We start from the raw sequence: 226,363 nt of genomic DNA on the forward strand, positions 1-226,363 counted from the left end.
CGGCAGCGACGCGATGCGCAGCAGCCCGGTTCGGATGACCAATCCCTTGTGGAAACGGCGCTGGCCGGCCTTGCCTTCGCGGAACGCGCGGTACAGCCCGTCGGCCGCCGCGATCTCGTCGCGCGGCGCGCTGGTGCGCACCGACATGTAGCCCGTCGGCTGCCCGTCGCGCATCACCGGCACCGCGTTCGCGCGCACCCAGTAGTGATCGCCGTTCCTGCGGCGGTTCTTCACGAGCGCGGTCCACGGTTCGCCGTTCTTCAGCGTCGCCCACATGTCGGCGAACGCTTCTTTCGGCATGTCCGGGTGCCGCACGACGTTGTGCGGCTCGCCGACGAGTTCGTCGGTCGAGAAGCCGCTCACGTGCGCGAACGTCGTATTCGCGTATGTGATGATGCTGTCCGCATCGGTGGTCGACATCAGCGTGACGTCGTCGGGAAATTCGAATTCTTGTTGGGTGACAGGCTGGTTGTTGCGCATGCAGGGCTCCGAAAGGCGGATCCGGCTGCAGGATCCGCGCAGCGCGAAAATCACGCTCAGTAGCCGAAAAACGGTTTATCGCTTTACGACGGTCTCGTCCTTGCTGTCGGCACCCTCCGGAAAAACCTTAATCCGGAAGCGCATGAAAGATCGAATTCGGTCATCGGCATGATTTCGATCAAGTCATCCGGCGATAATCACGTCCGACGCTTTGCGAAAGTGAACCGATGCTTTATGGAATAACCCCTTGCAACGAGCCAATCTACGCAGCCGTTGCGCGCAGCGAAACGACTCTGCCTGATCTGCTCCATTCGACCGGCATTTGAACTCGATGAAAAAATCCCGGCTGCAATTGAATCGGCCGCCCCGGAATACGGCACGGCCTGCGCATGACGGCGATAGACACGATCAGGCCGCGCTTTTCCGCGATCGCGACACGATGCGCATTCCGCAAACGCACGACATGCGCGGCGACGCAGCAGGCACGCGGCCGCACCCACCCAACCACACGCAACGCGCTGCACACCGGACCACCGCATGACACGCCGCACCGCCACCGAACGCGACTCACTCTCGGCACGCCTGCTCACCCGCGACGAACTGCCGCTCGTCTGGACCATCGACCGGCGCGAGATCATCCATCATCTGTACGCGCTGCGCGACGGCGAACTGCAGCTCGTCCCCGACTTCTACGACGTGCGCGGCTGGCCCGACGGCGAAGCCGAGCACTACACGCCGATCCTGCTCGACTGCCACGATCGCGGCGGCTGGTGTCTCGGCATGTTCGACGGCGCGCGGCTGGTCGCGGCGGTCATCGTGGACGCCGATCCGCTCGGCCCGCGACGCGACATGCTGCAGCTGAAGTTCCTGCACGTAAGCCAGGACTGGCGCGGTTGCGGGCTCGGCGAGCATCTCTATCGCGCGGCCCGCGCGCAGGCACGGACGATGGGCGCCGCACGGCTCTACGTGTCCGCGACGCCGTCACAGCGCACGATCGACTTCTACCTGCGCCTCGGCTTCACCGTCAGCGCATCGCCCGACCCGGCGTTGTACGCGCTCGAGCCGGAGGACATCCATCTGGAAGCGCCGACGGCCTGACGCGCGCGAGCGCCACCCGCGCGCGACATTTCCGCGCGCCCGACACCGCCCGCACGGAGAACGACATTGCAGAACACGCCGCAGCCGCCGGTCACGCCGAAGATCCTCGTCAGCATGTGCGTGCTCGGCCACCCCGTCCGCTACAACGGCTCGGCGAAAACCGCCGCGCATGAAACGCTCGCACGGTGGCAGCGCGAAGGGCGCCTGGTGCCCGTGTGTCCGGAACTGGCAGGGGGATTGAGCGTGCCGCGTCCGCCCGCCGAGATCGCGGCAGGCGAATCGGGGCAACGCGTGCTGTCGGGTGCCGCGCGCATCGTCGACGTGCACGGCACCGACGTGACGGCCCCGTTCGTCGACGGCGCGCACGCCGCGCTCGCGCTGGCACGCGCGCACGACTGCCGCTTCGCGATCCTGGCGGACGGAAGTCCGTCGTGCGGAAGCAGCTTCATTTACGACGGGAGTTTTGCGGGCCGGCGGCATGCCGGCGCCGGTGTGACGGCGGCGTTGCTGCGCCAGCATGGCATCGAGGTGTTCGCGGACACCGAGATCGACGCGCTCGCGGCGCGCCTCGCGCGGCTATCACGAGGCTGAATGACGATGTGGCCGACACGACGATCTTCTCGTGCCGGCCACATCGTCCGGAAAGGTACGGCCAAGCGGCGCGCATTCCGCGCGCTTCGCCGCATCGCGCGATCAGACGCGTTCGATCGCGATCGCGATACCCTGGCCGACGCCGATGCACATCGTGCACAGTGCGAAGCGGCCGTTGGTGCGATGCAGCTGGTACATCGCGGTCGTCACGAGACGCGCACCCGACGCGCCGAGCGGATGGCCGAGCGCGATCGCGCCGCCGTTCGGGTTCACGCGCGGATCGTCGTCGGCGACGCCGAGCATGCGCAGCACCGCGAGACCCTGCGACGCGAATGCCTCGTTCAGCTCGATCACGTCGAACTGGTCGATCGTCATCCCGAGCCGCGCGAGCAGCTTCTGCGTGGCCGGCGCCGGGCCGATGCCCATCACGCGCGGCGCGACGCCGGCCGTCGCGATGCCGAGCACGCGCGCACGCGGCGTCAGGCCGAAGCGCTTCGCGGCTTCCGCGTTCGCGAGCAGCAGCGCGGCGGCGCCGTCGTTGACGCCCGACGCGTTGCCGGCCGTCACCGAGCCGTCCGGGCGCACGACGCCCTTCAGCTTCGCGAGCGTCTCGAGCGACGTTTCGCGCGGATGCTCGTCACGCGAAAAGACGACCGGATCGCCCTTCTTCTGCGGAATCGTGACCGGCACGATTTCCTCGGCGAGCGTGCCGTCCTGCTGCGCACGCGCGGCCTTCTGCTGGCTGCGCAGCGCGAACAGGTCCTGATCGGCGCGGCTGACGTTGTAGTCGACCGCGACGTTCTCGGCCGTCTCCGGCATCGAATCGACGCCATGCAGCTGTTTCATCAGCGGATTGACGAAGCGCCAGCCGATCGTCGTGTCGTAGATGTCGGCCTGGCGCGCAAACGCGCTGGCGGCCTTGCCCATCACGAACGGCGCGCGCGTCATGCTTTCGACGCCGCCGGCCACCATCAGCGCGGCCTCGCCCGACTTGATCGCGCGCGCGGCCACGCCGACCGCGTCCATCCCGGAACCGCACAGGCGGTTGATCGTCGAACCCGGCACGCCCTCCGGCAAACCCGCGAGCAGCGCGGACATGCGCGCGACGTTGCGGTTGTCCTCGCCGGCCTGGTTCGCGCAGCCGTAGATCACGTCGTCGATCGCCGTCCAGTCGACGTCGCGGTTGCGCTCGACTAGCGCCTTGAGCGGCACCGCGCCGAGGTCGTCGGCGCGCACGCCGGACAGCGCGCCGCCGTAGCGGCCGATCGGGGTACGAATCGCATCACACAGAAAAGCTTCGGTCATCAGTGTCTCCGGTCTCATGCAAGCTGGGAAGTGAGTGAAACGCGCCCCTTGCTTTGCCCGCCGGGATGCGCTTAAATGTTCTATATACGAACATAAGATCGTGTATCGAACGTTCAACGCATCATAGGGAGTGCGGGGACGACCTGTCAAGCGCCCGGTCCGCCGTGCGGTTGGCGTGTCAGGCCCCATGCGCTATCTTCTCGGCTGCACGACAATCCGACCGTTCATGACAACCGAAGACATCCAGACGAAACCGGGCGACTCCTATGTACAGTCGTTCGCGCGCGGCCTCGCGGTGATCCGCGCATTCGACGCCCAGCGCCCGGAGCAGACGCTCACCGAGGTCGCCTCGGCCACCGGGCTCACGCGCGCCGGCGCACGCCGGATCCTGCTGACGCTGCAGACGCTCGGCTACGTCGAGGCCGACGGCCGGCTGTTCCGGCTCACGCCGAAGATCCTCGAGCTCGGCTTCGCGTATCTCACGTCGATGCCGTTCTGGAATCTCGCCGATCCGGTGATGGAGCAGTTGTCCGCGCAGATCCACGAAAGCTGCTCGGCCGCCGTGCTCGACCGCACCGAGATCGTCTACGTGCTGCGCGTGCCGACCCGCAAGATCATGACGATCAACCTGTCGATCGGCAGCCGCCTGCCCGCGTACTGCACGTCGATGGGCCGCGTGCTGCTGTCCGCGCTCGACGACGCGGCGCTCGACGAAACGCTCGCGCAGAGCGGCATCCGAGCGCATACGCCGCGCACGATCACCGACATCGGCGAACTGAAGGCGACGATCGCACAGGTGCGTCAGCAAGGCTGGGCCGTGGTCGACCAGGAACTCGAAGTGGGCTTGATGTCGATCTCCGCGCCGATCCGCAACCGGCGCGGGCAGGTGATCGCCGCGATGAACATCAGCGGCAACGCGCAGCGGCACACCGCGAAGCAGATGGTGAAGGAGTTTCTCGGGCCGCTGCAGCAGGCCGCGCAGACGGTGTCGGAACTGGTCGCGCGGCGCGGGTGAGCGGTGACTTCGCGTGCCGGATCGGCAACACGATCATTCGCGGATAGCGCGGATATAAAGACGGGCGGCATAAGCCGCCCGCTCAACCCTCAGACTCTGCTTGCAACGCCCTTCTCTCGGAACGCGGAGCCCCCTCCGCATCGCCCAATTTAGGGATGCGGCACAGCCCCGTCAATTTGACGAAAACGAAATTGCATCGCGTCGCTTCGGACAGCGGCATCCCGCATCAGTCCATCGACTCGCGCGCCGTCTCGCGCAGCATCGCGACCGCGATCAGCGACAGCACCACGCAGGCGGCCACGTAGCCGGCCGGCGCGAGCTTGCTGCCCGTCGTCTTCACCAGCCAGGTCGCGATCAGCTGCGCGGTGCCGCCGAAGAGCGTCACCGCGAGCGCATACGCGATCGAGATGCCCGTCGCGCGTACGTGGCGCGGCAGCGATTCGCACATCAGCGCCATTTCGGATGCCGACCCGAGCGAATAGAACAGCAGCATCAGCGCGGTCAGCGGCAGGATCACCGACAGCGTCGGATGATGGTTCATCAGCCAGAACGCCGGGAACAGCAGCAGCACCAGCACGCCGCGCCCGACGAAGATCGGCAGGCGCCGGCTGCCGAGGCGGTCCGACAGCCAGCCGAACAGCGGACACGTCACCAGCATCACGCAGCCCGACGCGACGCCGACGAACATCGACAGCTTCATCGGCAGCCCGAGCGTATGGATCGCATAGGTCGGCATGTAGAAGGTCAGGATGTAGGTCGACACCGTGCCGCCCATCACCGTCAGCATCAGCAGCAGCACCGTGCGCGTGTGCTGCGAGAACAGTTCGCGCAGCACGCCGCGTTCGATCCCGTGATGGTTGTCGCCGGGCGCATCGTCCGCGAGCCGACGCCGCAAGTACATGCCCACCGGCGCGATCAGCACGCCCACGAGGAACGGCAGGCGCCAGCCCCAGCCCTCGAGCGCGTCCTTCGTCAGCGTGTTCGACAGCAGCGCCGCGAAGCCCGAACCCATCAGCGCCGCACCGCCCTGCGTCGCGAGCTGCCAGCTCGCGCGGAACGCGCGGTGCGACGTGCCGCCCTGCTCGATCAGCGTGGACGTCGCCGCGCCGAACTCGCCGCCCTGCGAGAAGCCCTGCATCAGCCGCGCGAAGACCACCAACAGCGGCGCGGCCACGCCGACCTGCGCGTAGGTCGGCGCGATCGCGATCAGGCCGGTGCCGAGCGCCATCAGCATGATGGTCAGGTTCAGCGCGGCCTTGCGGCCCTTGCGGTCCGCATAGACGCCGAGCACGACGCTGCCGAGCGGCCGCGTGAAGAAACCGGCGGCGAACGTCGCGACCGACAGCAAGAGCGACGTGGTCGGATCGCTCGACGGGAAGAACAGCTTGCCGATCAGCACCGCGAAAAAGCCGTACACGGTGAAATCGAAGAACTCCAGCCAGTTGCCGATCACGGCCGCCGCGATCGCGCCGCGCTTCGTGACGGCCGGCGCGCCATGCGCATCGGTTGCGGCGGCGCCCGTCGACGCAGGGTGCAGCGCGAGATGGTCTTTTTGCATCGTTCGTCTCTCCTCTCAATGCGGCCGGAAGCGCCGGCCGCTCGTCGCGTGCCGCCGCCGGGGTTACTGCCCGAGGTAACGCTCCACGAGGCGCGTCCAGAACGCCGCGCCGATCGGCAGGTTGCGATCGTTGAAGTCGTACTTCGGGTTGTGCACCATGCAGCCGTCCTCGCCTTCGCCGTTGCCGAGCCGCACGAACGAGCCGGGCCGCTGCTGCAGCATGAACGCGAAATCCTCGCTGCCCATCAGCAGGTCGGCCTGCTCGACCACATGCGCGTCGCCGACCAGTTCGCGCGCGACCTGCGCGGCGAAATCCGTTTCGGCATCCGTATTGACGACGACCGGATAGCCTTCGATGTACTCGACGTGCGCGGTCGCGCCATAGCTCGCGGCCTGCGACTCGGCGAGCTCGACGATGCGGCGCTTGAGCAGCGCGCGCACGTCGGGGCTGAACGAACGCACGCTGAGTTCGAGACGCGCGCCGTTCGGGATCACGTTGTTCGCGGTGCCCGCGTGCATCGAGCCGACCGTGACGACCGCCGGCTGCGACGGGTCGACGTTGCGCGCGACGATCGTCTGCAGCGCCATCACGATGCTGGCCGCGACGACCACCGGATCGACCGTCAGGTGCGGCCGCGCCGCGTGGCCGCCGACGCCCTCGATCGAGATGATCGCCTTGTCGCCGGCCGACATGAACGGGCCGCGCCGCGTGAGGAACACGCCGGGTGCCGCGCCCGGATGGTTGTGCATGCCGAACACCGCGTCGCACGGAAAGCGCTCGAACAGGCCGTCGTCGATCATCTTCTTCGCGCCGCTGTCGACGCCGTGCTCTTCCGCCGGCTGGAAATACAGGTGCACGGTGCCGGAGAAATTGCGCGTCTTCGCGAGGTGTTGCGCGGCACCGAGCAGCATCGTCGTGTGGCCGTCGTGGCCGCATGCGTGCATCTTGCCGTGCGTGCCGCTCGCATACGGCAGGCCGGTCGCCTCGAGGATCGGCAGCGCGTCCATGTCCGCGCGGATGCCGATGCTGCGCGTGCCGTCGCCCGCGCGCAGCGTGCCGACCACGCCCGTCTTGCCGACCCCGCGCGTCACCTGCCAGCCCCACTGCTCGAGCTTGTCCGCAACGAGCGCCGCCGTTTCGTGCTCCTCGTACGCGAGTTCCGGGTGGCGGTGAATGTGATGGCGGATCTCGCGCAGCCCGCCGGCGGCGGGCATCAGATCCTCGATTTCGGTGAATCGGGCGTCGGTGGTCATCAAGCGGCTCCTGCTGATCGTCAGCGTGTCAGCCGCACGCAAACGGTGCGTGCGGGAAAGCGAGCCACTATAGCGAGCCGATATCGGTTCAATAAGATGCGGAATTTTTCACCGCGATAAGCTTTATTAATCAGGGTTAACGCGGACAAAGGTCGCCGGCACGCGTTCGCCCGGCGCGATCGACACGCACGCTATTGATTTTTGAGACGAACGGTCTATTATTCGCCCATGGACGTTCGAACCGATCCGCCGCGCCGCCGCGGCAGGCCACCGAAGCAGCACGAAGACCTCGTCGCGACACGTGACATGCTGTTGCGCACCGGGCTGGAGGTGCTCACCGAAAAGGGCTTCTCGGCCACCGGCCTCGACGAGATCCTCGGGCGCGCCGGCGTGCCGAAGGGCTCGTTCTATCACTACTTCGACAGCAAGGAGGCGTTCGGCCTCGAGCTGATCGATCGCTACGCCGAGTTCTTCGCGCGCAAGCTGGACCGTCATTTCAGCGAGACTGAAGCAACGCCGCTGGCGCGCGTGCGCGCGTTCGTCGACGATGCGCGCGACGGCATGGCCCGCTACGAATACAGCCGAGGCTGCCTGATCGGCAACCTCGGCCAGGAAATGGGCGCGCTGCCCGAGCGTTTCCGCGCGCGCCTGCGTGAGACGTTCGAGGACTGGCAGCGCCGTCTGGCCGACTGCCTGGTCGCGGCACAGCAAGCCGGCGAACTGGCGGCCTCGGCCGATCCCGCCGAGCTGGCCGCGTTCTTCTGGATCGGCTGGGAAGGCGCCGTCCTGCGCGCGAAACTCGAACGCAGCGACGTGCCGCTCGCGCTGTTCGCACAGTTTTTCTTCAATGGATTGCCTCGCCGCTGAGTTTTTTTGCCATTAACTAGACGATCGGTCTAGAAAGGAGGACGGATGTTCCAGGGCATCGTGATCGACAAGGACGAGACCGGCCAGCACGCGCGGCTGCAGACGCTGGACGACGCGCAGCTGCCTGCGGGCAACGTGACGATCCGGGTCGGCTATTCGACGTTGAACTACAAGGACGGGCTCGCGATCACCGGCAAGAGCCCGGTGGTCCGCAAATTTCCGATGGTGCCGGGCATCGACCTCGTCGGCGAGGTCGAACACAGCACGCACCCGGACTACCGGGCAGGCGACCGCGTCGTGCTGAACGGCTGGGGCGTCGGCGAAACGCATTGGGGCGGCCTCGCGCAGAAGGCACGCGTCGACGGCGACTGGCTGGTGCCGCTGCCGTCCGCGTTTTCGCCGCAACAGGCGATGGCCATCGGCACGGCCGGCTACACCGCGATGCTGTGCGTGATGGCGCTGGAACGGCATGGCGTGCGCCCGGACGATGGCGAGATCGTGGTGACCGGCGCGGCCGGCGGCGTCGGCAGCGTCGCCACCGCCCTCCTCGCGCGGCTCGGGTATCGCGTCGTCGCCGTGACCGGCCGCCCGGCCGATGCCGACTATCTGCGCCAGCTCGGCGCGGTTGAGATCCTCGACCGTTCGCAGTTCGGCGCACCCGGCAAGCCGCTCGGCAAGGAACGCTGGGCCGGCGCGGTCGACGTCGCCGGCAGCCATGTGCTCGCCAACGTGTGTGCGACCACGCGCTATCGCGGCGTGGTGACGGCCTGCGGCCTGGCCGCCGGCATGGACTTCCCCGCGACCGTCGCGCCGTTCATCCTGCGCGGCGTGACGCTCGTCGGCATCGACAGCGTGATGTGCCCGCGCGCCGAGCGTCTGGAGGCATGGCGCAGGCTCGCGTCGGATCTCGATGTCGAGAAACTGGGCACCATCAGCCATCAGGTCGGCCTCGCAAATGTCATCCCGCTCGCCGAGGACCTGATCGGCGGCAAGGTGCGCGGCCGCATCGTCGTGGACGTCAACGCATGACGCCGGCGACGGCGACGCATCGTTTCATCCCCGGCCGGTGGCGCGCGCCTCGCGTTCGCCCGTGCCGCTTTATCCAGGAGACCTCATGACCGCTGCAGACCACGCGCCCGTCAGCCGCTTTCCGGTGCCCGCGCTCGAAGACCTGCCCGACGACATTCGCGAACGCATCGCGGCCGTCCAGGAAAAGTCGGGCTTCATCCCGAACGTGTTCCTCACGCTCGCGCATCGCCCGGACGAGTTTCGCGCGTTCATCGCGTATCACGACGCGCTGATGGACAAGCCGGGCAACCTCACCAAGGCCGAACGCGAAATGATCGTAGTGGCGACCAGCAGCGTGAACCAGTGCCAGTACTGCGTGATCGCGCACGGCGCGATCCTGCGCATCCGCGCGAAGGATCCGCTGATCGCCGACCAGGTCGCGACCAACTACCGCAAGGCCGATATCACCGCTCGACAGAAGGCGATGCTCGACTTCGCGATGAAGGTTTCGCAGACCGCGCACCAGGTGGGCGAAGCGGACTTCGACACGCTGAAGTCGCATGGTTTCACCGAAGAGGACGCGTGGGACATCGCGGCGATTTCGGCGTTCTTCGGGATGTCGAACCGCATCGCGAACGTGACGAACATGCGGCCGAACGCGGAGTTCTACGCGCTGGGGCGCTGAGGGCCGCCGGCAACGGCGATCGCCGTCGAAGACCGGGGCGTGCATGCGCCCGGTCTTCCTCCGGTCGCCGCGCGCAATTGGCATCTGCATCTGCATCTGCATCTGCATCTGCATCTGCGTCTGCAATCGGCAAGCGACGACGCGGCGCGACGCTCGCGCGAACCCGCGCCGCCCCGGCTCCCGCGCTTACCCGACCTGCTTCAACGCCTGCAGCCCATCCGGCAGCTTCGCGTCCGGGAACATCGTCGACAGCGTCGTATCGCGCCACCGCGCCGCCTCCTCTGCGCGCTGCGCTTCCGCCTGCTCGCACACGAACAGCGCATCGCCGCCGAGCAGCAAGCGCATCGGCACGTCGTCGCGACGCGACAGCTCGACGATCAGCGCCGCGATCCGCGCGGGATCGCCGACCTCGTGACCGCCATACGCGCCGAGCAATTCGAGCATCTTCCCGACCGACGGCTGATAGTCGGGCAGCAGGCCGTCGACCGCACGCTTCGCCTCCGAGGCCCATTCGGTGCGCATCCCGCCCGGCTCCAGCGTGCAGACGCGCACGCCGAACGGCGCGACTTCCTTCGACAGCACGTCGCTGAACCCGCCGACCGCCCACTTCGCGGCCTGATACGCGGACAGGCCAACCGTCGCCGTGCGCCCGCCGACCGACGACACCTGGAAGATGTGGCCCGCGCGCTGCGCGCGCATCGTCGGCAGCACCGCGCGCGTCAGGTTGACCACGCCGAACAGGTTCGTTTCGATCTGGTCGCGGAAGTCGTCGGCGCCCATCTGCTCGAACGGTGCCGTATGACCGTAGCCCGCGTTGTTCACCAGCACGTCGATGCGGCCGAACGCGTCGCGGGCCGCCGCCACCGCATGCTCCGCCGCCGCCGCGTCGGTCACGTCGAGTTCCATCGGCAGCAGCCGGTCGCCGTACCGTGCTTCCAGATCCGCGAGCCGCGCGGGATCGCGCGCGCCGGCCACCAGACGATCGCCCGCCGCCAGCACCGCTTCCGCGATCGAGCGCCCCAGGCCGCGTGCGGCCCCCGTTACCAGCCAGACTTTCGACATTTTTCCACTCCTCGACAAAGTTGAAACTTGAAAATGAATGATTACTCACTCATTAATATGGGCGATGAAACGGTCGTTTACACCGCGCCTCGCCCTGCCTGAAACCGCCTTCCATCGGTGCGGCAGCGCACGAAACCCAAGACGCCGCCGATCACCCGTCTTCAGCTTTCCGTCACGCCGATCGCCCGCTCACACCGCGTGCAACACGGCCCACAGCGCACGAAACCCGGCCTCGCGGTACGCATCGGCCAACGCCGGGTCGCGCGCGATCGACTCCATCGCCGTTTCCGCGATCGACGTGAACAGCGCCGCGCAGAACGCGTGCGCGTCGTCGGTCTTCAGCCCGCCCGCCGCGGCGACTTGCGCACGCAGCAACGCGCTGATCGCGCCGAAGCCTTCGGTACCGGCCGCGCGATGCGTGTCGTCGATACGGCCGCTCACGCCGAGCTGCTGCAGCGCGCGCCGCCCGTCCGGGTTCGCGACGCCCCACGACACATAGCCGTTCCACGCATGCCGCATCGCCTGTTCGGCTGGCGCGTGCTCCGGAAACCCGGTCATCATCGCGTCGCGCAGGCCGGCCTTCAGGCTCAGGTACAGCGCGTTCAGCAGCGCATCCTTGGTCTCGAAATAGGTGAACACCGTGCCTTCCGCCACGCCGGCGAGCCGCGCGATGCGCGCGGTGGTCGCGCCCGCGCCGTCCTCCGCGAGCGCGCGGGCGGCAGCGGCGAGGATGGCGTCGTGCTTGTCGGGACTGCGCGGTCGGGCCACGTTGGGTTCCTTTAATGAGTGAGCGCTCAATCATAATCGCGCCAACGCAGGTCATGCAAGCCCTGTTACATACGCGGGAACCGATCCGCAATCGATCAAAAGCGTGCACTATTAGCGTTTTCACGTACTGGCGCGCCAACCCCACCGGCGCCCGGCGCTCGCCGTTCGTTCCACGCTCACACCGCTTCAGACCGCGAACCACTCATGACGAATAAGCCCAACCAGACCGAAGCCGACCAACCCGTCGACATGATCATCTTCGGCGGCGGCGGCGACCTGGCCGCCCGCAAGCTGTTGCCCGCGCTGTACATGGCGCACCTGCACTGCAACCTGCCGCCGGAGACGCGCATCATCGCGGTCGGCCGCCGCGACTGGGGCATCGACGGCTACCGCAAGTTCATGGACGAGCAATCGCGCCCGTTCATCGACGACAAGGCCTTCGACGCCGACGCGTGGAGCCGTTTCCTCGACCTGTTCCAGTACGTGCTGATCGACGTGAGCGCGCCGGAAGACTACGCGCGCCTCGCCGAAGCGGCGCGCAGCGACGCGATCCGCGTGTTCTACCTGTCGACGTCGCCCGAGCTGTTCACGACGATCTGCGACAACCTGTCGGCCGCGCACCTCGTCGATGCGCGCTCGCGCGTCGTCCTCGAAAAGCCGCTCGGCCACGATCTCGCGTCGGCGAAGGCGATCAACGATGCGGTCGGCAAGCATTTCGCGGAATCGCAGATCTACCGGATCGACCATTACCTCGGCAAGGAAACCGTGCAGAACCTGATGGTGCTGCGCTTCGGCAACCCGATCTTCGGGCCGCTGTGGCAGGCGCCGAGCATCCGCAGCGTGCAGATCACGGTGGCGGAGACGGTCGGCGTCGGCAGCCGCGCGGGCTTCTACGATCACACCGGCGCGCTGCGCGACATGGTGCAGAACCACCTGCTGCAGCTGCTGTGCATCGTCGCGATGGAGCCGCCGGTGTCGCTCGACCCGGACGCGGTGCGCGACGAGAAGCTGAAGGTGCTGCGCTCGCTGCGGCCGATGGCGCTGTCGGACGTCGCGCGCGATACCGTGCGGGGCCAGTACACGGCCGGCGCGGTCGACGGCCAGCCGGTCAAGGGCTATCTCGACGAGGAGAACGTGCCGGCGGACAGCCACGCGGAAACCTTCGTCGCGCTGCGTGCGCACATCAACAACTGGCGCTGGGCGAACGTGCCGTTCTTCCTGCGCACCGGCAAGCGGCTGCAGCGCCGCCAGTCGGAAATCGTGATCGAGTTCGCCGACATGCCGTTCTCGATCATCCCGACCGGCCCGCGTCACTACAGCAACCGCCTCGTGATCCAGCTGCAGCCGGAAGAGTCGATCCAGCTGCAGATGCTCGCGAAGGAGCCGGGCAGCGGGATGAAGATGGTGCCCGTGAGCCTGAACCTCGACCTGCAGCAGGCGATTCCGGAACGGCGCGCGGAAGCGTACGAACGGCTGCTGATCGACGTGATCCGCGGGCGCCTCACGCACTTCATGCGCCGCGACGAACTCGAGGCCGCCTGGTCGTGGGTCGAGCCGATCCTCAACGGCTGGAAGCAGCTCGGCGACCGTCCGCGCCTGTACACCGCAGGCACGTTCGGGCCGGCGGCATCGTCGGCGCTGCTGGCGCGCGACAACATGTCGTGGTCCGAGGAAGCGTAGGAAGCGCCGCACGCGACGGCATGTCGGCGGCGCAAGCGCCGTCGGCGTGCCGGATCATATCGGCGCGCCCGCCGCGCACCGTCCGCCGCCCCGCCGTTCGCGTCGGCCGGAGGAAGTCCGCCGAGCCGTCCTGCGCGGGAACGGCACCCGGCGGCAACGACGCAGCCGTCCCCGGCTACACCGTCCCCATCCACGCCGCCTTGCGCCGCGCCGGCGCATCGCTGCCGCCGCTCCCGCCGCCCAGCACCTCGATCATGTAATCGACGAACGACGCGATCCGCGACGAAATCGCGGTATTCCGGTAATACACCGCGTTAATCGGCTGCTCGACGTCGAGCGTCTGCCGCGCGAGCACCTGCACGAGCCGCCCGGCCTCGCGATCGTGCGCGGTCATGAAATCCGACAGGCACACGACGCCCGCACCCTCCAATGCGAGCTGCCGCAGCGTCTCGCCGCTCGACGACCAGATAGCGGGCTCGATGCGGCTCGGCTCGCCGTCCGCGCCGAGGATCGGCCACACGTTCAGCGATTCGGGCTGCGTGAAGCCGAGCAGCGTGTGCTTGCCGAGATCCTCGACCTTGCGCGGCTGGCCGTGCGCTTCGATATAGGCGGGGCTCGCGAGGATGCGCAGCCGGCTGTTGCCGATCCGCCGGCTGTGCAGGGTCGAATCCTTGAGCCGGCCGATCCGGATCGCGACGTCGGTGCGTCGCTCGAGCAGGTCGATGATCCCTTCGTTGCTGTTCAGCTCCAGGTCGACCTTCGGGAAGCGTTCGCGGTAGCCGCGCACGAGCGGCACGATCACGTGCAGCATGAACGGCGTCGCGGCATCGACGCGCAGCCGCCCCGACGGCATCTCGCGCCGCGCGAGCATCTGCTCCTCGGCGTTCTCGACCGATTCGATGATCGCGCGCGCGTCCTGCAGGAACGCGCGCCCCTCTTCGGTCAGTTCGAGCCGGCGCGTGGTCCGGCGCAGCAGCGTGGTCTTCAGCTTCTCCTCGAGCCGCGCGAGCGTGCGGCTCGTGGCCGACACGGTGAGGTCGAGCTGCTGGGCGGCGGCGGTGATCGAACCGGTGTCGACCACGGCGGCAAAGGCCTGGAGTTCGTCGAGGGTGATCTTCATTGTTGATCTGAAATCAAAACAATTTGGTTTATAGACCAGTTTTTCCGCAAAAGTAAAGGCGGCACACTGCGATCCATCCTCACTGGAACCAGGATCCCGCCATGCCACTCGCCCTGCTTGCGCTGACCATCAGCGCCTTTGCCATCGGCACGACCGAATTCGTGATCGTCGGGCTGATCCCGACGATCGGCGCCGATCTCGGCGTCAGCCTGCCGTCGGCCGGCCTGCTCGTCAGCCTCTACGCACTGAGCGTCGCGATCGGCGCGCCGCTCCTCACCGCGCTCACCGGCCGCGTGCCGCGCAAGACGCTGCTCGCCGCGCTGATGGCGCTGTTCACCGTCGGCAACCTCGTCGCCTGGCAGGCGCCGGGCTACGAATCGCTGATCGTCGCGCGCGTGCTCACCGGCCTCGCGCACGGCGTGTTCTTCTCGGTCGGCTCGATCATCGCGACCACGCTCGTGCCGAAGGACAAGGCCGCCAGCGCGATCGCGACGATGTTCAGCGGGATGACCGTCGCGTTCGTCGCCGGCATTCCGCTCGGCACCTTCATCGGCCAGCACTTCGGCTGGCGCGCGACGTTCCTGATCGTCGCGCTGTTCGGCCTCGTCGCGTTCCTCGGCGCGGTGGCGTTCGTGCCGCGCGGTCTTCCGCAAACGCCGCCGGCGCCGCTCGCCCGCCAGTTCCGTGTGCTCGCCCAGCCGCGCCTGCTGCTCGTCTACGCGATGACGGCGGTCGGCTACGGCGGCTCGCTGATCGCGTTCACCTACATGGCACCGCTGCTCGAACAGATCGCCGGCTTCACGCCGTCGCAGGTCAGCCTGGTGCTCGTCGGCTACGGCGTGTCGGTCGCGGTCGGCAACGTGTGGGGCGGCAAGCTCGCCGACAGCGTCGGCCCGGTCAAGGCGCTCAAGCGGATCTTCCTGCTGCTCGCGATCGTGCTGCTCGCGCTGACCTTCACGGTGCACGTGAAGTGGCTCGCGGTGCTGACGATGCTTGCGTGGGGCGCGGTCGCGTTCGGCAACGTGCCGGGCCTGCAGGTGTACGTCGTCAAGCAGGCGCGCCACTTCGCGCCGGACGCCACCGACGTCGCCTCGGGCTTCAACATCGCCGCGTTCAACCTCGGCGTCGCGGGCGGCTCGTCGCTCGGCGGCCTGATCGTCGCGAACGTCGGCCTCGGCCACACGCCTTGGATCGCCGCCGTCGTCACGCTCGGCGCATTCGCGCTGACCGCGCTGAGCGGCCGCCTCGACCGCGGCCAGGGCCTGCCGGAACGCACGGCCGCACCCGTCGAACTCGCCCATTGAACGTCAACTTTTTGCAGGAGCTACTCAGCATGAACGCATCGACCCAACGCCCGCCGTTCGCCGGCAAGACGTTCGAAGTCCGTTACGAGGGCCTCACCGCGCTCAACGCCTATGACGAAGACGGCCTCCGCATGCGCTACGAAATCACCGAAGGCGCATACGCCGGCGCGAAGGGCGAAGTCGCCTGCACGTGGCAGCACGTCGCCGGCGAGACCTACGCGATCTCGTGGCAGGAAGCCGATCGCGCCACCGTCGTGCACATCGACGATTTCGCCGCCGGCACGTCGCGCTCGTTCTTCACCGCGGCGTCGCTCGATTTCTACCGGCTCGAAGGCAGCCTGCGCGCGGTCTGAACGGAGACGCCCGACCATGCCCACCTCACTCGACAAACTCACCGCCGGCGGCTTCAGCATCGGCATCGAACTGCCGCTCGACAACGACTGGTCGCCGGCCGGCGACGCGAAGCGCCAGCACGACGGCCGCCGCCCCGGCGTGCCCGACCTGGAAATGCACGCGGAACTCGCGCAACTGGCCGACACGCTCGGCTTCCGCGCGCTCTGGGTGCGCGACGTGCCGGTGTACGACCCGTCGTTCGGCGACGCCGCGCAGGTGTTCGAGACCTTCTCGTATCTCGGCTACCTCGCCGGCATCACGCGCGACATCCTGCTCGGCACGGCGGCCGTCGTGCTGCCGCTGCGCGAACCGCTGCTGACGCTGAAATCGGCCGCGACGATCCAGGAACTGAGCCGCTCACGCCTGCTGCTCGGCGTCGCGAGCGGCGACCGGCCGGTCGAATATCCGCTGTTCGGCCGCGACTTCGCATCGCGCGGCGCGAATTTCCGCGACCAGATCGCGCTGCTGCGCGACGGCGCGCGCGCTCACCTACCGCCGGGCCTCGACGTGCTGCCGGCCGCGCGCTCGCCGGTGCCGCTGCTCGTCGCGGGTCTCGCGCAGCAGACGCCCGCCTGGATCGGTGAACACATGGACGGCTGTCTCGCGTATCCGGGCACGCCGGACGATCACCTGAAACGGGTCGCCAACTGGCGCGCGGTGGCCGGCGACAAGCCGTACGTGAGCTTCATCCACCTCGACCTCGCGGACGACCCGCACGAGCCGCTGCAGCGGCACCGCTTCGGCGCGCGCGCCGGGCGCATCGCGCTGACGGAGGAACTCGCGGCGATGCGCGACGCGGGCGTGCAGCACATCGGCCTGCATTTCCGCCGCAACCGCCGTCCGCTCGACGAGACGATGGCCGAGATCGCGTCGGACGTGCTGCCGGCATTCCATGCGAATGCGAACGACGCTGCCGACACGAACGCGCGCACGGACACGGCCTGACGAACGTACGCCGGCAGCCGGCTCGACCCACGACCGATATTTGACTTCAAATCAAATATTTTTGACCTCTAAAGGCGTTTATCTCATCAGTATCAAACGCCAGAATGACTTCCATACCGCAATCGGTCCACCTATCCCAGGAGCACAAGATGAGCAACATTCCCGCATTCGGCCTCGGTACGTTCCGCCTGCAAGGCCAGGTTGTGATCGACTCGGTCCGTAACGGCCTCGAAGTCGGCTATCGCGCGATCGACACCGCGCAGATCTACGGCAACGAAGCCGAAGTCGGCGAAGCGATCGCCGCGTCGGGCGTGCGCCGCGAAGACCTGTTCCTCACGACGAAGATCTGGGTCGACAACTACGCACCGGAAAAGCTGGTGGCGAGCCTCGAGGAGAGCCTGCGCAAGCTGCGCACCGACTATGTCGACCTGACGCTGATCCACTGGCCGGCCCCGGACAACGGCGTGTCGCTCGAGGCATTCATGACTGCGCTCGCCGAAGCCAAGGCGAAGGGCCTCACGCGCCAGATCGGCATCTCGAACTTCAACATCGAACTGACGAAGCAAGCGATCGCGGTGGTCGGCAAGGATGCGATCGCGACGAACCAGATCGAACTGAGCCCGTACCTGCAGAACCGCAAGCTGGTCGAGTTCCTGAACGCCGAAGGCATCCACGTGACGTCGTACATGACGCTCGCGTACGGCAAGGTACTCGGCGACCCGGTGATCGGCGCGATCGCGCAGCGTCACGACGCGACGCCGGCGCAAGTCGCGCTGGCCTGGGCGCTGCAGCTCGGCTACTCGGTGATTCCGTCGTCGACCAAGCGCGAGAACCTCGCGAGCAACCTGCTCGCGCAGACGCTGCGCCTGACCGACGAAGACATGGCGCAGATCGCCGCGCTCGAGCGCAACGGCCGCGAAGTCGATCCGGCCGGCCTTGCGCCGACGTGGGACTAAGCGCGCCGCACCCTCAATCGACCCGTCCGCGGCCAGCCGGCCGCGGCACCGACAGGAATCCATCATGACCCAGGACCCGCTTTTCCAACCGCTGCAATTCGGCGCGCTGACGCTGCCGAACCGCATCGTGATGCCGCCGATGACGCGCTCGCGCGCCAGCCAGCCCGGCGACGAAGCCAACGAACTGATGGCCGCGTATTACGCGCAGCGCGCGAGTGCGGGCCTGATCGTCAGCGAAGGCACCTACATCGCGCCGCTCGGCAAGGGCTACGCATGGACGCCCGGCATCCACACGCCATCGCAGGTCGCCGGCTGGCGCAAGGTGACGGACGCCGTCCACGCCGCGCACGGCCGCATCTTCGCGCAGCTGTGGCACGTCGGCCGGCTGAGCCACACGAGCCTGCTCGGCGGCCGGCAACCCGTGTCGTCGTCGCCGCTCCAGGCGAAGGGCGTGAACGTGTTCATCGCCGGTGAAGACGGCAGCACGCCGGGCTTCGTGCAGGCCTCCGAGCCGCGCGCGCTGTCCGTCGACGAAATCCGCGAGATCGTCGATCAATACCGCGCCGCCGCCCGCAACGCGATCGAAGCCGGCTTCGACGGCGTCGAGCTGCATGGCGCGAACGGCTATCTCGTGAACCAGTTCATCGACTCGAACGCGAACACGCGCACCGACGCGTACGGCGGCTCGCTCGAAAACCGGCTGCGCTTCCTGCGCGAAGTCACGCAGGCGCTGATCGAAGGCACCGGCGACGCATCGCGCGTCGGCATCCGCCTCGCGCCGCTGACCACGCTGAACGGCTGCGTCGACGACGATCCGGAAACGACCTACCTCGCCGCCGCGAAGCTGCTCGGCGAACTCGGCGTCGGCTACCTGCACATCGCGGAAGCCGACTGGGACGATGCGCCGCTGATGCCGGTCGAATTCAAGCAGCAGCTGCGTGCCGCATATCCGGGCGTGCTGGTCTACGCCGGCGCATATACCGCAGAGCGCGCCCGCGAAGCGATCGCCGCCGGCTGGGCCGACCTCGTCGCCTTCGGCCGCCCGTTCGTCGCGAACCCCGACCTGCCCGAGCGCCTGCGCACCGGCGCCGCGCTCACGCCGCACGACCGCAATACGCTGTTCGGTGGCGGCGCACGGGGCCTGACCGACTATCCGACGCTCGCGCAAGCCGCGGCGTAAACGATCCGAAGGAAGCCTTCATGAAAGCAACGCTCGCACGGCTCGCGCTCGCCGCGATCCCGCCGTTCACGGCGGCCCGGGCAGCGCGCGCCGCGCGGCTCGCATGCTTGCAACGTCTCGCCGCTCAGCCGATCCGCATCGACAGCTCGACATCGCCGCCGAACGGCACCGACAGGTAGCCGTTCTCCGGCGCACGCACGTAGGCGAGGTAGTCGGGGCTGTATTCCGCGTTGTCGGCGACGACGAACGCGCCGGGCCGCAGCCGCGGCTCGACCCGCGCGAGGATCTCCGGATACAGCGCCTTCGCGCCGTCGAGCAACACGAGATCGACGGTCTCCGGCAGATCGGCCGCCAGCGTGCGCAACGCATCGCCCGCGCGGATTTCCACCAGATCGGCCAGCCCGGCCGCCGTCAGGTTCGCGCGCGCCCGTTCGACCTTCGACGCTTCGAACTCGCTCGTGATCACCCGGCCGCCGCCGTTGTCGCGCAGCGCAGCCGCGAGGTGCAGCGTCGAGATGCCGAACGACGTGCCGAATTCGACGATCGAGCGCGCACCGCAGCCGCGCGCGAGCATGTACAGCAGCGTGCCCGTCTCGCGCGACACCGCGAGCGGATAGTCCTTCAGGCGTGCATAGAAATCGGCGTAACCGGTCTTGCTGCGCATCAGCCGCGCGTGCTCGTCGTGCGACAGGTCGGCAAAGTCCGGGCTCGACGCGGGCGACGATGCCTCGGCTTCGTCGAACAGGCGCGCGAGCAGCGACGCCAGCGGGTCGTGAATCAGGGTGGTCATGCGAATCTCCGGTGTCAGGTTGAGTGCGTCAGGGCGCCCGACTAGAATATGACGAACTATTCAGGTTTTACTATTCGCATTGGCAGACCCGTCATGACCGACCGCCGCAACACCCCGATCGCCTCGCGCAGACTGCCTCGGCAGGCCCGCTCGACCCAGCTCGTCGACGACGTGCTGCAGGCCGCTATTCAGGTTCTGGCGGCCGAAGGCGCGCAGCGCTTCACGATGGCGCGCGTCGCCGAGCGCGCCGGCGTGAGCGTCGGCTCGCTGTACCAGTACTTCCCGAACAAGGCGGCCGTGCTGTTCCGGCTCCAGCACGACGAGTGGCGGCAGACGTCCGGGATGCTGTGCGCGATTCTGCAGGACCCGCGGCAGACGCCGCCCGAGCGCCTGCGCACCGCCGTCCACGCGTTCATCCGTTCTGAATGCGACGAGGCGCCCATGCGCATCGCGCTCGACGATGCCGCGCCGCTCTATCGCGACGCCCCCGAGGCGCAGGAAGTGAAGGACGCGTGCAACCGGATCTTCAGCGCGTTCATGCGCGAAGCGCTGCCCGACGTGCCCGACGCCACGCATGCGCTCGCGTGCGAATTGATCATGACGACGCTCACGACGGGCGGCAAGGCATTCTCCGAAACCGCGCGCACGCCTGCGGAAATCGACGCATATGCGACCGCGATGGCCGACATGTTCTGCACGTACCTCGCGCATCTCGCGCGTGTCTGATGCAGTGGCAGGCCAGGACGAGCGCGGGCGCGGCCCGCGCGCGGCACCGGCATCATCCGGATGCGGGTTGCGCAACGGCCGCGTTTTCACATCCGGCGCGGCTGTTTCCGCGCGCCCGCGCAGCCTCTCCGAAAGCCCTTCGTAAGACTCGATGCACCACCCGCTCCCGCCCCGCCCGCCGACCCTGCATTCGAATAGTCGCCTTAACGGATTCGAACTAGGCGTATACACGCGTTCCGCGACGACGAAGCCCCGTTGCACGCCGATATAAGCGCTGCGACATGCGCTGCATGCTCTTCCCCCAATGGGACGTGATGGGCCGTTCGCCTAACCTTCGCTACGGCAAAGCACACGTGACAGGATCGACCGCACGACGCGGCACACGCGCCCCCTTCGACGCGCGTACGACGACACGACTCACGCGTGAAGCGTCCCCACGACGCCGCCGAATATTCCAACCAGATTCGAGACACCCTGACGACGGTCCGCCACGGGCCGTTTCAGCATGCTGATAAAGGAGCAAGCTCATGAGTGATACCCCGGTGCAGCCGACGGTCGGCGTCGGCGCGGAAGAAACGGACTTCGGCACCAAGGGAGTCATCGACCGGTACTTCGGCATTTCGTCGCGCGGCAGCACGCAGCGTCGCGAAATCGTCGCGGGCGTGACCACTTTCCTCGCGATGGTCTACTCCGTGTTCGTCGTGCCCGGCATGTTCGGCAAGGCCGGCTTCGACACGAGCGCGGTATTCGTCGCGGTCTGCCTCACCACCGCATTCGGTTCGCTGCTGATGGGCCTGTGGGCGAAGCTGCCGATCGCGATCGGCTGCGCGATTTCGCTGACGGCGTTCACCGCGTTCGGGCTCGTGCTCGGCAAGGGCCTGCCGCCGGCCGTCGCGCTCGGCGCCGTGTTCCTGATGGGCCTCGTGTTCACGGGCATCTCGGTCACCGGCGTGCGTTCGTGGATCCTGCGCAACCTGCCCGCGGGCGTCGCGCACGGCACCGGGATCGGCATCGGCCTGTTCCTGCTGCTGATCGCGTCGAACGACGTCGGCCTCGTGATCAAGAATCCGGGCGCCGGCCTGCCGGTCTCACTCGGCCAGATCACCGCGTTCCCGGTCATCATGTCGGTCGTCGGCCTCGCCGCGATCTTCGGGCTCGAGAAGCGTCGCGTGCCGGGCGGCATCCTGCTCGTCGTGGTCGCGATTTCGCTGATCGGCCTCGCGTTCGATCCGGCCGTGAAGTACCGCGGCATCTTCGCGCTGCCGTCGCTGAGCGCACCGGGCCACGCGTCGCTGATCGGCGCGATGGACATCAAGGGCGCATTGTCGATGGCCGTGCTGCCGAGCGTGCTGGCGCTCGTGATGACCGCCGTGTTCGACGCGACCGGCACGATCCGCGCGGTCGCGGGCCAGGCCGGCCAGCTCGACGAGAACGGCCGCATCATCAACGGCGGCCGCGCGCTGACCGCCGATTCGGTCAGCTCGATCTTCTCCGGCTTCCTCGGCGGCGCGCCGGCGGCAGCCTACATCGAGTCGAGCGTCGGCGTGGCCGCCGGTGCGAAGACGGGCCTCGCGGCCGCGGTGGTCGGCGTGCTGTTCCTGGTCGTGATGTTCTTCTCGCCGCTCGCGGGCCTCGTGCCGTCGTACGCCACGGCCCCCGCGCTGATGTACGTCGGCCTGCTGATGCTCGGCAGCGTGAGCAAGCTGCACATGGACGACATGGTCGACGCGATGTCGGGCCTCGTGTGCGCGGTGTTCATCGTGCTGACCGCGAACATCGTGACCGGCATCATGCTCGGCTTCTCGACGCTCGTGATCGGCCGCGTCGCCAGCGGCGAATTCCGCAAGCTCAACGTCGGCACCGTGCTCATCGCGGCCGTGCTCGTCACGTTCTATCTCGGCGGCTGGGCGATCTGACCGCGGATCATGCGCGACGTCGCCTGCCGAAGGGCGGCGCGCATCGGGACGGCATCGTCTCCTCCACCATCGTCGTTGATGGTCTCCAGGCTCGGGAACGTACGTTTCCGGGCTTTTTTTCGTCGGTGCGGCGGGGGTGCCACCGGGCCGTTCGACCGACACGGGAAACCGCGGCGGCGTGCCGCGCATCGCGAATCCGCACGCGGTGCTACGATCGCGTTTTATCCTCCGGAACGCTCATGAATCCGTTCGGCATCGTCTCCGAATCTGACACGCGGACCGCGGCGCGCAAGCCACCGTTCATCCCGTCGTTCGGTTTCGTCGAAGTTCATGAATCGCGGCCGATCGACGCGCCGCCGTCGCGCATCATCGATGCGGTGGCCACGCTCGACATGCGCGCCGATCCCGTCATCGACGCGCTGCTTGCCGTGCGCGAAGCGCCGGCGGCCATCGCCCGCGCGCTGGGCCAGCGTCCGGCCGGCGCCGCCCGCGAGCGCTTCGGCTTCGATTCGTTCACGCTGCTGCATCGCGATGACACGTCGCTGTCGCTCGGGCTCGTCGGACGCTTCTGGCGCCCGACGCCCGACGTGCGCACGATCGACGACGCCGCGGCGTTCGTGCGGCACGACGATCCGGATGACGCGAAGCTGGTGTTGCGCTTCGAGGTCGTCGGACTGTCGTCAGGCGCGCGGCTGCTGCGCACCGAAACCTTCGTGCACTGTCCGAGCGCGCGCACGCGCCTGCTGTTCCTGCCGTACTGGCTCGCGATCCGGCTCGGGAGCGGCTGGATCCGCCGCCGCACGCTCGCGGCCGTCGAACTGGCGCTCGCCTGACACGCCGGGACGCCGTCGAACGGAAACGCGATGATGTCGTATCGCGGCATACATCGACGGCATCTCGAACACGCACGCAACATCATATGCAATCCTGATCGGTTTGCCGCCGGACACGGCGAAACTGTGCCGCGCACCGTCGCGCGATTTTTGTTCCGCCCCGCGCCCGCCGTCGCCTCGCGCTACCCTATCGATCTTCGCGCCGGCGCCCCGGCCCGCCGCCAGATCCGAACCGATCGATGACCCGCATCCGCAACCACCTGAACATCGCGCAGCTCCAGGCCTTCGTCTCCGCCGCGCATCACAAGAGCCTGCGCGCCGCCGCGCGCGAGCTCGGCGTCACCCAGCCCGCGATCACGCACACGATCCGCGAACTCGAAACGGCGCTGAACGCGGAACTGCTCGTGCGCAGCGTGCGCGGCGTCGAGCTGACCGCGTGCGGCCACGCGCTGCTGCCGCGCGCCGAGCAGCTGCTCGGCGACATGCGCCGCACCGTCGAGGCCGTCGAGCAGGTGAAAGGGGAAATGTCGGGGCGCGTCGCGGTCGGCACGATGCCGTCGATCGCGCTGACCGCGCTGCCGCACGCGGTCACCGCCTTCCGCCGGTCGATGCCGAACGTGAACCTGCATCTGGAGGAAGTGACGGTGCCCGACGCGCTCGCGCAACTGCGCAACGGCACGCTCGACATCGCTGCGATGCACCATGTGCCCGCGCTCGACCGCGATTTCACGCAGGTCCCGCTGCTGTCGACCGAGTTCACCGTCGTGATGCGCGAAGGCCACCCGCTCGCGCACGCGCGCCGATTAGAGGAATTGCTCGACGCGGAATGGATCGTCACGGTCGGCGCCGAGCAGTTTCCGCACAGCGTGATGGTCGGGATGTTCGAGGCGCGCGGGCTGCCGCTGCCGAAGCGCCTGCTGCGCTCGCCGATGTCGTTCGCGGTGACGCTCGGGCTCGTCGCGCGCTCCGACGTGATCGGCTGCTTCACGCGCCCGCTGGCCGCGATGGTGGCGCCGCTCGGGATCCGCACGGCCGATCTCGACGAAAGCATGCCGCGCTTCGACCTGTCGATCATCGCGCGCCGCGACCTGCTGCCGACGCCGGCGGTATCGCAATTCGTCACCTGCCTGCAGCGCGCGGTCAACGAAACGCTAGGTTGAATCGTTCCTTCCTCTGAAACGGTCACGCGCCGCATGCGCAGCCGTCGGGTCCGGTATCGGGGCTTGTCCTAGGCGCCCTGCCGGTATTTTGTCTTGATAATCTTGCGCACGTCGCGCGCCCGCATCGGGCAGCGAAACGGACAGTCCGACGCGAAGCCGCGCCGGGCCGAAGGCTTACGGCGCGGCACAACCGCGCACCCATCGAACAAAACGAGGAGTCACCGAGTGAAAAAGATTCTTGCGGCTGTGACCGTGGCCCTGCTCGCCGTATCGGCCGGCACTGCATACGCGAAGGACTGGACGACCGTACGCTTCGGCGTCGACGCAAGCTACCCGCCTTTCGAATCGAAAGGGGCTGACGGCAAGGTGGTCGGCTTCGACGTCGATCTCGGCAACGAAATCTGCCGCCGCATCAACGCGAAGTGCGTGTGGATCGAGAACGACTTCGACGGGATGATCCCCGCACTGAAGGCTCGCAAGTTCGACGGCGTCCTGTCGTCGATGTCGATGACGCCGGCACGCGAGGAACAGATCGCGTTCTCGTCGAAGCTGTTCAACACGCCGACGCGCCTCGTCGCGAAGAAGGGCGCCGGCCTGATGCCGACGGCCGAATCGCTGAAGGGCAAGTCGGTCGGCGTCGAGCAGGGCACGATCCAGGAAACCTACGCGAAGACGTACTGGGCCTCGAAGGGCGTGAACGTCGTGCCTTACCAGAACCAGGACCAGGTCTACGCCGACCTGATCTCGGGCCGTCTGGACGGCGCGCTGCAGGACGCGGTGCAGGCTGAAATCGGCTTCCTGAAGACGCCGCGCGGCGCGAACTTCGATTTCGCCGGCAAGGACATCGACGATCCGAAGACGCTCGGCAACGGCGCCGGCATCGGCCTGCGCAAGGAAGACACCGACCTGAAGGCGAAGATCGACGGCGCGATCGCCGGCATGCGCAAGGACGGCACGTACGACAAGATCGCGAAGAAGTACTTCGATTTCGACGTGTACGGCAAGTAACACCGCGCAACGCGCGCTTCGCGACCGCGCAGACGGGCTCCGCAAGGAGCCCGTTTTTTTTGCTCGCGCGCGGCGAAAGGCCGCGCGACACGCGGGGACGAAGGGCTGCGGCGCCGTTATTTTTTACGCGCCAACCCGATGATTCGTAAAGGAAATCGACATGCCCGGCGCGCGGTTTGATAGGTTCGCGGAAGGCAACGTACAATCGATCTTCCACGCATACCGGATCACTCGCGGCTGCGCCGCCCTCCCCTCATCATGCAAACGCAGACCCATCCGCTGATTTCCCCCGCCGTCGGCACCGAACGCCAGATCACGAGCTTCCACTACGGCCCGCGCGGCGGCAAGAAGGTCTACATCCAGTCGTCGCTGCACGCGGACGAACTGCCCGGCATGCTGGTCGCCGCGCTGCTGCGCCGCAAGATCGCCGCGCTCGAGACGGCCGGCAAGCTGCGCGGCGAAGTGGTCATCGTCCCCGTGCCGAACCCGATCGGCCTGTCGCAGCACGTGTTCGGCGATCACCTCGGCCGCTTCGAGCTCGGCTCGATGCAGAACTTCAACCGCAATTTCTACGATCTCGCGGCGCTCGTGCTGCCGCGCATCGAAGGCCGCCTGACGAACGACGCGCAGCGCAACCTCGCAGCGGTACGCGCCGCGATGCGCGAGGCGCTCGACGAACAGAAGCCGCGCACCGAGCTCGAATCGCAGCGCCTCGCGCTGCAGAAGCTGTCGTTCGACGCCGACATCGTGCTCGACCTGCATTGCGACAGCGACGCGGTGATGCACCTGTATACGAACCCCGATCTGTGGGAAGACGTCGAGCCGCTGTCGCGCTACCTGGACGCGCAGGCGTCGCTGCTCGCGCTGAATTCGGTCGGCAACCCGTTCGACGAGATCCACAGTTTCTGCTGGTCGGATCTGCGCAGCCGGTTCGGCGATCGCTTCCCGATCCCGAACGGTGCGATTTCCGTCACGGTCGAATTGCGCAGCGAGCGCGACGTGTCGTACGAATTCGCGGAGAAGGACTCACAAGCGATCGTCGAATACCTGACCGAGCGCGGCGTCATCGACGGCACGCCGGCACCGCTGCCGCCGCTCGCGCATCCGGCCACGCCGCTCGCGGGCACCGATCCGCTCGTCGCACCGGTGTCCGGCGTGATCGTGTTCCGCACGCCGGTCGGCGCATGGATCGAGGCCGGCCAGGACGTCGCCGACATCGTCGATCCGCTGACCGATCGCGTGATCACGTTGAAGAGCAGCGTGTCGGGCGTGCTGTACGCGCGCCAGATCGTGCGCTTCGCGACCGCCGGGATGGAAGTCGCGCGGATTGCCGGCGCGAACCCGATCCGCACCGGGTCGCTGCTGTCGGCCTGAGTCGCCTCCGGCCCGGGCCGCCTGAACGGCCGGCCCGCGCGCCGCATCGCGACGCGCACCAACGAAATCGCCCGCTTGCGCGGGCGATTTGCTTTTCGGCCTGACGGCATGCCCGGCGACGTGGCCGGGGAGCAGCCGGGCGCAGCGTTCAGAACGCCGGCACGATCGCGCCGCCGAACTTCTGGTCGATGAACTTGCGCACGTCGTCCGATTCATAGGCCGCGACGAGCTTCTTCACCCACGGCTTGTCCTTGTCCTGCGCGCGCACCGCGATCAGGTTCGCGTACGGCCCGCGCAGATCCTCGATCGCGATCGCATCCTTCACCGGCGTGAGCCCGGCCTTCACCGCGTAGTCGGTGTTGATCGACGCGGCGTCGACATCGGGCAGCGCGCGCGGCAACTGCGCGGAGTCGAGTTCGACGATCTTGATCTTCTTCGGGTTCTCGGCGATGTCGAGCGGCGTCGCGTTCACGCCGTTGCTGCCGACGCCCGGCTTCAGCTTGATCACACCGTACTTCTGCAGCAGCAGCAGCGCGCGGTTGCCGTTGGACGGATCGTTCTGGATCCCGACCTTCGCGCCGGCCGGCAAGTCCTTCAGCGACTTCAGCTTCTTCGAATAGAAGCCCATCGGCGCCGTGTAGGTCAGCCCGACGTTGACGATCTTGTAGCCGCGCTGCTTGATCTGGCTATCGAGGAACGGCTGGTGCTGGAAGCCGTTCGCATCGAGGTCGCCCGAATCGAGCGCCGCGTTCGGCTGCACGTAGTCGTTGAATTCGATGACCTTGATCGCGAGCCCTTCGCGTGCGGCGACTTTCGTCACCTCGGTCCAGATCTGCGCGTCGGGGCCGCTCATCGTGCCGATCTTCAGCGTCTGGGAATCGGCGTGCGCGCCGGGCGCGGCAAAGGCCAGCGCCGCGGCAAGCGCGCCGAGGCCGGTCAGGATCGAACGTCGCATGGTGTCCTCTTGTCCCGTGTCGTTGTTGAAGCGCGCATCGTGGCACGGGGCCGGAACGGCACCAACCAAGCTTATTTCATGTGCATATTCCCGACACCGATCGAATCTCAGGCGGAATCGGTATAACTCCCTGCTGTACAACCGGGCAGAATCCAATGTCGCATCGGCACCACAGATTCGTAATATGACAAGGCTGTCACATTCATTACGTGGCCCGCCGATAAAGTTGCGACCGGTCCGTGAAAGCGCCCATAGAGAGCGCCGGAACCGCAACTGGACACGCCATTTATTCGCTCGGAGAATCCTTTGAACAAGAAACTGTTGACCATCGCCATCCTCGCAGCAACGGCTGGCACGGCGCACGCACAAAGCAGCGTGACCCTGTACGGTGTCATCGATGCCGGTATCAGCTACGTGAACCACAGCAAGACCGCGAACGGCGGCAGCGGCAAGCTGTTCAAGTACGACGACGGCGTGGCCCAGGGCAGCCGTTGGGGCCTGCGCGGCACCGAAGACCTCGGTGGCGGCCTGAAGGCGATCTTCGTGCTCGAAAACGGCTTCAACAGCGGCAACGGCACGATCGGCCAGGGCGGCGCGATCTTCGGCCGTCAAGCGTACGTCGGCCTGAGCCAGGCGCAATACGGCACGGTCACGTTCGGCCGTCAGTACTCGTTCTCGACCGACATCCTCGGCTCGAACTACTCGACGGGCGGCAACACGGTCGCGGGTAACTACGCGTACCACGTGAACGACGTCGACCAGCTCACGTCGAGCCGCATCAACAACTCGGTGAAGTTCCAGAGCGCGAACTACGCCGGCTTCACGTTCGGCGCGTTGTACGGCTTCTCGAACTCGACCGACTTCGCAGGCGCACCGTCGACCACGACGGGCACCACGACGACGGCCGGTTCGTCGCGCGCATACAGCTTCGGCCTGAACTACGCGAACGGCCCGTTCGCGCTCGGCGCCGCTTACACGGACATCCGCTTCCCGAGCCAGTCGACGCCGGCATTCTCGACGTCGATCGCGAACATCGCGCTGACGAACATCCGCGACCTGCGCACGTACGGCGTCGGTGGCCGCTACATCTTCGGCCCGGCAACGGCATGGCTGCTCTGGACGCGCACGCAGTTCACCCCGATCGCGGCTGGCGCATCGGGCACGTTCTACAACGCGTATGAAGCAGGCGTGAAGTACGCGATCACGCCGGCCCTGTCGGCAGCCGTCGGCTACACGTACACGAACGCCACGCAAAGCGGCAACTCGGCACACTGGAACCAGGGCAACCTCGGCCTCGACTACGCACTCAGCAAGCGTACGGACGTGTACGCGCTGGTCATCGGCCAGAAGGCGTCGGGCAACAACGTGCAGGCGCAGATCGGCTCGAGCACGAGCTACTTCAGCACGTCGGGCAACGGTGCGACGAACCAGATCGCCGCGCGCGTCGGTATCCGTCACAAGTTCTAAAGCATCCGCTTAACTCGTCCGCTCATCGCGCGGATGACGACGGCACGAAGCGCCCCGCTCCATGCGGGGCGCTTTTTTATGGGCTTTTAAGTTTCGCTTAATTCTGGGCTGAGAGGATGCTCTCACCCCCCCTGTTGGCCGCCTGAGCATCGGCGGCTTCTTTTTTTTGAGACCCACTACGGCACCGCCATCAACTGCCCGCAAGACAGGATCGGAGGCCAAGATGATCGAAGATACCGTTTACAGCCATCTGCACGCGATTCTGACGCGTCAGCATTCGCTACCGGTCCAGAGCTGCCGCGTGTCGGTGGCGATGCAGCGCCCATGGGGCCGCCCGTACCGGCTCGTCGAATGGACGATGCATCTCGACGCGCCCGCGCGGCGCCAGATCGTGCCGGCCGAATCGACCGACGAAGAGATCGCCGAGGTCGTCGCGTCGCACGTGCCGGGCCGCCTGTACGGCGACGGCCAGCTGCAGTTCTGACTTCCCCTCGTTACGCCTGGTTACGCCTCGTTACCCGTCACTGCCCGCAGCGCGGCCGGCCCGCACGCATCGTGCGGCACTCGGTCTCGTTTGACGCGGCAACGAAGTCTGCTACGCTGCGCGTTTTCGTCCACGCACCACACGATGGAAAACGCATTCAACGAACGCGGCGTGATGGTCACGCGCAACGGCCTGTCGGCAGCCGGGCAGGTCTTCCCGCTGCGTGACATCCGCAACGTCGACGTCGTCAAGATCCCGAAGAATCGCCTCGTGCCGTCGCTGATCTCGCTGATCGGCGTGGTCGCCGCCATTGCCGGCGGCATCGGCGGATCGAGCGCCGCGCTGGTCGTCGGCGTGATGCTCGCCGTCGTCGGCTATCTCGCCTGGACCACGCAGGACATCACGTACCGGCTGATGGTCGAGATGCCCGACGGCAAGCGCGAAGCGCTGTCGAGCGTCGACCCCGAATTCGTCGAACGCGTCGCGCAGGTCGTGCGCGATGCACGGACGGCGACGGCCGCCGGCTGATTTCCGCTGCGCGCGCCGACCACCTACTATGAAATGAGCGGCACGCCGCCGCGTCGTTCGAGGAGGTCGGCATGAACCCCCAATCGCTGTCCGGCATGCTGCGCGCGCAGGAACTGCTGCTCGTCACGATGATCCGCGCACTGCCGCCCGACGCACGCAGCGCGCTCGTCGACCTCTACGCCGAACAGCTCGCGTTCGCCGAACAGGCCGGCTTCGAGGGCCACGGCGATCGCGCGACGCACGACGCGTTCATCGCGCATGCGCGCAACCTGCTGATTCGCATCGAATCGCTCGCATAGGGCCTCTGCTCACACGCCTATAACGGGCCCGCGCCGGCCCGCTTCTCCCGAATTTGGCCCTGCGCGGCGCGTCCGGTCCGCGCCGGCGGCGCACGTCCGTAGACCCAGCTTTACGTTCTTGTATTGATAATAATTCTCATTTACACTGAACGAATCATCAATTCCCTTTCAATTCGCCGTTCGCCGCCTGCCGCGCGCGAACGGGCCAGCCAGGTGAACGCGTCACCCAGCCAGCCTTCGGGCTAGTCATCGTCAATGGGAGACCACCTGTGCATTGCTATCCGCTGGCGCGGCGGCCGATCTGTGCCGCGCTGTTCGGCGCGTTCGGCCTGTCCACCGCCCCGGCTTATGCCGATCCGTCGCCGCAAGGCGCCAACCCTTCATCTGCCGTGCTGACCACCGCCGCCGCATCCACGCGCGGCGATGCGGCGCTGCTCGACCCCGTCACCGTCACGGCCACCCGCACCGCCACCGCCGCGAGCCGCACGGCCGCGTCCGTGTCGGTCATCACCGACGACGATCTCGACGAGCAGCAGGCGACCAACATCAAGGACGCGCTGCGCTACGAGCCGGGCGTCACGGTGCGCCGCACCGCGTACCGCCCCGGCAGCGCCGCGCTCGGCGGCGGCCGCGACGGCGATTCGAGCATCAACGTCCGCGGCCTCGAAGGCAATCGCGTGCTGCTGATGGAAGACGGCATCCGCCTGCCGAACGCGTTCTCGTTCGGGCCGCTCGAAGCCGGCCGCGGCGACTACGCGGATCTCGACATGCTCAAGCGCATCGAGATCCTGCGCGGGCCGGCGTCGGCGCTGTACGGCAGCGACGGGCTGACCGGCGCGGTGAACTTCATCACGAAGGATCCGCGCGACCTGCTGTCGATCTACGGCAAACCCACCTACTTCTCGCTCCGGCCGGGTTACGACTCGGCCGACCGCAGCGTCGGCGCGACGGTGTCGGCCGCTGGCGGCAACGACCGCGTGCAGGGGATGATCGTCGCCGACGGCCGGCGCGGCCATGAGGTCGACACGCGCGGCAGCGACAATTCCGCGAGCACGCTGCGCACGACGTCGAACCCGCAGGACGTCTATTCGGAATCGCTGCTCGGCAAGCTCGTGCTGACGCCCACCGCACGCGACACGATCAAATTCACAGCGGAAACCGTGCAGCGCCGCGTGAGCACCGACGTGCTGTCGGCGATCAACCCGCCCGGCACGCTCGGGCTCACGACGCACGACCGGCTCGAGCGCAACCGCTTCAGCATCGACTACGATTTCCGCGACGATGCGTTCCGCTGGTTTCAGAACGCGCACGTTCAGTTGTACTACCAGGATGCGAAGCAGGATCAATACGCGTTCGAGACGCGCGGCGCGCCGCTGAAATCGCGCTCGCGCGACAACCGGTACAAGGAGCGCACGTTCGGCGGCGCCGCGTTCGCCGAAAGCGGCTTCTCGACGGGCTCGCTCGCGCACAAGCTGCTGTATGGCGTCGACGGCAGCCTGTCGCGCGTGACGAACCTGCGCGACGGCACGGTGCCGGGCGTCGGCGAGGCGTTCCCGAACAAGGCGTTTCCCGATACCGACTACACGCTGTTCGGCGCATTCGTGCAGGACCAGGTCGGCTATGGCCGCCTGCTCGTCACGCCGGGGCTGCGCTTCGACACGTACCGGTTGAGCCCGACGCGCAACGATCCGCTGTTCACCGGCACCGCGGTGTCGACGAGCGCGAACGAAGTGTCACCGCGCGTCGCGGTGCTCTACGAGATCACGCCCGCGCTGATTCCGTATGCGCAATACGCGCACGGCTTCCGCGCGCCGACGCCCGACCAGGTGAACAGCAGCTTCTCGAACCCGGTGTACGGCTACACGTCGATCGGCAATCCGAACCTGAAGCCCGAAACCAGCGACACGTTCGAAGCCGGCCTGCGCGGCAAGGCCGGCACCGGCTACGGCGTCGTGCGCTACAGCGCGGCCGCGTTCACGGGCCGCTACCGCAACTTCATCGCGCGCACGACGATCGCGGGCAGCGGCCGGCCAACCGACCCGTTCGTATTCCAGTACGTGAACTTCGCCGACGCGCGCATCCACGGCCTCGAAGGTCGCGCCGAATGGATCATGCCGAACGGCATCACGCTGAAGACCGCGATGGCGTTCACCAGGGGCTCGACACGGAACGACGGCGCGGCGAGCCAGCCGCTGAACACGGTCAATCCGTTCTCGGCGGTGTTCGGCGTGCGCTACGAACCCGGCGAACGCTGGTTCGTGCAGACCGACCTGCTGTTCCAGGCCGCGAAACGCGACAAGGACATCGACAAGTCCGACTGCTCGAACAAGGCGTGCTTCGCGCCGCCGTCGTCGTTCGTCGTCGATCTGCGCGGCGGCTACCGCTTCAACAAGCATGTGAGCGCGACGATCGGCATCCGCAACCTGTTCGACCGCAAATACTGGAACTGGTCGGACGTGCGCGGCATCGCCGCCGATTCGCAGGTGCTCGACGCGTATACGTCGTCCGGACGCACCGTCGCCGTCAGCATGAAAGTGGATTTCTGATGCGCGCGATCGCGCGTTCCTGCCCAACCGTTACTCGAAGGAGTCCGACATGATGCATTCCGCCCTTCCCGGCCAGCCGGCCACGCCGGCCCGCGCGTCCGCTGCGTTGCGCGACGCATTCGTCAAGCTCAAGGCCGAGCGCCAGCTGCGCAACCGCGACGTCGCGCAGGCGCTCGGCGTCAGCGAAGGCGAGGCGCTCGCCGCGTTCGTCGGCGAGCACGTGGTGCGGCTCGACGCGCGCTTTCCGGCGATGTTCGAGGAAATGCCGCGCCTCGGTCGCGTGATGGCGCTCACGCGCAACGACACGGCCGTCCACGAGAAGGACGGCGAATATGCGCAGATGAGCCACGACGGCCCGGTCGGCCTCGCGCTCGGCGACATCGACCTGCGCATCTTCTACCGTCACTGGGCGTCCGCGTTCGCGGTGCACGACGAGACCGCGCACGGTCCGCTGAAGAGTTTGCAGTTCTTCGACGCGCAGGGTCATGCGATCCACAAGGTCTACCTGCGCGCGCACAGCGATCACGCGGCGTACGACGCGTTCGTCGAACGCTGGCGCGCGCCGTCGCACGAGCCGGGGCTCGACGTCGTGCCGGCCGCACCGAAAACGCCCGAGCGTGCCGATACCGGGATCGACGTCGCGGGCTTTCGCGCCGCATGGGACGCGATGACCGACACGCACCAGTTCTTCGGCATCACGCAGCGCTTCGGCGTGAGCCGCATGCAGGCGCTGCGCCTCGCCGAGCCGCGGTACGCGTATCCGGTCGAGGCGACGCGCGCGCTGCGTCACGTGCTCGAACGGGCCGCGAGCAGCGGCCAGCCGATCATGGTGTTCGTCGGCAATGCAGGGATGATCCAGATCCACACGGGCCCCGTCGCGAACGTGCGCGAGGTCGGCGCATGGATCAACGTGCTCGACCCGGGCTTCAACCTGCACGTGCGCGAGGACCTGATCGCCGCCGCGTGGGTCGTGAAGAAGCCGACGAGCGACGGCATCGTCACGTCGCTCGAACTTTTCGATCGCCAGGGCGACCATGTCGCGCTGCTGTTCGGCGAACGCAAGCCCGGCAAGGTCGAACGCGACGACTGGCGCGCGCTCGTCGCGACACTGCCGTCGGCGGCACGCGGAGACGCGCGGTGAGCGCGCGATCGTTCCAGCCGCGACGCCGCGTCGTGCTCGCGAGCGCGGTGGCCGGTGCGCTCGCGGGCGCTCTGCCGGTGCGCGCGCTCGCGCAGGCCGGGCCGAAGCGCGTCGTCGTGATCGGCGGCGCGCTCGCGGAAACCGCGTTCGCGCTCGGCGGCGCCGACGCGCGCGGTTACCGGCTCGTCGGCACCGACACGACCTGCACGTACCCGGACGCCGCGAAGCGCCTGCCGAAGGTCGGCTACCAGCGCGCGCTGTCGGCCGAGGGGCTGCTGTCGCTACGGCCCGATCTCGTGCTCGCGTCGGCGGAGGCCGGCCCGCCCGCCGCGATCGCGCAGGCGAGAAGCGCGGGCGTCGCGGTCACGACGTTCGACGAGCGGCACGACGTCGATTCGGTGCGCGCGAAGATCACCGGCGTCGCGCAAGCGCTCAACGTGCGCGACGCGGGCACCGCGCTGCTGCAACGCTTCGATCGGGACTGGCAAGCCGCGCGCGACGCGGTCGCCGCGCGCGTGCCGGACGGCGCGCAGCCGCCGCGCGTGCTGTTCGTGCTGAACCATACCGGCAACCAGGCACTCGTCGCCGGCCAGCGCACGGCCGCCGACGCGATGCTCCGCTACGCGGGCGCGCGCAATGCGATGCAGGGTTTCGATCACTACAAGCCGCTGACGACCGAGGCGCTGGCCGCCGCCGCCCCCGACATCGTGCTGATCTCCGACGAAGGGCTCGCGGCGGTCGGCGGCCGCGCCGCGCTGCTCGCCGCGCCAGGCTTCGGCGCGACGCCGGCCGGCCGCGCGCGGCGCGTCGTGTCGCTCGATGCACTGTTCCTGCTCGGCTTCGGTCCGCGCCTGCCGCTCGCCGTCACGACCCTGCACCGGCGCCTGTCGGATGCGCTCGCCTGATTCCGGAGCGTCCCGATGCCTGTTCATGCTTCGCCTTTCCCCGCGCGGTCGCACGTATCGCGTGCCGGCGCCGCGCGCGTCGGCGCGTCGCGCCGCCTCGTACCGTTCGCGCTGGCCGCGCTGGCCGCGCTCGTGTGTGTCATGTCCGTCATCGCGCTGTGCGTGGGCGCGTACCGCATTCCGTTCGCGGAAGCGTGGGCCGCGCTGAGCGGCGACCCGGCCGCCCGGCAGGCGCGCGCGGTGCTGTTCGACATCCGCGCGCCGCGCGTCGTGCTCGCGCTGCTGGTCGGCGGCGGCTTCGGCGCGGCCGGCGCCGCGATGCAGGCACTGTTCCGCAATCCGCTCGCCGACCCGGGGCTCGTCGGCGTGTCGAGCGGCGCGGCGCTCGGCGCAACGACGACGATCGTGCTCGGCCCCGCGCTGTTCGCCGCGCACGCGAGCGCGGCCGTGCTGCCCGTCGCCGCGTTCGCCGGCGCGCTCGCGGTCGCGGCGCTCGTCTACCGGCTCGCCGCGTCGCGCGGCCGGCTCGCGCTGCCGCTGCTGCTGCTCGCCGGCATCGCGATCAACGCGCTGGTCGGCGCGGCGATCGGCCTGCTCACGTTCGTCGCCGACGACGCGCAGTTACGTTCGCTGACGTTTTGGAGCCTCGGCAGCCTGGGCGGCGCGCAATGGTCCGCGCTGGCGGCCGTCGCGCCGTGCGTCGCGATCGGCTGCGTGCTGCTCGCGCGCGACCGTGACGCGCTCAACGCATTGCAGCTCGGCGAAACCGAGGCGCTGCACCTCGGCGTGCCCGTGCAGCGGCTCAAGCGGCGCGTGCTCGTCGCGGTCGCGCTCGCGGTCGGCGCGCTCGTGTCGTGCGCGGGCATCATCGGTTTCATCGGCCTCGTCGCGCCGCACTGCGTGCGCCTCGCGTGCGGCCCCGACCAGCGCGTCGTGCTGCCCGGCGCCGCATTGCTCGGCGCGCTGCTGACACTCGCCGCCGATCTCGCCGCGCGTACCGTCGCCGCGCCCGCCGAGATTCCGCTCGGCGTGCTCACCGCACTGCTCGGCGCGCCGTTCTTTCTCGCGCTGCTGTGGAAAAGCCGCGGCGCGCTCGGCGGCTGATCCTTCATGCACCCATCATGCTGACTGCCCATCATCTCGACGTCGCCCGCCGGCACCGCGCCGTTCTGCACGACCTGTCACTGTCGATCGAACCCGGCCGCGTGACCGCGCTGCTCGGCCGCAACGGCGCGGGCAAGAGCACGCTGCTGAAGACCCTGGCGGGCGAACTGACCGGCAGCGTCGCGCCGAACGGCGTGCGCGTGACCGGCGACATCACGCTGAACGGCGAACCGCTCGCGCACATCGACGCGGCGCGGCTCGCGTGCCTGCGCGCCGTGCTGCCGCAGGCCGCGCAACCGGCGTTTCCGTTCAGCGTCGACGAAATCGTGCTGCTCGGCCGCTATCCGCATGCGCGGCGCGGCGGCGCGCGGCACGTGATCGCGCATCGCGATCGCGACATCGCATGGCAGGCGCTCGAACGCGCGGGCGCCGACGCGCTCGTCGGCCGCGACGTGACGACGCTGTCGGGCGGCGAGCTCGCACGCGTGCAGTTCGCGCGTGTGCTCGCGCAGTTGTGGCCGGACGACGACGCGGAGCCGGGCCCACGCTACCTGCTGCTCGACGAGCCGACCGCCGCGCTCGATCTCGCGCACCAGCACCGGCTACTCGATACCGTGCGCACGGTCGCGCGCGAGTGGCGGCTCGGCGTGCTCGCGATCGTCCACGATCCGAACCTCGCCGCGCGGCACGCGGATACGATCGCGATGCTCGCGGACGGCACGATCGTCGCGCAGGGTGCGCCGCGCGACGTGATGACGCCCGGCCATATCGCGCAGTGCTACGGATTCGCCGTGAGGATGGTGGAAACGGGCGACGGGGCGCCGCCGCTCATGGTGCCGGCGTAGAACACGTCGTCCAGCCATATCGCGCAGTGCTACGGGTTCGCCGTGAGGATGGTGGAAACGGGTGACGGGGCGCCGCCGCTCATGGTGCCGACGTAGAACACGCGTATCGTCGCGTCCGCGCGGCACCCTCGCTCAACGCTCAACGCTCGACGTCCGCGACACCGAACGTGCGCATCTTCCACCCGAGCCGTACGGCCAGCATCCGCATCGCGAAGCCCGCCGCCAGCGCAACCGCCGTCGCGAACCCCGCGTCGATGCCGAGATGCTGGATCCCAACGTACAGCGTACCCGTGAAGAACGCGACGCTCGCATACAGTTCCTCGCGCAGGATCAGCGGCATCTCGTTGCACAGCAGGTCGCGCAGCATCCCGCCGCACACGCCGGTGATCGCACCGGCCAGCACGACGATGATCGGCGCGGTGCCCGTCGACGCGCCGATGTCGCAGCCGATGATCGTGAACGCCGCGAGGCCGATCGCGTCGACGGTGACGAACAGCGTCTTCATGCGCGCGACGTGCCGCGCGGCCCACGACGCGACGGTCGCCGCGGCGAGCGTGATCACGAGGTACTCGGGATGCGCGATCCAGCCGAGCGGATAGTGGCCGAGCAGCACGTCGCGCACGGTGCCGCCGCCAAGCGCCGTGACCGCGCCGACGAGCGCGAGCCCGAAGCGGTCCATCCCGCGCCGCATGCCCATCAGCGCGCCCGACATCGCCTCCGCGACGATCGCGATCAGATAAAGCGTATGCATCGCGCGCCTCAGTCTTCGGTACGGAACAGGTCGAGCACGCGTTCGCGCTCGGCCGCGTCGACGGCGGCCGGCGTCGGCTCGCCGGGCATGCCGCGCCCGTCCGGCGCATCGGACGCCGACGCACCGCCACAGGCAAAACGGCTGCGGATGAACGGCGGCATGTCGGCGGTGCAGGTGCCGCGCGTGTATTCGGCGTACACGAAATCGCCGTCGACGAGCGCGACGTCCTGCGGCGGCGTCGCATCGACCGGCGTGCGTCCGTCGACGGCCGTCTTCATGTAGTCGAGCCAGACCGGCAGCGCGAGCGTCGCGCCGGTCGCGCGCCCCATCGTGCGCGGCGTGTCGTAGCCGAGCCACGCGACCGCGACGATGCCCGACGAATAGCCGGCGAACCACGCGTCCTTCGAGCCGTTCGACGTGCCCGTCTTGCCGGCCGCGTCGTCGCGGCGCAGCGCGAGCGCGCCGCGCGCGGTGCCGGCCCGCACGACGTCGCGCAGCATGCTGTCCATCACGAACGCATTGCGCGCCGACACGACGCGCGTGCCTTCAGGCGTCGTCGCCTCGTACATCGCACCGCCATGACGCTGCTTCACCGACAGGATCAGCCGCGGCACCATCCGCATCCCGCCGTTCGCGAACACGCCGTACGCGCTCGCGAGTTCGAGCGGCGTCACGGCGCCCGCGCCGAGCGCGAGCGGCAGCGACGCCGGATTGCGCCGCGCGTCGAAACCGAAGCCCACCGCATGCTGCTGCACGTAGCGCGCGTCGGCCGCCTGCATCAGGTTGACCGCGACGAGGTTCTTCGAGCGCACGAGCCCGCGCCGCACCGGGATGAAGCCCTCGTAGCGGTTGCCGAAATTGCGCGGACGCCACGGCCGCGCGCCGGTTTCCGCATGCGTGAGCGTGCGCTGCGTATCGTCGACCAGCACGCCCGGGAAGTAGCCCTTCTCCAGCGCCGCCGAATAGACGAACGGCTTGAAGCTCGACCCCGGCTGGCGATACGCCTGCAATGCATGGTCGAACACGTTGCGGCCGAAATCCGCGCCGCCGACGAGCGCGAGCATGTCGCCCGTCGCCGCATCCAGCGACACGAGCGCGCCTTCGAGCCCGTTGCGCGCATCGCGCTTGCCGGGCTGGCGGCGCAGCGTACGCCCGAGCGCGGCCTCGGCCGCGCGCTGGTCGCGCATCGAGATCGTCGTCGTCACGTCGAGGCCGAGCGTATAGGCGTCGTCGTGAAAGCGCTCGACCATCATCCGGCGCGCGCGCTCCGCGACGTACGGCGCCGCGACGATGCCGGGCGGCGGCGTGGTCGCCAGCACGATCGGCAGGTCGAGCGCCGCGCGATAGGTCGCCTCGTCGAGTTCGCCGAGCGCATGCATGCGGCCGAGCACGTAGTTGCGCCGCGCGGTCGCGCGCGCCGGATTGACGACTGGGTTGAACGCGGACGGCGCCTTCGGCAATCCGGCGAGCACGGCCGCCTCGCCCGCGCTCAGCGCGTCGAGCGGCTTGCCGAAATACACGTTCGCGGCCGCCGCGAAACCGTACGCGCGCTCGCCGAGATAGATCTGGTTCATGTACAGATCGAGCAGCTTGTCCTTGCCGTATTCGCGCTCCAGCTTGATGGCCATCAGGATCTCGGCAAGCTTGCGGCTCAGCACCTTGTCGCGCGTCAGGTAGAAATTGCGCGCGACCTGCATCGTGATCGTGCTGCCGCCCTGCCCCGGCTGCCCGGTCACGACGTTCGCGAAGGTCGCGCGCGCGAGGCCGCCGACGTCGATCGCGCCGTGCTGGTAGAACTTCGCGTCCTCGGCCGCGAGCAGCGCGTGGCGCATCAGCGGCGGAATGCGTTCGAGCGGCACGAACTCACGGCGCTCGACGCCGTACTCGGCCAACAGGTCGCCGTCGCGCGAGAAAATCCGCAGCGGCAGCGCGGGACGGTAGGCGGCCAGATGTTCGACGGACGGCAGTTGCGTCCAGATGCGGTGAATCGTCCATGCGCCGATGCCCGCGCTCGCGAGCGTCAGGCCGAGCAGCGCGCCCGCGAGCATGCGCCATGCTCGCGGGCGGCGTGGCGGTGCGGACGGCGGCGATGGGTTGGCGGTGGGGTCGGTCATGTCGGGCTCCTTCTTCAGTGCCGCGACGGCCGGCGCGCGAGCGGCGCCGATCGTCGCGAAAGGCGCGCATTGTCGAAGGGATGGCGCGAAACCGGAACATTCTTCAGCCAAAGTTTGGCTGGCTAAATTTTATTTAGGAAAGCGCGCCGGAGCCGCTCGCGCGGTGCATGCGGACCTGTGGCATGTCGTCACGGCCGAGCGCACCGGGCGCGCGAGCCGGTTCGCTTGTACCATCGTCGGATGTTCGATCGATACCTCGACCTGTGGGACCTCATTCCCGACGGCGGCCCGATCCTGACCGCGAGCGGCGGCCTGTTGCCGGTCGTCTGGCGCACACGGCCGGCAATGCTGAAAGTCGCGACCTGCGACGAAGAGCGTCGCGGCAATGCGCTGATGACCTGGTGGAACGGGGATGGCGCCGCGCGCGTGTGGCTGCACGACAGCGACGCGGTGCTGCTCGAACGCGCGCAGCCGGCGCCGACGCTCACCGGCCTGTCCGCCGCGGGACACGATGACGACGCGATCCGGATCGCATGCCGCGTGGTCGCGCGGCTGCATGCGCATCGCGCACCGGCTCCGCCCGCGGTCGTGCCGCTGCCCGACTGGTTCCACGCGCTGCTGTCGCACGACACGGACGACGACGTGCTGCGGCGTTCGGCCGAGACGGCGCACCGGCTGCTGGCCGTGCCGCCCGTCGATGACGTCGTGCTGCACGGCGACATCCATCACGGCAACCTGCTGTATTTCGGCGATCGCGGCTGGCTGGCGATCGACCCGAAGGGGCTGCGTGGCGATCGCGCGTTCGACTACGCGAACCTGTTCTGCAATCCCGCGCACGAGATCGCTGTGGATCCCGCGCGCTTCGAGCGTCGCGTCGTGCTCGTTGCGGATGCCGCACAGCTCGACCGGCGGCGGTTGCTGCAATGGATTCTCGCGTGGTCGGGCTTGTCGGCGGTATGGCTGATGGACGACGAACTGCCGCCCGATACGAGGCTGGAGGTCGCGAGGCTGGCCGCGAACGCGCTGGGTCTGTAGTGCACGAGCACACTGCCGCGCCGGCCGCATCGCATCGCGTGGCCCGAAAAAATGTCAGCGTCAGATCGGCGAGTTGACTCGTGCGAATGTCATCGGTCAACCGGGGCGCGTCGATCGCCGCATCAACCGATTCACACCCCATACGATCAGACCCGCGATCCCAAGGCAAACACCGAGAACGAGAAGGAGCCCGACTCCTTCAACATCATCGGCATGTGCGATCGTGTCGACTCCGAAAAGCGCCATCACCGATTCGATGGTTGACGGAATCGACGTCTCGATTGGAAGTCGGACGAACCAGCGCGCGAGCAGCGCGCCAAGAGCGCCCGTTACAAGAAAATTGATGCTGAAGCGGACCGCTTTCATTACCTGACCTCGACGATTCCATATGCCTTGATGGCGGTGCCCGGAATCGGAACCGTTGCGCCGTGCGCGCAAAATCATGGAGCCGTCCCAAGCGACCGCCAGTCTGTCTGTCGACAATGTAATAGAGGCCACGCGGTAGCGGGCCTGATTTCGGTTTAGCGATCGACTCTGCTTCCGCTCGATTCCTTGCTCCATCCGGCGCTTCTTCGCGTCCGCAAAACGTGTCAATCTGTTTCCGGACGGGTCACAGGTCACAATGAAAAAAACCGCCGGCTTGCACCGGCGGGCTTTCGTATCCGACTTGCGCGGTGGCGCGTTAACGCGCCGGATTCAGCGTCAGGTTCATGTGACGGTTCACATCCTTGTACAGCAGGTAACGGAAGCGGCCGGGGCCACCCGAATAGCAAGCCTGCGGACAGAACGCGCGCAGCCACATGAAGTCGCCCGCTTCCACCTCGACCCAGTCCTGGTTCAGGCGATAGACGGCCTTGCCTTCGAGCACGTACAGGCCGTGCTCCATCACGTGCGTCTCGGCGAACGGAATCACGCCGCCCGGCTCGAAGGTCACGATGTTCACATGCATGTCGTGACGCATGTCGCTCATGTCGACGAAGCGCGTCGTCACCCACGCGCCGTTGGTGCCCGGCATCGGGATCGGCTCGACGTCCTGCTCGTTGGTCACGAACGCTTCCGGCAGCGGAATGCCGTCGACGACCTGGTAGTGCTTGCGGATCCAGTGGAAACGCACGGCGGCATCGCTGACGTTGTGCAGCGTCCAGTCGGCGCCCGGCGGAATGAACGCGTAGCCGCCCGGCTTCAGCGTGTGCTGCTTGCCCTGCAGCGTCAGCTCGGCCTCGCCCTCGACGACGAACAGCACGGCTTCGGCGTTCTTGTCCTGCTCGGGCTTGTCGCTGCCGCCGCCCGGGTTCACTTCGACGATGTACTGCGAGAAGGTTTCGGCGAAACCCGACAGCGGACGCGCGATCACCCACAGGCGCGTGTTGGTCCAGAACGGCAGCCAGCTCGTGACGATGTCGCGCATCACTCCCTTCGGAATGACCGCATACGCCTCGGTGAACATCGCGCGATCGGTCAGCAGATCGGTCTGCGGCGGGTGGCCGCCATGCGGCGCGTAATACGTTGTCTTAGACATAAAGCATCCAGGCAATGGGTTGGTCCGGCCCCGGGTCGCAACGGCAGGCGCGGCACGCGCGTGGGGCACGCATGCGGCGGCGGGACATCGTTGCCGGGGTGGCTTGAAAGCGCGGGCGCCTTCGTTCGGTCGGCCAGGCTTCGCGACGGGTCCGCCCGGTTCAGCGGGCGGGGCGCCCCATGCTTGCGGGTCCGGCGGCCGGGCCGCGGACACTCGGGGTGATGCGGCGGGGCACGGGGGACGGCACGGTTCGATTCCGTACGCGGGCAGCGTTGACGATAGCGAAGTCGATCCTGATCGACCAATTAAATGTTGCGATGCCATCCATTCGATTTCCCACTACCCGCCGCGGTGCGCGACGGTCGGCGAACGCGTGTCGCGGATGCGTCGGCGCATGAGGGAAATCCTGATGACCGGACGCCAGCGCGTCGATCAGCAATATCGAAACGGGGTCGGCCGAACCTGCCCGGCTGCATGTCGATGCAACGGAAGATGCCGTCTACAAGCGGGAAAAGTCAGGCGGGAGAGAGGCGCCAACCCGTCGAACGAGGCTGGGCATGAACTGCCGAAGGGGAGAAGGTGCCGGTCTTGCCGGCGACGGCCGCCCGGCTGAAGCTGCCGGGCCGGCTGTCGGAGGGTGCCACCGCGTCGGGCGCGCCGGTGCGCGAACCGCGCACCGTGCCGCGCCCGCGGGGATCAGTCCCAGTCGCGGTGATGGCGATGCTTGCGGTGACGATGGCCGCGATCGCCATAGTCGCCGCGGTCGTACGAGTTGCGCGACAGGTTGCCGCCGAGCGCCGCGCCGGCGCCGCCGCCGACGGCTGCGCCCAGCAGGCCGCCCGTGCGGCCGCCCATCGCGTTGCCGGCCGCGGTACCCGCGCCGCCGCCGAGTGCGCCGCCGATGATCGCGCCGGTGCGTTCGCGACGGTTCGACGTCACGGCACCACCCGCGCCGCCGCCGATCGCGCCGCCGATCACGGAGCCCGTGCTGCCGCCGACCGCGCCGCCGACCGCTGCGCCGGCAACCCCGCCGAGCGCGCCGCCAAGCGCGTTGTTCATGTCACCGGCCATTGCCGGCAGTGCGGTCGCGCCGGTCAGCACGGCGACGACGAGAGTGGGGGCGATTTTCTTCCACATTCCCGTATTCTTCCTTGTTCGCAATCTGGTTATTAAAGGTCCGCTCGTTACGACGATCTGAATCGATCGACGTCGATGCCGGCATTGTGCCGAATCCCGGACCAATTCATTTCAATGAGCTTGCGGCGAAGAATAGCATCGGTCGCGCCCCCTTGCCGTCGACATTCTGGTAACAAGTTGTTTACCGCAACGGGACCGGAAAAGGTTGCCGAAAACCGCCTGCAAAGCCCGCCGGTACGGGCTCCGGCCGTGGGCCGGCCGCACTCGAAGGAGGTGCCGGAAGCGCCCGTCGCGCGGGTTCGGACACACGTGGCAACACATCGCGGGTGCGCCACGAGCCGGCCGGGATCGACCGGGCCATCCAGGACGAACGAGGGTCAGTACACGCCCGGCAACAGCCGCCACGTGCGCGCGCAGTACGCGTCGTATTCGGCGCCGAATTGCGCGCGCAGCAACGCTTCCTCGGAACGGATGCGGGCGACCAGCGGGATCATCGTCAACGCGACGAGCAGCAGCCCGATGCCCGAGCGGAACGCGCACGCCCAGCCGGCCGCATTGACGAGCAGGCCGAGATAGCTCGGGTTGCGAATTCTCCGATAGATACCGTCCGTCACCAGCGTGTGGCCCGGCTGGATCGCGACGAGCCCGCTGAAGCGCTTGCCGAGCACGAACACGGGCCAGATGCGCAGCACGCCGCCCGCGACGTACAGCACGACGCCGGTCCAGCGCACCGTGTCGCCGCCGAAGGTCCATACGTCGAGCCGGTCGGTCAGCGCGGGCAGGTATGCGAGCAGGAACCCGCTGGCCGCAAAGGCCGCGAGCACCCAGCGGTTGTCGCGGTTCTCGCGTTCGCCGGCGCTCAGGTTGCCTTCGGTGAACAACGCGGCGACGGCCAGCGCGAGCGTCGCGACGGCAATGACGGTCAGTTGCGGATGCGAGAAGAAGGCGGCGAACCCGCCGATGCCGAGCACGGCGAGCCCGAGATAGACGAGCGTGGAGACGCTCGCCACGATTGCGACCTTGCGCGTAACGGCCATGGCTGCCTCGCCGGAGTGGGCTTTCCTGTGAAGTATAGGAACCCGGGCGGGCCATGCGCACGCGCGCCGTCATGCGGCGCGCGAGTCGTCCGTGCGGGAAGCGGCGGCCAAGCGTCGAACGACGGGGCCGCTCGACGTGCGGGCGGCGCCCGCGCCTGCCGCCCGGTCAGCGAATGCGGAAGTTGCCGCCGATGCCGACGCTGACGGGCGGTGCGTAATAGGCCGGCGCATAGCCGTAGTAGGCCGGCGCGGGCGCGTAGTAGCCGTAAGGCGGCGCGACATAGCAGCCGGACAGGCCGCCGATCAGCGCAAACGTGATGAGGATTTTGTACATGACTCGATTCCCGGCGAAGAGGGCACGTTGCATCTCGCGAAAACCGCGCCGTCGCAGCCTGCGACGGCCGGCGCGGAAGAGACAACCGGCCCTTCCCGTCGCTCGATGCGGCAATGCGCGGAGTCTAGCGCCGGGGCCACCGGGACACGTTTCGCGAGCGGTTACACGTGTTACGTGGTGTGACCGCTGAAACAGGCGCGCACGGCGTCGCGGCACGCGCCCGCTGGCGCCGCCCGAACCACGCGCCGTCTGCGCGTTACACGAAACGCGCGCGGATCCGCTCCGCGATCGATTCGAGCGTCGCCGCATCGGCGATGTCGCGCGCGTGCATCCGCAGCTCGACGCCTTCCCAGCGCGGAATCACGTGGAAATGCACGTGCGGGACCGTCTGGCCCGCCGCCGCGCCGTTGAACTGGCCGATGAACACGCCGTCCGGCCCGAGCGCCGCGCGCACGGCCGCCGCGACGCGCTGCGTCATGCGGATACCGGCCGCGGCCGCGTCGCCGGACAGCTCGAAGATCTGCGCGGCCGGCTCCTTCGGGATCACGAGCACGTGACCGTCGGCCTGCGGCATGAGATCCATGATCGCGAGGGTCGCGTCGTCTTCGGCGACCTTCACGCACGGCAGTTCGCCGCGCAGGATTCGGGCGAACGGGTTGTTGTTGTCGTAGGACATGGGCGTTTTCCGATGTTTGCGATTGCGGTTTGACTGGGAACGATGCCGGACGATTATCGGCCGACGGCGGTCCGGATTTCAACTTGTCAGGCCGTGTCGCCATGGCGGCGAACAATGCGCGCCGACTCGCGTGCAATGCCCGTCGCCGGATGGAATATCCGGCCGTCGCGATCCGTTTATTTCGAGTGCGGACTCGCACGTCAGGACCGCGGATCCGCGCCGGACATCCGCGCGCTGCGCAGGCCGGCAGCCGGGATGACTGCTCGCGATCATCAACCGGAGTCATGCCATGGACCCTCTCCCCTCCTGTCGTTCGCCCGCCCCGCCCGTGTTTGCCGTTCATCCGCCGATCCTCGCCCACGCCTGCCGCACGATGGCGCGCACGCTATGCCGCGCGGCTTGCGGCGCGGGACTGATCGCGTTGTCGTCGGCTTTCGCGTGGGCCGGCGGCGGCAATTCGATCCTGCCGGTCTCGTCGGTCACGGCGTCGACCGTGCCCGCCAACGGCGACGTCAATCCGTACGGCATCGCGTTCGTGCCGCGCGGCGTGCCGAGCTGGAGCACGCTGAAACCGGGCGACGTCGTCGTATCCAACTTCAACGCGGCATCGAACACGCAAGGCACCGGCACGACGGTCGTCAAGCTGTCGCCCGGCAAGACGCCGGCAACGTTCTTCCAGGGCAGCAATGTCGGCCTGACGACCGCGCTCGCGGTGCTGCGCAGCGGCTTCGTGCTGGTCGGCAACGTGCCGGCGCCGGACGGCAAGACCGTGGTCCCCCCGGGCTCGCTGCTCGTCATCGGTCCGCAAGGCAATCTCGTCACGCAACTGTCGAGCAGCACACTGCTCGACGGACCGTGGGACATGACCGTGATCGACCGCGGCCAGCGCGTGACCGCGTTCGTGTCGAACGTGCTGAACGGGACGGTCGCACGGATCGAGCTGATGATCGGCAGCGACGGCGTCAGGATGCTGCCGGGCTCGCAGATCATCGCATCGGGCTACGTGAACCGGACCGATCCCGCTGCGCTCGTCGTCGGCCCGACCGGCCTCGCGTACGATCCCGACATCGACGTCCTGTATGTCGCCTCGACCGGCGACAACGCGGTGTTCGCGATCCAGAATGCCGCGACGACGAATCGCAACAGCGGCGTCGGACGGATGATCTACTTCGATGCGGCTCACCTGCACGGCCCGCTCGCGCTGGCGCTCGCGCCGAACGGCCATCTCGTGACCGCGAACGGCGACGCGGTCAACCCCGACCCGCTGCAACCGAGCGAGATCGTTGAATTCACGGTGGACGGGCGCTTCGTCGCGCAGATGCAGGTCGATACCGTGCCGGGCGCGGCATTCGGGCTCGCGTTCGGGCGCGGCAGCAAAGGCCAGCCGGAATTCGCGGCCGTCGACGACAACACGAATACCGCGACGGTCTGGACACTGCGTTCGGACAACGGCAACGCACAATGACGCATCCCGCGAACGGGCCGCGTGCGGCCCGTTCGAACCTGCGCGATCGACACATGCGATTCGCAGACGCCGGGCACCATGCCGCCTGACCGACGCCGCCCGGCGTCACCCGCCCCCACGATTGCCACCGCTCGCGCGAACCTGCGACACTGCCGGATCGTTGCCATCGTTGCCGGCCGGCACGCCACCGAGGACGCTCGCGCATGACGATCCCCTTCAAATCGCTGATCCTGCGCGGTGCCGCCGTCGCGCTCGTCGCCGCGGCCGGCTACACCGGCTACATGCTGTCGCGGCTCGCGCCCATCGCGACGGGCTATGCCGCGAAGGCGCTGTGTTCGGGCGTGTTCGTGTCGGGCCGTCCGGCCGCGTCGGTGATCGACGTCGACATCATGGCCGGCGTGCATCCGCTGCTGAAGCTGGTGCGTCCGTCGATCGATCCCGAGCATCATCGTGCCGTCGCGACCTTCGCCGGGTTCGCGCAACGCGAGGCGGACTTCCGGCCCGGGCTCGGCTGCACGCTCGCGCTCGGACCGTCGCCCGGCGGGCTGCCGGCCGCGCTGCCGCCCGCCACCGATCCGCCGCCCACGCACGAAGCGGCGCCGGCCGCACCGCCCGCCGGCATCGACGCACGCAAGCTGCAGGCCGCGCTCGACCGCGCGTTCGACGAACCCGACCCGGCGCGACCGCGGCGCACCCGCGCGGTCGTCGTGATGTGGCGCGGCCAGGTGATCGCCGAACGCTATGCACCCGGCTTCGCGGCCGACACGCCGCTGCCCGGCTGGTCGATGACGAAGACCGTGACGGCCGCGCTGGCCGGCATGCTCGTCGCGCAGCACAAGCTGTCGCCGGACGCGTCGGCGCTGCTGCCCGAATGGCGCGACAGCGGCGACCTGCGCGCGGCGATTACGCTCGACGAGCTGCTGCGGATGACGAGCGGCCTGCAATTCAACGAGGACTACGACGACCCGCTGTCCGACGTCGCCGTGATGCTGTTCACGCAGCCGGACACCGCGCGTTTCGCGTCGGCCATGCCGCTCGCCGCGCAGCCCGGCACGCAGTGGTACTACTCGAGCGGCACGAGCGCGATCGTCGCGCGCGTGATGCGCGAGGCGATGGGCGGCAGCGAAGGCGACTACCTCGCGTTTCCGCGCCGCGCGCTGTTCGCGCCGCTCGGCATGCGCAGCGCGGTGTTCGAGCCCGATGCGGCCGGCACGCTCGGCAGCGCGTCGTTCATGTATGCGAGCGCGCGCGACTGGGCGCGCTTCGGGGAGCTTCTGCGGCAGGACGGGGTGTGGAACGGGCAGCGGCTGCTGCCGCAAGGCTGGGTGCGCTACCTGACGCGCGCGACGCCGCTGTCGACGCGCCAGGAATTCGGCGCGCATCTGTGGGTGAAGGTGCCGGAGCCGTTCAACGATCGCGATGCGCACGCGAGCCCGCTGCCCGTCGACGCGTTTCATGCGGTCGGCCACGAAGGCCAGTTCGTGAGCGTGGTGCCGAGTCGCGAGCTGGTGGTCGTGCGGCTCGGGCTGTCGCGGCCGGAATCCGCTTGGAATCACGAGGCGTTTCTCGCGCGCGTGCTCGAGGCCGTACCGGCATCGGGCTCGTGACGGCCGCGGCGCGGCGGCGCTGCGGCGGCAAATCACGCCGCCGCGCCGCGCGCGACATGCGATGCGTTACGGGTTCGCGCTGCCCGCGTACTGCTGGAAACCTTCGCGCGTCGCCAGGCGCTCGATGTAGCGCTTCACTGCCGGGAAATCCGGATGCTCGAACGGCGTGCCGAACCAGCGGTTCACCGACAGGCCGATCGGAATGTCCGCGAGCGTGAAGCGATCGCCGGCCACGAACGCGCCGGTCGCTTCGAGCTGCGCGTTCAGTATCTGCATGTGCTTCGTCCAGCCCGCGATCGACTGCGCGATCGCCGCCGGGTCCTGGTGATCGGGCGACTTGCGCACGAGGCCGAGGAACGCGCCGACCCACGAGCGGTTCAGGTCCGTGCCCTGCCAGTCGATCCACTGATCGACCCGCGCGCGCGCCTGCGGCTCGGCCGGATAGAGCGCGTCGCCGCCATAGCGGTTCGCGAGATAGCGGATGATCGTGTTCGACTCCCACAACACGAAGTCGTCGTCCTTGATGACCGGCACGAGGCCGTTCGGATTCAGCGCGAGGTAGGCCGGGTCGTTGGTCGTGCGAAAGCCCGCGCCCCAGTCTTCCTGTTCGAACGGCAGGTTCAGTTCGGTGCACAGCCACAGCACCTTGCGGACGTTGATGGACGGGATCTTGCCGAGGATGTGCAGCATGCAGGCTCCTTGTGAGGTCGAATGCGAAGCGTTCGGGAGGCGCGACACGGCCCGGACGCGCTCCCGTCGAAGTTATACACGAGCCCGCGAGAATCGACAGCGCGTCAGGCGAAATCGCCGTTTCAGGCCGCGCTGCCTCGCTCACATCGGCTTGAGCACCATCAGGAAATAAACGCTCAGCATCGCGAAGAACGCCGGATAGCCGAGCAGCTCCCAGCGCTTCGCATAGCGCCAGTACCGTTCCGGCAGCGCGGCATCGCCGTTCGCATGCGCGAGCTTCGCCATCGCGGCCAGTTCGATCTGCAGCCATACGACCGGCAGCCAGCACGCGCCCGCGACCGCATACAGCACGATCGACGCGACCAGCCACGGCGTCGTCCACGGCCAGCCGGCCGTATGCGCGAGCCACAGCCCGGATGCGGGCTGGAACAGCACGGCCGGCGTCGTGAACCACCAGTCCGCGCGCACGACGAGGCGCGACACGGCGGCAATCGCCGGCACCGAGCGCGTGCGGTTCGCGAAGAACAGGTAGAACGCGGTGCCGAAACCCGTGCCGACCATCAGCACCGAGGACAGGATATGCAGCGTCTTGATCACGAGATAGGTGTTCATGCGTGTTCTTCTGAAAAGAGGATCAACAAGATCGCCAGAATCGGCACGTTCTTGAGCACGGGGCCGAACGGCTCGGCGAGCAGGCCGGGCATCGTGACCGCGATGACGGCCGAATACGCGACGATCAGCGCGCCTTGCGCGGCCCACAGCCGGCGGGACGGCGCGACGACGGTCGCCACGCCGAACGCGAAGTCCAGCGCGCTGGCCGCGTAGAGCGCGATCAGCGCGGGCAGCCCGGTCAGGTGCGCGCGGGCGAGCATCGCGAGGCTGTCGTGCCGCGGATGGATGAACGCGCTGACGATGGCCGTCCAGATCCAGACGATCGCGAGCGCGCCCAGCAGCAGCGGCCGCCGCCACATCGCGAGCGCGTCGCGGCGCAGTGCGGGCGCGTCCGCGCCGATGAAATGCCGCAGCCCGCGCGGCGGCCGGCCGAGCACGGCCGCGAGCGCCGCGGGATCGCCGGTGTTGCCGCCGCGCAGCATCGTCCACGTGTCGCGGGTCAGCATCGCGCCCGGCAGCGCGCCGAGCAGCGCGGCCGCCGCCCCGACCAGCGGGCCCGGCAGCGCGATGCGCGCCGCCTGCGGGAAGCCCAGCGCGGCGCGATAGACGCTCAGCATCTCGCGATACTCGACTTCGTCGCTGCCGACCGCGTCGATGACCGGATTGCCGGCCGCCGGCGCATCGACGAGCCGCGCGACGAGTTCGGCGAGATCGTCGATGTGCACGGGGCGCAGCCGCTGATGGCCGCCCGCCGGCAATGCGTGCACGGGCAGGCTCGCGAGCATCCGGAAGAACCGTGCCGACGTGCCGGAAGCGCCGTAGACGAGCGCCGGGCGCACGATCCGGTAATCGAGCGGCAGCGTCCGCAGGAAGGTGTCGGCTGCGTATTTGCTGGCGAAATACGGCGTGTCGCCGCGCTCGACGCCCAGCGCCGAGATCTGGATCACGCGTCGCACGCGGGCACGACAGCACGCGGTGAAGAGCGCGCAGGGCGCCGCGCGATGCACGGTGTCGAACGTCGCGTCACGCCGGTCCGCAAGGATCCCGACCGCATTGATCACCACGTCGACGCCGTCGAGCCGGGCGAGCCACGCATCGGGATCGACGTCCTTCGTGAAGTCGATCGCGACGTCGTGCGGGCCGACCGCATGCCGCACGCCGCGCAGCACGCGATGGCCGCCGGCTTCGAGCCGCGCGCCCAGCGCCCGCCCGATGAAGCCGTTCGCGCCGCAGACGAGGATGTTCATGTCGCACTCCACGGTGCGGCATGCCGGCGGGTCGATCGCGATGCCCTGTTCATTTTCGCCCTCTATCTACAGTTATTTCTGTAAAGACAGAAATTTCACTTTCAAAAAAAGCGGGCTGCGTGCCCGCACGTCCGGTACCGCTTACTTCGACGACTTGCGCCTGACCGTCTGGCTGATCTTCGCGCCGATGCCGAGCGCCTTCATCAGCGTGTCGGGCTTGAGCCGCAGCATCTCGTCCGACCAGGTCGTGAGCGTCTCGACGAACTGCAGCGTGTCGCGGATGCGCTGTTCGGTTTCGCGGCTCTCGTCGGCGATCTCCGGGCTCGTCAGGCAATCGCGCAGCACCGTGAGCGTCGGTTCGATCTCGCGCTGCCGCCGCCCTTCGACGATCAGCTTGAACAGTTCCCAGATGTCGGTCGACGTCTCGAAATGGTCGCGCCGGTCGCCCAGCACGTGCACGACCTTCGCGAGCCGCCATGCCTGCAGTTCCTTCAGGCTCGTGCTGACGTTGGAACGCGCGACGTTGAGCGTCTCGGCGATCTCGTCGGCCGCAACCGGCCGGCCGGCCAGGTACAGCAGCGCGTGAATCTGCGAGACGGTGCGGTTGACGCCCCAGCGCGAGCCCATTTCGCCCCAGTGGAGGATGAATCGTTCGGCAATCGGTGTGAGTTCCATGTCGGGGAATTTAGTTTTTTCAGTTATTTCTGTCAAGAGAGAAATATCGGGCGGCGACGCGAATGGCTGCCTCGACCGTCCCGCCCGCGGGCGACTGCGACCGCGGCCACGGCTCACCTTTCCCGCCGTTGCGCCCGCTTCCATTACAATGCGCGGGATTTTTCCGATTTCAGGCCGTCCGCGCCTTTCTGACTAGAGGTTCTCCCATGATCATCAAACCGCGCGTGCGTGGCTTCATCTGCGTGACGACTCATCCGGTCGGCTGCGAAGCCAACGTCAAGGAACAGATCGACTACGTGACTTCGCACGGCCCGATCGCCAACGGTCCGAAGAAGGTGCTCGTGATCGGCGCGTCGACCGGCTACGGCCTCGCCGCCCGGATCTCGGCCGCATTCGGCTCGGGCGCGGACACGCTGGGCGTGTTCTTCGAGCGCGCCGGCAGCGAGACGAAGCCGGGCACCGCCGGCTGGTACAACAGCGCCGCGTTCGAGAAATTCGCCGCCGAAAAGGGGCTCTATGCGCGCAGCATCAACGGCGACGCCTTCTCCGACAAGGTCAAGCAGATCACGATCGACACCATCAAGCAGGATCTCGGCAAGGTCGACCTGGTCGTCTACAGCCTCGCGGCACCGCGCCGCACGCACCCGAAGACGGGCGAAACGATCAGCTCGACGCTGAAGCCGGTCGGCAAGTCGGTCACGTTCCGCGGCCTCGACACCGACAAGGAAGTGATCCGCGAAGTGTCGCTCGAGCCGGCGACGCAGGAAGAGATCGACGGCACCGTCGCCGTGATGGGCGGCGAGGACTGGCAGATGTGGATCGACGCGCTCGATGAAGCCGGCGTGCTGGCCGACGGCGCGAAGACGACCGCGTTCACGTATCTCGGCGAGCAGATCACGCACGACATCTACTGGAACGGCTCGATCGGCGAAGCGAAGAAGGATCTCGACAAGAAGGTGCTGTCGATCCGCGACAAGCTGGCCGCGCATGGCGGCGACGCGCGCGTGTCGGTGCTGAAGGCCGTCGTCACGCAGGCGAGCTCGGCGATCCCGATGATGCCGCTCTACCTGTCGCTGCTGTTCAAGGTGATGAAGGAAAAGGGCACGCACGAAGGCTGCATCGAGCAGGTGTACGGGCTCCTGAAGGACAGCCTGTACGGCGCGACGCCGCACATCGACGAGGAAGGCCGTCTGCGCGCGGACTACAAGGAGCTCGACCCGCAAGTGCAGGACAAGGTCGTCGCGATGTGGGACAAGGTCACGAACGAGAACCTGTACGAAATGACCGACTTCGCGGGCTACAAGACGGAATTCCTGCGCCTGTTCGGCTTCGAGATCGCCGGCGTCGACTACGACGCGGACGTGAACCCGGACGTGAAGATCCCGGGCATCATCGACACGACGGTCTGACGAAACGCCCCGCCGCCGCGCTCATCGAGCGGGCGGCGGGGTCGCGTTGCCGGCTGCGTCAACGCGGCGCCGGCTCCTCCAGATAGACGCCCGACGACAGCGTGGCCTTCACCTGCCGCGTGAACTCGTCGGTCGACACTTCCTCCTCCCCTGCTTCGATTGCCTCGTACGCCTGGCGCACGACGTCGGCCGGCGTGGCCTTCGGCACGTCGAGGCCGGCCGTCAGGTCGGTATCGATGAACCCCGCATGCAGCCCGACGACCTGCGTATGCTGTTCGCGCAGCGAATGCCGCAGCCCGTTGGTCAGCGCCCACGCGGCCGACTTCGACACGCCGTAGCCCGACAGGATCGGCCGGTTCACCCAGCTCGCGACCGACAGCACGTTCAGGATCGCGCCGCCGCCGTGGCCGGCCAGCGTTCCCGCGAAGGCGCGCGACATCGCCAGCATTCCGAACACGTTGGTTTCGAAGTGATCGCGCAACGCGTCGAGCGCGCCGTCGTCGGTCAGGCTGCCGAGTCGTGCGATGCCCGCGTTGTTGATCAGCAGCGTGACGTCGCGCGCGATATCGGCGGCCGCGGCGACCGTCGCCGGATCGGTCACGTCGAGCCTCACGGGCACCACGCCCGGCAGCGTCACGCTGGCCGGATCGCGCGCGCCCGCATAGACCTTGCGCGCCCCGCGTTCGAGCGCCTGCTTCGCGAACTCGCGGCCGAGCCCGCGGTTCGCGCCCGTGACGAACACCACTGCACCTTCGATCTTCATGCTCGTTCCTTTCGGAGAAAGGATCCCGCTCGCGCCGGTTCGCCGCGCGCCCGGGATCCGGTGATAAACCACGCCGCCATCGCGGACCGAACCGTTGCTCCGCCGGTGCCGTGCCGGAAGCCGCGCAGTCCGCCGCCCACGCCACGCCGCACCGGGACCGATATCCATCCGTGCCGCGCCGGTCGCTTCGCTTCATTCGCGAAGTCGGCTACACTCGATGTCAATGTCGATCACCATTGTCTTTGCGGTGCATTGTGTCAGCGCGATTTCGACACGTCAATGGCGATCACCATTGTGTTTTTCAATCGACGCAATTGCCGGAATGAGGGAGGGATCGATGGGCGTCTCGAGACAACAGGCCGCCGAAAACCGCAACGCGATCGTCGCGGCCGCCGAGCGGCTGTTCCGGGTGCGCGGTGTCGACGCGGTGGGGTTGACGGAGTTGATGAAGGAAGCCGGCTTCACGCAGGGCGGCTTCTACAACCACTTCAAATCGAAGGATGCGCTGGTCGCCGCGGTGATGGAGAAAGCGATCCAGGACCGCGCGGATTCACCGAACGCCGGCAACGTCGCGAAGCAGGCGACGGCGTACCTGTCGGCCGCGCATCGCGACAACGTCGAAGCCGGTTGCCCGCTGTCGGGTTTCGCGGGCGATGCCCCCCGGCTAACCGACGCGGCGCGCGCGTGCTACGCGCACGGCGCCGCCGCGTATCTCGACCGGCTGGAACGGATGGTGGCCGCCGAAGGCCCGGCCGCGGCGGACACGCGCCGCGACGCGATCGCCGTCTTCAGCCAGATGGTCGGTGCGCTCGTGCTGTCGCGCGCGATCGCCGGCACCGATCCGGCGCTGGCCGACGAGATCCTCGACGCGGGTCGGCGCACGCTCGGCGCGCAGCCCGACGATCCGGCCGTACCGGCGTAGCGGCACGACGGGCGCCGGTCGCGCGCGATCGCTATTGCACGGCCCTGGCGGCATCCCACAACGGCCGCTGGCCGAGCGCCGCATGCCACGCCGCGAATTGCGTGCGCCACGACTCGAACGGCTCCGACAGCGGATGACGCGGATCGTCGCTCAACGCATACGCCATCCCCTCGATCAGCCAGCGCGGCTTGGTCGCGACCGCGAGGTTGCCGAGCACTTCGGCCTGCCGGTGGTGGATCAGCTCGTGGGCGAGAAAGTAGGTCTGCCAGCCGCGCGGCGCGACGACCACGCCGAAATCCCCGAGCGTCAGTGCGGCGCGTTCGCCGAGACCGAACTGGTCGGCGCACGCGCGCGTCGAGCAGAACACGACGCGCGGCGCGTCGCGAAACGGGCCGACGGCCGCGGCCGCGCGCGCGTAGCCGTCGCGATAGAGCTGCTGCGCGATGCCGAGCTTCGCGGCATCGTCGGTGCAGATGTCCGCGCTCGGGCATGACACGCCGGGCAGCAGCGCGGGCGCGACGACGCGCAGCGGCTTGACGAGCGCGTAGGCGGCGATCGGCACCGCGACGAGCAGGCCCGTGAGGGCGAAGGCGATACGGGAGCGTTTCATCGAGGCGGCAATTCCGTTGGCGTGGCGGTGACGTGTTCCAGCACGAATATATCGGAGCCGCGGCGGCGCCGGCCGGCTTTTCTGGTTCGCCCGGCTTCCGGCGGCGGTACTGCCGCGCCGCCGCGCCGCCGCGCATGCGCGCCGGTCGCGACCCGGATCGCGACCGCATCCGGCCCCATTACGCGAGCTGCTTGTGAAAATACGTCGTCGCGCACAACGCGCCGTCGGGCATCAGCGCATAGTTCGGCACGACGCCTACGCGCTGCCAGCCGGCCCGCTCGTACAGGCGCTCGGCATCGCCGCCCGTCACGGTGTCGAGCACGAGCACGGTCTTGCCGGCGGCGCGCGCGGCGTCGTCGGCAGCCGCCATCAGCCGCGCAGCGACGCCCTGCCGGCGCGCATGACGCGACACGAGCATCTTCGCGAGGTCCGCTCGATGCGGCTGGTTCTCCGGCTGCGCGGTCACGAGTTGCACGGTGCCGACGATCCGGCCGGCCGCGTCCTCGGCGATCAGCAGGATGCGCTCGCCGCTCGCGACGCCGTCGGCCACCCGCGTCCAGAACGCGACGGCCGTCGAGCGTTCGATCGGCAACATGAAGCTGACGGACGCGCCGCCTTCGACGCAATCGATCAGCACGTCGGCCAGCGCGTCGATGCAGGCGCGGGCTTCGCTCGCGTCGACACGGCGGACGGTCACAGGTTCTGTCATACCCTCTCCGGAAATCAGGCGGAGCACGCGTTCGGCCGACGTGCGCCCGGATCGAATGGAATGCCGCCGTGTTGCTGATACATGCGAAACGGCGGCGGATGCCCGGCAACACGACGCCCGGCCCGGTCGGCGGGTGTTACCTCCCCATCATCCTAAGCGACGAAAATTCCCGTTGCATTGCCTATACTTAGCCGCATGGCTAACTTTGAACCCGGCATCAACGACGTATTCCAGGCGCTCGCCGATCCGACGCGCTGCGCGATCGTCAGCGCGCTCGGCAACGGCGTGCGGACCGTTTCGGAACTGGCCGCGCCGTTCGACATGGCGCTGCCGTCGCTGATGAAGCATGTCGCGGTGCTCGAGCGCAGCGGCCTCGTCACGACCCGGAAAACCGGCCGCACGCGCACCTGCGAGCTGGTCGGCGGCCGGCTGGCCGAAGCCGAGCAGTGGCTCGCCGCGCAGCGCGCGCTGTGGGAAGCGCGCGCCGATCGTCTCGTGGAATTCGTCGAACGCCGTCACCAGGAGGAGCACGCGCATGTCAACCCGCCACGTCGACCCCGCCGAAGCTCATGACCTCGTCATCACGCGCACGCTGCATGCGCCGCGCCAGGCGCTCTGGCGCGCGTGGACCGATCCCGAACTGCTGAAGGAATGGTGGTGCCCGAAACCGTGGACCACCGAAGTCCGCGCGTTCGACCTGCGCCCGGGCGGCGCCTTCCACACGTTCATGCGCGGCCCCGACGGCGGCACGAGCGACAACCCCGGGTGCTTCCTCGACATCGTGCCGGAAGCGCGCATCGCGTTCACGTCGATGCTCGCGGGCGGCTGGCGGCCGCAGGTGCCGTGGCTGGGCTTCACGGCGATCATCACGATGGCGGATGACGCCGCCGGTTGCCGCTACGACGCGCGCGTGATGCATCCCGACGCCGCGACGCGCGAGCGCCACGAGGCCCTCGGCTTCTTCGACGGCTGGAACACCTGCATCACGCAGCTCGACGAATTCGCGTCCGCATTGCGCTGAATACGCACGTGCGCGGGCCATTGCATGCCGCCGCGCGCGCGCCTAGGATTCCTGAAGGAAGCGTGACGACACGCCGGCATCCGGCGTGCACCGTCGCGCGCGCTCCGCGGGAGGCCACATGCTGCAGATGCACACGCATTCGACCCGGGTCAGCCGGCACCTGAACGCACCGCGCGGGCGCGTCTATCGCGCGCTGCTCGATCCGCACGCCGTCGAACAATGGAAGGTGCCGGACGGCATGACGTGCCGCGTGCTCGCCTACGACGCGCGCGAAGGCGGCGCGCTGCGCGTGTCGCTGAGCTACGACGAACCGTCGGACGGCACCGGCAAGACCACCGCGCACACCGACACCTATCACGGCCGCTTCGTGACGCTCGTGCCCGACGAACGGATCGTCGAAATCGACGTGTTCGAAACCGACGATCCGATGCTGCGCGGCGCGATGACGATCACGATCACGCTGTCCGACGAAGCTGGCGGCACACGCGTCGACGCGGTGCACGACGGTGTGCCGCCCGGCGTGCCGGCGGCCGACAACGAGACCGGCTGGCGCATGGCGCTCGCCCGGCTGGCGGCGCTGGTCGAGACGGGCTAGCTGGCACGACGCGACGTGCGCGGTACGCGTCAACCGAGCCGGTACGCGTGCGAGACGGTCCCGCGGAACAGCGCATCGCGCTCGTCCGGGCTCGCGTGTGCGGTCAGCCGCTTGAACGCGTTCCAGCCGTTCACGTACGAATACGAGCCCTTGTCGACCGGAAAATTGCTCTCGAACATGCAGCGTTTCGCGCCGAACGCCTCGATGCACGTGAGCATCCACGGCTTCCACGCGGCGGCGAGCTGTTCGGACGACGGCGGCCGCGTGCCCTTCTCGAAATCGAACCCGTTGATCCGCATGCCGAGGCCCCCGACCTTCACGAATACGTTCGGCAGCTGCGCGAGTTCGCGCATCGATGCCGACCAGCGCTGGAAGACTTCCGGCCGCTGGTCCGCGTAGCTCGCGATCCGCACGACGCCGCCGCAGTGATTGACGACGATCCGCGTGTCGGGGTTCGCCTTCGCCAGATCGAACAGCTCGGGCAATTGAGGAAAGAACAGCCACGCGTCGTACGACAGTCCGAGCGGCGCGAGTTGCGCGACGCCGGCCCGGTACGCGGGGTCTAGCAGCAGCCCGCGCGGCACCGCCGACAACGGGTTGGCGAGCGACGGATCGGCATCCCAGGTGCTCAGGTGTCGAACGCCGCGAAAGCGTCCGCGACCCGCGTCGACATGCGCTTCGAGCACGTCGCGCACGCGCTCGCCCAGCCGCAGGTCCGCGTGCCCGACGATGCCTTTCGCGACGGCCGGGCCGCTGCGTTGCAGCGGCTCCGTCACGCCGGCGACGTAGGCCGTCTCGCCGACCGGCTTCAGTTCGGCCGGGCCCGCGTCGCGATAGCGCGTCAGCGCCTGCATGTAGACGGATGCCTGGACGTTGTGGCCGGATCGCGCGTCCTGCAGATAGTCGTCGAGCATGTAGATCCAGCCCGGCCGCTCGTAGAAGTGATGATGCGCGTCCACGATCGGCAGATCCGGATCGAGTGCGGGTTCGAGCGCAGATGCGAGCCAGTCGCTTCGCACTGCGAGATAGTTGCCTTGGGTCGTCATGCGGGAAGGTCCGTTTTCAGCCGGCGCGCGCGTATCGGCCCATGCAGGGAGCGCGAGCGATGCGGCGGCCGCACCGAGCAACCGGCGTCGTTTGATCGAAATGGTCGCATCCATGTCATTCGCTCCGGTCGAATGCGTACAGCGACAGCGTGAGCAGCGTTGTGATCGCCAGCACGATCGCGAGGCCGAGCATCCCGGCCGTGAAGGTGCCGAAGCCGTCCTTCAGGTAGCCGACGAGATAAGGGCCCGCGAATCCGCCGAGCGCGCCGATCGAATTGATCAGCGCGAGCCCGCCGGCCGCCGCCTGGCCGGACAGGAAGCGCGAAGGCAGCGTATAGAAGATCGTGCGGCCGGCAATCGTGCCGATCAGCGCGAGCGTGATGCCGACGAGTGCGGGCCCGAGCGTCAGGAAGTGGGTCGACACGCCGAGCGCCACCGCGCCGATGGCCAGCCCGATCGCCAGGTTCGCGACCGGGCCGCCGCGCCGGTCCACCCGCTTCGCCCACCACAGCAGCGCGACGGTCGCGAAGAAGTACGGCACCGCGGAAAGCCAGCCCGTCTGCATCGTCGACATGCCGTGTGCCTTGAGCATCTGCGGCAACCAGATGCCGATCCCGTAAGAACCCATCGTGAAGCCGAACGAGATCAGCGCGAGCACGTACACGCGCACGTCGCGCAGCGCGACGCCGAAGTGCTTCTTGCGGCCGGCGGCCGCGCCTTCGCGCTCGAACGCGCGCTGCAGCGCGGCACGCTCGTCGCTCGACAGCCACGCGGCATCCGCGGGCGAATCGGACAGCAGCTTCAGCACGAAAAAGCCGAGCGCGCACGCGGGCAGCCCTTCGACGATGAACATCCACTTCCAGCCCGCAAGGCCGAGCGCGCCGTCGAGTTGCAGCAGCCACGTCGACAACGGGCCGCCGATCAGCGACGACAGCGGTGTCGACACGGTGAACCACGCGAGCACCCGCGTGCGGTAGCTCGCCGGAAACCACACGGCGAGGAAGAAGATCACGCCCGGAAAGAACCCGGCTTCGCCGATGCCGAGCAGCAGCCGGATCGCATAGAAACTCGTCGGCCCGGTCGCGAGCGCGGTCGCCGCCGCCATCAGCCCCCACGTGATCATGATGCGCGCGAGCCAGCGCCGCGCACCGAAGCGATACAGCGCGAGATTGCTCGGCACCTCGAACACGCAATAGCCGGCGAACATGATCCCCGCGCCCCAGCCGAACTGCGTCGCGGTCAAGCCGAGATCGCGGTTCATCGTCAGCGCCGCGAACCCGACGCTCGTGCGGTCGAGGTAGTTGAAGAAGTACGCGAGCGCGAGCAGCGGAATGAAACGCCACGCGGCCTTGCGCACGGCCCGTTGCTCGATCGACGCGTCGGTTTCGCGATCGGCGGCCAGCGCCGGGGAAGCGGATGTCATGGTTGTCTCCGTGGATACGGCGCTCCTCGCCCGCGCGATCGCACGGGCAGGACGCCTGTTGTTCGTTCGATGGATCGCGGCGGCGCTACGCGCTCGCCACTTCGTTCGCCGAAGGCGCATCGGCCGCCACGTCCGGCGGTTGGCCGTCCGCGCCGTGTCCGTGCGTCCCGGCGACGACGCCGGCTGCGATCAGCGCCCGGGCCTCGTCCGGCGTATAGCCGAGTTCGCCGAGCAACGCGCACGTGTCCTGACCGAGCGCGGGCGGCGCCGCGCGCAGCCGCAGGCGCTCGCCCGCGAGCGTGAGCGGCAGCAGCGCGGTGCGCGTGTCGACCGGCCGGCCGGCGCTGCTCGCGTCGGCCGGCAGCGTCACGGCTTCGAGCCCGCCCGTCGCGAGCAGGTGCGGATCGTCGAACAGGTCCTGCGGCTTCGTGATCGGCGCATACGGCAGGCCGATCGACTCGAAGATCGCGCCGATCTCCGCCGCCGAATGCTCGGCGAGCCGCGCACGCAGTTCGGGCAGCAGCCACTCGCGGGCCTGAACGCGCAAGTTGTTGGTTGCAAGACGCGCATCGTCCTTCAGCGCGGCGAGGCCGAATGCGTCGCAGAACAGCGCCCATTGCGTGTCCGATACGACCGCGAGAAAGATCTGCTCGCCGTCCTTCACCGAAAACACGTCATAGACCGCCCACGCGGAAATGCGGCTCGGCATCGGCGACGCGGCCTGCCCCGTCACCGCGAACTGCATCATGTGCTGCGCGACGAGGAACACGTTGTTCTCGAACAGCGAACTCTGCACCTGCTGGCCGCGGCCGGTGCGTTCGCGCTGCGCGAGCGCGGCCATCGCGCCGATCGCGCCGAACATCCCGCCCATGATGTCGTTCACGCTCGAGCCCGCACGCAACGGACGGCCTTCGGGGCCCGTCATGTACGCGAGACCGCCCATCATCTGCACCACTTCGTCGAGCGCGGTGCGATGTTCGTACGGCCCCGGCAGGAAACCCTTGTGCGACACGTACACCAGGCGCGGATTCAGCGCGGACAACGCGGCATGGCCGAGACCGAGCCGATCCATCGTGCCGCTCTTGAAGTTCTCGCTGAACACGTCCGCCGTCGCGACGAGCCGCCGCACGATCTCGAGCCCGCGCGGATCCTTCACGTCGACCGCGAGGCTTTTCTTGTTGCGGTTGAACATCCCGAAGAAGCCCGCGCCGGAACCGCGCAGCGCACGCGTGCTGTCGCCCGCGATCGGTTCGATCTTGATGACTTCCGCGCCGAGATCCGCGAGCAGCATGCCGCAGGTCGGGCCCATCACCATGTGCGTCATCTCGATCACGCGCACGCCTTCGTACGGCAGCGCCGCGGCCGGTTGGCGATCGTTCATTGCGCGACTCCCGTCAGGCAACCTTCCGGCTGGGCCGCCGACGGCGCACGGCCGTCCGCGTAACGGAATCCCTTCGGCAGCCCCGCGTCCGGCACGTGGCCATACAGCGGCTCGGCAGGCAGCGCCGCGTGCAGGATCGCGCGCGCGGCGAGCAGCGCATCGGCGTCGATGCCCGTGTCGATCCCCATCGACTCCAGCAGGAACACGAGATCCTCGGTGACGATGTTGCCGGTCGCGCCCGGTGCATACGGGCAGCCGCCGAGACCGCCCTGGCTCGCGTCGATCGTCGTCACGCCGGCGTCGAGCGCGGCAACGACGTTGGCGAGCCCCTGCCCGCGGGTGTTGTGGAAGTGCGCGCCGCCGGCCTTGTCGCCGACTTCGCGTTGCAGGCGCGTGAACAGCCGGCGCACCTGCACCGGATTCGCGTAGCCGCTCGTGTCGGACAGACCGATCTCGTCGACCCCGCATTCGGCCATCGCGACCGCCATCGCGATCGTCTCGTCGTCGGAGACCGCGCCGGCAAGCGTGCAACCGAACGCGACCGACACGCCGGCCTCGATCTGCACCGACGGAAACCGCGCATCGCGCAGCGCGACGATTGCGCGCACCTCGTCGATCATCTGCGCGGGCGTCTTGCGGATATTCGCCAGCGAGTGCGCCTCGGTCACCGAGACCGGCAACGTCAGCTTGTGGACGCCCGCCTCGTACGCGCTTTCGGCGCCGCGCAGGTTCGGCGCGAGCGCGGCGACGTGCAGCCCGGGAATCGCCAGCGCATGCGCGACGACTTCCCGCACGTCGGCCATCTGCGGCAACAGCCGCGCGGGCACGAACGACCCGACCTCGATCTCGCGCAGGCCGGCCGCGGCGAGCGCGGTGATCCAGCGCCGCTTGTCGGCTGTCTGCATCACGGCCTTGATGCTCTGCAGGCCGTCTCGCGGCCCGACCTCGCTGACCAGCACCTCTGGATACCCGGAAACGCTCATTCGACACCCCATAGTTCTATCCAAAAGAACAACGTTCTGTTTGACGGAACTTTAGAGGCGCGTCGAATCGCCTGTAAGCGGGGTATACCCGTGAAATTGCGATTTTCTGGAACTTGCGTTCTATCAGGCAGAACGATATAGTGGATCGACCGTCACCCAAGGACCCGCAAGCCGTGCCTCCGACCTCGCTCCCCGCAGAACCCACCGGCGCCGCCCCCGACTCGTCGGCCGACGCCTCCAGCGGCGTCACCGTCCTCGATCGCGCGTTCGCGATCCTCCATGCGTTCGGGCAAACCGACGACCGGCTGTCGCTCGCGGAACTGTCGCGCCGCACCGGGCTGTACAAGAGCACGATCCTGCGCCTGCTCGCCGCGCTCGAGCACGGCGGCTTCATGCGCAAGCTCGACGACGGCCAGTACGCGGTCGGACACGAGCCGTTGCGGCTCGCCGCGCTGTATCAGCGTTCGTTCCGGGTCGGCCCGGTCGTCGAGCCGCTGCTCGAGACGCTGAGCCGCGAACTCGGCGAAACGGCGTCGTTCTACGTGCGCCACGGCGAGATGCGCTCGGTGCTCTACCGCGTCGAACCCGCGCGCACGGTGCGTGTGTCGATCCGGGTCGGCGAGGAGTTTCCCGTTCACCAGGGGGCGTCCGGGAAGGTGCTGCTCGCGTTCACCGACCCGCACGATGCGCGCTGGAACGACATCCGCGAACAGTTGTGGGCCGCGTCGTACGGCGAGCGCGACCCGGAGACGGCGTCGGCGTCCGTGCCGGTGTTCGGCGCGGCCGGCGATTGCGTCGGCGCGCTCACGGTGTCCGGGCCGAAATCGCGGCTGGCCGCCGCGCCGGCGATGGCCGCGGCGCTCGCGCTGCTGTTGCCGCTCGCGCAGAAGGCAACGGTCGCGCTCGGTGGCGCCGGCGCGCGCTACGACGCGCAGGCCGTGCGCGACAGTCTCGCGCGCTTCACCGCGGCCGCGGACGAACCCGCGCAGCCCTAGCCGGCACGCGCGTCCGCGACGCGGCAGCGCAAACGCCGGCCGCATGCGACACTGGCCGCTGCCGCATGCAGCGCGCCGCCCGCCGGCGCGGCACATGCCACTGCCGTCCGGACACGCACAAGGGAACCCACGATGAACGCCCCGCGCACCGCCACCTGGTATTTCGATTTCGTCTCGCCGTTCGCCTACCTGCAGCAGGAACGGTTCGACGAGTTGCCGCCGGCTGCCGCCTACGAGCCGAAACCGATCGTGCTCGGCGCCGTGCTCACGCACTGGGGCCAGAAAGCGCCGGCCGAGATCGCGGCAAAGCGCATCTTCACCTATCGCCACGCGCAGTACCGCGCGGACAAGCTCGGCATTCCATTCCGGATGCCGCCCGCGCATCCGTTCAACCCGATCCGGCCGCTGCGTCTCGCGATCGCGATGGGCAACACGCCCGATGCGATCCGGCGGATCTTCCGGCACATCTGGCGCGACGGCCAGGACGTATCGACGCCAGAGGGTTTCGCCGCGCTGTGCGAGGCGGTCGGCTTTCCGGAAGGTGTGACGGCGGTCGACGCGCAAGCGGTGAAGGACGCGCTGCGCGCGAACACCGATCAGGCGATCGCGCATAGCGTGTTCGGCGTGCCGACCTTCGAACTCGACGGCGACCTGTTCTGGGGCGACGATGCGACCGACATGTTCGTCGACTGCGCGACGTCCCGCGCGTGGCTCGACTCGCCCGAAGTGCGCCGCATCAGCGCGCTGCCCGAAGGCATCCGGCGCGGTTGACGGCGCGCCGCGGCGCTTGCGGCTCACGTGTCGCGTCGTTCGACGCGCAGCCGCCTCGACGCGGTGCTGTTCTCGGCATGTTCATCGGGATGGCGGGCGGCGCCGCGCTCGGCGGTTCGTTGCTCGCGCAACTTGACCGGCATGCGGTGATCGCGCCGGCGCCGACAACGTCGCCAGCGGCACCGGCCGTGCGCACGTGGCGCCGTCGATTTTCGGCAGTGCGATTGGAAGACGGGCGGGTTCGCAGGGCTTGCCCGCCTTTTCTTTTATTTTCGATCGGTGCTGTGCGGCCCCGCGCGGCATGGCGGATTCGTGCGAGAGACAGCCGGCATTCGTTCATCCGATGCAATACTCGGAACGCGTCGCCGGATTGCGCAGCTCAACCGATTATTTTTTCGCCCGCACCCGGCCCCCGCGCGCAATCATCGGATCATTTCTCACGGCCGCACCGCACGGCCCTCCCCAATCCGGCCCCATCGGCAAGATACGTTTTCTCAGGGGATTCCCGGTATTTTTTCCCATTTTCTTCGAAATTACCGGTGACATACTTGCCCCCCATTGCGCTCCGGTGCGAGCGCGCTTCCTGATCCCTGCCGGTCGCATGTCCTGTGCTGCGTGTCCGCCGGGGTCGCAGAACATGAACAATTTCGACACCACGATCCAGATCTTCCTCACCCACATTACTTTCGGACCGCTGATGAATCATGCGATCCGCGTGATCGCCGGCCTCTATACGTTCAAGGGCTTCGTCCTGATCCCCGTGCTGTGCTGGCTGTGGTTCCAGCCGGGACCGCAGCGCGAACGGCAACGCGAGCTGGTCATCGCGACGGTCGCGAGCGGGCTCGTCGCGCTCGCGTTCGGGCGGTTGCTCGCGAAAGTCCTGCCGTTCCGCGTGCGGCCGATCTACAACCCCGACCTGCACCTGCACTTCCCGTCCGAGGAATTGCGTGCGGCCACGCTGCAGGCCTGGAGTTCGTTTCCGAGCGATCACGCGATGCTGTGGATGGCGATCGCGACGGGCATCTTCATCATCGCGCGACGCGCGGGCGTGTTCTCGCTGCTGTACGCGGTCGTGTTCATCTGCGTGCCGCGCGCGTATCTCGGCTATCACTACCCGACCGACCTGATCGCCGGCGCCGCGATCGGCATCGCGCTCGCGTGGCTGCTGACGCGCGATGCGATTCGATCGCGCTTCGCGCCGCAGGTGCTGGAGGCGATCCGGCGCTTCCCCGCGCCGGCCTATACGCTCGCGTTCCTGCTGTGCTTCGAGCTGATCACGCAGTTCGACGAACTGCTGACGCTCGCGCAGTCGGTCAAGCATACGGCGATGTAACGGGACGGCGCCGCCATGCATCCGCTGCTGTCGACACGACGCCCGGGCACACGCTGCCGGCCCTGCGCGGCGGCATCGCGCCCGGCGCGCGCCGCCCTTCGGATCGTCGCCGCCGGGGCGACGGCGGCCGCGCACGTCAGTCGCGGTCGGGCGCCCCGAGCGGGAAGAACGAGCGATATGGCCGCGCTTCGTCGACCGCACGCGCGAACGACGGCCGCGCAAGCAGCCGCCGGCGATATGCGATCACGTTCGCGAACGACGGATCGATCCGGTGCGTCCAGTCCGCGTAGAACAGGAACGGCGCCGCGCCGCAGTCGGCGAGGCTGAAGCGGTCGCCGGCCGCCCATTCGCGATCGGCCATCGTGCGATCCAGCCATGCGTACGACGTTTCGAGCATCGCGCGCGCATCGGCGACACCCCGCGCATCGCGCTCGTGTTCCGGCCGCAACGCATCGAACACGACCTTCTGCTGCGGGGTCGCGACATAGTTGTCGAAGAAACGATCCATCATCCGCACTTCCAGCGCCGCGCGCCGGTCGTCGGGCACCAGCCGCGCGGGGCCCGGGTGGTAGAGATCGAGATACTCGACGATGATCGTCGCCTCGATCACGGTACGGCCCGCGTCGACGAGTACCGGAAAGCGCTTCAGCGGCCACAGCGCGGCCAGTTCCTGCATCGGCTTCGGATCGTCGTGCGCGAGCACACGATAGTCGAACGGCGTGCCGTTCTCGTACAGCGCGGTCAGCGCCTTCTGGCAATAGGACGAAAAGGGATGGGCGTAAAGCGTCGGCGTCATCGCGGGTCTCTCGGGGTTTCGGCGCCGCGTCATGCGGCGCCACGTGATCGGATACCTTGACGACGAACGGCGCCGGGCCGAATCGACACTGGGCCGAACATTTTTTTCCGTTGCGCGGCATCGCGCCGCTACGACCGGCCGTCCATCACGACGCGGCCTTCGCCGCGCCAGCGCAGCATCCCGCCGCCGAGGTTCGCGACGGCATCGAAGCCGGCCTTCAGCAGGATCACGGTCGCCTGCGCGGAGCGGCCGCCCGCGCGGCACACGGTCACGATCGGCCGGTCGCGCGCGAGTTCGCCGGTGCGCGCGGCCAGTTCGCCGAGCGGAATCGGCGTCGCGCCCGGCAGGTGGCCGAGCGGGCCGGTGAATTCGTCGGGCTCGCGCACGTCGACGACCTGCACCGCCGGCAGGTGATCCTCGAGCCACTGCGGATCGATTTCCCAGAACCCGGCGAACGTATAGACGAGCGGCGCCCAGTCGGGCGCCGCCTGCACGTCGGGCGCATTCGCGGCGAGTCCGCACTGCAGGTTCGCGGGCACCGCGACGTCGATCTGGCGCGGATGCGCGAGCCCGAGGTTGCGCATGTAGCCCGCGAAATCGTCCTCGCTGAGATCGCCGCCGAGGCGCGGATTGAAGCGCCGCTCCTCGCCGACGCTCGTGACCGTGAGCCCGCGATAGTCGTGCGCGGGATACAGCAGGCATGCGGCCGGCAGCGTGAAAAGCCGGCCGTGCACCGCGCGATACAGCGCGCGCGGGTCACCCTGCTGGAAGTCGGTACGGCCGGTGCCGCGAATCAGCAGGCAGTCGCCGGTAAACGCCATCGATTCATCGTCGAGCACGAGGCTGATGCAGCCGCTCGTGTGGCCCGGCGTCGCGCGCACGGTCAGGTAGCGCGGGCCGAATGCGCAGCGATCGCCGTCGTTCAGGTAGCGGTCGGCGCCCTGCGCGCCGCTCGCGGCCGAAATCGCGATCGCGCTGCCGGTGCGCTGCTTCAGCAGCCACGCACCCGTCACGTGATCGGCGTGCACGTGCGTATCGACGGTCGCGACGAGCCGCAGCCCGAGCTCGTCGAGCAGCGCCGCATCGCGGCGCACCTGCTCGAACACCGGGTCGATCAGCAACGCTTCGCGCGATGGGCGGTCGGCGAGCAGGTACGTGTAGGTCGACGATTGCGGGTCGAAGAGTTGCCGGAAGATCATCGCGAAGTCGCTCCGTCGGCTGGGCGTGTCGGTCGGGTGAAGGGTGCGGGTCGTGCAACCCGCACCGCGTGTGGCGCCGGCTCGCGGCGCACACGTTCATACAGCGTAGTTCAAAACACGCGCGCCACCGGCGTCGTTGCACGCGGCGAGACGTCACGCCGCATCCGGTCCGTCGCGCGTGCTGCCTTACACTACCGCCTGTTCTCGTCTTACGTTCACAAGAATTGCGTCGACATGTCTCTGACGATCGATCCGAAGCAAGCCGCCGCGCTGCTGGCCGTCGCCGACACCGGCAGCTTCGAGCAGGCCGCCGTGCGCCTGCACGTGACCGCGTCCGCCGTCACGCAGCGGGTCCGCGCGCTGGAGGCGAGCCTCGGCGCGCCGCTCGTGCTGCGCACGCGGCCGTGCCGGCCGACGGCGGCCGGGCAGCGCGTGCTGCAGCACCTGCGCCGCGTCGCGCTGCTGCAGGCCGACCTGCAAAGCACGCTCGCGACCGAGCGCGAATCGCCGATCTCGGTCACGATCGCGCTGAACTCCGACAGCCTCGGCACCTGGTTCCTGCCAGCCTTGACGTCGGTGCTCGCGGGCGAGCGCATCCTGTTCGAGCTGATCGTCGAGGACCAGGACCACACGTTCGCGCTGCTCGAAAGCGGGATGGCCGTCGGCTGCGTGACGACCGAGCCGAAGCCGATGCGCGGCTGCGTCGCGACGCCGCTCGGCACGATGCGCTACCGGCTGCTCGCGGCCGCCGCGTTCGCGCTGCGCTGGTTTCCGCGCGGCCTGAACCGCACGGGCGCGCGCCATGCGCCGGTCGTCGCGTATTCGCGGCGCGACACGCTGCAGTCCTCGTTCCTGAAGGAGAAGTTCGGGTTGCCCGAAGGCGCGTATCCGTGCCACTACGTGCCGGGCACGCACGCGCATTTCGCGGCGGTGCGGCACGGGCTCGGCTACGCGATGGTGCCGGAGCCGCTGCTCGGCGGCGCACCGCTCGACGCGCAGGGGCTCGTCGATCTCGCGCCGCTGCATCCGACCGACATCACGCTGTACTGGCACGCATGGACCGTGCAATCGCCGACGATGGCGTCGCTGTCCGCACGGGTCGTCGAAGCGGCGCGCCGGTTGCTCGCGCCGCTGCCGTGACGAGCGGGTGATCGACACCACCGGCGCGGCATGCGTGGCCAAGAGAAACGCCGCCGCGCCGCCTATACTTTTTCCATCGGCCCCGCGAACGCGCCGCGCGGCCGATCACGCACATCCGGCCGTTCCCTTTCCCGTGAGGAGAACATCATGCCCCGCCGCTATATCGATTGCCGCGAGTTTCCCAGCGCGATGAATTGCTCGGTCGCAATTTCCGCCGACTCCGACGACGAACTGCTGGAGGCCGCCGTGCAACACGCGGTCTCGGTGCACCAGCACACCGACAGCGCCGAACTGCGCACGCAACTGAAAACCCTGTTCCGCGACGGCACGCCGCCCGCCGACATGCTCCGGCAAGCGTAACCCGCCGGCACGCCAGATATCGACAGACGGGCTGCATCGCCGCCCCCGTCGCCTCCCTGCTCCTGCTTCGCGCCACGACGCGCCGGCGCCCCCCGCCGGCCGGCGCATTCGGCTTTACGTACGCCGCTGCGCGAAATACGCGCCGACCGCATCGATGAAGGTATCGATGTCCGCGCGCGACACGTCGCAGTGCGTGACGAAGCGCGACGCGTACAGCATCTGCGTGAGGATCCCGCGCGCCTTGAGCCATGCCTCGAGCGGCGCGCAATCGGCTTCGGGGAATTGCGCGAACACCATGTTCGTCGCATGCGACAGCACCTTCACCGGCTCGATGCGCGCGAGGCCTGCCGCGAGATGCGCGGCGTTCGCGTGATCGTCGGCCAGCCGCTCGACATTGTGGTCGAGCGCATACAGGCAGGCCGCCGCGAGAATGCCAGACTGCCGCATCCCGCCGCCCAGCACCTTGCGCCAGCGCTGCGCGCGCTCGACCAGCGCGCGATTGCCGACCAGCACCGAACCGACCGGCGCGCCGAGCCCTTTCGAGAAGCAGATCGACACGGTATCGAACGGCGCGCACAGTTCCGCGATCGGACGGCCCGACGCGACGGCCGCATTGCACACGCGCGCGCCGTCGAGGTGCGTGGCCAGCCCGCGGCTGCGCGCGAGCGCGACGGCTTCCTGCACATAGCCGTCCGGCAACACCTGGCCGCCGATCGTGTTTTCGAGCGCGAGCAGGCGCGTGCGGGCGAAGTGATTGTCGAGCGGCTTGATCGCCGCGGCGATCTTCGCGAGCGGCAGCGTGCCGTCGGGCGCGTTCTCGATCGGCTGCGGCTGGATGCTGCCGAGCACGGCCGCGCCGCCGCCTTCGTACTTGTAGGTGTGCGCGAGCTGGCCGACGATGTATTCGTCGCCGCGTTCGCAATGGGCCATCAGCGCGGCGAGGTTGCTCTGCGTGCCGCTCGGGAAGAACAGGCCGGCTTCCTTGCCGGCCCGCTCGGCCGCGACCGCCTGCAGGCGCAGCACGGTCGGGTCGTCGCCCCATACGTCGTCGCCGACTTCTGCGGCAGTCATCGCGGCCAGCATCGCCTGGCTCGGACGTGTCACGGTATCGCTGCGTAAATCGATCATCTTCGTGCCCTGAGTGAACGCGGACCGGTACCGATGCGCCCGGCCCTGCCGAAACGAGACTCAGAGTGTACGCAATTCGCGCAGCGCTTGCCGATGCTTCGCGCCGCGCGAAAGCCGCGTGACCGGGCGCCGCCGGTGCACGATCCGGATACAACCGGCACGACGCGACGCAGTCCACGCCGGCGCGGCATCGTCAACAACGCGGCGGCGGCCGGACACCCGGCAGCGGCAGCGGCAGCGGCAGCGGCATCGGCATCGGCATCGGCATCGGCATCGGCATCGGCAGCATAGGCCGCGCGTGCCAACGCGTGGCACCTTCGCGCACGCCGCATCGTGATGCGACGCGCCATATTGCCGCACGTGCGGCAGACCGCCACGCCACGGCCGCCTGCGGCGCGCGCCGCGATCTTGATACGAATCAACGATTTATCCCGAAACCGCGCGCGCCGGGCTGGACATCTGCGACGAGTTGGCGCATTTCGCGGCGCAACATCGCGGCACATACTCCAGCCAACCCCGATGCCCCCTCCGGCCGGGGTCCGCCGGCACCCCGCCGGCGGGTATCGTCAAGCCTCGGTCAACTGGTATGGACACCGCATTTTCGGCCCTCGATCTGGCCCGCCTGCAATTCGCGTTCACCGTCTCCTTTCACATCGTCTTCCCGGCGCTGAGCATCGGCCTCGCCAGCTTCATCGCCGTGCTCGAATATCGCTGGCTGAAGACCGGCAAGCAGTACTACAAGACACTCTGCCTGTTCTGGTCGAAGATCTTCGCGGTCGCGTTCGGGATGGGCGTGGTTTCCGGCGTCGTGATGAGCTATCAGTTCGGCACCAACTGGTCGGGTTTCTCGAGCTTCGCCGGCTCGGTCACCGGCCCGCTGCTGATGTACGAGGTGATGACGGCGTTCTTCCTCGAAGCCGGCTTCCTCGGCATCATGCTGTTCGGCTGGAACCGCGTCAGCCCGCGCGCGCACTTCGGCGCGACGCTGATGGTCGCGATCGGCACGCTGATCTCGACGTTCTGGATCCTCGCGTCGAACAGCTGGATGCAGACGCCGCAGGGTTTCGAGATCGTCGACGGCCGCATCGTGCCGACCGACTGGTTCGCGATCGTCTTCAATCCGTCGTTCCCGTACCGCCTGTTCCACATGGCGATCGCCGCGTTCATCGTCGCCGCGCTGGTGGTGGCCGCGACGGGCGCGTGGCACCTGCTGAAGGGCCGCCGCGACAAGGGCGTGAAGAAGATGTTCTCGATGGCGCTGTGGCTGCTGCTGGTACTCGCGCCGCTGCAGGCCGTGATCGGCGACCAGCACGGCATCAACACGCTGAAGCACCAGCCCGCGAAGATCGCCGCGATCGAAGGGCTGTGGGAAACCGAAAAGGGCGGCACGGCGCTCAACCTGTTCGGCATTCCGGACATGAAGGCCGAAACGACCCGCTACGCGGTGCAGGTGCCGCACCTCGGCAGCCTGATCCTCACGCACAGCTGGGACGGCGAGATCCGCGGGCTGAAGGAATTCCGCCCCGAGGATCGCCCGAACTCGACGGTCGTGTTCTGGAGCTTCCGGATCATGGTCGGCCTCGGCTTCGCGATGATCGGCCTCGCCGCGCTCGCGTGGCTGCTGCGCCGCCGCGGCAGCCTGTATGAATCGAAGTGGTTCCAGCGCCTCGCGCTCGTGATGGGCCCGACCGGCTTCGTGTCGCTGCTCGCGGGCTGGGTGACGACCGAAGCGGGCCGCCAGCCGTGGGTCGTGTATGGCGTGATGCGCACCGCGCAGGCCGTGTCGCCGCTGTCGGTGCAGCAGGTCAGCCTGTCGATGATGACGTTCGTGATCGTCTACTTCCTCGTGTTCGGCACCGGCGTGTACTACATGCTGAAGCTGATGAAGGCCGGCCCCGCGCTGCCCGACGTCAAGCACGACGCGCGGCACGGCGAGCCCGACACGCGCCCCGATCACACCGCGCGCCGCCCGATGTCGGCCGTCGACGAGCTGATCGAGACCGTCTGAGCCCACCCACTTTCGCAAACGAGAAAACCTATGGACGTCACCGTAATCTGGGCCGCGATCATCGCATTGGGGCTCTTCATGTACGTCGTGCTCGACGGCTTCGACCTCGGCATCGGCATCGTCTTCCCGTTCTTCCCGGACGAGAAGGAACGCGATCTGATGATGAACACCGTCGCGCCCGTGTGGGACGGCAACGAGACGTGGCTCGTGCTCGGCGGCGCCGGGCTGTTCGCGGTGTTCCCGATCGTCTATTCGACGGTGCTGTCGGCGCTGTACCTGCCGCTGATCTTCATGCTGGTGTGCCTGATCTTCCGCGGCGTGTCGTTCGAGATCCGCGCGAAGGCACGGCGCACGAAGCAGCTGTGGGATCTCGCGTTCATCGGCGGCTCGGCCGGCGCGACGCTGTTCCAGGGGATCGCGCTCGGCGCGTTCCTGCAGGGCATCGACGTGAAGGACGGCGTGTACGCCGGCGGCGCATTCGACTGGCTCACGCCGTTCAGCCTGCTGACGGGCCTCGGGTTGATCGTCACGTACGCGCTGCTCGGCTGCTGCTGGCTCGTCGCGAAGACGGAAGGCGACCTGCAGCGGCGCCTGCATCGCGTCGTTTGGCCGCTGACCGTCGTGCTGCTCGGCTTCATCGCGGTCGTCAGCCTGTGGACGCCGCTGCAGGATCCGGCGGTCGCGCAGCGCTGGTTCGATTCGGGGCTGTTCTGGCGCCTGCTGCCGGTGCCGTTCCTGGTCGCCGGGTGCGCGGTGTGGATGCGTCGCGCGGTACGCAACCGGCACGACATGACGCCGTTCGTGCTCGCGCTGGCACTCGTGCTGCTCGGCTACGTCGGCCTGCTCGTCACGATGTTCCCGTATGCGATTCCTCAGACGATGACGATCTGGGAAGCGGCGGCGCCGCGGTCGAGCCAGACCTTCACGCTGGTCGGCGCAGCGGTTATCCTCCCGATCATCATCGCCTACACGACGATGGGTTACTGGGTATTCCGAGGCAAGGTGCGCCATGAAGACCAGCATTACTACCACCACTGATCCCGCCGCGCGCCGGCCCGACGCGCCGCGGCCGCGGATGCGCGGCTGGATGTGGTTCGTCGTCCTGTGGGCGGGCGGCGTGCTCGGCGCCGTCACGCTCGGCTATGCGTTCAAGATCTTCATGAACCTGACGCTGTTCGCGGTGAAGTAAAAGGCAGCGCGCCGGCCGGGCGATCGCGTCACGCGCGCGGCCCGGACGCGGCGCGCATCGATCGCCCGATGGATGCGTGATCCGCTGCCTCTTCTTCCGCGTGCGTTATTGCGGCGCCCGCCGCACGACGCCGAGCTTCAATCCCAGCATGCCGAATATGCGGTTCATCGTCTGAACCGTCCCGTCGCTGCGGCCCTGCTCGATATCCTGAATCGTCTTTGTCGACACACCGGCGAGCTTCGCCATTTCGGCGCTCGTCAGCCGCATCGTCTGCTTCAGATGACGCACGGATTCGCGCAGCGACCACTCGGGATGCGCGAGAACGTCCTCGATCGCTTGCCGGCGCAACGCGAGCTGATCGGGAAGCGACATCGCGTTATAGCGTTTGTCCATCGTGTCGCCCTCGCCTAGCGCAGTGCATCCATCGTGCAGGCCGCGTTCATTTCAGCAGAAATCTATACAAATCATGCCGTTCTTCGTAGCTGAATTATATAAATTTCTACCGAAATAGGAATCGAGCCCCTTGAACTCCGGAAGCAGCGGTCGAGGGAAACTGCCGCCGCTTACCGCCGCTCGCGCAGCGCCGCCTCGATCTTGCGATCGGTCTTGTACTGGCTCAGCGCATACACCGACCAGATTGCGGCCGGCAGCCAGCCGATGATCGTGAGCTGCAGGATCAGGCAGATCACGCCGGCGATCGGGCGGCCGATCGTGAAAAACTGGAACCACGGCAGCAAGAGGGCAAGCAGCAGACGCATCGGATTTCCTTTTCGCATCGTTGAAGAACAGCGTACGCGGCCAATATGGCGCGTGACGCCCCCCATTTCAAGCCGGCGCGCGCCCGGCACGCAGCCGACGCCCCGCGCCGGAACGCCCGCACCGCCCTCGCCTTCTTCACCCGCCGGCCGCAAAAAAAACGGCCCTCGCATCGCGCGAGAGCCGTATCGGAATCGCTGGAGAAGGTACCGCGCCGCGCCCGGAACGTGTACCGCATGCCGATCCGCACGCGCGTCTGCGCGTTCCCGTCAGCCGGGATGCCGACCTACGCCGAACCGGACAGCCATCGCGCAACCTGCGCGACCAGCGGATCCGCTTCGTCGAAACGCTCGACGCCCGCCACCTGCGGCGCGTCGCAGATCGCGAACACCGGCTTGCCCCATTGCAGCCCCAGCGCGATTTCCGACAGCGTGCCGAGACCGCCGCCGACCGCGATCAGGCACAGCGACGCGCGTGCGATCAGCGCATTGCGCGTGATGCCGAGCCCGGTCGGCAGCGCGACCGACAGGTACGGATTCGCGTCCCGCGCATCGTCCTCGGGCAGCAGCCCGATCGCGCATCCGCCCGCGGCCCGCGCGCCGCGCGCCGCGGCCTCCATCACGCCCTGCTTGCCGCCGCCGACGATCGCGATGCCCGTCGCCGCGATCGCGTGCGCGATCCGCTCGGCGACGGCGAGCTGCATGTCGGTCGCGTCGCGCGGCCCGATCACGCCGACCGGCATCCGGTGCCGGCGTGCGCCGCGCTGGCGCTGCGCGAGCTGCGCCAGCGCGGCGCGCGTGTCGTCCGACCATTCAATGACGTCGTTGCCGTGCAAGTCCTTCCCCCAGTGCAAGAACGCAGGTGCAAAGCGCCGTCAGCACGATCGACAGTACGGCGGCCTGCGAGAAATCGGTCTGTCCGTCGGACAGCTTCAGGTACATCAGCAGCGGCAGGATGTTGACCTGCGTGCCGGCCAGCGCGAGCGCCGTGCCGTACGTGCCGAGCGCGATCGCACCGACGAGGCACCACGCCGACGCGATCGACGGCCACAGCTCGCGCCACGCGACGTCTAACCACGCGCGCCACGGCCGGGCGCCGAGCGTCAGCGCCGCCTCGAGCGGCCGCCGGTCGAGATTCGCGAGCGCCGGGTAGAGTATCAGCGCGACGCGCGGGATCAGGTAGTACGCGTAGGCGAACGCGAGCCCCGGCATCGTGTAGATCGCGCCGCCGACCACGGTCGGGTCCGCGCCGAGCGACGCCAGCAGCATCGTCACGAAGCCGGCGCGGCCGAACACGAGGATGAAGCCGTACGCGATCACGAGGCCGGAGAAGGCGAGCGGCACGCCGAGCAGCGCGAGCGACCAGCGGCGCCGCGCCGGCGACTGCCCGGCCAGCACGAACGCGACCGGCACGCCGACGGCGACCGACAGCGTGCCGGCGCCGAGCGCGAGCGCCAGCGAACGCACGATCGCGTCGGCCACGAGCGGATCGCCGAACACCGCGGCGAACGCACGACCGCCGCCGTCGAACGCGGCGCCGACGAGCGCGGCGAGCGGCAGCACGAAGCACACCGCGAACAGCCCGGCCGCCGGCACCGCGCCGTAGCGGCGCAGGACGCCGCGCTGCATGGACGAAACCCGCATCGCGCGCCCCTTACTTGCCGAGCGTGGCCTGCGACCAGAGCTGGTCGACTTCGGCCTTGTGCGCCGCGGCCTTCGCGACGTCGAGCGGACGCACCTGCGGCGCGTTCGGCAGCTTCGCGGCGACGTCCTGCGCGACCGGCGTGCCGGGCACGGCCGGACGCACGAAGCCCTGCGCGAACAGCCCCTGCCCGACGTCGCTCATCACGAGGTTGAGCCACAACTGCGCGGCGGCCGGATTCGGGCCGTTCTTCACGAGACTCATCGCGTACGGCGCCGACACGCTGCCGTCCTGCGGAATCACGACTTCGGCCGCGTCACCCATGCCGTCCGCGTACTTGGCCTTGAGCCCGTCGTTCTCGTAGCCGATCAGGATCGGAATCTCGCCCTTGACGAATTTCGCGTACGGCGTCGTCCCCTCGACGCGCAGCACGTTGCCCGCCTGCTTCAGCTTGCCGAAGAAATCCGCGCCCGGCTTCGGGTTGTCGACGCTGCCGCCGTTCGCATAGGCGGCGGCGAACACGGCGACCTGCCCCTGCCCGGTCGAGCGCGGATCGAGATAGACGACCGCATTGCGATATTCGGGCTTCAGCAGGTCCGACCAGCGCTGCGGCACGTTCTTCACGAGCTTCTTGTTGACGAGCAGCGCGATGTTCAGCGAATGCACCGCGAACCAGCGGCCGTCGGCCGCGCGGAACACCGTGGGCAGCTTGTCGAAATTGACCGGCTTGAACGGCGCGACGACGTCCTTGGCCGTCGCATCGAGCGCCGACGCCGCGAAGTAGTACGCCGTGTCGGCCTGCGGGCGGCGTCGCGACTTGTCGAGCGCGACGACCGTGGCGGCCGAGCCGATGTCGTTGTACGTGATCTCGACCTTCGGGTAGCGCTTGCGGAATTCGGCGAACAGCGACTTCCAGTTCGCCCATTCCGGGCCCGTGTCGAACGACACGACGAGCCCTTCGTCGGCGGCCTTCTCGTACAGCGCGTCCTCGCCGGGATACAGCGGCGCGGCATGGGCCAGCGCCGGCGCGAGGGTCGCGAACGCGCAGAGCGCCAGCAGGCGGCGGCGCGTCGCATGAAGAAAGTGGCGGCGTGCAGACATCGTGATTCTCCGTTGAATAAATGGGTCGCCCGCGCTCACGCGGCGGGCAGCACGAGAAGATGGTGCGGCTCGATCGACACGCAGCGCGCGGGCAGCTCGCGCCCTTCGCCGAGCAGTGCGTCGGTCGCGCCGGCCGGTACGAAGTCGAAGCGCTGGGTCGCACCGAAGTAGCGCACCTCGCCGACCCGGCCGTCGATGCGGTTCGCGACGGACTCGGGTGGATCGGGCTGCAGGTGTTCGGGCCGGATCAGCACCTCGACCGGGTCGCCCGGCCGGTGCGCACCCGTATCCGCGCGCAGCGTCGTGAACCGCACGTCGACCGCGCCATGCGCGAGCACGCGGCCGCGCAGCAGCGTCGAATGGCCGACGAAACGCGCGACCTGCGCGGTCGCCGGACGCTCGTACAGGTCGCGCGGGGTGCCGGCCTGCAGCATGCGTCCGCCGTCGACGATCGCCACGCGATCGGCCATGCTGAGCGCTTCGTCCTGGTCGTGCGTGACGAGCAGCGTCGTCGCGCCGCATGCGCGCTGCAGCGCGCGGATCTCGTCGCGCAGCTGGTGGCGAATGCCGGCGTCGAGCGCCGCGAGCGGCTCGTCGAGCAGCAGCAGCTTCGGTTCGATCACGAGCGCGCGAGCCAGCGCGACGCGCTGCTGCTGCCCGCCGGACAGCAGCGCCGTGCTGCGTCCGGCCTGCGCGGCGAGGCCGACGCGTTCGAGCATCTCGAGCGCGCGGCGGCGGCGCGGCGCCGCGGCCATGCCGCGCATCTTCAGGCCATAGGCGACGTTGTCGACGACCGACAGGTTCGGAAACAGCGCGTAGTGCTGGAACACCATCCCGACCTCGCGCTGCCACACCGGCACGCCGGCCATGTCGCGGCCGCCGATCGCGATACGGCCGCCGTACCCGTCGAGCAGGCCGGCGGCGAGGCGCAGCAGCGTCGATTTGCCGGAGCCGCTGCGGCCCATCACGGCGAGCAGTTCGCCCTGGGCCGCGGACAGCGTGACCGCGTCGACGCCGTGACGGGCGCCCGGATACTGGAAGCTGACGTTTTCGAAATCGAGACTCATGACGGTTTCACTTCAGGCGTGGCACGGTGAGGACGGAGGCGAGCGTCGCGAGCACGGCAAGGACGAGCAGCACGACGGTCGCCGCGCAGGCCATCCCGGACGCGCCGTAGAACGCCTGCAGCAGCACGATCGGATAGTTGCGGTAACGGAAGCCCGCGATCAGGTTCGAGATCTGGAATTCGCCGATCGACAGCGCGGCGACCATCACGAGGCCGGAAAACAGGCTGTGCCGCAGGTTCGGCAGCACGACCGTGAAGAACTGGCGCAGCGGCGTCGCACCGAGCGTCGCCGCACACGCCTCGAGATGCGCGAGCCCCAGGTGGCGCAGGTCGCTCAGCAGCGTCTGCAGCAGGTACGGCAGCGTCAGCACCGCGTGCGCGGCGATCATCAGCGGCAGCGTGCCGAGCCACGGCAGCGCATCGCCGCTGAAGATCGCGATGTAGCCGAACCCGAGTGTCAGCGCCGGCACCGCGATCGGCATCAGCATCACGATGCGCGCCGCGAAGCCGCGGCCGGCCAGTGCGCGGTGATGCAGCGCATAGGCGAGCGGCAGCGCCAGCACGGCATTGATCGCGCAGCAGGCGAGCGCGACGACGAGGCTCGTGCCGAATGCGCGGGTAAAGCTGCGGTTCGCGGCCAGGTCCGCGAACCAGTGCGACGTGATGCCGGTCGGCAGCAGCGTGTTCGTCCACGACTGGCCGACCGAGCCGATCAGCAGCAGCACGATCGGCAACGCGAGGTACAGCCCGAAGACCGCGACGAGCGCCTGCAGCAGCAGGCGTCCCGCGATCGCGCGCGGCCGTTTGTTACGACGAATCGGAATAGCTTCGGCAAGGGCCGGAGCGGCTGGCGGATGCATGGCGAATCTCGCTGACGGACACGGAACGAGTCACGCAACGCCCGCCGGGCAGGGCCGGCACGCGTTGTCATGACGGCCGCAGTGTGCGGATCCGACATGGCATCGTCATGAAAAAAACGTACAACGCCCGCATCGATCTGTGCGCGCAAGGAATAGTTCGCCGTGAAGCACCTGTTTCCCAACGTCGCGGAGCTGCACGCGTTCGCGACTTCCGTGAAGTACCTGAACTTCTCGTATGCGGCACGCGAGCTGGGCCTGACGCCGAGCGCGGTCAGCCGGCAGATCGCGAATCTCGAGACGCTGTTCGGGGTGAAGCTGTTCGTGCGCGAGGGGCGCAATCTCGCGCTCACGCGGGCCGGGCAGGTTTATCACGCACGCGTGATCGGCCCGCTGCGCGAGATCGGCAACGCGTCGATCGAATTGCTGAGCGCGCGCGAGGACAGCGACCTGCTGACGATCGCAAGCGTGCCGACCTTCACGACGAAGTGGCTGGTGCCGCGCCTCGCGCGCTTTCTGGCCGGCGCGCCGGACGTCACGCTGAGTTTTCGCCGCCATCTCGCGCACGGCGACGTGTTTCCGTTCGGACTCGACGCGGCGATACGCTATGGCGACGGCGCATGGGAAGGCGTCCGCTGCGATTACCTGGACGGCCGCACGTTCGTGCCGGTCTGTTCCCGCGAATTCGCGGCGCGACATGCGCTGCGCACGCCCGCCGACACGGCCGCCGCGCCGCGGCTCGTGCACGAGCAGGCGGAAATCGCGTGGTCGCTCTGGGCGGAGCGCCATCGCGTCGCCCGGATGAACGCGCTGGCCGGGCCGCGCTTCGAACAGTATTCGGTGCTGATCCAGGCCGCGCAAGCCGGGCTCGGGCTCGCGCTCGTGCCGCGCTTCCTGATCGTCGACACGCTCGCGAGCGGCGCGCTCGTCGAACCGTTCGACGCGCCCGTCGACGTCGATGCGCAGGGGCACTACCTGTGCTATGCGCCGGAGCGCCTGGAGACGAGCGCCGCGTTGCGGCGCTTCAGGGAATGGATCCTCGGCGCATGCGCGGAGCGCTGAGCGTGCCCGGCATGGCCGGGCACGCCCGGACGGCACGGCGCCGGTAACACGGCGCCGTGCCGCCCGTCCCGTTGCGTCAGTGGTCGATGCCGAGCCCCGGCAGCACGTGCGTGTTCTCGGCCACGACCGCATGCAGCAGCTTCGGTTCGGCGCCGAGCAGCCCGAGGATCGTCGGCGCGACCTGCTTCGTGCCGACCACATCGCTCACGGTACGCGCACGATGGAGGCCCGGGTACGACACGAGCAGGCCGAGGTGGCTGTCGTCCGGCGCGTTGCCGCCGTGTTCCTCGTCCTTCTTCGTGCTCGACGTGTAGATCACGCCCGGATTCGGCTGGACGATGATGTCCGGCGTGCGGCCGTTGGCCGGATCGCCGAACCGGTCGGCCAGCGCCGCGCCGTACAGGATGGATGCCTGCGGGCCGTCGGCGCAGATCCCCGGCGCGTTGCAGCCGAGGTTCGCCTTCAGCGTCTGCACCACGGCCGCGCGCTGGCTGCGGTCGCGCAGCCAGATCAGGCCGACGTCGTCGGTCTGCACGAAGCCCGTGCCGACCAGGCCCGAACCGTCGTTCAGGTTGCCCGTCGTCGTGTTGTTCTGGCCGAAGTTGCCGTTCGGGTCGACGTAGTTGTTCGCTTCGAGCAGCTTCGTCAGCGTGTCGCCGTTCTTCACGAGCTTCGTGTGATCGGTCGGCGACTGGCCGTGCTTCGCCGTGACGATCACGGCCGTCGACGTGTACAGGTTGCGCTGCTTCAGCTCGGCGACGATGCGGCCGATCGAGTTGTCGACGTACGTGATCGCGTTCGCGACCTGGCCGTTCGGCGTGAAGTTCGCGTCGAGGTAGCCGCCGCCCTTCGCGACCGGCGCCTTCTGCGCGACGCTGAGCGTCTGGAAGTTGGCGCCGAACAGCGTCGGCACCGGCGCGTTTTTCGTGCCCGTCGAATCGCGGCCGTCGATCTGGTTGACCAGCGCCTGCACGTGCAGGTTGTCGAAGCGCGCCGTGTGCGAATAGACGTCGGTGTAGGCGGTGTTCGTCGCCGGATCGATCGAGTTGATCTCGGTGCGCATCAGATCGTCGACGCCGGTGCCCGACGGGCCGTTCAGCCAGTCGTAGCCCCACGCGTGCTTGTCCGCCCACGCGGTGTAGGCGTTCGGCACGCCGGCCTTGACGGCCTCGAACACCGTGTTGGTCTTCACGTAGTTGTGCGGATAGACCGGCACGCACTGGCCGTCGACCTTCGCATGCGGAATCGCCTGCGGATTGAATGCGCCGCCGCCGTCGAGGCGCACGAGCGCGCCGCCGTTGAACGCATCGATGCCGGTCGTCTCGTCGAACACGACGTTCCAGCCCTGCTTGCCCGAGCACGTCGTGTCGCTCGGCGCGTACAGGTTGCGGTCGTACGACACGTCGTAGAACAGGCCGGCCGTCTTCGGCGAGCCGCCCGTCACGAGCGCGGCGAGCCCCGGGAACGAGTCCGACAGGCCGGGCGTGTAGGCGTTCGTGTACGTGACGCCGCTTTGTGCGAGCACGGCGAGGTTCGGACACGTGTTCGCGCCGATGCAGCGTGCGAGATCCTGCTCGTGCAGGCCGTCGACGCTGATCAGCAGCACGTGCTTCACGACGCGCCGGCCGTGGCCGGCGTCATCGCCCTGGCTGTTGCCGTCCTGCTGCGCCGCGTAGACGCCGGCGCTTGCGAGCGCCAGCGCGCCCGCCACCATCACCGCCATTTTTCGTTGCTTAGCGAACCTGGAAATCATCACCCCACCTCATCGATTGACGTTGAACTGCGTGACCTGCCATCAGGCGCGCAAAATATCGCCGCGCCGTGGGGCGCTCGCGTGAAGCGGGGCTTTCTGTTTTCTGTCAAACGTAACCAATCGCAAGTGACACGACGCGGTCGCAAAAGAAAGCGACCCGGCGCACGCTGCGACGTGTGCGTCCGCGGTTCACACCGGGTCGGTGCACGGTGCGCGCCGTCGCCCGCCGCGCGAATTTTTTTCACGCTTGGCGTATGACTATTGGCGTGTGATAAAGGGTTTTCCCTGACCCGGAGCACGAGTATGTCGACCCTGGAAGCTCTCCGGTTCGTGCTGGACGATGCACGCACCCCCGAAATCATTCGCCACCACGTCGTCGACGCGCTGCAGTACGCGTTGCGCAACTACGGCCAGGTATTCACCGCGAAGGAAGTCGAATGGCTCACGCATTGGGACGATGCGCGCCTGCCGCTGGCCGCGAGGAAGGAACTGGACAAGCGCGAACCGGCGATCGAGGCGCGCTGACGGGACGCGCGCCGCCGCGCCCGATTGCCGATCGGACGCGACGGCGGCGGATGATGGCGTAACGCTTACTGCAGGCCGAAGTCGACGCGCGTCGTCGCGCCCTTGTCCTCGATGCCCTTCGCATCGAGCTTCGGCGCCACGACGAACATGCGGCTCGCATCGATCTTGCCGTCGAGGTACTGGCGCACGGCCTGCGCGCGCTGCTGCGCGAGCGCGCGCAGCGCGTTGTCGTCGGCCGGCGCGTGATCGGCGAGCGCCTGCTTCATGTCCGCATCGGGCAGCGTCTTCTGCAGGCCGATCAGGTTGCGCGGCTTCTTGAAGTCGGCGTCCTTGTACGCGCGCGTCAGGTACTTCGTGTACTCGGCCGGTTCGACCTTCACCGACATCGGATCGATGCTCTCGCCCTGGCCGACCACGTCCTTCAGCTTCTGCTGGCGGACCAGCCGTTCGACGTACGCGTCGCGCAGCCCCGGCGTATCCTTCGCCGGATCGACGCGGCCGATCAGGTCCAGCCGGATCGACGGCTTCTCGGTCAGCATCTTCACGACGGTATCGAGTTTCTTCTGCTGCGCGTCGGTCAGCTCGTACGCGCCCGGCGCGAACTCGACGTAGCCGAGATCCTCGCCGCCGCTGCCGCCGAACGCATTCGCGAGCAGCGTGAACGGCGACGTGACGGCCTTCGCGATCAGGTTCAGCACCGCGCGCCAGATCAGCCCGCCGACGCTGAACTCCGGATTCGACAGCGAGCCCGACACCGGCAGGTTCACGTCGATCTGGCCGCGCGTGTTCTTCAGGAGCGAGATCGCGAGCTTCACCGGCAGCTTGGTCGCCGTGTCGTTTTCGACGTGATCGCCGAACGTGAGCTGGTCGATGAAGATGTGGTTGTTCGCCTGCAGCTGGTCGTTCGCGAGCTGGTAGTGCAGGTCGACGTTGAGCTTGCCCTTCGTGATCGGGTAGCCGGCGTACTTCGCCGAATACGGCGTCAGGTTGGTCAGCTCGATGTCGTGCGCGGTCGCCGTGAGATCCAGCGCGGGCTTGTCGATCAGCGGGTTCACCGAGCCCTTGATCGAGATCGGCCCGTTGCCCGCGAGGTTCGCGGCGACGTCGACCGGCGCGGACGTCGTCGAGTCGGTGCCGAACGCGCCGACCGTCCCCTTGATCGCGACCAGGTTCGCCGTGTAGTTCGGCTTGATGAAGTTGTCGGTGTAGGTCACGCGGCCGTCCTGCAGCAGGAGCTCGCCGAAATGCATGCGCACCGGATTCTGCGGCGGCGGCGCGGCCTTCACGACGACCGTCGCCGATGCGGCGGCCGGCGCCGACGCCTGCTGCGCGGCCGCGGCCGACGAGGCCTGCGCGGCGGCGGCCGGCGGCGTCATGCCCGGCGACAGCGGCACCGGTTCGGGCTTGCTCGCGTCGCGCGTCAGCGATTGCGCGGGGCCCGTCTCCTTCGCGACGACGTCCTTCAGGTTCAGCCGCCCCTGCGCATCGAGCAGCACGCGGCCGTAGAAGTTCGAGAACGTCACGCGCGCGGCATCGACGTCGGTGCCCTTCTCGTCGTGGTTCACCTTCAGGTTCGACAGCGCGAGCGAGCGCCAGCCGGCGAACGGGTCGGACGTCGCCTTGTCGAGCATCCGCACGTCGACCAGCGCGACATCGCCGCGATAGGTCGCGCGCGGCGTGTCCTTCACCTGCGCGAACGTCAGGTCGCCCTGCGCGTTGAGCAGCGCGCTCGCGATGGTCGCGTTCAGCGCGCTGCCGAAGTACGGCTCGAACGCGGCCGCGTCGAGGCGGTTGCCGTTGATCTTCAGGCCGAGCTTCAGCGGCTGCGCGGTCACGTCGCCCGACACGTTCACCGAGCCCTTGCGGTTCAGCGTCGCCTTCAGCTGCACCGGCAGCGGCTTCGTCAGGTCGTCGCTGATCTTCTGCACCGACAGGTCGAGCGGCTTGATCGCGAGCTTCACCGGGCGCGGCGTCGACAGGTCCGTGAAGTTCGCGGACGATTCCTTCACGTTCAGCGCGTCGATCCGGTAATGCCACGACGGCGCGGCCGCCGCGGCCTTGCGCGCAACCGTGCGCCTGGGCACCGCCGCCTGCGCGGGTTCGCCCAGCGCCGCCAGGTCGATCTTGCCGTCCTTCAGGCGCTTCACGTCGATCGCGAGCCCGGTCGCGTCGACGCTCGCGATTTCCGCGCTGCGCGCGGCGACGTCGACCTTCGTGATCTTCGCGCTCGCGTCGGGCAGCACGATCGCGGGCGCCTTCGCGTCCGGCGTCGCGAGCTTCAGCGACTTCAGGCTCACCGTGCTGTCCGCGACCTGTGCGTCGAGCGGCGTCTTGCCCCAGTCGGCCTTCGCGTTGACGCTCGCGCCGAGCGTGCCGTCGAGCACGCGCGCGCGGGTCGCCTCGCCGAGATACGGCTGCAGCGCCGGCAGCGCGAGCGCATCGACCGTCAGCTTCGTGTCGGCCTGCTTCGCCGCCAGGCTGAACGCGCCTTCGGCCTTCAGGTCGCCGCCGCGCGACAACGACGTCGACAACGTGTATTTCGCGGGCGTCTTGCCCTGCAGCGCAAAGCCGTCGAGCGTCGCGGCCAGCTTCGTCAGCGACAGCGCGGTCGGCGTCGCCGGCACGCGGTCGTCGACGTTGATCGTGCCGCCGTCGATCGCGAGATGACGGATCGTCAGGTCGAGCGGCGGCGCTTCCTTCGCGGCGGCTTCGGCCTTCGCGCCGCTTGCGGCGGCGACGGCGGCGGCTTCGCTCGATGCGGTGGCACCCGATGCGGCAGCGGCCGACGAGGCAGCGGCCGGCTTGCCTGCGGCCGCCTTCGGCGCGGCAGACGGCTGGCCGGCGAGCTTCTCGACGTTCAGCACGCCCTGCTTGTCGCGCGCCAGGTCGACGACCGGCTGGTCGAGCCGGATCTCGTCGAAATGCAGCACGTTGCGCAGCGGCTCGAGGCCGGCGGCCGCGACGTGCACGCCGCGCGCGGCGAACAGCGGCGCGGACGCGCGGTCGGTCACCTTCGCGTCGTTGAGATCGACGGTGCCCGACACGCGCAGCGCGGGTGTGTCGCCGCTCATCACGAAGTTCAGCTTCAGGTCGCTGCTCAGGAGGCCGCTCGTGACGATCACCGGCAGCTTCGCCGGTGCGTACGAAATCAGCTTCGGCACGTCGAGCCGGTCGAACGTCAGTGCGACTTCCGACTCGCGCGACTGCGCGAACGGCTTCGTCCTGCCGTCGATCGCGATCGGGCTGCCGTCGAATCGCGCGCGCAGCTTCGGCTGCACGAAGATGTCGGTCTTCGACGGCAGCGTCGCGATGAACGGGATGCCGAGCATCCAGTTGTCGACCACGTGCTTTTCGTTCAGCAGGCGGTCGTCGAAGTCGATCCGGCCGTCGTTGACCTGGATGTTCGACACCGAGAAAAGTGTCGGCTTGCTTTCGGGTTTGGACGGCGTCGAGAACTTCTCGATCAGGTCGGTGAAGTTGAAGCGCTGCGCGTCGTAACGGACGACATGGAAGCGCGGCGAGTCGACGCGCACTTCGTTGACGATCGGCGCGCCGCGGAACAGCGACGACCACGACGGCCTGACGACGAGCTTGCCGATGTCGATGAAGTCGCCCTGGCCGCCGCGCTCGCCGACGTGCACGCCGTCGGCTTCGAGGTTCAGCGTGTACGGGTTCAGCGCGACGCGCTGGACCGTGGACGGCCGGCCGAGCTGCTGGCTCAGTTGCTGTTCCGCGATGTGGCGGATCAGCGGCGGCGCCGCGAAGAACCCGAGCAGTCCGAATAAAACGAGGAAGATCAGCACGCCGAGGCCGATACGCCGGGTCCGGCGCGAGCGTGCAACGCCGCCGAGGGCATGGAGGGTAGAGGGTACGGTTTCTTTGTCTGCGCTTGCCATGCTTGGATGCCTCGGGAATGGATGCCGGGCCGCGCCGGAAAACCGGCACGGCCGTGCACGCTATCCCGAAAGTATAGGCTCAGGTGGTGACGGAACGACGTTCGGGCGCGGCTGCCGCGCCCGCGGATCGGACAGCGACGGCGCCCGTCGGTTCATTTCCGGACGACGACGGGCGGCATCCAGGAGCCGTCGCTCGCTTGCGGCTTCGGCGCGTACAGCCGCAGCGCGAGCGCGAAATCGGTGCGCGGCGCCGGCAGCCAGTTGGCCGCATGCGTGCCGCCCGGCGATGCCGACACGACCACGTCGATCGAGCCGTCGTGGTTGCGGCGCAGCCGGTCGCGGTCGCCGAGCGAGCGGCGCGCCGAGCCGACGTCGGGCAGCGCACCGTTCGTCGCATAAGGCGTGAGCGTCCAGAACCCGCGCACCGGCGGCAGCGCGCCGGGCGCGAAATGCAGCACGTAGCGGTTCGCGCCGTTCAGCGCATGGCCGTCGCTGTCGACGCGCACGAACGCGAGCGTCTCGTCGTCGCGCGTCGCGGTGCCGAACTGCGTGTAGGCCGCGTACGCGCGCAGCGTGTAATCCTGACCGTACTTGCCGGCCGTGTCGCCGATCCAGCTCCAGCCGTTCGCGTTGAGCAGGTTCGACGGCGGTGTCGCGAGCCGCGCGCGCGCCTCGGCGACGCCGGCCGTCGCGGCGTTCAGGCGATCGCCCGTCCACAGCACCGGGTAGCCGGCCGTCACGCCGATGTCCTTCAGCTGTTCCTGCGCGTGCGCATCGTCGGCCGGTGCCGGGTTGTCCTGCAGCGCCTGCGCGAAGCGCGTGAAGAACGCCTTCGGGTCGAGCGCGGCCACCTGCTCGGCCGGCGTGCCGCCGCTCGCCGCTTCCGACGGCGCGCTGCCCGCATGGACCGCGACCGACGCGCCGCGCGCGCTGCCCGTATAGACGGACAGCGGCACCACGCGGATCGTCCGCTGCAGTTTCTTCACGTTCGTGAGGTCGCGCCCGCCGCTCGTCTGCAGCCGCACTTCGAGCCACGCGTTGGCCGACGGCACGTCGATCCGCAGTGCGCCCTTCGGCAGCGTGCCTTGCCAGTCCTTCGCGGCGAAGGCAATCGTTTGCGCTCGCACGGCGCCGCGAGCGCCACGCGCCGCCACGCTCGACGCCGACCACAGCACGTTCGTCCACATGTCGAGCGCGCGGGCATCCCAGTAACGGCCGCGGGTGTCCGGCAGCGTCACGATCACCGGCTCGGCGCCGACGTCGAGCCAGCCGGTCGAGTCGAGCGTGTCGACGCCCGGCAGCGGCGGGTTGAGCGCGCCGACGGGCGGCAGCGCCTGCGCGTGACGCAGCGTGTTGAGCGGAGCCTGGCCCGGCTGCGCGCCGTCGCCGCCCGTCGCGGCTTCCTTCGCGACGTCCATCAGCACGAGCGGATACGCGTATACATAAGAGTCGGCCACTTCGGCGCGCATCCAGCCGGTTTTCCGCTGGATCGCATCCGGTTGCGACGCGCATCCCGCCAGCAGCGTCGCCAGGGCCAGCGACGCGCCTGCCGCGCGCCGCAGAGCAATTGATTCTCGTAGGTTTTCAATCATTGAATACTGGCCGAATATCGTTCTTGTCAGTCAACGCCTTGTTCGACTCACGATCGGCGAAGGCAAGGCACCCCAGCCTGCCCGGTCGCCGCTTCGCCGGGCCGACGCTGATGTCAGGCCGGTATCATAGCGCCTAAGGGCATCCCCCAATATGCCGAATAACGGGCGCAGCAGTAGCCGGCCTGTCGTCAGCCTGAATTTCCGCTGATCCGGCCCCTTGTACGAAGCGGTCCGCCGCCTGCGCTGGCCGGGCATGACAGGCGAGAATGCGTTGGCCGTCGACACGATCCTGTATTGCATCCCCCCTTGACCTTCCCATCATGGGAATGTTGATACTGACATCATTCGCGGCTCGATCCGCGCTCTTGGGGAATCCGACATGACTGAACCACTCGCCACCGCAGCCCTGCGAACGGTCGAACTGACCGTCGACGGCATGCATTGCGGCGGCTGCACCGGCCGTGTGCAACGTGCGCTGGCTGCGGTGCCGGGCGTCGTCGAGGCCGCGGTCGATCTCGACGCGCATGCGGCCACGGTCACCGCGCATGATGCCGTCGAGCCGGCGCAACTCGTCGATGCGGTCGGCGCCGCCGGCTATCGCGCTACCGTGCGCGAAGCGACGGGCGCAGCCGCGACGGGCGCAGCCGCGGCGGCCGCGCCCGCGGGGCACGCGACGCGCGTCGCAGCACTGCCGGTAACGGCAACGCCCGCCACCGCCACCACGATCGAACTCGATATCGACGGCATGACCTGCGCGTCGTGCGTATCGCGCGTGGAGAAAGCACTCGCGAAAGTGCCGGGCGTCACGCGCGCAACGGTCAACCTCGCGACCGAACGCGCGACGGTCGACGCCCCAGCGGACGTTTCCGCGTCGCAACTGGCGGATGCCGTCAGGCAGGCCGGCTATGGTGCGACGCCGCTCGCACCGGATACCGCCGCCCTCCCTGCCCCGTCCGCGACTCCGGCATCCGCCAGCCTCGAACTCGCCATCGACGGGATGACCTGCGCGTCATGCGTGTCGCGCGTCGAAAAGGCGCTGGAGAAGGTGCCGGGCGTCACGCATGCGTCGGTCAATCTCGCGACCGAACGCGCGTCGGTGCATGGCACCAGCGCGCTCGACGCCGCCACGCTGATCGAGGCGGTCACGACGGCCGGCTATCGGGCGTCGCTCGCCGCCACCGCGGACGTGGGCGCCTCGACCGACGCCACCGCCCGCGCCGGCAGCGGCGCCGCCGCGCAAGCCCCCGACGCCCGCAAGCAACGCGAAGCGATCCGCGAGCGCAATCTCGTGATCGGCTCGGCCGTGCTGAGCGCGCCGCTCGTCGTGCCGATGCTCGTCGCGCCGTTCGGTTTCGACGCGATGCTGCCCGGCTGGCTGCAGCTCGTGCTCGCGTCGATCGTCCAGTTCGGCTTCGGCGCGCGCTTCTACCGCGCCGCCTGGCATGCGGTGAAGGCACGCACGGGCAACATGGACCTGCTCGTCGCACTCGGCACGTCGGCCGCGTTCGGCCTGAGCCTGTGGATGCTGCTGCGCGACCCCGCGCACCCCGGCCACCTGTATTTCGAGGCATCGGCCGTCATCGTCACGCTGGTGCGCTTCGGCAAATGGCTCGAAGCGCGCGCGAAACGCCAGACGACCGAGGCGATCCGCGCGCTGAACGCGCTGCGTCCTGACCGTGCGCGCGTCGTCGAGCACGGTGTCGAACGCGACGTGCCGCTCGCGCAGGTGCGCGTCGGCACGACCGTCAGCGTCCGTCCCGGCGAGCGCGTGCCCGTCGACGGCCGGATCGTGTCGGGCCGCTCGCACGTCGACGAATCGCTGATCACCGGTGAAAGCCTGCCGGTGCCGAAGGACGACGGCGACCCGGTCACGGCCGGGTCGATCAACGGCGAAGGCGCGCTCGTCGTCGAAACCACCGCGATCGGCGCGGAAACGACGCTCGCGCGCATCATCCGCCTCGTCGAATCCGCCCAGGCGGAGAAAGCGCCGATCCAGCGGCTCGTCGATCGCGTCAGCGAAGTGTTCGTGCCGGCGATCCTCGGCATCGCCGTGCTGACGCTGATCGGCTGGCTGATCGCCGGCGCCGGCACCGAAACGGCGATCCTCAACGCGGTCGCGGTGCTCGTCATCGCGTGCCCGTGCGCGCTCGGCCTCGCGACGCCCGCGGCGATCATGGCCGGAACCGGCGTCGCGGCCCGCCACGGCGTGCTGATCAAGGACGCCCAGGCGCTCGAACTCGCGCAGCGCACCACCGTGATCGCGTTCGACAAGACCGGCACGCTGACCGAGGGCAAACCGTCCGTGACGGCGTTCGACGCCGTCGGCATCCCGCGCGAGCAGGCGCTCGCGCTCGCGGCCGCGGTCCAGCGGCAAAGCGATCACCCGCTCGCGCGCGCGGTGGTCGCCGCACACGATGCTGACATCCTGGCTCGCGGCGGCGGCGGCGCGGGTTCGGCCGAGGTCGTCGCGGCCGATGCGCGCGCGGTGGCCGGACGCGGCGTCGAAGCGCGTGTCGACGGGCAGCTTCTCGCGCTCGGCAGCACGCGCTGGCGCGATGAACTCGGCATCGTCGTGCCGCCCGAACTCGACGCGCGTGCCGCGGAACTCGAACGCGCGGGCAACACGATTTCGTGGCTGATGCGCGCCGATGCGCCGCGTGCGCTGCTCGCGCTGATCGCGTTCGGCGACACCGTGAAGCCCGGCGCCCGCGACGCCGTCGCGGCCCTGTCGGCACGCGGCGTCGCGAGCGTGCTCGTGACGGGCGACAACCGCGGCAGCGCGGCGGCCGTCGCGGCGTCGCTCGGGATCGGCGAAGTGCATGCGCAGGTGCTGCCCGACGACAAGGCACGCGTGGTGGCCGAACTGAAGCGCACGCACGGCGGAATCGTCGCGATGGTCGGCGACGGGATCAACGACGCGCCCGCGCTCGCCGCGGCCGATGTCGGCATCGCGATGGCCACCGGCACCGACGTCGCGATGCACACGGCCGGCATCACGCTGATGCGCGGCGACCCGGCGCTCGTCGCCGATGCGATCGACATCTCGAAGCGGACGTACCGGAAGATCCAGCAGAACCTGTTCTGGGCGTTCGTCTACAACCTGATCGGCGTGCCGCTGGCGGCGCTCGGCTGGTTGAATCCGGTGATCGCGGGGGCGGCGATGGCGTTCTCCAGCGTCAGCGTCGTGACGAATGCGTTGCTGCTGAGGAGATGGAAAGGGCGGGCGCGATGAGGCGGCGCGGCGCGAAAACGGGCGGGACTGCAACCCGCACGCTCGCCGCCGCGCGCAGGATTCAACGGCTTCGACGAATCCAGAAACAATACGCGCCGATCGCGACCAGCATTGCGCCATCGACAATACCCAGCAACGGGAGCGGATTCGTCCACTTGTCCATATTGGTCGTCCGCGCGTAGTAGGGTGGTCCGTCGCCGTATGCCTCTTCGAGATTGATCGCGTTGAACGCAAAAACGAGCAGGATCGAAATCAGCAGCGCCACACCAATCAAGATATGCAACGGGCGTTTTCGCATGTCAGTATTGAATCGTCAGTGGAACGTAGCACTCGGGCGCGTCCTTCGTCGCCGCCTCGATGTCTCGAACGAAATTTTCCATTCCGGAATGAAGATTGATGCATCCGGCAGATCCCGCCTTCGTGCCACCATGGATGAAGAATCCACCGCGACCGAACGCTCGGGTTCCGGGCATGACATGAATGGTCAGTCGGTGATCGCCCCATGCTGCGTATGAGCACGCCAAACTGTTGGCCCGCTCATCATAGGATCCACACTGGATTTCGGTTGCCATGCAGGTTGGGGCGCCCCGCGTTCAAAAGACCAAATCGGGCTCGCGGGCCCGTCCAGAGCGCGCCACGGCCCACGCGTGTGCTTACGTCAAATCGTGTCGAAACGAAAACGTTGCGCCTGCGGTGTCGAATCTTCGTCGTTAGCCAGAGACGACCGGCTTGATCAGCGTCGTCGTGATCGGCGCGAAGCCGCACGCCCGATACAGCGCACGGGCAGCCGTGTTGTGATTGAACACCGACAGCCCGATCTCGGTGACGCCATGGCGGCGTGCCTCGGCCTCCAGCGCATCGAGCGCGCGTGTGGCCCAGCCCTGGCGGCGCCGGGACGGGACGATGTCGAGGTCGTAGATGAACAGCGTGCGGTTCGGCCCTTCGGGCACGATCGCGTACCAGAGATCGCCGACCGTGGCGCCGCTGGCGGCGTCGATCAGCTGGACGAGTGTCTGGCCGGAAGTGAGCAGGCCGTCGGGCAGCAGCGTATCGAAGCAGGCGCGGGCGCGGCTCGCCGCGTCATCGGCCGCATTCTGACCGGATGACACGAGATCGCGCGCGTAGCCGTCGATGGCGCGCGTACGGTATGCGTGGAATTCACCGGCCGTCATCGGCCGCATCTGCAGCATGGCCCGGGTGTCGCGAGGGAAGTCGGACTTCCAGTGTAGCGGGACGGTCACACCGGCGCGCGATGCGACGGCGGAAAGCGGGCAGGCAGTGGCGGCCAGCGCCGCGCCGGATCAGCGAATCAGCGAATCAGCGAATCAGCGAATCAGCGAATCAGCGACGATACAGGACGATCGGCACGAGGTTCGCACGACGCACGCGCTCGGCTTCGGCGCGACGCGCAGCGTACGAATATTCCGCGTCGAGCGGCAGGTGCGGGGAGACGAACAGGTCGTCGATCTTTTGCAGCAGGGCAAGAATGAAGCTCATGTGAGACTCCTGACAGATGGCGCTAGGGTTTTCCCTTAGATGGACTTCATTCTAAGGGTTTTCCCTGAACTCTGCCAGCGCGCCGCATCAGTTTGCCGCACCCGTGCAACGGCCAATGGACGGTCTCCCGCGACGCGCCTTGCCAGGCCGGGGTTTGCAGATAGGGTCGGACGATTTAGTGCGTTCGACGCACGCGCTTCGCGGCCGCCGCCTCGCGGTTCGCATTGCGTTGCAGCCGGTCGACCTGCGACAGCATCGCTTCGTGGTGTTCCGCGAGCGTCATCAGCGTTGCCTGCTGCGTCGACAGATCGGCAGCCAGCCGGTCGATCCGCTGTTGCCGGGCATCCAGTTCCTGCTTCAGGTGCGCGATCTGCCGTGTTTGCAGCACCAGTGCGGTGAGCCCCGCGAACACGACGATCGCCAGTGCCAGCAGCAGCCGGTTGACGCGACGCATCTCGCGATCGGCCGCCTGCTTCATGCCGGCCGTGTCGGCCTGCAGGGTGGCGAGCCGATCCGACAGCGGGCGCAGATGCGTGTCGGGATCGAAGGCTGGCCCGCTCGACGCGGCCGGTTGCGCGCGATCCGCCGACGGCTTCGTCACGAACGACGCCGCGGAAGCCACCGGCTGCACGACCGGCGAGGCCGGCGCTGCGGCTGCTCGCGCAGCATCACGGGTACTCGCGGCAATCGCGGCAGCGACCGGCTCGGCCGGTTCGGCGGTCGCTTGCGGTTCGGCGGTCGCTTGCGGTTCGGCGCTCGCCTGCGGTTCGGCGGTCGGCGCAGTGTGCTGCGCCGGAGCCGCTTCCGACCCGGCGCCGACAGCCACTGCTCCCGGCGCACTACGCACCGCTAGCGCTGCCGCTTCGCGCGTGCCGGCAGTCGCACGTCGCTTGCCGCGGGAGGATGCGCGACGCTCCTTCGTGGTCTCGCCGGGCGCCCGCGCCGCGTCATCGAGTGTGACCGGCACGGCGGCGCCTTCGGCCTCGCCGCCCGCTTTCACGAGACGATCGGCGGTGACCGCATCGACCGCCCCCCGCACCGCATCGGCATTCGCGGTCGAACGATCGGTGTTCGTCCCGGCCGCGCCGCCGGCTTCCGACACGCTGCCGGCCTTCATCGGGCCGCCGTCGGTTGCCGGCTCACCGGCTGCGCGCGCGGCGCCATCATCGGACAGCCGCGCCCCGCCCGGCTTCGTCGTGTCGGCAGCGGGCGCAGGCACGACATCGGCATCAAGCGCATCGCCGGTTCCACGCGTCGAAGCAGACTCCGTCGTCGTCGCGACGTCGGGAGCCGGCTCGGCCGCATCGGCAGCGGCGCCCGGCGTCGCGAATCCGTCCAGCGTCGCCTGCCGAGCGGCGTCCTCGCCGTCCGCAACGGCGGCCACCGTCTCGGCGTCCACCACCGCGTCATCACGCGTGACGGCCGGCGCACGCGCAGCCGGCTCGCGCACTGGATCGCCGAACAGGTCGAGCGTGTGTTCGTCCCGCGGCGCATCGCCGCCCGCGTTGCCGGACCGCGCGGTTGCCTTGGCGGCGGTGTCTGCCGCGGCCGCGGCGGAACGCGGGCGCGAACGGGCCGATGAACGGTCGGAGCGGGAATGGGAACGGGAGCGAGGCACGGAAACGGATTCGGTCATGGAGTCGGATTGCAGGCCCGCGAGCGCGGAACCGAAGGTCGAACGGAATCAGTGACCGGCCATTGTCGCATGACCGATCGCCGATCCGGCCGATCGGATGCCGTCTATTCGTCGCCCGGCAACCCGCCGCCTTGCTCGAATCGCGTCACGCACGACAGCCCGCGCAGCTTGTCGCAGATCGCGCGGTATTCGAGATCCGACACGCGCCCGAGCGCGATGCGCACCTCGTCGTGCTCGCCCGTGTCGTCGGCGCGCTGCACGATGAATTGCTTCACGCGCGCGCTGTCGGGGCCGAGCGCCGCGTGCAGCGAATCGAACGTCAGCGCGCCGCTCACCACCGTCAGCGCGAGCTGGCGCCGCTGCCGCACAGTGAAGTACCGCCGCTCGAGCGGCTTGATGCCGGCCAGGATGATCAGGATGATGAGCGTCGCGGCAATCGCCGCGACGTACAGGCCGCCGCCTACCGCGAGGCCGATCGCGGCGACCGACCACAGGCTCGCGGCCGTCGTGAGCCCGCGCACGATCTCGCCGCGCAGCAGGATCGAGCCCGCGCCGAGGAAACCGATCCCCGATACCACCTGCGCGGCGATCCGCGACGGATCGAGCACGACGTGGTCGCTACTGCCCAGCACATCGGCGAAACCGAATGCCGACACGATCATGATGAGCGTCGAACCGACACAGACCAGCATGTGCGTGCGCAGGCCGGCCGCCCAGGAAAGGCGCTCGCGCTCAAAGCCGATGACGCTGCCGAGCGCAGCCGCGAGAACCAGCCGCATCACGAGTTCCAGGTTGCCGAGCATCCGATTTCTCTCCTTTTTTGGCGTCGGCCGCGCGGAATGTTTTATCCTTGGCCCCGGCCGCGCCGATCCTCCGGGCCGCGCCGACACGTTTCGATCCAAGCGCATAACCCCGTCATGTCCGTTTCCGACTCCGCTTCCGCCCAGGCCGCCCAGCTGCGCCGTCATTTCGCGCACGTCGTCTTGCCGATCTGGCAGGGTTCAGGGTTCGACCACACGCTGCGGCTACCGTTCGAGGCCGTCGACCCGGCCAGCCATGCACCGCTGCCCGTCACCCGCTATCGCGCCATGGCCTGCGCGCGGCAGCTGTTCGTGTTCGCGCAGGCCGGCAACATCGCGCACGCGGCCACGCTGTTCGACTCGCTGTGCAGCCGCTTCCGCGATCCGCGCCACGGCGGCTGGTTCTACAGCGTCGACGCGCAGGGCGCGCCGCTCGACACGACCAAGGACCTCTATACGCACGCGTTCGTCGTGTTCGCGTGTGCCGCGTGGCATGCGGCGTCGGGCGACGCCGCGGCGCGCGCGGCCGCCGAGGACACCGCCGCGCTGATCCAGGACCGCTTCGCGCCGCAGCCGGGCGACGCGCTGCTCGACGCCGCGCGTCACGCCGATTTCTCGTCGTCGGGCAGCGGCGCGCTGCAGAACCCGCTGATGCACCTGACCGAAGCGTGGCTCGCGGCCGCCGATGCGTTCGGCGACGCGGCGTTCGACGATGCGCTCGCGCGCACCGCGCAGGCCGTCGAACGCACGTTCGTCGATACCGCGACCGGCTGCGTCGCCGAGCTGCCGCTCGGGGCGGCCGACAACCGCTTCGAGCCCGGCCATCAGTTCGAGTGGTTCTATCTGGTCGACGCGGCCGGCGCGCGCCTCGCGCAAACCGGGCTGCCCGGCGCACTCGCGCGCGCGTTCGCGTTCGCCGAGCAGCACGGCGTCGATCCGCAGACGGGCGCCGTGTGCGCGGCGGTCGACGCGCACGGGGCCTGTATCGACGGCACGCAGCGGATCTGGGCGCAGACCGAATACCTGCGCGCGCTCGCGACGCACGGCGGCACGCCGGCGTCCGCGCCGCTCGCGCGGCAGATCGAGCGCTTCGCCGCGCGCTTCCTGCATCCGCGCGGCTGGTTCGAGTGCAAGACGGCCGACGGGCAGGTGTCGCGCGCCGACATGCCGTCGACGACGCCCTACCACCTCGCGACCGCTTACGCGGCGCTGCCCGCCGTTTCGTAACCGGCGTCGGCCGGCGACGCCGACCCGCGCTCGTCGCGAACCCCGCGAGCCGCGCGCGCGTCGCCCAGTTCGAACACCGACACCGCCTGCATCAGGTGCGCGGTCTGGTCGTTCAGCGACGCAGCCGCCGCCGCGACTTCCTCCACCAGTGCCGCGTTCTGCTGCGTCAGCTGGTCCATTTGCGTGACGGCCTGGTTGACCTGCTCGATGCCGACGGTCTGCTCGACCGACGCGGCCGTAATCTCCGACATCGTCTGCACGACCCGCGTGATCGACGCCGAGACCGTCCGCATCGCGTCGCCGGCCCGTTCGACGAGTTCCGAGCCGCCGTCGATCTGCGCGACCGACTCCTCGATCAGCGCCTTGATCTCCTTCGCCGATTGCGCGCTGCGCTGCGCGAGCGAGCGCACTTCGCCCGCGACCACCGCGAAACCGCGACCCTGCTCGCCGGCCCGCGCGGCCTCGACCGCCGCGTTCAGCGCGAGAATGTTGGTCTGGAACGCGATGCCGTCGATCACCGAAATGATCTCCGCGATCCGCCCGGAGCTCTGCGCGATGCCGCGCATCCGGTCGATCACGCTGTCGACCACGCCGCCGCCGTGGCGCGTCGCGTCGAGCGCCGCGTCGGCCAGCGCGCTGGCCGCACGTGCGCTGTCGGTGTTCTGGCGCACGGTCGCGGTCAGTTCCTCCATGCTCGCGGCGGTTTCCTCGAGCGACGCGGCCTGCGTGCCCGTGCGCGCGGACAGGTCCGCGTTGCCGCCGGCGATCTCGCCCGCGCCGAGGTGGATCGCGTCGGATGCGTGACGCACGGTGCGCACGGTGTCCGCGATGCTCGCCTGCATCGCGGCGAGGCCGCGCAGCATCCGGTCGATCTCGAACACGCCGCCCGCCCGCACGGCTTCGTCGAGCCGGCCCTGCGCGATCCGCTCGAAATGGCGGCCGGCTTCGTCCAGCGGCGCGACGACCGCGCGCCGCGCGGCCGCGTAGATGGCCGCGCTTGCCGCAAGCATCGCCACCAGCAGCACGATGCCGACCCACTTGAACCACTGCATCCCGCTGTCGATCGTGGCGAGCGCGTCGCGGCTCGACGCGCCGCCGTAGTCGGCGAAGCGGTGCAGTTCGGCGAGATACGCGTCCTGGAAGCCTTGGGTCGGCTGGTCGAGGAACGCCTGGATGTTGTCGGCGTCGAGGAACTGCACGAGTTCGCCCAGCGCGCCGCGCAGCGCGCGATAGCGCTCGGCGAGCGCCGCGACGCGCGCGCGGTTCGTCGCGTCGACGGCCTGTGCGGCCGTCAGCGCGGCGAACGCCTTGTCCGCTTCGCCGAGCGAAGCGCTGGCATGACGGATGATCTCGTCGGGCTTCGGGCCGCCGCGCACCATCCGCGTGCCGGCGCGCGACAGGTTCACGCGGGCGTCGAGCAGGCGCTCGGTCGCCTGGCTGGCCGCGTCGACCTGCGCGATCGCGACGTTCGACAGATCGTCGACGCCGCTGCGCGTCGACGCGAGCGCCCAGAAGCCGAGCGCCTCGATCGCGAACAGAAAGAGGCAAAACACGGTCAACACGCCGAGCAGACCCGACGCGAGCTTGATTTTTCCGAACATGGGGGAGATTCCTGGAGAGCCGACGATGAAGCAATGCCCCGGCATTAGCGGCATTTCTTCGTCGGACTTTAGGAACATCCGGCGAGCGGCGCCCGGCCAGTCCCCACCATTCCCGTCGAATCGCCGGCAAACGAGGACAACATGCGCGTTCGACGCAATCATCACGTCGCATCGCGCTGGCATCTGCATGAAATGCGGACGAATTTCCTTGCTTATCCGCGGCCCCCTTCCTAGAGTTCAGCGCAAGCGGACACGCATTGGGGAAGTCGATGACGGACATCACGGACCACGCGCGCGGCGCATTGCGCGCGCAACCGTTCAGCATGCTGCTGGGCACGGAGCTGATGCATATCGGCGACAACGAAGTGTCGCTGTGCCTGCCCGTGCGGGAAGAACTGCGGCAGCAGCACGGCTTCGTGCACGGCGGCGTGATCGGCTATCTCGCCGACAACGCGCTGACGTTCGCCGGCGCGCTGGTGCTCGGCCCGCGCGTCATCACCGCCGAATACAAGATCAACTACCTGCGGCCGGCCGTGAACGGCACGCTCGTTGCGCGCGCGAAGGTCGTCTACGCGGGCCGGCACCAGGCGACCTGCCAGTGTCATGTGTTCGTCATCGACGGGGACCACGAGCGGCTCGTCGCGATCGCGCAAGGCACGATCAACCGCGTCGGCGACGGCAAGATGCCGGATGCGCGGGAGGAAACGGCGTGACGGGCGCCGCCGGCCGGCTCGATGAGATAAGCCGCGAAACGCCGAAGCCGCAACGCGTGTCGCGCTAGCGTTTCATCGCAGCGAGATAGACGGCATCGCACTCGCGACGCCCCACAGCGACCACCAGCACGACGACCTCCGCCTCGCGCACTTCGTACACGAGGCGATAGCCGACACTGCGCAGCTTGATCTTGTAGCGGTCCGGATGACCGTGCGGTTTCGCCGAAGGAATGCGAGGATTTTCGAGCCGTTCGGCAATTCTCGCCTTGAACTGATCGCGAACGGTGCGATCGAGCTTCTTCCACTCCTTCAATGCAGGTTCGAGAAAGGCGAGTTCAAAGGTCATTCAGGTTGACCTTGACGACTTTCCCCTTGGCGCGTGAATCGGCGAGCGCGTTGTCTTCTATATCTTCGAGACGTTCGACCATCGCCTCCCATGTCTTCGCCGGGATGCAGTAGAACGCGGGTTCGTTGTGATTCAGGATCGCGACCGGGAAGCCCTCGCCCGCCGCCACGGTTCCCATCGGGTTCCGCTTCAGCTCCGAAACGCTCGCCGTCACGCTGGCCAGAATGGTGTGGGGCATGCTCGCTCCTGGTTTGACTGAATTTTTACTGTACCTTATTTAGCACCAAATTTAGCTCTATCCTGAATGCCCTACTGACCGCGCCAGGTTTGCTCCCGAACCGTGAGGCTCGACGCGCTACTCGGCCCCATCGCCCGCCAGTGGCAAAAAACGCGGCGCCACACGCGCCCGCACGTTCCCGTTCTCGTCAGTTCGATAGATCCCGCGCGCCGCATTGTGCGGATGCTCCAGTGCTTCGGCCACGCTCAGCACCGGCGCGAAGCACGCGTCCGTCCCTTCGAGCAGCGCGCGCCAGTGCGCGGACGGCCGTTGCGCGAACACCTCCGCGAAACGTGCCTTCAGCGCCGGCCAGCGCGCGCGATCGTACTGCGACGCCGGATCGACGTCGCTCAAACCGAGCAGCTCGACCAGCAACGCATAGAACGGCGGCTCGAGCGCGCCGATCGTCACGCATTCGCCGTCCGCGCATCGATACACGTCGTAGAACGGCGCATCGTGGAAGAGGCTCGGCTGCGCGCCATCGAGCTGCCCGTTCGCGCGTGCCCACAACGCGAGCGAGCCGAGCATCGACACGATGTCGACGATCGCGCCGTCGACCACGCGCCCCGGGCCGCCGCCGCGCACGTCGAACAGCGCGCAGACGATCCCGAACGCGAGCCCGAGCGCGCCGCCCGCATCGCCGACGACGGTCGGCGGCACGCCGGGCCGGCCGTCGCGCGGTGCCGACAGCGACAGCAGCCCCGTCAGCGCGACGTAGTTCAGGTCATGCCCGGCGGCCGTCGCGAGCGGGCCGCCCTGGCCCCAGCCCGTCATGCGCCCATACACGAGCTTCGGGTTGTGGCGCGCGCAATCGTCGGGCCCGAGGCCGAGGCGTTCCATCACGCCGGGACGCAGGCCCTCGATCAGCGCGTCGGCCTGGGCGATCAGCGCGAGCGCCGCATCGCGGCCGGCCGGCGTCTTCAGATCGAGTTCGACGATCGTCTTGCCTTCGCGCAGCAGGTCGCCGTCGCGGCCCTGCAGCGCGTCCGGTGCGCTGGTGCGGCCCGCCGGACGCGCGATCAGCGTGATGCGCGCGCCCATCCCGGCGAGCATCCAGCCCGCGAGCGGGCCGGGGCCGAGGCCTTCGAATTCGACGATGTGGACGCCGGCAAGCGGCGCATCAAGCGACATGCGATTCTCCTGTCGATCCACGTTAGCGCTTTAGCGCTTACGTGGATCCCATGCTTCGCGGTCGATCCGCGTTAGCCCTTTAGCGCTTACGCGGGTCCCGTTCTTCGCGGTCGATCCACGTTAGCGCTTTAGTGCTCACGTGGGTCCCATGCTTTGGGATCGATCTGCGATGACTCACGCCAGCGCGGATCCGTGCATCACGACCGGAGTGCGCTTCCGCGCACCGGTACGGTCACCGATCCCACGCGTTGAATAGCGAATTGCCTTCGTCACGCATGCGCCAAACGAAAAAATCCCTGCGCAGCGGGTCCGCTTCGCAGGGATCGGTCCGGTTCAGCGCTGCAGGGCTGCACGCACGAACCGCGGAAAGCTCAGAACGCATCCCCCGGCACCCGCACCCAGCCTTCCATCAGCACGCGCGCGCTGCGGCTCATGATCGCCTTCGTGACGGTCCATTCGCCGTTCTCGAGCTGCGCTTCCGCGCCGACGCGCAGCGTGCCCGACGGATGCCCGAAGCGCACCGCATTACGCTCACCGCCGCCCGCCGCAAGGTTGACGAGCGTGCCAGGGATCGCCGCGGCCGTGCCGATCGCGACCGCCGCCGTGCCCATCATCGCGTGGTGCAGCTTGCCCATCGACATCGCCCGCACCAGCAGGTCGACGTCGCCCGCATTCACGCGCTTGCCGCTCGACGCGACATAGTCGGCCGGCTTCGCGACGAACGCGACCTTCGGCGTGTGCTGCCGCGTCGCGATCTCGTCGAGCGTGTCGATCAGCCCCATGCGCAGCGCGCCGTGCGCGCGGATCGTCTCGAACTTCTCGAGCGCCTTCGGGTCGCCGTTGATCGCGTCCTGCAGCTCCGTGCCCGTATAGCCGATCGCTTCCGCCTCGACGAAGATGGTCGGAATCCCCGCGTTGATCATCGTCGCCTTCAGCGTGCCGATACCCGGCACGGCGAGGTCGTCGACCAGGTTGCCGGTCGGGAACATCGAGCCGCCCGCGCCCTCTTCGTCGGCGGCCGGGTCCATGAACTCGAGCTGCACTTCGGCGGCCGGGAACGTGACGCCGTCCAGTTCGAAATCGCCCGTCTCCTGCACCGCGCCGTTCGTGACCGGCACGTGCGCGACGATCGTCTTGCCGATGTTCGCCTGCCAGATCCGCACGGTCGCGACGCCGTCGCGCGGCACGCGCGACGCATCGACGAGGCCGCCGCTGATCGCGAACGGGCCGACCGCCGCCGACAGGTTGCCGCAGTTGCCGGTCCAGTCGACGAACGCGCGGTCGATCGCGACCTGTCCGAACAGGTAGTCGACATCATGCCCCGGCCGCGTGCTCTTCGACACGATCACCGTCTTGCTGGTGGACGACGTCGCGCCGCCCATCCCGTCGATCTGCTTGCCGTACGGATCGGGGCTGCCGATCACGCGCAAGAGCAGCGCGTCGCGCGCGGCGCCCGGCGCCTGCGCGGCGTCCGGCAGGTCCTGCAGCCGGAAGAACACGCCCTTGCTGGTGCCGCCGCGCATGTAGGTCGCCGGAATCCTGATTTGAGGAATGTGAGCCATGTTTGTGTTGTCCCTGTGTGACCCGGTCAAGCCGCCTGCGACGATTCGAGGAAGTCCTGCGCGAAGCGCTGCAGCACGCCGCCCGCGTCGTAGATCGACACTTCCTCGGCCGTATCGAGCCGGCACGTCACCGGCACTTCCACGCGCTCGCCGTTCTTGCGGTGAATCACCAGCGTGAGATCGGCACGCGGCGTGCGCTCGCCGATCACGTCGAAGGTCTCGGTGCCGTCGATGCCGAGCGTCGTGCGGTTCGTGCCCGGCTTGAACTCGAGCGGCAGCACGCCCATCCCGATCAGGTTCGTGCGGTGGATCCGCTCGAAGCCCTCGGCGACGATCGCCTCGACGCCCGCGAGCCGCACGCCCTTCGCGGCCCAGTCGCGCGACGAGCCCTGGCCGTAGTCGGCGCCCGCGATCACGATCAGCGGCTGCTTGCGATTCATGTACGTCTCGATCGCTTCCCACATCCGCATGACCTTGCCGTCCGGCTCGACGCGCGCGAGCGAGCCCTTCTTCACCGCGCCGTCGACGACCGCCATCTCGTTGATCAGCGTCGGGTTCGCGAAGGTCGCGCGCTGCGCGGTCAGGTGGTCTCCCCGGTGCGTCGCGTACGAGTTGAAGTCTTCTTCCGGCAGGCCCATCTTCGCGAGGTATTCGCCGGCCGCGCTGTTCGCGAGGATCGCGTTCGACGGCGACAGGTGGTCGGTCGTGATGTTGTCGCCGAGGACCGCGAGCGGGCGCATGCCCTTGAGCGTGCGCTCGCCGGCCAGCGCGCCTTCCCAGTACGGCGGGCGGCGGATGTACGTGCTCTGCGCGCGCCAGTCGTACAGCGGCGCCGCGCGCTCGCCCGCATCGGCCGCGCGCGCGAACATCGGTTCGTAGACCTTGCGGAATTGCTCGGGTTTCACGCTCGACGCGACGATCGCGTCGATCTCCTCGTCGGTCGGCCAGATGTCCTTCAGCGTGACGGGCTTGCCGTCCTGGTCGTGGCCCAGCACGTCCTTCTCGATGTCGAAGCGGATCGTGCCGGCGATCGCATACGCGACGACGAGCGGCGGCGACGCGAGGAACGCCTGCTTCGCATACGGGTGGATACGGCCGTCGAAGTTGCGGTTGCCGGACAGCACGGCCGTCGCGTACAGGTCGCGATCGACGATCTCCTGCTGGATCTTCGGATCGAGCGCGCCCGACATCCCGTTGCAGGTCGTGCACGCGAACGCGACGATGCCGAAGCCGAGCTTCTCGAGCTCCGGCAGCAGGTTCGCTTCTTCCAGATACAGCTCGACCGCCTTCGAGCCCGGCGCGAGCGAGCTCTTCACCCACGGCTTGCGCGTGAGGCCGCGCGCGTTCGCGTTGCGCGCGAGCAAGGCCGCGGCGATCACGTTGCGCGGGTTGCTGGTGTTCGTGCAGCTCGTGATCGCGGCGATGATCACCGCACCGTCGGGCATCTCGCCCGCCTTCTCTTCCCACTGGCCAGCGATGCCGCGCGCGGCGAGGTCGGACGTCGGCAGCCGCTTGTGCGGGTTCGACGGGCCGGCCATGTTGCGCACGACGCTCGACAGGTCGAACGTCAGCGTGCGCTCGTATTGCGCATTGTTCAGCGTATCGGCCCACAGGCCCGCCGCCTTCGCGTAGGTCTCGACCAGCTTCACCTGCTCGTCGCTGCGGCCGGTGAGGCGCAGGTAGTCGGTCGTCTGGCCGTCGATGAAGAACATCGCGGCCGTCGCGCCGTATTCAGGCGCCATGTTCGAGATCGTCGCGCGATCGCCGAGCGTGAGGCTCGCCGCGCCTTCGCCGCGGAATTCCAGATACGCGCCGACCACCTTTTCCTTGCGCAGGAACTCGGTCAGCGCGAGCACCACGTCGGTTGCCGTGATGCCGGGCTGGCGCTTGCCGGTCAGTTCGACGCCGACGATGTCGGGCAGGCGCATCCACGATGCGCGGCCGAGCATCACGTTCTCCGCTTCCAGCCCGCCCACGCCGATCGCGATCACGCCGAGCGCGTCGACGTGCGGCGTATGGCTGTCGGTGCCGACGCAGGTGTCCGGGAACGCGACGCCGTCCTGCGCCTGGATCACCGGCGACATCTTCTCGAGGTTGATCTGGTGCATGATGCCGTTGCCCGGCGGGATCACGTCGACGTTCTCGAACGACCGCTTGGTCCATTCGATGAAGTGGAAGCGATCCTCGTTGCGGCGATCCTCGATCGCGCGGTTCTTCGCGAACGCGTCCGGATCGAAGCCGCCGCACTCGACGGCGAGCGAGTGGTCGACGATCAGCTGCACGGGCACGACCGGGTTCACCTTAGCCGGGTCGCCGCCGCGCTCGGCGATCGCGTCGCGCAGGCCCGCGAGGTCGACGAGCGCCGTCTGGCCGAGGATGTCGTGGCACACCACGCGCGCCGGGAACCACGGGAAGTCGCGTTCGCGCTTGCGCTCGATGATCTGCTTCAGCGACTCGGCGAGGATCGCCGGATCGCAGCGGCGCACGAGGTTTTCGGCGAGCACGCGCGACGTGTACGGCAGCGTGTCGTACGCGCCGGGGGCGATCGCTTCGACCGCGGCACGTGCGTCGAAGTAGTCCAGCGACGTGCCGGGCAGGGGTTTGCGGTTGGCGGTATTCATGATGTGGGGCGGAATTCGGGGTAAGACGTTGCGCGCGCGCCGGCGGCCCGCATCACGGGCGCCGGCGCGCGCGGCCGAAGATCAGCGCTTCTCGATCGGCACGAACTGCAGGTCTTCCGGACCCGTGTAGTTCGCGCTCGGGCGGATGATCTTGTTGTCGACGCGCTGCTCGATGATGTGCGCGCTCCAGCCGGACGTGCGCGAGATCACGAACAGCGGCGTGAACATCGCGGTCGGCACGCCCATCATGTGATACGACACCGCGCTGAACCAGTCGAGGTTCGGGAACATCTTCTTCGCGTCCCACATCACCGATTCCAGGCGCTCGGCGATGCTGTACAGCTTCAGGTCGCCCGCTTCCTTCGACAGCTTGTGCGCGACGCCCTTGATCACCTTGTTGCGCGGATCGGAGATCGTGTAGACCGGGTGGCCGAAGCCGATCACGACTTCCTTGTTCTCGACGCGGCGGCGGATATCGGCCTCGGCGTCGTCCGGCGAGCTGTAGCGGCTCTGGATTTCATACGCGACTTCGTTCGCGCCGCCGTGCTTCGGCCCGCGCAGCGCGCCGATCGCGCCGGTGATCGCCGAATAGATGTCCGAACCCGTGCCCGCGATCACGCGGCCGGTGAACGTCGATGCGTTGAACTCGTGCTCCGCGTACAGGATCAGCGACGTGTGCATCGCGTCGACCCACGACTTCGACGGCGTCTTGCCGTGCAGCAGGTGCAGGAAGTGGCCGCCGATCGAGTCGTCGTCGGTTTCCGTCTCGATGCGCTTGCCGTTGTGCGAGAAGTGATACCAGTAAAGCAGCATCGAGCCGAGCGACGCCATCAGGCGGTCGGCGATGTCGCGCGCGCCCGGCAGGTTGTGATCGTCCTTCTCCGGCAGCACGGTGCCGAGCACCGACACGCCGGTGCGCATCACGTCCATCGGATGAGCCGACGCCGGGATCTGCTCGAGCGCGGCCTTCAGCGCGCTCGGCAGGCCGCGCAGCGCGCGCAGCTTGGTCTTGTATGCGGCGAGTTCGGTCAGGTTCGGCAGCGTGCCGTGCACGAGCAGGTGCGCGATTTCCTCGAACTCGCACGATTCGGCGACGTCGAGAATGTCGTAGCCGCGATAGTGCAGGTCGTTGCCGGTCTTGCCGACCGTGCACAGCGCCGTGTTGCCGGCCGTCACGCCCGACAGCGCCACCGACTTCTTCGGCTTGAATGCGCCTGCGGCGGCCGGTGCTGCTGCGTCTTTCGTCTCGCTCATGTTTCCGTTCTCCAATGGGTATCTGGGGTGTCACGTCGGCCGGGCGCGGCGCTCGTGCGCGCGGCCCGGCTTCATGCAAAGCGTTCCGGGAACCGTGTCCCGGCGCGCGGGCCGCGTTACTTCTTGCCCTGCGCGAACAGTTCGTCGAGCTTTTGCTCGTACGCGTGATAGCCGAGGAAGTCGTACAGCTCGGCGCGGGTCTGCATGGTCGGCACCGCCGCCTTCTGCGTGCCGTCGCGGCGCAGCGTCTCGTAGAAATTCAGCGCGGCCTTGTTCATCGCGCGATACGCGCCGCAGCAGTACAGCGCGATGTCGACGTTCGCCTCGCGCAGCTCGTCGAGCGTGAACAGCGGCGTCGAGCCGAACTCGGTCAGGTTCGCGAGGATCGGCACCTTCACCGCGGCCTTGAAGCGGCGATAGTCGTCGAGCGTCTTCATCGCTTCCGGGAAGATCATGTCCGCGCCGGCTTCCACGTAGGCGATCGCGCGCTCGATCGCGGCGTCGATCCCTTCTGCAGCGGCCGCGTCGGTGCGGGCCATGATCACGAACTGGTCGTCGGTGCGCGCGTCGACCGCGGCCTTCACGCGATCGACCATTTCGTCGGTCGGCACGACTTCCTTGCCCGGACGGTGGCCGCAACGCTTCTGGCCGACCTGGTCCTCGAGGTGGACGGCCGCGACACCGGCCTTGATGAACGAACGAACCGTGCGCGCGATGTTGAACGCGCCGCCCCAGCCCGTATCGATGTCGACGAGCAGCGGCAGGTCGGTCGCGTTGGTGATCCGGTTCGCGTCGATCAGCACGTCTTCCATCGTGCTGATGCCGAGATCGGGAATGCCGAGCGAATTCGCGGCGACGCCGCCGCCCGACAGGTACACGGCCTTGAAGCCGACGGCCTGCGCCATCTTGGCTGCGTACGCGGTGATCGCGCCGACCACCTGCAGCGGCTGCTCGGCCGCGACTGCCGCGCGGAATTTCGCGCCGGCGCTCTGAAGATGCGTGTTGCTCATGAACGGCCTCCTGAAGGAATGACCATGAACAGCAAGGACCGGGCCAGCTTGTGAAGCGGGGCTAACCCACTGATTTTTAAGCAACCGGCATGGGCGAGGCAGCGCCCAATGATTTCATTTCAGCAATTTCAGGTTTCAAAAATGAAATCGCGCGCGCATAATCGGTCGCCATGGACCTCTCCTCGACCAAGCCCGTCGGCCCGGCCGACCGCACGGTGCGTCCGCGCATCTGGGCGATGGGCATCAGCCGCCTGCGCGACCTGTTTCGCGAGATCGCCGGCGAATTCGACGAACGCGCCGACGTGCGCATCGTCACGCGGGCCTATGAAGACGCGCTGAGCGCGATCGCGGAGGCCGGCACCGCGCGCCCCGACGTGATCGTCGCAGCCGGCTCCAACGGCGGCTTCCTGAAAACGCGTGCGCAGGTGCCGGTCGTGGTCGTGTCGCCGACCGGCTTCGACGTGATGCAGGCGCTCGCGCGCGCGCGGCGCGACGCGTCGCGGATCGCGCTCGTCAGCGCCGGCGAGACGCCGCCCGAAGTGCGCCGCTTCGTCGCCGCCTACGGCCTCGACGTGCAGTTTGCGTCATATCAGTCCGCGCAGGAAGCGGAAGCCTGCGTGCACGACCTGCACGACCGCGGCATCGAGACGATCGTCGGCCCCGGCCTCGTCACCGATCTCGCGGCGAGCGCCGGCATGGGCGCGGTGTTCCTGTATTCGCACGCGTCGGTGCGCAAGGCGGTCGAGACGGCGCTCGAGGTCGCGTACGCGACGCACGCCGAGGCGTTTCGCCGCCAGCGGCTCGACAACCTGCTGCAGCACCTGCGCGACGGCGTGGTCGCGCTCGACGCGCGCGGCCGCGTCGAAGCCATCAACGAGCGGCTCGCGTCGGCGCTCGGGGTCGAACCCGCGGCGGCCGTCGGCCGCGCGCTCGTCGACCTGCGTCCGGAACTGCGCACGCTGCGCGGCGAGGACGGCGACGCGCTCGCGACCGTGCGCGGCGTGCGCTACGTCGTGCATCGCGGGCCGCTCGTCGATCGCGGCGTCACGTCGGGCAGCGTGCTGACGTTCCAGGAATCGCGCGCGGTCGAACGGCTCGACCGCGCGCTGCGTTCGCAGCCGAACACGCAGCAGTTCGCGGCGCGCTACACGCTCGACGACGTGGTCGGCGCGTCCGCGCCGATGGCGCGCGTGCGCGATCTCGTGCGCCGCTACGCGAAATCCGATGCGACCGTGCTCGTGCTCGGCGAAAGCGGCACCGGCAAGGAAATGATCGCGCAGAGCCTGCACGCGCTGTCGGTGCGGCGCAGCTATCCGTTCGTCGCGATCAACTGCGGCGCGTTTCCGGAGGCGCTGCTCGAGAGCGAGCTGTTCGGTTACGAGGAAGGCGCGTTCACCGGCGCGCGGCGCGGCGGCAAGACCGGGCTGTTCGAGGCCGCGCACCGCGGCACGCTGTTTCTCGACGAGATCGGCGAGATGCCGCCGTCGCTGCAAAGCCGGCTGCTGCGCGTGCTGCAGGAGCGCGAGGTGATCCGTCTCGGCTCGACCGAGCCGATCCGCATCGACGTGCGCGTGATCGCCGCGACGCACCGGCCGCTGCTCGCGGCCGTCGAGGCCGGCACGTTCCGCGCGGACCTGTATTACCGGCTCAACATCCTGAACGTCGGCCTGCCGCCGCTGCGCGAGCGCGCCGCCGACATTCCGGCGCTGGCGGCCACGCTGCTCGTGCAGGCCGCGCGGCGCGAGCCGCGGCTGGCCGAACGCATACGCGAGGCCGACGATGCGATGCGCGTGATCGGCGCGACGCAGGCGACGCTCGCGCGCTACCGCTGGCCCGGCAACGTGCGGGAACTGCAGAACGTGGTCGAGCGGATCGCGGTGGAACTCGCCGAGGAGGTCGACGAGCACGATCCGGGCGCCGCGTGCGCGGCACTCGCGCCCGATGCGCTGCAGGCGATCGCACCCGAGCTGTTCGCGGCGCCGCCCGATGCGGCCGATGCCGACGCCACCGACGCGCAGACGCTCCACGCGCGCCGCCGTCGCGCGGAAGCAGACGAGATCCGCGCGGTGCTCGATGCGTGCGGCGGCGATCGCGATCGCGCGTGCGCGATACTCGGCATCAGCAAGACGACGCTGTGGCGGAAGCTGTCGGCGAAATAGGTTCGGGCGGGATGGGCGCGATCGACGCGTGACGCACAGGGACGCGCGCTGCCGTCAATCGGCCTTGTGATAGTGGCGGTACGCCTTCGCGCGATTGCCGCAGGACGACATCGAGCACCAGCGGCGGCTGCCGTTCTTGCTGTCGTCGATGAACAGCCACTGGCATGCGTCGTTCGCGCAGCGCTTGACCTTCGCGAGGCGCGCGCCGCCGAGCAGGTCGGTCGCCGACCACAGCACCGGGCTCAGCAGCCCCGCGAGCGTCGCGCCCGCTGCCCCGATCCGCCACGCGTAACCGCCGTCGATCCGCGCGAGCGCGACGCGCGGCGCCGCTTCCGCCAGAAAACCGCCCAGCAGCGCGAGATCGTCGGCTTGCGGCTCGCGCCGCTCGGCCTGCGCGTGAAAGAGCCGGTACAACGCCTCGCGCAGCGCGAGCGCGCGCGTCAGCATCGCCGGCGCGTCCTCCTTCTCGGTCTCTTGTGCTTGTGCGCGACACGCGTCGGCCAGGCCGGCCGGCACGCCAGCCTGCTCGCGGCACCACGTGAACAGGTCGTCCAGCGTGCCGAAGGTTTCGGTCGGCACGTCGGCGCCACGCCAGTACAGCGTGTTCGCGAAATCGATGCTCAGCGTTTCGGACGGCGCCGGAACCAGGCAGTCCGTCGTGACGGAAGGTTGCGTTTTGCTCATGACGCGATCGTATCTAACCACCATGCCGGTTGACAAGCATCCGGGCGCTTCCTAACATAACCAGCATGGTGGTTAAAAACGGGTTTGCTGCTGTGATGTCCCCTCTTTAGTTCAAGGAGCCACAGATGATCGATCGTTTTTCGCACGACGTTGTCCACACCGGCCGCAGCCGCGCGTTCCACGACAGCATGCTGGGCGCGCTTCGCCACAAGCGGATGGCCTGGTGGTTGTAAGCAGGTTTGCTGCACTGATGCCCCCCTTCAGTTCAAGGAGCCACAGATGATCGATCACCTTTCGTTCGGCGTTGCCCACATCGACCGCAGCCGCGCGTTCTACGACAGCACGCTCGGCGCGCTCGGTTACAAGCGGCTGTACAGCGACGACGGATCCCTCGGCTACGGCACCAGCGAACCGGTGCTGTGGTTGCAGCACGCGGCGCGTCCGGTCGTCGCCGATCCCGATTCAGGGTTGCACCTGTCGTTTCGCGCAGCGTCGCCGGTGGAAGTCGATGCGTTCTACCGCGCCGCGCTGCAGCACGGCGGACAGGACAACGGCGGGCCTGGCAAACGCGAGCACTACGGCCCCGGCTATTACGCGGCGTTCGTCGTCGATCCCGACGGGTATCGCCTCGAAGCCCATTGCGAGCTGGGCAACGTCGTCTGATCCGCCGAGTCCCAACGCGGATGAACGACAAGGGCCCGCTTCCGCGTCATGCGGAACCGGGCCCTTGTCTTTGTTGCATCGGGGTCGGCGCTCGACTCGCGTCGGTCGCCGCCGGCGATCCGGCGACGGGTCCGGCGGCGCTGGCGGATAGCCAGCCGGTTACGTCCGCCAGCCTCGCCCGCGCCGCGCGAGCGCTCACTGCGCGTTGCGCGTGCTCTGTAACTGCTCGCCGAGCCCCGCGATCCCGAGGCGCACCGTCTGACCGGCCTTCAGGAACACCGGCGACGGCTTGATGCCCATCCCGACGCCCGGCGGCGTACCGGTCGTGATCACGTCGCCCGGTTGCAGCGTCATGCAGGTCGACAGGTAGGCGATCAGTTGCGCGACGGTGAACACCATCGTGCGCGTGTTGCCGTTCTGATAGCGGTGGCCGTCGATCTCGAGCCACAGGTCGAGGCGCTGCGGATCGGGCACCTCGTCGCGCGTGACGAGCCACGGGCCGATCGGGCCGAACGTGTCGAAGCCCTTGCCCTTGTCCCACTGGCCGCCGCGCTCGATCTGCCACTCGCGCTCGGACACGTCGTTGACGACGCAGTAGCCGGCGACGTAATCCAGCGCGCGCGCTTCGTCGACGTCCTTGCACGTCGCGCCGATCACGACGCCCAGCTCGACTTCCCAGTCCGTCTTCACGGAGCCCTTCGGGATGTCGATGCCGTCGTTCGGGCCGCAGATCGAACTGGTCCACTTGCCGAACACCACGGGTTCCTTCGGCACCGGCATGCCGGCTTCGGCTGCGTGATCGGCATAGTTGAGACCAATGCCGATGAACTTGCCGACGCGCCCGACGCAGGCGCCGATGCGCGGCTCGCCGGAGACGAGCGGCAGCGTGGCCGGGTCGATCGCGCGCAGGCGCGCGAGACCGGCGTCGGACAGCGCGTCGCCGGCAAGATCCGGCACGTGCGCGGACAGGTCGCGAATCCGGCCGTCCGCGTCGAGAATACCGGGCTTTTCCTGGCCCGACGGGCCATAGCGAAGCAGTTTCATCGTGCTCAACCTCTGTTGTCGAATGTGACAGGATACCGGCCGACGCGGCCGCTGACGGCCACGCGCCGGACTGAATGCCGATCGTCGATGACGCGCGTCGGCCCCCGAATCCGGCAGGCCAATCGACACGCGAGGCTCGCGCAGGCGCAGCGATCGCGGCGCCGCACCGGGTGCGACGCGCATCGAACGGGCGGCCGCCGGTCTGCGCATCGGCGACGACGGCCCGGCATCCGCGCCATGTGCCGGCCGATGCCGGTCGGCTTCACGCGCGGCCGCACCGTCGCTGGCCCGCCGCTCTTTGTACCATCGGCGGCCCGCCGTGAAGTGGCGCGCGACGGATACCGACTATTGGTGCGCCTGCGGAGATTGCACAGCAGCATCGGGGCCGCCGAACCATCGGCTTTACGCCCAATGCTGCGGTCCTTCGATACCGAAAGATGAATGTCGAATATTTCTTACGACCCTGTCATCGGGAACGGCACGTGATCCGTTCTTGCTGGACAACGATCGGCAAAAAGACGCCGCATTGCACACTGAACGTTTATTGTCAGGCTCGTCCGGACGGCAGTCACATCCGCATGCGGCTTCGCGAATCTGCGTGCAAACCGGCCAGCGTGCGTCGCCAACCGATTGGCTATTCCCGGACTTCCTACCATGACGCAAACGACCAATAACCCGCTCCCCGGCAGCGACGCACGGGCGTCGATGGGCGCAGCCGACCGCTATCGCGCACCCGCCCTCGACAAGGGGCTCGACATTCTCGAACTCCTGTCGGAACAAAAGGAAGGACTCACCCGCACCGAAATCACGAAGGAGCTCGGCCGCAACGCGAGCGAGATCTACCGGATGCTCGAACGTCTCGTCGCGCGCCGCTACGTGATGCGCTCGAGCGGCGGCGACCGTTACACGCTCAGCCTGAAACTGTTCGCGCTCGCGCACCGCCATCCGCCGATGAACCGGCTGATCGCCGAGGCCTTGCCGCTGATGCAGCGCTTCGCCGATGCGGCCGAACAGTCGTGCCATCTGACCGTCTACGATCGCGGCAACCTGCTCGTGATCGCACAGGTGGACGGCCCCGGCCCGTGGGGCGTGTCGGTGCGGCTCGGCTCGCGCGTCGGGCTTGCCGATACGGCGTCGGGACGCGTGATGCTGTCGTTCCAGGGTACCGAGCAGCGCGCGCACATGCTGGTCGAGCATCGCAAGGTCAAGGGTGAAACGCCGATGAACGAGCAGGAACTCGCGCACGCGTGCCAGTCCATCCGCCAGTCCGGCTACGTGCGCCAGGACAGCCGCCAGGCATACGGCGTCACCGACCTGAGCGCGCCGATCCTCGGCCCGGCCGGCCATGCGATCGCGGTGCTGACCTGCCCGTACATGCGCCGGATCGACGCGCACATGGCGCCGTCCGTGGAGGTGGTCGTCGCAAGGCTGCGCGATACGGCAGGCCAGTTGTCGATGTGCCGCGCGGAGACTTGCTGAATGTGGTTGAGCGGGCGACCGCGTTGAAAGTGGTCGGGCGGTCGGGCGCGGCGGGCGGTCGTTCGGTCAGCGGGTCGGGCAGGCCAGTGCGACGCCGCCCACGCGGTATGCGATGCGCGCCGGTCGCGCAGGCGTTCGTACCGGCATTCCGCAGACCGTTTCCGGATGCGCGGACGCCGCGCTACGCTAGAATAGCGGCCCTCTCAAAAACTACGGCGGCCGGCTGTCGCGGCCGTCGTATCCGATGGATGTCATGGCCAAACTTCTGAACGATCAAGAATTCCAGCGTTTCTCCGAACTTCAGCAGAAGCAGGCGAGCTTCACGATCACGTCCGAGGAAGCGGACGAGCTGCGCGACATCGTCGCGCGCGCGCAGAAGAAGCGCGACGACCGTGCCGCAGCGATGCGGGCGATCGAGAACTACATCGAGCAGTTCGACATCACGCCCGACGAACTCTTTTCGCCCGAGCAGATCGGCGACGCCGCACGTACCTACGGCCTCATCACGGCCACCAAGAAGGAACGCACGCTGCCGCCGTCGATCACGTTCAACGGCAAGCCGTACCAATGGACCAAGACGCTTCCGGACGACGTGCGCGGCGCGCTGTTCGATGCATTCACGTCCGGCGAATCGGTCAAGCGCTTCATCGCGATGCCGAAGGACATCGCGCGTTGCGCGCTGACGATCGCCCGCCTCGAGCGCGAAACCGGCGGCGTCTATGCCGACGCGCACCTCGAAGAACTCGCGATTTCGCGTGAGCAGGTGAACGACGCGGCGTCGAAACTCGCCGCATAAACGCTGCTGCGGGCACGGTTCATGCGTGCCCGCACCGGCGCGGACGCCGGCAAAAGCCGGCGCCGCGCCAGCCGGAGCACTGCGTTCGCAAGCTCCCGAAAAATCTCACCGAAGCGTCCCGTAAGCGCTCACCTTGGCATCCCGGAAAAGCTCACCTGAAGCCCCCGGAGACGCTCACCAACCCCTTCCCGAACGTTCTCACCGATGCCTCCCGGAGATGCTCACCGGGCCCTCCCGGAAAGGCTCACCAGGGCTTTCTGCAAGGGCTCACCGGCAGGTCCCCGGAAAGGCTCACCGAGCACTCCCGTATCGGCTCACCCGACAGCTCCCGGAAAAGCTCAATCGCGGCTCCCGAAAAGTCTCACCTTTGCTCTGTTTCCGATGCTGCGCGTGCGAAATGCCGGAGTTCGTGCGCTCGACCACGGCCCCGGAACCGGTGGTACGCGGAGGTCATCGGCGCACGCAACGCGCCCGCCGCGGATGCCGTGACTCGACGCGCTCGACATTCCCCGCCGGTCACCGAGCGAACGTTGTACCGATCCGCGCAGTCGAGAGAACCAGCCGAACGATCGGCACACCGAACGACGACGAATTCGCTCGGCAGCGCCTGTGCATCATCGACATCATGCATGCCGTACCGGCTCTGCACGCTGCCGCCGGACGCGCGAGCACGCTCACCCACGCAATTACGGTTGCAGCTTCATCCTGAACCCCACCACGCCGGGTTCCTCCGTCGTCGACACGGCGAAGCCGCACGCCTTCGCCAGCGAGATCATCGCGGTGTTCTCGCGCAGCGCCTCGCCGATCATCCATCCGGTGCCGCGCGACCGCGCATAGTCGATGATGCGGGTCATCATCAGCCGCCCGAGGCCCTTGCCCTTCTGATCGGGCCGCACGGCGATCGCGAACTCCGCCGTCTCGTTGTCGGGATCGGTAACCGCACGCGCCACCGCGAGCGTGTGCGACCGGCCCGACACGTCGGTGAACGACACGATGAAGGCCATCTCGCGGTCGTAGTCGATCTGCGTCATGCGCGCGACTTGCGAATGATCGAAGCTGCGCACCGCGCCGAAGAACCGCATCCGCAGATCGTCCGGCGTCATCGCGCCGAGCAGTTCGTTGTGTGCTTCCTCGTCTTCCGGACGGATCGGACGGATCGTCACGGTCTCGCCGCGCCATTCGAGCGTCTGCTCGAGATGGCGCGGATACGGCATGATCGCGAGCCGGCTGCGCCCGGCCGCCACCGTGATGCGCGGCCCGACCACGTATGCCCGATCGGACAGCACGCGCAGCGTGACCGACATCGCGACGACTTCGCGCACGTCGCAAACGACTTGCGACAGTGCCGTCAGCGCATCGAGCGTGGGTTCGACGGGCGTGCGGCGCGCATATGGCGAACGCTCCATCACCGCGCGGGCGAGCACCGTATTCAACGGCGGCAGCCCGTACACGACGAACGGCGCCGATACGCCATCCGCCGGCGGCACGGCATAACGGAACACCGGGCCGAAGTTCGAATCGTCGTACATGTCGACCGTGACGTCGACGATTCTGGCTCCGGCCGATTCGTCGGCCGGTGAATCGGCCGGCTCGCCGTGCAGGCCGAAGTGGGAGAGCCAATGCAACGCCGCTTCGCCGGCCAGTTCATGCTCGCCGGCCTCGACCATCCGTCGCGCCTCGGCCTGCGCGGATGCAACGCATTCGGCCGGCTGCTGCGGCGTGCCCTCGGGCGTCTGCATCAGCAACTGCCGCCCGAGGTTGTAGTCGACGAGCCGTGCGTATGCGCGCGCAAGCCGCTGCGGCGTGGTGTGCACGGGAATGCCGTTCGCGTGCAGTGCGTCGCGCGTCGCCGCGTCGACCGCACCGAAGAAACACGCGAGGATGCCGCGGTACGCGTACTGCCGCGATTCGATCAGCGTGCGCGCGACCGCGTCGGCCGGCGCGCTGTGAGACGTCGAATGCACGACGAACAGCGTGCCCGTTTGCGGAAACGGCGCGAGCGCCTTGATGGCGGCGCCGAAATGTTCGGGACGCGCATCGTCGCCGAGCGTCAGCGGATTGCCGGGGGCGGCCAGATGCGGCAGCGCGGCCGCGACCGCCGACGTGGCCGCCGCCGGCCAGTCGGCCAGCACGTCGCGCACCTCCGCGACCGCATCGACCGCGAGTTTCGCGACGCCTGCGTCACTCGTCACGAGCGTCGCCGCGCCGCGCGCGGTGACGCGCCCGACGCCGAGCGTCTCGATCTCGTCGAGCAGATCGTCGAGCGCATCGACACGCACCAACCCCGCGCGCTGGAACGCCGCCGTGTAAAGCGCGTCGCCGGGATCGGCGCGCCCGGTACGCAGCGCGAGCACCGGCTTGTTGCGCGCCGCCGCGCGCGCTGCCGACATGAACTTGCGCGCGGCGCACACGGTGTCGAGTTCCAGCAGGATCGCGCGCGTGCCGGGATCGCTGGCGAGGTAGTCGAGCACGTCGCCCGCATCGACGTCGGCCTCGCGGCCCAGCGCGACGACATGCGAAAAACCGAGGCCTCGCGCATCGGCCCAGCCGAGTACCGCGTTCGTCAGCGCGTTCGATTGCGACACCCACGCGACGCCGCCCGATCGTGCCGTATAGGCCGGCGCGCCGAAATGCGCATGCCGCGCGGGCGACAGCACGCCGAGACTGCCGGGCCCGACGATTCGGAGCACGAACGGTTTCGCGGCCTTGAGCGTGCGATCGAGCGCGGCGCGATCGGCGTCGGTGCGCGCCTCGCCGACGATCACCGCGACGCGCGTGCCGATCTCGCCGAGCTTGCGTACGATGCCGGCCCACGTGGCAGGCGGCGTGCAGATCACGGCGACCGACGGCGGCGCGGGCAGCCGGTCGACATCGGCCACGACCGTGTGCCCGTTCAGTTCGCGATGCTTCGGATTGACGGGCCACACGGGCCCCTCGAACGCGCCGTCGAGCACGCGCGCCCACACCATCGCGCCGATACTGCCCGCGCGCGACGATGCACCGACGACCGCGACGGAGCTGGGCTGGAACAACGCATCGAGATGGCGGACGGTCACATCGGCTCCATACGGTAACGAAAGACGACACGACCGGCACACGGGCACGGATGGCCGTGCACCGGTCGACGCGAACTCCAAGCATAGGCGAACCCGGTGCGGCTGCCTATATGCCGAACGGCCGACTGTGCGACGCGCATCAATGCCCGCAACATGGGCCGGTCGCCGACGCCTTCGCACGACGCAATGGGCGAAGGCGACACGATGCGGTCATCCGGCCGTCACTTCAAAGGTGAGGATTTACAGGAACCATGGTGAGCAACTTCGGGAATTGCACGGCGCAATGCGCCAATGCGCGAGAGGTGACGGCAATCGGCGGTACGTCAGCACCGCGGCGATCGACAACGCCAATGCGCGCATGCCGCGTAATTGCGGGGTTGTTTACCGGAATTCGCGGCGATATCCGGTCGAATCGCGGTGAATTCGCAAAACGGCATCCGTCAATCGCGCGGCATTGGCGTTCAATTCGCGGTTTCAAGTCGTGCTGCCGCCACCCAAAAACAAAACGGTGCGACGGCCGCATGGCCGTTCGCACCGTCAGTCAGCGCACGAAAGGTGAGAATTTTCGGGAGTCAGTCCTTGATCAGGAAACGCGCGCGGTTCTTGCCGAGCCATGCCGGCGCACGCCCGCGGCCACTCCACGTTTCGCCCGTCTTCGGATTCAGGTACTTCGGCGGCAACGGACGCTTCGGTTTCGCGGCGGCAGCAGTGCCGATCGGCCGGAAACCGAGCTCTTCCGCGGTAATGTCGAACTCCTCGATTTTCGCCCGAATGGCGGCAATCGCATCGGCAATCGCCTTTTCGCGTTCCTTGTCGATCTTTTGCTGAAGTCTTTCGAGCTGCGCTGTCAGTTGCCTGTAGGTCGCCATATTGGATGGGACTCCGTGAGTGTTATTCATGAAAAATAGCCGACTCCAAGCGAATGGAAAAGCGCTTCACCCGATTATGGTCTCCTTATCCAGGCATATCGGGATCAATAGCCGCTTTTCCTCTTGCATGCGAAGAGAAGATTTCGCACGGCGTCATCGGTCGATTGCTGGAGAACGTCGTATTCCCCATTGCAGATGGCACGGGCATTGTCCGTGCAATTGCTCCAGTCGCTGCCGGTGCACTGCACCTGCGTAGTCGGGCGCCCGTCAGAAGTGAACAGCGGCGCCCCACCGCCGCAGCCGCCGAGCCCCGCAACCAGGGCCAACAATCCGGCCCGACGCCAATGCGTTCGAGGCCACCGACAGACCGACGCAAGCATGTGATTCATTGTTCTTTCCGTCAACCGATTTTTGAATGCCGCGAGTATGCCACGCACCGTCGTCACACGTTCAGTCCCGCGCTCGGTCCGGCGTCCGGTCCGGGCGTCCGCGCGTCTTGTACGGCACGGCCCGGTGCGGATCGTCGGTGATGCGAACGAACACCTGCTCGACGTCGGGGAGCGCGCCGAGTTCGCGCGCCAGCGCCTCCCGATCGAATGCCGGATCGGCGCACCCTTCGACATAGATGAAGCGCCGCTGCACGGTGATCCACAGGCTCGTGCCCTGCAGACGATCGGTGCCCGCGAAATGCGCTTTCGCCGCCTCGGCGATCGGCGCGTCATACATATAGGAATTCGGTTTCGTGCAGCGGTGAGCGAGCCAGCAGGTGGTCCCGCGCTCGGCGCGGTAATGCGCGTCGTCCGTCATCTCGGCACGCGTCATCCACGGGCCGAGCGGCAGCGGGCATTCCGCGAAGCCCCGCGACAACGCGACGAACGGATCGTTGTACCAGTTGCGCCGCACCGCAGGCGAATCCTCGTCGCCCGACTGAGCGAACGAGGACGTCGCCGCCAGTATGGCCAGCCATCCGGCCATGCCGATTCGCTTCATCGTTGTCTCCTGTCGGGCACTTCACCGGTGCCGTTCGTCATGTCCGGGCGCATCCGCCGCCGCTTGCTACCGGTCGATCCCGAGCGCCGCGAGTTTCTTGTAGAGCGTCGCCCGGCCAATGCCGATGCGGGCGGCCGCTTCCACGACCTTCCCGTCACAGGCCGCGAGCGCGTCGATCAGGAACTGGCGCTCCCACGCGGCCAATGCATCGGCATACGAAACGACCGGCACACCGGCGGCACCCGATGCGTCGCCCGCGTCCCGGCCGAGCGGCAACGGAACAGCCCGCGTGCCCGCCGGCACGCTGTCCGGCGCCACGCGCACCGGCCCGAGGAACGGCGCGAGCGCACCCGCATCGATCACCGAGCGATCCGACAGCATCAGCGCGCGCTCGAGCGTATTGCGCAACTCGCGCACATTGCCCGGCCACGGGTACGCGCACAGCATCCGCAGCGCATCGTCGGTCAGTTCGCAGTGCGCGGCACGGCCGTGCTGCGCGGCGAGTTCCTCGAGCGTCGCATAGACGAGCGCCGCGATGTCGGACGCGCGCTCGCGCAAGGGCGGCGCGTGAATCGTCAGCACGTTGAGCCGGTAATAGAGATCCGCGCGAAAGCGGCCGGCCTCGACCAGCGCCGGCAGGTCGGCCGACGTCGCGGCGATGATCCGCACGTCGGCGCGCACGATCCGGTTCGAGCCGACCGGTTCGAACTCCTTGTCCTGCAGCACACGCAGCAGCTTGCCCTGCAGCGGCAACGGCATGTCGCCGATCTCGTCGAGAAACAGCGTGCCGCGATCGGCCAGTTCGAACTTGCCGACGCGTCCCTTGCGGTCGGCGCCGGTATACGCGCCCGGCGCCGCGCCGAAGAATTCGGTTTCGAGCAGCGTGTCGGGAATCGCCGCGACGTTGACGGTCACGAGCGGCTGGAGCGCGCGCGCCGACGCCGCGTGGATCGCATGCGCGAGCAGTTCCTTGCCGGTCCCCGTCTCGCCGAGCAGCAGCACCGGCGAATCGACCTGTGCCGCGCGCCGCGCCTGCCGCTTGGTTTCGAGGCTTGCGGCGCTCGTGCCGACGAAGCTCGCGAACGTGTATTTCGCGCGGCGCGCCTGCGCGAGCGAACGCTGCGTCGCGATCAGTTGCTGCTGAAGCTGCGCGTAACGGGAGAAGATCGGCGTGAGCGTCTTCAACTGGTCGAACAGCGCAAAGCCGATCGCACCGACCGTCTCGCCCGCCTCGTTCTTCAACGGCAGGCGCGTGACGACGAGCGGCTCGCGGCCCGTCTCCATGATGTCGAGCAGGATCGGCTGTCCGGTCGACACGACCTCGCGCATCAGGCTGTTCGGAATCACCGCCTCGCAGTCGAGGCCGACCGCCTGCTGCGGATCGGCGAACCCGAAGCGCGCCGCATAACGCTCGTTCATCCACACGACGCGCGCGTCGCGATCGACGACCACCGTGCCCGCACTCGAATCCTCGAAGGTCCGAAACAGCGACTCGGCGGCGCGCAGCAGCACGTCGCCGTAATTGACGGGCAGGCGCGCCCAGTCGTTCATCATCGTGTCGTCGTCTCCGCGTATGCTTGGCCGGATGTCTCCGGAACGGGACGCAGTATCTCATTTTGGAGACACGCCGGAATGCCTTGTCCGGGAAAGCCCTGCCCGATTCGATCGGCTGTCCCGACGGCCAAAGCGTCTCCGGATGGAGACGATTTATGTAGAATCTTCAGACATTGGCCGGCGCGGGCCCGCCGGTCCGCGCCGGACCCATGTCCGGCGGCGCAATGCGGCCGATGGCACGAAATCTGCAAGAACCTGGGCCGGTCCGCGGCGCGCTCCGCGATCGAACAACAACCAAAGCCATTCCAAGCTATTAGGAGACTCCCTTGTCTTTCGTGATCGTCCTCGCCGCGCTGGCGTTCCTGATGTTCGCCGCGTATCGCGGCTACAGCGTGATCCTGTTCGCGCCGATCGCCGCGCTCGGCGCAGTCCTGCTGATCGAACCCGCCGCCGTCGCACCGGTCTTCTCCGGCATCTTCATGGAGAAGATGGTCGGCTTCGTCAAACTGTATTTCCCGGTATTCATGCTCGGCGCCGTGTTCGGCAAGGTGATCGAACTGTCCGGGTTTTCCGAGTCGATCGTGCACGCCGCGATCCGCTACATCGGCCGCTCGCGCGCGAATGCGGTGATCGTCGCGGTGTGCGCGCTGCTCACCTATGGCGGCGTGTCGCTGTTCGTCGTGGTGTTCGCGGTGTACCCGTTCGCGGCCGAGCTCTATCGCCAGAGCAACATTCCGAAGCGGCTGATGCCCGGCGCGATCGCGCTCGGCGCGTTCTCGTTCACGATGGATTCGCTGCCCGGCACGCCGCAGATCCAGAACATCATCCCGACCACGTTCTTCAAGACGACCGCCTGGGCGGCACCCGCACTCGGCACGATCGGCTCGCTGTTCATCATCGTCGTCGGCCTCGCGTACCTGGAATGGCGCCGCCGTTCGGCGATGGCGAAGGGCGAAGGCTACGGCACGTCGCTCGTCAACGAGCCGGAGCGCATCGAAGCGACGGCACTGCCGAATCCGGCGCTGGCGATCCTGCCGCTGCTCCTCGTCGGCGCGTCGAACTTCACGTTCACGAAGCTGATTCCGCAGTGGTACGGCGCAGCGTCGTACACGGTCGCGCCGGACGTGCTGCCCGGCGTGCACACGCCGGTCACGACGTCGATCAAGACCGTCGTCGCGATCTGGTCGGTCGAGGCCGCGCTGCTGCTCGGCATCGTGCTGGTCGTCCTGACCGCGTTCAAGCGCGTCAGCGACCGCTTCGCGGCCGGTTCGAAGGCCGCCGTCGGCGGTGCGCTGCTCGCCGCGATGAATACCGCATCGGAATACGGGTTCGGTGGCGTGATCGCCGCGCTGCCGGGCTTCCTCGTCGTCAGCGACGCGCTGAAGAGCATTCCGAACCCGCTCGTGAACGCGGCCGTGTCGGTCAGCTCGCTCGCCGGCATCACCGGGTCGGCGTCGGGCGGCATGAGCATCGCGCTCGCCGCGATGTCGGACCTGTTCATCAAGGGCGCGCAGGCCGCCAACATACCGATGGAGGTGCTGCACCGGGTCGTCGCGATGGCCAGCGGCGGCATGGACACGCTGCCGCACAACGGCGCCGTCATCACGCTGCTCGCGGTCACGGGCCTCACGCACCGCGAGTCGTATCGCGACATCTTCGCGGTCACCGTGATCAAGACGCTCGCGGTGTTCTTCGTGATCGCCGTGTACTACACGACGGGCCTCGTGTAAGCGCACGCATCGGGCGGCGTTCCGAGCGCCGCCCAACCCTGCCGGCCGCATCGACGCGGCCGGCGCGCCTTCCTGCCTCCGCGGGTTCCCGGCTGTTCGACCGTCCGGCATTGCCGCAGCGGGGCAGCGGCATCACAGCGCGATGCTTGTCGCGACGCGCCGCACCTTCCCGATACCTGCGCTTGCAAACCAGCACGGATCGCCGGGATTCGCATCCGCCACTTCGTCCCCGACCGACCGGAATCGCTCGACGCCACATTGCGGTGCAGACCGGACGACCTGTCGCCCGTCACGCGCCGCCATCCGGCGCCGTCCGCTCCACCGTTCATTGTTTCCGGCAGCAGAACACTGCGTTGGGAGCGATCGCATTTTTCCCGCGCGTGGTCGGGCCTACACTGCTTTCAACCGTCGCCGCTTCGTCAAACGAAGTCCGGCCGCCCAGCTGGAAACATGGAGGTCACGATCATGAAGCGCCTGATTCACGCAGTTGCCGTTGCCCTGGCCGTATCGGCCCCGCTCGCCGCGCACGCGCAGTCGAACCCGCCGCTCACGCGCGCGCAGGTCCGCGCCGAAGTGAAGGCGCTCAAGCAGGCCGGCTTCCAGCCGAGCGACTGGTTCTATCCGGCCAGCATCGTTTCCGCCGAAGCGAAGATCGCGCGCCAGCAAGGTGCCGGATATGGCAACGACCGCGGTGCATCACCGGAGTCGGCCCGGTAATCGCCGCAACGACGCGGCCGTCCCGCCCGACCGCTCCGTCGCGAGCCGTCACGCCTTCACCGGCTCGATCAGTTTCGCGCATGCCGCTGCCTGCGGATCGCCCGGCGGCAGCTTCGCGCACACTCCGTCGAACTGCTTCACGACCGACCTGACCGACGCATCGTGCGCGCCGCCGCCGCGCCAGCGATTCAGTTGCGTGACGACCTTGGTCAGCGCGCGCAGGTTCGCCCCATAAAACGCATCCTTGGTCTTGCCGGCCTGCGCGAGCACGCTCGCGGCGATCGCTTCGATACGCGCCGAATCGTCCGGCGCCAGCGCGACCGCATTCGCGAAATAGGTCGCGCCCCAGCGCAGCTTGGTCGCCGGTCCGCTCGCCGAGTCGTATGCCTTGCGGTACCAGTCGAGCGCCGCGGCCTTGTCGCCGCGCGCCTTCGCATTCGCGGCCAACCCCGACATGAAGTAGTACGGCGTCGCCGAACGCGGCAACTCGGCCTTCAGCAAGACGTCGGATTCGTCGTACAGCCCCGCGTCGGTCAGCGTGTCCGCCGCTTCGCTGACGAGCGCCTGCCGCTCGTACGCGTTCGCGGCGCCCTGCACCGATGCGGCAATCTGCTTGCGCGCGGTATCGACCAGCGCCGGCGCGGCGAGCGGCGCGCCACCGTGCGCGTCGTTGCGCGCGAGCAGCACGCGGCCGTGCAGCGCCATCAGCCGGTCGATCGACGACAGCGTCGAATCGGTCGACAGGCGCGCGAGCGCCGTGTCGTACGCGTCGCGCAACGTCGTGCGCTGCGCGGCGTCGCCGCCGAGGTATGCGACCACGCGCGCGGGCGCCGCGACCAGCACGTCCGAATCCGCCCGCGCCAGCGCCGGTTCGCGCAACACCGCGCGCAGCGCGTCGGCGAGCGCCGCCTTGTCGAGCGCGCCGGCCTGTGCGGGATCGTCCGATGCCGCCACCACCGCCGACTTCAGCGCGAAGCGCGCGGCGTCCGCCTTCGCGCCGGCGGCGCGCGCACGTTGCGACAGCGTCTGCAGCGTCAGCGCGACACGATCGGCCGGCACCGGCAGCGCGCCGTCGGTGTCCCAGGAATAGTCGGCCAGCAGATGCCATTCGGCCGGCGTCAGCGCCGCGCCGTTGTTCAGCGCGGTCGAGAGCGTCTGCCGCACCGGATGCGCGGCCGTCATCCCGAGCGACAGCGCCTGCATGTAGCGCTCGAGATCGGCCTCGCCCGGCAGCCGCGTCACTTCGGTGCCGTCCGGACGGAACAGGATCATCGTCGGATAGCCGTGCACCTTGAAGCGCTCGCCGAGCTTCTGCGCGCTTTCGGTATCGCCGTCGAGATACACGGGCACGAAGAACGACGAGCGAGCCTTGAATGCCTGCTGGCTGAAGATCGTCGACTTCACCTGGTTGCACGACGGGCACCATACGGCACCCCAGTACAGCAGCAGCGGCTTGCCGGTGCGCTTCGCGAGCGCGAACGCGGCATCGACGTCGCCCTGCTGCCAAGCGATGCCGGGCGGCAGATGCGCGCCGCCGCTCGACGGGCCCGATACGGGAGCGCCCTGCGGCGCGTTGGTGGCAAACGCCGCACCCGCGGCGGCGAACAGGCAGGCGGCAGTCAGGTTACGGAGGACGGTTTTCATCAAGGCGGGTTCCGTTGAAAGAGACGGTTGCGGATAGCGGCGGCGCGCGACGGCGGAACCGGTACGCTGCGACGGCCGGCCCATGCGCACGAAACGGCGAAGCGAAAACTCGACGAAGCGACGCAACAACGAAGGGCATCGACGAATGGCACGACGCATGCCGGCATCGGCCGTGGGCATCGCGTAGGGATCACGCAGGCATCGACGCGAAAAGCCCCGACCAGCCGCTGCATGCGCACACCGCGCAGCAGTACCAACTGCGGCTACCACAGCGACCGGCAAATCATTCGACGATACGATTCGCGCGGCCGGTTGAAAACGAACGAATTCTCGAATGGATATGAAGTGTGGCGTCGCCGACGTGCGCGCCTGCGCGGTCGACGCGACCACCCACTGCGCTGCATGCGGCGCTGCATTGACTGCCGTCGGTCGCTGCACGCGATCGGGTACACAGAGGCGGGCACGACAAGGCGCACGACACGGCCAATGCATGCACATGCCGCGGCCGATGCAACGACGCGCGCCGGCCCACACGCGCCTCAGCACGCTTCCATTACAGCCGCCCCTTGATCCGCGCCATCTGAAACACCGATGCATACGCGCCGTCGCGCAGCGCATAGTCCGGCGCCTCGCCTTCTATCCGAAAGCCGTGCTTTTCGTACAGTGCGATCGCCGCCGGGTTGTCGATGAAACCGACAGCGACGCCAGCTTCTCCAGCCGCGTGGCCGGCCGCGTCGAAACGGGCCGCCACTCGGTCAGCGACCCGGCGATGGGCCTCGCCGACCGCTTCTGACGGCGCCCGCGCCGCCCGGCCGCGCACCGGCCGGGCGCCGGGCGCGGATCGGTCCGATCCGGCCAAAACGCCCGCCCGGCGCGGCTCAAACATCAGAAGGATGGCCGGTGCAGCCCTCATTCAGGGACCACGAAAATGCTCCGTGTTGTGGCCCATTCGCGTTAAACTTCGTCAAGCTGCATTCAACAACGACATCTTCGCCAACCTGGCACACACGATACGAGGATAGGTTCGATGCGCACTACCGGCTCATCCGGGGCAATGACCCTGCTCACCGAACATGACCCGGCCGACGGCCGCGAACTGCGCTCGCTCCGGCTCGAATCGACCGACGACGGCAAGAGCGTGCTGCTGATCGACATCGACGAGCGCAAGCCCGGCATTCACCGCGAGGTTCGCTACGAGATCACGCCGGCCGAGCTGATCGCGGCGATCCGCTCGCACGGCGCCGAACTGCCTGGCGAAAACCACGGCGCCGCCTCGCTCGTCCGCACCCCTACCCCTTCGTGATGTCGACCGGTGAGCCGCGCACAACGCACCGGCTCACCGATCCGCCCGCATCACCCTGCCGCCGTCAGGCGCTTTGCGTCATTCCCCGCCGTCCGCTTGAAAATGGCCGATAATCGGCCCATCTTCGTACCTTCCACACGCGCTTCCTTTTCGGCCAGCCGTCATGCTCCGTGACCTCGTCGCCCAATACGGGCCGCTTCTCGTCTTCGCCAACGTGCTCGCGGCGGCCATCGGCCTGCCCGTACCGGCGATGCCGACGCTCGTGCTGTTCGGCGCGATGGCCGCGATGAATCCGGCGATGATCGGCTCGCAGCTCCTGACGGTGCTGGCGCTGTCGGTGCTCGGCGCGCTGATCGGCGACACCGTGTGGTACGTCGCCGGGCGGCGCTACGGCGGCACGACGCTGAAGACGATCTGCCGGCTGTCGCTGTCGCGCGACACCTGCGTGAAGAAGACCGAACGATTCTTCGGCCGCTACGGCGTGCGCGTGCTCGCGGTCGCCCGCTTCATTCCCGGGCTGTCGCTCGTGTCGGTGCCGATGGCCGGCGCGCTCGGCACGCGCTATCGCACGTTCGCCGGCTACGATGCGCTCGGCGCCGCGCTGTGGACGATCGTCGGCCTCCTCGCGGGGCTCGTGTTCTATCGGCAGATCGACTGGCTGTTCGCCGGCGCGAGCCGGCTCGGCCGCGCGGTACTGCTGGTGATCGTCGCACTGCTGGCCGTCTACGCGGCCGTGCGCTGGATGCGCCGCCGCGCGCTGATCCGCCAGCTCGCGACTGCGCGGATCGGCGTCGACGAGCTCGAAGAACTGCTGCGCGATGCGGCCGCGCCGGTGGTGCTCGACGTGCGTTCGCCCGAACACCGCAAGCTCGACCCGTTCACGATTCCCGGCGCGCAGTTCGCGGACGAACGGCACATCGAGGACATCGTCGCGCGCTATCCGTTCTCGCAGAAGTTCGTCGTGTATTGCTCGTGCCCGAACGAAGTGACGGCCGCGCTGATGGCCAAGCGCCTGCTCGACGCAGGCTTCACCGATGCGCTGCCGCTGCGCGGCGGCCTCGATGCCTGGCGCGACACGGGCCGCCAGCTCACGTCGCTGGTGGAGGACATGCCCGCCGCGAACGATCCGGTGGCGGGGTTGCACAAGCCGGCCTGATCGAACGGGTCGCAGGCCGGCCGCGCGAGACGAAAACGACTGAAGGGGACGTTGCGTCCCCGTTCGATCAGAACGCGTGCAGCGGCACGTTCACGACCAGGCGGTACTCCTTGTTGGTCGCGTCCGCGGTATGCGTGGAACCGGTGTGCCACATCGCGATGAACGTGACCTTCGTGTCCTTCAGCTTGCCGCTCTGGAACGTGTACGACGGGATGAAGCCGAACTCGTGGTGACGGCCCTGCACCGGCGCGCCGTTGCTCCAGTAGATGCTCGACTTGCTCGGATCGTTCGCAGCCCCTGCGCTGCCGTCCGCGCCCCAGCCCGTCACGCCCCAGGCCATCGCCTTGAAGCCTGGCAGGCCCGCTTCCTTGCCGTAGAACGTGTAACGCAGCTGCAGCGACTTTTCGTGCGGCGCGTTGTAGTCGACGTCCATCGAGTTGGTCAGGAAGATGCCGTTCGTTTCGTTCAGGTAGTCGAAGAACTGGTCGCCGAGCACCTGCTGATAACCGAGCAGCAGTTCGTGCGGGCCGTGCTGCGCGGCCACCGACAGGCTGTACGCGTTGTTGTTGATCTTGCCCTGCAGCGCGTCGCCCGTGTCGTGCGTCGAGTAAACGTTACCAAAGCCGGTCCACTTGATCGACTTCGTATCGCCGATGCTGTGCTTCACCGACGCGTAGTACTGGTGCCACACGTCGTCGGCCTGGTTGGCGTACAGCGCGACTTCGCCGTCCGGCGAATAGTCCCACGTGCCGCCGACGTAGGTCAGGCGATTGATGCGCGTGCCGCCGTATTGCGTCGTGAGGTTGGTGAGCGTCGTGTGGCCGCGCGCATCGGTCTTCGTGAAGCTGCCGGCCTCGAGCATCACGTTCTTGAATTCGTTGCTGACGATCGTCGCGCCGAGGAACGTCGGCGGCAGCGCGCGGTTGTCGTGCTGTTCCATGAACGGGTTGTCGACGGCCTGCAGACCGTACTTGACCACCGTGTTCGAGATGCGCGCCTTCACGTCGTAGATGCCCGGATAGGCCCATGCGAGCTGGTTCGAACCGCCGCCGCCCTTCGCGATGTGCACCATGCTGCCCGCGCCGGCACCGCCGTCGAGCTTCAGCGCCGCATACAGCGACGCGTCGAAGCCGATGCCGATCAGGCCGGTCGTGTAGCCCGACTCGAAGTTCGCCATCGCGCCCTGGACCCACGCGTGACGGTGCGGGCCGCCCTTGTTGTCGAGCGTGTCCGCATAGTTGCGGAACAGGAAATTCAGGTGGCTGTCGGCAATGAAGCCGTTCGACTTCGACTGTGCCGAAGGCTCGTCGGGCGGCGTGACGGCCTGGGTCGCCTCGGCGTTGATAATGGCGTTCGGGGTCGTTGCCTGCGCAACCGATGTGCCTGCGCCGGCGGACGGCGCCGCCTGCGCGACCGTCAGCGGTGCGGGGGCCGCGTCGTCGGCGTACGCCACGCCGCTCAGCGATACGCCGGCTAGCGCCGGCAAGCCCCATGCAAGCAGCATCTTCGATGCCGTCCCGATCGTCTTTTGCTTGTTCATCGTCATTCTCGTCTTGTGTTGATGTCGTCCACGCCGGTTGCGATCCGCTTCCAGCCCCCCGGCGAGCCCGGTTAAGGACGCGCCTTTACCCGCGGCGCGAAGATCATTCGCGCCGCACCCTACCCCTGTTGACCTGCCTGGTTATGTTTGCTGCGTCACTTCACGCCGCCACGCCCGCCCGGATGCACGCGACACGCGCCGGCGAGCCCTGCCGCACTTCCGGCAGCGGCACGTCCTGCGCGCACGCGTCGATCGCGACCGGGCAGCGCGTGCGGAACGCGCAGCCGGACGGCGGGTTGAGCGGCGACGGCATCTCGCCCGCCAGCAGCATCGGACGGCGAGCACGCTCGCGCGCCGGCTCCGGCGTCGGCGCCGCATCGAGCAGCGCCTTCGTGTACGGGTGCTGCGGCACGCCGTACACGTCATGCCGCGTGCCGAACTCCATCACGCGGCCGAGATACATCACGAGCACGCGCTGGCTGATGGCCTTCACCACCGCCAGGTCGTGCGCGACGAAAAGATAGGACAACGACAGTTCGCGTTGCAGATCGCGCAGCAGGTTCACGATCTGCGCCTGGATCGACACGTCGAGTGCCGATACGGGCTCGTCGCAGATCACGAGCTTCGGCTCGCCGATCAGCGCGCGCGCGATGCCGACGCGCTGGCACTGTCCGCCGGAAAACTCGTGCGGATAGCGCAGCAGGTGATGCGCGTTCAGGCCGACGCGTTCGAGCATCGTGACCACGCGGCGCCGCACTTCGGCGCGGCCGAGGCCCGCGTGGTGCGTGACGAGCGGCTCCGCGACGATCTGTTCGATCGTCATGCGCGGATCGAGCGACGCGAGCGGATCCTGGAAGATCATCTGCACTTCGCGGCGCATCGCGGTGCCGCGCAGGTGATCAGGCGCGACGGCTTCGCCGCGCCAGCGCACCGTGCCGGCCGTCATCGGCACGAGGCCGATCAGCGCGCGCGCGAGCGTCGACTTCCCGCAGCCCGACTCGCCGACGAGCCCGACCGTCTCGCCGCGCTTCACGTCGAACGACACGCCGTCGACCGCGCGCAGCGTGCCCTTCGGCGACCACGGATAGCCGCCGAGCGGCACGCGGAAATGCACCTTCAGATCGTCGACGGACAGCAGCGTATCGCTCGTCGTGCCCGTCGCGCCGGCATTGCGGCGTTCATCGACGCTCATCGCAGACCTCCCGTCAGATCGGCCAGCGGCCGGTGGCACGCGCGCACCGCGCCCGCCGCGCCATAGGTTTCGAGCGCGGGGCGCGCGGTACCGCAGCGCGCCTCCGCATACGTGCAGCGTTTCGCGAACGCGCAGCCGGCCGGCGCGGTGCCGGGCATCGGCGGATTGCCGGGAATCGCGACGAGCGGCGCGTCGTCGGCGTCGGTCAGGCGCGGCAGCGCGTTGAGCAGGCCGATCGTGTACGGATGCGACGGCGCCGCGAAGATCGAGTCGGCCGGCGCGTATTCGACGGTGCGGCCCGCATACATGACCATCACGTCGTCCGCGAGGCCCGCGACCACGCCCATGTCGTGCGTGATCAGCACGATCGCGGTGCCGCGCTCACGGTTCAGCTCGCGCAGCAGGTCGATGATCTGCGCCTGCACGGTCACGTCGAGCGCGGTGGTCGGCTCGTCGGCGATCAGGATTTCCGGCTCGGACAGGAGCGCCATCGCGATCATCACGCGCTGGCGCATGCCGCCGGAAAACTCGTGCGGATACATGCGGATGCGGCGCGCGGCGTCGGGAATGCGCACCGACTCGAGCGCCTCGATCGCGCGCTTCGTCGCTTCCTTGCGCGACAGCTTGCGATGCAGCTGCAGCGTCTCGGTCATCTGCCGCTCGATCGTCAGGAACGGATTGAGCGACGTCATCGGATCCTGGAAGATCATCGCGATCCGGTCGCCGCGCACCGCGTTCAGCGCACGCGTATCCATCTCGAGCAGGTTGTCGCCGCGATAGCGCGCGGCGCCCGTCGTCGCGCCGTTGCCGGCCAGCAGGCCGAGCAGCGCCATCACGGTCTGGCTCTTGCCCGAGCCCGATTCGCCGACGATGCCGAGCGTCTTGCCGGCTTCGAGCGAGAACGACACGCCGCTCACGGCGTCGATCGGCGGTGCGTCCTTGCGCGAGAAGCGCACGCCGAGGTTTTCTACTTCCAACAGAGCAGCCATCTTCAGCGATCCTTCGGGTCGAGCGCGTCACGCAGGCCGTCGCCAACGAAGTTCACGCAGTAGAGCGTCACGCACAGCATGACGGCCGGTGCCAGCAGCAGCCACGGCATCGATTCCAGTTTCTGCGCGCCGTCCTGGATCAGCACGCCCCAGCTCGTCATCGGTTCCTGCACGCCGAGGCCGAGGAACGACAGCACCGATTCGGTCAGCACGATGTTCGGCACCGACACGGTCGCGTACACGACGACCACGCCGAGCAGGTTCGGCACGACGTGGCGCAGCACGATCGACGCCGGCGACACGCCGATCGCGCGCGCAGCGTCGACGAACTCGCGATTGCGCAGCGACAGCGTCTGGCCGCGCACGACGCGCGCCATGTCGATCCACGAGAACGCGCTGATGGTCAGCACGACCAACATGAACGAGCGGCCGAACAGGGTCATCATCAGGATCGCGATCAGCAGGTACGGGATCGCGTACATCATGTCGACGACGCGCATCATCGCGGAGTCGACCCGGCCGCCCGCGAAGCCGGCGGTCGCGCCCCACGCCACGCCGAACAGGCCGGACACCAGCGTGCCGAGCAGGCCGACCTCGATCGACACGCGGCCGCCGATCAGCGTGCGCACGAGCAGGTCGCGGCCGAGCTCGTCGGTGCCGAACCAGTGCTGGTTCGCGAGCGTCGGCGCGAGGCTGATCGAGCCCCAGTCGCTCGCGGCGGGATCGGCCGCGAGCAGCCACGGACCGACGAAACATGCGAGCGTGATCAGCGCGAGCAGCACGAGGCTGAACACGGCCGCGCGGTTGTGAAGGAAGCGCGCGAACGCGAGCGCGAGCGGCGAGCGCGAACGCGGCGGCGAGTCGGTCTGCACAGGCAGACTGACGACGGGAGTAGTCGGAGTCATCGCAGTGCCTCGCTCAATAACGGATGCGCGGATCGAGCCACGCGTACGCGAGGTCGACCAGCAGGTTGAACAGCACGGCACAGACGGTCGTCAGCACGACAAGGCCGAGCACCAGCGTGTAGTCGCGGTTGATCGCGCCGTTCACGACGAGCTGCCCGAGCCCGGGCAGCGCGAACACCGATTCGGTGACGACGGCCGCCGTGATCGACGTGATGCAGACCGTGCCGAACAGCGACACGACCGGCATCAGCGCGGGCTTGAGCGCGTGGCGCAGCACGATCGTCGAGCCCGGCAGGCCCTTCGCGCGCGCGGTGCGGATGAAGTTGCTCGACAGCGTCTCGATCATCGAGCCGCGCATCACGCGCGCGAGCAGCGATACGTTGATGAAGGTCAGCAGCACGATCGGCAGCAGCCGGTACTGCCAGCCGCCGTCGCCCCAGCCGCCGGCCGGCAGCCAGCCGTTGCCGGCGGAGGTCTTCAGCAGGATCGCGAAGATCCACACCAGCACCGGGCCGAGCACGAACGGCGGCACGACGTTGCCGAAGTTGCCGATCAGCATCACGAAGCGGTCGATCACGCTGTCGCGGCGCACGGCCGCGACGGTGCCGAGCAGCACGCCGAACCCGATCGAGAGCGGGATCGAGATGCCGCCCACGCCGAGACTCACGGGCAGCGCCTTCTTCACGAGATCGTTCACCGACCAGTCGACGTAGCGGAACGACGGGCCGAGATCGCCGTGCAGCAGCGAACCGAGATACAGCAGGTACTGCTTCCACAGCGGCTCGTCGAGGTGGTACTTCGCGTTCAGGTTCGCGAGCGTCGCCGCGGACAGCTGCTTCTCCGTATCGAACGGACCGCCGGGCGTGAAGTGCAGCAGCAGGTAGCAGACGGTGATGACGGCGAGAATCGTCGGCACCGCCCACAACGTGCGTCTCAATGCGTAGGCCAGCATGATCGCTCCGCTCAGTGCTTGATCAGGTACATGTCCTGCGAAGCACGCATGTCGATCACGTTCTTCAGCGAGTAGCCGCCCACGTAGGGCTTCACGAGCCGGTCCGCGGAATACTGGAACAGCGGCACCATCGGCGTGTCGTTCATCGCCGCGTCGTGCGCCTGCGTGAGCAGCGTGGCGCGCGCCTTGTCGTCGAGCTTCTGGTTGCCTTCTTCGACGAGCGTGTCGGCCTGCTTGTTGCAGTAGCCGACGGTATTCTGCGAGCTGCCGCAGCGGATCAGGTCGAAGAAGGTCATCGCGTCGTTGTAGTCGGCGAACCAGCCGTCGCGCGCGATCTGCACCTTGCCGTCATGCCGCTCCTTCATCAGCACCTTGAACTCGACGTTCTCGAGCTTCGTGTCGATGCCGAGCTTCGTGCGCCATTCCGATGCGGTGAACAGCGCGACCTTCTTGTGCAGGTCGTTGGTGTTGTACGTGAGCGTGAACGACAGCGGCTTCGCATCGGAGAAGCCGGCCTGCTTCAGCAGGTCCTTCGCGGTCGCGACGCGCTTGGCCATCGGCCACGACGCCCATTCCGGCGTGAACGGGTGCACGCCCTTCGTGCCGTTCGGCATCAGGCCGTACATCGGCTTCTCGCCGGCCTGCGTGAGCTTCGACGTCAGCACGTCGCGATCGATCACCATCGACAGCGCCTGGCGCACGCGCTTGTCCTTCAGCGCCGCGTCGCTGTTGTTCAGGTAGTAGTAGTAGGTCGCGAGCTGCAGGCCCGGGCGCAGTTCGCCGCCGAACTGCTTGCTGACCTGCTGGAAGATGCCCGACGGGATCGAGTAGCTGTAGTCGATCTGGCCGGCCTGGTACATGCGCATCGCCGTTTCGTCGCTTTCGATCGGCAGGTACGTGACCTTGTTGATCACGACCTTCGGCGCGTTCCAGTACTTCGCGTCCTTCGAGATCACGATGCGGTTGTTCGGCTGCCAGTCGACGAGCTGGTACGCGCCGTTGCTGACGATGTTGCCGGGACGCGTCCATGCGTCGCCGAACTTCGCGACGGTGTCCTTGTTCACCGGCGCGAGCGGCACCATCGCGGTCAGTTCGGGGAAGAACGCGACCGGCACGTCGGTCGTCACTTCCAGCGTGTACGGGTCGACTGCGCGCACGCCGAGCGTCGTCGGCGCGGCCTTGCCGGCGATGATGTCCTTCGAGTTCTTCACGAACTCGACGAGGATCGTGTACTTCGAGCCCGTCTTCGGGTCGACGAGGCGCTGCCACGAGTAGACGAAATCGGCGGCCGTCACGGGCTGGCCGTTGCTCCACTTCGCATCGTGGCGCAGCTTGAAGATCCAGGTCTGCGGCGTCTTGCGCTCCCACGACTGCGCGACACCCGGCACGACCTGGCCGGCCGCGTCGATGCGGGCAAGCCCTTCGAACAGGTCGAGGCCGATCGTGTTGCCGGTCCACGATTCGATGTGCGCCGGGTCGAGCGACTCGACTTCGGCGGGCACCTGGCGCGTCAGGTCCTGTTGAGGAGCGAGCGTGACGTTCGACGGAACGGTAACGGCGTGGGCGACGGGCGTCGTCAGGGCGAGCGCGGCCAGCACGGCCGACATGGCATGCAAGGATTTCATCGTGGCAGTCTTGAGAAAGTTGTTCGGCGAGCGATGCGCGGCGGATGCCGCGGTTACGCGTGAGACGCTGACGGGTACAGCGATTGAGGAGGCCCGTGATTCTCGTATTGCATCTTAGTATTCCTTACGTTTCTTTCGACAGGCATTCCGTCTTGGAAACGAAGGAATACCTGTGCGTTAGAACAGCCGCGGCGTACCGACCCAGACCACCACCGACTCGACCTTCGCGGTGTTGACCCAGCTGTGCGGGACCGTCGACTGATAGTGCGAACTGTCGCCGGCCTGCAGGACGAACGTCTTGCCTTCCAGCGTCAGCGACACTTCCCCTTCAATCACATACAGGAATTCCTCTCCTGCATGGGTCGTCACCTCCGACCGCTTCTGCCCCGGCGGCATCCGCACGAGGATCGCCTCGAGCTGACGCCCTTCGGTCACGTTGGTCAGCCTCGCGAACAGGTTCGCCGAATCGGCGAATCCGAAGAAGCGCAACTGATCGCCTCTGCAGACCGAGCGTTCCTCGCTCGGCGTATCCACGAAGTACTGCACCGTCACGCCGAGCGCCTGTGCGATACCGGCCAGCGACGTCAGTGACGGCGACGCGAGCCCGCGTTCGACTTGAGACAGAAACGGCTTCGAAATCCCCGCGGCGGTAGCGGTGTCGTCGAGCGTGCGCTTGAGTCGTTGGCGCAACGCGCGAATCTTGCTGCCGAGTGCGGCAGCGTCTGCCGCTCGCGAGTTTTCAGTGGGGGGAACCATAGCAGGCCGAAAAGTGGTCGTCAAAAAATGTTTGATGGAAAGTAACTAAGTTAATACGAGATAGCTTAATCTTCGGGTTCGCACACGTCTTCGGTGTTGAGCCCGGTGCACTAAACAGGGCACGAAGCGGGCGAAACGACGCGCTATCTTGCCAGACTCGCCGGCTTCACAGGCAAGCTGCAAGCGGCTCTCCGGGAATTTTCGGAGAACGGGCGCGAAGCTTACAAATAGATGATGAGACAAATTTTCCTGAAAGCTGCTGCCATATCGGGAGTTTCCCTGAGTGGCGCGGACCTGACGCACCGGGCCGGCAAACGTTACCATTCGCGCGCCGGTCGGGGCCTCGCACCGCCTTATCGGGCGGAGTCCGACCCCGGCCCGGGCTAACCCGCCCGACTGCTCCATCGCCGACGCAAAGCCTACCCGGCCACCGTGCTCCGGCGCCAGTTCGACCCCCAAGGCGACGCGCGATCCGCGCCGTCCGTTTCAAACGAGATTGATGATGCACGCACCTGTTTCACAGACCCGTTCGTTTACGACGGTCTTCCTCATCGAAATGTGGGAGCGCTTCGGCTACTACGGTATGGCCGCGCTCCTGGTCCTCTTCATGGTCGACCGGCTCGGTTTCACCGACAGCCATGCGAACCTGACCTGGGGCGCGTTCACCGCGCTCGTCTACGCGTCGCCGTCGATCGGCGGCTGGATCGGCGACAAGGTACTCGGCGCCCGTCGCACGATGATCATCGGCGCGGCCGTGCTGTGCGCCGGCTACCTGATGCTGGCGATCCCGAACGACGCGCTGGCGTACATGTACGCATCGCTCGGCGTGATCGTCGTCGGCAACGGCCTGTTCAAGGCCAACGCGGCGAACCTCGTGCGCCGCATCTACGAAGGCGACGATGCGCGCATCGACAGCGCGTTCACGATCTACTACATGGCGGTCAACATCGGCTCGACCGTGTCGATGCTCGCGACGCCGTGGATCAAGGATCACTGGGGCTGGCACACCGCGTTCGCGGTCTGCTGCGCCGGCATGCTGCTCGCGATCCTGAACTTCATGCTGATGCACCGCACGCTCGCGCACATCGGCTCGCAGCCCGACGACGAACCGATCCGCTGGAAGCGCCTCGGCGGCGTGGCGGCGGGCGGCGTGGCGCTCGCGCTGGTCACGCTGTACGTGCTGCAGCACAAGCAGCTCGCGGTCGCGAGCGTATGGACGGCGGCGTTCGCGATCCTCGCGATCTTCGCGTACATGATCGCGAAGTCGGAGCGTTCGGAACGCGCGGGCCTGATCGCGGCGCTCGTGCTGATCGGCCAGGTGATCCTGTTCTTCATCTTCTACGTGCAGATGTCGACGTCGCTCACGCTGTTCGCGCTGCGCAACGTCGATCCGCGCTTCATCCTGTTCGGCACGACGCTGTTCACGTGGAGCGCCGCGCAGTTCCAGGCGCTGAACCCGATCTGGATCATGATGCTGAGCCCGGTGCTCGTGTGGGTCTACAACGCGTTCTCGAAGAGCGGCCGTGACCTGCCGGTCGCCGCGAAGTATGCGTTCGGCTTCGGCGCGGTAGCCGCCGGCTACCTGGTGTTCACGATCAGCGGCCGCTACGCGGTGGACGGCCGCGTGTCGTCGTGGTTCATGGTGTGGGGCTACGGCCTCTACTCGCTCGGCGAACTGCTGGTGAGCGGCCTCGGCCTCGCGATGATCGCCCGCTACGTGCCGGCGCGCATGAGCGGCTTCATGATGGGCGCGTATTTCGTCGCGACGGGTGTGTCGCAGTATCTGGGCAGCGTCGTCGCGAACTTCGCGCAGATGCCGTCGCACGACCTGCCGGCCACCGAATCGCTGCCGCTGTACCTGTCGCTGTTCGAGAAGCTCGGCTGGCTCGCCGCGATCGGCATGCTGCTCGCCCTGCTGCTGCTGCCGATGATGAACCGCCTGTCGCGCCAGCATCAGCGCTGCGCGGAAGAGCGCCGCGAGGAAGAAGCGGTGCAGGCGCAGGCGATGGCCTCGGCGCAGTAAGTACTATCCCTCGGCGTGCGGCGTGCACGCCACATTCTCCCGCCAGCGCGGCCAGCACGTCCTACACTGGTTGCAACGGCGCATCCGCTCCGTCGTGATGCGCACTGGCGGGAGAAGATCATGAAAAACAAGACGACTCGGCTCTTGAGGATACTGTCGGACATCCGGCACGCGCAGCGCTGCACCACATTGCGCGCCGCCCGGGCCGCGGCCGAAGCCGATGCGGTGCTCGCGCAGCAGGACGATCCGAAGTCCGACGAACGCGACGACGCCGAATCCGACGACGCGACCGTCGTCCCCCGCTCCCGTATCGGCTCACCTCACTGAGCGCACCGCGCGGCACGTTGCGTGCCGCCCGCGCGTTTTCCCGCACCGTTCACGCGGCCGCGCCGCGCCGGCGTGCGAACCACGTTCCCGAACCGGCCACGGCCATCATCAGTCCGACCGCGCATGCGTCGGCCGCGAGGCCCACGCCGATATGTCGCAGCTCGGCGCCGTTCGCGACCGGATGCAGCAGCGAATCGATGACGAGCGAGATCGCCGCGCCCGCGACGAAGCAGATCAGGCCGCGCCGGCCGACCGCGACGACCGGCTGCACGGCCCGCGCAATGCGCGCGATCCAGCCGTAGCGCACGCAGTCGGCCATCAGCCAGGCAATCGCCGCGAAGCTCACGATGCGCGGCAGCGCGAGATCGCGCTTGAGAATACCTTCCGGCAACGGCAGCCCCGAGAACAGCTTGTAGCTCGCACAACCGAGCACGATCGCGCACGCGACGCCGGTCGCCGCAGCGCTCCACCGCCCGAGCGCGACGTACCGGTAGAAAGGCTGGCAGCGCGCGAGCACGCCGGCGACGAACATCAGCTGCCACGCGAACGGGTTGAAGTTCCAGCGGAACGCATCGGTATCCAGCAGCTCGGGGCCGAGCCAGCCCGCCGCGAGCCACGACGTCGCGCCGAACGCGACGAGCAGCCACGGATGGCGGCGCGCGAACGGCACGATCACCGGCGACGCGAGCGCGAACAGCACGTACATCGGCAGCACCGACGCGAGATACGGCTGGCGCTGGAACGTGAGCAGTTCGGCGAGCCCCGTGACCGGCGACGCGAGCATCACGCTGACGTCGTCGAGCGCGAGGTTCGGCGTGTCGATCCCGTAATGGTCGAGCACGGCGGACACGACGAGCATCAGCGTCGACGTCGCGAGAAACGCGCGGTAGATCTGCATCGCGCGGCGCACGAACCGCCGCTGCGCCGCGCGCGCGCCGTGCCGGTCGGCGATCGCGCCGTACGCGCTCGCGGTCGCGAAGCCGCCGAGGAACACGAACACCTCGGCCGCATCGCACAGCGCGAATGCATGGAGCGTCACGCGCGACAGCACGCTCGCGCCGATGTGATCGACGACGATCATCAGCAGCACGATGCCGCGGAAGAAATCGACTTCGATCAGGCGCGCGCCGCGGGTCGGCGGCATCGGGACGGCAGGCGGCATGTTCAACGACATGGCCGCACCTGCACGACGACGGTGCGGCATGCACCGAAGGAGGATTCGGAAGGGAGAAGGCGAACGCGATCGGCGGCGCTACGCGTATGCTCGTATCGCGCCAACCCGGCCGGCCCGGCACGGAAATGACCGTTCATGGAAAAGCCGCATACGAAGAGGAGGCGGTCAGATCAGTCTAGCGGCCGGTCGGGAGATACCCTAAGTAACAAAGTGCAACGGAATCTTCTGTTCGATTACAGGCGTGACATCGGCGATGCAACGCTGGCGAGGCCGCCAGCCAGACGTCAGCCGGATGTCGGCGCGATGCCGGTTCGACGCCGGCATCGCGTGACGCGACGCAAGCAATGCGCGCTGCGCGGCACGTTCGTTGCCGCCGTCGCGCGGCCGGGCGGCGATGCTCAGCCGCGCGCGGGCAAGCGCCGCATCAGCATCGCGCTGTGCCACGCGGTCAATGCAACGGCGGCCCAGATCGGCCCGTACGTCGCGAGCTGCGTGACGCTCAGCGTCTCGCCGAGCAGCAGCAGCGACACCGCGACGAGCAGCACCGGTTCGACGTAGCCGAGGATCCCGAACAGCGCCATCGGCAGCATCCGGCTCGCCTTCAGGTAGCTCGCGAGCGCGAGCGTGCTGAGCACGCCGAGCCCCGGCAGCAGCACGGCCCACAGCAGCGGATGGCTGGCGACCGGCGTCGCGCTCGCCGACACCATCGCGAACGCGACCGGACACAGCAGCACGATCTCGAGCGCGAACGCGGCCAGCGAATCGGCGTTGATCCGGCGGCGCAGCACGAAATACGGCGGATAGCCGAGCGCGACGACGAGCGTCGGCCACGCGAACGCGCGCGTCGCCCATACCTCGTGCGCGACGCCGAGCGCCGCGCATGCGACCGCCGCCCATTGCAGCGGATCGAGCCGTTCGTGATAGTAGAAGCGGCCGACGAGCACCATCGTCAGCGGCAGCAGGAAATAGCCGAGCGACACTTCGAGCATGCGTCCGTGCAGCGGCGCCCACAGGAACAGCCACAGCTGCAGGCCGAGCAGCGCCGCGCTCGCGGGCAGCGCGACCAGCAGGCGCCTGTCGCGCACGCCGCGCCGCACGAGTTCGACGAGCGCCGGCCAGCGGCCGCGCAGCGCGATCAGTGCGAGCGCGCCCGGCGCGGTCCACAGGATGCGCCACGCGAAGATGTCGAGCCCCGTGAGCGGCGCGAGCAGTTTCGCGTAGGCGGACATCAGCGCGAACAGCGTCGACGCCATCACCGACAGCGCGATGCCGCGCCCGGCCTCCGGATACCCCGTCATGTTGTTTTAGCCTTGCGCGTTACTGCTGCTGGAAGCGCTCGAAGCGCTTTTCGACGTGGCGCTCCTCGAACGTCACCTCGGTCACGCGCGCGGACGGCGGCCCGTGGCGCAGCCACGCGAGCATCCGGTCGATCTGTGCGCCCGGGCCCTGGATCATCGCCTCGACGCTGCCGTCCTCGAGATTCGCGACCCAGCCGCGCAGCTTCAGCGCATGCGCCTCGCGCACCGTCGCGTGACGGAAACCGACGCCCTGCACGACGCCGCGCACCCGCACGTAGTAGGTCTCGATCCGTTCGTCCAGTTCATTGCGGCTCATCGCGTCGCCCTCCCGTCGTGCAATCCATTCAAGCCCGGCATTGTAGTCGCGTCGGCCGCTTCGCACACGGGCCCGGCGGGCCGGCTCGGCGCCGTCGCCAGTGCAGCCGCCCGCGCGAGCACGCAACTGCGGGTTTGCTGCCCGGCGATGCGTGCGTGCCGGAGGACGGCGCTCGCGTCGCCGGGCGCGCCGACCACGTACAATCTCGCCGACGCACAACCGCCGCGCCGCCCGCGCGCGGCCCTGAAGGAAACGCATGACTGATACCTCCCGCGATCTCGTTCTCGTCACCGGCGCGTCCGGTTTCGTCGGCTCGGCCGTCGCACGCATCGCGCAGCAGAAAGGCTATGCGGTGCGCGTGCTGGTGCGCCCGACCAGCCCGCGCACGAACGTCGCGGATCTCGACGCCGAGATCGTCACCGGCGACATGCGCGACGAGACGTCGATGCGCGCCGCGCTGCGCGGCGTGCGCTACCTGCTGCACGTGGCGGCCGACTACCGGCTGTGGGCGCCGGACCCGCACGAGATCGAGCGCGCGAACCTCGAAGGCGCGGTCGCGACGATGCGCGCGGCGCGAGCCGAAGGCGTCGAACGGATCGTCTACACGAGCAGCGTCGCGACGCTGAAGGTCACGAGCGCCGGCGATCCGTCCGACGAGAACCGGCCGCTGACCGCCGAGCAGGCGATCGGCGTGTACAAGCGCAGCAAGGTGCTGGCCGAGCGCGCGGTCGAGCGGATGATCGCCGACGAAGGGCTGCCGGCCGTGATCGTCAACCCGTCGACGCCGATCGGCCCGCGCGACGTGAAGCCGACGCCGACCGGCCGCATCATCGTCGAGGCCGCGCTCGGCAAGATTCCCGCGTTCGTCGATACCGGGCTGAACCTGGTGCACGTCGACGACGTCGCGCACGGCCACTTCCTCGCGCTCGAGCGCGGCCGGATCGGCGAGCGCTACATCCTCGGCGGCGAGAACCTGCCGCTGCAGCAGATGCTGGCCGACATCGCGCAGATGACGGGCCGCAAGGCGCCGACGATCGCGCTGCCGCGCTGGCCGCTCTACCCGCTCGCCGTCGGTGCGGAAGCCGTCGCGAAGTTCACGAAGAAGGAGCCGTTCGTGACCGTCGACGGGCTGCGGATGTCGAAGAACAAGATGTATTTCACGTCCGCGAAGGCCGAGCGCGAGCTCGGCTACCGTGCGCGTCCGTACCGCGAAGGACTGCGTGACGCGCTCGACTGGTTCGGCTCGGCGGGCTACCTGAAGTAACACAAAGCGGCGTATTTCACGCCGCTTTGCGCACTTTGTTACACGTCGCTGACGGACCGGCACCGGCGCAGCGGTTAAAATCGCGGGTCTTACGCAGAGAAGACACGCATGAACCTGAACGAACAGATCGATTCGCTCAACGCGGGCGTCGATCAGCTCCTCCACGATCACCACGCCGCGCAGCAGGCGGCACGCAGCGCGGAAGCGTTCGCGCGCGCCGCCGCGGCGGAAGCCCAGGCCGCCGCCGCACGTCACGCCGCCGCGGAAGCCGAAGCACAGGCCGCCGCGCAGCGCCACACGGCCGCAGCCGCCGACGCCGATGCCGCGCAGCAGCGCCACGCCGACGCCACCGCCGCGGCCGAAGCCGCCGCCCAACGCCACACCGAAGCCGCCGCGCAGGCCGAGGCCGCCGTCCAGCGGCACGCCGAAGCGACCGCGCTGACCGAGGCGCTCGCGCAGCGCCACGCGGATGCCGAAGCCGCGTCGCAGCGTCATGCGGCCGCGATCGCCGAAGCCGAGGCCGCCGCGCAGCGTCATCACGCCGCCGCGACCGAAGCGGACGCGGCCGCGCAGCGTCATGCAGCGGCCGCCGCGGAAGCCGAAGCCGCCGCGAAGCGCCATGCGGAGGCGACCGCCGCAGCCGAGGCCGCGACGCAGCGCCACGCGGCCGCGATCGCCGAGGCCGAGGCACTCGCGCAGCGTCACACGCAGGCGATCGCCGAAGCGGAAGCGGCTGCGCAGCGCCACGTCGAGGCAACCGCCGAAGCCGAAGCGATCACGCAGCGTCACGCCGAAGCGATCGCGCAAGCCGACGCGGCCGCGCAACGCCATGCGGAGGCGACCGCGGAGGCCGAGGCCGTCGCGCAGCGCCATACCGAAGCGATCGCGCAGGCCGAAGCGGCCGCCGAGCGTCACGCGAAGGCGATCGCCGACGCGGAAGCGCTGGTCGAAGCCGTCGTGAAGGACGCCGCGACGAACGCGGCAGCTTTGGCCACCGAGCCGGCCGTCGCTGCTGACGTGATCGAACCGGCCGTCGGGTCCGCCGTTGAGCCGATGACGAACGCCACCGCGCCGGCTGCCGCCGATGAAGTCGCCGCTGCGGCGGCCGACGCGATCACCGACGTCGTCGCGATCACCGACGTCGTCGCGACCACCGCCGCCGACACCGCGATCGAAGTCGCGCCCGCGGCCGAAGCAGCCGCCGACGCCCCCGCGGACAAGGCGACGCTGCACGTCGCGCGCCCGTCGCAGAACGAACTGACGCTGACCGTCAACGGCCAGTCGATCACGTTGCACCCGGAACAGCTGGGCCAGCTGATCGAGGAACTCGCGCATGCGCGCGCGTCGATGCAGCCGGAACCGCCGCCGGGCATCCCGGCCGGCTGGCGCTTCGTGACGACGAAGAACCCGATGATGGCCGTGCAGAAGCAGTCGAACGGCGATCGTCTGCTGGTCGCGCGCCACACCGGCTACGGCTGGGTGCCGTTCACGTTCTCGCCGGACGTCGTGATCCAGATGTACATGATGCTGACACAGCGGTAAGCACGCGCGCAGCGGCGACCGGACGTCGGCCGGAAAGCAAACAGCCCGAATCGGCTCACGTCGATTCGGGCTGTCTGTTTTCAGCAAGCCGGTGGTCCTGACGGCCGGCATCCGCCGGCCCGCTTCAGCGCTCCACCGGCGCCTGCACGCGCGCCTTCCACTGACCACCCTTGCCACGCCAGTAGCGCCACGCGGACGCGAACGTCGCGCCGACGTAGAACAGCGCCACGAGCGGCAGCGCGGGCGCCCACAGCGGCGAGCGCCGGTAATAGCGCAGCATCGGCGCATACGCGGTGCACATCGACGCCCATGCCAGCCACGCCGGCCAGGCGCGCGCGCCGTATGCGAGCGCGGCGACAGGCGGCACGAGATAGATGATCGTCATCCCGAGCAGCGTGCCGGCGAGCAGCAACGGCGAATAATGGAGCTGCGTGAACGCGGTGCGCGCGATCATGTTCCAGATGTCGCGCCAGCTGTCGTACGGACGCAGCGACACGCTGCGCTCGGCCAGGTCGAGCCGGATCGGATGCCGGCCGCTGCCGCGATGCTTGATCTGCGCGGCGAGGCTGCAGTCGTCGATCAGCGCGCCGCGGATCGATTCGATGCCGCCGGCCTCTTCCAGCGCGCTGCGCTTGACCAGCATGCAGCCGCCCGCGGCGCCGGCCGTCCGGTTGCGCGGATTGTTGATCCACGAGAACGGATAGAGCTTCGCGAAGAAGAACACGAACGCCGGGATCAGCGCCTTTTCCCAGAACGAATCGCAGCGCAGCCGCACCATCAGCGACACGAGATCGCGCTGTTCGGCCTGCGCGCGCGTGACGAGCTGCGCCACCGCGTCGGGCGGATGGCCGATGTCGGCATCCGTCAGCAGCAGGTAGTCGGCCGGCAGCCCCAACGTGCGCACCGCGGCGATGCCCTGCGACTGCGCCCACACCTTGCCCGACCAGCCGGCCGGCAGCGGCTTCGCGGCGAGCACGGTCAGGCGGTCGGCGCGGTTGATCGCGAGCGCGGCCGCGCGGGCCGCGGCGGCGGTGCCGTCGTCGCTGTGGTCGTCGACAATGATCAGATGAAAGTCGCCCGGATAATCCTGCTCGAGCAGCGACGTCGCCGCTTGCGCGATCACGTCGACCTCGTTGCGCGCCGGCACGACCGCGACGACCGCCGGCCAGGCGGCCTCGGCCGCGGCGCCGCGCGCTTCCGGCGGCAGGGCCCGCGCGGGTCGCGCGCGCCAGAAGCCGCCGCGCGCGACCAGCAGCACGATCCAGATCAGCAGCGACAGGCCGGACAGCAGAAAGGTAATCGCCAGCATCATCGGCACGCCTCCTGCCGGACGCCGGTGCGGGCGGCCCCGGATCGTTCGATCTCAATCAGGGTCGGAGTGAAAACACCCTTGACCGCATCGGCGGCAGGGCAATACGCGTAAGAATCGACGGTCATCGAATGGCCTTGAAATGAGCGCGACGCCGGGCAGCCGGACGGGCTGCCCGCGAAACCGCGCAGTTTACCGGGTTCCGCGCGCGCGAGCGCCGACGCGGCGCTGCGGCGGATGCAACACGGCCGATACAGCACCAGAGCAAGGACGGCCCGATAGGGTTAAAATGCGCGATTAATTCGGGGTTCCGGGGCCTGGCCTGGCCGGTTCGTTTCCTGCCTTCATAACATCAAGCCGGGGCGAGCGAGCGGTGCCAGCTCTTCGAACCCGGCGTCTGTCGTCGGAGTTCGCTCACTTATGCGAGTCATCCTTGCCCAGCCCCGCGGCTTTTGTGCGGGGGTTGTCCGCGCGATCGAGATCGTCGATCGCGCGCTGCAACAGCACGGCGCGCCGGTCTATGTGCGTCATGAGATCGTGCATAACCGGCACGTCGTCGAAAACCTGCGTAATAAAGGGGCTCGATTCGTCGAGGAGCTCGACGAGGTGCCGCACGGCGCCGTGGCGATCTTCAGCGCGCACGGGGTCGCCCAGACGGTCGAACGCGACGCGGAAACGCGCGGGCTCGACGTGCTGGACGCCACCTGCCCGCTCGTCACGAAAGTGCACGTGCAGGGCCGCCAGTACGTCGCGGCGGGCCGCCGGCTGATCCTGATCGGCCATGCGGGCCATCCGGAAGTCGAGGGCACGATCGGCCAGATCCCGGCCGAGGTGATCCTCGTGCAGAGCGAGGCCGAAGTCGATACGCTGACGCTGCCGGTCGACACGCCGGTCGCGTACGTCACGCAGACGACGCTGTCGGTCGACGACACGCGCGGCATCATCGAAGCGCTGCAGCGCCGGTTTACCGACATCGTCGGCCCGGACACGCGCGACATCTGCTACGCGACGCAAAACCGCCAGGCCGCCGTGCGCGAGCTGAGCGGCCAGGTCGACGTGCTGCTGGTCGTCGGTGCGACGAACAGCTCGAACTCGAACCGCCTGCGCGAGATCGGCACCGAAAGCGGTGTACCGAGCTATCTCGTCGCCGACGGCTCGGAAGTGAAGGCCGAATGGTTCGCGGGCGTGCAGACGGTCGGCCTGACCGCCGGCGCGTCGGCACCCGAGGAAATGGTCGAGGATGTAATTGGCGCGCTGCGCGCGCTGGGGCCCGTCGATGTCACGACGATGGCGGGCCGTGAGGAAAAAGTCGAATTCAAGTTGCCGGCGAAGCTTACGCAAGCTGTCGCCCGCGAAGTTTAAGGAGGACATCTCTTGTCTATTCCGCTGCTCCAGCAAGTCCGCGTCGGCGCATACATCATGCGCCAACACCTGTCCGGCAACAAACGCTATCCGCTCGCGCTGATGCTCGAGCCGCTGTTCCGCTGCAACCTCGCCTGTAACGGCTGCGGCAAGATCGATTATCCGGACCCGATCCTGAACCAGCGCCTGTCCGTCGAGGAATGCCTGGAAGCCGTCGACGAGTGCGGCGCGCCCATCGTGTCGATCGCCGGCGGCGAGCCGCTGCTCCACAAGGAGATGCCGGAGATCGTCAAGGGCATCATGAAGCGCAAGAAGTTCGTGTACCTGTGCACGAACGCGCTCCTGATGGAAAAGAAGATGGACGACTACGAGCCGAATCCGTACTTCGTCTGGTCGGTCCACCTCGACGGCGACAAGGAAATGCACGACCATTCCGTGTCGCAGGAAGGCGTGTACGACAAGGCGGTCGCGGCCATCAAGGAAGCGAAGCGCCGCGGCTTCCGCGTGAACATCAACTGCACGCTGTTCAACGATGCGATCCCCGAGCGCGTCGCGAAGTTCTTCGATACGCTGGGGCCGATCGGCGTCGACGGCATCACCGTGTCGCCGGGCTATGCGTACGAGCGCGCGCCGGATCAGCAGCACTTCCTGAACCGCGACAAGACGAAGAACCTGTTCCGCGAAATCCTCAAGCGCGGCGAAGGCGGCAAGCGCTGGTCGTTCAGCCAGTCGTCGCTGTTCCTCGACTTCCTGGCCGGCAACCAGACGTACAAGTGCACGCCGTGGGGCAACCCGGCGCGTACCGTGTTCGGCTGGCAGAAGCCGTGCTATCTGGTCGGCGAAGGTTACGTGAAGACCTTCAAGGAACTGATGGAAGACACGAACTGGGACAACTACGGCGTCGGCAACTACGAGAAGTGCGCGGACTGCATGGTCCACTGCGGCTTCGAAGCCACCGCCGTGATGGACACGATCGCGCATCCGCTGAAGGCGTTCGCCGTGAGCCGGAAGGGCATCAAGACCGAAGGCGCGTTCGCGCCGGACATCTCGATCGCGAAGCAGCGTCCGGCCGAGTACGTGTTCTCGCGCCACGTCGAGATCAAGCTCGAGGAAATCCAGCGCGCCGGCAAGGGCAAGCTGCAGAAGCCGGCCAAGCCGGCAACGGCGGCTTAAGCGCGTGTCGCCATGCGGAGGTTCGCGCCTCCGCATCGGCCGGCATCGAAGAAGCGCCACGGAGTTCGCTCCGTGGCGCTTTTGTTTTGTCGGGCTTGGATTGTGTCGGCCTTCATGCGGGGAGCGGCGCGCATCCGCGCACGCATGAGCGGGCGAACGCCGCTCGCCTAGTGTCTCGACTCCGCGGCCGCGATCAATTGCCAGGCGGTCGGGCCGGGGTCGAGCAGCGGGTCGGACGGCGGATCGAGATCGTGCCGATGCTCGTCTTCGGACGGCAGCGTCTGCCGCTTCGCAATGCCGATCTCGTCGCCGCATACGGTGCATCGATAGATACCCGCGATCGTCACTTCGCTGCCCGGCGGCAGGTTCTCGCTGAAGGCGCGGCCGCTTCCGCACGTGAAGTAGCCGCCGATCCTGTATAGCGCCATCGCTCCTCCTGATCGAAACGGATGCGTTCACGCCGACACGCACGATCATCGCCTACGCGAGGATGGCTCGTCATCGACCGAACCCGTCCGGTTCCTGTCATGACATTAGACGGCGAGCGTCGGCGCCGGGGAATGGGACAGGTATGAAACATCGCGCGGCACCCGTCGCGTCGACGACGCTCAATGCAGAACGGCCGGTTCCCGCATCTTCGCCGCGGCTTGCGCGACGAGGGCCGGCTGGTCGGCCGACGCGAACGCACTGACGTGACGCCACAGCTCGGCGAGCCGGTGCCGCGTGAGCGTCGCGACGCATGCGTCGTTCGCGGCGAGGATGCGCTCGAGCACCGCGCATTCGTCGTCGTGCAGCGTCCATGCGCCGCTTTCCGCCGCGCGCGCGACGCTCGCATCGAGCATGCGCTCCGCATCGACGCACAGGTCGATGCTCGCGTCCGCCGATACCGCGTCGTCGAGCGCGAGGAACACCAGGTAGACGCTCGTGCGCAACCGCATCAGCAACGTTTCGCTGCCGTGCTCGCCGCGCAGCGCGACGAGCGCCATGTGGCATTTCAGCGAGATGTCGCGCACATGTGCGGGCGGCAACGGCAGCAGCCATTCGCGCGTCAGCGGCGGATGGCGGCGGCTTTTCCGGACGGCCTTCATGATCCGCTCTCGCTGGCGCCAACGTCGTCCGCGTCGAAGCGCGGCCACCCGGTGCGGCACGCGACGGCGCCGGGGCGCGCGGCGCGATGGCCGTTCGCGCGGCGCCGCGCGGCGTACGGATCGTCACGCCGCCGCGTCGCGCATGCGTGCGGCGGCCGGCGGATCGTCGACGTGCGCCACGCGTCGGCGAGTCGGTTCGCGCATGCCATGCTCGTCTCCCGCATCAGAACGTGTTCTCGCCTTTCAGGTAGTATGCGGTCTTCACGAAGAACGCCTTTACCGGATGGCCGCTCTGCGCGGCGCTGGCCGCCCGCGCTTCCATCGCGGCCTTCTCGTCGCGCGAGCGGTCGGGCACCGGGTTCCGTACGCGTTCGAGCGCACGCTGCATCGCGAGCGGATAGTTCTGGTTGCCGGCCGTCGTCGCGCGATAGCCGGCGCGCGTCATCTGCATCAGTTGCACGTCGGTTTCGGCACGCGCCGCGGACCAGGTCAACGGCGCGACGTTCGACTGCCATTCGGTATCGACGGACTGCGCGAAGCTCGCGGCGGGCAGCGCGGCAAGCGCGCCGGACAGCACTGCAAGGGAAACAACGGTTCGCATCATGGCCTCCAGATGGTTGCGTCCGCATCGATCTTCGACGTCGATGCGGTGAAACCATCGTATGTCGCGCGGCCGCACGCTTGAATAGCCGATTCCGCAATTGATATTTTCGGCACCGACGGCCGGCGCGTGACGCGCGCGATTCGCCAATACCGCCCGAGCGGAATTTCTTTATTTCATTCAACGACCTGATCGCGTTTTTGCAGACGATTCGATGCAGCGCGCGAATCGCTTTTGCCATTTTCGAAATGACGTATTGCCGAAGCGATTTCGCTCGGCACCCGCGCCGGCCAGGCTTTCGGCGCGATGCCGCGCATGCCGGCCCGCGCGGGAAATACCTCAACGAACCCGCCGGTTTGTTTGACGCGCAACCATTCTTCACGCCGATTTATCGCTTCGCGACAAGACGTGTCCGACAAGGACGCGCGATAATTGCGCATCGCGCCGCAAGTGACGGCGCTCATGCCTTCCCTATTCCTCTCACGAGTCCCGTCATGGCTGATATCGATTCCACCGCGATCAACAGTTGGCACGCACACGTCTACTTCGACGCCGCCAGCCGCGACGCGGCCTGGGCGTTTCGCCTCGTCGTCGAAGAGCGGTTCGGCGCGATCATCGAGCTCGGCCGCTTTCACGAACGCCTCGTCGGCCCGCATCCGGCCTGGTCGTACCAGATCGCGTTCGACGCCACGCGGTTCGAGACCATCGTGCCGTGGCTCGTGCTGAATCACGGCGCGCTCGACATCTTCCTGCATCCGAATACCAACGACGAACTACGCGATCATCGCGACAGCGCGGTGTGGATCGGCAAGTCGCATGAACTGAATCTCGGCGCGCTGGGGGGCTGACGCGAACGGCGGAACGCGGTTGCGGTTGCGGTTGCGGTTGCGGCTGCGGTTGCGCTCGGCGCACGCAACATCCACGTTTCGGCCTGCGGTGAAACGTCCGACAGCGTTGCATCAATACAGTGGTGCCGTTATCCACGCTTGCCGGAACCCGCCATGACCCACGCCGACACCGATGCGCACCGCATCCATCGAGACTGGCACGCCGCCGTCGTCGCACGCGACCTCGATGCGCTGATGTCGCTGTACGCGGACGACGCGATCCTCGAAACGCCGCTGATCGTCGCCACGCTGCCCGATCACGACTCGGGCGTGCTGCACGGCAAGCCCGCGATCGGCGCGTTCTTCGCGGCAGGGCTGCGCAATCCGGGCAACCGGCTCGGACGCTGGTACCGCACGGGCCTGTTCTTTTCGAACGGCAAGCAACTCACGTGGGAATATCCGCGCGAAACGCCGGACGGCGATCAGGTCGATCTCGTCGAGGTGATGGATCTGCGCGACGGGCTGATCGCGCATCATCGCGTCTACTGGGGGTGGGTCGGGTTCAACGCGCTGCGCGACGTCGCGCCAGCGGCCGGTCGCACCTGATGCCGACGACCACGAAGAACGCGCGGCGCGCCTGCTCCGGCTGACTCGGGCGCCGCATGCGGCCGCGCCTTCGGCTCCGTCCTGCGTCGCTCACGCGACATACATCGCGACACTGACGAACTGGCACAGGCTGCCGGCCAGCACGAAAAGGTGCCAGATACCGTGCCCGTGGCGGATGCGTTCGTCGTTGATGAAGAAGTAGATCCCGGCGCTGTAGATGACGCCGCCGGCCACGAGCCATGCGGTACCCACCGGCGGCAACGCATGGATCAGCGGGCGGATCGCGACGAGCGCGAGCCAGCCCATCAGCACGTACAGGATCATCGACACGATGCGCGTGCGCCGTCCGAGCGTGAGCTCCTGCACGATCCCGAACGCGGCGAGCCCCCAGCTCACGCCGAACAGCGACCAGCCCCACGGGCCGCGCAGCGTGACAAGCGTGAACGGCGTGTAGCTGCCCGCGATCAACAGATAGATCGCCGAATGGTCACACTTCTGCAGGATCGCCTTGAGCCGCGGGTTGCGCACGCTGTGATACGCGGTCGAGATCCCGTACAGCAGGATCAGCATCGCGCCGTACACGCTGAAGCTCACGATCTTGTAAGGATCGCGGTCGAGCGCGCCCATCGTCACCAGCGCGACCAGCCCTGCCACCGACAATACCGCGCCGACGAGATGGGAAATGCTGTTGAAACGCTCACCGACATGCACGACGGGTTCTCCTGCGCGGATTCATCGGAAAAAAGTAGAGCCCTATGATACCGGCGGCCGGATCAAGCCGCGCTGAAGCCGGCCAACCGCCGCAACCACGACAGGCAGCAAACATGCCCGCCCCGGCCCGCCAAATAAAAAAGCGCCGCGAATGCCTTCGCGGCGCTTCCTGGTCCGTCACCGGACTGCACTTGGTGGTGCCCTTACCGGCCGGCTTCGCCGGCCCGCTTCAGCAACACTTCCCTGCCCCCGACCCGTACCGTGCATTCTGACGCTCGCGGAAGAATTCCTCATACGTCATCGGCTCGCGGTCCGGATGGGTGTCGCGCATGTGCGCGACGTAGGTGTCGTAGTCGGGCAGGCCGACCATCAGCCGCAACGCCTGCCCGAGGTAACGCCCCGCGCTGCGCAGGTCGCTGCCGAGATCGGTGAACATCGCGGCCTCCCTTTAACGTCCGCTGCCGAGCGCCTGCGCGGCCGGCATTGCTTCGTACGGCGTCTCGCGCACGGTCGGCTTCGACTCGCGGCGCGCGCGCAGCACGGCGAGCAGCCCGTACCCCGCGATCGCCACGACGACGAAGATGAACAGGCCGGCCAGCGCCGCATCGATGTAGTCGTTGAAGATGATCCGCTGCATCTGCGCGATCGACTTCGCCGGCGCGAGCACCTTGCCTTCGTCCACCGCGGCCTGCAGCTTCGCCGCGTGCGCGAGGAAGCTGACCTTCGGGTTCGCATCGAAGATCTTCTGCCAGCCGGCCGTCAGCGTGCAGATCAGCAGCCATGCGGTCGGCACGATAGTCACCCACGCGTAGCGCTCGCGCTTCATCTTGAACAGCACGACGGTGCCGAGCACCAGCGCGATCGCGGCGAGCATCTGGTTCGAGATGCCGAACAGCGGCCACAGCGTGTTGATGCCGCCGAGCGGATCGACCACGCCCTGGTACAGGAAGTAGCCCCACGCGGCCACGCACAGCGCGGTGGCGACCAGGTTCGCGGGCAGCGACTCGGTGCGCTTGAGCGCCGGGTGGAACGTGCCGAGCAGGTCCTGCAGCATGAAGCGGCCCGCACGCGTGCCGGCGTCGACCGCCGTCAGGATGAACAGCGCCTCGAACAGGATCGCGAAGTGATACCAGAACGCCATCATCGCTTCGCCGCCGATCACCTGGTGCAGGATGTGCGCCATGCCGACGGCCAGCGTCGGCGCGCCGCCCGCACGCGCGATGATCGTCGTTTCGCCGACGGCCTTCGCGGTCTGCGTCAGCATGTCCGGCGTCAGCACGAAGCCCCATTGCGTGACCGTGTTCGCGACGGCTTCCGGCGTCGAGCCGAGCACGGCGGCCGGCGCGTTCATCGCGAAGTAGATGCCCGGCTCGATCACGCACGCGGCGACCAGCGCCATGATCGCGACGAACGATTCCATCAGCATCGCGCCGTAACCGATGAAGCGCGCGTTGGTTTCGTTGTCGATCAGCTTCGGCGTGGTGCCCGACGAGATCAGCGCGTGGAAGCCCGACACCGCGCCGCACGCGATCGTGATGAACAGGAACGGGAACAGGTTGCCCGACCACACCGGGCCCGTGCCGTCGACGAACTTCGTCAGCGCGGGCATCTTCAGTTCCGGCGCGACGACCAGGATGCCGATCGCGAGGCCGAGGATCGTGCCGATCTTCAGGAACGTCGACAGGTAGTCGCGCGGCGCGAGCAGCAGCCACACCGGCAGCACCGATGCGACGAAACCGTAGCCGATCAGGATCCACGTGAGCTGCGTGCCGCTGAACGTGAACCACGCGGCGAGCGCCGGCGAATCGTGCACGGTCTGACCGAACGCGATCGACGCCATCAGCAGCACGAAGCCGATGATCGACACTTCGCCGATGCGGCCCGGACGGATGTAGCGCGTGTAGACGCCCATGAACAGCGCGATCGGAATCGTCGCGGCGACGGTGAACGTGCCCCACGGCGAATTCGTCAGCGCCTTCACGACGATCAGCGCGAGCACCGCGAGGATGATCACCATGATCAGGAACGCGCCGAACAGCGCGATCACGCCGGGCACCGTGCCGAGCTCCATCTTGACGAGGTCGCCGAGCGAGCGGCCGTCGCGGCGCGTCGAGATGAACAGCACGATGAAGTCCTGCACCGCGCCGGCGAACACGACGCCGGCCAGGATCCACAGCATGCCGGGCGTGTAGCCCATCTGCGCGGCGAGCACGGGGCCGACGAGCGGCCCGGCGCCGGCGATCGCGGCGAAGTGATGGCCGAACAGCACGTACTTGTTGGTCGGCACGTAGTCGAGGCCGTCGTTGTGCCGGACGGCCGGCGTCATCCGCAGCCCGTCGAGCTGCATGACCTTGCTGGCGATGAAACGGCTGTAGAAGCGATATGCGATCAGATATACGCAAACTGCGGCGATCACGATCCACAGCGCGCTGACGCGTTCGCCGTGCGCGAGTGCGATCGTCCCGAACGCGAATGCGCCGAGCAGCGCGACGGCGATCCATAGCAGGGTACTGGAAGCCCGATTCATGGCGTCTCCTGGTCTCCAATGTGGTTTTGAGTGGATCCGGCCAGGCGCCGAACCCGCGTGACGTCGATGCGTCGTGCCGCGTCTCGTGGATGTCGCGGCGATGGGCCGTAGTATTCCGCGCGACGGGGGCAGCTTACAAGCGCACAACTACGTATGCGGGGCTACGTAGAATTACGTAGGCCGAGCGCGGGCGCGCGCCGCGCCCGAGATGGATCGACGCGCGACGTGGCGCGGCCCGGCGCCGGCCGGCCGGGCATCGCAGGTCGCGCGCCGGGCCGCGTGGATCAGTGCTTGTCGTCGGCCTTCTTCGGTTTCGGCGGCGACGGCACTTTCGCGTACTGGAACGCCGGCGTGGCCTTCAACGCGTCCTTCGTCGCGCCCGGCAGGTAGATGTTGCCGTTGCGCACGTCGAGCGACGCGATCGGCACCGCGACGTCATGCGCGGCCACGCCGAGGAAGCCGCCGGCCGATACGATCGCCGCCGACACCGAGCCGTCCGGCGCGACGATCAGGTCGCGCACCGTGCCGACTTTCTGGTTCTGGTCGTTGTATACGGCCTTGCCGAGCACGCTCTTCTTCACGCTCCAGCCTTCGAGCAGCGCCTGCGATTGCTCGACGGTCACGCTGAGCGGCTGCGCGCCGGCGATCTGCGCGTGCGCGCTGACGCTCGATGCGAGGACGGTTGCCGCGATGAGGGTCTTGTAGAACTTCATGTATTGCACTCCGGTTCGGTTGTTGTTGATTCCGGGAGCGAAGCGACGCGGGCGCAACGGCTGATCGGTGAGCGCCCCGCGCTTCGTCGGTCGCGTGGCGGCCAGCCGCGCCGCCACTGCGTGTGTGCATGACGGACCGGCGTGGCCGGACCGCAGCGTGCAACACGGCTTCATGGTAGCGGCATTCGCCGGATCGTGCGTTCGGAGTGCGACGTGACAGGCGGGGCGACACGGATGGAGATCAATGTCCGTGCGGACAGGATGTGCGCGCGGCGGAGAAAAGCGCGCGCCGCGGCATGTCGATCGGGAGAACATCGGAGACGGGCATCCGCTCGTCACCGGCGCACGGACCATGCGGCGGATGCCCCCCGGCCCCGCCGCGCAGTCACACCGCCTTACGCGTTGCGCGAATACACCCTGCGATGCCGCACTGCCTCCGCCAGCACATCGAGCACCGGCTCCGTCTGCGTCCAGCTCAGGCACGCATCGGTGATCGACACGCCGTACTGCAGCGGCACGCCCGGCTTCAGATCCTGGCGCCCGGCCTCGAGATGGCTCTCGACCATCACGCCGACGATCCGGTGCTCGCCCTGCGACAGCTGCCGCGCGAGATCCTGCGCGACCTCGATCTGCCGCTCGTGCGACTTGTTGGAATTCGCATGCGAGCAATCGACCATCACCTGCTCGCGCAACCCGCTCTTGCGCAGCACCGCGCAGCTCGCCTCGACGTGCTCGGCGTCGTAGTTCGGCCCGTTCTTGCCGCCGCGCAGGATCACGTGCGCGTCGTCGTTGCCGCGCGTCTCGAAGATCGCGGCCATGCCCATCTTCGTCATCCCCATGAACGCATGGCTCGCGCGCGCGGCGACGATCGCGTCCGATGCGACCTGCACGCCGCCGTCGGTGCCGTTCTTGAAACCGATCGGGCAGCTCAGCCCCGATGCCAGCTGACGATGGCTCTGGCTCTCGGTCGTGCGCGCGCCGATCGCGCCCCACGCGATCAGGTCCGCGATGTACTGCGGGCTCAGCAGGTCGAGAAATTCGGTCGACGCAGGCAGGCCGAGCGCGTTGATGTCGAGCAGCAGTTGCCGCGCCGCGCGCAGCCCTTCGTTGATGCGGAAGCTGCCGTCGAGGCGCGGATCGTTGATGTAGCCCTTCCAGCCGACCGTCGTGCGCGGCTTCTCGAAGTACACGCGCATCGTGATCAGCAGGTCGTCCTTCAGCGCATCAGCGGCGGCCTTCAGGCGGCGGGCGTACTCGAGCGCCTGGTCGTGATCGTGGATCGAGCACGGGCCGACGACGAGCAGCAGCCGGTCGTCGCGGCCGTGCAGGATGTCGCCGATCGCGCGGCGCGTGTCCTCGACGAGCGTCTGCGTGGCGGCCGGCACCGGCAGTTCGTCCTGCAGCAGCGCCGGCGAGATCAGCGGACGCACGGCGCCGATGCGGACGTCGTCGATACGCGTGGTGTCCTGCGTCGCGTCGGCACTGCCTACCTCGCGATCATGGGAAGGATTGTCGAGGTTCTGCATGGTGATTCTCCGGGGGACGTCTGGAATGAGGTGCAGGCTCGATTATGGCACTCGCGCAAGGCGGCAGCGAGGCGCGCCGGGGGCATGCGATCTGCGTCAAGAGGCCGGGCGGCCGGACGAAAGAACGGCGATCCGCAACGGATCGCCCGGGCATTCGGCGCGTTGCGCCGATGCCGCACGCTGCGGGCGCGCGCCTGCCGACGTTTCCGGGCCTGTCGACAGGGCTTCCTGGAACGGGCGTCATGCAGGCGCCGCCGGTCGCCAGCCGCAACGCGACCCGGGGCGCCGGCCGTTTGGCCGAGTGGTCGCGTGTGGCCGACGTACCGTACGATCATGGCTGTCCGCTGCCGATGGCGCCTCGCCTTCGGCGCAGGCGGCACGACGCACCACCTGTCTGTGATTGATCGTTCGCAACATGACCCGACACGCCACGATGACCGTATCCGAACTGCTCAGCGCCATCCGCCAGCCCTACGTCGACCTGCTCGCACAAGCGGCAGCGCAACCGGCGGCCGTCGTCGAACCGGCCTACCGGAAAGCCGACGGCACGCTGGCCACCGAAGGCCCGCTCGCACTGCCGTGCCGCGCCGACATCGTCCACACCGAAGGCGAATCGGCCGGCCAGCCGGCGATGGTCGACTCGACCGCGCAACTGGACTTCGAGCCGTTCGCGTTCGAACTCGAAACGGCGGCCGTGACGATCCGGCCGTTCGTGTGGGACTGGGCGACGATCGAAGCCGACGGCATCGGCGAGGCCGCGGCCACCGACGCGTTCAGGACATGGTTCTTCGCATGGTTCGACGCCGACGACGCAGGCGAGCCGGCCGAGGACGGCCTGCACGGCATCGTTCACTATCTGTCGGAACCGGCGGGCACGGAGCAAGGATGGCGCGTCAATGCGGACCTGGGCTCGGCGCCGGGCGCGGCCGTCGAGGATCTGCTGTTCCGGCTCGTCGACGCAGGTGCCACGCGAATCAGCATCGGCTGAATCGCTTCTCCATCCACGACTCCCATGCGCGCCGGTGTCGAGTTGGCTCGGTCGGGCAATCAGCCGGCGTCGCCCGGGGTATCGACGTCGATCCCGAGTTCGGTCGCCATCCGCTGCACGAGTGCGTTCAGCCGCGCCACTTCATCCGCAAGCCGCTTCTGCTCGGCCTTGAGCGCCTCGAACTCCGACGGCGGAACGGAATCCGCGCCGCCGCCCGCGTCCGCACCGGCGTAGTCGGCGACGTTCACCTCGCCGCACATCAGGTGCATCCAGCGGTTCTCGCGCGCACCGGGCGCGCGCGGCAGCCGGACGACGAGCGGCTGCGCACGCGTCGCGAGTTCGTCGAGGAACGCCTCGACCGACGAGATGTCCGCGAAGCCGTGCAGGCGTGCGCTGTTCAGGCGCAGTTCGGCGGCCGTCTGCGGGCCGCGCAGCAGCAGGATCGTCAGCAGCGCGATCGCCTGGCTCGGAATCCCGAGCACGCGGTTCACGTTGTGCTCGAAACGCGGCACGCGGCTGCTGCTGCCCTCCATCACGAGGCTCAGGTGCTTGAGCCCGTCGAGCGCGGTCGTGACTTCGTCCTCGCTGACGTTCATCACCGGCGAGCGCGCGGTTTTCTGGTTGCAGCCCGCGGTCAGCGCATTCAGCGACAACGGATAGGTGTCCGGCACCGTGTGCTGCTTCTCGACGAGCACCCCGAGAATGCGGGCCTCGAGGGGCGTGAGTTCGCGCAGGGCGCGGGGCGTGGGCATGTCCGGCGTGGTGTTCATGGATGGCGTCGCAGCGTGCAGCGGGTGAAGGGAAACGGTCGCGGCCCGTCCGGCGTCGCGAACGGGCGAGCCATATGATAGCTCGCGACGTGAGGCCCGGCGCCACTCGCCGCCACGGCGCGCGCACTTGCCGCGGCCGGTTTTCGTCCAACGGTTCGGCCGTGCGGTGGCGCACGACGACGCCTGCATTCGGCCGCACGAACGCAGGCTCCACGCTCGCGCGCGGCATCGTCCCGCGTTTGCGCGCCGCGCAGGCCGGCGCTACGATACGCGTTCACCCGGACACGCGGCGCGGCGCTCGGCCGGATCCGTCCGCCAGGTCGATACCGTGCATCGCCCGTCCCGCACGCCTGCGCGCCGCGCCTGTCGACACGCTTCAACCGTTCACTCGTTCACCGCCATGATCGCCTCGTCTCTCGCGCCGCACGTGCGCGCCATCGTCACCGGACACACGCGCGGCCTCGGCGCGTCGCTTGCCGAACAATTGCTGCAGGAAGGCATCGCCGTGCTCGGCGTGTCGCGCAGCCGTCATCCGTCGCTCGCCGCGCAGGCCGGCGACCGTTTCGCCGAAATCGAACTCGACCTGTCGGACACGTCGGCCGTCGCGACCTGGCTCGCCGGCGACACGCTGCGCCGCTTCGTCGATGGCGCGTCGATCGTGCTGCTCTTCAACAACGCGGGCATCGTCGATCCGATCGGGCCGCTCGACGCGCAGGATCCGGCGCTCGTCGCGCGCGCGGTCGGCCTGAACGTCGCGGCGCCGCTGATGCTGTCGGCCGCGCTCGTGCAGGCGGCAGCGGCGCCGACCGAATGCCGGATCCTGCACGTGTCGAGCGGCGCCGCGCGCAACGCGTACGCGGGCTGGAGCGTCTACTGCGCGACCAAGGCCGCGCTCGATCATCACGCGCGCGCCGTCGCGCTCGATGCGAACCGCGCGCTGCGGATCTGCAGCGTCGCGCCGGGCGTCGTCGATACGGGCATGCAGGCGACGATCCGCTCGACCAGCGAAGCGAACTTCCCGATGCGCGAGAAATTCGACGAACTGAAGTCGAGCGGCGCGCTGTCGACACCCGAGGCCGCCGCGCGGCAACTGATCGGCTATGCGCTGAGCGATGCGTTCGGATCCGTGCCGACGGCCGACGTTCGCGAACTGCCCGCGTCCTGATCCGGGATAGAATTTCGCGATTGCCCTTCCCCGAGGATCCCCCGATGGTCACGAAGACCACCGCACCGTTCCAGCAGATCAAGACGCTCGTTCGCCAGAACGTCGATGCGGGCGACTGGCGCCCGGGGGACCGCATTCCGTCCGAGCTCGATCTCGCCGCGCAGTTCGGCGTCGCGCGCATGACGGTCAACCGCGCGCTGCGCGAGCTGACCGAGGAAGGCGTGCTGAAGCGCATCGCCGGCGTCGGAACCTTCGTCGCCGAGGTGAAGCCGCAGTCGAACCTGCTGATGATCGCGCACATCCGCGACGAGATCCGCGCGCGCGGCCACGAGTACCGCTGCCGCGTGCTCAGCCAGTCGCGCGAGCCCGCGTCGTTCGACGTCGCGGCCGCGTTCGGGCTGGCGGTCAACACGCCGGTCTTTCACGTGGTGTGCGTGCACGAGGAAAACGGCCGCCCGATCCAGCTCGAGGATCGCTACGTGAACCCGGCCGCCGCGCCCGAATTCATCGATCAGGATTTCCAGGCCGAGCCGCCGTCCGAATACCTGTTCAACAACGTGTCGCACTACGAACTGGAGATCGAGCACGTGGTCGACGCTTCGCTGCCGTCCGGTGAACAGGCGCGGCTGCTCGACATGCGCGCCGACGAGCCGTGCCTCACGCTCACGCGCCGCACCTGGACGAACGGGCTACCCGTCACGTTCGTGCACTTCCTGCATCCGGGCAACCGCTACCGGCTCGGCTCGCGCTTCAAGCCGGGCGCCGGACGTCACCAGACCTGAACCTTCTTCAGCGCGGGTAAGAGACCATGCGCGGCGCGCCGCTTCGCGAAGAAACGGTCACCGCGCGCAAGACGTCGCTGAATGTCGCTTGACGTGGCTTGACGTGGCTTGACGTGGCTTGACGTCGCTCGATGTCGCGTGACGTCGTCGATCCGCGCCGCTCAGATCGCCCCGACCTGTCCCGCGCCGCGCGACCACACGACCGGAAACAGCGCATGCTCGAGCGGCGCGCCGTCGGGCAGTTCGTCGGCCAGTCCCGGGAAATCGGGCGACGTCTTCCAGCGGCGCGGCGCGTGACAGATATCGTCGCCGACGAAGCGGATCGAGAACGCGCGCCGGCGGTTCTGCGTCCCGCCCGACGCATGCAGCGTCAGCATCCGGAAGCACACCATGTCGCCCGGCTCGAGCGCCCAGTGACGGATCGGGAACGCCGCGCGGTCGGCTTCGATGTCGGGCAGGTCGGCGAGGCTGCCTTCCGGGAACCACTTCGCCTCCTTGTCCATGAACGTGCGCGGCATCAGCCACGGCCCCTGGTGCGAACCCGCGACGAATTCCAGCGTCGATTCGAGCGGCACCGGATCGACCGGAATCCACATGCTGACGTTGTCGTCGCCTTCGATGTTGTAGTACGGCTGGTCCTGGTGCCACGGCGTGCGCTGCCGCGTGCCGGGCTCCTTCACGAGCAGGTGGTCGTGATGCAGCCGCACCGTCTGCGTGCCCATCAGCGCCGCGGCCACCGACGGCGCGGGCGACCGCACGATGAAGTCGCGATACGCGTCGTTGTGCTGCCAGTTGCAGAAGTCCTCGAAGAACCAGCCCGGATCGTCGGGCCGGCTCGCGACCTTCGCGCGCGCGCTCGGCTGCGCGAGGTTCGCGTCGATGCCGGCACGCAGCGCGGCCACTTCGTCGGGCGAGAAGATGCCCTTGATGCATACGGCGCCTTCGTCGCGGAAGGCGGCGATCAGTTCGGGCGTCACGGCTTTCGCGACGCGTTCCTGGATACTCGTCATGGGTTGCCTGTCGATTGATTGAGCCACGGGGTCATGGAATGGCAGGGTCACGGGTTCACGGCGCGGAAGTCAGCTGCTGCTTCGCGCCGTAGATGTCGAAGTCGAAGTATTTCGCGGCGATCTTCTGGTACGTGCCATTCGCGCGGATCGCGACGATCGCGTCGTTCAGCCGCTTCTTCATGTCGGCGTCGCCCTTGCGCACGCCCATCGCGACGCCGTAGCCGGTGATGCGCACGTCGGTCACGTCGGGGCCCGCGAACGCGTAGCCCTTGCCGCGCGGCGTCTTCAGGAACGAATAGCCGGCCTGCGTCTTGTCCTGGAAGGTCGCGTCGAGACGGCCGTTCACCAGATCCTGATACACCTGGTCCTGGTTCTGGTACGACACGATCGTCACGCCCTTGGTCGCCCATTCGGCCTTCGCGTAGGCCTCCTGCGTCGTGCCCTGGTCGATCCCGACGCGCTTGCCGGCAAGCGACGCCGCGGTCGGCAGCAGCTTCGAGCCGGCCGGTGCGACGAGCGCGCCCGGCGACGCATACAGCTTGTTCGAGAAGTCAATCTGCTTGAGCCGCTCGTCGGTGGCCGTCATCGCGGACATGATCACGTCGAACTTGCGCGCGCGCAGCGCCGGAATCATCCCGTCGAAACCCTGCTCGACCCACACGCATTTCGCGCGCAGCTGCTCGCAGATCGCATTGCGCAGGTCGATGTCGAAGCCGGCGAGCGAGCCGTCGGGCTGCTTCGCCTCGAACGGCGGATAGGTGGGATCGATGCCCCAGCGGATCGTCGCCGTGTCCTGCGCGAACGAGACGAGCGGCGCGAACGCCAGCGCGGAAGCGAGAAGCCTTGCAGTGCGGCTCATGGTGTGTCCTTTTGGTCTCGACGTGGCGTGGGAAGGCGCCGGGCGTCCGTTGGGGAGCGTCGTGCCGGCTGGCCCGGCGCGGTACGCGAAAGACAGGGACTTCGATGAATCTGCGATGCAGTCTAGACCGCTTGATTTTCAAGCGCAAGCGGAAGGAATGGAGGTGCGGCCGACCAGGAGAATTGGACGAAGAGATCGCCAAAAAAGAGCGATGTAACGCGACATATGCAACAATTTACGGTAATTTTTCTGATGCTCAGGCGTTTACCCGATAATGCGCACAGTCGGCCGAGAGTAGGTTCGATTCGATATCCACAAGCCGTGGCGGTCCAAATTTCACGGTGAATCAGACCGCCACCCATCGCTGGCTGCCGAAAAGCGGCCTTCCGATCTATACCACCTCGACGCTACCGCGCGCCCGCCGCCATCAGGCCGCGCAGCGCCGCCGAGCGTGCCGACGATCGCCATCCGTTTGAAAAGCAGGTCCGCCCGCACGGCCGCGCCGGGTCCGGCGAAACCGCGATTGCCCGCGGTCTCGGGCCATGTTAAAAGTCGTCGCACACATTTGAAAATGAAATGCTCGAATCCGCAAAAGTGCAGAAATGAATAGACCTTTGTTCGACCTCGACCTGTTGCGCGCGCTCGTGATGGTCGCCGACTGCGGCAGCTTCACGACCGCGTCCGCGCGCCTGCATTCGACGCAGTCGACGGTCAGCCAGAAGGTGCGGCGGCTGGAGGAGATCGCCGGGCATCGCCTGCTCGACCGCGGCACGCGCGACGTGCGGCCGACCGACGCCGGCGTGACGGTGCTCAGCTACGCGCGGCGCATGATCGCGCTGAACGACGAGATGCTGGAAGCGCTGTCGGGCGCGACCGTCGCGCTGACGATCCGGCTCGGCGTGCCCGACGATTTCGCGGCGGGCCGCACGACCCATGCGCTCGCCGCGTTCAAGCGCGATCATCCGCAGGTGAAGCTCGAGGTGACGTGCGGGCTGAGCCGCGACATCTGCGCGGCCTACGATCGCGGCGAGCTCGATCTCGTGCTGATCAAGCAGCGGCGCGACAGCCGCGAGGCGGTGGTGCGCTGGCCGGAGAAACTGCGCTGGATCGACAGCGCGCAGCATCCGACGATCGACCTCGATCCGGTGCCGATCGTCGTGTTCCCGCCGCGCGGGCTTTATCGCGACGACATGATCAAGGCGATCGAGGAACGCGGCCGCCGCTGGCGGATCAGCTTCACGACGTCGAGCCTGAGCGGGATCCAGGCAGCCGTCGCGGACGGGCTCGGCATCAGCGTGCTGCCCGCGCGCGTGGTGACCGACGAGCACGTCGTGCTGACCGACGCGCACGGCGGCTTCGCGCCGATCGAGCACATGGACATCGCGATCCTGCATCGGCCGACCGCCGATCCGATGGTCAGCGAACTGACGAAGGCGCTCGCAACGATGCTGGAGCACGAGCAGGAATGAGCGCAGCGATGCGGGCGGGCATCGACCGGGCGGCGGCGCATGTCGAGAAAACCGACGCCCGTCAGAACATCGTGTTCCCGTTCGCCGCCTGCTCCGGCACCGGCTGGTTCACGTCCCAGTGTTCGACGATCTTGCCGTGTTCGAGCCGGAAGATGTCCACGATCGCGCTGCCGCGCGTGCCGGGTTCGCGCACCGCGTGCACGTGCAGGATCACGTAGTCGCCGTCGACGAACGAGCGCTTGATCTCGCTGTGCGACTGCGGATACTTGTCGCGCAGGAACGCGACGAACTTGCGGAAACCGTCGCGGCCGTCGGCCGCGTTCGGGTTGTGCTGCACGTACCGGTCGCCGACGTACGCGAGGGCGGCATCCGCATCCTTCTCGTTCAGGCCTTTCTCGTAGAACGCGAGCACCGTGCGGCGATTCGCTTCCTGCTGCGCGCTGTCCGCACCGCCCGCACCATCCTGGCCGGCCGCCATTGCGTGCGCGGCCGCCGCTGCGAACGTCGCCGCGGCGATCCATCCTGCGGCCCGTGCGGCCATCGTGCGTGTGCGTCGCATCGTCGTCTCCCGGAAGATCAGGCTGAAGGAAGCCCGATCATAACCGGCACGATGCGGCGCCCGGTTCAGACCAGCGCGCCGTCGCGCGCGACGATCTTCCCCGACGACACGACGAGTCGCCGCGTCGGCCGCGCGACGACGGCCTCGGCGAACGTCAGCGCATCGACCAGCACGACGTCCGCGCGCTTGCCTGCTTCCAGACCATAGTCGGCGAAGCCGCAACCGCGTGCCGCACCGTGCGTCACGCAGTCGAGCGCGACTTCGAGCGCGTCGTCGCGGCGGAAATCGTTGCGCATGCCGATCAGCATCGCGCGTTCGAGCATGTCGGGCGAGCCGTACGGCGTCCACGTGTCGCGCACGCCGTCGTTGCCGCCGATCACGGTCACGCCGGCCGCGCGGCACGCAACGACCGACGGCACCGGCACCGCGGCCGGCGCGGTCGTGACGATCGCGACGCCGAGTTCCGCCATCCGCGCGAGCAGCGCGTCGCGCTCGCGCTCGGCGATGTCGCCGAGGCAGAAGCCGTGGCTGATCGTGACCTTGCCCTGCATGCCGAGCGCAGCCGTGCGCTGCAGGATCAGATCGAGCGAATACGCGCCCATCGATCCGCGCTCGTGCAGATGCAGGTCGAGGCCGCGGCCATGACGCTCTGCGATTCCGAACAGCACGTCGACCGCTTCGACCGGATCGCCTTCGATCGCGCACGGGTCGAGGCCGCCGAGCAGGTCGGCGCCCGCGCCGAGCGCGTCGGACAGCAGCGCGGCCGTGCCGGGCCGCTTGAGCACGCCCGACTGCGGAAACGCGACGATCTGGATCTCCACCTGGCCGCGCAGTGTCTCGCGCGTCGCGAGCACGCCGTGCAGATGGCGCAGCCCGGCTTCGGTGTCGACGTCGACGTGCGTGCGGATGCGCGTCGTGCCGGCCGCGAGGAACGCGCGCGACAGCGCGAGCGACGCGGCGCCCGCGTCATGGCCGCTCGTCGCGCGGTAGTGACGCTCATTCTCGATGCGGTCGACGAGGCGCGGCCCCACCGCGTTGCGATACCACGGCATCCCCCAGTGGGTCTTGTCGAGGTGCGTGTGGCCTTCGACGAGGCCGGGCAGCGCGAGCGCGCCCGCGCCGTCCTCGATCGCGCAGCCGGCGGGCGCGTCGAGCGACGGGCCGACGCGCGCGATGCGCTCGCCGTCGATCAGGATGTCGAGCGCTTCGTCTGCGTGCGTGCGGACGTTGCGGATCAGCAGGTTCGTCATGTCGGTTCCGGTGTGGTCGGTCAGTCGGTCAATCGGTCAGTCAGTACGAAGCAGCCGCGATGCACGCACCGCGACGGCGGTCGGGTCGTCAGCGCGTGAAACGCAGCGCCGGCGCGAACGGCGCGCCGGTGTCGCTTTCGCCGCGTCGAAACACCCAGCGTTCGGCCGGCACGCCGGCGACGGCGGCCGCCGCATTCGGCGCGCGCACCGCGACGAAGCTCGCGTCGCAGCCGACCGCGATGCCGTAGTGCGCGAGGCCGAGCGCGCGCGCGCCGGCGTGCGTCGCCATGTCGAGCGCGATGCCGAGCGCTTCGTCGGTAAAGAAGCCCGAGCGGTAGCCGACCATCATCGCGCGCTGCAGCATGTCGCCGTTGCCGTACGGCCACCACGCGTCGCGAATGTTGTCGTTGCCGGCGAACACGTGGACGCCCGCGTTGCGCAGTTGCTGAACCGGCGGGAATGCGCAGTCGCCCGGCGCGTTGGTCAGGATCGACACGCCGGCGTCGGCGAGTGCGGCGGCCGCACGCTCGACGTCGCCATGTTCGACCTGGCCGAGCGCATACGCGTGGCTCACGTTCACGCGGCCGCCGAGGCCGGCCGCGCGCGTGCGCGCCGCGATCCGCAGCAGTTGCGCGACGCCGGTCTCGCCCGGTTCGTGCAGGTGGATGTCGATCTTCGCGCCGCGCTTCTCGGCGATGCCGAACACGATGTCGAGCTGGCCGTCCGCGTCGCCGTCGAGCGTCGTCGGGTCGATCCCGCCGACCACGTCCGCGCCTTCGCGCACGGCCGCATCGAGGATCGCGGCGGTGCCCGGGCACGTCACCACGCCGGCCTGCGGAAACGCGACCAGTTCGATGTCGACGATCCCGCGCCACTGTTCGCGCGCGGCCATCACGGCGTGCAGGTTCGACAGGCCGGTCGTCGCGTCGACGTCGACGTGGCTGCGCATCGCGATCGTGCCGAATGCGGCGGCCTGCGCGATCAGTGCATTCGCGCGCTCGACGATCGGCGGCGCAGCCGCGAGCTGGCGCTTCTCGACCACGAGCCGCTCGCGCAGCGAGTCGACCGATTGGTGCGGCACCCAGCGGTCGCCGACGAAACTCTTGTCGAGATGGATGTGGCCGTCGACGAAGCCGGGCAGCACGACGCGGCCGCCGAGGTCGATCGTTTCGGCGCCGGGCGCGGCAGTGCAAGCGGCGCCGATCGCGACGAAGCGGCCGTCATGGACGACGAGGTTGACGGGCCGGCCGCCGGCATCGACGGCGTTGGTGAAGAAACGATCGGTCATGAGTCGGAACGAGTGGGGCGGCCGCTGCGCGACGCCGACGCGGACAGGGGAAGGCACCGCAGCCGGCACGGCGCGACCGTTGGCAGGGATGTGCGGTCACGATATCGGACGGGGCGGCCAGTGGCCAATTAAATGTCGCGATGCCGCGCATTCGATTTCGCGATATGCGGGCGAGCTGCCTGGCGGGCGTGGCGCGAAGATGGGGCGTGATCACCGCGCGGGCGTGCGCCGGTGCCGATCGTCGCGCAATCGGCGCCCTCACGCGGCTGCCGGACGGCGAACCGCATCGTCGAATCTCGGCCTCGCCGCACCGCGATTTGCGCGGCAACAGACTTTACACGTTGTTACCCGGCCGCACCGGACGTGCATCCGCCCTTTCCTTATACTCACGCCGAGTTCGCCACCCGTCCCGGTATTCGTCGGCGAACACGTTGCCGATGCAGGAAACATCATGATGCGCATGCCTTCCACGAAGACCGTTCTGTTCGCCACGCTCGTCGCCGTGGCGGCGCTTCCGCTGACCGCCTGTGTCGCGCCAGGCTACTACGGCGCGCAACCGGGCTATCCGCAGCAGCAGTACGCGACGCCCGGCTACGCGCAGCCCGCGTATTCGCAACCGGGTTACGTGCAGCCGCAGCAGCCGGCCTATCCGAACCAGGCGCCGCAGTACGACCAGTACGGCAACCCGCAGCCTTACGGCGGCCAGTACGGCAACGGCTACGGCACGCAATACGGCACCGTCGCGAACATCCAGCCGATCAACGGCTCGGTCGGCACGTCGGGCGTCGCCGGCACCGTCGTCGGTGCGCTGGTCGGCGGCCTGGTGGGCAACCAGTTCGGCCGCGGCCACGGCCGCGATGCGGCCACCGTGATCGGCGCGCTCGGCGGCGCCGTCGCCGGCAACCAGATCGGTCAGCAGATGGGTGCGGCCCAGCCGCCGAGCGGCTACCGGATCGACGTGCGGGTGAGCGACGGCTCGACGCGCTCGTTCGACGTGCAGTCGCCGGGCGACCTGCGCCCGGGCGATCGCGTGCAGATCAACGGGAATCAGTTGTCGCGGTATTGATGCGGGTCGCGTGCGCCTGAGTTGATCGGACGCATCACACGTATCGCGGACACCTCACGTCGCAGAGGTGGTATCGATGCGGGTCGCATGCGCCTGAGTTGATCGGGTGCATCACACGTATCGCGGACACCGCACGTCGCGGAGGCGGTGTCGATGCGGGTCGCATGCGCCTGAGTTGATCGGGTGCATCACATATATCGCGGACACTTCACGTCGCGGACGTATTTCGCGTGCTCAGCGGCGCTTCGGCGCAACGGCGGGCACGCGCTTCACTTCATCCCCCTTCCACGAGTCGGCGCGGCATGTCTGCCGCGCACGGCACTGCGTCGTCACGTTCCTCACGTCGCGCGCCACCCGCGGTCGCGGTCGCATCCAATGCAACGGCAGGTGCGTTCGCATCATCCGGCACATTTCCGCGTGCATGCGTTCGGCGCCGCGTGCGATTGCCCGCAGACTTCGCGAACACGCATCGATTCTCCACGCATCATCCCCGCCATCATTCGCGCCTCGGTACAGCGCTTCACGCCTGTCGATGCGGCGTGTCGATCGCACCAGCAAATGCGTGTGTTTCCGATTAGCATGGTCGATGCCCTGCCACGCACCGCGCCGCAGATTCCGACCTTCCGGCACACCAACGACAACACCGACCGATGATCACGATCCGCCTGCTCGATGCCGCCGACGCGGCGCAATTCCAGTCCGTCCGCCTGCGCGCGGTCGCCACGTCGCCAACTTCGTTCCTGCCGACCCGCGACGAGGAAGCCGGCGTCCCGGTCGACGAATTCGCGACGCGCATCACGCCCACCCACGAGCGCGCCGTGTTCGGCGCATTCGACGATGCATCGCTCGTCGGCATCACGGGCGTGCGCCGCGACGCGCGCGCCAAGGTCGCGCACAAGGCGACGATCTGGGGCGTGTTCGTCGACCCCGCGTACCGCGGCCGCGGCATTGCGCAATCGCTGCTCGACGGCGCGACCGCGCACGCGGCACAGGCGTGGGAATGCAGGCAACTGATGCTGTGCGTCAACGAGATCAACGGCACCGCGGAACGGCTGTATGCGTCGCAGGGGTTCGTCCGGTTCGGCACGGAACCGCGCTCGCTGTTCGTCGACGGCCGCTTCTACGATGAACACCACATGGTCAAGACGCTCGCATGATGCGTCGCGATCGCATGCATCGGCCGTCCGCACGCGATCGCTCTCCTGCCCCGTTACGTCACCGCTTGTCGCCGATCGTCGTGGTGACCGCCTGCCCGCGATCGACACGTTCGTCAGCGTCATCGCGCTCACGTTGAATGCTGGATCGGCCCCGGCGACGTGACGGTCGGCGAGCGCGCCGGTCCAGCCGATGAAGGCGCGACGCGAGCGATCGGACGGGTGAAGACGAAGGGCGGCGGCTTGCGGCCGTGGGCGCGACTCCTTCAGCGGTCCAGGTATCGACACGCCGGACGGCATATCTCTACTCATACGTCGTCACACTACATTGCGAAGTCCAGACGTGGTCGCCACCGCGTACATGACGGTCGTTTACCCCACTTTTGCTGATACCTCGCCCCGTATGTGTGCGCACACTCACTTCCTGATCGACCTACATAGATATCCGTTGTCGTATGTTTATGCGCAAAAACTCCACGTCTGACGGATACACGGTCGAGTCCGAATCGACCGCGCGCATGGAATATGACAAGCTCGCGGAGACGTCAACATTCCATTCAAACCGTCACAGGAGCCTCAATTGCAGACCCGCCACGGAGTCGACCTCATCCGCGCCCGCGCGCTGTTCGATCGCGAGCGCCGTGCATTCACCGAAGCCATGCCGATCTCCCGCGCGTTGTCCGCGGAAGCGTCCGAGCATTTGCTGTTCGGCGTGCCGCTGCACTGGATGCAGGACTGGTCGACCCCGTTCTCGCTGGTCGTGAAGGAGGCGCGCGGCGCGACCTTCACCGACGTCGACGGTCATCGTTACGCGGACTTCTGTCTCGGCGACACGGGCGCGATGTTCGGCCATGCGCCCGAGCCGGTCGCACGCGCGCTCGCCGAACAGGCGACGCGCGGCTACACGACGATGCTGCCGAGCGAGGACGCCGCCTGGGTGTCGCGCGAACTCGCGCGCCGCTTCAGGCTGCCGGTCTGGCAGTTCGCGCTGAGCGCGAGCGACGCGAATCGCTTCGTGCTGCGCTGGGCGCGCGCGGCCACCGGCCGCAACTCGATCGTCGTGTTCAACGGCTGCTATCACGGCACGGTCGACGACGTGTTCGTCGATCTCGTCGACGGCCGCCCGGTGCAGCGCGACAGCCTGCTCGGGCAGTCCTACGACCTGCTCGCGAACACACGCGTGGTCGAGTTCAACGATCTGGCCGCGCTCGAGGCGGCGCTGAAGGATGGCGACGTCGCGTGCGTGCTCGCCGAGCCGGCGATGACGAACATCGGGATGGTGCTGCCCGAGCCGGGCTTCTGGGAGGCGGCGCGCGAACTCACGCGTCGCTACGGCACGCTGCTCGTGATCGACGAAACCCACACGATCAGCAGCGGCCCGGGCGGCTACGCGGCCGCGCACGGTCTCGAGCCGGACGCGCTGGTGGTCGGCAAGCCGATCGCGGGCGGCGTGCCGTGCGCGGTGTACGGGTTCAGCGCCGACTTCGCGGAACGCGCGAAACAGGCGAAGCTGAACGCACCGCCCGGCCATTCCGGGATCGGCACGACGCTCACCGCGAACATGCTCGCGATGCATGCGATGCGCGCGACGCTCGCCGACGTCGCGACCGATGCCGCGTATGCGAATATGTTCGCGCTCGCCGCGCGGCTCGCGGCCGGGCTCGACCAGGCGATCGCAAAACACGAGCTGCCGTGGTGCGTGACGCGCATCGGCGCACGCACCGAATTCCAGTTCACGCCCGTGCCGCCACGCAACGGCACGATCGCGGGCGAGCAGCTCGACAGCGAGCTCGAGCACATCGTGCATCTGTATCTGCTGAACCGCGGCGTGCTGATCACGCCGTTCCACAACATGATGCTCGTATGTCCGCAGACGACGGCCGACGATGTCGACACGCTCGTCGCGCAGTTCGACGCGTGCCTGGGTGAACTGGTGTGATGTGAGACACGCGGTGCGTCCGGCTCGCCTGCATCGGGCCGACCGGACGCATGCCCGACGCTACTTCAGCAGATCCGTCGAATCGACCTGCGCGCCGGGCACGCCCACGGAGCGCGCACTCACTTCCAGCTCCACACGCAGCGCCGCACACGTATCGACGCGCCTACTTCGGCAGATCGGTCGGATCGACCTGCGTGCCGGGCACGCCCGCGGTGCGCGCACTCACTTCGAGTTCGTCGCGCAGCGCCGCAAGCGTATCGCCGGTGCCGCCGCCCTGCCCCGACACCGCACCGCCATCGAGCGACGGCAGGATGTAACCGTTCACCATCCGCCGGAACAGCTTCACGTTCTCCGCGTCGCGCAGGCCGCCGTCCACAGGCAGCACGCCCGTCATCACGATCACCGTATTGCGCTTCGGCAGCACCGTGATGAATTGCCCCTTGAAGCCCATCGCGTCGAATTCCGGCTCGCTGTCGACGATGTTATTGATCCACCAGTAGTAGCCGAAGTGCGGCGACACGCGCGGCGCCGTCATCTGCGCGATCCACGCCTGCGGCACCACCTGCCGCCCCTGCCAGCGCCCGCCGTCGAGCACGAGCATGCCGATCTTCGCCATGTCGACGGCACGCAGCCGCAGCCCCCAGCCGGCCGACACGAGCCCCGTGCGGTCCGCGCGCTCCCATGCGGCGCGCTTCATGTCGAGCGGGCCGAACAGGTGCGTGCGCGCATAGCGCTCGACGGGTTCGCCGGCCGCCGCGCTCAACATCGCCGACGCGAGAATCGGGTTCACGTCGGTGTACTCGAATGCGGTGCCCGGCGCGACCTTCGGCGCGGCCGACGCGGCGAGCTTCAGCCGGTCCGGCGCCGTGTAGTAGATCGGATCGTTCTTCGGGCTGAAGTCGTAATGCAGCCCGCTCGCCATCGACAGCACGTGCTTCAGCGCGATGCCGCGCTTGTCCGCGAACGCGCCGCCGAGTTCGGGGCGCCACGCGGCGAGCCGCGCGGCCACCGGCTCGTCGACATGCACGGCGCCCTGATCAACCAGGATGCCCGCGACCAGCGACGTCACGGCCTTCGTCACCGAGTACAGCTCGTACGTCGAGTCGCGCGACGCGTTCGCGCCGTAGCGCTCGAAGATCAGCTTGCCGTCCTTCACGACGACGAGGCTGCGCACGTCCATCCGGTCGCGGCGCAGCCATTCGGACAGCCGCACGAGCGGCGCCGAATCGACGCCGGCCGCTTCGGGCACGACGCTCGGCGGGTCCTGCGGCGCGCCGCCTGCAGCCAGCGCCGGGCCGCCGCCGCATGATCCGGCGACGATTGCCGCGGCCGCGAGGCCGCGCATTGCGAGGGAAACGCTCATCGTAGCTCCTGTTGAAACGGCGCCCGCCGCGTCGCGCGGGCGCTCATATCGCAATCGCATCGCGCGACGTCAATCAAGACACGGCTTGCCGGCCGGCAGGAACTGCCCGCGCCCCGGCTCCGCGGCGAGCAGCCGGCCGTCCTCGACGAGCAGCTCGCCGCGCGACAGGCAATGACGCGGCCAGTCCGTCACCTCGATCCCTTCATAAGGCGTGTAGTCGACCGCATGATGCAGCGACGCATTCGCGATCCGCACGCGCTTGTCCGGATCCCACACGACGATATCCGCATCGGCGCCGACCGCGATCGTCCCCTTGCGCGGATACAGCCCGTACAGCTTCGCGGGCCGCAGCGACGTCAGCTCGACGAACTGATGCAGCGACAGCTTCCCCTTGCGCACGCCATCGAACAACAACGGCAGCCGCGTCTCGAGACCGGGAATCCCGTTCGGGATATGGTCGAACGAGACGGCCTGCCCGCCCGGATGCTTGCCGCACGGATCGTCGTAGTTGAACGGTGCGTGATCGGACGAGAATACCGAGAACACGCCCTGCTTCAGCGCCTTCCACACCGCCTGCTGGTTGGCCGGATCGCGCGGCGGCGGGCTGCATACGCATTTCGCGCCCTCGTAGCCGTCGTGACCGTGATGACCGAGATCGGCGGCCGTCAGATACAGGTACTGCGGGCAGGTTTCGGCCAGGATCGGCAGGCCGCGCGATTGTCCCCAGCGGATCTGCTCGATCGCCTCGGCGCCCGACACGTGCACGATCAGGATCGGCACGTCCACGAGTTCCGCGAACGCGATCGCGCGATGCGTCGCCTCGCGCTCGACCACGGCCGGCCGCGCGTGCGCATGAAAATGCGGCGCGACGTGGCCGTCGCCGAGCAGCCGCTCGGTCAGCCAGCCGATGCAGTCCGAATTCTCCGCATGCACCATCACGAGCGCGCCGTGCTCGCGCGCGACCGACAGCACGTCGAGCATCTGCCGATCGTTCAGCTTCAGGTCGTCGTAGGTCATGTACACCTTGAACGACGTGTAGCCGTTCGCGATCAGCCGCGGCAGCTCCTCGGCCAGCACGTGCGGCGTCGGATCGGCGACGATCAGGTGAAAACCATAGTCGATCAGCGCGCGCCCTTCCGCGCGCCGGTGATAGTCGTCGACGGCCGCCTGCAGCGACTGCCCCTTCGCCTGCGCGGCGAACGGCACGACGGTGGTCGTGCCGCCGCACAGCGCGGAGCGCGTGCCGGACAGGAAATCGTCGGCCATCTTCAGCCCGTCGGGCATCGGCTGGTCGAGGTGGCAGTGCGCATCGACGCCGCCCGGCAGCACGAGCATCCCGCTCGCGTCGAGCTCGCGCGGCGCGCGCGGCAGCCCGTCGCCGAGCATGGCCACGCGCCCCGCGCGAATGCCGATGTCGCACGAGAACCGGTCCGCCGCCGTCACGATGTCCGCGTGACGGATCACGAAATCGAGATCGTTCGACATGGCGCGCGCCTCAGATCACGTCGCTGAAGAGACGCCCCCAGCCCTTCACCTGCCGCGTGTCGTAGTCGGCGAGCTGCAGCGACTTCCACACGACGGTCGAGATCGTGTCGTAGATCGGAATGCCCGTCTCTTCCTCGAGCGCCGGCACCAGGTGCGCGGCGTTCAGGTTCGTGCAGAAGATCGAGATCGCGCGCGGGCCGGCCTTCGCCACTTCGCGCACCATCCCGCCGATCTGGTCGCCCGTCACTTCGGAGAACGAGAAATTGACCTTCAGGTTCAGGTGGCGCTCGGCGATGCAGTTCAGCCCCGAGCGGCGATAGTTGTCGACGATCTTCGTCTGCACGTCGTCGAGATACGGCGTGACGAGGCCGAACTCGTGCGCGTTCGTCTTCTTCAGGATCTCGTTGAGCGCGAGCACCGACGTCGTGGCCGGAATGCCGGTCGCCGCGGTGATGCGCTGGCACAGCCGCTCGTCGGCCTCGAAGCCGAGCCAGCCGGACGACGTGCCGTTCCACGCGATCACGTCAACCTTCGCGTCGGCGAGCAGCATCGCGGCCTGGATGATCTTGTCGTCGTCGAACTGGCCGAGCGCCTGGCCCGTCAGCGAGATTTCGGTGACGGGAAAGCGCGCGAAGTGCGCGGACACGCCCGGCAGGCCGGCGACCATCGCGCTCGTCAGCGGTTCGAGCGACGTGTTGGACGAAGGGGTGAGCATGCCGAGCAGGGTACGTTTCTTCATGGTGGTTTTCTCTCTACCAGTAAATGCAGTCGATGCAGTGAAAGGGGTCGGTCAGACGGGGAGCTTGTTTTCGTAGTCGATCGCGCTGGAGCACACGAGCAGGCCGACGCCGGCCGCCGCGAACACCATCAGCGCAAGGAAGTAGGAACCGGTGAACTGCACGATCGCGCCGACGAGGATCGGCACGGTGATGCCGCCGATGTTGCCGCCGAGGTTCATGAGGCCGCCGAGGAAGCCGATCTTGTTGCGTGTGCCGAGCGACGACGGGATGCACCAGTACAGCCCGCACCAGCGCAGGAAGAACAGCGTCGTCGACAGCAGCGCGACGCACACGACCGGGCTCTTCACGTAGGCGACGGAAAAGATCGACACGGTCGCGATCACCGCGGCGATGCCGAACAGCGTGCGCATCACGACGTTCGGACGCCCGCCCGCGGCCTTCCACTTGTCGGCGATCCAGCCGCCGAGCAGCTCGCCGACGAAGCCGCAGAAAAAGATGATGAAGGTCGACCCGCCCATCTGCTTGATGTCGAAGCCGTGCACCTTGTGCAGGTAGTTCGGCATCCACGTGAGCAGCCCGTAGAACACGCTGTTGAAGCACATCCAGCCGAAGAACATGCACCACACCGAGCGGTACTTGAAGAAGTCGCGCGAGCGCCCCGATGCACCGGCCGGCTCGGCCGCGAGGTCGCTCGCGTGCGACGCCTCGATGTAGTCGGCCTCGAGATCGTTGACGCCCGGATGCTCGCGCGGCGTGTTGCGGATGTAGTACCACGCGAGGAAACCGGCCAGCACGGTGCCGACGCCGGCCACCGCGAACGCGAGCCGCCACGAGCCGAGCAGCGCGATCAGGCCGGCGATCAGCACCGCGCCCAGGGCCGCGCCGAGCGGCGCGCCGCCGTCGAGCAGCGTGGCGCCGCGGCCGCGCTCGGTCTGCGTCATCCAGATCGCGTTGAGCTTGCCGCCGGCCGGATAGATCGGCGCTTCGGATGCGCCGAGGCCGAGGCGCGTGAGCAGCAGCGACGGCGCGTTCGTGCACAGCGCGGCGATCGCCTGGAAGAAGCCCCAGAACACGGTCGCCGTCGCAATCACGATACGCGGCTTGAACCGGTCGGCCAGCATCCCGCCCGGGATCTGCATCACCGCATAGGTCCAGAAAAATGAACTGAGGATCAGGCCCTCCATTGCCGGCCCGATCTTGAACTCCTGCGAGATGTAAGGCATGGCGACGGACAGCGACGCGCGATCGACGTAGTTGATCGCGATGAGGCTCAGCATGACGACGAATATCTTCCAGCGGACGGCGGACTTGCCGACCGTCAGGGCAGCGACACCGGAGGTTGAAGACATGAACGGACTCCAGGGGTGAACGAGGATGGTCAGGACGTCGCGCAACGTTGAGCCGAGTATAGGATTAGAAATTTATAATTACCGTTAGCGTAAACGCTTGGTTTCATTGAATTTGTTTTATCACTATCGTGGTGCAGGGCAAGCCCCGATATCGTGATAAGCTTGCGCCATCATGAGCCAGACACCCCGCAACCCCCTGCTTCTGCGCACGCGCGGCATGGCCGCTGAGATCGCCGCGCGCCTGCGCGTGATGATCGACGAGGGCGAACTGCCGCCCGGCGCGCGGATCGACGAAAAGGAACTGAGCCTCGCGTTCGACGTGTCGAAGACGCCGCTGCGCGAAGCGCTGAAGGTGCTCGTCGCGGAAGGCGCCGTCACGCATCGCCAGTACATCGGCTATCGCGTCGCGTCGATCGACATCGACGATCTCGTGTCGACGTTCGAGCTGCTGCACGGCCTCGAGGCGATGGCGGGCGAATTGCTGCGCAAGCGGATCGGCACGTCGACGCTCGCCGCGCTGCAGGCGAAGCACCGGCGGATGGTCGAGTGTCACGAGGCCGGCAAGCGGGTCGAGTATTTCCGGCTGAACCAGCAGATTCATCAGATGATCATCGACGCGGCCGGCAACCCGGTGCTGTCGGGCATCTATGCGTCGCTGATGTCGAAGGTGCACCGCGCGCGCGGCGCCGCGAACGCGGACACGCTGCGCTGGGCCGAATCGCTGCACGAGCACGAAGCGATCATGGCCGCGCTCGCCGATCCCGACCACGCGCGGCTGCCGCAGGTGCTGCGCAGCCATTCGGAGAACACCGCGCGCGAAGTGCTGGCGATCCTCGATCGCACCGGCACGGCCGACGTGTCGGCCAGGCGGGCGGCCGAAGCGTAACGGCCTGCCGACGAACCGAACACGTAGCGGGGGCCTGCGAACAGACCGTCGACGGCCTGCTACGCCGCCTTCAACGCCCGTCGCGCCACCTCCGCGAAATACCGCGCGCCGACCGGCAAAATCTCGTCGTTGAAATCGTACGCCGCGTTGTGCAGCGGCACCCCGCCGCGCGCGGCCGCTTCGCCGTTGCCGATGAACACGAAGTTGCCGGGCACCGCCTGCAGGAACGCACCGAAGTCTTCCGAGATCATCATCGGCTGCACGTCGGCGTTCACCGCGTCGGCGCCCGCGACGTGCGCCGCGGCCTCGACAGCCGTGTCGACCCATTCCGGGGAATTCACCGTCGGCGCGAACTCGTGCGTGTATTCGAACGTGCAGGTCGCACCGTGCGTGCGGCAGATCCCTTCGCTGATCTCGCGCATCCGCGTTTCGAGCAGCGTTTGCACGTCGCGCGCATAGCTGCGCGTGTCGCCCTTGATCGTCACCGTCGACGGCAGCACGTTGCGCAGCCCGTCGGTGATGAACTCGGTGCACGAGATCACCGCCTGCAGGCCCGGATCGAGATTGCGCGACACGATCGTCTGCAGCGCGAGCACGATCTGCGAGCCGATCACGATCGGATCGATGCCCATGTGCGGGCGCGCCGCATGCGTGCCGCGCCCATCGATCCGGATCACGAAGTTGTCCTCGCTCGCCATGATGCCGCCCGCGCGCGTCGCGAACGTGCCGGCGCGCATGCCCGGCATGTTGTGCGCGCCGAAGATCGCATCGACCGGGAAACGCTCGAACAGCCCGTCGGCCATCATCGCCTTCGCGCCGCGGCCATGTTCCTCGGCCGGCTGGAAAATGAAGCGCACCGTGCCGTCGAAGTCCTTGCGCTCGGCCAGCAGTTGCGCGGCGCCGAGCACCATCGACATGTGGCCGTCGTGCCCGCACGCGTGCATCTTGCCCGGCGTGCGCGACGCATGTTCGCGGCCCGGCGCGTGCTCGGCGATGTTCAGCGCGTCCATGTCCGCGCGGATGCCGATCGCGCGCGTGCCGGTGCCGACCGTCAGGTTCGCGACCAGCCCCGTGCCGCCGATCCCGCGCTGCACGTCGAGCCCGAGCGTCGTCAGGATCCGCGCGACGTAGTCCGACGTGTTCACTTCCTCGAAGCCCGTCTCCGGGTGCTGGTGCAGATGCCGGCGCCAGGTTTTCAGCCGCCCTGCAGCGTGCTTTCCGCCATTGCGTCCAGTGCGTCCATCGTGCTTGCCTCGTCGGTCGTCGGGTCGTTCGGGTCGCTCAGGCTTCCGCGGCCGCGCGGGTTCGCGTCAGCCAGTCGCGCTGGCGCGCCAGCACCGCGTCGGCCGTCTCGCCGACACACCGCCGGTAGACGGTCGGCGCGGTCGCGCCTTCCGTGTTGATCGCCAGCACGCGCGCGTTCGCATCGAGCCCCGCCTGCCGCGCCAGCGCCGGATCGCGCATCAGCACGGTCAGCCCCGCGATGCCCGCCGCGCCCGATTCGCCGGACACGAACGGCACGTCGCGTTCGCTGCCGGCGGCCAGCGCGCGCATCGCCTGCATGGCGTCGTCGTCGTCGATCAGCATGAAGTGATCGATGCTCGGCTCGAGAAAGTCCCATGCGAGCGGCGACGCCTCGCCGCACGCGAGCCCCGCCATCACCGAGTCGACGCTGCCAGTCGCCTTCGTCGCGCGCCCGGCGAGCGCGCTCTGGTACAGGCAATCGGCCTGGTGCGGCTCGACGACGATGAAATGCGGCCGCCGTGCGCCGGCATGCTCCCACAGATAGCTCGCGACACCGGCCGCAAGGCCGCCGACGCCGCCCTGCAGGAACACGTGCGTGAACGGCCGATGATCGCCGCTGCCGCCGCCGTCGCCGTCGCCGTCGCCGTCGCCGTCGCCGTCGCCATCGCCATCGCCATCGCCATCGCCATCGCCATCGCCATCGCCGAGGTTGCCCTCTCCCGCCGCCTGCGCGAGCGCCTCGGCCGCGATCACGCCGTAGCCCTGCATCACGTCGCGCGGAATCGCCTCGTAGCCGTCGTACGACGTATCCGACACCACGTGCCAGCCGTTCGCGTCCGCGAGCTGCGCGGCGTGCACGACCGATTCGTCGTAGTTGCCGGCGATCCGCACGATCCGTGCGCCGTGCGCGGCGATCGCATGCTCGCGCTCCGCGTCGACGTGCGCATGCAGCACGATCACGCAGCGGCAGCCGATCGCGCGCGCGGCGGCGGCCAGCGCGCGGCCGTGATTGCCGTCGGTTGCGCTGATCACCGTCAGGTCGGCCAGCGACGCCGCGTAGCGGCCCGTGACGAGCCCCTGCGGATCGAGCGCCTCGTTGCGCCGCAACCGCTTCACGAGCCGCATCAGCGCGATCGGCGCGCCGAGCGCCTTGAAGCTGCCGAGCGGCGAACGGCACGCTTCGTCCTTCACGCTGACACTCGCGACGCCGAGCCGCGCGGCCAGGTCGGGCAGCGCACGCAACGGCGTACGCGCCGTGCCGACGAGCGGCCAGTGCGCGAGCCACGCGCCGCTCTCGTCGGCCGCGGCGATGTTCATGATGCGGCGCAGCGTGTCGGGATAGTCGGTGCGCGACGCGCGGGGATTGGCGATCAGCATGGCGGGAAGGGCTCCGGAAATGGGCCGCGCGGGCGGCCCGGCGGTGGATGCGGTGCGGGCGCATACGGGTTGCGCGCGCCGTCGGTCCGAAAAATAATATTGCGCGTCCCGGTCAAAAAAATCGCCAAATCGGCGCTCCGGACGCAAAAATTTCTCATTCTTTCGAGGCTGCCGCACCATCATGCCCACCCCACTCGATGCGTTCGATCGCAAGCTGCTGATGGAAGTCCAGCGCGACGCGCACACGCCGCAGACCGAACTCGGCGCCCGCGTGAACCTGTCGACCGCCGCCGTGAACCGCCGCCTGCGGCGGCTCGCGGAAGACGGCGTGATCGAGCGCTACACGGCGGTCGTCGCGCCGGAGAAGGTCGATCATCCGCTGACGATCGTCGTGAACGTCGAGGTCGAGCGCGAGCAGATCGACCAGCTCGACGCGATGAAGCGGACCTTCGAGCGCTGCCCGCAGATCCAGCAGTGCTACTACGTGACGGGGGAATGGGATTTCGTGCTGATCCTCGCCGTGCGCAACATGGATCAGTACAACGCGCTCACGCGCGAGCTGTTCTTCGCGAACAACAACGTGAAGCGCTTCAAGACGCTCGTGAGCATGAGCCGCGTGAAGGTCGGGCTCGAGGTGCCGGTGGATCCCGGCGAGTGACGCTCGAACGTCAGCGCCTGTCGGCAGCCAATGAACCGAAAAACGTCGCGACCTTCGCCTTGCTCGTCGTCTGCAATCGCGACATCAGCCCGTGATCGACCTGCCGCAACCCGTAAGTCTCGCCGATGTCGCGCTGCATCCGGCACCACAGATGGCTCGCGATCTCCGCGTCGACCATCGCGCGGTGGGCACGGCCCGTCTGCGGCAAGCGCAGCATGTCGGCCAGGCTCGACAGCCGGTGACTTTGCGCGTGCGGGTAGAGGCGCCGCGCGACGAGCATCGTGCATGCGAACGCATGCTCGGCCGCCATCCCGAGCATCCCGAGTTCGGCCTGCCAGAACCGCTTGTCGAAGCCGGCGTTGTGCGCGACGACGGGATGGCTGCCGACGAATGCCGCGGCTTCCTTCATGACCTTCGACACCGGCGGTGCCGACGCGATCATGTCGTTCGTGATCCCCGTGAGCGCGACGACGTCGGACGGAATGCGGCGTCCCGCGTTCATGAGGCTCTGGTAGCGGTCGACGATCTGGCCGTCGCGCAGCAGGATCACGGCGATCTCGGTTGCCCTGTCGCCCATGTTCGGAGAAAGCCCGGTTGTTTCGAAGTCGAGTACCGCTACGGTTTGCATGGTCGAATCAGAGGAAAGATACCTGGCGGCGCACGTCGGCCGGGACGTGTCTCGCCGACGCGAAAGCGCCACAGTGTATCCCCGGATGCCACGTCGGGCCCCAAACTCGATCATCGTGCGCGGCGCACCGCCGTTTCCATCCGGACGGACCGGCACGCTCGCGCCATCCGCCGCCGAACAGCGGCGAATGTACCGAAGCTTCCGCGCGTCGGTACATCCCCCTTCCCTACATCATCGACAACTGAAGCTCGCCGCCGAATTCACGTCGCCCGAGCCGTTGTAGCGCGCGACCTGCGGATACGGGCACAACGGCCGCGTGCGTCCCGCGCCCCACGACGTCGGCACGTCCGCGTTCGGCACCGCGTTCGTCGTGTCGCGCGCCGTGGCGACGATCGCCGCGGGCGCCTGCCCCTGCTCGACCCACGCGACGAGCGGCGTCAGCATGTCGAACTGGTCGGCCGCCGGCCCGCCCGAGCAGTGGTTCATGCCCGGCACCGGATAGAAGCGCGCGAAGCCCGACGCGTCGCCGCCGTTCGCCTGCGCGAGCCGCCCGTACCAGTCGCTCGTGTCGTTGAACGAGAACACCGGGTCGCCGGTGCCGTGATAGACGAGCAGCTTCGCGCCGCGCGATTTCAGCGCGGACAGGTTGGTCTCGTCGGGCGGCGTCATGAACGACCACGACGATTGCGTGTACACGCCGTTCGTCGCGAAGATCGCCGGCGCGTCGTTGTCCATGTCGAAGCCGAGCGCGAAGCCGGCGAGGTTCGCGAGCGTCGCGGCGGTTTTCGGCGGCGTCATGAACGTGAACGCCATCGCGGCCGGGTCGAGCATGACCGAATTCGACTGTTTCCATGCGGCCCAGCCGGGGCCCGAGATGCCCGGATCGTACGGAAAACTCGCATAGAGCGCCGTGCCCGCGCTGTTGCGCGCGCCCGCGAACACGTTCTCGAGCGCGCTCTTCTGCGCGGTCGTGAGGCACGCGCCGGTGCGCGTGGCGTTCGCGCAGGTCGGGATGTCCGTCTCGACGCTGAAATGCGCCTGGCACGCGGCGACGTCCTGCACCATCCCGTCGGCCACGCCATCGAGCGCATCGCACTTGTCGAGAATCTTCGCGCCGACGAACCGGCGCTCCGCATCGGTGAAGCCGCTGCGGATGTCGGGCAGCCCGTTCGTCCCGGTCGCCGACGCGATCTTCGCGAACTGCTGCGCGCCGTACATCTCGCCGATCGCCGCCTTCGGCAGATGGAAGCCCGGATCGCCCGCGATGATCCCGTCGTAGTCGCCCGCGTTGCGCACGGCCGTGACCATCGCGTGCCGGCCGCCGTTCGAGCAGCCGCCGAAATAGCTGCGGTCGGGCGTCTTCCCGTATGCGAGCCGGATCACCTGCTTCGCCATCGGCGTGAGCGCGTCGACCGCGCCGTAGCCGTAATCGATGCGCGCCTGCGGATCGAGGCCGAACAGCGGGTTCTGCGCGGCGCTGTGCCCGGAATCCGAGCTGATCACCGCGAAGCCCATGTTCAGCGCATCGGTCAGCGGCCCGCCGCCGCCGACCTCGCCGGTCGCGGTCACGACGTTGCCGTCGAGCCCGCCGTTCGCCTGGTAGAAGAAGCGACCGTTCCACGCTTTCGGCAAGCGCATCTCGAAGCCGATCGCGTAAGTCTTGCCGTCCACCGCGCTCACGCGCTCGTTCATCTTCCCTTCGATCACGCAGTGCTCGGCGATCGGCTTGCCGGCCACCGTCAGCGTGCCGGCGGCCGCGGTCGTCACCGACGTGAACGATGTGTTCGCATACGCGAGCTTCGCGGCGAGCGCGTCGCACGTCTGCGCCATCGCGGCCGGCGTCGCGGCGCTCAGGTGCGTCGGCGTGGCGCTGACCGAATCGTCGCCGCCGCAGCCGGCGAGCATGGCCGCCGCGGACAGCGGCGCAATACAGAGGAATGCAGATTTCCTGTTCAAGATAGCTCCCGTTCGTCTGGCTGCCGGATCAGAACATGTGCCGCACGCCGACCATCGCGCCGAGCTGCCCCATCCCCGCGCCGGGCGTCGTGCCGGGCCCGCCGCCGCTGACCGCGTAGCGAGCATGCGCGCTGTTCCACAGATACGACGATTGCGCGTAGACGGCCGTGCGCTTGCTCAGCAGATAGGTCGCGCGCAGCGTGGCCATCGTCGCGCGCGTGTCGTGCGCGCTGTTGACGATCCGGTAGCCTTCGCCGTCGACGACGAAATCGGGTTTCACCGCATACGACGCGCCAACGAAGAACAGGTCCGAATGCGCGCCCGGCGCGGCCGGCGAACCGGTCGACACGCGCCGCCCGATCCAGCCCGCGCCGATCCGCGCGCCCGCCGCCTGCGCATACGCGCTCACGTGCGTGCGCGCGTCCTTGCCGCCGCTGCTCGTGAAAGGAACGGGCGCCACGCCATCGAAGAAGTTCGCGGCCGCGCCGGTGCCGCCGCGCTGCTCCTCGTACGACGCCGCCGCGCCGAAATACGCGCTGTCGTACTTGAGCATCACCGACCAGTTGCGGCACTGGACGGCATCGCCCGGCACCTGTCCCGCGCAGGTGCCCTGCCCCGGCGAGTTGCCGGTGCCCGCGCCGTCGCGGCCGAACGAATACGCGGCGCCGAGCGTCACGCCGCGATAGGTGCCGACGTAGGTCACCGCGTTGTCGGCGCGGCCGTTCGGCACGTACGCGTCGAACGAGCCGAGCCCGTAGATGTCGGGGCCGATGATGTCCGCGCCCTGCAGCGCGAGATAGGTCATCGTGTACTGACGGCCGAACGCGAGCGTGCCGAAGCCGCTCTTCAGCCCGACGAACGCCTGCCGCCCGAACAGCCGGCCGCCCTGGCCGAGATCGCCGCCGCGCACGTTGAAGCCGCTTTCGAGCGTGAACACCGCCTGGTAGCCGCCGCCGAGATCCTCGGTGCCGCGCAGGCCCCAGCGCGACGGCAGCTCGCCCGTCACGCCCGGCATGCGCACGACGTGGTCGCCAGCCGCGTTCGCGTGCGACACGAACTCGACGCCCGTATCGATGATCCCGTACAGCGTCACGCTCGACTGCGCGTGCGCGCCCGGCGCGGCAAGCGCGCAGCACGCGCCGGCGGCCAGCAGGCCGTTCCTTGTCTTCGTCTTCATGTCGTTGCGTCTCCAGACCGTGTTGAATCGCGCGCTCTGACGGCGCGCATCGAAAAAAACGAAAGCTCAGTCGCCGGCTTGCGGGCGGCGAATCAGCACGAATGCGGCGAAGGCCGCGACGAGCGTGACGGGGATGCTGGCGCCGATCACGACGGGCGCGCTGCGGCCGGCGGCCAGCAGCGTCGCGGCCGCGAGCGGCCCGACGACGGAACCGAGCCGGCCGACGGCCACCGCCGCGCCGACGCCCGTGCCGCGCATCGCGGTCGGGTAATAGATCGCCGCGAGCGCATACAGCACCGACTGCCCGCCGACCACGAACATCCCGGCCGCGAACGCGGCTGCCGCGAGCGACGCGAAGCCCGGCGCGGCCGCGAGCGCGGCGAGCGACAGCACGATCCCGACGTACATGCCGCCAACCACGCGCGACGCGCGCATCCGGTCGAGCGCCGCGCCGATGCCGAGCGCGCCGAGCCCCGCGCCGACGTTGAACGCGATCTGCACGAGGCCGACGTGCGCGCGATCGAGCCCGCGCGAGGCCATCAGCGACGGCAGCCAGTTCAGCAGGAAGTAGAGGACGATCAGCGTGCAGAAGTAGCTGATCCACAGCGCGACCGTCGACGTCGTGCGGCCGTCGCCGAACAGCGTGCGCGCGACGCTCGTGCGCGCGGCCGGCGTGCCGGCGACGTCGAGATACGCGCGCGATTCCGGCAGGAACCACACCAGCAGCGGCACGAGCAGCAGCGGCCCCACGCCGCCGACGTAGAAGATGTGCCGCCATTCGGTGTCGCCGGCGAGCAGCACGCCGATCAGCGACGCGATCACGCCGCCGAACGGGATGCCGCAGTACATCGTCGCCACCGCGCTGCTGCGCGAGCGCGGCTCGACCGCTTCGGACGACAGCGCGATCAGGTTCGGCATCGCGCCGCCGAGGCCGATGCCGGTCAGCACGCGCACGACGACGAGCATCGCGAAGGTCGAGACCTGCGCGGTGGCGATCGACAGCAGCCCGAACAGCACGGCCGACGCGATCAGCACGCGCTTGCGGCCGATCCGGTCGGCGAGCCGCCCGCCGAGCATCGCGCCCGGCAGCAGCCCGAAGGTGCCCGCGCTGAACGCGATGCCCATCTGCGACACGCTCAACCCGAATTCGCGCGCCATGCGCGGCGCGGCGACGCCGACCGACTGCAGGTCGAGCCCTTCGAGAAGGGCGATCGCGAAACACAGCGCGAGCGTGGTCGCGACCGTGGGTTTTTCGGCAACGTAAGTGTTCATCGTGTCTGTCTCCAATCCCATGTCTTGTAGTCGTCGGCCCTGCAACGGCCGCCGCGCGCCGCCGCCGGCCAGTGGCGGAGCGGCGCGCGCGGTGTCGTCCGAACGGCCTCCCTTATCAGGCAGCCTGATTCGCTGGCCGCAAGAATGCCTGCCGGTATCGTGGCCGGCCGGTCGTCGTGCCTGCTTGCTTCGGTTTGCTTCGGTCTGCTTCTGCTTACGCGTAAATCACGTCGGGATCGCGTCGCGCCGGGTCGTACAGCGCGTCGATCGTCGCCGCGCGATGCTTCTGCACGGCCGCCTGGTTCAGCGAACCCTTGTCGGTCACTTCGCCGAGATCGAGCGAAGGCGGCGTATCGATCAGCCGGATGCGCGCGACGAACGTCGAGCCGCCGCTCGCATGCCGGTTCAGCACGGCAAGCCATGCCGCGAACGCCGCGCGCACGACCGGCGCGCGCAGCACGTCGGTCACGGACGCATCGGCCGCGAGCCCCGCCAGCGCGCGGCACGCTTCGACGCGCGGAAACACCAGCAGGCCGATGTCGTCGCGATCGATGCCGGTGACGACCACGTCCTGCACGTACGGCGCGCCGCTCGACACCGCGTTCGCGCGCAACGGCCCGACGCTGACGAAGGTGCCGCTGCTCAGCTTGAAATCCTCGGTGAGCCGGCCGTCGAACAGCAGCCCGAGTTCCGGCCGCTGCGGATCGGCGAAAACCCCCGCATCGCCGCTGCGGTAATAGCCTTCGTCGTCGAACACGTCGCGCGGATCGACGTCCGCGTGCCAGTAGCCGCGCATCACGTTCGGCCCCTTGAAACGCAGCTCGAGCTTGTCGCCGCACGGCACGAGCTTCGCGTCGCAGCCGGGCGCGGGCAGGCCGATATAGCCGGCGCGCATCAGCGGCCCCGTCGTGAACAGGCACGACGGCGACGCCTCCGTCATCCCGAGGCCGGCCATGATCCGGATGCGCTCGCCGCAATGCGCTTCGGTCACGCGGTCGAGCCGGTCCCACGCGGCCTGCGACAGCCCCGCGCCGCCGAAGAAGTACAGCTTCACGCGCGAGAAGAACGTGTCGCGCAACGCCGAATCGCGTTCGAGCGCGGCGGTCAGTTCTTCCCAGCCTTTCGGCACGTTGAAGTAGATGGTCGGCGCGATCTCGCGCAGGTTGCGCACGGTTTCGTCGAAGCGGCCCGGCACCGGGCGGCCGTCGTCGATGTACAGCGAACCGCCGTTGTACAGCGCGATGCCGAGGTTGTGACTGCCGCCGAACGTGTGATTCCACGGCAGCCAGTCGACCAGCACCGGCGGCTCGCGCGTCAGCTCGGGCATCGTCTGGCGCAGCATCTGCTGGTTGCTGCACAGCATCCGGTGCGTGGTCGGCACGGCCTTCGGCTGCTTCGTCGAACCCGACGTAAACAGGATCTTCGCGAGATGGTCGGGGCCGAGCGCCGCATGGATCGCGTCGATCGTGCGCGGGACGGTCGCGAGCAGGCGCGACAGCGGCACCGCTCGCCCTTCGGCGTCGACGTCCGCATCCTGCGCGACGATCAGCGCCGCATCGGCCGGCAACGTCGCGTCGAGCGCACGCGCGAACGGCGCGCGTTCCGCGACGAACACCGCGCCCGGCCGCAGCACGCCGAGCGTGTGACGCAGCTTGCCGTAGTCGGTCGACACCAGCGAATACGCGGGCGAGATCGGCGAGTACGGCACGCCGGCCAGCATCGCCGCGAACATCAGCTGCAGATGCTCGAGATCGTTGCCGGACAGCACCGCGAGCGGACGCTCGACCGACAGCCCGAGATCGACGAGGCCCTGTCCAATCGCGCGGGCGCGTTCGAGCATCTGCGCGTAGGTGAGCGCGATCCAGCGGCCGTCGGCACCGCGGCGTGCCGCCAGTACGCGGTCGGGGTGCGCTTGCGCGCCGCGCACGAGGCAGTCGGTCACGCGCGTCGGGTAGTCGCCGAGCGGTTCGCGCGAGCGCAGGTACCACGCGCCGTTGTCCGCGCGGCGAATCTCGGCCGCGCCGACCGCGACGGCCGCCGCGCGATAACGCACGCCGCCCGTTTCATTTACCTGCCCGCTGGCGGGCGTCGCAACATTCATCGTCGGCTCGCTCATAACGGGTAGTGACGCGGCGTGGTCTGCACGGTGATCCAGCGCAGCTCGGTGAATTCGGCGATCGACGCGCGGCTGCCGAAGCGACCGTAGCCGCTCGCCTTCGTGCCGCCGAACGGCATCTGCGCCTCGTCGTGCACGGTCGGCCCGTTGATGTGGCAGATCCCCGATTCGATCCGGCGCGCGACCGTCATCGCCCGCGCGATGTCGCGGCTGAACACGCTCGCCGACAGCCCGAACTCGCTGTCGTTCGCGAGCGCGACCGCTTCGTCGTCGCTGTCCGCGCGCAGGATCGCGACGACCGGCGCGAACGATTCCTCGCGGTAGAGCCGCATGTCGTGCGTCACGCCGTCGACGATCGCAGGCTGCATCGTCGCGCCTTCGACGCGGCAGCCGAGCGGCAGCTGCGCGCCATGCGAACGCGCGTCCTCTACGAGCGACGCCGCGCGCGCGGCGGCCGCCGCGTCGACCATCGTGCCGAGCGGATGGCCTGCGAGCGGATCGCCCGCGACGAGCGTGCGCGCCTTCGCGGCGAGCCGTTCGACGAGCGCATCGGCGATCGGTCGCGCGGCGATCACGCGCTCGGTCGACATGCAGATCTGCCCCTGGTTGAAGAATGCGCCGAATGCGATCGCGTCGACGGCCGCATCGAGATCGGCATCGTCGAGCACGAGCACCGGCGCCTTGCCGCCGAGTTCGAGCAGCACGGGTTTCAGGTGCGCGGCCGCATGGCGCGCGATGATGCGCCCGACGTGCGTGGACCCGGTGAAGTTGATTCGCTTCACGTGCGGATGCGCGATCATCCGCTCGACGAGTTCGGGTGCATCAGCGGCCGCGTGCGTGATCACGTTGACCACGCCCGCGCCGAGCCCCGCTTCGTCCAGCACCGCGCCGATCAGCGCGTGCACGCCCGGGCACGCCTCGGACGCCTTCAGCACGACGGTGTTGCCGCACGCGAGCGGCATCGCCAGCGCGCGCGTGCCGAGGATCACCGGCGCGTTCCACGGCGCGATGCCGAGCACGACGCCGCACGGCACGCGCATCGCGAGCGCCAGATTGCCGGGCACGTCGGACGGGATCACGTCGCCGTCGATCTGCGTCGTCATCGACGCGGCCTCGCGCAGCATGTTCGCCGCGAGCGTCACGTTGAAGCCGAGCCAGCCGGGCGTCGCGCCGGTTTCGGCGACGCCGGTCGCGATGATCTCGTCGATGCGCGCGTCCATCAGGTCGGCCGCCTTCAGCAGCCGGCGGCGCCGTTCGGTCGGCGCGAGCGCCGCCCACGCGGGGAATGCGCGGTGCGCGGCGTCGATCGCCGCGTCGGCATCGACCGGGCCGGCCGCCGGCGCGCGCGACGCAAGCGCGCCCGTCGCGGGGTTGAATCGGTCGAAGGTTCGGCCGTCGCGGGCGGTGCACCACTCGCCCGCGATCAGCATCCGTCTGTCGGTCATGTCGTCTCCTGCCTTGCCTGTCTCTTGCGGCTGCGTTGGCGATTGCTTCGGCGCCTGTATCAGCGCTTGTATGCCTGCAGGCCCGGCTTGATCGTCTTGTCGTCGAGGAACTGCTTCAGCCCCTGCTCGCGGCCGCGCTCCGGATCGCGCAGCTGCGCCTGGTCGAGCTTCGCATACAGGTAATCCTCGCACTGCTCCCACGTGAGTTCGCGCGAGCGCTTGAAGCCGTGCTTCGCGGCACGCAGCACGACCGGGTTCTTGTCCATCAGCCGCGCGGCGAGCGCGATCGTCGCGTCGCGCAGGCCGGCCAGCGGCACGCTGCTGTTCACGAGGCCCATCTCGGCCGCTTCCACGCCAGTGAACGTGTCGCCGGTCATGATGTAGTGCAGCGCGCGGCGATGCCCGACCGTATCGGCCATCGCCTTGCTGACGAGGTTGCCCGGCGGGATGCCCCAGTTGATCTCCGACAGCCCGAACACCGCTTCGTCCGCCGCGATCGCGAGGTCGCACGCGACGAGCGGCGAGAACCCGCCGCCGAAGCACCAGCCGTTCACCATCGCGATCGTCGGCTTGTTGTACATCCGCAGCCGGCGCCACTGCCATTCCGACGCGTCGCGCCGCACCTTTTCCTGCAGCGCGTCGGAGCCGCCGTCGATCTCGCGGAAATATTCCTTCAGATCCATGCCGGCCGTCCACGCGGCGCCCGCGCCGGTCAGCACCAGCACCTTCGCCTCGTCGTCGAACTCGACCGCGTCGAGGACCTCCAGCATCTCCCGGTTCAGCGTCGGGCTCATCGCATTGCGCTTCTCGGGGCGGTTCAGCGTGACCCACGCGATGCCGGCCTCCACGTTCACTTTCACGGTCTGCCAGCGGTTGTCGTACTTGCTCATGTCTGTTCCTGTCGTTCGTTCCTGTGCGATTCGGTGCGCAGCATTCCTGCTGCGGACGGCTTCATTTAATATCAGGCTACCTGATATTGCAAGCGACATGAGCGCCGGTGTAAACCCGGAGCGGAAAGCGGCGGTGACCACGGAATCGGGGCACGGTCGGGCGACCGGCGACGGCGCGTGCACGGCCAACGCGGGCCGCACGGGCCCGCGCCGTCAGGTTCGGAAACGGATCAGCCGCGCAGGTTGCGCGAGAACAGTTCGAGCGCGCGCTGCACGTGCGCGGCGTCGTCGGCGGAGATGTCGCCGAGCATGCGCGCCTCGAGCGGGCGCAGCACGCCTTCGCATTCACGCAACATCGCCGCGCCTGCGTCGGTCAGCGTCAGCAGGATGATGCGGCCGTGCGACGGGTCGGCCTCGCGCGTGACGAAACCGCGGGCGGCCATCACGCTCATCACCTCGTTCGCCGATTGCGGCGTGATCCACGAGCGCTCGGCCAGTTGCGCGTTCGACGAGGCGCCGCGCGCCTCGAGCACCGACAGCGCCGTGTATTGCGCGAGCGTGATGCCGAGCGGCGCGAGCGCGTCGGTCATGTGACGGCGCAGCAGCCGGTCGAGGCCGCCGATCACGTAGGTCAGGCGCTGTTGCACGCGCGCCTTCGGCTTGTCGCCCGTCGCGCGGGCAGCGTTCTTCGCGGCGTTTTTCGGGTTCGCGGGCTTGGTCGGGGTGGAGCTCATGGTGCGGGCGGGATGGGATTGCGGGCCATCTTACCAGCAGGTCGGCGGCGGAACGGGCGTTCCGCGAAGCCGGAACGGCACGGCGCGCGCACGCAAGCGCGGCAAACCGCAGGCCTGAACGCGACGCCGCCGCGTCAGCGGCATCCCATGAACGGGATCCTTACAGTGCGCGAATGCGCGATCAGTTGCGCGGCGCGCCCGCGAATCGCGCGGTCGGCAACCCCGCATGGCGCGTCCGGGCGACGAACACGCCGCCGGCATCGGCATCGCTCGCCAGCGCGTCGTCGCCCAACCCGACGCGCGCGCTCGTCACGTACAAGCGGCCTTCACCATCGATTGCGACGCAGCTCGGCTGCGCGGTCGGCACGGCCATGCGATCCGTCTCGATGCCGTCCGGCCCGTAACGCACCACGCGCCGGCCGCCCCATTGCGCGTTCCACAGCCCGCCGTCGCGATCCATCGTCGAGCCGTCCGGGTCGCCATCAGCATCGGTCAGTCGCGCGAACGGCCGCACGTTGGCCACGTCGCCGCCCGCGCGGTAATCGCAGACGAGAATCTCGCGCACCATCGAATCGCAGAAATGCATCTTCGCGCCGTCCGGCGAGAACGCGATGCTGTTCGCGATCGCGGCCGCCGGCAATGCAAGCCGTTCGAGCGTGAGGTCCGGATTGAGCCGGTAGAAGCCGCCGACCGCGCGCGGCGGATCGCCGCCTTCGTCCTTCATCCCGAACACGAACGCGCCGAACGGATCGCAGCGGCCGTCGTTCAGCCGCGTCGGCAGGTCGGGTTCGACGTCGACGATCCGCGTGAATTCGCCGCTGCGCAGATCGAAGAACGCGAGATGCGTCGCAAGCCCGACCAGCAGCACGTCGGGATCATGCGTGAGCGCGAAGCACGCGAGCCGTTCGGGCATCGGCCACCGCGCGAGGTCCGAGCCGTCCGCGCGGCAGCGCCACAGCCGCGCGCCTTCGATGTCCGTCCAGTACAGCGCGTGCGTCGCGTCGCACCACGTCGCGCCTTCGCCGAGCGTGTTGCGGCTGTCGACCAGCAGCGCCGCCGCCGTGCCCGGATGAGTCTGTTGCATGCCGTCTCCCGATGTCTTTCGCATTCGCAGGCGGCCGCGCGTGCGTCAGGGTCAGATCTTCATCGCGCGCCGCTGGTTGCGACGATACTGGTCGAACAGCACCGCGAGCAACAGAATTCCGCCGCGTATCAGATATTGGTAAAAGGTCGGCACGTTCAAGAGGCTCATCGCATCCTGCACGGAGCCCATGATCAGCACGCCGACCAGCACGCCGGAGATCGTCGCGACGCCGCCCGTCAGCGACACGCCGCCGAGCACGCACGCGGAGATCACGCCGAGTTCGAGACCGACCGACGTCTTCGGGTCGCCGAGGCTCATCCGCGACGCGAGCATCACGCCGGCGAAGCCGGTCACGAGGCCCTGCAGCACGAACACCGCGATCTTGATGCGCATCACCGGCAGCCCCGCGAGCAGCGCGGCCTCGCCGTTGCCGCCGACCGCCAGCACGTTCTTGCCGAACACGGTCTTGCGCAACAGGAAGCCGAACACGACGAAGCCGACGATGTTGCTCCAGATCGGATACGAGATGCCGAGGAACGAGCCGCCGCCGAGATCGAAGAAGCGCTCCTCGGAGATCATCACCGCGTCGCCGTTCGACGTGATGAACGCGAGCCCGCGCACGACTTCCATCATCGCGAGCGTGACGATCAGCGAGTTGATCCGCCAGCGCGCGATCAGCACGCCGTTCACGAGCCCGACCGCGCCGCCCGCGAGCACGCCGGCGGCAATGCCGAGCACGACGCTGTGCGTCGCGGTGATCAGCGTCGACGCGACGACGCCCGAGAACGCGACGATCGACGCGACCGACAGGTCGACTTCGCCGAGCGCGAGCACGAACATCATCGTCACCGCGATCGAGCCGATCAGCGTGACCGACAGCAGCAGGCCCTGGATGTTGCGCGGCGTGAGGAAGTCCGGCACGGTCAGCGACAGCGTCGCGAACAGCACGAGAAACACCATCACGATGCCGGAGCGGTTGATCAGTTGCCACACGCCGCCGCGCGCTCGCGCGGGCGCGGCTGCGGCATCGGGGGACGGGGAAGTGCGTTGGGGTTGCATTGCCTGGCTCATAACGTTTGCTTTCCGGTTGACTGCAGGCCGCTAGCGCGGCAGCGCGAGCTTGATCAGCGCGTCGGGCGTCGCCTGCGCCTTCGCGACCTCGCCCGCGATCCGTCCTTCCTTCATCACGATGACGCGGTCCGCCACGCCGATCACCTCGGCCAGATCGCTCGACACGATGATCACCGTGCGGCCCGCTTCCGCGAGTTCGTAGAACAGGTTGTAGATTTCCGCGCGCGCGCCGACGTCGATGCCGCGCGTCGGCTCGTCCATCAGGAACACGTCGATGCGCTCGGCCAGCCAGCGCGCGAGCACGACCTTCTGCTGGTTGCCGCCCGACAGCGCGCCGATCGGCGTCTCGCCGTCGCGGGTCTTGATCGCGAGCCGCTCGATGTATTGCTGCGCCAGCTCGCGTTCGCGCCGCGTGTCGAGCAGCACGCGCGCCGGGCTGAAATGACGGCGCGCGCTGATGTTCAGGTTGTCGGCCACCGACGCGATCGCGACGATGCCTTCCTGCTTGCGGTCCTCGGGGCACAGCGCGATGCCGGCGCGCACCGCGTGCCGCGGGCTCGCGAACGCCACGCGCTTGCCGCCCAGCTCGACATGCCCGCCCGTGGGCCGCGCCGCGCCGTACAGCAGCTTCATCAGCTCCGAGCGGCCCGCGCCGACGAGCCCGAAGAAGCCGACGATCTCGCCGCGCCGCGCGGCGAACGACACCGGCTCGGACAGGCCGGGCCCGACGAGCCCCTTCGCCTCGATCAGCACGTCGCCGGCCGTGCGCGGCCGGTAGCCGTACACGTCCTCGATCGAGCGGCCGACCATGCAGCCGATCAGCCGGTCGCGGTCGAGCTCGGCGACCGATTCGAACGTCTCGATCCGGCGGCCGTCGCGGAACACCGTCACGCGATCGCACAGCGCGTCGACTTCCTCCATCCGGTGCGTGACGTAGATGATCGCGCGTCCCTCGGCACGCAGCGAACGGATGATGCGGAACAGCTGCGTCGTCTCGCGCGCGGACAGCGAACTCGTCGGCTCGTCGAACGCGATCACGCGCGCGTCGCGCATCAGCGCCTTGCCGATCTCGATCATCTGGCGCTGGCCGATCGACAAATACTTCACCGGGATGTCCGGATCGATGTGCTCGCCGAGCCGCTCCAGCGCATCGAGCGCGCGCACGGCAAGCGCGCGCTCGTCGACCACGCCGAGCCGGCTCGGCAGCTGGCCGAGCATCAGGTTCTCGGCGACCGTCAGCTCGGGTACCAGATGCAGTTCCTGGTAGATGATCGCGATGCCGGCCTCGAGCGCGGCGCGCGTCGACGCGAAGCGCTGCACCGTGCCGTTCAGCGTCAGCGTGCCGGCCTGCGGCTGGTTCACGCCGGACAGCACCTTCAGCAGCGTCGACTTGCCCGCGCCGTTCTCGCCCATCAGCCCGTGCACCTCGCCCGCGCGCACCGACAGCGACACGCCGTCGAGCGCGCGCACGCCCGGGAACGTCACCGTGATGCCGTCGAGCGCGAGCAGCGCGCCGCCGGGCGGCGGCGGCGCGGTGCCGGGCGTGGCCACGTCGTCGTGGCGCGAACTGGCCGTCATCATCTGCATCGTCATCGCGTCGTCGCCCCGCACGTTCAGATGCCGAGCTCGGCGCGCACGGCCTGCCAGTTCGCGCGCGTCATCAGCTTGCCGCTCGTCTGCGTGTCGGCCGGCGGCGCCTTGCCGTTGCGGATCCAGTCGACGAGGTTCTGCGTGCTGTCCTTGCCGTGATTCGTCGAGCTGACCGCGATCGTCCCGTAGAAGCCGGTCGGCTCCTTCTTCTGGAACTCGGCAAACGCCTCGCCCGCGCCGTTGATGCCGACGCCGATCACGTCCGCGGCCGGGATGTGCAGCTGTTCGGTCGCGCGTACCGCGCCGAGCACGGTTTCCTCGTTCAGCGCGTAGACCACCCACTTCTTGATGTTCGGATGGCGCGCGAGCACGGGCGCTGCCGCGCTGAAGCCGCCTTCGTCGTCGGTCGTCTTCTGCGGCGCGTCGAAGATGTTTTCCTTGCGGAAGCCGTTCGCGAGCAGCGCCTGCGTCGCGCCGTCGGTGCGCAGCTTCGCGGTCGGCAGCTCGTAGTTGGTGACGCGCAGCGCGCCGACTTCCTCCGGCTTCCAGCCGCGCCGCTTCATCTCGTCGGCGATCGCCTGGCCGACCTGGTTGCCGATCTTGGTCGCCGACATCCCGAGGTGCGGCACGTTCGGCAGCGGCTTGCCGGTCGAGTCGACGAGCTGGTCGTCGACCGTCACGAACTTCATGTTGTAGCGCTTCGCGCGCGACGCGATCGCCGGCCCGAGGCGCACGTCGGGTGCGCAGATCACGAAGCCCTGCGCGCCTTGCGAGCCGAGGTTGTCGATCGCGGCGAGCACCTTCTCGCCGTCCGGCGTGCCGATCTTCACGACCGAGAAGTTCTCCTTCTGGCCGAGCGCGGACGCCGCGTTCTGCTCGTTGATGAACCATGCCTGCTCGGGCATCTTCACCAGGAAGCCGATCTTCAGCGGCGCGTCGGCGTGCGCGGCGCCCTGCATCCCGAGCGGCGCGAGGCAAAGCGCGGCCAGCAGCGCGCGCAGCGTGTGGCGGCGGATCGTGTGGGTCGTGCGGTTCATGCGGTGTCTCCTTGTCTGTTGGCTTGGGTCTTCAACTTGCGTCGTGCGCATTTCGTCGTGCGCGGTCGCGCTCGCGGCGGCACGGTGTCAGCGGCCGAACGCGTCGGTCCCGACGCGCCGCCCGAACAGGAATGCGTCGGCGACGAGCCGCAACGGCCGCACGTCGACGTCGCTTGCGCCGCGCGCGATCAGCGCGCGGAACTGCGCATACAGCGCCGGGTACTCGCGCTGCGGCCCGAGCTCGACCGGCTCGCCCGCAATCGACAATTGCGCGCCGCCGCGGCTGATCGCGAGCACGCCGTCCGACGTGTCGACCGCGATCTCCCATTGCTCGACGGGGCCGTGCCGCCAGTCGAATTCCGCGCGCACGGGCACGCCGTGCGTATCGGCGCATTCGAGGTCGGCCGCGATCGGCATCTGCGCGTCGCTCGGCACGTAGAGCGTCGCCTCGCGCAGCACGAGCTCGCGCGGCAGGATCCGCGTAACGATCGACAGCGCGTTGATGCCGGGATCGAACACGCCGAGGCCGCCGGGCTCCCAGATCCACTGCTGGCCCGGATGCCAGCGCCGCACGTCCTCCTTCCAGCGCACCTGGACCGCGCGGATCGTGCGCGTCGCGAGCCACGCGCGCGCCGGTTCCACCGCGCTCGCGCAGCGCGAATGCCAGGTCGCGAACAGCGTGAGGCCGCGTTCGCGCGCGAGCGCGTCCAGCGCGGCCACTTCGCCGAGCGTCGCGCCCGGCGGCTTCTCGAGCATCACGTGCTTGCCGGCCTCGAGCGCGGCACGTGCCTGCGCGTAGCGCACCTGCGGCGGCGCGCACAGCGACACGGCGTCGAGCTCGGGCTCGGCGGCCAGCAGCGCGCCCAGGTCCTGGTAGTTGCGCACGCCGTCGACTTCCGCATGACGGCTCGCGCACGCGGTCAGCATGAAACCCGGTTCGGCGGCGATCGCCGGCAAATGCTGGTCGCGCGCGATCTTGCCGATCCCGATCACGCCCAGTGAAATCACGTCGCTCATCTGCGTTTCTCCTTCGCCACTTGCTCAGTGCGCCCAGCGCAGCACGAGCGGATCGAGCCGGCGCGCGATCGCGAGCAGCTCCGCGCGCGTGTCCGGGTGCAGTTCCGGCATCGGGTGCCGCGGCCGCTCGCACGCGATCACGCCGCCGGCGCGCATCAGCGCCTTCGCGGTGAGGATCCCGGACTGGCGGTTCTCGTGATTGATCAGCGGCAGCCACGTCTGATAGCGCGCGAACGCCTCGTCGTGCCGCCCTTCGCGGAATGCTTCGAGGATCGGCCGGATGCCGTCCGGAAAGCCGCCGCCCGTCATCGCACCGGTCGCGCCGGCATGCAGGTCGGCGAGCAACGTGATCGCCTCCTCGCCGTCCCACGGCCCTTCGATCGCGTCGCCGCCGAGCCGGATCAGCTCGCGCAGCTTGTTCGCCGCACCCGGCGTCTCGATCTTGAAGTACGCGACCTGCTCGATCTCGCGCGCCATGCGCGCGAGGAACGGCGCGGACAGCGCGGTGCCGCTCGCGGGCGCATCCTGGATCATGATCGGGATGTCGATCGCGTCCGACACGCGTGCGAAGAACTCGAAGATCTGCGCTTCGGGCACGCGGAACGTCGCGCCGTGATACGGCGGCATCGCCATCACCATCGCCGCGCCGAGCTGCTGCGCACGCAGGCTGCGCGCCGCGCACACCTGCGTGCCGTAGTGCGACGTCGTGACGATCACCGGCACGCGGCCGGCGACGTGTTCGAGGATCGTGCGCGTGAGCACGTCGCGTTCGTCGTCGGTGATCGCGAACTGCTCGGAGAAGTTCGCGAGGATGCACAGCCCGTCCGAGCCCGCGTCGATCATGAAGTCGACCGCGCGCTTCTGGCTTGCGAGGTCGAGCTCGCCGGTCTCGGAAAACGTCGTCGGGACGACGGGGAAGATGCCGCGATAGCGCGGCGTGCTGCTCGATGTCATGGTTCGGTCCTGCGTCGGTCGAAGCGGCGTTCAGCCGGAAAACACGGGGTTCAGGATTCGCCGGCGAATGTGCCCGCGGCCGGCTCGGGCGCGCGCAGCGCGGCGCGCACCACGAACGTCATCAGCACCGCGAACAGCAACGTCGCCGCGAGGAAGTACAGGCCGGCCGCGAGGCTGCCGGTCGACGCCTTGATCAGGCCGATGCCGTACGGCCCCAGGTAGCCGCCGAGATTCGCGAGCGAATTGATCGCGGCGATGCCGACCGCCGCGCTCGTGCCGGTGAGGAATTCGCCGGGCAGCGCCCACACGACGGCCTGGATCGAATACAGCGAGAACGCGGTCAGGCAGATGAACAGGAACTGCAGCGCCGGTTCGCGCACCCACGCGCTCGCGGCCATCGTCACGGCGGCGGCCGCCGACACGACGACGATGTGCCAGTAACGCTCGCGCTTGCGATCCGAATGACGCGGCACGACGAGCAGGCCGACCACCGCGAACAGGTACGGCACCGCGGACAGCAGCCCCGTCGCCGCATCGCCGGTGCCGAACGCGTGGATGATCGTCGGCAGCCACAGCGACAGCCCGTAGATGCACAGCGGAAACGGCAGGAACAGCGCGGCGAGCAGCAGTACGCGGCGGTCGCGCAATGCGGCGAGCGGATTGCCGTGCGAATCGGGGCGATACGTGTCGCGATCGGCGGCGAGCTGCCGCGCGATCCAGCGGCGCTCGTCGTCGTTCAGCCAGCGCGCATGCACGGGCGATTCGGGCAGCAGCAGCAGCGTGGGCCACGCGAGCAGCACGGCCGGCAGGCCGCTGACGACGAACAGCGTCTGCCAGTCCGACAGGCCGAACAGCCCGTGCGTCGACAGCAGCCAACCGGCGAGCGGGCCCGTCACGATGCCGGCGAGCGGCTGCGCAAGGACGAGCAGGCCGATCACGCGGGCACGGTCGCGCATCGGGAACCATTGTGTGAGGAAGTACAGGATGCCGGGATAGAGGCCGGCTTCCGCCGCGCCGAGCAGGAAGCGCAGCACGTAGAAGCTGGTCGGTCCCTGTACCAGCGCCATCGCCATCGTGATCACGCCCCACGTCGCGAGGATGCGTGCGAACCAGACGCGCGCGCCGAAGCGTCCGAGCGCGAGGTTGCTCGGCACCTCGCACAGGAAGTAGCCGATGAAGAACAGTCCGGCGCCGAGTCCGTATGCGGCATCGCCGAGGCCGATCGCCGCGTTCATGTGCAGCTTCGCGAAGCCGACGACGGTACGGTCGACGTAGGCGACCACGTAGATCAGCGCGAGGAACGGCACGAGCTTGCGCGTGAGCAGGCGGGTCAGTTGCCGTTCGTCGACGGCTGTCGGCGAATCGGACTGGTCCGCCACGGCGTGCGCGGGGGGGTACTGCGTCGTCATCTTGTCTCCTGTCGACCACCGTTGGCGCTTTAGCGCTTACGGGGGCCCCATGCTTCGCGGTCGGCGTACGTTGGCGCTTTAGCGCTTACGTACGCCCCATGCTTCGCGGTCGGCGTACGTCGGCGCTTTAGCGCTTACGTGCGCCCCATGCTTCGCGGTCGCCCCCGTTAGCGCTTCGCGCTTGCGGGGCCCCATGCTTCCCGCTCGACCAAGGCCGCCGCGTCAACTCGTTTCCCTCAGGCCCCGCCACAATCCGCGTCCCTGCACGGCTATGCGTCGCTCAATGCGAATGGCTCGGCACGTCCGCGCCGCGCGTGCCGACCAGGAAGTCGAGGTCGCACCCTTCGTCGGCCTGCAGCACGTGATCGATATACAGCCGCGCATAGCCGCCCTTGCCGAGCTGCCCGGCCACGCCCGGCGCCGCGGTCGGATCGACGTCCGACAGGCGCCGCTGCAGTTCGTCATCCGAAATGTCCAGATGCAGCGTGCCGGCCTCGCAGTCGAGCTCGATCCAGTCGCCGTTGCGCACGGCTGCGAGCGGCCCGCCCGCGGCCGCTTCCGGCGCGACGTGCAGCACGACCGTGCCGTATGCGGTGCCGCTCATCCGCGCATCCGAGATCCGCACCATGTCCTTCACCCCTTGGCGCAGCAGCTTCGGCGGCAGCCCCATGTTGCCGACCTCGGCCATCCCCGGATAACCGCGCGGCCCGCAGTTCTTCAGCACCAGCACCGAGCTCGCGTCGACGTCGAGCGCTTCGTCGTTGATCGTCGCCTTGTAGTGATCGAGATTCTCGAACACCACCGCGCGGCCGCGATGCTTCAGCAGCTCGGGGCTCGCCGCCGACGGCTTCAGCACCGCGCCGCGCGGCGCGAGATTGCCGCGCAGGATGCAGATCCCGCCGTCGGAGATCAGCGGCCGGTCGAGCGGGCGGATCACCTCGTCGTCGTAGTTCGGCGCTTCGCGCACGTTGTCCCACAGCGACTTACCGTTGACCGTCAGCGCGTCCGGATGCGGCAGCAGCCCGCCTTCGCCGAGCCGGCGCAGCACGGCCGGCAACCCGCCCGCGTAATAGAACTCCTCCATCAGGAAGCGCCCCGAGGGCATCAGGTCGACGATCGTCGGCGTGTCGCGGCCGATGCGCATCCAGTCCTCGAGTTCGAGCGGCACGCCGATGCGGCCCGCGATCGCCTTCAGGTGGATCACCGCGTTGGTCGAGCCGCCGATCGCCGCGTTCGCGCGGATCGCGTTCTCGAATGCGGCGCGCGTCAGGACCTTCGACAGCACGAGCCCTTCGAGCGCCATCTCGACGATGCGGATGCCCGACATGTGCGCGAGCACATAGCGGCGCGAATCGACCGCCGGAATCGCCGCGTTGTGCGGCAGCGCGACGCCGAGCGCCTCGGCCATGCACGCCATCGTCGACGCGGTGCCCATCGTGTTGCAGGTGCCGGCCGAGCGCGACATGCCGGCCTCGGCCGACAGGAAGTGGTGCAGGTCGATCTCGCCCGCCTTCAGCGCTTCATGCAGCTGCCACACGGCCGTGCCCGAGCCGATGTTCTTGCCTTCGAGCTTGCCGTTCAGCATCGGGCCGCCCGACACGACGATCGCCGGCACGTCGCAGCTCGCCGCGCCCATCAGCAGCGCGGGGGTCGTCTTGTCGCAGCCGGCTAGCAGCACGACCGCGTCGATCGGGTTGCCGCGGATCGCTTCCTCGACGTCCATCGACGCCAGGTTGCGCGTGAGCATCGCCGACGGCCGCAGGTTCGATTCGCCGTTCGAGAACACCGGGAACTCGACCGGGAACCCGCCCGCCTCGGAGATCCCGCGCTTCACGTGCTCCGCGAGCTTGCGGAAGTGCGCGTTGCACGGCGTCAGTTCGGACCACGTGTTGCAGATGCCGATGATCGGCCGGCCGTCGAACTCGTGATCGGGGATGCCCTGGTTCTTCATCCAGCTCCGGTACATGAAGCCGTTCTTGTCGTTGGTGCCGAACCATTGGGTGGAGCGCAGCCTGGGTTTCGTTGCCGACATCGTCAGTCCTGTGGTGACGGGATACCGGCGGAGTCTAGGCAGAATTTTGATAACTGGCTAATGACGTTTTAGGCGATTACGATATCGATTCCGATATCGATATAAACCCGTACGATGCCCGAAGCCAGCCCGTGGGGAAACCGCAGCCGCCTGAAGACCCGCCAGCTCCTGCTGGTCGTCGCGCTCGCCGACGAAGGCAGCATCCACCGCGCGGCGGCCGCGCTGAGCATGACGCAACCGGCCGCGTCGAAGCTGCTGCGCGAACTCGAGGAATCGATCGGCGCGGTGTTGTTCGAGCGGCTGCCGCGCGGGATGCGGCCGACGCTGTACGGCGATGCGCTGATCCGCCACGCGCGCGCGGCGCTCGGCAGCCTCGACCAGGCGCGCGAGGAGCTGGCCGCGCTGAAGGCCGGCCATCTCGGGCATGTGGCGGTGGGCGCGATCACGTCGCCGGGGCTGCGGCTCGTGCCGCCGGCCGTCGCGGCCGTCAAGGGGACGCATGCGAACGTGCGCGTGTCGGTGACGATCGACACGAGCAACGTGCTGCTCGAACACCTTGCGCAGGACAAGCTCGACATCGTGCTCGGCCGGCTGTCCGCCGAACACGACAAGCTGCACCTGCGCTACGAGCCGCTGACCGGCGAGCCGGTCGCCGCGGTCGTGCGGCCGGGCCATCCGCTGCTCGCGCAGGCGCCGCTGTCGCTCGCCGACGTGCAGCGCGCCGCTTGGGTCATGCCGCCGGCCGGCAGCGTGCTGCGTCACCGCTTCGAGCTGGTGTTCCAGCGCGCGAGCCTCGCGCCGCCCGCGAACGTGGTCGAGACGGCCGCGCTGCTGTTCATCACGCAGTTGATCGAGCAGAGCGACATGATCGCGGTGCTCGCGGAGGACGTCGCGCTGTACTACGCGCGCCACGGGATCGTCACGGTGCTGCCGCTGGAGATGGATTGCCGGATGGACGATTTCGGGATCATCACGCGCACGGACCGGCTGCCGTCGCCGGCTGTCGAGGTGATGGCCGATGCGATTCGGGCGGCGGCTCGGGAGGTGTACGGGGTCGTGTTGTGAGGCGACGCGGCCCGGTTTCGTCGAGCCTGCTCGCCTGTCGAAAGACACGCGTGCGCTCGCGTCCCGCGTTTCGGTTACGCCCGGTACGCAGCGAACCCCGCCCGTTCCGCGGCATGCATCACGCTTCCGCGACCTCGATCACCGGCTCGCACCGGATCGGGAAGTTCACGGAGTTCGCCACATAGCACTTCGCATGCGCGTCGTGATGCAGCCGCTCGGCGAGCGCACGATCGTCGCCCGCCTGGATCGTCACGCGCGGGTGCAGCACGATTTCGGTGAAGCGCCCCGGCCCGGGGCTGTCGAGCATCGTCCCTTCCGCATCGTCCACATACGCCAGCACGCGGATTCCCGCATCGGAACACAGATGCAGATACCAGAGCTTGTGACACGCCGAGGCCGACGCGAGCAGCAAGTCTTCCGGATTCCAGCGCGCCGCATCGCCGCGGAACGCCGCGTCCGACGAGCCCGGAATGTCCGGCTTCGAACCCGCGCGGATCACATGATCGCGGCCATATTCGCGATACCCCGACGTGCCGGTTCCCCGGTTGCCGGTCCACTCCACTGCCACGCGGTACTTGTGTTCGCCATGCGCCATCTCGCTCTCCTTCGATATCGGAACGTGAGGTCATCATTGTGGCACCGGAATGCGGTTTGGTATACCATTATTCCAAAATGAGGAGCGCAGGAACATGGAAGCCAGACTCGATTCGACGGCGGACGCGGTGGCTGCATCGTTGCGGGAGATGATCATCAACGGCGAGTTGCAGGCAGGCGAGCGGCTCGTCGAGCGCGACCTCGCCGAACGCTTCGGCATCAGCCGGATTCCGATGCGCGAGGCGATCCAGCGCCTCGAACGCGAAGGATTACTGGATATATTCAGGAATCGCGGCGCGGTCGTGCGGATGCTGAGCGCATCCGACGTGCAGGAGATCTACGACATGCGCACGCTGCTCGAAGGCGACGCGATCTACCGCAGCGTGAAGCGGCTCGACGACGAAACACTCGCGCGCGCCGAACTCGTGCACAGGCTGCTCGGCGAATCGAACGTGCCGCGCCGGCAAGGCGAGCTGAACCGCGAATTCCATGCGCTGCTGTATTCATGCTGCGGCAACGAGCGGCAGTTGAAGGCGATCGCGGAGCTGCGCAGCCAGGTCGAGCGCTACGAGCGACTTCAGACAACGTTGCTCGCGGATACGCCGTCATTCCAGGTCGAGCATGAAGAAATCCTGCACGCGTGCCGCGAACGCAACGCACGTGGCGCGCGCGCGATGACGGTCGCGCACCTCGATTCGGCCCGGCGCATCGTGATGCGGCTCGTCGAGGACGATCTGCGCCTTGGGGCGTGATCGCGCCACTCTTGCGATTCCATCTACCGGCCCGCGGCCGGCCTCTACTCAGGCTTAGCCCGTCGGCTTCGGCTTCGGCTTCGGCTTCGGCTTCGGCTTCGGCTTCGGCTTCGGCTTCGGCAAGCATGACACTACGCGACACGCCCCGCGTGGCCGCCTTCTCCCGCTAAGCCATCGCGCACCGCCCCCGTCGTCCCGCGCACCACCAGCCGCGGCACCGACGCCGTCCGCACGCGCGATGCATCGTCGACCTGACCGCCCGCCTCGCGCAACGCGTTGAGCAGTTTGACCGCGAGCCCCGCGGCCTCGGCGGTCGGAATCGCGACGGTCGTCAACGTAGGACGCGTATCGCTCGCCAGATGAATATCGGTGATGCCGACGATCGACAGATCGTCGGGCACACGCCGGCCGCGATCGGCGGCCGCGTGCAGCGCGCCGATCGCGGGCAGGTCGTTGGTCGCGACCAGCGCGGTCAGCCCGGGATGCGCGTCGAGCAGCCGGCCCGCCGCACGCACACCGCCTTCGATCGAATCGGGCTCGGCCGCGACGATCGACGCGTCGAGCCCCGCATCGCGCATCACGTCGACGAAGCCGTCGTAGCGCGCCGCCTGCACGCCGCTCGCCGAGCCGCCGACGATCACGCCGATCGTCTTGTGCCCGAGTTCGACCAGATGCCGCGTCGCAATCCGCCCCGCCTCGCGAAAATCCACCGCGACGCACGGCAAGCCTTCAGGCGGCGCATCGGGCCGCTCCCACAGACACAGCACGACCGGCACGCCGCGCCGCGCGACGTCGACCAGATCCGGCAGGTGCAGGTTCGCGTTGGTCACGAGAATCCCCTCGGAAATCGTGCCGGCGATCTGGTCGAGATACGCGCGCCCCTGCAACGGATCTTCGTTCGTATTGCAGACGATCAGGAATTGCCCGTTGCGCCGCACCGCGCGCTCGACCGCGAGCGCGAACTCCGGATAGAACGGGTTCGCGATGCTCGACACCATCAGCGCGACCGTCGGCGCGCGCCCTTCCGCCAGCGCCCGCGCGGCCAGATGCGGCCGGTAGCCGAGCGCCTGCACCGCTTCGAGCACCCGCGCGCGGGTGGCTTCGCCGACCCGGCCGCGGTCGCGCAGCACGTTCGAGACCGTCGCGGCCGTCACGCCGGCGCGACGGGCCACTTCATCCAGTGTCGCCATGATTTGCCCACTATATGAAACGTCGATCCAGTATTTGCTTCGCTCACCGAAGCGGCGCACTATCGCCGCACACCCTGCCGCCCGACCGACGGGCGCGACTCGGCCGCGATCGCGATCGGCTCTTTTTTTGATCGCGTTGCTTAAGCGCTTAAGCATCGACGAAGGCGCATTAGAACATGGAGCGGAGACAATGGCGAGCATCTCGATGCGACGCGTGCAGAAAGCCTATGGCGAGCACGCGCCGGTCATTCGCGACGTCGATCTGGAGATCGGCGCGCACGAGTTCTGCGTGTTCCTCGGCCCGTCCGGCTGCGGCAAGTCGACCCTGCTGCGGATGATCGCGGGCCTCGAGGACCTGAGCGACGGCGAGCTGTCGATCGACGGCCGCCGCGTCGACGACGTGCCGGCCGCCGAGCGCGGCGTCGCGATGGTGTTCCAGAGCTACGCGCTGTTTCCGCACATGACGGTCTACGAGAACATGGCGTTCGGGCTGAAGCTCGCGCGCGTGCCGAAGGCCGAGATCGACCGGAAGGTGCGCGACGCCGCGCGGATCCTGCAGCTCGACACGCTGCTCGAGCGCAAGCCGAAGGCGCTGTCCGGCGGCCAGCGGCAGCGCGTCGCGATCGGCCGCGCGATCGTGCGCGAGCCCGGCGTGTTCCTGTTCGACGAGCCGCTGTCGAACCTCGACGCGGCGCTGCGCGGTCAGACCCGCATCGAGATCGCGAAGCTGCACCGGCAGTTCGAGCGCGCGAGCGTCGTCTACGTGACGCACGACCAGACCGAAGCGATGACGCTCGCCGACAAGATCGTGCTGCTGCACGCCGGCGCGGACACCGCGCGGCACGGCAGCATCGCGCAGGTCGGCGCGCCGCTCGACCTCTATCACCATCCGGCGAGCCGCTTCGTCGCCGGCTTCATCGGCTCGCCGCGGATGAACTTCCTGCCGGCCGTCGTCACCGCCTGCGACGCGCGGCGCACGATCGTCACCGTCGTGTTGTCCGGCGAAACCTTCACGCTGCCGCGCGACGGTTCCGCGCTCGCGGTCGGCGCGGCCGTCACGCTCGGTATCCGCCCCGAACACCTGACGCTCGGCGCCGCGCACGACGCGACGACGCTCGCGCGCGACGTCGCGCTCGTCGAACGCCTCGGCGAGCAGACCTACGTGCACCTCGACCAGGCCGGCGGCACGCCGCTGATCGCGAAGGTGCCCGGCGACGCCCCGCTGCGCCGCGGCGAACGCGTGCACGCGCATGCGCCGGCCGCCGCCTGCCATCTCTTCACCGAAGACGGCCGCGCGGTGCCCGCGTGCGCCGACCTTCCCGTCCACCACTACGCATAAGGATCGGGCATGCGCCTCGGAGTCTGTTACTACCCGGAACACTGGCCGGAATCGATGTGGGCCGACGACGCCCGCCGGATGAAGGCCCTCGGCATCGCGCAGGTGCGGATCGCCGAATTCGCATGGAGCCGCATCGAGCCGTCGCCGGGCGAATACGACTGGGGCTGGCTCGACCGCGCGATCGACGTGCTCGGCACGGCCGGCCTCGAGATCGTGATGTGCACGCCGACCGCGACACCGCCGAAATGGCTCGTCGACCGTCACCCCGACATCCTCGCGATCGGCGCGGACGGCCGGCCGCGCAAGTTCGGCTCGCGCCGCCACTACGACTTCTCGTCGCCGACCTATCTGGAAGCGTCGCGCCGCATCTGCACCGCGGTCGCCGAACGCTACGGCCGCCACCCGGCCGTGCGCTACTGGCAGACCGACAACGAGCTCGGCTGCCACCAGACTGTCGTCAGTTACTCGCCCGCCGCGCTCGTGCGTTTTCGCGCATGGCTGCAGGCGCGCTACGGCACGATCGACGCGCTGAACCGTGCGTGGGGCACCGTGTTCTGGAGCATGGAGTACCGGCATTTCGACGAAATCGATGCGCCGGTCGGCACCGTGACCGAAGCGCATCCGTCGCACCGCCTCGACTACCGGCGCTTCGCGTCGGATGAAGTCGCGCGCTATCACCGGATGCAGGTCGACGTGATCCGCGCGCATTCGCCGGGCCGCCCGGTCGCGCACAACTTCATGCAGCTCTTCACCGAGTTCGATCATTACGACGTGGCGCGCGACCTCGACGTCGCGACCTGGGACAGCTATCCGCTCGGCGCGCTCGAGGAGCAATGGTTCGCGCCCGACGTGAAGGCGCGCTGGCTGCGCACCGGCCATCCGGATTTCGCGTCGTTCAATCACGACCTCTATCGCGGCATGTCGAAGCTGCCGTTCTGGGTGATGGAGCAGCAGCCGGGCCCCGTGAACTGGGCGCAGTGGAACCCCGCGCCGCTGCCGGGCATGGTGCGGCTGTGGAGCTGGGAAGCGTTCGCGCACGGCGCCGGCTGCGTGTCGTACTTCCGCTGGCGGCAGGCGCCGTTCGCGCAGGAGCAGATGCATGCGGGCCTGCACACGCCCGACGACCGGCTCGACGAAGGCGGCCGCGAAGCGCAGCGCGTCGCGCAGGAGATCGCCGGCGTGCTCGACGCAGGTGCCGATGCCGACGCGAACGGCGCGGTGCGTGCACCCGTCGCGCTCGTGTTCGACTACGAAGCGAAGTGGCTGTTCGAAGTGCAGCCGCAAGGCGCCGATTTCCACTACCCGCGCTTCGCGTTCGAGTACTACTCGGCGCTGCGTTCGCTCGGCCTCGACGTCGACATCGTATCCGCGCACGCGCCGCTCGACGGCTACCGGCTCGTCGTCGTGCCGCCGCTGCCGGTCGTGCCGGACGACTTCGCGGCACGGCTCGCCGCATCCGGCGCGCATGCGGTGTTCGGCCCACGCACCGGCTCGAAGACCGCCGACCTGCGGATTCCGCCGACGCTGCCGCCCGGCCCGCTCGCGTCGATCCTGCCGGTACGCGTGTGGCGCGTCGAATCGCTGCGGCCGAACGTGACCGAGCGGATCGACGGCACGCTGCGCGACGGCGCGCCGCTCACCGGCGACGCGCGTCACTGGCGCGACCTCGTCGAACTGCGCGACGACGACGCGCGCAGCGTCGTGCGCGCGCGTTTCGCCGACGGTCATCCGGCCTGCGTGTCGCACGGCACGCTGCACTACTGGGCCGCGCTGTTCGACGACGCGACCACCGCGCGCCTGTTCGCCGACGTCGCGGCCGAAGCCGGCCTGACACCGTCGCCGCTCGGCGACGGCGTGCGCGTGAGCCGGCGCGGCGGCCTGACCTACGTATTCAACTACGGCAGCACGCCGCACACGATCGATGCGGTGCCGCCGTCCGCTTTCGTGGTCGGCGCCGCGCAGGTCGAGCCGCAAGGCGTCGCCGTGTATCGAAGCCGTTCGTAGCAGCCGTTCGTAGCAACCGCCCCCGGCGCCGCGATGCGCCGGTCACGCACAACGACAGACAGGAATGGAGACACCCATGACACATCGCCCCCTTCGCGTCGCCGCCCGGCTTGCGACCGCCGCCGCCATCGCGTTCGCTTCGTTCGGCGCCGCGGCGCCGGCCGACGCGGGCACGCTGACGATCAACATCGCGTTCAAGGGCGCCAGCCAGCGCGCGGTCTGGCAGTCGACGATCGAAGCATTCCACAAGGCCCATCCCGACATCGACGTGAAGCCCACCTTCGTCGACGAGGAAGCGTACAAGGTGCAGCTCCCCGCATGGCTCACGACCGTCGCGCCCGACGTCGTGAACTGGCACGCGGGCGAGCGCATGGCGTACTACGCGAAGCGCGGGCTGTTCGAGGACCTGAGCGGCGACTGGAAGAAGAACGGCTGGGACGCGATGTACGCGTCGACGCGCAGCGCATCGTCCTATAACGGCAAGCAGTATGCGGCGCCGACCGTCTATTACTCGTGGGGGCTGTTCTACCGCAAGGACCTGTTCGGCAAGGTCGGCATCGCCGACGAGCCGAAGACCTGGGACCAGTTTCTCGATGCATGCAAGAAGCTGAAGGCGGCCGGCATCACGCCGATCGCGATCGGCGGCCGCGACGCGTGGACGCTCGCCGGCTGGTTCGACTATCTCGACCTGCGCCTGAACGGCAACGCATTCCACCAGCAGCTGATGGCCGGCGACGTGCCGTATACCGATCCACGCGTGAAGAAGGTCTACACGACGTGGAAATCGCTGATCGACTCGGGCTACTTCATCGACAACGCGCTGTCCTACGATCTCGACGGCGCGCAGCCGTTCCTGTTCCAGGGCAAGGCCGCGATGATGCTGATGGGCACCTTCATCGCCGCGGGCTTTCCGCCGAACGTGAAGCAGGAGATGGGCTATTACCGTTTCCCCGTCATCGACCCGAAGGTGCCGACCGCCGAGGACGGCCCGGTCGAATCGCTGCACATCCCGACCAAGGCGAAGAACAAGGCCGACGCGCATACGTTCCTCGCGTTCGTCGAAACGCCCGAGATGGGCGCGAAGCTCGCCGAAGGGCTCGGTTCGCTGTCGGCCAACGGCAAGTCGCCGGAGCCGGCCGATCCGATCTCGCGCATCGGCTTCCGGATCCTCGCCGACACCCGGGGCGGCGTCGCGCAGTTCTACGACCGCGACATGACGAAGGAAATGGCCGACGAAGGGATGAAGGGGATGCAGCAGTTCGTCGCGAATCCCGCGCAGCTCGACACCGTGCTCGCGCAACTCGAACAGACCCGCAAGCGGATCTACAAGAAGTAACCGCGTGACCCCTGCGGCGGCCGAGTGCCGCCGCATCCGCCCAGGAGGCTTGCCGTGTCCAGTCCGATCACGTCCAGACCCGTCGCAACGGCGGCTGCCCCGGCCGCACCGCCCGCCGCCGCGCCGCCGGCCCGCAGCTCGCCTGCCGCGCTGCGCGCGCGCCGCCCGTCGCCGGCCGTGCGGCGACAACGGCGCGCCGCGTGGCTCTTTCTCGCGCCCGCGTGCGCAATGGTTGCCGTCTATGTGATCTGGCCGATCCTGTCGACGCTGTGGCTGAGCCTCTGCAACTGGGACGGGATGACCGAGCGCACGTTCGTCGGTCTCGCGAACTACGCCGAGCTGTTGCAAGCGCCGACGTTCTACACCGCGCTGCGCAACAACGTGATCTGGCTCGCGCTGTTCATGCTCGCGCCGCCGCTCGGCCTCGCGCTCGCGCTGTACCTGAACCAGGCGGTCGCCGGCATCCGGCTCGTGAAGTCGCTGTTCTTCGCGCCGTTCGTGCTGTCCGGCGTGGTCGTCGGCCTGATCTTCTCGTGGTTCTACGATCCGACCTTCGGGCTGCTCGCGCTGATCGCCGGGCACGGCATCCCGGTGCTCGGCGATGCGCGCTATGCGACGTTCGGCATCGTGTTCGCCGCGCTGTGGCCGCAGACCGCGTACTGCATGATCCTGTACCTGACCGGCCTCACGTCGGTGAACCCGGAGCAGATCGAAGCGGCACGGATGGAAGGCGCGCGCGGCTTCGCGCTGCTGTGGCACGTCGTGCTGCCGCAATTGCGGCCGACCACGTTCATGGCGATCGTCGTCACGGTGATCGGCGCGCTGCGCAGCTTCGACCTGATTTCGGTGATGACGGGCGGCGGCCCGTTCGAGAGCTCGACCGTGCTCGCGTATTACATGTACGACCAGGCGATCAAGTATTACCGGCTCGGCTATTCCGCGTCGATCGCGGTCGTGCTGTTCGCGATCATGCTCGTCTACATCATGTTCCAGTTGCGCCGCATGCTGCGCAACGAGCAGTGACCTGACCTTCCGGGGAACCATCCATCATGTTTCCGACACCCGTTGCCCACTGGAAGCCGGTATCGCGCCGGCTGTACAAGCTGTCGCTGCCCGTCGCGCTCGTGATCTGGCTGCTGCCGATGATCGCGGTGTTCGTCACGTCGGTGCGCTCGACCGAGGAGCTGGTCGAAGGTCACTACTGGGGCTGGCCGCGGCACTTCTCGATGATCGAGAACTATCGCGACGCGCTGACCACGTCGCCAATGCTGCATTACTTCTGGAACAGCGTGCAGATCACGGTGCCGTCGGTGCTCGGGTCGATCGCGCTCGCGGCGATGGCTGGGTTCGCGCTGGCGACTTACCGGTTTCGCGGGAATGCCGCGCTGTTCGGGACGTTCGTCGCGGGGAATTTCGTGCCGGTGCAGGTACTGATGATTCCGGTTCGCGACCTGTCGCTCAGGCTCGGGGTGTTCAATACGGTCGAGGCGCTGATTCTGTTTCACGTCGCGTTTCAGACGGGGTTCTGTACGCTGTTTCTGCGGAACTTCATCAAGCAGCTGCCGTTCGAGCTGATCGAGGCGGCGCGGATCGAAGGCGCGGGAGAGTGGACGGTGTTCTGGCGGATCGTGTTGCCGTTGATCCGGCCGGCGCTGGCCGCGCTCGCGATTCTCGTGTTTACGTTCGTGTGGAACGATTACTTCTGGGCGCTGTGTCTCACGCAAGGTGACGAGGCCGCGCCGATTACCGCGGGTGTGGCGGCGCTGAAGGGGCAATGGACGACTTCCTGGAACCTTGTTTCGGCCGGGTCGATTCTCGCAGCGTTGCCGTCGGTCGCGATGTTCTTCGCGATGCAGAAGCATTTCGTCGCGGGGCTCACGTTTGGGGCGACGAAAGGTTGAACTCGCCCTGACCGCCGATTGCGGATTCGCATCTCCCCCTCTTCATCGAGAGGATTGCCCGCTTCGGCGGGCTTTTTTGCGCGTTTCGGGTACGAACTACACCCCAATTTCGCCCGATTCAACCGCCTGAGCGCATGTCGCGCAGCGGCTAAACAGGCCGTGTCGGGCCACGCATCGAATAGGCCGCATCGTCAACTCAACATGCTTGACACACGTCCTGACGTCATCGGCCACGCTGGTTCAAGTGACTCAAGTCCACCCTTCGAGCCGCAACGTCGAGCGCACGAGCCGCTGCTCCTCCTCTTCGATCTCGCGCAGATACTCGACGCACTGCCGGATATGCTCGCTCGCCGCCTTGCGGGCCTGGTCGGGCAACCGTCCCGTCACCGCGTTGTAGAGCCGCGCGTGCTGGCGGTCGATCTGCTTCTTCAGCGGCTCGCGATGATAGAGGTTGTTCACCGACGCGAACACGGAGCTGAGCAGCAGGTCGGTCAGCGACTGCAGCGTGTTGACCAGCACCGGATTGTGCGACGCCTCGCAGATCGCGAGATGGAACGCATGGTCGAGCTTCGCGCGCGCGGCCGGATCGAGATCCTGCGCATCGGCCGCCGTCATCTCCTCATAGCGGCGCTTGATCAGGATGAAGTCGGCGGGCGTGCCGCGCAGCGCGGCGAGCCGCGCGGCTTCGGTCTCGAGCATGCCGCGCACCTCGAACAGGTCGTACAGCGTGCGCGGCTGCGAGCCGAGCAGATGCATCATCGGCGAGACTTCGCGCTGCGGGGTCAGGCTCGCGACGAACGAGCCCTTGCCGTGCGTCGTGTCGATGATCCCGCGCGCGCGCAGCAGCTTCATCCCTTCGCGCACGGCCGTGCGCGACACGCCGAGCTTCTCGGTCAGCCGACGTTCGGACGGCAGCGCCTGCCCGGCCTTCAACACGCCGTCGACGATCAGCTGCTCGATCCGCTCGGCGACGACATCGGCGACATTGCGCGCCGGCGCTTGTCGATTCTGCATTTCCATACTGGTATGACCACTTCGGAAGGATGTCGCCGATTTTCGCACAAACCCTTGTGCTGATTGCGTTTTACGTCACATCCAGCCGCCCCTCAAAGGCACTCGAACAAAAACTGGTATGACCACGGCGGCGGCATCTGGACACGCCCCCGCGGCCCGCCAAGAATGCCGTCCATCGGCGTGCCGCGCGTCCCGCGGACGCCTGCACGATGAAGATGGTGGAGACGGAGACACACGATGAGTTTCACCTACGACGAACGGATCGACGGCCCGCTGGCGACCGTCGACCGCGACACGCTCGTCGCCGCGCTCGGCGCGGCGGCGCCCGGCCTCGACGTGCTGCACGAGCGCGAGGCGCTGAAGCCGTTCGAATGCGACGGCCTCGCCGCGTACCGCACGGTGCCGCTTGCGGTCGTGCTGCCCGACACGGTCGAGCAGGTGCGCGCGGTGCTCCGCGTCGCGGCCGCGCACGGCGTGCCGGTCGTCGCGCGCGGCGCGGGCACCGGGCTGTCGGGCGGCGCGATGCCGCTCGAAAAAGGCATCCTGCTCGTGATGTCGAAGTTCAACCGGATCCTGGAAATCGACGCCGACGCCGGCATCGCGCGCGTGCAGCCGGGCGTGCGCAACCTCGCGATCTCGCAGGCCGCGGCACCCTACGGCCTCTACTACGCGCCCGATCCGTCGTCGCAGATCGCCTGCTCGATCGGCGGCAACGTCGCCGAAAACGCGGGCGGCGTGCACTGCCTGAAATACGGGCTGACGGTGCACAACATCCTGAAGGTCGAGATCCTGACGATCGACGGCGACACGCTGACGCTCGGCGCCGACGCGCTCGACGCGCCCGGCTTCGACCTGCTCGCGCTGTTCACCGGCTCCGAGGGGATGCTCGGCATCGTCACCGAGGTGACGGTGAAGCTGCTGCCGAAACCGTCGAGCGTGAAGGTGCTGATGGCGAGCTTCGACGACGTGGCCGAAGCCGGCGCGGCGGTCGCGCGGATCATCGGCGCGGGCGTGATCCCCGGCGGGCTCGAGATGATGGACAACCTCGCGATCCGCGCGGCCGAGGACTTCATCCACGCCGGCTACCCGGTCGACGCGCAGGCGATCCTGCTGTGCGAACTCGACGGCGCCGCGACCGATGTCGACGAAGACGCCGAACGCGTGGCCGCGCTGCTGCGCGACGCGGGCGCGTCGGAGATCCGCGTCGCGCGCGACGAAGCGGAGCGGCAACGCTTCTGGGCCGGCCGCAAGAACGCGTTCCCGGCGGTCGGCCGCATGTCGCCCGACTACTACTGCATGGACGGCACGATCCCGCGCCGCGAGCTGCCGCGCGTGCTCGAAGGGATCGCCGCGCTGTCCGCGCAATACGCGCTGCCGGTCGCGAACGTGTTCCATGCGGGCGACGGCAACATGCATCCGCTGATCCTGTTCGACGCGAACCGTTCCGGCGAGCTCGACCGCGCGGAAGCGCTCGGCGGCAAGATCCTCGAACTGTGCGTCGCGGCAGGCGGCAGCATCACCGGCGAACACGGTGTCGGGCGCGAGAAGATCAACCAGATGTGCGTGCAGTTCAACGCCGACGAAATCACGTTCTTCCACGCGGTGAAGGCCGCGTTCGATCCGCAGCGCCTGCTCAACCCCGGCAAGAACATCCCGACGCTGCACCGCTGCGCCGAGTTCGGCGCGATGCACGTCCATCACGGCAAGCTGCCGTTTCCCGAACTGGAGCGCTTCTGATGCGACGCGAACGCGAACCCGAATCGATCGACGACAGCGCGGCGCTCGTCGCGCAGGTCGACGCCGCGATCCACGCGCGCCAGCCGCTGCACATCCGCGGCGCGGGCACGAAGGCGTTCGTCGGCCGCGCGGTCGAAGGCCGCACGCTCGACGTGCGCACGCACCGCGGCATCGTCGCGTACGACCCGACCGAACTCGTCATCACCGCACGCGCGGGCACGCCGCTCGCCGAACTGGAAGCGATGCTCGACGCGGCCGGCCAGATGCTGCCGTGCGAGCCGCCCACGTTCGGCGGCACGGCGACGGTCGGCGGCATGTTCGCGGCGGCGCTGTCGGGGCCGCGCCGCCCGTGGGCCGGCGCGGTGCGCGACTTCGTGCTCGGCTGTCGCGTGATCACCGGCCACGCGAAGCACCTGCGCTTCGGCGGCGAGGTGATGAAGAACGTCGCGGGCTACGACGTGTCGCGGCTGCTCGCGGGCAGTTTCGGCTGTCTCGGCGTCGTGACGGAGGTATCGCTGAAGGTGCTGCCGAAGCCGCGTGCGACCGGCGATCTCGCGCTGACGCTCGCTGCCGGCGAAGCCGTGCAGCGCGTCGCGGCATGGCGTCGCGCGGGGCTGCCGCTCGCGGGTGCCTGCCACGCGGACGGCGTGCTGCGCGTGCGGCTCGAAGGCGGCGAGGGCTCGGTGAAGGCCGCGCGCGACACGATCGGCGGCGAGCGGATGGACGATCGCGACGACGGGTTCTGGGCGCGGCTGCGCGACCTGTCGCTGCCGTTCTTCGACAGTCCGCGCGCGCTGTGGCGCGTATCGGTGCCGGCGGCCGCGCCGCTCGATGCGCTGCCCGGCGCGCTGCTCGTCGACTGGGGCGGCGCGCAGCGCTGGCTGAAAAGCGACGCCGCGCCGGCCGACGTGCAGCACTTCGCCGCGCAGTGGGGCGGCCACGCGACCTGCTTCACGCCCGGCACGACGCCCGAACCGTTCCAGCCGCTGCCGCCCGCGCTGCTGCGCGTGCATCGACAGCTGAAGGCGCAGCTCGATCCGCATGCGATCTTCAATCCCGGCCGCCAGTACGCGAACGTCTGACGCCAACCCGACTTCGAACCGCCGATATGCAAACCAATCTCAGCGAAGCCAGCAAGGCCCTCGACCGGGCCGACGAAGCGGAAGCGATCCTGCGCGCGTGCGTGCACTGCGGCTTCTGCAATGCGACCTGCCCGACCTATCAAGTGCTCGGCAACGAGCTCGACGGGCCGCGCGGACGCATCTACCTGATCAAGCAAATGCTCGAAGGCGAGCCGTGCGGCGAGCGCACGCAGCAGCATCTCGACCGCTGCCTGACCTGCCGCAACTGCGAGACGACCTGCCCGTCCGGCGTGCGCTATCACACGCTGCTCGACATCGGCCGCGCGGAAGCCGAGAAGCGCGCGCGGCGGCCTGCGCGCGAGCGCCTGCTGCGCGCGGGCCTGCGTCACGTGGTGCCGCGGCCGGCAACCTTCGCCGCGCTGCTGAGGGCCGGCCGCGCGCTGCGCCCGCTGCTGCCCGGCACGCTGCAGGACAACATTCCGGCCGCCGTGCCCGCCGCCACGCCGCGCCCGCCGGTACGCCATGCGCGGCGCGTGCTGATGCTGGAAGGCTGCGTGCAGCCTTCGCTGTCGCCGAACACGAACGCGGCCGCCGCGCGCGTGCTCGACCGCCTCGGCATCAGCGTGACGCCCGCGCGCGAAGCCGGCTGCTGCGGCGCGACCGAATATCACCTGAACGCGCAGGATGCCGGGCTCGCGCGCGCGCGCCGCAACATCGACGCGTGGTGGCCTGCGATCGAAGCCGGCGCGGAGGCGATCGTGCTGACGGCGAGCGGCTGCGGCGCGTTCGTGAAGGAATACGGCGACCTGCTGCGCTCCGACCCCGTCTATGCGGACAAGGCGCGGCGCGTCAGCGCGCTCGCGCGCGACCTCGCGGAAGTGATCGCGGCCGAGCCGCTCGACGCGCTGGCCGAGTCGACGCGACGCCGCGTCGCGGTCCACTGCCCGTGCACGCTGCAGCACGCGCAGCGGCTCGGCGGCGCGGTCGAAAGCATCCTGACGCGGCTCGGCTTCGATCTGACGAATGTCGCCGACGGCCATCTCTGCTGCGGCTCGGCCGGCACCTATGCGCTGACGCAGCCCGAACTCGCGGCCAGGCTGCGCGACAACAAGCTCGACGCGCTCGAAGCCGCGCGGCCGGACCTGATTGTCACGGCCAACGTCGGCTGCCAGACTCACCTGAACGGCGCGGGCCGCACGCGCGTGCGCCACTGGATCGAGCTCGTCGACGACCGACGGGTCGACTGATTCCACCGACCGCTGATTCCGGAGGAACATGATGCAAACCAAACCCGAACTCCAGCTCGCCGACGCCGAACGCATGCTCGCGGCCGCCCGCGTGGAAGCCGCACGGCACGGCTGGGCCGTATCGATCGCCATCGTCGACGACGGCGGCCACCTGCTCGCGTTCGCGCGCCTGGACGGCGCATCGCCGGCCAGCGCCGTCATCGCGCAGGACAAGGCGCGTGCGGCGGCGCTCGGCCGGCGCGAGACGAAAGCGTATGAGGATATGATCAACGGTGGCCGCACCGCGTTTCTCAGCGTGCCGCTGACGGGCTTGCTCGAAGGCGGCGTGCCGGTAGCGTTCGACGGCCGGATTGCGGGCGCGATCGGCGTGTCTGGCGTAAAGTCCGAGCAGGACGCGCTGATCGCCCGCGCCGGCGTACAAAGCGTCGCGACATGAGTCAGCCAAGCCGCGCGCGAATTTTTTCCCCGGGAGGAATCACGATGATCGACCAAGCAGGACTGCAAGTCGCGCCAGCGCTGAGCCAGTTCATTGAAAACGAAGCACTGCCGGGCACCGGTATCGACAAGGCCGCGTTCTGGAGCGGTTTCTCGGCCCTGGTACACGACCTCGCGCCGCGCAACCGCGAGCTGCTCGCGGAACGCGACCGCCTGCAGCAGGAACTCGACACGTGGCATCGCGCGCACCCTGGCCCGGTGCGTGACCATGCCGCGTTTCGCGCATTTCTCGAACAGATCGGCTACCTCGTGCCGGTCCCGTCGAATGTCGCGGCAGCCACCGCGAACGTCGACAGCGAGATCGCGACGCAGGCCGGCCCGCAGCTCGTCGTGCCGCTGTCGAACGCGCGCTATGCGCTGAACGCCGCGAACGCACGCTGGGGCAGCCTGTACGACGCGCTGTACGGCACCGATGCGCTGCCGGAAGACGGCGGCGCCGAGCGCACCACGGCATACAACCCGACGCGCGGCCAGCGCGTGATCGACTACGCGCGCGGCGTGCTCGACAACGCGGCGCCGCTCGCGAGCGGCTCGCACCGCGACGCGCTGCGCTATCGCGTGGAAGACGGCCAGCTCGCCGTCGAAACCGGCAAGGGCGTCGTGCACCTCGCGCAGCCGGCGCAGTTCGTCGGCTACCAGGGCGCGGCCGGCGCGCCGTCCGCGATCCTGCTGAAGCACAACGGCCTGCACCTCGAGATCCAGATCGACGCGTCGACCCCCATCGGCCGCGCCGATCTCGCGAACGTGAAGGACGTCGTGCTCGAAGCCGCGGTCAGCACGATCATCGACTGCGAGGATTCGGTCGCGGCGGTCGACGCCGACGACAAGGTCCAGCTCTACCGCAACTGGCTCGGCCTGATGCAGGGCACGCTGGTCGAGGAGGTCGCGAAGGGCGGCAAGACCTTCACGCGCCGCCTGAACGCCGATCGCGAGTACACCACGCCGGCCGGCGGCACGCTGGTGCTCCACGGCCGCTCGCTGCTGTTCGTGCGCAACGTCGGCCACCTGATGACCAACGGCGCGGTGCTGGACCGCGACGGCAACGAGATTCCGGAAGGCATCCTCGACGGTGTCGTCACGACGCTGTGCGCGCTGCACGACCTGAAGGCCAAGCGCAACTCGCGCACCGGCTCGATCTACATCGTGAAGCCGAAGATGCACGGCCCGGTCGAAGTCGCGTTCGCCGACACGCTGTTCGCGCGCATCGAGGATCTGTACGGCCTGCCGCGCAACACGCTGAAGATGGGCATCATGGACGAGGAGCGCCGCACCAGCGTGAACCTCGCCGCCTGTATCGCGGCGGCGGCCGCGCGCGTCGCGTTCATCAACACCGGCTTCCTCGACCGCACCGGCGACGAGATGCACACCGCGATGGAAGCGGGCCCGATGATCCGCAAGGGCGACATGAAGTCGTCGGCGTGGATCCAGGCGTACGAGCGCAACAACGTGCTCGCGGGCCTGTCGGCCGGCCTGCGCGGCCGCGCGCAGATCGGCAAGGGCATGTGGGCGATGCCGGACCTGATGCACGCGATGCTCGAGCAGAAGATCGCGCATCCGCGCGCCGGCGCGAACACCGCGTGGGTGCCGTCGCCGACCGCCGCGACGCTGCACGCGCTGCACTACCACCTCGTCGACGTGCAGGCCATCCAGCAGGAACTCGAGAAGACGCCGTACGCAAGCGAGCGCGACACGCTGCTCGAAGGGCTGCTGACCGTGCCGGTCGTCGAGCGCGCCGCGTGGAGCGAGAGCGAAATCCTGAGCGAGGTCGAGAACAACGCGCAGGGCATTCTCGGCTACGTCGTGCGCTGGGTCGAACAGGGTGTCGGCTGCTCGAAGGTGCCGGACATCCACGACGTCGGCCTGATGGAAGACCGCGCGACGCTGCGCATCTCGAGCCAGCACATCGCGAACTGGCTGCGCCACGGCGTGATCACCGAGGCCTTCGTGCTCGACGTGTTCAAGCGGATGGCGCGCGTCGTCGACCAGCAGAACGCCGGCGACCCGAACTATCGCCCGATGGCGCCCGGCTACGACCAGTCGACCGCGTTCAAGGCCGCATGCGCACTGGCGCTGCAGGGCACGTCGCAGCCGAGCGGTTATACCGAGCCGCTGCTGCATCGGTTCCGGCTCGCGTACAAGGCGCAACAGCACGGCGCGTAAGCCTTCGCATGCGGGCTTTCCCGCATGCGGTTTTCACGAAGCGGGCAGCCATTACGGCTGCCCGTTTTTACATTCGAATTCATGCAACCGCTGAAACGGATAATCGATCCGAATCGCACGATTTAAGGTTCCGCGTCCGCCTGCCGTTAAAGCATGTAAATCGGCGACGGCGGTATGCGCGCTGCCCCCTCCTGGCGCAAAGCCTTGCGCTGCAACGTTCCGCACGCGACTGGCAAGTCTCTGCCAGGACGACAATTTGATCCGGATCAACGGCCCGCAACATTTTCCGCGTGCACGAATGCGCGCGTTATACTCGGACCAATCCGCGCCGCCCGATTCGTCGGATCGTCGAATCGCGGCAATTCTTGCCGGTCGGCAGGTGATGCAGCGGTTTATCAGGCCGCCATCGCCGATCATCGGCACCGTGTTCCAGGTCGGTCGGGCGGAATGCGCACCGGGGGGTGCATTCCGGATCATCGCCGGCAAATCATACGAACAATCGCATCGGCCTGCCGCCCCGGCGACGATGCCCATCGATCCACGGACCATGGCAGAAACCGACTACGCAATGCCCAGCGAATCCGGCCTGACAAGCCGCGTCGCCGCCCAATTGCGCCGGTTCCTGCTGCCGCACCTGATCTTCTATTCAGGGCTGCTGATCGCACTGATCCTGTTGTTGCTGTGCGGCATCCTGCTGTACGAAGGCCGGATTGACGCACGCGATCGCGCGCGCACCACCCAGCAGAACATCGCGCTGATGGCGTCGTGGGACATCGAGCGCAACATCGAGTTCTATGCGCTGTCGCTGCAGGCGGTCGTCGAAGGCGAGAACGATCCCGCCGTCCTCGCGCTGCCGATGCCGCTGCGCCGCCAGGTGCTGTTCGATCGCGCGACGACGGCCAAGTATCTCGGCGGCATCTACGTGCTCGACTCGAACGGCGACATCGCGGTCGACGGCAAGAGCGACGTGCCGCGCAAGGCCAACTTCGGCAACGAATCGTTCTTCACGGTGCACCGCGACAACCCGGACGTCGGCCTGTACGTCAGCGACCCGTACCGCTCGCGCTTGCGCGGCGGCTCGCCGAGCATCGCGCTCAGCCGGCGGATCACGCGGCCCGACGGGTCGTTCGGCGGCGTCGCCGTGATGTCGATCCGGCTCGAATATTTCCAGGACCTGTTCTCGCGCCTCTCGCTCGGCGATCGCGGGTCGATGGCGCTGATCAATACGAAGGGCCTGATGCTCGCGCGCCAGCCTTACGATCCGGCGATCGTCGGCCGCAACATCAGCAAGGCCAGCACGTTCCGCCGGTTCATGACCGCCAACGAAGGGAGCTTCGCCGATACCGCGTCAATCGACGGCGTGCGGCGCCTGTACGTGTTCCGGCACCTCGACCACCTGCCGCTGATCATCATGGTCGCGCGCTCGGAGGCGGACACCTACGCCGCGTGGTACGACCGCGCGATCCCGATCGGCTCGGCGATGGCCTTGCTCGCGCTCGGCTTCGTCGGCCTGTCGATGCTGCTCGACATCCAGCTGCGCAAGCGTCACCGCGCGGAAACCGAGCTGGAAGCGCTCGCGCGCACCGACGGCCTCACGGGCCTCGACAACCGCCGGATGCTCGACGTCACGCTCGCGCGCGAATGGCGCCGCGCGGCGCGCTCGCAGCACGCGCTGTCGCTGCTGTTCGTCGATGTCGATCACTTCAAGCGCTACAACGACACGCAAGGCCACCAGGCCGGCGACGATGCGCTCGCCGCGGTCGGCCGCTGCATCGCCGGATGCCTGCGCCGCCCGGCCGACTATGCAGCGCGCTACGGCGGCGAGGAGTTCGTCGTGGTGCTGCCGGACGTCGACACGCCCGGCGCCGTGACGATCGCCGAATCGATCCGCACCGCCATCCTCGATCTCGGCATCCTGCACGACACGGATGCGTCGGACCGCCTGACCGCGAGCATCGGCGTGACGACCTGCTATCCGGAACTCGACGACAGCATCCAGGCCGCACTGAAGCTCGCCGACGACGCGCTGTATCGCGCGAAGGAAGGCGGGCGCAACCAGGTCGTCGTGCAAACGGCCCCGTCCGCCGAGCGCACGCTGCGGCGCGCCTGAGCCACGGCTGGCCGCCCGGCCGCCACAGCGCCGGCCGCGGGCGAAATCGCCGACAATGTCGGCTCGCCCGGCCGCCGCGCGACACGCGCGCCCGCTTCACACCACCATGAGACTCAAGGCAAAGATTTTCCTTCTGGCCATCGTGCCGTTCCTGCTCGCGATCGCCGGCATCGGCTTCGGCGTACGCCAGCAGGCGACGTCGCTCGCGCGCACGCAGCACGCGACGATCCAGGCCGCCTACCTGTCGAGCAAGGAAGTCGAGCTGAAGCATTACGTCGAACTCGCGACGAGCGCGATCATGCCGCTGTACGACGCGAGCGGCCGCAATGCGCGCGACGACGGACTGCTGCGCACGCAGGCGCTCGCGATGCTGCAGAAGATGGATTTCGGCCCCGACGGCTATTTCTTCGTATACGACCTGCACGGCAATGCGCTGATGCATCCGCGCGAGCCCGAGCGCGTCGGCCACAACTACTGGTCGATGCGCGACCCGCAGGGCGCGCTGACGATCCAGCAGCTGATCGGCGCCGCGTCGCACGGCGGCGGCTACGTGCGCTACACGTGGCAGCGGCCGTCGACGGGCAAGCCCGCGCCGAAGCTCGGCTACGTCGTCGCGCTCGAACGCTGGGGCTGGATGGTCGGCACCGGCATCTATCTCGACGACGTCGACACCGCGCTGCAGCGCATCGACGCGCGCGCGTCCGCGAACATCGAGCGCACGATGAGCTGGCTCACCGCGATCGCGCTGACCGGCGCGGCGGCGATCGCCGTCTGTGCGCTGGTGCTGAACGTCAGCGAGTCGCGCAGCGCCGACGCGAAGCTCAAGCAGCTCGCGCAGCGCGTCGTCGAATCGCAGGAGCAGGAGCGCGAGCGGCTGTCGCGCGAGCTGCATGACGGGATCAGCCAGATGATGGTGTCCGCGAAGCTGATGCTCGAATCCGCACTCGCGCGCTTCGAGCGCGGCACCGCGCGCATGCCCGAGGCCGAGCAGGCGCTCGCATCGGGCGTCGGGCGGCTCGGCGACACGCTGCGCGAAGTGCGGCGCATCTCGCACGCGCTGCGCCCGGCGATGCTCGACGATCTCGGCCTCGCCGCCGCGCTCGAGCAGCTCGTGCGCGAGCTCGGTGCGGAAAGCGGCATCGACATCGGCTATACGCAGGTCGCGCACAGCGGCGCGCGGCCGCTGCCCGCGCCGGTCAACACGGCGCTGTTCCGGATCGCGCAGGAAGCGCTCAGCAACATCGTGCATCATGCGCAGGCGTCGCGCGCGGCCGTCACGCTCGACGTCGGCGCGCATGCCGTCACGCTGACCATCGCCGACAACGGCTGCGGCTTCGACGCCGAGCGTACGCAGACCGACGCGCGCCGCGGCATCGGGCTGCGCAACATGCGCGAGCGGCTCGACGCGCTGGGCGGCATGCTGACGATCACGTCGCAGGTCGGCCACACCGTCGTGGCCGCGCGCGTGCCGCTGCGCGCCGCCTGAACACGCGCCCCATAACCGGAGACCCTTGCCCATGAGCGCCCCCGACACCGCCCGGCCCGCTGCCCGCCTTCTGCTGGTCGACGATCATCCGCTGGTGCGCGACGGCCTGCGGATGCGGCTCGAGGCGGCCGACCTGTCGGTGGTCGGCGAAGCCGGCAACGCGGACGAGGCGCTTGCGCTCGCCGCGTCGCTCGAGCCCGACCTCGCGCTGATGGACGTCGGCATGAACGGGATGAACGGCATCACGCTCGCCGGCGTGTTCCACGAGCGCTTTCCGGGGATTCGCGTGCTCATGCTGTCGATGCACGACAACATCGAATACGTGACGCAGGCCGTGCGCGCCGGCGCGAGCGGCTACCTGCTGAAGGATTCGCCCGCGAGCGAGATCGTGCGCGCGATCGGCTCGGTGCTGGCCGGGCAGACGTTCTTCAGCGAAGGGCTCGCCGCGCGGATGATCCAGGCAAGCGCGACCGCGTCGCCGCTCGACCGGTTGACGCCGCGCGAGCGCGACATCCTCGATGCGCTGGCCGAGGGGCTGTCGAGCAAGCAGATCGCGCAGCAGACGGGGCTGTCGGTCCGCACGGTGGAAACGCACCGGCTCAATCTGAAGCGCAAGCTCGAGATCGAAGGGCAGGCGGAGCTGATCAAGTTCGCGGTCGAGCATCGGCGGCGGTAGGGCGGCGACGTGCGGCGCCGCAAAAGGCACTCGCCTCGGTCACATTGATTAGCCCTACGATGCTGTTTTTTCTCGCTTCGCATGTGATTCGCCGAGTCGGCATCGCGCAGTGGAATCACCGCTCGACCGCTCGACTGACCACGAACGAAAAAGGCGCCCGGAGGCGCCTTTCACTCATCCAAAATCCTGACTGCGCGCAGCGACGCTCAATTCGTCCGCGAATTGTGCTTCTGCAGATACGCGATCAGGCCGTCGATCCCGCCCGACGCGAGCTGGCTCTTGAACTGCCCCTGGTAGACCTGGATCAGCCACGCACCCGACATGTCGATGTCGTAGATCTTCCAGTCGCTGCCGACCTTGCCGAGCCGGTAGCCGACCGACTGGCTGTCGCCCGGCGTCGTGACCGTCGACTGCACCAGCGCATCGGCACCCGACGCGCCGCCGGCCTTGAACGAGAACTTCGCGTCCTGGCTGCCGAGCTGCGCGAGCGACGCGGCATAGGTACGCGTCATCAGCAGCTTGAACTGCTTGTACAGCTCCTGCTGCTGTTGCGGCGTCGCCTGCTTCCAGGCATCGCCGACCGCGATGCGGGTCGTGCGCTCGAAGTTCGTCGCGGGCAGGAAGCGCTGCTCGACGACTTGCGTGACTTTTGCCATGTCGCCGCCGCGCGCACCCGGATCGGCCTTCATCGCGTTGACGGTGCCTTCGACCGCATTACGGACGATGTCGACCGGCGCGCTCTGCGCGAAAGCGGAAACCGACACGGCGGCCGCCGCGACGAAAGCAAACAGATGACGTTTCATACGGATATTCGCACTCGGTGAAAAAAACGGACGGCGGATTGCATCGATCGCATCGGCCGGTGGGTCGAAGTATAGCGGCCCGGCGGCCCGCCTGCCGCGCGGTGACCGACTGTTACCTTTCAGCCCCTTTTGTCACAGGGTGCCGGCCGCTGCGCGATCGGCGCCGATTATGTCAATTTCTGCCGCCCATTCGTCCGACGATTCGCGGCGATTCCCTCCCGGCGCAGCAAATATCCTTCCCGCCCCTTTACGCTCCAACGTGGCGACCGACGTCACGTGGCGCCGGTATACTCTTTGCCTTGTCCTTGCCAGCCCCTCCCCACCGCCACATGGTGACTTCTCTCATCGTCCGACTCGTCGCATTGTCGGTACGCCGCCCCGTCTGGGTCGTCGTGCTGTCGCTCGTCATCGCCGTCTTCAGCGGCGTCTACGTCGCGCAGCACTTCAAGATCAACACGGACATCAGCAAGCTCGTCGACGCGGAACCGCAGTGGGCCGCGCTCGGCCAGGCCGTCGACAAGGCCTTCCCGCAACGCAACGGCACGATCCTCGCGGTGGTCGAGGCACCGGCCCCCGAATTCGCGACGGCCGCCGCGCACACGCTCACCGAAGCCCTGCGCAAGCAGGCCGACGCCGGCCGCATCGGCCAGGTCGCCGAACCCGGCGGCGGCCCGTTCTTCGAGCACAACGGGCTGCTGTTCCTGTCGCCGCAGGAAGTGTCGGATACGACGTCGCAGCTCGCGAGCGCGCGGCCGCTCGTCAACGAACTCGCGAAGAACCCGAGCCTGACCGGGCTCGCGACCACGCTGTCCACCACGCTCGGCCAGCCGCTCCTGACCGGCCAGGTGAAGCTGCCCGCGATGGCGAAGCTGCTCGCGCGCAGCGCCGCGACGGTCGACGACGTGCTGGCCGGCAGGCCCGCCGCGTTCTCGTGGCGCGGGCTGGTCGACAGCGATGCCGCACGCCAGCCGGCACGCGCGTTCGTCACGGTGCAGCCGGTCGTCGACTATGGCGCGCTGAAGGCCGGTGCCGAAACGACCCGGGTGATCCGCGACACGGCGAAAGCGCTCGGCCTCGAGCAACGCTACGGCGCGGTCGTGCGCCTGACCGGCGAACAGCCGCTCGCCGACGACGAATTCGCGTCGGTGCAAGACGGCGCCGCGCTCAACGGCGTGCTCACGCTGCTCGCGGTGCTCGTGATCCTGTGGCTCGCGCTGCGCTCGAAGCGGATGATCGGCTCGGTGCTCGTCACGCTGTTCGTCGGGCTCGTCGTGACGGCCGCGCTCGGCCTCGCGATGGTCGGTTCGCTGAACATGATCTCGGTCGCGTTCATGGTGCTGTTCGTCGGCCTCGGCGTCGACTTCTCGATCCAGTACGGCGTGAAGTACCGCGAGGAACGCTTCCGCGATCCGCGCATCGATCACGCGCTGATCGGCGCCGCGCACTCGATGGGCATGCCGCTCGCGCTCGCCACCGCGGCGGTTGCGGCGAGCTTCTTCTCGTTCATTCCCACGGCCTATCGCGGCGTGTCCGAGCTCGGCCTGATCGCGGGCGTCGGGATGTTCGTCGCGCTGCTGACCACGCTCACGCTGCTGCCCGCGCTGCTGCGCCTGTTCGCGCCGCCGGGCGAATCGAAGACGCCGGGCTTTCCGTGGCTCGCCCCCGTCGACGACTTCCTCGATCGCCATCGCAAGCCGATCCTGATCGGCACGCTCGCGGTCGTGATCGGCGCGCTGCCGCTGCTCGCGTTCCTGCACTTCGATTTCAACCCGCTGCACCTGAAGGATCCGAACAGCGAATCGATGGCGACGCTGCTCGCGCTGAAGGATTCGCCCGAAGCGGCCGTCAACGACGTCACGCTGCTCGCGCCGTCGCTCGCCGAGGCCGACGCGGCCGCGAAGCGCCTCGACGCGCTGCCGGAAGTCGGCCGCACGACGACGCTCACGACCTTCGTGCCGGCCGACCAGCCGGCCAAGCGCGCGGCGATCGCCGCGGCCGCGAGCGAGCTGCTGCCCGCGCTGACGCAGCCGGCCGCGCCGGCCGCGACCGATGCGCAGCGCGTCGCCGCGCTCAAGCGCGTGTCCGATTTGCTGAGCTACGCGGCGGAAGATCACCCGGGCCCGGGTGCCGCCGCCGCGCAGCATCTGTCGGCGTCGCTCGCGAAGCTGGCCGCCGCCGACAGCGCGGCGCGCGATCGAGCCGAACGCGCGTTCTCCGACACGCTGCGCATCGCGCTCAACCAGCTCGCGACGCTGCTGCAGCCGCAGGACATCACGCGCGAATCGCTGCCGCCGCAGATCGTGCGCGACTGGGTCGCGCCGGACGGCCACGCGCTCGTGCAGATTTCGCCGAAGGTGCCGAAGGGCGTCGACCCGAACGACGACACGATGCTGCGCCGCTTCGCGAAGACGGTGAAGGCGGCGGAACCCGGCGCGACCGGCGGGCCGATCTCGATCCTGCATTCGGCCGACACGATCATCAACGCGTTCCTGCACGCGGCGCTGTGGTCGATCCTGTCGATCACGATCCTGCTGTGGATCACGCTGCGCCGCTTCGGCGACGTGCTGCGCACGCTGGTGCCGCTGCTCGTGTCGGGGCTCGTCACGCTCGAGATGTGCGTCGTGCTCGGCATGTCGCTGAACTTCGCGAACATCATCGCGCTGCCGCTGATGCTCGGCGTCGGCGTCGCGTTCAAGGTGTACTTCGTGATGGCGTGGCGCGCGGGCCAGACGGGCCTGCTGCATTCGAGCCTCACGCACGCGGTGCTGTTCAGCGCCGCGACGACCGCAACCGCCTTCGGCAGCCTGTGGCTGTCGCATCATCCGGGCACGTCGAGCATGGGCAAGCTGCTCGCGCTGGCGTTGACCTGCACCCTGATCGGCGCCGTGGTGTTTCAGCCCGTCCTGATGGGCAAACCGCGCGTCAAACGCGCCAAGAACCAATTGCAAGGAAACAATGAATAAGGTGCGAATCATTGCGGCGACCGTCGCTGCCAGCGCAGTGCTGAGCGGCTGTGCGACGGGCCCGAACCGCAACCCCAACGACCCGCTCGAGCCGATGAACCGGGCGATGTACAAGTTCAACGACACGGTCGACACGAACATCGCCGTGCCGATCGCGAAGGGTTACCAGAAGATCACGCCGACGCCCGTGCGTACCGCGATCAGCAACTTCTTCTCGAACCTCGGCGATCTCGGCAACATGGCGAACAACCTGTTGCAGCTGCGCATCACCGATGCGACGCAGGACCTGATGCGCGTGGCGATGAACTCGGTGTTCGGCGTCGCCGGCCTGATCGACATCGCGACGCCGGCCGGGCTGCCGAAGCACCACCAGGATTTCGGGCTGACGATGGCGCGCTGGGGCATGCCGTCCGGCCCGTACCTCGTGCTGCCCGTGTTCGGGCCGAGCACGATCCGCGACGGCGTCGGCCGCGCGGTGGACGTCCGCTTCAACCTGCTCAACTACATCGAGCCGGCCGTGCGCAATCCGATGTACATCGCGCAATTCATCAGCGCGCGCTCGGATCTGCTCGGTGCGACCGATCTGCTGAAGCAGGCGGCACTCGATCCGTACTCGTTCGTCCGCGATGCGTATCTGCAGCAGCGCAAGTCGCTGACGTATCACGGCCAGTCGGCGTCGGCCGCGCCGCCGAACTACACGGAGCCGGGTGAAGCGGGGGCGGTGCCGGCGGCCACGCCGGCCGTGCCGGGCTTGCCGAACTACGAGGATCCGGGCGAGTCGGGCGGCGCGCCGAACAACGCGCCGGCGGCGCCGGGCTTGCCGCAGTACGACGATCCGGGTGCGGACGGCGCGATGCCCGCGAGCGCGCCTGCCGCGGCCTCGGCCGCTGCGCCCGTGGCGGCGCCGAGCGGGGCGACGACGGCGCCGGCCTCCAACGGCGCGCCGATCGCGCCAGCGATGCCGACCCTGCCCGCGAGCGCACCGGCCGCGCAGTAACGCGGCACGGAACCCGCTGACAAGCCGAAGCGCGCTGCATCACGCAGCGCGCTTTTTTTGTGCGTCCGGAAAACGGGAACGGAAGGGGGAGAGGAGAAGCGGCGAACGCCGCTCAGACGATCCGCATCGCGCCCGCACGCTCGAATGCGTGCCGCGCCTGGATCAGCGTCGTGCGTGCCGCGCGCGCGTCGCCCGCGACCTGCAGCAGCGGGCCGAGCTGCG

The 226,363-nt window shown here is 68.4% G+C and carries 207 protein-coding genes and 3 pseudogenes (1 of these 210 cut by a window edge); 93 read left to right on the top strand and 117 right to left on the bottom strand.

The annotated features are described in order from the left end of the window. Nucleotides 1-480: PAS domain-containing protein (locus U4Z31_RS07425; protein WP_321809865.1), on the bottom strand; the 480-nt coding region annotated here is incomplete at its 3' end. Nucleotides 481-1,017: 537 nt separating this feature from the next. On the opposite strand from U4Z31_RS07425, the gene U4Z31_RS07430 reads away from it, so the two are divergent. Further along, a complete protein-coding gene (locus U4Z31_RS07430) occupies nt 1,018-1,578 on the top strand; it encodes a GNAT family N-acetyltransferase (RefSeq protein WP_321809866.1) in 561 nt (186 codons plus the stop codon). Between the two features lie 114 nt (nt 1,579-1,692). Then, nucleotides 1,693-2,169 (top strand): DUF523 domain-containing protein, encoded by a 477-nt coding sequence (locus tag U4Z31_RS07435; RefSeq protein ID WP_415750275.1) that lies wholly within the window; start codon nt 1,693-1,695, stop codon nt 2,167-2,169. 102 nt (nt 2,170-2,271) lie between these two features. Here the strand turns inward: U4Z31_RS07435 and pcaF are convergent, their stop codons facing one another. Continuing rightward, the gene (gene pcaF / locus U4Z31_RS07440; RefSeq protein WP_321809868.1) at nt 2,272-3,474 is read right to left on the bottom strand and encodes a 3-oxoadipyl-CoA thiolase; all 1,203 of its coding nucleotides are present in this window, start codon (nt 3,472-3,474) and stop codon (nt 2,272-2,274) included. 226 nt (nt 3,475-3,700) lie between these two features. Here pcaF and U4Z31_RS07445 point away from each other — a divergent pair, with 226 nt between their 5' ends. Continuing rightward, nucleotides 3,701-4,489: an IclR family transcriptional regulator gene (locus tag U4Z31_RS07445; RefSeq protein ID WP_059599073.1), complete on the top strand. Its 789-nt coding sequence runs from the start codon at nt 3,701-3,703 to the stop codon at nt 4,487-4,489. 226 nt (nt 4,490-4,715) lie between these two features. Here U4Z31_RS07445 and U4Z31_RS07450 read toward each other — a convergent pair whose 3' ends face one another. Together U4Z31_RS07450 and U4Z31_RS07455 are read right to left on the bottom strand one after the other, a co-directional pair. Next, entirely contained in the window at nt 4,716-6,047 is a 1,332-nt protein-coding gene (locus tag U4Z31_RS07450) for an MFS transporter (RefSeq protein ID WP_321809869.1), read from the bottom strand. Between the two features lie 63 nt (nt 6,048-6,110). After that, nucleotides 6,111-7,301: a M20 aminoacylase family protein gene (locus tag U4Z31_RS07455; protein WP_044845779.1), complete on the bottom strand. Its 1,191-nt coding sequence runs from the start codon at nt 7,299-7,301 to the stop codon at nt 6,111-6,113. A gap of 228 nt (nt 7,302-7,529) precedes the next feature. Between U4Z31_RS07455 and U4Z31_RS07460 the strand changes: the two genes are divergently transcribed. The 3 genes from U4Z31_RS07460 (at nt 7,530) to U4Z31_RS07470 (ending at nt 9,861) form a co-directional block, all read left to right on the top strand. Further along, the gene (locus U4Z31_RS07460) at nt 7,530-8,168 is read left to right on the top strand and encodes a TetR/AcrR family transcriptional regulator (protein ID WP_044845834.1); all 639 of its coding nucleotides are present in this window, start codon (nt 7,530-7,532) and stop codon (nt 8,166-8,168) included. A 45-nt stretch (nt 8,169-8,213) separates the two neighbouring features. After that, complete coding sequence (locus U4Z31_RS07465) at nt 8,214-9,197, top strand: MDR family oxidoreductase (RefSeq protein ID WP_124486143.1); 984 nt, start codon at nt 8,214-8,216, stop codon at nt 9,195-9,197. A gap of 85 nt (nt 9,198-9,282) precedes the next feature. Continuing rightward, on the top strand, nt 9,283-9,861 hold the full coding sequence (locus U4Z31_RS07470; protein WP_044845836.1) for a peroxidase-related enzyme: 579 nt from the start codon (nt 9,283-9,285) through the stop codon (nt 9,859-9,861). Between the two features lie 186 nt (nt 9,862-10,047). Here U4Z31_RS07470 and U4Z31_RS07475 read toward each other — a convergent pair whose 3' ends face one another. Together U4Z31_RS07475 and U4Z31_RS07480 are read right to left on the bottom strand one after the other, a co-directional pair. Further along, the gene (locus U4Z31_RS07475; protein WP_124486141.1) at nt 10,048-10,923 is read right to left on the bottom strand and encodes an SDR family NAD(P)-dependent oxidoreductase; all 876 of its coding nucleotides are present in this window, start codon (nt 10,921-10,923) and stop codon (nt 10,048-10,050) included. Between the two features lie 189 nt (nt 10,924-11,112). Then, on the bottom strand, nt 11,113-11,691 hold the full coding sequence (locus U4Z31_RS07480; RefSeq protein ID WP_124486140.1) for a TetR/AcrR family transcriptional regulator: 579 nt from the start codon (nt 11,689-11,691) through the stop codon (nt 11,113-11,115). A 204-nt stretch (nt 11,692-11,895) separates the two neighbouring features. On the opposite strand from U4Z31_RS07480, the gene zwf reads away from it, so the two are divergent. Further along, nucleotides 11,896-13,371: a glucose-6-phosphate dehydrogenase gene (zwf, locus tag U4Z31_RS07485; RefSeq protein ID WP_124530123.1), complete on the top strand. Its 1,476-nt coding sequence runs from the start codon at nt 11,896-11,898 to the stop codon at nt 13,369-13,371. A 175-nt stretch (nt 13,372-13,546) separates the two neighbouring features. Here the strand turns inward: zwf and U4Z31_RS07490 are convergent, their stop codons facing one another. Then, nucleotides 13,547-14,491, bottom strand: coding sequence for a LysR family transcriptional regulator (locus tag U4Z31_RS07490; RefSeq protein ID WP_321809870.1), 945 nt, complete (start codon nt 14,489-14,491; stop codon nt 13,547-13,549). Nucleotides 14,492-14,592: 101 nt separating this feature from the next. Between U4Z31_RS07490 and U4Z31_RS07495 the strand changes: the two genes are divergently transcribed. The 5 genes from U4Z31_RS07495 (at nt 14,593) to U4Z31_RS07515 (ending at nt 19,269) form a co-directional block, all read left to right on the top strand. Beyond that, complete coding sequence (locus U4Z31_RS07495; RefSeq protein ID WP_321809871.1) at nt 14,593-15,795, top strand: MFS transporter; 1,203 nt, start codon at nt 14,593-14,595, stop codon at nt 15,793-15,795. A 29-nt stretch (nt 15,796-15,824) separates the two neighbouring features. Beyond that, nucleotides 15,825-16,148, top strand: coding sequence for a MoaF-related domain-containing protein (locus U4Z31_RS07500; protein WP_044845842.1), 324 nt, complete (start codon nt 15,825-15,827; stop codon nt 16,146-16,148). Nucleotides 16,149-16,164: 16 nt separating this feature from the next. Next, nucleotides 16,165-17,133, top strand: coding sequence for an LLM class oxidoreductase (locus U4Z31_RS07505; protein WP_321809872.1), 969 nt, complete (start codon nt 16,165-16,167; stop codon nt 17,131-17,133). A gap of 149 nt (nt 17,134-17,282) precedes the next feature. Further along, a complete protein-coding gene (gene dkgB, locus U4Z31_RS07510; protein ID WP_044845844.1) occupies nt 17,283-18,089 on the top strand; it encodes a 2,5-didehydrogluconate reductase DkgB in 807 nt (268 codons plus the stop codon). 64 nt (nt 18,090-18,153) lie between these two features. Next, nucleotides 18,154-19,269: an alkene reductase gene (locus U4Z31_RS07515; RefSeq protein WP_321809873.1), complete on the top strand. Its 1,116-nt coding sequence runs from the start codon at nt 18,154-18,156 to the stop codon at nt 19,267-19,269. 124 nt (nt 19,270-19,393) lie between these two features. On the opposite strand, the gene U4Z31_RS07520 is transcribed toward U4Z31_RS07515, so the two are convergent. Beyond that, nucleotides 19,394-20,059: an O-methyltransferase gene (locus U4Z31_RS07520; protein ID WP_039318420.1), complete on the bottom strand. Its 666-nt coding sequence runs from the start codon at nt 20,057-20,059 to the stop codon at nt 19,394-19,396. Nucleotides 20,060-20,107: 48 nt separating this feature from the next. Here U4Z31_RS07520 and U4Z31_RS07525 point away from each other — a divergent pair, with 48 nt between their 5' ends. The 6 genes from U4Z31_RS07525 (at nt 20,108) to U4Z31_RS07550 (ending at nt 27,076) form a co-directional block, all read left to right on the top strand. Continuing rightward, nucleotides 20,108-20,785, top strand: a complete 678-nt coding sequence (locus tag U4Z31_RS07525) for a TetR family transcriptional regulator (RefSeq protein ID WP_321809874.1) — start codon at nt 20,108-20,110, stop codon at nt 20,783-20,785. A 527-nt stretch (nt 20,786-21,312) separates the two neighbouring features. Beyond that, entirely contained in the window at nt 21,313-22,701 is a 1,389-nt protein-coding gene (locus tag U4Z31_RS07530) for an NCS2 family permease (RefSeq protein WP_124486130.1), read from the top strand. A 239-nt stretch (nt 22,702-22,940) separates the two neighbouring features. Continuing rightward, nucleotides 22,941-23,534 carry a hypothetical protein gene (locus U4Z31_RS07535; RefSeq protein WP_124486129.1) on the top strand — a complete coding sequence of 198 codons (594 nt, stop codon included), beginning with the start codon at nt 22,941-22,943 and terminating at the stop codon, nt 23,532-23,534. A gap of 239 nt (nt 23,535-23,773) precedes the next feature. Then, nucleotides 23,774-24,694: a LysR substrate-binding domain-containing protein gene (locus U4Z31_RS07540; protein WP_044845852.1), complete on the top strand. Its 921-nt coding sequence runs from the start codon at nt 23,774-23,776 to the stop codon at nt 24,692-24,694. Nucleotides 24,695-24,919: 225 nt separating this feature from the next. Continuing rightward, complete coding sequence (locus U4Z31_RS07545) at nt 24,920-25,702, top strand: ABC transporter substrate-binding protein (protein ID WP_044845853.1); 783 nt, start codon at nt 24,920-24,922, stop codon at nt 25,700-25,702. 258 nt (nt 25,703-25,960) lie between these two features. After that, entirely contained in the window at nt 25,961-27,076 is a 1,116-nt protein-coding gene (locus tag U4Z31_RS07550) for a succinylglutamate desuccinylase/aspartoacylase family protein (protein WP_257772696.1), read from the top strand. 148 nt (nt 27,077-27,224) lie between these two features. Here the strand turns inward: U4Z31_RS07550 and U4Z31_RS07555 are convergent, their stop codons facing one another. Continuing rightward, the gene (locus U4Z31_RS07555) at nt 27,225-28,031 is read right to left on the bottom strand and encodes a MetQ/NlpA family lipoprotein (protein ID WP_321809875.1); all 807 of its coding nucleotides are present in this window, start codon (nt 28,029-28,031) and stop codon (nt 27,225-27,227) included. Between the two features lie 306 nt (nt 28,032-28,337). Between U4Z31_RS07555 and U4Z31_RS07560 the strand changes: the two genes are divergently transcribed. From U4Z31_RS07560 to U4Z31_RS07600, 9 genes are all read left to right on the top strand, one after another. After that, nucleotides 28,338-29,498, top strand: a complete 1,161-nt coding sequence (locus U4Z31_RS07560; protein ID WP_044849041.1) for a porin — start codon at nt 28,338-28,340, stop codon at nt 29,496-29,498. 223 nt (nt 29,499-29,721) lie between these two features. After that, nucleotides 29,722-29,982 (top strand): DUF2866 domain-containing protein, encoded by a 261-nt coding sequence (locus U4Z31_RS07565; protein ID WP_321809876.1) that lies wholly within the window; start codon nt 29,722-29,724, stop codon nt 29,980-29,982. A gap of 144 nt (nt 29,983-30,126) precedes the next feature. Next, a complete protein-coding gene (locus U4Z31_RS07570) occupies nt 30,127-30,510 on the top strand; it encodes a DUF6232 family protein (RefSeq protein ID WP_124486125.1) in 384 nt (127 codons plus the stop codon). 71 nt (nt 30,511-30,581) lie between these two features. After that, nucleotides 30,582-30,809, top strand: a complete 228-nt coding sequence (locus U4Z31_RS07575; protein WP_124486124.1) for a hypothetical protein — start codon at nt 30,582-30,584, stop codon at nt 30,807-30,809. Between the two features lie 269 nt (nt 30,810-31,078). Further along, a complete protein-coding gene (locus tag U4Z31_RS07580; protein WP_321809877.1) occupies nt 31,079-33,355 on the top strand; it encodes a TonB-dependent hemoglobin/transferrin/lactoferrin family receptor in 2,277 nt (758 codons plus the stop codon). A gap of 49 nt (nt 33,356-33,404) precedes the next feature. Further along, complete coding sequence (locus tag U4Z31_RS07585) at nt 33,405-34,496, top strand: hemin-degrading factor (protein WP_321809878.1); 1,092 nt, start codon at nt 33,405-33,407, stop codon at nt 34,494-34,496. Further along, nucleotides 34,493-35,401 carry a heme/hemin ABC transporter substrate-binding protein gene (locus tag U4Z31_RS07590; RefSeq protein ID WP_415750274.1) on the top strand — a complete coding sequence of 303 codons (909 nt, stop codon included), beginning with the start codon at nt 34,493-34,495 and terminating at the stop codon, nt 35,399-35,401. Before U4Z31_RS07585 ends, U4Z31_RS07590 begins: the two co-directional genes overlap by 4 nt. Nucleotides 35,402-35,416: 15 nt before the next feature. After that, entirely contained in the window at nt 35,417-36,505 is a 1,089-nt protein-coding gene (locus tag U4Z31_RS07595) for an iron ABC transporter permease (protein ID WP_321809879.1), read from the top strand. 17 nt (nt 36,506-36,522) lie between these two features. Then, nucleotides 36,523-37,350, top strand: coding sequence for a heme ABC transporter ATP-binding protein (locus U4Z31_RS07600; RefSeq protein WP_321809880.1), 828 nt, complete (start codon nt 36,523-36,525; stop codon nt 37,348-37,350). A 139-nt stretch (nt 37,351-37,489) separates the two neighbouring features. Here U4Z31_RS07600 and U4Z31_RS07605 read toward each other — a convergent pair whose 3' ends face one another. Both U4Z31_RS07605 and U4Z31_RS07610 read right to left on the bottom strand, forming a co-directional pair. After that, nucleotides 37,490-38,101, bottom strand: coding sequence for a trimeric intracellular cation channel family protein (locus U4Z31_RS07605; RefSeq protein WP_124666362.1), 612 nt, complete (start codon nt 38,099-38,101; stop codon nt 37,490-37,492). 8 nt (nt 38,102-38,109) lie between these two features. Then, entirely contained in the window at nt 38,110-40,215 is a 2,106-nt protein-coding gene (locus U4Z31_RS07610; RefSeq protein WP_321809881.1) for a PBP1A family penicillin-binding protein, read from the bottom strand. 240 nt (nt 40,216-40,455) lie between these two features. On the opposite strand from U4Z31_RS07610, the gene U4Z31_RS07615 reads away from it, so the two are divergent. Then, complete coding sequence (locus U4Z31_RS07615; protein WP_321809882.1) at nt 40,456-41,250, top strand: aminoglycoside phosphotransferase family protein; 795 nt, start codon at nt 40,456-40,458, stop codon at nt 41,248-41,250. 96 nt (nt 41,251-41,346) lie between these two features. Here the strand turns inward: U4Z31_RS07615 and U4Z31_RS07620 are convergent, their stop codons facing one another. The 6 genes from U4Z31_RS07620 to U4Z31_RS07645 form a co-directional block, all read right to left on the bottom strand. Beyond that, nucleotides 41,347-41,844 carry a hypothetical protein gene (locus U4Z31_RS07620; protein WP_321809883.1) on the bottom strand — a complete coding sequence of 166 codons (498 nt, stop codon included), beginning with the start codon at nt 41,842-41,844 and terminating at the stop codon, nt 41,347-41,349. A gap of 88 nt (nt 41,845-41,932) precedes the next feature. Beyond that, nucleotides 41,933-42,769, bottom strand: coding sequence for a bifunctional allantoicase/(S)-ureidoglycine aminohydrolase (locus tag U4Z31_RS07625; protein WP_321809884.1), 837 nt, complete (start codon nt 42,767-42,769; stop codon nt 41,933-41,935). Nucleotides 42,770-43,465: 696 nt separating this feature from the next. After that, on the bottom strand, nt 43,466-43,906 hold the full coding sequence (locus U4Z31_RS07630; RefSeq protein WP_124486109.1) for a hypothetical protein: 441 nt from the start codon (nt 43,904-43,906) through the stop codon (nt 43,466-43,468). Between the two features lie 377 nt (nt 43,907-44,283). Then, nucleotides 44,284-44,943, bottom strand: coding sequence for an isoprenylcysteine carboxylmethyltransferase family protein (locus U4Z31_RS07635; protein WP_321809885.1), 660 nt, complete (start codon nt 44,941-44,943; stop codon nt 44,284-44,286). 166 nt (nt 44,944-45,109) lie between these two features. Next, complete coding sequence (locus U4Z31_RS07640; protein ID WP_185500310.1) at nt 45,110-45,277, bottom strand: hypothetical protein; 168 nt, start codon at nt 45,275-45,277, stop codon at nt 45,110-45,112. Between the two features lie 256 nt (nt 45,278-45,533). Continuing rightward, nucleotides 45,534-45,953 carry an HIT family protein gene (locus tag U4Z31_RS07645; protein ID WP_321809886.1) on the bottom strand — a complete coding sequence of 140 codons (420 nt, stop codon included), beginning with the start codon at nt 45,951-45,953 and terminating at the stop codon, nt 45,534-45,536. Nucleotides 45,954-46,242: 289 nt separating this feature from the next. Between U4Z31_RS07645 and U4Z31_RS07650 the strand changes: the two genes are divergently transcribed. Together U4Z31_RS07650 and U4Z31_RS07655 are read left to right on the top strand one after the other, a co-directional pair. Next, nucleotides 46,243-47,418 carry a hypothetical protein gene (locus U4Z31_RS07650; protein ID WP_321809887.1) on the top strand — a complete coding sequence of 392 codons (1,176 nt, stop codon included), beginning with the start codon at nt 46,243-46,245 and terminating at the stop codon, nt 47,416-47,418. A gap of 203 nt (nt 47,419-47,621) precedes the next feature. Beyond that, a complete protein-coding gene (locus U4Z31_RS07655; RefSeq protein WP_321809888.1) occupies nt 47,622-49,025 on the top strand; it encodes a serine hydrolase in 1,404 nt (467 codons plus the stop codon). Between the two features lie 66 nt (nt 49,026-49,091). Here the strand turns inward: U4Z31_RS07655 and U4Z31_RS07660 are convergent, their stop codons facing one another. The 4 genes from U4Z31_RS07660 to U4Z31_RS07675 all read right to left on the bottom strand — a co-directional run bounded on the left by U4Z31_RS07660 (nt 49,092) and on the right by U4Z31_RS07675 (nt 52,249). Next, nucleotides 49,092-49,715, bottom strand: a complete 624-nt coding sequence (locus U4Z31_RS07660; RefSeq protein ID WP_044848521.1) for a glutathione S-transferase family protein — start codon at nt 49,713-49,715, stop codon at nt 49,092-49,094. A gap of 141 nt (nt 49,716-49,856) precedes the next feature. Continuing rightward, entirely contained in the window at nt 49,857-50,327 is a 471-nt protein-coding gene (locus U4Z31_RS07665) for a DUF2269 family protein (RefSeq protein ID WP_124666353.1), read from the bottom strand. After that, on the bottom strand, nt 50,324-51,574 hold the full coding sequence (locus tag U4Z31_RS07670; protein ID WP_321809889.1) for an SDR family oxidoreductase: 1,251 nt from the start codon (nt 51,572-51,574) through the stop codon (nt 50,324-50,326). Before U4Z31_RS07670 ends, U4Z31_RS07665 begins: the two co-directional genes overlap by 4 nt. 141 nt (nt 51,575-51,715) lie before the next feature. Then, complete coding sequence (locus U4Z31_RS07675) at nt 51,716-52,249, bottom strand: GbsR/MarR family transcriptional regulator (protein WP_006760784.1); 534 nt, start codon at nt 52,247-52,249, stop codon at nt 51,716-51,718. Between the two features lie 206 nt (nt 52,250-52,455). Here U4Z31_RS07675 and fabV point away from each other — a divergent pair, with 206 nt between their 5' ends. Further along, the gene (fabV, locus tag U4Z31_RS07680) at nt 52,456-53,658 is read left to right on the top strand and encodes an enoyl-ACP reductase FabV (RefSeq protein WP_124529225.1); all 1,203 of its coding nucleotides are present in this window, start codon (nt 52,456-52,458) and stop codon (nt 53,656-53,658) included. Between the two features lie 58 nt (nt 53,659-53,716). Here the strand turns inward: fabV and U4Z31_RS07685 are convergent, their stop codons facing one another. Continuing rightward, nucleotides 53,717-54,421, bottom strand: a complete 705-nt coding sequence (locus U4Z31_RS07685; RefSeq protein WP_044848517.1) for an SDR family oxidoreductase — start codon at nt 54,419-54,421, stop codon at nt 53,717-53,719. Between the two features lie 337 nt (nt 54,422-54,758). On the opposite strand from U4Z31_RS07685, the gene U4Z31_RS07690 reads away from it, so the two are divergent. After that, entirely contained in the window at nt 54,759-55,343 is a 585-nt protein-coding gene (locus U4Z31_RS07690) for a TetR/AcrR family transcriptional regulator (protein ID WP_321809890.1), read from the top strand. A gap of 31 nt (nt 55,344-55,374) precedes the next feature. On the opposite strand, the gene U4Z31_RS07695 is transcribed toward U4Z31_RS07690, so the two are convergent. Continuing rightward, nucleotides 55,375-55,953, bottom strand: coding sequence for a membrane protein (locus tag U4Z31_RS07695; RefSeq protein ID WP_044848515.1), 579 nt, complete (start codon nt 55,951-55,953; stop codon nt 55,375-55,377). A 178-nt stretch (nt 55,954-56,131) separates the two neighbouring features. Next, entirely contained in the window at nt 56,132-56,662 is a 531-nt protein-coding gene (locus U4Z31_RS07700; protein ID WP_321809891.1) for a GNAT family N-acetyltransferase, read from the bottom strand. A gap of 195 nt (nt 56,663-56,857) precedes the next feature. Here U4Z31_RS07700 and U4Z31_RS07705 point away from each other — a divergent pair, with 195 nt between their 5' ends. The 3 genes from U4Z31_RS07705 (at nt 56,858) to U4Z31_RS07715 (ending at nt 58,278) form a co-directional block, all read left to right on the top strand. Continuing rightward, nucleotides 56,858-57,235 (top strand): metalloregulator ArsR/SmtB family transcription factor, encoded by a 378-nt coding sequence (locus U4Z31_RS07705; protein ID WP_321809892.1) that lies wholly within the window; start codon nt 56,858-56,860, stop codon nt 57,233-57,235. Continuing rightward, the gene (locus tag U4Z31_RS07710; protein ID WP_321809893.1) at nt 57,198-57,683 is read left to right on the top strand and encodes an SRPBCC family protein; all 486 of its coding nucleotides are present in this window, start codon (nt 57,198-57,200) and stop codon (nt 57,681-57,683) included. The genes U4Z31_RS07705 and U4Z31_RS07710 overlap by 38 nt, the downstream gene beginning before the upstream one ends. 118 nt (nt 57,684-57,801) lie before the next feature. Then, nucleotides 57,802-58,278, top strand: a complete 477-nt coding sequence (locus U4Z31_RS07715) for an SRPBCC family protein (protein WP_044848511.1) — start codon at nt 57,802-57,804, stop codon at nt 58,276-58,278. Nucleotides 58,279-58,307: 29 nt separating this feature from the next. On the opposite strand, the gene U4Z31_RS07720 is transcribed toward U4Z31_RS07715, so the two are convergent. From U4Z31_RS07720 to U4Z31_RS07735, 4 genes are all read right to left on the bottom strand, one after another. Then, nucleotides 58,308-59,438 (bottom strand): amidohydrolase family protein, encoded by a 1,131-nt coding sequence (locus U4Z31_RS07720; protein ID WP_044848510.1) that lies wholly within the window; start codon nt 59,436-59,438, stop codon nt 58,308-58,310. A 1-nt stretch (nt 59,439) separates the two neighbouring features. Next, on the bottom strand, nt 59,440-60,747 hold the full coding sequence (locus U4Z31_RS07725) for an MFS transporter (protein ID WP_044848509.1): 1,308 nt from the start codon (nt 60,745-60,747) through the stop codon (nt 59,440-59,442). Nucleotides 60,748-60,832: 85 nt separating this feature from the next. Beyond that, on the bottom strand, nt 60,833-62,128 hold the full coding sequence (locus U4Z31_RS07730) for a CaiB/BaiF CoA-transferase family protein (protein ID WP_321809894.1): 1,296 nt from the start codon (nt 62,126-62,128) through the stop codon (nt 60,833-60,835). Further along, on the bottom strand, nt 62,125-63,111 hold the full coding sequence (locus U4Z31_RS07735; RefSeq protein WP_321809895.1) for a hydroxymethylglutaryl-CoA lyase: 987 nt from the start codon (nt 63,109-63,111) through the stop codon (nt 62,125-62,127). Before U4Z31_RS07735 ends, U4Z31_RS07730 begins: the two co-directional genes overlap by 4 nt. A 173-nt stretch (nt 63,112-63,284) precedes the next feature. On the opposite strand from U4Z31_RS07735, the gene U4Z31_RS07740 reads away from it, so the two are divergent. The 4 genes and pseudogenes from U4Z31_RS07740 (at nt 63,285) to U4Z31_RS07750 (ending at nt 66,210) form a co-directional block, all read left to right on the top strand. Next, on the top strand, nt 63,285-64,106 hold the full coding sequence (locus tag U4Z31_RS07740) for an IclR family transcriptional regulator (protein WP_321809896.1): 822 nt from the start codon (nt 63,285-63,287) through the stop codon (nt 64,104-64,106). A 132-nt stretch (nt 64,107-64,238) separates the two neighbouring features. After that, the gene (locus U4Z31_RS07745) at nt 64,239-64,877 is read left to right on the top strand and encodes a 2-hydroxychromene-2-carboxylate isomerase (protein WP_044848505.1); all 639 of its coding nucleotides are present in this window, start codon (nt 64,239-64,241) and stop codon (nt 64,875-64,877) included. Nucleotides 64,878-64,916: 39 nt separating this feature from the next. Next, nucleotides 64,917-65,083, top strand: a pseudogene (locus tag U4Z31_RS37170) (MFS transporter); the annotation flags it as partial. A 431-nt stretch (nt 65,084-65,514) separates the two neighbouring features. Continuing rightward, entirely contained in the window at nt 65,515-66,210 is a 696-nt protein-coding gene (locus U4Z31_RS07750; RefSeq protein ID WP_044848504.1) for a phosphatase PAP2 family protein, read from the top strand. 136 nt (nt 66,211-66,346) lie between these two features. On the opposite strand, the gene U4Z31_RS07755 is transcribed toward U4Z31_RS07750, so the two are convergent. Both U4Z31_RS07755 and U4Z31_RS07760 read right to left on the bottom strand, forming a co-directional pair. After that, nucleotides 66,347-67,006: a glutathione S-transferase family protein gene (locus U4Z31_RS07755; protein ID WP_044848503.1), complete on the bottom strand. Its 660-nt coding sequence runs from the start codon at nt 67,004-67,006 to the stop codon at nt 66,347-66,349. A 128-nt stretch (nt 67,007-67,134) separates the two neighbouring features. Further along, on the bottom strand, nt 67,135-68,205 hold the full coding sequence (locus tag U4Z31_RS07760) for an MBL fold metallo-hydrolase (protein ID WP_124486093.1): 1,071 nt from the start codon (nt 68,203-68,205) through the stop codon (nt 67,135-67,137). 234 nt (nt 68,206-68,439) lie between these two features. Between U4Z31_RS07760 and U4Z31_RS07765 the strand changes: the two genes are divergently transcribed. Together U4Z31_RS07765 and U4Z31_RS07770 are read left to right on the top strand one after the other, a co-directional pair. Continuing rightward, entirely contained in the window at nt 68,440-69,345 is a 906-nt protein-coding gene (locus U4Z31_RS07765) for an HTH-type transcriptional regulator ArgP (protein ID WP_044848501.1), read from the top strand. 147 nt (nt 69,346-69,492) lie between these two features. Beyond that, nucleotides 69,493-69,705 carry a DUF1059 domain-containing protein gene (locus U4Z31_RS07770; protein ID WP_044848500.1) on the top strand — a complete coding sequence of 71 codons (213 nt, stop codon included), beginning with the start codon at nt 69,493-69,495 and terminating at the stop codon, nt 69,703-69,705. 114 nt (nt 69,706-69,819) lie between these two features. Here U4Z31_RS07770 and ltaE read toward each other — a convergent pair whose 3' ends face one another. Further along, entirely contained in the window at nt 69,820-70,833 is a 1,014-nt protein-coding gene (ltaE, locus tag U4Z31_RS07775) for a low-specificity L-threonine aldolase (RefSeq protein ID WP_044848499.1), read from the bottom strand. A 586-nt stretch (nt 70,834-71,419) separates the two neighbouring features. Between ltaE and U4Z31_RS07780 the strand changes: the two genes are divergently transcribed. Genes U4Z31_RS07780 through U4Z31_RS07790 form a run of 3 tightly spaced genes read left to right on the top strand, consistent with a single transcriptional unit; the run spans nt 71,420 to nt 74,030 of the window. After that, nucleotides 71,420-72,841 carry a cytochrome ubiquinol oxidase subunit I gene (locus U4Z31_RS07780; RefSeq protein ID WP_044848498.1) on the top strand — a complete coding sequence of 474 codons (1,422 nt, stop codon included), beginning with the start codon at nt 71,420-71,422 and terminating at the stop codon, nt 72,839-72,841. A gap of 30 nt (nt 72,842-72,871) precedes the next feature. After that, nucleotides 72,872-73,879: a cytochrome d ubiquinol oxidase subunit II gene (gene cydB, locus U4Z31_RS07785; RefSeq protein ID WP_124486089.1), complete on the top strand. Its 1,008-nt coding sequence runs from the start codon at nt 72,872-72,874 to the stop codon at nt 73,877-73,879. Then, nucleotides 73,851-74,030 (top strand): hypothetical protein, encoded by a 180-nt coding sequence (locus tag U4Z31_RS07790; protein WP_044848496.1) that lies wholly within the window; start codon nt 73,851-73,853, stop codon nt 74,028-74,030. Before cydB ends, U4Z31_RS07790 begins: the two co-directional genes overlap by 29 nt. A gap of 105 nt (nt 74,031-74,135) precedes the next feature. Here U4Z31_RS07790 and U4Z31_RS07795 read toward each other — a convergent pair whose 3' ends face one another. The 7 genes from U4Z31_RS07795 to U4Z31_RS07825 form a co-directional block, all read right to left on the bottom strand. After that, the gene (locus U4Z31_RS07795; RefSeq protein ID WP_044848495.1) at nt 74,136-74,423 is read right to left on the bottom strand and encodes a helix-turn-helix domain-containing protein; all 288 of its coding nucleotides are present in this window, start codon (nt 74,421-74,423) and stop codon (nt 74,136-74,138) included. 170 nt (nt 74,424-74,593) lie between these two features. Continuing rightward, nucleotides 74,594-74,788, bottom strand: coding sequence for a YqaE/Pmp3 family membrane protein (locus U4Z31_RS07800; RefSeq protein ID WP_044848494.1), 195 nt, complete (start codon nt 74,786-74,788; stop codon nt 74,594-74,596). Between the two features lie 284 nt (nt 74,789-75,072). Then, entirely contained in the window at nt 75,073-75,528 is a 456-nt protein-coding gene (locus U4Z31_RS07805; RefSeq protein WP_415750276.1) for a TIGR00725 family protein, read from the bottom strand. 70 nt (nt 75,529-75,598) lie between these two features. Next, nucleotides 75,599-76,429, bottom strand: coding sequence for an ABC transporter permease (locus tag U4Z31_RS07810; RefSeq protein WP_321809898.1), 831 nt, complete (start codon nt 76,427-76,429; stop codon nt 75,599-75,601). A 10-nt stretch (nt 76,430-76,439) separates the two neighbouring features. After that, nucleotides 76,440-77,528, bottom strand: coding sequence for an extracellular solute-binding protein (locus U4Z31_RS07815; RefSeq protein ID WP_321797838.1), 1,089 nt, complete (start codon nt 77,526-77,528; stop codon nt 76,440-76,442). Between the two features lie 35 nt (nt 77,529-77,563). Next, a complete protein-coding gene (locus U4Z31_RS07820; protein ID WP_321809899.1) occupies nt 77,564-78,595 on the bottom strand; it encodes an ABC transporter ATP-binding protein in 1,032 nt (343 codons plus the stop codon). Between the two features lie 7 nt (nt 78,596-78,602). Further along, a complete protein-coding gene (locus U4Z31_RS07825; protein ID WP_124529187.1) occupies nt 78,603-79,454 on the bottom strand; it encodes an ABC transporter permease in 852 nt (283 codons plus the stop codon). Nucleotides 79,455-79,616: 162 nt separating this feature from the next. Here U4Z31_RS07825 and U4Z31_RS07830 point away from each other — a divergent pair, with 162 nt between their 5' ends. After that, complete coding sequence (locus U4Z31_RS07830) at nt 79,617-80,513, top strand: LysR family transcriptional regulator (RefSeq protein WP_044845028.1); 897 nt, start codon at nt 79,617-79,619, stop codon at nt 80,511-80,513. 76 nt (nt 80,514-80,589) lie between these two features. On the opposite strand, the gene U4Z31_RS07835 is transcribed toward U4Z31_RS07830, so the two are convergent. Further along, on the bottom strand, nt 80,590-82,266 hold the full coding sequence (locus tag U4Z31_RS07835) for an alkaline phosphatase family protein (RefSeq protein WP_321809900.1): 1,677 nt from the start codon (nt 82,264-82,266) through the stop codon (nt 80,590-80,592). A 303-nt stretch (nt 82,267-82,569) separates the two neighbouring features. Between U4Z31_RS07835 and U4Z31_RS07840 the strand changes: the two genes are divergently transcribed. Further along, a complete protein-coding gene (locus U4Z31_RS07840; RefSeq protein ID WP_044845026.1) occupies nt 82,570-82,791 on the top strand; it encodes a hypothetical protein in 222 nt (73 codons plus the stop codon). Nucleotides 82,792-82,856: 65 nt separating this feature from the next. Here U4Z31_RS07840 and U4Z31_RS07845 read toward each other — a convergent pair whose 3' ends face one another. Both U4Z31_RS07845 and U4Z31_RS07850 read right to left on the bottom strand, forming a co-directional pair. Continuing rightward, nucleotides 82,857-86,687: a DUF748 domain-containing protein gene (locus tag U4Z31_RS07845; RefSeq protein ID WP_321809901.1), complete on the bottom strand. Its 3,831-nt coding sequence runs from the start codon at nt 86,685-86,687 to the stop codon at nt 82,857-82,859. A gap of 152 nt (nt 86,688-86,839) precedes the next feature. Continuing rightward, on the bottom strand, nt 86,840-88,279 hold the full coding sequence (locus U4Z31_RS07850) for a DUF1254 domain-containing protein (protein WP_321809902.1): 1,440 nt from the start codon (nt 88,277-88,279) through the stop codon (nt 86,840-86,842). A gap of 379 nt (nt 88,280-88,658) precedes the next feature. On the opposite strand from U4Z31_RS07850, the gene U4Z31_RS07855 reads away from it, so the two are divergent. Further along, complete coding sequence (locus U4Z31_RS07855) at nt 88,659-91,511, top strand: heavy metal translocating P-type ATPase (protein ID WP_321809903.1); 2,853 nt, start codon at nt 88,659-88,661, stop codon at nt 91,509-91,511. Nucleotides 91,512-91,572: 61 nt separating this feature from the next. Here U4Z31_RS07855 and U4Z31_RS07860 read toward each other — a convergent pair whose 3' ends face one another. Then, a complete protein-coding gene (locus U4Z31_RS07860) occupies nt 91,573-91,809 on the bottom strand; it encodes a hypothetical protein (RefSeq protein ID WP_124520069.1) in 237 nt (78 codons plus the stop codon). Here U4Z31_RS07860 and U4Z31_RS07865 point away from each other — a divergent pair. Next, nucleotides 91,808-92,026, top strand: a complete 219-nt coding sequence (locus U4Z31_RS07865; protein WP_321809904.1) for a hypothetical protein — start codon at nt 91,808-91,810, stop codon at nt 92,024-92,026. The genes U4Z31_RS07860 and U4Z31_RS07865 overlap by 2 nt on opposite strands. Before the next feature lie 195 nt (nt 92,027-92,221). Here U4Z31_RS07865 and U4Z31_RS07870 read toward each other — a convergent pair whose 3' ends face one another. From U4Z31_RS07870 to U4Z31_RS07885, 4 genes are all read right to left on the bottom strand, one after another. Then, entirely contained in the window at nt 92,222-92,701 is a 480-nt protein-coding gene (locus U4Z31_RS07870) for a GNAT family N-acetyltransferase (RefSeq protein WP_321809905.1), read from the bottom strand. Nucleotides 92,702-92,852: 151 nt separating this feature from the next. Beyond that, nucleotides 92,853-93,008, bottom strand: a complete 156-nt coding sequence (locus tag U4Z31_RS07875; protein WP_167359264.1) for a hypothetical protein — start codon at nt 93,006-93,008, stop codon at nt 92,853-92,855. Between the two features lie 175 nt (nt 93,009-93,183). Beyond that, the gene (locus U4Z31_RS07880) at nt 93,184-94,644 is read right to left on the bottom strand and encodes a flagellar hook-length control protein FliK (RefSeq protein WP_321809906.1); all 1,461 of its coding nucleotides are present in this window, start codon (nt 94,642-94,644) and stop codon (nt 93,184-93,186) included. Between the two features lie 104 nt (nt 94,645-94,748). After that, complete coding sequence (locus tag U4Z31_RS07885) at nt 94,749-95,447, bottom strand: MgtC/SapB family protein (RefSeq protein ID WP_321809907.1); 699 nt, start codon at nt 95,445-95,447, stop codon at nt 94,749-94,751. A 114-nt stretch (nt 95,448-95,561) separates the two neighbouring features. Here U4Z31_RS07885 and U4Z31_RS07890 point away from each other — a divergent pair, with 114 nt between their 5' ends. Continuing rightward, complete coding sequence (locus tag U4Z31_RS07890) at nt 95,562-96,671, top strand: AGE family epimerase/isomerase (protein WP_321809908.1); 1,110 nt, start codon at nt 95,562-95,564, stop codon at nt 96,669-96,671. Here U4Z31_RS07890 and U4Z31_RS07895 read toward each other — a convergent pair. Then, entirely contained in the window at nt 96,644-98,272 is a 1,629-nt protein-coding gene (locus U4Z31_RS07895; RefSeq protein WP_321809909.1) for a methyl-accepting chemotaxis protein, read from the bottom strand. The genes U4Z31_RS07890 and U4Z31_RS07895 overlap by 28 nt on opposite strands. Nucleotides 98,273-98,541: 269 nt before the next feature. On the opposite strand from U4Z31_RS07895, the gene U4Z31_RS07900 reads away from it, so the two are divergent. Continuing rightward, nucleotides 98,542-98,985, top strand: a complete 444-nt coding sequence (locus tag U4Z31_RS07900) for a PaaI family thioesterase (RefSeq protein ID WP_044845017.1) — start codon at nt 98,542-98,544, stop codon at nt 98,983-98,985. A gap of 64 nt (nt 98,986-99,049) precedes the next feature. Here U4Z31_RS07900 and U4Z31_RS07905 read toward each other — a convergent pair whose 3' ends face one another. From U4Z31_RS07905 to prpB, 7 genes are all read right to left on the bottom strand, one after another. After that, the gene (locus tag U4Z31_RS07905; protein WP_321809910.1) at nt 99,050-99,331 is read right to left on the bottom strand and encodes a type II toxin-antitoxin system RelE/ParE family toxin; all 282 of its coding nucleotides are present in this window, start codon (nt 99,329-99,331) and stop codon (nt 99,050-99,052) included. Next, nucleotides 99,321-99,569, bottom strand: coding sequence for a type II toxin-antitoxin system Phd/YefM family antitoxin (locus U4Z31_RS07910; RefSeq protein WP_124529169.1), 249 nt, complete (start codon nt 99,567-99,569; stop codon nt 99,321-99,323). The genes U4Z31_RS07905 and U4Z31_RS07910 overlap by 11 nt, the downstream gene beginning before the upstream one ends. Before the next feature lie 117 nt (nt 99,570-99,686). Then, on the bottom strand, nt 99,687-100,739 hold the full coding sequence (locus U4Z31_RS07915) for a CaiB/BaiF CoA-transferase family protein (RefSeq protein WP_321809911.1): 1,053 nt from the start codon (nt 100,737-100,739) through the stop codon (nt 99,687-99,689). 371 nt (nt 100,740-101,110) lie between these two features. Next, complete coding sequence (gene prpF / locus U4Z31_RS07920) at nt 101,111-102,301, bottom strand: 2-methylaconitate cis-trans isomerase PrpF (RefSeq protein WP_124520243.1); 1,191 nt, start codon at nt 102,299-102,301, stop codon at nt 101,111-101,113. Between the two features lie 26 nt (nt 102,302-102,327). Next, the gene (acnD, locus tag U4Z31_RS07925) at nt 102,328-104,922 is read right to left on the bottom strand and encodes a Fe/S-dependent 2-methylisocitrate dehydratase AcnD (protein WP_321809912.1); all 2,595 of its coding nucleotides are present in this window, start codon (nt 104,920-104,922) and stop codon (nt 102,328-102,330) included. Between the two features lie 81 nt (nt 104,923-105,003). Then, entirely contained in the window at nt 105,004-106,176 is a 1,173-nt protein-coding gene (gene prpC, locus U4Z31_RS07930) for a 2-methylcitrate synthase (RefSeq protein WP_044845011.1), read from the bottom strand. Between the two features lie 116 nt (nt 106,177-106,292). Then, entirely contained in the window at nt 106,293-107,186 is an 894-nt protein-coding gene (prpB, locus tag U4Z31_RS07935) for a methylisocitrate lyase (RefSeq protein ID WP_044845010.1), read from the bottom strand. Between the two features lie 170 nt (nt 107,187-107,356). On the opposite strand from prpB, the gene prpR reads away from it, so the two are divergent. Continuing rightward, complete coding sequence (prpR, locus tag U4Z31_RS07940) at nt 107,357-109,345, top strand: propionate catabolism operon regulatory protein PrpR (protein WP_321809913.1); 1,989 nt, start codon at nt 107,357-107,359, stop codon at nt 109,343-109,345. A gap of 54 nt (nt 109,346-109,399) precedes the next feature. Here prpR and U4Z31_RS07945 read toward each other — a convergent pair whose 3' ends face one another. Then, nucleotides 109,400-110,053, bottom strand: coding sequence for a CGNR zinc finger domain-containing protein (locus U4Z31_RS07945; RefSeq protein ID WP_321809914.1), 654 nt, complete (start codon nt 110,051-110,053; stop codon nt 109,400-109,402). A gap of 255 nt (nt 110,054-110,308) precedes the next feature. On the opposite strand from U4Z31_RS07945, the gene U4Z31_RS07950 reads away from it, so the two are divergent. Further along, nucleotides 110,309-110,692, top strand: a complete 384-nt coding sequence (locus tag U4Z31_RS07950) for a VOC family protein (RefSeq protein ID WP_044845007.1) — start codon at nt 110,309-110,311, stop codon at nt 110,690-110,692. Between the two features lie 195 nt (nt 110,693-110,887). Here U4Z31_RS07950 and U4Z31_RS07955 read toward each other — a convergent pair whose 3' ends face one another. After that, complete coding sequence (locus U4Z31_RS07955) at nt 110,888-111,736, bottom strand: ureidoglycolate lyase (RefSeq protein WP_044845006.1); 849 nt, start codon at nt 111,734-111,736, stop codon at nt 110,888-110,890. Nucleotides 111,737-112,390: 654 nt separating this feature from the next. On the opposite strand from U4Z31_RS07955, the gene U4Z31_RS07960 reads away from it, so the two are divergent. Then, nucleotides 112,391-113,215 carry an IclR family transcriptional regulator gene (locus U4Z31_RS07960; RefSeq protein WP_185500306.1) on the top strand — a complete coding sequence of 275 codons (825 nt, stop codon included), beginning with the start codon at nt 112,391-112,393 and terminating at the stop codon, nt 113,213-113,215. A 244-nt stretch (nt 113,216-113,459) separates the two neighbouring features. Beyond that, entirely contained in the window at nt 113,460-114,011 is a 552-nt protein-coding gene (locus U4Z31_RS07965; RefSeq protein WP_321809915.1) for a hypothetical protein, read from the top strand. A gap of 686 nt (nt 114,012-114,697) precedes the next feature. Here the strand turns inward: U4Z31_RS07965 and U4Z31_RS07970 are convergent. From U4Z31_RS07970 to U4Z31_RS07990, 5 genes are all read right to left on the bottom strand, one after another. After that, on the bottom strand, nt 114,698-117,067 hold the full coding sequence (locus tag U4Z31_RS07970) for a GNAT family N-acetyltransferase (protein ID WP_321809916.1): 2,370 nt from the start codon (nt 117,065-117,067) through the stop codon (nt 114,698-114,700). A 572-nt stretch (nt 117,068-117,639) separates the two neighbouring features. Next, nucleotides 117,640-117,936 (bottom strand): H-NS family nucleoid-associated regulatory protein, encoded by a 297-nt coding sequence (locus U4Z31_RS07975; protein ID WP_044845003.1) that lies wholly within the window; start codon nt 117,934-117,936, stop codon nt 117,640-117,642. 104 nt (nt 117,937-118,040) lie between these two features. After that, a complete protein-coding gene (locus U4Z31_RS07980) occupies nt 118,041-118,325 on the bottom strand; it encodes a hypothetical protein (RefSeq protein WP_235879175.1) in 285 nt (94 codons plus the stop codon). A 61-nt stretch (nt 118,326-118,386) separates the two neighbouring features. After that, nucleotides 118,387-118,926 carry a BON domain-containing protein gene (locus U4Z31_RS07985; RefSeq protein ID WP_124486053.1) on the bottom strand — a complete coding sequence of 180 codons (540 nt, stop codon included), beginning with the start codon at nt 118,924-118,926 and terminating at the stop codon, nt 118,387-118,389. Between the two features lie 66 nt (nt 118,927-118,992). Then, nucleotides 118,993-120,480 carry a sigma-54 interaction domain-containing protein gene (locus U4Z31_RS07990; protein ID WP_321797890.1) on the bottom strand — a complete coding sequence of 496 codons (1,488 nt, stop codon included), beginning with the start codon at nt 120,478-120,480 and terminating at the stop codon, nt 118,993-118,995. A 326-nt stretch (nt 120,481-120,806) separates the two neighbouring features. On the opposite strand from U4Z31_RS07990, the gene U4Z31_RS07995 reads away from it, so the two are divergent. Together U4Z31_RS07995 and U4Z31_RS08000 are read left to right on the top strand one after the other, a co-directional pair. After that, nucleotides 120,807-122,210 carry a GntP family permease gene (locus U4Z31_RS07995; RefSeq protein ID WP_321809917.1) on the top strand — a complete coding sequence of 468 codons (1,404 nt, stop codon included), beginning with the start codon at nt 120,807-120,809 and terminating at the stop codon, nt 122,208-122,210. Nucleotides 122,211-122,675: 465 nt separating this feature from the next. Then, the gene (locus U4Z31_RS08000) at nt 122,676-122,927 is read left to right on the top strand and encodes a DUF4148 domain-containing protein (protein ID WP_321809918.1); all 252 of its coding nucleotides are present in this window, start codon (nt 122,676-122,678) and stop codon (nt 122,925-122,927) included. 48 nt (nt 122,928-122,975) lie between these two features. On the opposite strand, the gene U4Z31_RS08005 is transcribed toward U4Z31_RS08000, so the two are convergent. Both U4Z31_RS08005 and U4Z31_RS08010 read right to left on the bottom strand, forming a co-directional pair. After that, on the bottom strand, nt 122,976-124,571 hold the full coding sequence (locus tag U4Z31_RS08005) for a thioredoxin family protein (protein ID WP_321809919.1): 1,596 nt from the start codon (nt 124,569-124,571) through the stop codon (nt 122,976-122,978). Between the two features lie 553 nt (nt 124,572-125,124). Beyond that, nucleotides 125,125-125,262 (bottom strand): annotated as a pseudogene (locus tag U4Z31_RS08010) (GNAT family N-acetyltransferase); the annotation flags it as partial. 336 nt (nt 125,263-125,598) lie between these two features. On the opposite strand from U4Z31_RS08010, the gene U4Z31_RS08015 reads away from it, so the two are divergent. Both U4Z31_RS08015 and U4Z31_RS08020 read left to right on the top strand, forming a co-directional pair. After that, complete coding sequence (locus U4Z31_RS08015; RefSeq protein ID WP_044844996.1) at nt 125,599-125,874, top strand: hypothetical protein; 276 nt, start codon at nt 125,599-125,601, stop codon at nt 125,872-125,874. A 163-nt stretch (nt 125,875-126,037) separates the two neighbouring features. Then, on the top strand, nt 126,038-127,030 hold the full coding sequence (locus U4Z31_RS08020; RefSeq protein ID WP_044844995.1) for a DedA family protein/thiosulfate sulfurtransferase GlpE: 993 nt from the start codon (nt 126,038-126,040) through the stop codon (nt 127,028-127,030). A 67-nt stretch (nt 127,031-127,097) separates the two neighbouring features. On the opposite strand, the gene U4Z31_RS08025 is transcribed toward U4Z31_RS08020, so the two are convergent. The 7 genes from U4Z31_RS08025 to U4Z31_RS08055 form a co-directional block, all read right to left on the bottom strand. Then, entirely contained in the window at nt 127,098-128,570 is a 1,473-nt protein-coding gene (locus U4Z31_RS08025; RefSeq protein WP_321809920.1) for an OprD family porin, read from the bottom strand. Nucleotides 128,571-128,730: 160 nt separating this feature from the next. After that, nucleotides 128,731-129,762 carry an ABC transporter ATP-binding protein gene (locus tag U4Z31_RS08030; RefSeq protein WP_044844994.1) on the bottom strand — a complete coding sequence of 344 codons (1,032 nt, stop codon included), beginning with the start codon at nt 129,760-129,762 and terminating at the stop codon, nt 128,731-128,733. Further along, nucleotides 129,759-130,751: an ABC transporter ATP-binding protein gene (locus U4Z31_RS08035; RefSeq protein ID WP_044844993.1), complete on the bottom strand. Its 993-nt coding sequence runs from the start codon at nt 130,749-130,751 to the stop codon at nt 129,759-129,761. Before U4Z31_RS08035 ends, U4Z31_RS08030 begins: the two co-directional genes overlap by 4 nt. A gap of 2 nt (nt 130,752-130,753) precedes the next feature. Continuing rightward, entirely contained in the window at nt 130,754-131,656 is a 903-nt protein-coding gene (locus U4Z31_RS08040; protein ID WP_044844992.1) for an ABC transporter permease, read from the bottom strand. 13 nt (nt 131,657-131,669) lie between these two features. Continuing rightward, on the bottom strand, nt 131,670-132,608 hold the full coding sequence (locus U4Z31_RS08045) for an ABC transporter permease subunit (RefSeq protein WP_124486048.1): 939 nt from the start codon (nt 132,606-132,608) through the stop codon (nt 131,670-131,672). Nucleotides 132,609-132,619: 11 nt separating this feature from the next. After that, complete coding sequence (locus U4Z31_RS08050; RefSeq protein ID WP_044844990.1) at nt 132,620-134,233, bottom strand: peptide ABC transporter substrate-binding protein; 1,614 nt, start codon at nt 134,231-134,233, stop codon at nt 132,620-132,622. 177 nt (nt 134,234-134,410) lie between these two features. After that, nucleotides 134,411-134,989 (bottom strand): cupin domain-containing protein, encoded by a 579-nt coding sequence (locus U4Z31_RS08055; protein WP_044844989.1) that lies wholly within the window; start codon nt 134,987-134,989, stop codon nt 134,411-134,413. 499 nt (nt 134,990-135,488) lie between these two features. On the opposite strand from U4Z31_RS08055, the gene U4Z31_RS08060 reads away from it, so the two are divergent. Continuing rightward, on the top strand, nt 135,489-137,012 hold the full coding sequence (locus U4Z31_RS08060) for a peptide MFS transporter (RefSeq protein WP_044844988.1): 1,524 nt from the start codon (nt 135,489-135,491) through the stop codon (nt 137,010-137,012). Between the two features lie 120 nt (nt 137,013-137,132). Beyond that, nucleotides 137,133-137,339 carry a hypothetical protein gene (locus U4Z31_RS08065; protein WP_044844987.1) on the top strand — a complete coding sequence of 69 codons (207 nt, stop codon included), beginning with the start codon at nt 137,133-137,135 and terminating at the stop codon, nt 137,337-137,339. 49 nt (nt 137,340-137,388) lie between these two features. Here U4Z31_RS08065 and U4Z31_RS08070 read toward each other — a convergent pair whose 3' ends face one another. From U4Z31_RS08070 to U4Z31_RS08080, 3 genes are all read right to left on the bottom strand, one after another. Next, on the bottom strand, nt 137,389-138,513 hold the full coding sequence (locus tag U4Z31_RS08070; protein WP_321809921.1) for an OpgC domain-containing protein: 1,125 nt from the start codon (nt 138,511-138,513) through the stop codon (nt 137,389-137,391). Between the two features lie 398 nt (nt 138,514-138,911). Then, complete coding sequence (gene rarD / locus U4Z31_RS08075; RefSeq protein ID WP_321809922.1) at nt 138,912-139,811, bottom strand: EamA family transporter RarD; 900 nt, start codon at nt 139,809-139,811, stop codon at nt 138,912-138,914. A gap of 19 nt (nt 139,812-139,830) precedes the next feature. Beyond that, nucleotides 139,831-140,127: an acylphosphatase gene (locus U4Z31_RS08080; protein ID WP_124486044.1), complete on the bottom strand. Its 297-nt coding sequence runs from the start codon at nt 140,125-140,127 to the stop codon at nt 139,831-139,833. Nucleotides 140,128-140,383: 256 nt separating this feature from the next. Between U4Z31_RS08080 and hpnA the strand changes: the two genes are divergently transcribed. Together hpnA and U4Z31_RS08090 are read left to right on the top strand one after the other, a co-directional pair. Continuing rightward, nucleotides 140,384-141,391, top strand: coding sequence for a hopanoid-associated sugar epimerase (gene hpnA, locus U4Z31_RS08085; RefSeq protein ID WP_044844982.1), 1,008 nt, complete (start codon nt 140,384-140,386; stop codon nt 141,389-141,391). Between the two features lie 108 nt (nt 141,392-141,499). Continuing rightward, complete coding sequence (locus U4Z31_RS08090; RefSeq protein ID WP_321809923.1) at nt 141,500-142,933, top strand: phage tail protein; 1,434 nt, start codon at nt 141,500-141,502, stop codon at nt 142,931-142,933. Nucleotides 142,934-143,057: 124 nt separating this feature from the next. Here U4Z31_RS08090 and U4Z31_RS08095 read toward each other — a convergent pair whose 3' ends face one another. Then, a complete protein-coding gene (locus U4Z31_RS08095; RefSeq protein ID WP_321809924.1) occupies nt 143,058-144,245 on the bottom strand; it encodes a glycosyltransferase in 1,188 nt (395 codons plus the stop codon). Nucleotides 144,246-144,662: 417 nt separating this feature from the next. On the opposite strand from U4Z31_RS08095, the gene ispH reads away from it, so the two are divergent. After that, entirely contained in the window at nt 144,663-145,604 is a 942-nt protein-coding gene (ispH, locus tag U4Z31_RS08100) for a 4-hydroxy-3-methylbut-2-enyl diphosphate reductase (RefSeq protein WP_044844980.1), read from the top strand. A gap of 12 nt (nt 145,605-145,616) precedes the next feature. After that, nucleotides 145,617-146,777 carry an adenosyl-hopene transferase HpnH gene (hpnH, locus tag U4Z31_RS08105; RefSeq protein WP_124520106.1) on the top strand — a complete coding sequence of 387 codons (1,161 nt, stop codon included), beginning with the start codon at nt 145,617-145,619 and terminating at the stop codon, nt 146,775-146,777. A gap of 167 nt (nt 146,778-146,944) precedes the next feature. On the opposite strand, the gene U4Z31_RS08110 is transcribed toward hpnH, so the two are convergent. From U4Z31_RS08110 to U4Z31_RS08130, 5 genes are all read right to left on the bottom strand, one after another. Further along, entirely contained in the window at nt 146,945-147,205 is a 261-nt protein-coding gene (locus tag U4Z31_RS08110; protein WP_044844978.1) for a hypothetical protein, read from the bottom strand. 180 nt (nt 147,206-147,385) lie between these two features. Further along, nucleotides 147,386-147,865, bottom strand: a complete 480-nt coding sequence (locus U4Z31_RS08115; protein ID WP_124520107.1) for a hypothetical protein — start codon at nt 147,863-147,865, stop codon at nt 147,386-147,388. After that, nucleotides 147,862-148,074 (bottom strand): hypothetical protein, encoded by a 213-nt coding sequence (locus tag U4Z31_RS08120; protein WP_321809925.1) that lies wholly within the window; start codon nt 148,072-148,074, stop codon nt 147,862-147,864. The genes U4Z31_RS08115 and U4Z31_RS08120 overlap by 4 nt, the downstream gene beginning before the upstream one ends. A gap of 14 nt (nt 148,075-148,088) precedes the next feature. Further along, nucleotides 148,089-148,466, bottom strand: a complete 378-nt coding sequence (locus U4Z31_RS08125) for a hypothetical protein (RefSeq protein WP_321809926.1) — start codon at nt 148,464-148,466, stop codon at nt 148,089-148,091. Between the two features lie 176 nt (nt 148,467-148,642). Then, a complete protein-coding gene (locus U4Z31_RS08130) occupies nt 148,643-148,930 on the bottom strand; it encodes a hypothetical protein (RefSeq protein ID WP_321809927.1) in 288 nt (95 codons plus the stop codon). A gap of 30 nt (nt 148,931-148,960) precedes the next feature. On the opposite strand from U4Z31_RS08130, the gene U4Z31_RS08135 reads away from it, so the two are divergent. Together U4Z31_RS08135 and U4Z31_RS08140 are read left to right on the top strand one after the other, a co-directional pair. Beyond that, on the top strand, nt 148,961-149,314 hold the full coding sequence (locus U4Z31_RS08135; protein WP_321809928.1) for a DOPA 4,5-dioxygenase family protein: 354 nt from the start codon (nt 148,961-148,963) through the stop codon (nt 149,312-149,314). 153 nt (nt 149,315-149,467) lie between these two features. Next, complete coding sequence (locus U4Z31_RS08140; protein WP_321809929.1) at nt 149,468-149,899, top strand: nuclear transport factor 2 family protein; 432 nt, start codon at nt 149,468-149,470, stop codon at nt 149,897-149,899. Between the two features lie 90 nt (nt 149,900-149,989). Here U4Z31_RS08140 and trhA read toward each other — a convergent pair whose 3' ends face one another. From trhA to U4Z31_RS08165, 5 genes are all read right to left on the bottom strand, one after another. Beyond that, on the bottom strand, nt 149,990-150,610 hold the full coding sequence (gene trhA / locus U4Z31_RS08145) for a PAQR family membrane homeostasis protein TrhA (RefSeq protein WP_044844973.1): 621 nt from the start codon (nt 150,608-150,610) through the stop codon (nt 149,990-149,992). Between the two features lie 229 nt (nt 150,611-150,839). Next, nucleotides 150,840-151,046 carry a YbdD/YjiX family protein gene (locus tag U4Z31_RS08150; protein ID WP_011881067.1) on the bottom strand — a complete coding sequence of 69 codons (207 nt, stop codon included), beginning with the start codon at nt 151,044-151,046 and terminating at the stop codon, nt 150,840-150,842. Nucleotides 151,047-151,058: 12 nt separating this feature from the next. Then, the gene (locus tag U4Z31_RS08155; RefSeq protein ID WP_124520108.1) at nt 151,059-153,137 is read right to left on the bottom strand and encodes a carbon starvation CstA family protein; all 2,079 of its coding nucleotides are present in this window, start codon (nt 153,135-153,137) and stop codon (nt 151,059-151,061) included. A gap of 284 nt (nt 153,138-153,421) precedes the next feature. After that, nucleotides 153,422-153,850 carry a PRC-barrel domain-containing protein gene (locus tag U4Z31_RS08160; RefSeq protein ID WP_044844971.1) on the bottom strand — a complete coding sequence of 143 codons (429 nt, stop codon included), beginning with the start codon at nt 153,848-153,850 and terminating at the stop codon, nt 153,422-153,424. Nucleotides 153,851-154,245: 395 nt separating this feature from the next. Continuing rightward, a complete protein-coding gene (locus U4Z31_RS08165) occupies nt 154,246-155,376 on the bottom strand; it encodes a 3-deoxy-7-phosphoheptulonate synthase (RefSeq protein WP_014900794.1) in 1,131 nt (376 codons plus the stop codon). 433 nt (nt 155,377-155,809) lie between these two features. Here U4Z31_RS08165 and U4Z31_RS08170 point away from each other — a divergent pair, with 433 nt between their 5' ends. After that, nucleotides 155,810-156,364 carry a hypothetical protein gene (locus U4Z31_RS08170; RefSeq protein ID WP_321809930.1) on the top strand — a complete coding sequence of 185 codons (555 nt, stop codon included), beginning with the start codon at nt 155,810-155,812 and terminating at the stop codon, nt 156,362-156,364. Nucleotides 156,365-156,423: 59 nt separating this feature from the next. Here U4Z31_RS08170 and U4Z31_RS08175 read toward each other — a convergent pair whose 3' ends face one another. After that, nucleotides 156,424-157,134, bottom strand: coding sequence for a YceH family protein (locus U4Z31_RS08175; protein WP_257772772.1), 711 nt, complete (start codon nt 157,132-157,134; stop codon nt 156,424-156,426). 400 nt (nt 157,135-157,534) lie between these two features. Here U4Z31_RS08175 and U4Z31_RS08180 point away from each other — a divergent pair, with 400 nt between their 5' ends. Both U4Z31_RS08180 and hutC read left to right on the top strand, forming a co-directional pair. Next, nucleotides 157,535-158,299 carry an SDR family oxidoreductase gene (locus U4Z31_RS08180; protein WP_124486033.1) on the top strand — a complete coding sequence of 255 codons (765 nt, stop codon included), beginning with the start codon at nt 157,535-157,537 and terminating at the stop codon, nt 158,297-158,299. A gap of 44 nt (nt 158,300-158,343) precedes the next feature. After that, a complete protein-coding gene (hutC, locus tag U4Z31_RS08185) occupies nt 158,344-159,081 on the top strand; it encodes a histidine utilization repressor (RefSeq protein ID WP_044844967.1) in 738 nt (245 codons plus the stop codon). Between the two features lie 161 nt (nt 159,082-159,242). Here hutC and U4Z31_RS08190 read toward each other — a convergent pair whose 3' ends face one another. Further along, nucleotides 159,243-160,091 carry a phytanoyl-CoA dioxygenase family protein gene (locus U4Z31_RS08190; RefSeq protein WP_321809931.1) on the bottom strand — a complete coding sequence of 283 codons (849 nt, stop codon included), beginning with the start codon at nt 160,089-160,091 and terminating at the stop codon, nt 159,243-159,245. 55 nt (nt 160,092-160,146) lie between these two features. Next, nucleotides 160,147-160,950, bottom strand: a complete 804-nt coding sequence (locus tag U4Z31_RS08195) for an ABC transporter substrate-binding protein (protein WP_321809932.1) — start codon at nt 160,948-160,950, stop codon at nt 160,147-160,149. 602 nt (nt 160,951-161,552) lie between these two features. On the opposite strand from U4Z31_RS08195, the gene U4Z31_RS08200 reads away from it, so the two are divergent. Beyond that, the gene (locus U4Z31_RS08200) at nt 161,553-162,419 is read left to right on the top strand and encodes a LysR family transcriptional regulator (RefSeq protein ID WP_321809933.1); all 867 of its coding nucleotides are present in this window, start codon (nt 161,553-161,555) and stop codon (nt 162,417-162,419) included. 61 nt (nt 162,420-162,480) lie between these two features. Here U4Z31_RS08200 and U4Z31_RS08205 read toward each other — a convergent pair whose 3' ends face one another. From U4Z31_RS08205 to U4Z31_RS08215, 3 genes are all read right to left on the bottom strand, one after another. Next, nucleotides 162,481-162,978, bottom strand: a complete 498-nt coding sequence (locus tag U4Z31_RS08205) for a nuclear transport factor 2 family protein (RefSeq protein WP_321809934.1) — start codon at nt 162,976-162,978, stop codon at nt 162,481-162,483. Nucleotides 162,979-163,043: 65 nt separating this feature from the next. Further along, nucleotides 163,044-164,228 carry an amidohydrolase family protein gene (locus U4Z31_RS08210; protein ID WP_321797992.1) on the bottom strand — a complete coding sequence of 395 codons (1,185 nt, stop codon included), beginning with the start codon at nt 164,226-164,228 and terminating at the stop codon, nt 163,044-163,046. Nucleotides 164,229-164,316: 88 nt separating this feature from the next. Continuing rightward, nucleotides 164,317-165,516 carry an amidohydrolase family protein gene (locus U4Z31_RS08215; protein ID WP_321809935.1) on the bottom strand — a complete coding sequence of 400 codons (1,200 nt, stop codon included), beginning with the start codon at nt 165,514-165,516 and terminating at the stop codon, nt 164,317-164,319. Nucleotides 165,517-165,967: 451 nt separating this feature from the next. Here U4Z31_RS08215 and U4Z31_RS08220 point away from each other — a divergent pair, with 451 nt between their 5' ends. The 4 genes from U4Z31_RS08220 (at nt 165,968) to U4Z31_RS08235 (ending at nt 169,675) form a co-directional block, all read left to right on the top strand. Continuing rightward, nucleotides 165,968-166,582, top strand: a complete 615-nt coding sequence (locus U4Z31_RS08220; protein ID WP_321809936.1) for a glycine zipper 2TM domain-containing protein — start codon at nt 165,968-165,970, stop codon at nt 166,580-166,582. Between the two features lie 375 nt (nt 166,583-166,957). Then, nucleotides 166,958-167,236: a hypothetical protein gene (locus U4Z31_RS08225; RefSeq protein ID WP_321797996.1), complete on the top strand. Its 279-nt coding sequence runs from the start codon at nt 166,958-166,960 to the stop codon at nt 167,234-167,236. Then, complete coding sequence (locus U4Z31_RS08230) at nt 167,233-167,739, top strand: GNAT family N-acetyltransferase (RefSeq protein ID WP_257772781.1); 507 nt, start codon at nt 167,233-167,235, stop codon at nt 167,737-167,739. Before U4Z31_RS08225 ends, U4Z31_RS08230 begins: the two co-directional genes overlap by 4 nt. A gap of 577 nt (nt 167,740-168,316) precedes the next feature. Further along, complete coding sequence (locus U4Z31_RS08235; RefSeq protein ID WP_321809937.1) at nt 168,317-169,675, top strand: aspartate aminotransferase family protein; 1,359 nt, start codon at nt 168,317-168,319, stop codon at nt 169,673-169,675. A 163-nt stretch (nt 169,676-169,838) separates the two neighbouring features. Here U4Z31_RS08235 and U4Z31_RS08240 read toward each other — a convergent pair whose 3' ends face one another. The 4 genes from U4Z31_RS08240 to U4Z31_RS08255 form a co-directional block, all read right to left on the bottom strand. Next, nucleotides 169,839-171,038, bottom strand: a complete 1,200-nt coding sequence (locus tag U4Z31_RS08240; protein ID WP_321809938.1) for a serine hydrolase — start codon at nt 171,036-171,038, stop codon at nt 169,839-169,841. A 69-nt stretch (nt 171,039-171,107) separates the two neighbouring features. Further along, nucleotides 171,108-172,523 (bottom strand): dihydropyrimidinase, encoded by a 1,416-nt coding sequence (gene hydA / locus U4Z31_RS08245; protein WP_321809939.1) that lies wholly within the window; start codon nt 172,521-172,523, stop codon nt 171,108-171,110. Nucleotides 172,524-172,533: 10 nt separating this feature from the next. Continuing rightward, on the bottom strand, nt 172,534-173,262 hold the full coding sequence (locus tag U4Z31_RS08250; RefSeq protein ID WP_044847364.1) for an aspartate/glutamate racemase family protein: 729 nt from the start codon (nt 173,260-173,262) through the stop codon (nt 172,534-172,536). 51 nt (nt 173,263-173,313) lie between these two features. Further along, complete coding sequence (locus tag U4Z31_RS08255; RefSeq protein WP_044847365.1) at nt 173,314-174,612, bottom strand: MFS transporter; 1,299 nt, start codon at nt 174,610-174,612, stop codon at nt 173,314-173,316. Nucleotides 174,613-174,784: 172 nt separating this feature from the next. On the opposite strand from U4Z31_RS08255, the gene U4Z31_RS08260 reads away from it, so the two are divergent. Continuing rightward, nucleotides 174,785-175,498 (top strand): GntR family transcriptional regulator, encoded by a 714-nt coding sequence (locus U4Z31_RS08260; protein ID WP_321809940.1) that lies wholly within the window; start codon nt 174,785-174,787, stop codon nt 175,496-175,498. Nucleotides 175,499-175,557: 59 nt separating this feature from the next. Here U4Z31_RS08260 and U4Z31_RS08265 read toward each other — a convergent pair. Both U4Z31_RS08265 and U4Z31_RS08270 read right to left on the bottom strand, forming a co-directional pair. Next, nucleotides 175,558-176,741, bottom strand: a pseudogene (locus U4Z31_RS08265) (M20 aminoacylase family protein). 38 nt (nt 176,742-176,779) lie between these two features. After that, on the bottom strand, nt 176,780-178,120 hold the full coding sequence (locus tag U4Z31_RS08270) for a pyridoxal-phosphate dependent enzyme (RefSeq protein WP_321809942.1): 1,341 nt from the start codon (nt 178,118-178,120) through the stop codon (nt 176,780-176,782). 181 nt (nt 178,121-178,301) lie between these two features. Between U4Z31_RS08270 and U4Z31_RS08275 the strand changes: the two genes are divergently transcribed. Further along, entirely contained in the window at nt 178,302-178,778 is a 477-nt protein-coding gene (locus U4Z31_RS08275; RefSeq protein ID WP_044847368.1) for an Lrp/AsnC family transcriptional regulator, read from the top strand. A 10-nt stretch (nt 178,779-178,788) separates the two neighbouring features. On the opposite strand, the gene U4Z31_RS08280 is transcribed toward U4Z31_RS08275, so the two are convergent. From U4Z31_RS08280 to U4Z31_RS08355, 16 genes are all read right to left on the bottom strand, one after another. Next, nucleotides 178,789-179,406: a 3'-5' exonuclease gene (locus tag U4Z31_RS08280; protein WP_321809943.1), complete on the bottom strand. Its 618-nt coding sequence runs from the start codon at nt 179,404-179,406 to the stop codon at nt 178,789-178,791. A 231-nt stretch (nt 179,407-179,637) separates the two neighbouring features. Further along, nucleotides 179,638-181,362: a tannase/feruloyl esterase family alpha/beta hydrolase gene (locus tag U4Z31_RS08285; protein WP_321809944.1), complete on the bottom strand. Its 1,725-nt coding sequence runs from the start codon at nt 181,360-181,362 to the stop codon at nt 179,638-179,640. Nucleotides 181,363-181,390: 28 nt separating this feature from the next. Next, nucleotides 181,391-182,539, bottom strand: coding sequence for a porin (locus U4Z31_RS08290; RefSeq protein ID WP_321809945.1), 1,149 nt, complete (start codon nt 182,537-182,539; stop codon nt 181,391-181,393). 66 nt (nt 182,540-182,605) lie between these two features. Further along, complete coding sequence (mhpT, locus tag U4Z31_RS08295) at nt 182,606-183,811, bottom strand: 3-(3-hydroxy-phenyl)propionate transporter MhpT (RefSeq protein WP_044847372.1); 1,206 nt, start codon at nt 183,809-183,811, stop codon at nt 182,606-182,608. A 214-nt stretch (nt 183,812-184,025) separates the two neighbouring features. Next, nucleotides 184,026-185,927 (bottom strand): feruloyl-CoA synthase, encoded by a 1,902-nt coding sequence (locus U4Z31_RS08300; protein WP_321809946.1) that lies wholly within the window; start codon nt 185,925-185,927, stop codon nt 184,026-184,028. Next, nucleotides 185,924-187,372 carry an aldehyde dehydrogenase gene (locus tag U4Z31_RS08305; RefSeq protein WP_044847374.1) on the bottom strand — a complete coding sequence of 483 codons (1,449 nt, stop codon included), beginning with the start codon at nt 187,370-187,372 and terminating at the stop codon, nt 185,924-185,926. The genes U4Z31_RS08300 and U4Z31_RS08305 overlap by 4 nt, the downstream gene beginning before the upstream one ends. Nucleotides 187,373-187,431: 59 nt before the next feature. Next, a complete protein-coding gene (locus U4Z31_RS08310) occupies nt 187,432-188,262 on the bottom strand; it encodes a p-hydroxycinnamoyl CoA hydratase/lyase (RefSeq protein WP_044847375.1) in 831 nt (276 codons plus the stop codon). A 230-nt stretch (nt 188,263-188,492) separates the two neighbouring features. Further along, nucleotides 188,493-188,996, bottom strand: coding sequence for a MarR family winged helix-turn-helix transcriptional regulator (locus U4Z31_RS08315; RefSeq protein WP_044847376.1), 504 nt, complete (start codon nt 188,994-188,996; stop codon nt 188,493-188,495). Nucleotides 188,997-189,177: 181 nt separating this feature from the next. Further along, nucleotides 189,178-190,080: an SMP-30/gluconolactonase/LRE family protein gene (locus U4Z31_RS08320; protein ID WP_321809947.1), complete on the bottom strand. Its 903-nt coding sequence runs from the start codon at nt 190,078-190,080 to the stop codon at nt 189,178-189,180. A 51-nt stretch (nt 190,081-190,131) separates the two neighbouring features. After that, complete coding sequence (araH, locus tag U4Z31_RS08325; RefSeq protein WP_044847378.1) at nt 190,132-191,151, bottom strand: L-arabinose ABC transporter permease AraH; 1,020 nt, start codon at nt 191,149-191,151, stop codon at nt 190,132-190,134. A 30-nt stretch (nt 191,152-191,181) separates the two neighbouring features. Next, nucleotides 191,182-192,744: an L-arabinose ABC transporter ATP-binding protein AraG gene (araG, locus tag U4Z31_RS08330; protein ID WP_321809948.1), complete on the bottom strand. Its 1,563-nt coding sequence runs from the start codon at nt 192,742-192,744 to the stop codon at nt 191,182-191,184. Between the two features lie 20 nt (nt 192,745-192,764). Continuing rightward, entirely contained in the window at nt 192,765-193,778 is a 1,014-nt protein-coding gene (locus U4Z31_RS08335; protein ID WP_321798033.1) for an arabinose ABC transporter substrate-binding protein, read from the bottom strand. 87 nt (nt 193,779-193,865) lie between these two features. After that, on the bottom strand, nt 193,866-194,795 hold the full coding sequence (locus tag U4Z31_RS08340) for a Gfo/Idh/MocA family oxidoreductase (protein WP_321809949.1): 930 nt from the start codon (nt 194,793-194,795) through the stop codon (nt 193,866-193,868). 24 nt (nt 194,796-194,819) lie between these two features. Further along, the gene (locus tag U4Z31_RS08345) at nt 194,820-195,749 is read right to left on the bottom strand and encodes a dihydrodipicolinate synthase family protein (protein ID WP_044847381.1); all 930 of its coding nucleotides are present in this window, start codon (nt 195,747-195,749) and stop codon (nt 194,820-194,822) included. A gap of 50 nt (nt 195,750-195,799) precedes the next feature. Beyond that, nucleotides 195,800-197,158, bottom strand: a complete 1,359-nt coding sequence (locus U4Z31_RS08350; protein ID WP_321809950.1) for an MFS transporter — start codon at nt 197,156-197,158, stop codon at nt 195,800-195,802. A gap of 280 nt (nt 197,159-197,438) precedes the next feature. Next, a complete protein-coding gene (locus U4Z31_RS08355; RefSeq protein WP_321809951.1) occupies nt 197,439-199,190 on the bottom strand; it encodes an IlvD/Edd family dehydratase in 1,752 nt (583 codons plus the stop codon). 114 nt (nt 199,191-199,304) lie between these two features. Between U4Z31_RS08355 and U4Z31_RS08360 the strand changes: the two genes are divergently transcribed. Further along, nucleotides 199,305-200,255: a LysR substrate-binding domain-containing protein gene (locus U4Z31_RS08360; protein WP_044847384.1), complete on the top strand. Its 951-nt coding sequence runs from the start codon at nt 199,305-199,307 to the stop codon at nt 200,253-200,255. 118 nt (nt 200,256-200,373) lie between these two features. On the opposite strand, the gene U4Z31_RS08365 is transcribed toward U4Z31_RS08360, so the two are convergent. Continuing rightward, nucleotides 200,374-200,850, bottom strand: coding sequence for an OsmC family protein (locus U4Z31_RS08365; protein ID WP_124485997.1), 477 nt, complete (start codon nt 200,848-200,850; stop codon nt 200,374-200,376). A gap of 94 nt (nt 200,851-200,944) precedes the next feature. On the opposite strand from U4Z31_RS08365, the gene U4Z31_RS08370 reads away from it, so the two are divergent. Continuing rightward, complete coding sequence (locus U4Z31_RS08370; RefSeq protein WP_321809952.1) at nt 200,945-201,601, top strand: GntR family transcriptional regulator; 657 nt, start codon at nt 200,945-200,947, stop codon at nt 201,599-201,601. A 131-nt stretch (nt 201,602-201,732) separates the two neighbouring features. Here the strand turns inward: U4Z31_RS08370 and U4Z31_RS08375 are convergent, their stop codons facing one another. Next, a complete protein-coding gene (locus tag U4Z31_RS08375; RefSeq protein ID WP_321809953.1) occupies nt 201,733-202,791 on the bottom strand; it encodes a LacI family DNA-binding transcriptional regulator in 1,059 nt (352 codons plus the stop codon). A 190-nt stretch (nt 202,792-202,981) separates the two neighbouring features. Here U4Z31_RS08375 and U4Z31_RS08380 point away from each other — a divergent pair, with 190 nt between their 5' ends. From U4Z31_RS08380 to U4Z31_RS08400, 5 genes are all read left to right on the top strand, one after another. Continuing rightward, entirely contained in the window at nt 202,982-204,130 is a 1,149-nt protein-coding gene (locus tag U4Z31_RS08380) for a sn-glycerol-3-phosphate ABC transporter ATP-binding protein UgpC (RefSeq protein WP_321809954.1), read from the top strand. 9 nt (nt 204,131-204,139) lie between these two features. After that, a complete protein-coding gene (locus U4Z31_RS08385) occupies nt 204,140-206,134 on the top strand; it encodes a beta-galactosidase (RefSeq protein WP_321809955.1) in 1,995 nt (664 codons plus the stop codon). A gap of 76 nt (nt 206,135-206,210) precedes the next feature. After that, entirely contained in the window at nt 206,211-207,470 is a 1,260-nt protein-coding gene (locus U4Z31_RS08390; RefSeq protein ID WP_044847392.1) for an ABC transporter substrate-binding protein, read from the top strand. 54 nt (nt 207,471-207,524) lie between these two features. Next, complete coding sequence (locus tag U4Z31_RS08395; protein WP_321809956.1) at nt 207,525-208,493, top strand: sugar ABC transporter permease; 969 nt, start codon at nt 207,525-207,527, stop codon at nt 208,491-208,493. A gap of 26 nt (nt 208,494-208,519) precedes the next feature. Beyond that, nucleotides 208,520-209,371, top strand: coding sequence for a carbohydrate ABC transporter permease (locus U4Z31_RS08400; protein ID WP_039318652.1), 852 nt, complete (start codon nt 208,520-208,522; stop codon nt 209,369-209,371). Nucleotides 209,372-209,620: 249 nt separating this feature from the next. Here the strand turns inward: U4Z31_RS08400 and glcC are convergent, their stop codons facing one another. Beyond that, on the bottom strand, nt 209,621-210,391 hold the full coding sequence (gene glcC, locus U4Z31_RS08405) for a transcriptional regulator GlcC (RefSeq protein WP_044848878.1): 771 nt from the start codon (nt 210,389-210,391) through the stop codon (nt 209,621-209,623). A 231-nt stretch (nt 210,392-210,622) separates the two neighbouring features. On the opposite strand from glcC, the gene glcD reads away from it, so the two are divergent. From glcD to U4Z31_RS08445, 8 genes are all read left to right on the top strand, one after another. Continuing rightward, complete coding sequence (glcD, locus tag U4Z31_RS08410; protein WP_321809957.1) at nt 210,623-212,122, top strand: glycolate oxidase subunit GlcD; 1,500 nt, start codon at nt 210,623-210,625, stop codon at nt 212,120-212,122. Continuing rightward, nucleotides 212,122-213,204, top strand: a complete 1,083-nt coding sequence (gene glcE / locus U4Z31_RS08415) for a glycolate oxidase subunit GlcE (RefSeq protein WP_321809958.1) — start codon at nt 212,122-212,124, stop codon at nt 213,202-213,204. Before glcD ends, glcE begins: the two co-directional genes overlap by 1 nt. Before the next feature lie 26 nt (nt 213,205-213,230). Next, nucleotides 213,231-214,451: a glycolate oxidase subunit GlcF gene (glcF, locus tag U4Z31_RS08420; protein ID WP_321809959.1), complete on the top strand. Its 1,221-nt coding sequence runs from the start codon at nt 213,231-213,233 to the stop codon at nt 214,449-214,451. 31 nt (nt 214,452-214,482) lie between these two features. Continuing rightward, complete coding sequence (locus U4Z31_RS08425; RefSeq protein ID WP_044848880.1) at nt 214,483-214,887, top strand: GlcG/HbpS family heme-binding protein; 405 nt, start codon at nt 214,483-214,485, stop codon at nt 214,885-214,887. Between the two features lie 44 nt (nt 214,888-214,931). Next, nucleotides 214,932-217,106 (top strand): malate synthase G, encoded by a 2,175-nt coding sequence (locus tag U4Z31_RS08430; protein ID WP_257772815.1) that lies wholly within the window; start codon nt 214,932-214,934, stop codon nt 217,104-217,106. 547 nt (nt 217,107-217,653) lie between these two features. After that, entirely contained in the window at nt 217,654-219,216 is a 1,563-nt protein-coding gene (locus U4Z31_RS08435) for a diguanylate cyclase (protein ID WP_044848873.1), read from the top strand. Between the two features lie 106 nt (nt 219,217-219,322). Continuing rightward, entirely contained in the window at nt 219,323-220,702 is a 1,380-nt protein-coding gene (locus tag U4Z31_RS08440; RefSeq protein WP_044848872.1) for a cache domain-containing protein, read from the top strand. 31 nt (nt 220,703-220,733) lie between these two features. Further along, nucleotides 220,734-221,378: a response regulator gene (locus U4Z31_RS08445; RefSeq protein WP_044848871.1), complete on the top strand. Its 645-nt coding sequence runs from the start codon at nt 220,734-220,736 to the stop codon at nt 221,376-221,378. A gap of 206 nt (nt 221,379-221,584) precedes the next feature. Here the strand turns inward: U4Z31_RS08445 and U4Z31_RS08450 are convergent, their stop codons facing one another. Then, complete coding sequence (locus U4Z31_RS08450; protein ID WP_124485984.1) at nt 221,585-222,181, bottom strand: phospholipid-binding protein MlaC; 597 nt, start codon at nt 222,179-222,181, stop codon at nt 221,585-221,587. 329 nt (nt 222,182-222,510) lie between these two features. On the opposite strand from U4Z31_RS08450, the gene U4Z31_RS08455 reads away from it, so the two are divergent. Both U4Z31_RS08455 and U4Z31_RS08460 read left to right on the top strand, forming a co-directional pair. Further along, nucleotides 222,511-225,144 (top strand): MMPL family transporter, encoded by a 2,634-nt coding sequence (locus U4Z31_RS08455; protein ID WP_321809960.1) that lies wholly within the window; start codon nt 222,511-222,513, stop codon nt 225,142-225,144. Further along, the gene (locus U4Z31_RS08460; protein WP_124485982.1) at nt 225,137-226,141 is read left to right on the top strand and encodes a VacJ family lipoprotein; all 1,005 of its coding nucleotides are present in this window, start codon (nt 225,137-225,139) and stop codon (nt 226,139-226,141) included. The genes U4Z31_RS08455 and U4Z31_RS08460 overlap by 8 nt, the downstream gene beginning before the upstream one ends. 112 nt (nt 226,142-226,253) lie before the next feature. On the opposite strand, the gene U4Z31_RS08465 is transcribed toward U4Z31_RS08460, so the two are convergent. After that, nucleotides 226,254-226,363 carry the 3' end of a phosphorylase gene (locus tag U4Z31_RS08465; RefSeq protein ID WP_082088758.1) on the bottom strand. 598 nt of this gene lie beyond the right edge of the window, so only the last 110 of its 708 coding nucleotides appear in the window; its start codon lies beyond the right edge, outside the window; it ends in the stop codon at nt 226,254-226,256.

It is taken from the genome of Burkholderia sp. BCC1985, from assembly GCF_905339915.1.
Classification (GTDB): Bacteria; Pseudomonadota; Gammaproteobacteria; order Burkholderiales; family Burkholderiaceae; genus Burkholderia.

What these genes read in the sequence shown, in the direction of transcription:
- U4Z31_RS07430 (WP_321809866.1), top strand. Translation starts at nt 1,018, where the DNA reads ATGACACGCCGCACCGCCACCGAACGCGACTCACTCTCGGCACGCCTG.
- U4Z31_RS07435 (WP_415750275.1), top strand. Translation starts at nt 1,693, where the DNA reads ATGTGCGTGCTCGGCCACCCCGTCCGCTACAACGGCTCGGCGAAAACC.
- pcaF (WP_321809868.1), bottom strand. Translation starts at nt 3,474, where the DNA reads ATGACCGAAGCTTTTCTGTGTGATGCGATTCGTACCCCGATCGGCCGC.
- U4Z31_RS07445 (WP_059599073.1), top strand. Translation starts at nt 3,701, where the DNA reads ATGACAACCGAAGACATCCAGACGAAACCGGGCGACTCCTATGTACAG.
- U4Z31_RS07450 (WP_321809869.1), bottom strand. Translation starts at nt 6,047, where the DNA reads ATGCAAAAAGACCATCTCGCGCTGCACCCTGCGTCGACGGGCGCCGCC.
- U4Z31_RS07455 (WP_044845779.1), bottom strand. Translation starts at nt 7,301, where the DNA reads ATGACCACCGACGCCCGATTCACCGAAATCGAGGATCTGATGCCCGCC.
- U4Z31_RS07460 (WP_044845834.1), top strand. Translation starts at nt 7,530, where the DNA reads ATGGACGTTCGAACCGATCCGCCGCGCCGCCGCGGCAGGCCACCGAAG.
- U4Z31_RS07465 (WP_124486143.1), top strand. Translation starts at nt 8,214, where the DNA reads ATGTTCCAGGGCATCGTGATCGACAAGGACGAGACCGGCCAGCACGCG.
- U4Z31_RS07470 (WP_044845836.1), top strand. Translation starts at nt 9,283, where the DNA reads ATGACCGCTGCAGACCACGCGCCCGTCAGCCGCTTTCCGGTGCCCGCG.
- U4Z31_RS07475 (WP_124486141.1), bottom strand. Translation starts at nt 10,923, where the DNA reads ATGTCGAAAGTCTGGCTGGTAACGGGGGCCGCACGCGGCCTGGGGCGC.
- zwf (WP_124530123.1), top strand. Translation starts at nt 11,896, where the DNA reads ATGACGAATAAGCCCAACCAGACCGAAGCCGACCAACCCGTCGACATG.
- U4Z31_RS07490 (WP_321809870.1), bottom strand. Translation starts at nt 14,491, where the DNA reads ATGAAGATCACCCTCGACGAACTCCAGGCCTTTGCCGCCGTGGTCGAC.
- U4Z31_RS07495 (WP_321809871.1), top strand. Translation starts at nt 14,593, where the DNA reads ATGCCACTCGCCCTGCTTGCGCTGACCATCAGCGCCTTTGCCATCGGC.
- U4Z31_RS07500 (WP_044845842.1), top strand. Translation starts at nt 15,825, where the DNA reads ATGAACGCATCGACCCAACGCCCGCCGTTCGCCGGCAAGACGTTCGAA.
- U4Z31_RS07505 (WP_321809872.1), top strand. Translation starts at nt 16,165, where the DNA reads ATGCCCACCTCACTCGACAAACTCACCGCCGGCGGCTTCAGCATCGGC.
- dkgB (WP_044845844.1), top strand. Translation starts at nt 17,283, where the DNA reads ATGAGCAACATTCCCGCATTCGGCCTCGGTACGTTCCGCCTGCAAGGC.
- U4Z31_RS07515 (WP_321809873.1), top strand. Translation starts at nt 18,154, where the DNA reads ATGACCCAGGACCCGCTTTTCCAACCGCTGCAATTCGGCGCGCTGACG.
- U4Z31_RS07520 (WP_039318420.1), bottom strand. Translation starts at nt 20,059, where the DNA reads ATGACCACCCTGATTCACGACCCGCTGGCGTCGCTGCTCGCGCGCCTG.
- U4Z31_RS07525 (WP_321809874.1), top strand. Translation starts at nt 20,108, where the DNA reads ATGACGAACTATTCAGGTTTTACTATTCGCATTGGCAGACCCGTCATG.
- U4Z31_RS07530 (WP_124486130.1), top strand. Translation starts at nt 21,313, where the DNA reads ATGAGTGATACCCCGGTGCAGCCGACGGTCGGCGTCGGCGCGGAAGAA.
- U4Z31_RS07535 (WP_124486129.1), top strand. Translation starts at nt 22,941, where the DNA reads ATGAATCCGTTCGGCATCGTCTCCGAATCTGACACGCGGACCGCGGCG.
- U4Z31_RS07540 (WP_044845852.1), top strand. Translation starts at nt 23,774, where the DNA reads ATGACCCGCATCCGCAACCACCTGAACATCGCGCAGCTCCAGGCCTTC.
- U4Z31_RS07550 (WP_257772696.1), top strand. Translation starts at nt 25,961, where the DNA reads ATGCAAACGCAGACCCATCCGCTGATTTCCCCCGCCGTCGGCACCGAA.
- U4Z31_RS07555 (WP_321809875.1), bottom strand. Translation starts at nt 28,031, where the DNA reads ATGCGACGTTCGATCCTGACCGGCCTCGGCGCGCTTGCCGCGGCGCTG.
- U4Z31_RS07565 (WP_321809876.1), top strand. Translation starts at nt 29,722, where the DNA reads ATGATCGAAGATACCGTTTACAGCCATCTGCACGCGATTCTGACGCGT.
- U4Z31_RS07570 (WP_124486125.1), top strand. Translation starts at nt 30,127, where the DNA reads ATGGAAAACGCATTCAACGAACGCGGCGTGATGGTCACGCGCAACGGC.
- U4Z31_RS07575 (WP_124486124.1), top strand. Translation starts at nt 30,582, where the DNA reads ATGAACCCCCAATCGCTGTCCGGCATGCTGCGCGCGCAGGAACTGCTG.
- U4Z31_RS07585 (WP_321809878.1), top strand. Translation starts at nt 33,405, where the DNA reads ATGATGCATTCCGCCCTTCCCGGCCAGCCGGCCACGCCGGCCCGCGCG.
- U4Z31_RS07595 (WP_321809879.1), top strand. Translation starts at nt 35,417, where the DNA reads ATGCCTGTTCATGCTTCGCCTTTCCCCGCGCGGTCGCACGTATCGCGT.
- U4Z31_RS07600 (WP_321809880.1), top strand. Translation starts at nt 36,523, where the DNA reads ATGCTGACTGCCCATCATCTCGACGTCGCCCGCCGGCACCGCGCCGTT.
- U4Z31_RS07605 (WP_124666362.1), bottom strand. Translation starts at nt 38,101, where the DNA reads ATGCATACGCTTTATCTGATCGCGATCGTCGCGGAGGCGATGTCGGGC.
- U4Z31_RS07610 (WP_321809881.1), bottom strand. Translation starts at nt 40,215, where the DNA reads ATGACCGACCCCACCGCCAACCCATCGCCGCCGTCCGCACCGCCACGC.
- U4Z31_RS07615 (WP_321809882.1), top strand. Translation starts at nt 40,456, where the DNA reads ATGTTCGATCGATACCTCGACCTGTGGGACCTCATTCCCGACGGCGGC.
- U4Z31_RS07625 (WP_321809884.1), bottom strand. Translation starts at nt 42,769, where the DNA reads ATGTCTAAGACAACGTATTACGCGCCGCATGGCGGCCACCCGCCGCAG.
- U4Z31_RS07630 (WP_124486109.1), bottom strand. Translation starts at nt 43,906, where the DNA reads ATGTGGAAGAAAATCGCCCCCACTCTCGTCGTCGCCGTGCTGACCGGC.
- U4Z31_RS07635 (WP_321809885.1), bottom strand. Translation starts at nt 44,943, where the DNA reads ATGGCCGTTACGCGCAAGGTCGCAATCGTGGCGAGCGTCTCCACGCTC.
- U4Z31_RS07640 (WP_185500310.1), bottom strand. Translation starts at nt 45,277, where the DNA reads ATGTACAAAATCCTCATCACGTTTGCGCTGATCGGCGGCCTGTCCGGC.
- U4Z31_RS07645 (WP_321809886.1), bottom strand. Translation starts at nt 45,953, where the DNA reads ATGTCCTACGACAACAACAACCCGTTCGCCCGAATCCTGCGCGGCGAA.
- U4Z31_RS07650 (WP_321809887.1), top strand. Translation starts at nt 46,243, where the DNA reads ATGGACCCTCTCCCCTCCTGTCGTTCGCCCGCCCCGCCCGTGTTTGCC.
- U4Z31_RS07655 (WP_321809888.1), top strand. Translation starts at nt 47,622, where the DNA reads ATGACGATCCCCTTCAAATCGCTGATCCTGCGCGGTGCCGCCGTCGCG.
- U4Z31_RS07660 (WP_044848521.1), bottom strand. Translation starts at nt 49,715, where the DNA reads ATGCTGCACATCCTCGGCAAGATCCCGTCCATCAACGTCCGCAAGGTG.
- U4Z31_RS07665 (WP_124666353.1), bottom strand. Translation starts at nt 50,327, where the DNA reads ATGAACACCTATCTCGTGATCAAGACGCTGCATATCCTGTCCTCGGTG.
- U4Z31_RS07670 (WP_321809889.1), bottom strand. Translation starts at nt 51,574, where the DNA reads ATGAACATCCTCGTCTGCGGCGCGAACGGCTTCATCGGGCGGGCGCTG.
- U4Z31_RS07675 (WP_006760784.1), bottom strand. Translation starts at nt 52,249, where the DNA reads ATGGAACTCACACCGATTGCCGAACGATTCATCCTCCACTGGGGCGAA.
- fabV (WP_124529225.1), top strand. Translation starts at nt 52,456, where the DNA reads ATGATCATCAAACCGCGCGTGCGTGGCTTCATCTGCGTGACGACTCAT.
- U4Z31_RS07685 (WP_044848517.1), bottom strand. Translation starts at nt 54,421, where the DNA reads ATGAAGATCGAAGGTGCAGTGGTGTTCGTCACGGGCGCGAACCGCGGG.
- U4Z31_RS07690 (WP_321809890.1), top strand. Translation starts at nt 54,759, where the DNA reads ATGGGCGTCTCGAGACAACAGGCCGCCGAAAACCGCAACGCGATCGTC.
- U4Z31_RS07695 (WP_044848515.1), bottom strand. Translation starts at nt 55,953, where the DNA reads ATGAAACGCTCCCGTATCGCCTTCGCCCTCACGGGCCTGCTCGTCGCG.
- U4Z31_RS07700 (WP_321809891.1), bottom strand. Translation starts at nt 56,662, where the DNA reads ATGACAGAACCTGTGACCGTCCGCCGTGTCGACGCGAGCGAAGCCCGC.
- U4Z31_RS07705 (WP_321809892.1), top strand. Translation starts at nt 56,858, where the DNA reads ATGGCTAACTTTGAACCCGGCATCAACGACGTATTCCAGGCGCTCGCC.
- U4Z31_RS07710 (WP_321809893.1), top strand. Translation starts at nt 57,198, where the DNA reads ATGTCAACCCGCCACGTCGACCCCGCCGAAGCTCATGACCTCGTCATC.
- U4Z31_RS07715 (WP_044848511.1), top strand. Translation starts at nt 57,802, where the DNA reads ATGCTGCAGATGCACACGCATTCGACCCGGGTCAGCCGGCACCTGAAC.
- U4Z31_RS07720 (WP_044848510.1), bottom strand. Translation starts at nt 59,438, where the DNA reads ATGGATGCGACCATTTCGATCAAACGACGCCGGTTGCTCGGTGCGGCC.
- U4Z31_RS07725 (WP_044848509.1), bottom strand. Translation starts at nt 60,747, where the DNA reads ATGACATCCGCTTCCCCGGCGCTGGCCGCCGATCGCGAAACCGACGCG.
- U4Z31_RS07730 (WP_321809894.1), bottom strand. Translation starts at nt 62,128, where the DNA reads ATGAACGATCGCCAACCGGCCGCGGCGCTGCCGTACGAAGGCGTGCGC.
- U4Z31_RS07735 (WP_321809895.1), bottom strand. Translation starts at nt 63,111, where the DNA reads ATGAGCGTTTCCGGGTATCCAGAGGTGCTGGTCAGCGAGGTCGGGCCG.
- U4Z31_RS07745 (WP_044848505.1), top strand. Translation starts at nt 64,239, where the DNA reads ATGAACGCCCCGCGCACCGCCACCTGGTATTTCGATTTCGTCTCGCCG.
- U4Z31_RS07750 (WP_044848504.1), top strand. Translation starts at nt 65,515, where the DNA reads ATGAACAATTTCGACACCACGATCCAGATCTTCCTCACCCACATTACT.
- U4Z31_RS07755 (WP_044848503.1), bottom strand. Translation starts at nt 67,006, where the DNA reads ATGACGCCGACGCTTTACGCCCATCCCTTTTCGTCCTATTGCCAGAAG.
- U4Z31_RS07760 (WP_124486093.1), bottom strand. Translation starts at nt 68,205, where the DNA reads ATGATCTTCCGGCAACTCTTCGACCCGCAATCGTCGACCTACACGTAC.
- U4Z31_RS07765 (WP_044848501.1), top strand. Translation starts at nt 68,440, where the DNA reads ATGTCTCTGACGATCGATCCGAAGCAAGCCGCCGCGCTGCTGGCCGTC.
- U4Z31_RS07770 (WP_044848500.1), top strand. Translation starts at nt 69,493, where the DNA reads ATGCCCCGCCGCTATATCGATTGCCGCGAGTTTCCCAGCGCGATGAAT.
- ltaE (WP_044848499.1), bottom strand. Translation starts at nt 70,833, where the DNA reads ATGATCGATTTACGCAGCGATACCGTGACACGTCCGAGCCAGGCGATG.
- U4Z31_RS07780 (WP_044848498.1), top strand. Translation starts at nt 71,420, where the DNA reads ATGGACACCGCATTTTCGGCCCTCGATCTGGCCCGCCTGCAATTCGCG.
- cydB (WP_124486089.1), top strand. Translation starts at nt 72,872, where the DNA reads ATGGACGTCACCGTAATCTGGGCCGCGATCATCGCATTGGGGCTCTTC.
- U4Z31_RS07790 (WP_044848496.1), top strand. Translation starts at nt 73,851, where the DNA reads ATGAAGACCAGCATTACTACCACCACTGATCCCGCCGCGCGCCGGCCC.
- U4Z31_RS07795 (WP_044848495.1), bottom strand. Translation starts at nt 74,423, where the DNA reads ATGGACAAACGCTATAACGCGATGTCGCTTCCCGATCAGCTCGCGTTG.
- U4Z31_RS07800 (WP_044848494.1), bottom strand. Translation starts at nt 74,788, where the DNA reads ATGCGTCTGCTGCTTGCCCTCTTGCTGCCGTGGTTCCAGTTTTTCACG.
- U4Z31_RS07805 (WP_415750276.1), bottom strand. Translation starts at nt 75,528, where the DNA reads ATGCCGGTCGGCGTGATCGGGCCGCGCGACGCGACCGACATGCAGCTC.
- U4Z31_RS07810 (WP_321809898.1), bottom strand. Translation starts at nt 76,429, where the DNA reads ATGCGGGTTTCGTCCATGCAGCGCGGCGTCCTGCGCCGCTACGGCGCG.
- U4Z31_RS07815 (WP_321797838.1), bottom strand. Translation starts at nt 77,528, where the DNA reads ATGTCTGCACGCCGCCACTTTCTTCATGCGACGCGCCGCCGCCTGCTG.
- U4Z31_RS07820 (WP_321809899.1), bottom strand. Translation starts at nt 78,595, where the DNA reads ATGAGTCTCGATTTCGAAAACGTCAGCTTCCAGTATCCGGGCGCCCGT.
- U4Z31_RS07825 (WP_124529187.1), bottom strand. Translation starts at nt 79,454, where the DNA reads ATGCATCCGCCAGCCGCTCCGGCCCTTGCCGAAGCTATTCCGATTCGT.
- U4Z31_RS07835 (WP_321809900.1), bottom strand. Translation starts at nt 82,266, where the DNA reads ATGATTTCCAGGTTCGCTAAGCAACGAAAAATGGCGGTGATGGTGGCG.
- U4Z31_RS07840 (WP_044845026.1), top strand. Translation starts at nt 82,570, where the DNA reads ATGTCGACCCTGGAAGCTCTCCGGTTCGTGCTGGACGATGCACGCACC.
- U4Z31_RS07845 (WP_321809901.1), bottom strand. Translation starts at nt 86,687, where the DNA reads ATGGCAAGCGCAGACAAAGAAACCGTACCCTCTACCCTCCATGCCCTC.
- U4Z31_RS07850 (WP_321809902.1), bottom strand. Translation starts at nt 88,279, where the DNA reads ATGATTGAAAACCTACGAGAATCAATTGCTCTGCGGCGCGCGGCAGGC.
- U4Z31_RS07855 (WP_321809903.1), top strand. Translation starts at nt 88,659, where the DNA reads ATGACTGAACCACTCGCCACCGCAGCCCTGCGAACGGTCGAACTGACC.
- U4Z31_RS07865 (WP_321809904.1), top strand. Translation starts at nt 91,808, where the DNA reads ATGTCAGTATTGAATCGTCAGTGGAACGTAGCACTCGGGCGCGTCCTT.
- U4Z31_RS07860 (WP_124520069.1), bottom strand. Translation starts at nt 91,809, where the DNA reads ATGCGAAAACGCCCGTTGCATATCTTGATTGGTGTGGCGCTGCTGATT.
- U4Z31_RS07870 (WP_321809905.1), bottom strand. Translation starts at nt 92,701, where the DNA reads ATGCTGCAGATGCGGCCGATGACGGCCGGTGAATTCCACGCATACCGT.
- U4Z31_RS07875 (WP_167359264.1), bottom strand. Translation starts at nt 93,008, where the DNA reads ATGAGCTTCATTCTTGCCCTGCTGCAAAAGATCGACGACCTGTTCGTC.
- U4Z31_RS07880 (WP_321809906.1), bottom strand. Translation starts at nt 94,644, where the DNA reads ATGACCGAATCCGTTTCCGTGCCTCGCTCCCGTTCCCATTCCCGCTCC.
- U4Z31_RS07885 (WP_321809907.1), bottom strand. Translation starts at nt 95,447, where the DNA reads ATGCTCGGCAACCTGGAACTCGTGATGCGGCTGGTTCTCGCGGCTGCG.
- U4Z31_RS07890 (WP_321809908.1), top strand. Translation starts at nt 95,562, where the DNA reads ATGTCCGTTTCCGACTCCGCTTCCGCCCAGGCCGCCCAGCTGCGCCGT.
- U4Z31_RS07895 (WP_321809909.1), bottom strand. Translation starts at nt 98,272, where the DNA reads ATGTTCGGAAAAATCAAGCTCGCGTCGGGTCTGCTCGGCGTGTTGACC.
- U4Z31_RS07900 (WP_044845017.1), top strand. Translation starts at nt 98,542, where the DNA reads ATGACGGACATCACGGACCACGCGCGCGGCGCATTGCGCGCGCAACCG.
- U4Z31_RS07905 (WP_321809910.1), bottom strand. Translation starts at nt 99,331, where the DNA reads ATGACCTTTGAACTCGCCTTTCTCGAACCTGCATTGAAGGAGTGGAAG.
- U4Z31_RS07910 (WP_124529169.1), bottom strand. Translation starts at nt 99,569, where the DNA reads ATGCCCCACACCATTCTGGCCAGCGTGACGGCGAGCGTTTCGGAGCTG.
- U4Z31_RS07915 (WP_321809911.1), bottom strand. Translation starts at nt 100,739, where the DNA reads ATGTCGCTTGATGCGCCGCTTGCCGGCGTCCACATCGTCGAATTCGAA.
- prpF (WP_124520243.1), bottom strand. Translation starts at nt 102,301, where the DNA reads ATGGCTCACATTCCTCAAATCAGGATTCCGGCGACCTACATGCGCGGC.
- acnD (WP_321809912.1), bottom strand. Translation starts at nt 104,922, where the DNA reads ATGAATACCGCCAACCGCAAACCCCTGCCCGGCACGTCGCTGGACTAC.
- prpC (WP_044845011.1), bottom strand. Translation starts at nt 106,176, where the DNA reads ATGAGCGAGACGAAAGACGCAGCAGCACCGGCCGCCGCAGGCGCATTC.
- prpB (WP_044845010.1), bottom strand. Translation starts at nt 107,186, where the DNA reads ATGAGCAACACGCATCTTCAGAGCGCCGGCGCGAAATTCCGCGCGGCA.
- prpR (WP_321809913.1), top strand. Translation starts at nt 107,357, where the DNA reads ATGGACCTCTCCTCGACCAAGCCCGTCGGCCCGGCCGACCGCACGGTG.
- U4Z31_RS07945 (WP_321809914.1), bottom strand. Translation starts at nt 110,053, where the DNA reads ATGGTGGTTAGATACGATCGCGTCATGAGCAAAACGCAACCTTCCGTC.
- U4Z31_RS07950 (WP_044845007.1), top strand. Translation starts at nt 110,309, where the DNA reads ATGATCGATCACCTTTCGTTCGGCGTTGCCCACATCGACCGCAGCCGC.
- U4Z31_RS07955 (WP_044845006.1), bottom strand. Translation starts at nt 111,736, where the DNA reads ATGAAACTGCTTCGCTATGGCCCGTCGGGCCAGGAAAAGCCCGGTATT.
- U4Z31_RS07960 (WP_185500306.1), top strand. Translation starts at nt 112,391, where the DNA reads ATGACGCAAACGACCAATAACCCGCTCCCCGGCAGCGACGCACGGGCG.
- U4Z31_RS07965 (WP_321809915.1), top strand. Translation starts at nt 113,460, where the DNA reads ATGGATGTCATGGCCAAACTTCTGAACGATCAAGAATTCCAGCGTTTC.
- U4Z31_RS07975 (WP_044845003.1), bottom strand. Translation starts at nt 117,936, where the DNA reads ATGGCGACCTACAGGCAACTGACAGCGCAGCTCGAAAGACTTCAGCAA.
- U4Z31_RS07980 (WP_235879175.1), bottom strand. Translation starts at nt 118,325, where the DNA reads ATGAATCACATGCTTGCGTCGGTCTGTCGGTGGCCTCGAACGCATTGG.
- U4Z31_RS07985 (WP_124486053.1), bottom strand. Translation starts at nt 118,926, where the DNA reads ATGAAGCGAATCGGCATGGCCGGATGGCTGGCCATACTGGCGGCGACG.
- U4Z31_RS07990 (WP_321797890.1), bottom strand. Translation starts at nt 120,480, where the DNA reads ATGATGAACGACTGGGCGCGCCTGCCCGTCAATTACGGCGACGTGCTG.
- U4Z31_RS08000 (WP_321809918.1), top strand. Translation starts at nt 122,676, where the DNA reads ATGAAGCGCCTGATTCACGCAGTTGCCGTTGCCCTGGCCGTATCGGCC.
- U4Z31_RS08005 (WP_321809919.1), bottom strand. Translation starts at nt 124,571, where the DNA reads ATGAAAACCGTCCTCCGTAACCTGACTGCCGCCTGCCTGTTCGCCGCC.
- U4Z31_RS08015 (WP_044844996.1), top strand. Translation starts at nt 125,599, where the DNA reads ATGCGCACTACCGGCTCATCCGGGGCAATGACCCTGCTCACCGAACAT.
- U4Z31_RS08020 (WP_044844995.1), top strand. Translation starts at nt 126,038, where the DNA reads ATGCTCCGTGACCTCGTCGCCCAATACGGGCCGCTTCTCGTCTTCGCC.
- U4Z31_RS08025 (WP_321809920.1), bottom strand. Translation starts at nt 128,570, where the DNA reads ATGAACAAGCAAAAGACGATCGGGACGGCATCGAAGATGCTGCTTGCA.
- U4Z31_RS08030 (WP_044844994.1), bottom strand. Translation starts at nt 129,762, where the DNA reads ATGAGCGTCGATGAACGCCGCAATGCCGGCGCGACGGGCACGACGAGC.
- U4Z31_RS08035 (WP_044844993.1), bottom strand. Translation starts at nt 130,751, where the DNA reads ATGGCTGCTCTGTTGGAAGTAGAAAACCTCGGCGTGCGCTTCTCGCGC.
- U4Z31_RS08040 (WP_044844992.1), bottom strand. Translation starts at nt 131,656, where the DNA reads ATGACTCCGACTACTCCCGTCGTCAGTCTGCCTGTGCAGACCGACTCG.
- U4Z31_RS08045 (WP_124486048.1), bottom strand. Translation starts at nt 132,608, where the DNA reads ATGCTGGCCTACGCATTGAGACGCACGTTGTGGGCGGTGCCGACGATT.
- U4Z31_RS08050 (WP_044844990.1), bottom strand. Translation starts at nt 134,233, where the DNA reads ATGAAATCCTTGCATGCCATGTCGGCCGTGCTGGCCGCGCTCGCCCTG.
- U4Z31_RS08055 (WP_044844989.1), bottom strand. Translation starts at nt 134,989, where the DNA reads ATGGTTCCCCCCACTGAAAACTCGCGAGCGGCAGACGCTGCCGCACTC.
- U4Z31_RS08060 (WP_044844988.1), top strand. Translation starts at nt 135,489, where the DNA reads ATGATGCACGCACCTGTTTCACAGACCCGTTCGTTTACGACGGTCTTC.
- U4Z31_RS08065 (WP_044844987.1), top strand. Translation starts at nt 137,133, where the DNA reads ATGAAAAACAAGACGACTCGGCTCTTGAGGATACTGTCGGACATCCGG.
- U4Z31_RS08070 (WP_321809921.1), bottom strand. Translation starts at nt 138,513, where the DNA reads ATGTCGTTGAACATGCCGCCTGCCGTCCCGATGCCGCCGACCCGCGGC.
- rarD (WP_321809922.1), bottom strand. Translation starts at nt 139,811, where the DNA reads ATGACGGGGTATCCGGAGGCCGGGCGCGGCATCGCGCTGTCGGTGATG.
- U4Z31_RS08080 (WP_124486044.1), bottom strand. Translation starts at nt 140,127, where the DNA reads ATGAGCCGCAATGAACTGGACGAACGGATCGAGACCTACTACGTGCGG.
- hpnA (WP_044844982.1), top strand. Translation starts at nt 140,384, where the DNA reads ATGACTGATACCTCCCGCGATCTCGTTCTCGTCACCGGCGCGTCCGGT.
- U4Z31_RS08090 (WP_321809923.1), top strand. Translation starts at nt 141,500, where the DNA reads ATGAACCTGAACGAACAGATCGATTCGCTCAACGCGGGCGTCGATCAG.
- U4Z31_RS08095 (WP_321809924.1), bottom strand. Translation starts at nt 144,245, where the DNA reads ATGATGCTGGCGATTACCTTTCTGCTGTCCGGCCTGTCGCTGCTGATC.
- ispH (WP_044844980.1), top strand. Translation starts at nt 144,663, where the DNA reads ATGCGAGTCATCCTTGCCCAGCCCCGCGGCTTTTGTGCGGGGGTTGTC.
- U4Z31_RS08110 (WP_044844978.1), bottom strand. Translation starts at nt 147,205, where the DNA reads ATGGCGCTATACAGGATCGGCGGCTACTTCACGTGCGGAAGCGGCCGC.
- U4Z31_RS08115 (WP_124520107.1), bottom strand. Translation starts at nt 147,865, where the DNA reads ATGAAGGCCGTCCGGAAAAGCCGCCGCCATCCGCCGCTGACGCGCGAA.
- U4Z31_RS08120 (WP_321809925.1), bottom strand. Translation starts at nt 148,074, where the DNA reads ATGGCATGCGCGAACCGACTCGCCGACGCGTGGCGCACGTCGACGATC.
- U4Z31_RS08125 (WP_321809926.1), bottom strand. Translation starts at nt 148,466, where the DNA reads ATGCGAACCGTTGTTTCCCTTGCAGTGCTGTCCGGCGCGCTTGCCGCG.
- U4Z31_RS08130 (WP_321809927.1), bottom strand. Translation starts at nt 148,930, where the DNA reads ATGAGCGCCGTCACTTGCGGCGCGATGCGCAATTATCGCGCGTCCTTG.
- U4Z31_RS08135 (WP_321809928.1), top strand. Translation starts at nt 148,961, where the DNA reads ATGGCTGATATCGATTCCACCGCGATCAACAGTTGGCACGCACACGTC.
- U4Z31_RS08140 (WP_321809929.1), top strand. Translation starts at nt 149,468, where the DNA reads ATGACCCACGCCGACACCGATGCGCACCGCATCCATCGAGACTGGCAC.
- U4Z31_RS08150 (WP_011881067.1), bottom strand. Translation starts at nt 151,046, where the DNA reads ATGTTCACCGATCTCGGCAGCGACCTGCGCAGCGCGGGGCGTTACCTC.
- U4Z31_RS08155 (WP_124520108.1), bottom strand. Translation starts at nt 153,137, where the DNA reads ATGAATCGGGCTTCCAGTACCCTGCTATGGATCGCCGTCGCGCTGCTC.
- U4Z31_RS08160 (WP_044844971.1), bottom strand. Translation starts at nt 153,850, where the DNA reads ATGAAGTTCTACAAGACCCTCATCGCGGCAACCGTCCTCGCATCGAGC.
- U4Z31_RS08165 (WP_014900794.1), bottom strand. Translation starts at nt 155,376, where the DNA reads ATGCAGAACCTCGACAATCCTTCCCATGATCGCGAGGTAGGCAGTGCC.
- U4Z31_RS08170 (WP_321809930.1), top strand. Translation starts at nt 155,810, where the DNA reads ATGACCGTATCCGAACTGCTCAGCGCCATCCGCCAGCCCTACGTCGAC.
- U4Z31_RS08175 (WP_257772772.1), bottom strand. Translation starts at nt 157,134, where the DNA reads ATGAACACCACGCCGGACATGCCCACGCCCCGCGCCCTGCGCGAACTC.
- U4Z31_RS08180 (WP_124486033.1), top strand. Translation starts at nt 157,535, where the DNA reads ATGATCGCCTCGTCTCTCGCGCCGCACGTGCGCGCCATCGTCACCGGA.
- hutC (WP_044844967.1), top strand. Translation starts at nt 158,344, where the DNA reads ATGGTCACGAAGACCACCGCACCGTTCCAGCAGATCAAGACGCTCGTT.
- U4Z31_RS08190 (WP_321809931.1), bottom strand. Translation starts at nt 160,091, where the DNA reads ATGACGAGTATCCAGGAACGCGTCGCGAAAGCCGTGACGCCCGAACTG.
- U4Z31_RS08195 (WP_321809932.1), bottom strand. Translation starts at nt 160,950, where the DNA reads ATGAGCCGCACTGCAAGGCTTCTCGCTTCCGCGCTGGCGTTCGCGCCG.
- U4Z31_RS08200 (WP_321809933.1), top strand. Translation starts at nt 161,553, where the DNA reads ATGAATAGACCTTTGTTCGACCTCGACCTGTTGCGCGCGCTCGTGATG.
- U4Z31_RS08205 (WP_321809934.1), bottom strand. Translation starts at nt 162,978, where the DNA reads ATGCGACGCACACGCACGATGGCCGCACGGGCCGCAGGATGGATCGCC.
- U4Z31_RS08210 (WP_321797992.1), bottom strand. Translation starts at nt 164,228, where the DNA reads ATGACGAACCTGCTGATCCGCAACGTCCGCACGCACGCAGACGAAGCG.
- U4Z31_RS08215 (WP_321809935.1), bottom strand. Translation starts at nt 165,516, where the DNA reads ATGACCGATCGTTTCTTCACCAACGCCGTCGATGCCGGCGGCCGGCCC.
- U4Z31_RS08220 (WP_321809936.1), top strand. Translation starts at nt 165,968, where the DNA reads ATGATGCGCATGCCTTCCACGAAGACCGTTCTGTTCGCCACGCTCGTC.
- U4Z31_RS08225 (WP_321797996.1), top strand. Translation starts at nt 166,958, where the DNA reads ATGCAACGGCAGGTGCGTTCGCATCATCCGGCACATTTCCGCGTGCAT.
- U4Z31_RS08230 (WP_257772781.1), top strand. Translation starts at nt 167,233, where the DNA reads ATGATCACGATCCGCCTGCTCGATGCCGCCGACGCGGCGCAATTCCAG.
- U4Z31_RS08240 (WP_321809938.1), bottom strand. Translation starts at nt 171,038, where the DNA reads ATGAGCGTTTCCCTCGCAATGCGCGGCCTCGCGGCCGCGGCAATCGTC.
- hydA (WP_321809939.1), bottom strand. Translation starts at nt 172,523, where the DNA reads ATGTCGAACGATCTCGATTTCGTGATCCGTCACGCGGACATCGTGACG.
- U4Z31_RS08250 (WP_044847364.1), bottom strand. Translation starts at nt 173,262, where the DNA reads ATGAAGAAACGTACCCTGCTCGGCATGCTCACCCCTTCGTCCAACACG.
- U4Z31_RS08255 (WP_044847365.1), bottom strand. Translation starts at nt 174,612, where the DNA reads ATGTCTTCAACCTCCGGTGTCGCTGCCCTGACGGTCGGCAAGTCCGCC.
- U4Z31_RS08260 (WP_321809940.1), top strand. Translation starts at nt 174,785, where the DNA reads ATGAGCCAGACACCCCGCAACCCCCTGCTTCTGCGCACGCGCGGCATG.
- U4Z31_RS08270 (WP_321809942.1), bottom strand. Translation starts at nt 178,120, where the DNA reads ATGCTGATCGCCAATCCCCGCGCGTCGCGCACCGACTATCCCGACACG.
- U4Z31_RS08275 (WP_044847368.1), top strand. Translation starts at nt 178,302, where the DNA reads ATGCCCACCCCACTCGATGCGTTCGATCGCAAGCTGCTGATGGAAGTC.
- U4Z31_RS08280 (WP_321809943.1), bottom strand. Translation starts at nt 179,406, where the DNA reads ATGCAAACCGTAGCGGTACTCGACTTCGAAACAACCGGGCTTTCTCCG.
- U4Z31_RS08290 (WP_321809945.1), bottom strand. Translation starts at nt 182,539, where the DNA reads ATGAAGACGAAGACAAGGAACGGCCTGCTGGCCGCCGGCGCGTGCTGC.
- mhpT (WP_044847372.1), bottom strand. Translation starts at nt 183,811, where the DNA reads ATGAACACTTACGTTGCCGAAAAACCCACGGTCGCGACCACGCTCGCG.
- U4Z31_RS08300 (WP_321809946.1), bottom strand. Translation starts at nt 185,927, where the DNA reads ATGAGCGAGCCGACGATGAATGTTGCGACGCCCGCCAGCGGGCAGGTA.
- U4Z31_RS08305 (WP_044847374.1), bottom strand. Translation starts at nt 187,372, where the DNA reads ATGACCGACAGACGGATGCTGATCGCGGGCGAGTGGTGCACCGCCCGC.
- U4Z31_RS08310 (WP_044847375.1), bottom strand. Translation starts at nt 188,262, where the DNA reads ATGAGCAAGTACGACAACCGCTGGCAGACCGTGAAAGTGAACGTGGAG.
- U4Z31_RS08315 (WP_044847376.1), bottom strand. Translation starts at nt 188,996, where the DNA reads ATGAGCTCCACCCCGACCAAGCCCGCGAACCCGAAAAACGCCGCGAAG.
- U4Z31_RS08320 (WP_321809947.1), bottom strand. Translation starts at nt 190,080, where the DNA reads ATGCAACAGACTCATCCGGGCACGGCGGCGGCGCTGCTGGTCGACAGC.
- araH (WP_044847378.1), bottom strand. Translation starts at nt 191,151, where the DNA reads ATGAGCCAGGCAATGCAACCCCAACGCACTTCCCCGTCCCCCGATGCC.
- araG (WP_321809948.1), bottom strand. Translation starts at nt 192,744, where the DNA reads ATGACGATGCAGATGATGACGGCCAGTTCGCGCCACGACGACGTGGCC.
- U4Z31_RS08335 (WP_321798033.1), bottom strand. Translation starts at nt 193,778, where the DNA reads ATGAACCGCACGACCCACACGATCCGCCGCCACACGCTGCGCGCGCTG.
- U4Z31_RS08340 (WP_321809949.1), bottom strand. Translation starts at nt 194,795, where the DNA reads ATGAGCGACGTGATTTCACTGGGCGTGATCGGGATCGGCAAGATCGCG.
- U4Z31_RS08345 (WP_044847381.1), bottom strand. Translation starts at nt 195,749, where the DNA reads ATGACATCGAGCAGCACGCCGCGCTATCGCGGCATCTTCCCCGTCGTC.
- U4Z31_RS08350 (WP_321809950.1), bottom strand. Translation starts at nt 197,158, where the DNA reads ATGACGACGCAGTACCCCCCCGCGCACGCCGTGGCGGACCAGTCCGAT.
- U4Z31_RS08355 (WP_321809951.1), bottom strand. Translation starts at nt 199,190, where the DNA reads ATGTCGGCAACGAAACCCAGGCTGCGCTCCACCCAATGGTTCGGCACC.
- U4Z31_RS08360 (WP_044847384.1), top strand. Translation starts at nt 199,305, where the DNA reads ATGCCCGAAGCCAGCCCGTGGGGAAACCGCAGCCGCCTGAAGACCCGC.
- U4Z31_RS08365 (WP_124485997.1), bottom strand. Translation starts at nt 200,850, where the DNA reads ATGGCGCATGGCGAACACAAGTACCGCGTGGCAGTGGAGTGGACCGGC.
- U4Z31_RS08370 (WP_321809952.1), top strand. Translation starts at nt 200,945, where the DNA reads ATGGAAGCCAGACTCGATTCGACGGCGGACGCGGTGGCTGCATCGTTG.
- U4Z31_RS08375 (WP_321809953.1), bottom strand. Translation starts at nt 202,791, where the DNA reads ATGGCGACACTGGATGAAGTGGCCCGTCGCGCCGGCGTGACGGCCGCG.
- U4Z31_RS08380 (WP_321809954.1), top strand. Translation starts at nt 202,982, where the DNA reads ATGGCGAGCATCTCGATGCGACGCGTGCAGAAAGCCTATGGCGAGCAC.
- U4Z31_RS08385 (WP_321809955.1), top strand. Translation starts at nt 204,140, where the DNA reads ATGCGCCTCGGAGTCTGTTACTACCCGGAACACTGGCCGGAATCGATG.
- U4Z31_RS08390 (WP_044847392.1), top strand. Translation starts at nt 206,211, where the DNA reads ATGACACATCGCCCCCTTCGCGTCGCCGCCCGGCTTGCGACCGCCGCC.
- U4Z31_RS08400 (WP_039318652.1), top strand. Translation starts at nt 208,520, where the DNA reads ATGTTTCCGACACCCGTTGCCCACTGGAAGCCGGTATCGCGCCGGCTG.
- glcC (WP_044848878.1), bottom strand. Translation starts at nt 210,391, where the DNA reads ATGGAAATGCAGAATCGACAAGCGCCGGCGCGCAATGTCGCCGATGTC.
- glcD (WP_321809957.1), top strand. Translation starts at nt 210,623, where the DNA reads ATGAGTTTCACCTACGACGAACGGATCGACGGCCCGCTGGCGACCGTC.
- glcE (WP_321809958.1), top strand. Translation starts at nt 212,122, where the DNA reads ATGCGACGCGAACGCGAACCCGAATCGATCGACGACAGCGCGGCGCTC.
- glcF (WP_321809959.1), top strand. Translation starts at nt 213,231, where the DNA reads ATGCAAACCAATCTCAGCGAAGCCAGCAAGGCCCTCGACCGGGCCGAC.
- U4Z31_RS08425 (WP_044848880.1), top strand. Translation starts at nt 214,483, where the DNA reads ATGCAAACCAAACCCGAACTCCAGCTCGCCGACGCCGAACGCATGCTC.
- U4Z31_RS08430 (WP_257772815.1), top strand. Translation starts at nt 214,932, where the DNA reads ATGATCGACCAAGCAGGACTGCAAGTCGCGCCAGCGCTGAGCCAGTTC.
- U4Z31_RS08435 (WP_044848873.1), top strand. Translation starts at nt 217,654, where the DNA reads ATGGCAGAAACCGACTACGCAATGCCCAGCGAATCCGGCCTGACAAGC.
- U4Z31_RS08440 (WP_044848872.1), top strand. Translation starts at nt 219,323, where the DNA reads ATGAGACTCAAGGCAAAGATTTTCCTTCTGGCCATCGTGCCGTTCCTG.
- U4Z31_RS08445 (WP_044848871.1), top strand. Translation starts at nt 220,734, where the DNA reads ATGAGCGCCCCCGACACCGCCCGGCCCGCTGCCCGCCTTCTGCTGGTC.
- U4Z31_RS08450 (WP_124485984.1), bottom strand. Translation starts at nt 222,181, where the DNA reads ATGAAACGTCATCTGTTTGCTTTCGTCGCGGCGGCCGCCGTGTCGGTT.
- U4Z31_RS08455 (WP_321809960.1), top strand. Translation starts at nt 222,511, where the DNA reads ATGGTGACTTCTCTCATCGTCCGACTCGTCGCATTGTCGGTACGCCGC.
- U4Z31_RS08460 (WP_124485982.1), top strand. Translation starts at nt 225,137, where the DNA reads ATGAATAAGGTGCGAATCATTGCGGCGACCGTCGCTGCCAGCGCAGTG.